The following is a 228,261-nucleotide window of genomic DNA, read 5'->3' as shown; positions in this document are numbered from 1 at the left end:
CCGTTCGACGCGGGTGAACATGGCGTCGTCGAAAGCGACGATGCGCGCCTCGGTCACCGCAGACGGCGTCTCGGTGAGCGTTGCGACGGCGGCGTCGACCGCGTCGTCGAGTGGCCAGCCGTAGATCCCGGCGCTGATGAGCGGGAACGCGACGGTCGTCGCGCCGAGGTCGTCAGCGACCTCGAGGGCACGACGGTAGCAGGAGGTGAGGAGGCCGCGGTCGCGTTCGCCGGCCGTATGGTTCGGTCCGACGACGTGGATGACCCAACGCGCGGCGAGGTTCCCCGCGGTCGTCCACCCGGCATCCCCGGTAACGAGGCCGTGCGGGAATCGGGCGATGCAGTCGGCGAGGATCTCGGGTCCGCCGGCGCGGTGGATGGCCCCGTCGACGCCCCCGCCGCCGCGCATGGCGCGGTTGGCGGCGTTGACGACCGCGTCGACCTTCTGACGGGTGATGTCGCCGCGGACGACGGTGACGCGGCTCATGACAGATCCTTCGCGACGATCGGGCGGGCCGCGCCGGGGCGCGCGGTCTCGGTGAAGCCGGCGGCGAGGAAGCTCGAGAGGGTGCCGTGGTAGAGGTCGTTCGTCGAGAACCGCTTCACGTCGGTGTCGAGCGGGTACCCCTCGACGACGCGTGCGCCGTTCGCGCGGGCGTGGTCGACGGCGGCATCCAAGAGGCGGCTTGCAATGCCCTGGGATCGGTGCTCTTTACGGACGACGAAGCAGGTGATCGCCCAGACGGTCCGATCGTCCATCGGCTCCGGTGACGTCTGGATGTTGCGGGTACGCGCGAGGCGGGGTTGATCGGGGCGGGGGGAGACCTTGACCCAGCCGGCGGCGTCGCCGTCGACGTACGCGATCAGCGCCGACGGGACCGGAGCCGAGAGGTCCTGACGCAGTCGCTCACGCCGTTCGTCGACGCTGGTCGCCTCGAAGTCCTTCGGCGCGAGCATCCACCACTGGCACCAGCAGTCGGCGCCATCGCCACCCCCGGTCAGCGCGCGTTCCGCGTCGGTGAAGCGATCGGCACGGGCCGGTTCGATCGAGATCTGGCTCATGCGGGCAGGTTAGTGGCGGCATCGGACACGCGGAACCCCGTGGCGGTTCGCGAGGGGCCTCCGGACCGGTTAGGATAGTGGAGTTGTCCGCGAGGGCAACGGACCGGGATGTGGCGCAGCTTGGTAGCGCACTTGACTGGGGGTCAAGGGGTCGCAGGTTCAAATCCTGTCATCCCGACGGTTGGAGAAAGGCCGGAATCCACGCGGATTCCGGCCTTCTGCTTTCTCGCCGCTGCCCGTCGGCACGCAGTACCCTGGGGGAGGCTTCTTCTCGGAGCCCCAGACATCCGCTTCTTCGAGTTGCATTGAGGTCGACATGGGCGGGAAGCCAGCTGAACCGGTCGCTGCCCCCGATGTCCTCGCACGCACGGTGGATGCGCTCTCGACGGCGACCGGGTTGCTGGAGGTGACCTCCATCGTCGCCCATGCCGTGCGTGAACTGACGGGTGCCGACGGCGCGACCTTCGTCCTGCGCGAGGACGATCAGTGCTTCTACGTCGATGAGGACGCCATCGGACGTTTGTGGAAGGGCAGCCGATTCCCGTTGACGGCCTGCGTGAGCGGGTGGTCGATGTTGCACCGCGAAACGGTCATCATCCCCGACATCTACGACGACGAGCGCGTGCCGATCGACGCTTACCGGCCGACGTTCGTGGCGAGCATGTGCATGGCACCGGTGCGCTCGTCCGATCCGATCGGCGCGATCGGGGCGTACTGGGCCGAGCGGCACGTGCCCGACCCCGAGCACGTGCGCCAGCTCGAAGTGCTCGCGAACACCGCGGCGGTCACCCTGGAAAATCTCGAGCTCCGCGGCGCGATCAGCCGGCGCAGTGCGGAGCGCGATCAGATGGCCGCACGGGCGGACGAACTCGACGCGACCATGCACTCGCTCGTACACGACCTGCGCGGACCCCTGGGGGCGATGATGGGCTTCGCCGAACTCATCGCGGACGATGCGACCGATCAGACCAGCGCCACCTACGCGCACGCGGTGGTCCGAGCGGGTGAGCGGATGTCGGCGCAGATCGAGCGGATGCTGTCGATCTACCGCATCACCGCCGCCCCGCCGGCGCCTGAGCGGCTCGACCTCAGCGAGATCGCGCGGGGGATCGCGGACGAACTCCTCGCGCAGAACCGCGGTCGCGACCTCGACATCCGGGTCGACGAAGCCATCGTCGTGAGCGCGGATCCCGCGCTCGTCCACCTCGCGCTGGAGAACCTCCTCGGCAACGCCGTGAAGTACACCGGAAAGAAGCCGTCGGCGCACATCGTCCTCCGGCAGGTGGACGCAGGTCCCGAACGGGTCGTGTTGGAGTTGACGGACGACGGCGACGGCTTCGACCCGTCCGACGCGTCCCGGATCTTCGAACCGCTCACCCGACTGCACTCCGCGGAGGAGTTCCCGGGCACGGGGCTCGGGCTCGCCTCCGTCGCCCGCATCGTCGAACTCCACGGCGGCGGCATCCACGCGGATGGGCGGAAGGGGGAGGGCGCGACCTTCACTTTCTCGTTGCCTGCCGCCGGCCCTGCCGTCGCCTGATCGCCCCAGCTTCTCACCGGCCGGCGCCGCGTCACGGGCGATACAGGCCAGCCCACCGGCGAGGACGAGCCGCCCCACCTCATCGCATTGACACGATTCATTCTTTCGGATGGATGCCTTGCGCAAGCTCTGTCAGCCGTGCCAGGATCGGTCGCATTGAGCCGGAATGCGCTTTCCAATGATGGTGGTGCGTGGGCTCACGACATGACGTAAGCCCCCATGTCTCGAGGTTGTCGGATCGTCCAGCGCCCCTCCGGTGCGGGTCATCCGGCGCGCCTTCTCGTCGACGCCGTCCAGGAGGACCCATGCCCATCCGCCATCCCCGCTCCGCGCTCGCCATCGCGTCCGCGGCCGCGCTCACTGCGTCGATCATCGCTGCGGCACCTGCCGTCGCTGCCGACGCCCCCGCACCGCTTCCCGACGGCGACGTCATCGCGTTCGACTTCGGGCCCGGCGCGGTCGCATCCGGCTCGCTCGCCGTGACGTCAGCAACGGCGTTCGATGCCGGGTGGGGGTACGGCTTTTCCACACCGCCCGCCTCGGCGGCCCCGGATGTCGACCGCGGGGGCGACGACGCCGTGCGGTCCGACTTCGTCGCAGCGCAGGGCGGTACCTTCGAGGTCGATCTCGCGCCGGGTGACTACTCGGTCTCGCTCGTCGCCGGCGACGCGGAGGGCGCGACCGACATCGCGATCACAGCCGAGTCGATGGCCAAGGTGCAGCCCACGGCGAAGCCGACGGGCGAGTACCTCGAGATGGCGTTCCCCATCGCTCTCGTCGACGGGCGCCTGACGCTGCAGATCGCGGGCGGCGCGGCATCCCTCAACGCACTCACCATCACGCGGCTGCCCGAGCGCACCGCGGGCGCCGTCCCCACGACGTACCTGACGGGCGACTCGACCGTCCAGACCTACGACGCGACCGCGTACGCGCCGCAGGCGGGGTGGGGCCAGATGTTGAGCCGCTTCCTCACGGACGACGTCGCGGTGAAGAACCACGCGATCGGCGGGCGCTCGTCCAAGAACTTCCTCACACAGGGCCGCCTCGACGAGGTGCTCCGCGCGATCCGCCCCGGCGACTACCTGTTCGCGCAGTTTGGTCACAACGATGCGACACAGGGAGTGGACGACCGGTACGCCTCGCCCGCCGACTACAAGGAGTACCTCCGCACGTACGTCGAGGGTGCGCGCCAGCGCGGCGCGACACCGGTGCTCGTGACTCCCGTCTCCCGACGGAACTTCGACCCCGAGACGGGGCTCTTCCGTGTCAGCTTCCCCGAGTACGTCGAGAAGATGACCGAGCTCGCCGACGAGGAGAACGTGCCGCTGGTCGACCTCTCGGCATCCAGCCGCGCCTACCTCGACGAGATCGGTCCCGAAGCGGCGAAGGCCGTCTTCCTGCACGTCGACCCGGGTGTGTTCCCCAACCGGCCCGCCGGGACGGTCGACGACACGCACTTCCAGGAGTACGGCGCCATTCAGATGGCACGTCTGGTCGCGCAGGGCGTCAGCGCCCTCGACATCCCGCTCGCCGACGAGGTCACCGACACGGAGCCCCCGGCCGAGGTCCCCGCAGCCCCGCAGAGGCTCGTGGCCGGCGCCGTCAGCAACGCCGGCGCCACCCTGAAGTGGGACGCCGTGCCCACCGCGGACATCTACAAGGTGTTCCGTCAAGCGGCCGATGAGGACGCCTGGACCCTGGTGGGTACCGTGACTCAGCCGACGACGATCGTGCAGGGCCTGAACGAGGGCGCGACGGTCCGCTATCGCGTCGTCGCGGTCAACGGTCGCGGCGAATCCGAGCCGTCGGCGCCGGTGGAGTTCACCACCAAGCAGGCCGCGTACCGGTTCGACTTCCAGCTCGCCGGCAACCCCCTCGCCGCCGGGTACACCGAGGTCACGCCCAACCTCGCGTACACGAAGGACCGCGGGTACGGCTTCACGAACACCCTCCCCGCCAACGCGGGCCGAGACCGTGGAGCCGCCGAGGGATCGAACGACCTGCTCCGCGACTTCGTCCTCCCGGGCGACAGCTCGACCTTCGCCCTCGACGTGCCGAACGGCACCTACTCGGTCAAAACGTTCTCGGGCGACTGGATCGGATCGACCCGCACGAGCTTCCGCATCGAAGGGAAGGAAGCGGGCACGGGCAACGCCGGCCGCGGCTCGGTCGCGGCGGTCCTCCGCGGGCCCTTCCTCGTGACCGACGGCCAGCTGAACATCGAGGCCTACGGCGCCGCTGCCGGGACGCGTCTGAACGGACTCGAGATCACGCCGATCCTCCTCGGCCCCACGGGCCTGACGGTGACGGGCGTCGAAGCCGATCCGGCCGATCCCGAGATCGACCTGGCGTGGGATGCCGAATCCGGTCTCACCTGGAATGTGTACCGCTCGTCCGCCTTCGACACCGTCCCGACGCTCGTGGGAAGCAGCACCGAGCCGGCGTACACCGACCGCACGGCGCGCGTGGGACTCGACTACAGCTATCACGTGACCGCCGTGGACCGGACGGGCCTCGAGTCCGTGCCGTCGGCGAAGGTCGAGACGAGTCTGACCGACCCGGACGTCGCTGCCCCCGGCTCGCCGACGGATGTCGACGCCGTCCGCATCGACCCGCGCGAGGTGGAGCTCGCCTGGACCGCGGCGGAGGACAGCGTCTTCTTCCTCGTCTTCCGCTCGGAGGTCGAGGGGGAGCGCGGCGCGCTCGTGGGAACGAGCGACGTCCCGCGTTTCGTCGACGACGACGTGCTGACCACCGTGCCGTACTTCTACACGGTCGTTCCGGTCGGTGTGGGCGGTGCCGGTGCGGCATCCGACCCGTACGAGACGGCGGCGCCCACGGTGCTGCAGCGTCAGGCGGAGTACCTGGACCGTGGCGTCGCCGCGGTCCGGACCGATGGCGGCGTGCTCGTGTCGTGGCGACTGCTGGGCACGGACCCTGCCGACGCGGGTTTCCACGTCTACCGTGACGGTCGGCGCATCACGACGACGCCGATCACCGCCTCGACCAACCTACTCGACACCGACGGGACGGATGCCTCGGAGTACTTCGTCACCCGGTTGAGTGGCTCGGGCGACGAGACCGTCGAGACGACCGAGTCCGAGCCGGTAGGAGTGCAGACCGCCGCATACCGCGCGCTTCCCCTGCAGAAGCCGGCGGACGCGTACACGAAGGACGGGCAGCCCTACTCGTACTCGGCCAACGACACCACCGTCGGCGACGTCGACGGGGACGGGCAGTACGAGCTCATCGTGAAGTGGTACCCGTCGAACGCGAAGGACAACTCGCAGGGCGGCTACACCGGCAACGTCTACGTCGACGCCTACCGGCTGGACGGCGAACGTCTCTGGCGCATCGACCTGGGCGTGAACGTCCGAGCGGGTGCCCACTACACCGACCTCATGGTCTACGACTTCGACGGCAACGGCCGTGCCGAGCTGATCACACGGACCGCGGACGGCACGGTCGACGGGGCAGGACGGGTGATCGGCGACGCGAGCGCAGACCATCGCAACAGCTCGGGGTACGTCCTGCAGGGCCCGGAGTTCCTGACGGTCTTCGACGGGCTGACGGGCGCGGCGGTCGACACGATCGACTACATCCCGCAGCGCGGCGACGTCGGATCGTGGGGCGACACGTACGGCAACCGGGTTGACCGGTTCCTCGCATCCGTCGCCTACCTCGACGGTGAGCACCCGAGCGCGATCTTCAGCCGCGGGTACTACACGCGTGCCGTCGTCGCGGCCGTCGACTTCGACGGCGAGGAGCTGACGACGCGCTGGGTCGCCGATTCGAACGAGGACGGTGCGGAGGCCCTCTACGGGCAGGGCAACCACTCCATGTCGGTCGCCGATGTGGACGGTGACGCGAAGGACGAGATCATCTTCGGCTCGGCCGCGATCGACGACGACGGGGAGCTGCTGTACTCGACCGGACTCGGCCACGGCGACGCCCTCCACGTCGGTGACTTCGACCCCTCGCGACCCGGACTCGAAGCCTTCGCGGCTCACGAGAATATGGCGGCGTCCGGCAACCGCGGGGCGACGTTCCGCGACGCGAAGACCGGCGAGGTGCTCTGGAGTATCCCCGCCACCGTCGACACCGGACGTGCCGCCGTCGGAGACATCGACCCGCGGCATCCCGGCGCAGAGGGCTGGGCCGTCGGCGGTGACGCCGCGTGGGACTCTCGGACCGGCACGCTCGTCGCCGCGGACGGTGAGGTCATCGGCGACACGATCCCGGCCGCGAACTTCCTCGCCTGGTTCGACGGCGATCCGCTGCGCGAGATCGTCGACCACGAGTGGGATGCGGCGACCTCTCAAGGCACGCCGGTCGTCGCGAAGTGGGATTGGGGGGCGGGGGAGCAGAAGACGATCCTGTCGGATGCCGGAGCCCGGTCGAACAACGGCACGAAAGGCACGCCCAACCTCCAGGCCGACCTGTTCGGCGACTGGCGCGAGGAGATCGTGTGGCGCTCGGCGGACTCGTCGGAGCTGCGCATCTACTCGACCGGCGACGAGACCGACATCCGCATCCCGACGCTCATGCACGACATGCAGTACCGGGTCGCGGTCGCCTGGCAGAACACCGGCTACAACCAGCCGCCCCACCCGAGCTTCTTCATCGGCGACGGGATGGAGCCGGCTCCGATGCCGCGCATCGCGGTGACGGGTGGTCCCTCGGGCGGCGACGACGAGTCCGCTCCGGTGATCTCGGGTCTGCCGAAGGACGGTGCGCTCCTGGCCGACAGCGACGAGCTCGCGCTTGCGGTGACGGCGGCGGACCCCGAGTCCGGCGTGCGGAACCTCGACGTCGCCCTGGACGGGGAGCCGGTCGCGGCCGACGCCGTCATCGACCTCACCGGCAAGGCGGGCGAGCACCTGCTGACCGTGCGGGCCGTCAACCACGACGGTCTCATCGCGACGGCGGAGTCCCGGTTCACGGTCTTCGCCGACGAGGGCGCGACGGCGGCGCCCGGTCGGGGGGCTCTCAGCAGCGACAGCGGCTGGGGCACTGGCCTCCGCGACGGATCGTTCACGGTCACCATGAACCTGTGGTGGGGCGTCAACGGCTCCGTGTTCCGGCTGTACGAGAACGGCGAGCTCCTCGACACCCGCCTTCTGACTCCCCAATCGCCGGGGGCGCAGCAGGTCGCCGTGCCCATCGCCGGCCGCTCGAACGGCACGTATGTCTACACGGGCGAGCTGGTCAATGCGGCGGGAGCAACGAAGACGACGTCGATCACCGTCACGGTGACGGATGCCGCTCCCGGTATGCCCGTGCTCTCGCACGACAACCACGACCGCGACAGTGCTTACACGGTCACCTCGAACCTCTGGTGGGGGACCAACGCGACCTCGTACGCGCTGTACGAGAACGGCAAGATCATCGACGAGCAGAGCCTCGAAGCGGCGTCGCCGAACGCGCAGCGCACCCGCACGGCGGTGACGGGTCGTGGCCCGGGTACATATGAGTACGTCGTGGAGTACCGCAACGGGGCGGGCGCGACCCGCTCGACTCCGCTGACGGTCGTCGTCCGCTGAGACGGATGCCGCGGGTCGCCCTCACGCGGGGTGCGACCTGCGGCATCCCTTCGCCACTGTCGGGCGATCGCGTCTGTGAGGACTCAGAGTTCCGCGACGCGGATGAGCACCTTGCCGACCGTGGCGGCTTCGACCGCGTCGTGAGCGGCGGCGGTCTGCTCGAGCGGGAACCAGGTCAGTGGGAGCCCGGCGTCTTCGCCCACCGGCAGCGCGCCGTCTTCGAGTGCGCGCGTGATGTCGGCGACGGCGGCATCGAGGGCAGGTTCTCCGACGGTGTAGAGCAGGACGCCCTGGACCCGGATGTTCTTCGCGAAGGTCGGACGGATCGGCATGCTGAAGGTGTCGCCGTTGTCGTCCGCGTAGAACGCGACGACCGCGTGCCCGGCGGCGACCTCCGCGTCTACCGCCGCGTTCGTGGCGAGCGACACCTCGACGATCTGATCGACGCCGTCGGGCGCGACCTCGCGGATGTTCTCGACGAGGTCACCCTGCGTGTAGTCGATGATGTGGTGCGCGCCGGCCGCCCGCGCGAGTGCCGCCTTCGCGTCGGAGCTGACGGTGGTGATGACCGTCGCGCCCGCCCAGCGGGCCAGCTGGATCGCGGCGTGACCGACGGCGCCGGCGCCTCCCGCGACGAGCACGGTGCGTCCGGTGAGCGCTCCGGGGGCCAGGCGAGCCGGCCCGTCCTCGTGGACCGTGAGGGCGCGGTGCGCCGTCACGGCGGGAACGCCGAGGCTCGCAGCGGTCGCGAAGTCGATGCCCTCGGGGAGTCGGATGGCGCGGGATGCCGGCACCACCGTGTACTCCTGCGCGGTGCCCGTGGGGCGCTGGTGCTGCGCGAGGTGCACCCACACGCGGTCGCCGACGGCGAGTCCCTCCACACCGTCGCCGAGCGCGTCGATGATCCCGCTGCCGTCCTGGTTCGGGACGGTCTCGGCGAAGGTCGCGCGCGCCGTGCCGCCGGCGCGGGACTTCCAGTCGGTCGGGTTCACGCCCGACACGGCGATGCGCACGCGCACCTCTCCGGCGCCGGGGTCGGCGATTCCTCGCTCGACGAGGGACAGGACGTCGGAGGCGCCCGGGGTGCGGTAGACGATGGCCTTCATGTGGAGCATGAACCGACCGTAGCGTGCGGGCATTCCGAGACCGGGGGATTGCCAGGCGCGCTGTGGGAGGCTCGATGCAGCGGCATGAGTTTCATGCCGCGTGCAGGAAGGGGGCCTCGTGCCCACCTGGCTCGAACATCTCTGTCACGCTCTCATCGGCCGGACGCGATCGCACGACGATCTCCCGGACCTCCGTGACCTCCCGACGTCGCGTGTGGACGTCGAACGGACCTACTACCTCGTCGACGATCCCGAACGCCGCACCCGGGACGATCGGCTGTACGTGCTGCGGATGGGGCGCGGGCGCGCCCGTCGCGCCGCGGACATCTCCGTCCACTCGAACGGACGCGTCGTCGGCTACCTGCCGGCGGCAGCCTCGGCCGCGCTCGCCGCCCCCCTGGCGGGTCTGGGCGGCGCGGCGATCGTCAACGGGGCCGGTCCCCGTCCCGGGACCACCCGTCTGCGCGTCGATCTCCCCAGCGCGGACGCGATGCGGTCGCTCCGCGGGACGACGGAGCTCGCCGCGGCCTGACGCGCGTCACTGGGCGACGACGTCGCCCGATCCGTCGGCGTTCACCCGGAACGAGACGCTCTTGTATTCGGTCCGGAGCGAGATGAACATCTCGGGGTTCTCGACGGACGCTCCGAAGGTCTCGCTGTCGATGTCGCTGTCGGTGCCCCGCGAGACGACGGCGCTCGCGTCGCCGACGGGGATGCCCGACTCCGCCGACGCCTTCTCCATCAGCGCCCACACGGTCGAGAGGGCGATGTCCTTCCAGGAGAACTGCTCGGCCGCGAGGTCGGGCTGTGACGGCGCCGGGCCCTCGTGATCGACGACACCGCCCCGGTACATCCACACATCGGTCTCGGTCCTGCCCGGGGTGAGGGGTGCCTCGACCCGGATGAAATCAGACGTGATGAGGACGGTGCTGACCCGGTCGTGCCCGATCTCGTCCTCGAGGGCCCGCACCGCGACGGCCAGTTCGTCGGGCCGCCGCAGGTCCACGCCGATGCGCCCCTCCTGCGCCGCCTGCGCGGTCATCACGACGGCGCGGCCGTATGGAGCGACGACGGCGGCCGCCACGGCGAGCGCGATGACGACGAAGAGGATGCCGCGGAGCACCCTCCCGCGTGGACCGATGCCGAGGAGCGGGCCGCGCCGCGCGCCGTTCACCACGCGCTGCGCCTTCGGCCAGGAGATCTTCGGGACCGACCCCGGCGGTGGGACGACGAGCCCGTCGATCTCCTGCGGCGAGACCTGGCCGTCGACGAAGCCGAACTCGGGGCCGCCCTCGATCAGGATCGCGACCGGCCGGGTCGCGTCGGGCCTGAGGGCTCCGAGCTCGATCAGCGGGACGACACTGCGGAGGGTGGTGGCGTACGCGGCGCCCCGGCGCGGCTGCACCGTGACGTCGATCTCGCACACGGGCTGGTCGTTGATCTGCGTTCCCGTCTGACGGACGGCGTCGATGCGTGCCACGCCCAGGCGATCCTCGGCCCGCGCGCGGGTCAGATCCTCCTGAGAGACCGATGTCGAGGCGAGCCCCGACGCACCCAGCCGTAGGAAGACGACGCTGAGGATGCCGATGGGCAGCGCGACCGCGAGGACCCAGATGCCGGCTCCGGGAGGACCGACCACCGCGGCGACGGCACCGCCGACGAGAGCGCCCACAGCTGCGGAGAAGATCAGGCGAAGCACGATCCGGGAGCCTATCGGCAGGTGACGAACTGCCCGAAATCGGCCGCATCGACGGGGATGCTCTGACAGGCTTTCGGTGTGATCGAGACACTCCTGGGCCTCGTGGTCGCGCTCCTCGTCGTCGCCCTCACCACGGTCGTCGGCCGGTGGGCGGGGATCGCGGCGCCGATCCTCATGGTGGCCGTCGGGGTCGGGGGGAGCTTCCTGCCGGTGTTCGACGACTTCGTCCTCGACCCGGAGTGGATCCTCCTCGGCATCCTGCCGCCCTTGCTCTACTCGGCGGCGGTGTCGATGCCGGCCATGCACTTCCGCCGCGAGTTCGGCGCGATCGCCGGGCTGTCGGTCTTCCTCGTCATCGGGACTGCGCTCGCCCTCGGACTGTTCTTCATGATCGTGCTCCCCGACCTCGGTTTCGCGTGGGGCGTCGCGCTCGGCGCGATCGTCAGCCCGACCGACGCGGTCGCGACGTCGATCATCAAACGCACCCCGGTTTCCAAACGCGTCGTCGCGATCCTCGAGGGCGAGAGCCTGCTCAACGACGCCACGGCGCTCGTGCTGCTGCGGACGGCCATCGCGGCGGCTGCGGCATCCTTCTCGTTCTGGGGTGCCGTCGGCACGTTCGCCTACGCCGTCGTCGTCGCCGTACTCATCGGCGCGTTCGTCGGCTGGCTGAACCTGACCGTCCGTCGCCGCGCGACGGATCCGACCGTCAACACCGTCCTGTCGTTCACCGTCCCGTTCCTCGCCGCCATCCCCGCCGAGCTCCTCGGGGCCTCGGGGCTCGTCGCCGCCGTCGTCGCGGGCATCATCACGGGTGTCGGGGGTCCGCGCGTGTTCTCGGCGCGCAATCGGCTCTCGGACGCGCAGAACTGGCGCACGATCGAGCTCGTCCTCGAAGGTCTCGTGTTCCTGTTCATGGGACTGCAGCTCACGACGATCATCTCGGACGTGCAGGCCGTGCACGCCGGCGTGGCACCCGCTCTCCTCATCGCGGCGGGGGCGTGGCTGCTTACCGTCGTCGTCCGCGCCGCGTACGTCGCACCGCTCCTGGCGCTCCTGTCCGCGAGCGCGCGCCGCGTGCGCCGGCTGCAGCCACGACTCGAGACCATCGCCCAGCGGCTCGAGAGCGAAGAGGGCGAGAAGAAGCTCGTCGATGCCTTCGCGCGCCGGGGCAGAACGGTCTCGCGTGACACGGTCCGCCGCTTCGGCCCGCGTGTGACCCGTGGGCTCGCGGACATCCGCTACTTCCAGGAGGCTCCCCTCGGATGGCGGGAGGGTGCGCTCGTGGTGTGGGCGGGCATGCGGGGCGCGATCACGCTCGCCGCCGCGCAGACGCTGCCGGAGGACACACCGCAGCGCTCGGTCCTCATCCTCGTGGCCTTCGGGGTGGCCGTCCTCTCCCTCGTCGGACAGGGTGCCACCGTCGCCCCCATGGTCACCGCCCTGACCGCCGCAGATTCCCAGGAGGAGACCCGTCAGCGTGAACGGGAGGAGCGCCGGCACATCCTCGACCTCCTCCGCGACAGCGCAGCGACCGTTCCGGCCGCCGAGCGCCCGGCGGACGCGGACCGCTCCCGGATCTTCGAGATCGAGAGCGCCCGACGACTCGAGGTGCTGGCGGTGCAACGGCGGGTGCTCCTCGATGCACGCGACAGCGGGACCTTCGACGCCGACGTCCTCGCGCACGAGCTCGCCGTCATCGACGCGTCGCAGATCGCGATCGAGCTCCGCTCCGATCGGGGGTGACCCGGGTCAGCGGCCGAGCACGCGGGCGATGTCGTCGACATCCCGCAGGTCGTTGAAGATGTGCAGGGCGACCCGGGCGTTGCCGGCGCGGCGGGATGCCACGATCCCCGCCGCCCGCAGGCGGTCGACGTCGTCCCCGTCCACATCCGGCCAGGTGACGATAGGCGTCGCGCGCTCGGGGGCCGGCAGGTCGAGACGCTCCCGGAGCGCGGCCGCCAGCCCCGTCACCTCATCGCGCAATGCGTCGGCGTCGGCGTCGGCGAACAGGGCCAGCGCGGGCTCCGCGCCGACGAACGCCTGCCACGCCGGCGACACGTCGAACCGTCGAGCGGATGCCGCCAGTGCCGCATCCGGGCCGTAGCACGAGGCCCACGGGTCCGATCCGGCGTACCAGCCCGCCTGGCGGGGTGCGATCGAGGCGGCGAAGTCCTCGTCGAGCGCGAGGAAGGCCACGCCGCGAGGGGCGCACAACCACTTGTAGGCGTGGCAGACGAGAGCATCGAACGAAGCGGCGGCCACCGGCATCCATCCGACGGCCTGCGTCGCGTCGCAGAGCGTCCGGACACCGTGGTCCCGAGCCGCTGCGACGATGGCGTCGGCGTCGGCCACGGCTCCCGTCGCGGACTGGACGATCGAGAAAGCGACCAGCGCGTCGCCGTCCCGGAGCGACTCGGCGAGCGCCGTCAGAGGGACGGTGCGCACGGTGATGCCGCGACCGGCGTGGACGAAGGGCAGGACGAGCGAGGAGAACTCGCCGTCGGGGCAGACGACGACCGCTCCGTCGGGCAGGGCTGCCGCGATGAGGCTGACCATCGCCGAGGTCTGCGCGCCGAGTGCGACGGCCCCGGGATCGACGCCCACCAGACGAGCGAACGCGGCACGGCACCGTTCGGCGACCGCGGCGTAGCGGATCGGGTCGGGCAGGATGTCGAGGTCGGCGCGGACGGCGTCCCGCGTCGCGAGGGAGGGGATGCCGGAGGTGCACGCCGCGACGTAGCCGCGGGCCTCGGGGAAGGATGCCCGGACGGCGGCGGGGGAGAGGACCATGCATCCATGGTCCCGACCACCGGAGGATTGCACCACGGCAGGTATTGCATCGTGAACATGACGTCGCGTTATATGTCTTCGTGCCCACCTCTCTTCCCGACCTCTCCGTCGCCGAACTCCGGATCGTGAAAGCCATCGGAGACGCAGGGTCGGTGACCGCGGCCGCCGTCGCTCTCGGCTACAGCCAACCCGCCGTCAGCCAGCAGATCCGCCGCCTCGAATCCCGTCTCGGCATGCCCGTGGTGGAGCGGGTCGGCAGACGGATGCGGCTGACCGAGGCCGGGCGCATCCTCGCCCGGCACGCCGTCTCGATCACCACCGCCCTGGGCGCGGTGGCGGGGGAGCTCGCCGACCTCAGCGGTGGACGGAGCGGGACGGTGCGCCTGGTCGGCTTCCCCTCCGCATCCCCGACCGTCCTTCCCCGCCTCATGCGGCGCCTCGCCGAGACCGATCCCGGTGTCTCCCTGACCTACGTCGAGGCCGAGCCCCCCGAAGCGGTCGCCGCCGTCCGCGCCGATCGTGCGGACATCGCCCTCACCTTCAGCCACCCCGGCGACGGTACGGATGCCCACGGCGACAGCATCCGCGGGCTCGACGCTCGTCGCATCGGCGCCGAGGACCTGCTGCTGATCCTCCCCGAAGGGCATCGGCAGGCCTCCGACGACGTCGTCGAGCTCGAAGCGCTCGCGGGCGACGACTGGATCGCCGGCTGTCCGCGCTGCCGCAGCCATCTGCTCGACTCGTGCGCGCGGGCGGGGTTCCTTCCCCGCATCCGGTTCGAGACGGACAACGTCGCGGCCGTCGAGCAGCTCGTCGCGCAGCAGGTCGGCGTCGCGACCCTTCCGCGGTTGGCGGTGGCCTCCTTCCCGCTCGTGGCCGGCGTCCGCACGCGCCCTCTCGCCTCGGGCGACCGGCGGGAGCTCCACGCGGTGTCGGCGCGCGGCGCCGCACGGGTCCCCGCGGTCGCCACGGTGCTCGGCCACCTCGAAGCCGCTGTCGCCGAGATGACATCGGCTCCCCGCGCCGCCTCGCGGGCGAAGTAAGGTGAGCCCCATGCATCAGCGTCCCCTCGCCGCCACCGGTCGTTCCGTCTCCGCCATCGGCCTCGGTACCTGGCAATTGGGTGCGGACTGGGGCGATGTGTCCGAGGCCGACGCCCTCGACGTGCTCGCGACGTCCGTCGAAGCCGGGGTCACCCTCTTCGACACCGCAGACGTCTACGGCGACGGGCGGAGTGAGACGCTGATCGGGCGCTTCCTGGCGGAGCATCCCGGCCACGGCGTGACGGTCGCGACCAAGATGGGTCGCCGTCTCCCGCAGGAGACCGGCAACTACACCGCCGAGAACTTCCGCGCCTGGACCGATCGGTCGCGCCGGAACCTCCGCGTCGACACCCTCGATCTCGTTCAGCTGCACTGTCCGCCCTCCGCGGTCATCGACGCCGATGAGACGTACGACGCCCTCGATGCGCTCGTCGCCGACGGGGTGATCGCCGCCTACGGCGTCTCGGTGGAGACCTGCGCGCAGGCGCTCTCGGCCATCTTGCGCCCCGGCGTGACGAACGTGCAGATCATCTTCAACCCGTTCCGCCTCAAGCCGCTCGACGAGGTCCTTCCCGCCGCCGCCGCCGCGGGCGTCGCCGTGTTCGCTCGCGTCCCTCTCGCGTCCGGCCTCCTCAGTGGCCGGTACACGACGTCCACGTCGTTCGCCGGCGACGACCACCGGTCGTACAACCGCAACGGCGAGGCGTTCGACCGGGGTGAGACGTTCTCGGGGGTCGATTACAAGACCGGTCTCGTCGCGGCCGAAGAACTCGGCGCGGCCCTGCCCGACGGTGTCTCGCTGCCCGCGGCATCCCTCGCCTGGATCTCATCGCAGACCGGTGTCACCTCCGTGATCCCCGGAGCACGGACGACCGCTCAGGCGACATCCAACGCCGCGGCGGGACTCATCGACGCCGCAGCCCTCGACACCTTCGCCGCGGCGGTCGTCGACGTCTACGACCGCCGTCTGCGGGCGGACATCCACCCGCAGTGGTGACAGCGGGGGTGGGGATGCCGCCCGCCGCCGCCCCGCTGCACTCGCTACCGTGAGCGCATGATCGTCGATGTCGCTGGGGTCCTGTTCCGCTGGGAATCGCGGAGGGACGACTGGTACTTCGTGCCGTTGCCCGAAGAGGTGAGCGCCGACATCCGTGAGGTCCCGCGTCCCGGTCGCGGTTTCGGTTCCGTGCCGGTGAGGGCCACGGTCGGCGCGACGAGCTGGCGGACGTCGATCTTCCCGGACGCCGGCCGCGGGGTCTACGTCCTTCCGCTCAAGCGGTCGGTGCGTGAGCGCGAGGGGATCTCCGACGGCGACACCGTCCGCGTCCGGCTCGACGTCCTCGACGGCTGAGAGCGCGTCAGCCGTGTTCGCAGGCACCACGGATCCACTCGCTGTCACCCTGATCGCCCTCGCGTACCTCTGGGTGGCCGTGGCATCCGTCGCGCTCACCGTGATCGACGTCAGGACGCACCGGCTCCCCAACGCGTGGGTCCTCCCGGGGTATCCCATCGTCGGCGGCCTGATGCTCCTCGCGTGCTTCGCCGGAGCGCCGTGGGCGTCACTTCTGCGCGCGGCGATCGGCGGCGCGGCACTGTTCGTGTTCTACCTCCTCCTGCGCGCGGCCGGCGGTGGCATGGGCGGTGGGGACGTCAAGCTCGCCGGGGTGCTCGGCATCGCGCTCGGATGGGTGGGCTGGTCCGCGCTCGCCGTCGGCGCCGTCGCGGGCTTCGTCTTCGGCGGGCTCTACGGCATGCTCCTGCTCGCGACGCGCCGCGCCGGCCGACGCACCGCCGTCGCCTTCGGCCCGTGGATGCTGCTGGGCGCGTGGGCGGGCATCGTGTGGGGCGCGTCGCTCGTCGACCGCCTCGGTCTGTGACGCGTCGCCGCTGGCAGATCCTTGCCCCGTACGCAAGGGGAGGTCGGCCAGCGCGGGTGCCTCGGTAGCGTGAGGGGATGGCCGATAGTACGAAGACCCCGCTGATCCCGCGCCTCATCGCGCGGGCACTGTCCCTGCGGATCGTCCGTGCCTACCTGCGGTACAGCGAGCGGCGGGGACCGATGCTCGCCGACAGCGTGACCTACCGCACCCTCTTCAGCGTGTTCGCGGGAGTCCTCCTGGGGTTCTCGGTCGCCGCGCTCTGGCTGTCGGGCAACCCGCAGGCGTGGCAGGGACTCCTCGACGCGGTCGACCGCGTGATCCCGGGACTCGTCGGCGAGGGCGGCCTCATCGACACCGAGAACCTCAGCCAGCCGGTCGCCTTCTCTCTCGCTGGCGTGCTGTCCCTCATCGGTCTGATCATGGCCGCGATCGGGGCCATCGGATCGCTCCGCACGGCCCTGCGGATCGTCGCGGACAAGGTGCACGACGACACGCTCTTCATCATCGTCCTCGCGCGGAACCTGCTTCTCGCCATCGTCATCGGCGTCGGACTGGCGGCCGCGGCGGTGGCGACGGTGCTCGGCACGGCGGGAGTCGGCCTCGTGGCCGGCTTCATCGGCGTCTCGCCCGAGAACCCGCTCACGGTCGGCGTGAGCGCCACGGTCGGCATCCTCGTCACGTTCCTGCTCGACACCGCCGTCGTCGCCCTGCTGTTCCGCACCCTCTCGGGTGTCCGCGCTCCGGCACGGGCACTGTGGACCGGGGCGCTCATCGGCGGCGTCGGACTCACCGTGCTGCAGCAGCTGTCGAGCCTCTTCGTCGGCGGTGCCGGGTCCAACCCGCTGCTCGCATCGTTCGCGTCGCTGATCGCCCTGCTTCTGTGGATCAACCTCTCGTGCCAGGTGATCCTCATCGCCTCGTCCTACATCGTGGCGGCCACACTTGAGAGCGAGGATCGCGTCCGCCGCGTCCACGGCGCGAGGACCCTGATCGAGCGACGGGTGCAGACCGCGGAAGACCAGGTGAAGGCGGCGGCCGACGAACTCCACGCCGCTCGCGCGGCGCTCGCCGAGGAACGCGCCGACTGAGCGGCATCCGTCACATCCGGATCACCGCCGTGTGAACTCTGACGCATCCGCTCGGCGCTGCCGGGCGAGGGTGTGTACCGTCGAACCGTGAAGAACCCGCGCCTTCAACCGACTCACCCGATCGCCCTCGCGCCCGTGCAGGCACCCGAGCCCACCGTCGACGGCTTCGTGACCCAGTTCCTCCGGAACCTTAACAACGGGCGCGGCGTCGCGCTGTCGACGTCGACGGCCAACGATCGGTACTTCGCGCTCGCCGCGACGGTGCGCGACTACCTCATGGCACGGTGGCTCGAGGATGTCCGGCGCCAGCGCACGATCCAGTCCAAGGGCGTCGCTTACCTCTCGGCCGAGTACCTGCTCGGTCGACAGCTCGACAACAACCTGCTCGCCACGGGCCTCACCGACATCGCCGACGAGGCGCTCGTGGCGTGCGGCCTCGACCTCGACGACGTCCGCGCGATGGAGGTCGAGCCGGGTCTCGGCAACGGCGGACTGGGACGGCTCGCGGCGTGCTTCATCGACTCGCTCGCGACCCTCGGGGTCCCGAGCGTCGGGTACGGCATCCGATACGAGTACGGCATCTTCCGGCAGACCTTCGTCGACGGCCAGCAGGTCGAGCAGGCCGACTCCTGGCTCGCGCTCGGCTCGCCCTGGGAGTTCCCGCACCCCGAGGCAGCGCGGACCGTCTCCTTCGGCGGCCACACCGAGACCTACGACGACGGGGGAGTGACGCGGACGCGCTGGGTCCCCGCATGGAACGTCCTCGCCGTGCCCTACAACTACATGGTCCCCGGCTACCACAACGGCCGCGTCAACACGCTCCGGCTCTGGAGTGCGCAGGCGACGCAGGGCTTCGACCTCCGCGTCTTCAACGCCGGCGACTACCAGGAGGCGGTGCGGGCGCAGACCTACGCCGAGAACATCTCCAAGGTGCTCTACCCCGAGGACTCCACGCCGCAGGGCAAGGAGCTGCGTCTGCAGCAGCAGTACTTCTTCGTCGCGGCATCCATCAGCGACTTCGTCAATCTCATCCTGCCGGCTGACTTCGACCTCGCGAACCTTCCCGACCGGGTCATCTTCCAGCTCAACGACACGCATCCCGTCATCGGTGTCCCGGAGCTCATGCGCGTGCTCGTCGACGAGAAGGGGCTCGAGTGGGATGCCGCGTGGCAGATCACCCAGCAGTGCTTCGCCTACACGTGCCACACCCTGCTGCCCGAGGCGCTCGAGGTGTGGCCGGCTGACCTGCTCGGTCGCCTGCTTCCGCGGCATCTGGAGATCATCTACCGGATCAACGACGAGTTCCTCGAGGCGGTCCGCGAGCGGTTCGGCGACGATTCGGAGCGGATCCGCCGCATGTCGATCGTCTCGCCCGACGGGGCGATCCGGATGGCCTACCTCGCCACCGTCGCCGGGTCGAAGGTCAACGGCGTCGCCGAGCTGCACTCCCAGCTGCTCCGCGAGAAGGTCCTGCCGGACTTCGACGAGTTCTACCCCGGCAAGTTCACGAACGTCACGAACGGCGTGACGCCGCGTCGGTTCGTCAAGCTCGCCAACCCGGGATTGTCGCGTCTGATCACCGACACGATCGGCGCGGGGTGGCTCACCGACCTGGATCGGTTGCGCGAGCTCGAGGAGTACGCCGACGATGCCGAGTTCCGCTCCGCCTTCCGTGCGGTCAAGTCGGCGAACAAGCGAGTGCTCGCCCGCACGCTCGCCGAGCGCGACGGGCTCACGGTCGCCGACGACCACCTGCTCGACGTGATGGTGAAGAGGCTCCACGAGTACAAGCGTCAGACGCTCAAGCTCCTCCACATCATCACGGAGTACGACGCCATCGTCTCGGGCCGCGTGACGCCCGACCAGGTGACCCCGCGGACCTTCGTGTTCGGCGCGAAGGCGGCGCCCGGCTACGCGATGGCCAAGCGCATCATCCACCTCATCAACGCTGTGGGATCCGTCGTCAACGACGACCCGCGCGTCGAGGGTCGACTGAAGGTGCTGTTCCCGCCGAACTACAACGTGACCCTCGCGGAGCGCATCGTCCCGGCCGCCGACCTGTCCGAGCAGATCTCGCTCGCAGGCAAAGAGGCCTCCGGCACCGGCAACATGAAGTTCGCCCTCAACGGTGCCCTCACGATCGGCACGGACGACGGTGCGAACGTCGAGATCCGCGAGCTCGTCGGCGACGACAACTTCTTCCTCTTCGGCATGGCCGAGCCCGAGGTCGCCGACCTGCAGGCGCGGGGCTACCACCCCATCGACTTCGTCCGCGCCGACGAGAACCTGTCGCGCGCTCTCGAGCTGATCTCCTCTGGTGCGTTCTCCGGCGGGGACGCCTCGGTGTTCGAGCCGGTCGTGTCCAACCTGACGCACCACGATCCCTTCATGGCGCTCGCGGACTACACCGACTACATCGCCGCGCAGAAGCGCGTCGACGCCCTGTACGCCGACCAGGATGCGTGGACCCGCGCCGCGATCCTCAACGTCGCACGGTGCGGCTTCTTCTCCTCGGATCGGTCGATGCGCGATTACATCGACCGCATCTGGCACACCCCGCCGATCCTCTGAGTCGCCGGGATATCACCGCCTCGGCCCGCTGACAAGGCGTCGGGTCGGGGTGCATCCGCCCGATTAGAGTCGGTACCGGAGGTTCATCATGGCTATTGCACGACTTCACGGCGGTCCGCTCGACGGACAGGTCATCCCGCTCGAAGAGGACACGGATCGGCTGATCCTTCCCTACAGCGAGACGCAGATCACGTACGAGCGCTCGGGCGCCGACGAGAACACGGGAGAAGACGACGGACCCACGTCCGCCGACTTCCATTTCGTCGCCGCTCAGGACGACATCGACCCGTCCGCGGACGAGCGCGACGACCGTTCGACCCTTGACGACTGAGCCGGAGCACTCGCTCGAGATCGAGCGGACCTACGACGTCGACGCCGGGACGCCGCTGCCCGATTGGGCACGGCTTCCCGGCGTCGCCGTCGTCGGCGCGCCCGAGCCCCGCGAACTCGACGCGCACTACCTCGACACGGCGGACGGAGCGCTCGGCCGCGCACGCGTCGCCCTCCGTCGCCGGAGCGGCGGCCCCGACGAAGGGTGGCACATCAAGCGCGTGACCCCCGAGGGTAAGGCCGAGTCGCGCTGGCCGCTCGACGACGGTGACCGGGAGCACATCGTCGTCCCGGCAGAGATCGAGAGCGTCCTCGCCGAGATCGCAGCGCCCCCGTTCGCGCCCCTCGCTCGCATCCGGAACTCGCGCACCGCTTACGCCCTCCTCGACGCCGGGGGAGGCCTCCTCGCCGAATTCGTCGACGACCGCGTCACCGCGACGGATGTCCGCCGGGGCGTCGAGACGGCCTGGCGCGAGTGGGAACTCGAGCTCGGGCCTGCGGCGCCCGCGGATGCCGCCGCCCGCGACGCGCTTTTCGATGCGGCCGACGAGCTGGTCCGTGCCGCCGGCGGAGACGTGTCGGCGTCGGGCTCCAAGCTCGAACGCGCCCTCGGTCTCTGAGCCGCCGTGCCCGCTAACGCACTGACGCCGCCCCCGGCTTCGTTCGGGGCGGCGTCAGTCGTGATCGTCAGGTTACTGAAGACCCCATCGATCCGATAGGTCTTCCCGCTGCGATCAGAGGTTGATCATGTGGCCCGCGAGGCCGTGGAACGCCTCCTGCAGCCCCTCCGAGAGGGTCGGGTGCGTGTGCACGTTGCGCGCGGCCTCGAGGGCGGTGAGGTCCCACTTCTGGGCGAGCGTGAGCTCGGGGAGGAGCTCGGACACGTCCGGACCGATGAGGTGGCCGCCGAGCAGCTCGAGGTGCTCGGCATCCGCGATCAGCTTCACGAAGCCGACCGGCTCTCCCAGGCCGTTGGCCTTGCCGTTGGCCGAGAAGGGGAACTTCGCGACCTTGATGTCGTAGCCGGCATCGCGGGCCTGCTGCTCGGTGAGGCCGAACGAGGCGACCTGCGGCGAGCAGAACGTGGCGCGGGGCATGTTGCGGTAGTCGCCCAGCGTCTGGGTCTCGGCCTTGCCGATCGTCTCGGCGGCGACGACGCCCTGCGCCTCGGCCACGTGCGCGAGCTGCAGCTTGGCGGTGACGTCGCCGATGGCGTAGACGCCGTCGACGTTCGTGCGCATGTAGTCGTCGATCTCGATCGCACCGCGCTCGGTGAGCTTCACGCCGGTCTTGTCGAGACCGAAGCCCTCGACGCGCGGAGCGAAGCCGATCGACATGAGCACCTTGTCGGCCTCGATCTGACCCTTCGCGCCGTCGGCGTTCGCCGAGTACGACACGGTGACCTTGTCACCGGAGTCGACGACGGACTCGACCTTGGTCGAGGTGAGGATGTCGATGCCGTACTTCTTGTACTGGCGCTGGATCTCCTTCGAGATCTCGACGTCTTCATTGGGCAGCGCGCGATCGAGGAACTCGATGATCGTCACCTTCACGCCGTAGTTGCTCATGAAGAATGCGAACTCCATGCCGATGGCACCGGCGCCCACGATGACGATCGAGTTCGGCAGTTCACGGGTGAGGATCTGCTCCTCATAGGTGACGACGTTCTCACTCAGGGTGACGCCGGGCAGGAGGCGCACGGTCGACCCGGTCGAGATGATGACGTTGTCGGCGGTGACGGTCTCGGTGGAGCCGTCGGACTTCGCGACCTCGATGGTCTTCGCGTCGAGGAACGTGCCGCGACCGTCGTACTCGGTCACCTTGTTCTTCTTCATCAGGAAGTGGATGCCCTTGACGTGGGTGTCGGCGACCTTGCGGCTGCGGTCCCACGCGACGCCGAAGTCGAAGCTCACGTCACCGCTGATGCCGAACAGGTCGGCCTTGTGGGTGAAGGTGTGCGCGAGGTCGGCGTTCTTCAGAAGAGCCTTCGAAGGGATGCAGCCCACGTTGAGGCAGACACCGCCCCAGTACTTCTCTTCGATGATGGCGGTGGACAGTCCGAGCTGTGCTGAGCGGACGGCCGCGACATAGCCGCCGGGGCCGGCACCGAGGATGACGACGTCGTAGTGAGGCATACGTCAAGCCTAGCCCGCTGCGGGTGCCGTCACTCCTTCGTGGCGCCCCGCCGTCCACGCACGATCGCGACGGCGAGGACCACGCCCACAGCCGCGAAGATGATGGCTCCGCCGACGGCGTAGGGCACGGCGTTGAAGCCTTCCGACGACCCTTCGGTCTGCTCGCCGACCGACTCGCCGCATTCCTCGGCGGCAGCCACCTTCCCGTCCTCTCCGACCGAGAACGTGTACTCGTCGGAGATGGGGTGACCGTCGCTCGAGACCACCCGCCACTGCACGAGGACAGCGCCCTCGACCGGTTCGCGGATCGCTTGCGAGACGGTGTTGCCGTCTACGACGGGGTCGCCCTCGCCGATCGAGTCGCACTCCTCGTCGTAGACGGCGAACTCCGTCGAGCCCGTTTCGGTCGACGGCGCGTCGCTGAGCGTCAGCGTGATCGCGGCGGGAGTCGTCCCGAGCACCGTGTCGGGTGCGGGATCGGAGGAGAGCAGTTCGTCGTGGGCGGCGGCGGAGGCGGCCGGGGCGAACAAGAGGAGTGCGGCGATCGCCGCGCCGGCCATCGCGGTGACCGGGCGCCGAGCGGAAGCTGTCGTGATCGTGGACATGCGCGCGACGATAGTGGAGGAGGGAGGGGTGCCCACGACCCTGTTCTCGCGCGGGTCCCGTCGCTACCATGCGACAGCCGACCACGGAGAGGCCGGCCGGTGCCATCTGCTCCTTGTGAGAAGGGGACGATGTGCGTCAGGCTACCCAGGCGGGGAGCGGCTCGTCGTGCCCGACGACATCCAGGACAACGCCCCTCCGCGTGCCCCGATCCGGGGTGCCCGGCAACCGGGAGCGTGACCGATCGGTTACTGTGGAAGAAGGAGGACATCGTGGACGACAATCAGCGACCGGGCGGCGACATCCATCGTGGTGCCGAGACCTCGGCGCACCCGCGTCTCGTGGACTCGACGCAGACGTTCGGGCACGACTCGGACCTTTCCTTCGTGCCCTTCGGCGCGGAGTTGACGGCGGCGGAGGTCGAGGCGATCAACGCCCTTCCGGCGCGTGCCGCGCTGCTGATCGTGCGTTCGGGTCCGACTGCGGGTGCCCGCTACCTGCTCGACACCGACGTCACGACCGTGGGTCGTCACCCCGAGGCCGACATCTTCTTCGACGACGTGACGGTGTCGCGTCGTCACGCCGAGATCACCCGCACGGGTGCGACGTTCGAGCTCATCGACCAGCGGTCGCTGAACGGCACCTACGTCAACGGTGAGCGCGTCGATCGCGCGACCCTGACGGACGGCGCGGAGGTCCGCGTGGGCAAGTTCCGTCTCAACTTCTTCGTGGCTCCTGCCGAGCGGGCGATCAGCGCGTGAGCCCGGCCGCCGCGACCCGGGGACGAGCAGCGTCCTCGGGCTCCTTGAGCATCGGTCAGGTCCTCGCCCGGTTGAGTCCCGAATTCCCCGCGCTCACGGCCAGCAAGCTCCGCTTCCTCGAAGTCCAGGGCATCGTCACGCCCGTACGCACCGACTCGGGGTACCGGAAGTTCTCCCCGGCTGACGTCGAGCGGCTGCGGACGGCTCTCACGATGCAGCGTGACTTCGGCATCCCGCTCGCCCGCATCCGCGAGTACCTCGAAGAACACGGCGACGACGTCGCTCCCGCTCCTCCCGCCTCGATCGTGCAGACGTCGCGACGCTACCGACGCGACGAGCTCCTGAGCACGGCCGGCGCCTCCACGACACTGCTCAACGAAGCAGTCTCCGCGGGGATCATCGCTCCCGCCGACACCTTCGACGAGCGGGCACTGGGAGTCCTGCGGTCGCTTGTCGCGCTGAACGCTCACGGCATCCAGCCTCGCCACATCCGCACCATCCGTCAGAGCGCCGAGCGCGAGGTCTCGTTGATCGAGAGCGCCATCGCCCCGCTGCTGCGCCGGACGGATGCCGGTTCCCGCGCGCAGGCCAGTGAGGTGGCGCCCGAGTTGGCACGGCGTCTCGAAGAGATACGGCAGGTGTTCGTCAGCGCCGCGCTCGAGCGTTTGACGCCGTGAGTCCCTTCCGCGACACGCCGAGGCCCGGGAGTCGGATGTCATTGCCCGAGGCCCCTCCCTCCTCTAGCGTTGAAGAACCGATCACCTGCAGGAGGCCTCGATGACTGCGCACGACGCGCTGGGCGAGCAGAAGTTCTCGACAGAGCTCCTGTTCACCGACGGCCTCCCCGAGATGGACGACGAAGTCGGTTACCGCGGTGCCCAAGCGGCTCGCGCAGCCGGTATCACCTACCGCCAGCTGGATTACTGGGCACGCACCGAACTGGTGGAGCCCACGGTCCGCGGAGCGAGCGGATCGGGATCGCAGCGACTGTACGGCTTCCGCGACATCCTCGTCCTGAAGCTCGTGAAGCGTCTCCTTGACACCGGTATCTCGCTGCAGCAGATCCGCATCGCCGTCGACCAGCTGCGCGCTGCCGGCATCCGCGACCTCGCCGGGACCACGCTCATGAGCGATGGCGCCTCGGTGTATCTGTGCACCTCGAACGACGAGGTCATCGATCTGGTCAGCCGGGGTCAGGGCGTCTTCGGCATCGCGGTCGGAAAGGTCCTCCGCGAGGTCGAGACCACGCTGGTCGACTTCGACGCGCAGCAGCCCGAGCAGATGGACGAGCTCGCGGCCCGTCGCGCAGCCCGCTCGGCCTGACACGTCGGCCACGTCGGCGCACGATGTGCGTCGATCGTTGTCGTGCGCCCGGAGGTCAGGCGGGGGAGACGGCTCCGGAGACGGGGATCCTGCCGGTACGGACGATCCGGTCGAGCAGTGAGTCGAAGTCGGCGGCCAGCTCCTGTGCGGAGTCGCCCGGCCAGATGTGCAGGGGCTTCGCCGCGCCCTGAGCCTGCTGCAGCGAGGTGCGCTCGGGCAGCTGGGGGGTGAGGACGAGCGGACCGAACATGTCGCGGAGTTCCTTGATGCGGAACTGGTGCTCGATCGACTGCGGGCGCACGCGGTTGACGACGATTCCGAGGGGCTGCAGACGCGGCGACAGGCCGCGACGGATCTCCTCGATGGCGCGGAGCGCGCGGTCGGCGGCGGCGACCGAGAAGAGACCCGGTTCGGTCACGACGACGACGCGATCGGATGCCGCCCACGCCGTGCGGGTGAGGGCGTTCAGCGACGGCGCGCAGTCGATGAGGACCAGGTCGTAGTCGGCCTCGATGGTCGCGAGCGCTTCTTCGAGCTTCCAGACGTCGCGGACGCTCGGGTGCGGTCCGTCGAAGTTGATGGCGGAGGGGCTGCCGATCATGACGTCGATCGTCCCGGGGTGGGCCTTCGCCCAGCCGCTCGAGGTGATCGCCTGTCGGACGACCTTCTCTTTGGGATTCGCGAGGACGTCGGCGACGTTGAGACGCCCGGCCACCTGGATGTCCATCCCCGTCGACACGTCGGACTGCGGGTCCAGGTCGACGACAAGGGTCCGCACCCCGCGCGCGAACGCCGCGGAGGCGAGGCCCAGGGTCACGGTCGTCTTGCCGACGCCACCTTTGAGGGAGCTGACGGAGAGTACGTGCACAAGCGACCACGTTACCGTCCCCTAGGCTGTGAGGGTACTCAGCCCGTACCTCGGCGGCCCCGACGCAGCGGCCCCGCACCCTGTAGAGGGGAAGAGCATGTTTCGGAAGATTCTGGTCGCAAACCGCGGAGAGATCGCCATCCGCGCATTCCGCGCGGCGTATGAGCTGGGGGCCCGCACGGTGGCGGTCTTTCCGTACGAGGATCGGTACTCGCTTCATCGGCTGAAAGCGGATGAGGCCTACCAGATCGGCGACGTGGGGCATCCGGTCCGCGCGTACCTGGACGTCGACGAGATCATCCGCGTCGCCCTCGAGAGCGGTGCGGACGCGATCTACCCCGGCTACGGGTTCCTGTCGGAGAATCCCGAGCTGTCCGCGAAGGCCGCGGCCAACGGCATCGCGTTCATCGGCCCGTCCTCGACCGTCCTCGAGATGGCCGGGAACAAGGTCACCGCGAAGCAGCACGCCATCGCGGCAGGTGTGCCCGTCCTCCGCTCGACCGAGGCATCCGACGACATCGATCACCTGGTCGCGCAGGCGGGCGACATCGGCTTCCCCATCTTCGTGAAGGCCGTCGCCGGTGGCGGCGGGCGAGGGATGCGTCGCGTCGAGCACCCGGATGCGCTCCCGCCTGCACTGTCCGAGGCGATGCGTGAGGCGGGCAGCGCGTTCGGCGACGCCCGCGTCTTCCTCGAGCAGGCCGTCCAGCGCCCCCGTCACGTCGAGGTACAGATCCTCGCCGACAAGGCCGGCACCACCGTCCACCTCTTCGAGCGGGACTGCTCGGTGCAGCGCCGCCACCAGAAGGTCGTCGAGATCGCGCCGGCGCCCAACCTCGACGACGAGATCCGCCGGAGCCTGCACGCGTACGCCGTCGCCTTCGCCGAATCGATCGCCTACGAGAACGCCGGCACCGTCGAGTTCCTCCTGGAGACGGCGGGCCCGCGCACCGGCGAGGTCGTCTTCATCGAGATGAACCCTCGCATCCAGGTGGAGCACACCGTGACCGAGGAGGTCACGGATGTCGATCTCGTCCAATCCCAGATGCGCATCGCGTCGGGGGAGACCCTGGCCGACCTGGGGCTCCGTCAGGAGCAGATCCAGCTGCGCGGAGCCGCGCTGCAGTGCCGCATCACGACCGAGGACCCCGCACACGGCTTCCGCCCCGACACCGGCAAGATCACGACCTATCGCTCGCCGGGTGGTGCCGGCATCCGTCTCGACGGCGGTACGACCGCGGCCGGGTCGCAGATCAGCCCGCACTTCGATTCGATGCTCTCGAAGCTGACCTGCCGTGGTCGCGACTTCGAGGCGGCCGTCATCCGGTCCCGGCGCGCCCTGGCGGAGTTCCGCATCCGCGGCGTCTCGACCAACATCCCCTTCCTGCAGCGCGTCCTCGACGACCCCGCCTTCGTCGCGGGTGACCTCAGCACGGCCTTCATCGACGAGCGCCCTGACCTCGTCCTCGGCCGCGAGTCGAAGGACCGGGGATCCAAGATCGTCTCGTGGCTCGCCGACGTCACGGTGAACCGACCGAACGGCGACAGCCCGGTCCACACCGACCCCGCCGCGAAGCTCCCCGCGGTCGATCTGGACGCGGAACCGGCACCGGGATCGCGGCAGCGGCTGCTCGAGCTGGGGCCGAAGCGGTTCGCCGAGGCGCTCCGTGCGCAGCCCGGCCTCGCCGTCACCGAGACGACGTTCCGCGACGCGCACCAGTCGCTCCTGGCGACCCGGGTGCGGACGAAGGACCTCGTCCGCGTGGCGCCGCACGTCGCCCGGCTGACGCCGCAGCTGCTGTCGGTGGAGGCATGGGGCGGCGCGACGTACGACGTGGCACTCCGCTTCCTCGGCGAGGACCCGTGGGAGCGGCTCGACGCGTTGCGTACCGCGCTCCCGAACGTCGCGATCCAGATGCTCCTACGCGGTCGCAACACGGTGGGGTACACGCCGTACCCGACGAGCGTGACCGACGCGTTCGTGGCCGAAGCCGCCGCATCCGGGGTCGACATCTTCCGCATCTTCGACGCGCTGAACGACGTCAGTCAGATGCGCCCCGCGATCGAGGCCGTGCTGGCGACGGGGACGGCGGTCGCGGAGACGGCCGTCTGCTACACGGGAAACCTGCTCGACCCGGCGGAGGACCTCTACACGCTCGACTACTACCTCCGTCTCGCGGAGCAGATGGTCGAGGCCGGGGCCCACGTCCTCGCGATCAAGGACATGGCGGGGCTCCTCCGTCCCGCTGCCGCGACGAAGCTCGTGACGGCGCTCCGCGAGCGATTCGACCTTCCGGTTCACGTCCACACGCACGACACCGCCGGCGGACAGCTGGCGACGCTCCTGGCCGCCAGTGCGGCGGGGGCGGATGCCGTCGACGCCGCCGCCGCGCCGATGTCGGGCACCACGAGTCAGCCCTCCCTCTCGGCGCTCGTCGCCGCGATGGCCGACACCGAGCGCGACACGGGCCTCGACCTGCAGGCGGTCGCGGACCTGGAGCCGTACTGGGAGGCGGTGCGCAATCTGTACGCACCGTTCGAGTCCGGGCTGCCCGGCCCCACCGGACGCGTCTACCATCACGAGATCCCCGGCGGGCAGCTGTCGAACCTTCGTCAGCAGGCCATCGCACTGGGGCTGGCGGAGGACTTCGAGCTGATCGAGGACATGTACGCCGCGGCGGATCGCATGCTCGGCCGCATCCCCAAGGTGACGCCGTCGTCGAAGGTCGTGGGCGACCTCGCGCTGCACCTGACGGCGGTGAAGGCCGACCCCGCGGACTTCGAGGCGAACCCCGAGAAGTACGACGTCCCCGATTCGGTGGTCGCGTTCATGGCGGGCGAACTCGGTGACCTGCCGGGCGGGTGGCCGGAACCGTTCCGTTCGAAGGTCCTCGCTGGTCGGTCGAGGAGGGTGGGCGGGACGGAGATCTCGGCAGAGAACGCGGCGGCGTTGAACGCCGACTCGGCGACCCGACGTCAGACGCTCAACCGGCTGTTGTTCCCTGCGCCGACGAAGGCCTATCACGAGGTGCGGGAGACCTTCGGCGACCTCAGCGTCCTCGACACGATCGACTACCTCTACGGCATGCGACCCGGCCAGGAGCACGTCGTCGAGATCGAGCGCGGCGTTCAGCTCTACGTGGGGCTAGAGGCGATCGGCGAGGTCGACGACAAGGGGATGCGGACGGTGATGGCGACCCTCAACGGTCAGCTCCGTCCCGTCACCGTGCGCGACCGCGCCGTCTCGGTCGAGGCCCGGCAGGCCGAGAAGGCCGACACGTCGAAGCCGGGCCAGGTGGCAGCACCCTTCTCGGGCGTCGTCACCGTCAAGGCCGAGGAGGGGACGAAGGTCCGGGCGGGTGAGCCCGTGGCATCCATCGAGGCCATGAAGATGGAGGCGGCGATCGCCGCTCCCGTCGACGGCGTCGTGGAGCGGATCGTCATCGCGTCGACGGCGCAGGTCGAGGCCGGCGACCTTTTGCTCGTGGTCCGTCCCGCGGACTAACCTGGTGCGTCGGGCTTTTCGAGCCCCGAGAACCACCAGGAGTGACCCCCGTGATGCGCGAGCACGACAACGAGACGTCGGACGACGTCGACAACGGTGTGCTCGAGCGCACCGACAACCTCGAGACCACCGGCATCGGCATCGTCGAGGGGGCGACGGCGCAGATCGATCTCGCGCTGCCGCCGCTCTCCGACGATGACGACGACTACGTCGACGACGAGGATGTCGCGACCACGACGATCTCTGCCGATCAGGACGACGTCACCACTCAGGAGCCGACACTGGAGGAGCCGATCTCGGTCGAAGAACCCGCCGCCGACGCGTCGCCTGCCGAGGTGACCGAGGACGTGGTCGACGCCGAGGTGGTGCCCCCCACGACGACCGCCGTGTCGACGCAGACGGGCACCACCCGCCGCGCGGCTCACCACGCAGTCGCGACGGACAAGCACGCCCTCGAACGCGTGCGCGGTGCCCGCATCGACGAGGAGCCGCTGCAGTCGCGCCGCCTCGACCAGCTCGGTGCCGATCGCGAGAGTCCGGACCTCCTCACCGCCGACCGGCTCATCGACCGCGCGCGCGTCGCTCCGTCCGAGCCCGAGGGCCTGTGGCAGCGATTGGTCTACACCGCCACGGGCCGCCGGGTCGTCCTGGCGGACAATCCTCGCGTCCGCGCGCGGAAGGAACTCGGCCGTCGTATCGCGGCTCCCCTCGTCGGCGGTGCGAAGTTCGTGCCCGTCCTGTCCCGGAAGGGCGGTGTGGGCAAGACCAGCGTCACCACCCTCCTCGGCATGGCCCTCGCAGACGCCCGCGAGGACCGGGTGATCGCGATCGACGCCAACCCTGATCGCGGCACGCTCGCCGAACGGATCGAGCGTTCCAGCGGCAAGACGGTGCGCGACCTGGTGCGCTCGCGTGCCGAGGTGCACGGCTTCAACGACCTGTCCGCCCTCGTGGCCCGCGACGAGACCCGCCTCGACATCCTCGCGTCCGACGCCGACCCGCACCTCTCCGAAGCGTTCAGCGATCGGGACTATCACGATGTGGCGGCCATCGCGGCTCACTACTACTCCATCGTCCTGACCGACAGCGGGACCGGCATCGTCCACTCCGTGATGGATGCCACGCTCGAGTTGGCGGACCAGCTTCTCATCGTCGCGGGGCGGAGCGTCGACGAGGCGAAGCTCGCCTCCGAGACGCTGTCGTGGCTCGAGTCCAACGGCTACGCCGACCTCGCCCGCGATGCCGTCGTCGTGCTGAACACCTCGCGTCCCGGCGCGAGCCTCATCCGACCCAGCGAGCTGGAAGCCCACTTCCGGTCGCGGGTGCGCGCGGTAGTGACGATCCCGTACGACTCGCACATCGCCACGGGGGGACCGATCACCTTCCGCGACCTCGACCCCGCCACGCGACTCGCTGCGCGGGAGCTTGCTGCGGTCGTCGTCGAAGGGCTCCGTGCGGCGGGGACGGTCCGCTGATGGCCGTCCGTCCCATCCGCATCTTCGGCGACCCCGTGCTCCGAGGAACATGTGCACCCATCGACGACATCGACGACGGTGTCCGGAGTCTGGTCACCGATCTCGTCGATTCGGTCGCCGAGCCGGGCCGCGCCGGCGTGGCGGCGCCGCAGATCGGAGTCGCGCTCCGGGCCTTCAGCTACAACGTCGACGGAGTGATCGGGTACGTCCTCAACCCCGTGCTCGAGGTGTCCGGTGATCCGGAGCCGACGGGGGAGGGATGCCTCTCCGTTCCGGGCCTCTGGCACGACGCCCTCCGGCACCCGTGGGCGCGTGTGAGGGGGCTCGGCCTCGACGGCGCAGAGATCGTCATCGAGGGCGAGGGCCTGCTCGCCCAGGCGCTGCAGCATGAATGCGATCACCTCGACGGCATCCTCTACTTGGATCGTCTGCCGAAGGATGTCCGCCGGCAGGCGATGCGCGAGGTGCGGGAGTCGGACTGGTTCTGACCCGCCGATGACGAAAGGCCCCGGATCTCCGGGGCCTTTCGTCGTGGTGCTCAGTTGCCGAGCGAGATGTTCGTCGTCGACACGTTGGCCTGATAGAGCTCGTCGATGTCGGCGGCGAAGTCCGAGAGGATGACGTTGCGCTTGATGCTCATCTTCGGCGTGAGGTGGCCGGATGCCTCGGTCCACTCGGTGTCGAGGATCACGAACTTGCGGATCGACTCCGCTCGGGAGACCGACGAGTTGGCGCGGTCGACGGCGGTCTGGACCTCGGCGAGGACCTTCGGGTGCGTGATCACCTGCGACATCGGCATGTCGGCCGCCAGCCCGTTGTTGCCCATCCACGTCGGAAGCATCTCGCGGTCCAGGGTGACCAGGGCGCCGATGAACGGCTTCTGGTCGCCGACGACGACGACCTGACCGACGATGGGGTTGGCGCGGATCGGGTCTTCCAGGACGGCGGGGGCGACGTTCTTGCCGCCGGCGGTGACGATGATCTCCTTCTTGCGACCGGTGATCGTCAGATAGCCCTCCGAGTCGAAGGAACCGATGTCGCCGGTGCGGAACCACCCGTCGTCGAACGCGGCCGCGGTGGCCTCGGGGTTCCGCCAGTACTCCTTGAAGACGTTGACCCCGCGCACCTCGATCTCGCCGTCGTCGGCGAGGCGGACGCCGACGCCCGGGAGGGCGGGTCCGACCGTGCCGATCTTGGACTTCGTCGCGAGGTTCACGGTCGCGGGCGCCGTGGTCTCGGTCAGGCCGTACCCCTCGAGGATCTGCACGCCGAGGCTGTGGAAGAAGTGCCCGAGGCGCGAGCCGAGCGGGGCGGACCCCGAGACGGCGTGGGCGACCCGGCCCCCCATCGCGGTGCGCAGCTTGCTGTACACGAGACGGTCGAAGAGGGCGAATTTCACCTTCATCGCGAGCGGGATCTTCTCCCCGTCCTGCAGTCGACGCGAGTGCTCGACGGCGACGGCGGCCGCCGCTCGGAAGATCTTGCCCTTCCCGCCTGCCTCCGCCTTCTGCTCGGCCGAGTTGTAGACCTTCTCGAACACCCGCGGCACGGCGAGCAGGTAGGTCGGCTTGAACGACCCCAGACCCGCGAGGAGCTTCGTCGTGTCGGGCTCGTGCCCCGTCTTCACGCCGCCGTGGATGTTGAGGATCGAGATGAAACGCGCGAAGACGTGCGCGAGGGGGAGGAAGAGGAGGGTCGCGGCGCCCGGCTGCTGCACGACCTCGCTGAGCGCGACGGCGGAGTTCCGCGACAGCTCGACGAAGTTCTTGTGGGTGAGGACGCACCCCTTGGGGCGGCCCGTCGAGCCGGACGTGTAGATGAGCGTGGCGATGTCGTCCGCATCTGCGAGCGAGCGACGGCGTTCGATCTCGTCGTCGGTGACGTCGATGCCGCGCGAGCGCAACACGTCGAGGTCACCCGCCTGCATCGTCCACACCTCCCGCAGGAGCGGGACGTCGGAACGGATCTCGGCGACGCGCTCCGCATGCACGGTGCTCTCGACGATCATGGCGACGGCGCCCGAGTCGCTGAGGATCCACTCGATCTGCGACGGCGAGCTGGTCTCGTACACGGGCACCATGACGGCGCCGGTGAAGAAGAGCGCGAAGTCGACGAGGGTCCAGTCGTAGGTCGTTCGCGCCAGGAAGGCGACCTTGTCGCCGGGCTGGATGCCGCTGGCCGCGAGGCCCTTGGCCAGCGCCAGGACTTCGCGGTGGAACTCCGCCGCGGTGATGTCGCGCCAGCCGCCTCCGTCGGGGACGGCGAACAGGGCGAGCGACGGAGTCGCCTTCACCCGCTCGACGAGGATGTCCGAGGTGTTCGCGGTCGGATCCGCGGCGACGACGGCGGGGACGTCGAATTGTACGGCGCTCATGGGCGGCAACTCCTTTGGTACCGGGTGGCGTCAGGTGCGACCGAGTCTAGGGCATGGTGATCCTCGGTCCCGTGGCGACTGTCCGGATTCGCCCGCCCCATTAGACTCACGGATGCCGTGCGACCGCGCACGCGCGGAGGGGAGTGGCGTGCTCAACGTCGGCATCGACATCGGTGGGACCAAGATCGCCGGCGGCGTCGTCGATCCGGACGGGACGATCGTCGATCGGCGCCGCGTGCCCACGCCGACGGACCCCGATGCCCTTGCGGACGCGGTCGCGGCCATGGTCGACGAGCTGGTCGCCGATCGCGTCGTCCACGCCGTCGGTGTGGCGGCCGCGGGCTTCATCGATGCCAGCCGCTCGGTCATCCTGCACGCTCCCAACATCGATTGGGCGGACGAACCGCTCCGCGACGAGCTCGAGCGGCGCATCGGCCGCCCCGTCACACTCGAGAACGACGCGAACGCCGCGGGGTGGGGCGAGTTCCGCTTCGGTGCGGGGCGAGACGTCAGCGACATGGTGATGATCACCCTCGGCACGGGTGTCGGCGGAGCCGCGATCATCGACGGCGAACTCCTGGTCGGCGGCAACGGCATCGGGGCCGAGCTCGGCCACATCCGCTTCGAACGGGGCGGGCGCGCGTGCGGATGCGGTCAGAACGGATGCCTCGAGCAGTACGCCTCGGGACGGGCGCTGCAGCGGGAGGCCGCGGACATCGCGGCATCCGGCGCACTCGGAGCCGGTCTCGCCGCCGCCCGGACGGCCGAGGGTATCGTCCCCGCCGCGGCGATGGAGGCCCTCATCGCCGCGGGTGACGAGGGCGCGCTCGAGGCGGTCCACCGGGTCGCGACCGCACTGGGTGAGGCGTGCGGTGGGTTCCAGGCGGTTCTGGACCCCGCGCTCTTCGTCATCGGCGGCGGCGTCGCCGACCTCGGCGAACGTCTCCTGCATCCCGTGCGCGAAGCGTATGCGACGGCGCTTCCCGGCTACGGCGAGCGGCCCATCGCCTCGTTCTCGATCGCCACCCTGGGCAACGACGCCGGTCTCATCGGTGTCGCCGACCTCGCGGGCGGCCGGGTCTGACATGATCTACTGGGTCCTGAAATACCTGATCATCGGGCCGATCGTGAAGGCGATCTTCCGTCCGTGGATCGTGGGACGCAGCAACATCCCGGCATCCGGCGCGGCGATCATCGCCAGCAACCACCTGTCCGTCAGCGACTCGATCTTCCTGCCGCTGATGATCGACCGGCCCATGTCCTTCCTCGCCAAGAGCGACTACTTCACGGGCAAGGGCCTCAAAGGGTGGGCGACCCGCGTCTTCATGCAGGGGACGGGCCAGATCCCGATCGACCGCACCGGCGGCAAGGCCTCGGAGGCATCCCTCAACACCGGACTCCAGGTGCTCGGACGAGGCGACATCCTGGGGATCTATCCCGAGGGGACCCGGAGCCCCGACGGCAAGCTGTACCGGGGCCGGACCGGTCTGGCGCGCATGGCGCTCACGGCGCGCGTCCCCGTCATCCCCGTGGTCATGATCGGCACCGACGACGTCATGCCGATCGGACGTTCCATCCCGCGTGTCGGGCGCGTCGGCATGGTGATCGGCGAACCGCTCGACTTCAGCCGGTTCTACGGCATGGAGTCCGACCGCTTCGTGCTGCGATCGGTGACCGACGAGATCATGGTCGCGCTCCAGCGGATGGGGGAGCAGGAGTACGAGGACGTCTACGCGTCCACGGTCAAGGACCGCCGCCCCGCCGCAGCCTGAGGCGCCGATCGAGCCGGCGTCACACGACCGACGGCCCCCTCCCTCGTCGGTAGAATGAGCGGATGCCCACTCCTCTCGACCACTGGCGCTCGCTCCCGATCAAGCAGCAGCCGCTGTGGCCCGACGCGGATGCGGTCGCTGCCGTCTCCGCCGAGATCGCGACCCTCCCGCCGCTCGTCTTCGCCGGTGAGGTCGACAACCTCCGCGCGCGTCTGGCCAAGGCGGCATCCGGTCAGGCGTTCCTGCTTCAGGGCGGCGACTGCGCCGAGACGTTCGCCGGTGCGACGGCCCAGCAGATCCGCGACCGTATCAAGACGGTCCTGCAGATGGCGGTCGTGCTGACCTATGGCGCATCGATGCCCGTCGTGAAGATGGGTCGCATGGCCGGCCAGTTCGCCAAGCCTCGGTCGAGCGACACCGAGACCCGCGGCGACGTCACGCTCCCGGCCTACCGCGGCGACATCGTCAACGGCTACGACTTCACCGAGGCGTCGCGGACGGCGGACCCCCAGCGACTGCTGAAGGGGTACCACACAGCGGCATCCACCCTGAACCTCATCCGGGCCTTCACGCAGGGCGGCTTCGCCGACCTTCGCGAGGTGCACAGTTGGAACCAGGGCTTCGCGAAGAACCCGGCCAACCAGCGCTACGAGCGCCTCGCGGGTGAGATCGACCGCGCCATCAAGTTCATGGAGGCCGCAGGAGCGAACTTCGATGAGCTGCGCGGCGTCGAGTTCTACACGGGCCACGAGGGCCTGCTCATGGACTACGAGCACCCGATGACCCGCATCGACTCGCGGACGGGCACTCCGTACAACACGTCCGCCCACTTCCTCTGGGTGGGGGAGCGCACGCGCGAGCTCGACGGCGCGCACGTCGACTACTTCTCGAAGATCCGCAACCCCATCGGGGTCAAGCTGGGTCCGACGACGACGCCCGAGACCGCGTTGGCGCTCATCGACAAGCTGGACCCTGAGCGCGAGCCCGGCCGTCTCACGTTCATCACGCGCATGGGAGCGGGCAAGATCCGCGACGCCCTGCCCCCGCTCCTGCAGGCCGTCAAGGATTCCGGTGCCACCCCGCTCTGGGTCACCGACCCGATGCACGGCAACGGGATCACGACGCCGACCGGCTACAAGACGCGTCGCTTCGACGACGTCGTCGACGAGGTGCGCGGCTTCTTCGAGGCGCACCGGTCCGTCGGCACCTTCCCGGGCGGCATCCACGTCGAGCTCACGGGCGACGACGTGACGGAGTGCCTGGGTGGCTCGGAGATGATCGACGAGGCGACGCTGGCGACGCGGTACGAGTCGCTCTGCGACCCGCGTCTGAACCACATGCAGTCTCTCGAGCTGGCGTTCCTGGTCGCCGAGGAGCTCGGCAACCGCTGATCCACCGCGAAGGCCCGACGGTTCTCACCGTCGGGCCTTCGTCGTCTCCGGATGCCGACGGCCGGGCGTCAGCCGAACGGCTGGAACTGCGGCGTCAGACTGATCGTCGTGCCCGGACGCTGCAGGCTTCCGCCGTCGGGCGTCATGGACCTCACGCGGTAGACGTCCCAGTATCGACCGCCCAGCGGGATCTCGGCATCCTCGATGTTCGGGTTGACCTTGAACCCGGCTGCCTGCAGGCGGTCGACGGCGGTCCGCACCGTCTCGCCGACCACATTGGGCACCTCGACCGGCTGCGGACCGTCTGAGACGACGATGGTCAGGGTCTCGCCCTGCTGCCACGAGCCCCCGCCGGGACGGTCCTCGACCCGGATGACGAGGTCGTCGGCGACGCTGCTGCTGTACTCCCGGTCCTCCTCGACCTTCATGCCGGCCTTCTCGAGGATGTCCGTGGCCTCGTCGCCGGTCTTGCCGGTGACGTCGGGGAGAGGGCCGAGCGACACGCGCAGCTCCGCGGTCGAGCCCTGCAGAACCGAGCAGCCGTCGGTGCACTCCACCGGCTCGGCCGATCTGGCTTGGGTCACGTACACGCGCACGATCCGGTCGGCGGCGAAGCTCGTGAAGTACTTCTTGGTGGTCGAGACCTGGATGCTGTTGTCCTTCAGCAGCGTCTCGACCTCGGCGCTCGTCCGATCCTGGAGCTTCGGGAGATCAGCCGTCGCCGGCCCGGCGGAGATCTCCACCGTGACCGTGGTGTCGCGGTCGAGGAAGGTCCCGGTGCCGGGCTTCGTTCCGATCGCCTCGCCCGCGGGAACCTCCAGGCTGTGCACGTCGCTCCGACGCGCGACGAGGGCGCTGTCGGCGAGCAGGCTCTGCGCGCTGTCGAAGCTCATGCCCTCGACGGCCGGGACCGCCACGAGCGAGCCCGGACCCGACCCGAACCACCAGCCCAGTCCGCCTGCCGCGGCGGCGAGCACCAGCACCACGGCGAGGAGCCAGCCCCCCTTGACGGAGTTGCGGTGCGATCGACGGCGGAGCCGGGTCGCGTTGTCGATCTCGGTGGTGACGCTAGGGGCCGTGAAGGTGCCCGGCATGACACGCGTGACCTCGTCCGAGTCGAGCGAATCATCGACGACGACGGTGGCGCCCGCGGGCGTGGAGCGGACGACCTGCGGGAACACGCCGAGGTCCTTCTCGATCTCACGGAGACGCTCGAGCATCTCCCGCGCGTCCGTGGGGCGATCCTCCGGTGAGCGCTCGGTCGCCCAGAGGACGAGTTCGTCGAGCTGCTCCGGCACACCGGCGTTCTTCACGCTCGGGCGTGGCACCGAATGCGTCGCGTGCTGGTAGGCGATCTGCATCGGCTGCTCGCCCTTGTAGGGCTGTTCGCCGGAGAGCATCTCGTAGAGCATGATCCCGAGGGCGTAGATGTCGCTTCGGGCGTCGGCCGTCCCCCGCGTGACGAGCTCGGGCGCGAGGTAGGCGATCGTGCCGAGGAGCATCTGGCCGGTCGCCGTGTTCGCGCTCGTCGCGCGCGCCAGGCCGAAGTCTCCGATCTTGATGCGACCGTCCTCGGCCAGCAGGACGTTCTCGGGCTTCACATCGCGGTGGACGATGCCCGCGCGGTGTGCGGCCGAGAGCCCCGAAAGGATCGCATCCATGATGGTGATCGTCTGGGGGAGCGTCAGCCGCTTCTGCTCGCGCAGCAGTTCTCGCAGAGTGATCCCGGGCAGGTACTCCATGACGAGATAGGCCATCTCGCCGTCCTGGCCCTGGTCGAAGACGTTGACGACGTGCGGGTCGGCGAGACGTGCGGCCGATCGGGCCTCTTGGATGAACCTGTTCTGGAAGACGGTGTCGTCCGACAGGTGGCCGTGCATGACCTTGAGCGCGACCCGCCGCTCGAGGCGCAGGTCGGTGGCGACGTAGACCGTCGCCATCCCGCCGCGCGCGATGCGCCCGCGGACCCGGTACCGGCCGTCGACCAGGCGGCCGATCAGCGGGTCGGTCTGCGGGTTGGCGTTCACGTCAGAAGTCTACGGAGCCGACCCTGCGAGCCCGGGTAACGGCGCACCCTCGCTCGGGTGCCGGTCCGGACTCACCCATACAGTTCGAGCCAGCGGTACGCCTCGGCCTTCCACGGACCGTACCGCTCGGGGTAGGCCGAGATCTGCACCGCCTGCGCGGCGTCCCCGAACGCCATGTCCTCCCAGCCGTCGATGTCCAGCAGGCCGCGCGTGCGGTCGCCGTTCGGGTCAGACGGACCGCCGAAGAACGCGGCGGCGGATCGGCGGGGGTCGCGGATCTGCGTCTGCGTTCCCCAGCCGGCGCTCGGACGCTGCTGGAACAGTCCCAGCGAGTCCCGGTCTCCGCCGTCGAGGTTGCGGATCCACGACTCGACCATCGCGGTGGCGAGGGCGATCGCGATGCCGTCCCGGGAGACGCCGCGTTCCCGCCCGACGGAGATGATCGTCTTGATGTTCGCGATCTGCTCGCCGTCGAGGGCGGCGCGTGCCTTCCCGGCGGCCGCGGGTGCCGGCTTCGCGGTCGGGATGCGGAGCTTCTGCCCCGGGTAGATGATGGACCCCTCGTCCAGGCCGTTGGCCGCGAGGAGCCGCGCGAGGCTGACACCGCTCCGCGTCGCGATCGCCCACATCGTCTCCCCGGCCGACACCTCGTGCACGGGTCCGGCGGCCGGCGCAGCGACCACAGCGGCGCGCGGCGCGGCGAGGGCGCGGACGATCAGCTTCTGCCCGGGGTGGATGGTCGTCGAGCCCCCCAGACCGTTCGCGCGGGACAGCGTCGACACACTGACGTCGTGACGAGCCGCGATGGACCAGAGCGTGTCGCCGCGACGCACGGTGTAGGTGGATGCCGCGGCAGGAGCCTTCGCTCGGGGCGCGGCATCCGTCCGGGCGGCCTTGGGGCCGAGCCGCAGCACGTCGCCGGGATGGATCACCGAACGCCAGCTGAGCCCGTTCCACGTGAGCACGTCGGCGGTCCGGACTCCGTGCGCTGCGGCGATGGCGCTGACGGTGTCGCCTCGCGCGACGACGTGCGTCTTGACGGATCGCGCAGCTGCCGCGGACCCGACGACGTCGACCTTCGCGGTCGCGGAGGTCGGGCCGGCGTAGGCCCGAGCCGTCAGCGGTTCCGGAGCGGAGACCCGCCGCTCGTCGGCAGACGCAGCATCGAGGGGGAGGAGAGACAGTGAGAGGGCGATGGACCCGATCACCGCCGGGGCGCTTCTCTGAATCAGAGCAGCGGGAAGTACGTCGTTCCGGCGCACAGACATTCCTTCGTTCGGTCCCAGATCGGTGGATCCCCCCGCTGAAACCGTGACACGCCCATGTGACTGGTGTCAATCCATGAGACGGATGTGACTGGTGTTATGAGCGAGTGCGGGGTGGGAATGCGATAGTGGAGGGGTGAGTTCTGAGTCGCCCGTGTCCACTGACTGGCTGAGCCTTCCCGAATTGGTCGAGCTGACGGGAGAGCCGCTCGGGCGCGTCCGTCGCATGCTCGACGAGCACCAGCTCGTCGCGTCCCGCCGCTTCGGGGCGCCGCGCGTCCCGTCCGTCTTCCTCGTCGACGGCGCGCCCCTCTCGTCGCTCCGCGGCACGATCATCGTGCTGCACGACGCCGGTTTCTCGGACGACGAGGCGATCGACTGGCTGCTCGCCCCCGAGGAGTCCATCGGCTTCCCGCCGATCGAGGCACTCCGTCAGGGCCGTAAGAGCGAGGTCCGGCGCGTCGCGCAGTCGCTCGCCTGACGAGCGGATGCCGCGGCTCAGGCCGCGCGCACCGTCGCCGCCCGTGCGAGGTCGCGCAGTTCGCTGACCGCGCCGTTGCCGAGGCGTGCGCCGCGGAGGGCGCGATCGGCCTCGGCCGCCCACGCGGAAATCCGTTCCTCGACGAGGGCGAGCGCTCCGGTGTCGATGATGGTCTGCTGCAGATGGCCGACCTGTTCGGGTGACAGTTCGCGATCGCCGATGAGCTCGTCGAACACCCGGAGAGCGCCCGGCGCGAGCGAGGCCCGCGCGTACGCGATGAGGAGCGTCCGCTTCCCCTCGCGGAGGTCGTCGCCGACCGGCTTGCCCGTCACCGCGCTGTCCCCGAACACGCCGAGGACGTCGTCGCGCAGTTGGAAGGCGAGCCCGATGGGATGCCCGAAGTCGCCGAGCGCGCGGTACTGCTCGGCATCCGCTCCAGCGAGCGTGGCGCCGAGCTGCAGCGGATGCTGGACGCTGTACCGCGCCGACTTCAACGAGGCGACCCGGAGCGCGCGATCGGCGTGGGTCTCGACGGGGGCGGTGACGTACGCCGATTCCTCGGCGACGTCGAGGAACTGTCCGATCGTCACTTCGCGGCGCATGCGGGCGAACTCGCCGCGGGCGCGGTGAGCCCGGTCGGGATCAGCTTCGACCAGACCCTCCTCGAGCAGGTCGTCGCTCCACGCCACGAGCAGATCGCCCAGGAGGATCGCGGCCGACCGCCCGAACTCCTCGCCGTCGCCGGCCCACGCCTCCGACCGGTGCGCCGCCTCCCACGCGCGGTGCGACGCGGGTCGCCCGCGGCGGGTGTCGGAGCGATCGATGACGTCGTCGTGGACGAGGGCGGCCGCGTGGAAGATCTCGAGGGCAGCGGATGCCGCGGTCACGACCTCGGGGATGTCGGGCGTGCCGCTCGTCCCGGCCGTCGCGACGGCCCGCCAGCCGGCGAGGCAGAACTTGGCGCGGAACCCTTTGCCGCCGGTGGCGGCGGACGCGCCGGACTCCACGAAGGCGCTGGCCTCTGCGCCGAAGTCGGCGGCGGCGTCGCGCTGTGCCTGCAGGAACCTCTCGACTCGCTGGGAAACGACGACGATCGGGTCGGGGAAGTGTGGCACGGGCCTAGCCTAGTGATCGCGCGCACGCGTACACTTGACTGACCGACCCGAGGGGGATGCATGCCACTGTCAGAGCAGGAGCAGCGTCTGCTGGACGAGATGGAACGCCATCTCATGCGCAACGATGCCGACGTAGTCAGCGCGGACCGGGGTACGGGTCCCCTCAGCTACCGGAACATCGTCTACGGCTCCGTTCTCGTGCTCCTCGGCATCGCCGGTCTGGTCGTCGGAGTCGCCACCTCGCTCATCGTGATCGGCGTCCTGGCTTTCGTCGTCATGGTCGTCGGCGTGGTCCTGGCCTTCACCCCCGCGAAGGGCGCCGCGGCGTCGCGCGCCGCCACGGGGACGCGGAAGCCGCGCGCCGCGCGTGCCCCCGCTTCCGCGTCGTTCATGGATCGCATGAACGATCGATGGGATCGCCGGAACGACGACCGATGAGCATCAGCCACCGATGAGCTGAGGCACTCCACCTCCCTCCACGTCAGAAGCACCGACCTCCGGGTCGGTGCTTTTTTTGTGTTCGCGTGACGGATGCCGGGGAGCCGCTCGGCCCCGCCGTGGCGGATTTCCTGGCGCTGCGGCGGAAAGCAGTCGCAGAGTGGAGGGAAGTGGAGTAAAGTGGTGTCATCCTGGAGCGGGCCGGACGAAGGGGGTGACCGAGCGATGTTGTTGGGCACCCACACCCCCAAGCTGGACGACAAAGGTCGGGTCATCCTTCCGGCGAAGTTCCGCGACGACCTCGGCCCCGGCGTCGTGATCACCCGTGGCCAGGAGCGGTGCCTCTACGTGTTCAGCTCGGTCGAGTTCGAGCGCGTCTACGAGCGCATCCGTGAAGCTCCGCTGACGAACAAGCAGGCGCGCGACTTCCAGCGCATGTTCCTCTCGGGCGCGAGCGCCGAGAAGCCCGACTCGCAGAACCGCATCACCATCCCGCCCCACCTCCGCACCTACGCGGGGCTCGAGCGGGAACTGATCGTGACGGGTGTCGGCGCGCACGCCGAGATCTGGAACTCGGACGCGTGGAACGCCTACGCCGACAGCAACGAAGACACGTACTCGGACATGGAGCAGGAGGTGATCCCGGGACTCTTCTGATCCTCGACTGCGACTCCCAGCCGCACGCCCTGACGCACTTCCCCGGCGCCAGGTCGGAGCGGATGGGGATCGGGGTCGAGGACCTCTCGGAAACCGAAGGCACCATGGCACACGACGACATCCACACCCCCGTCCTGCTCGACCGCTGCGTCGAGCTGCTCGCTCCCGCCCTCCAGCGCGACGGCGCCGTCGTCGTCGACGCGACCCTCGGCATGGGCGGACACTCCGAGGCGCTCCTCGAGCGCTTCCCCGCCGTTCACCTCATCGGTCTGGACCGCGACACGGACGCTCTCCGCATCGCGGGGGAGAGGCTCGCCCGCTTCGGCGACCGCATCACCCTCGTGCACACCGTCTACGACGGCATCGCCGACGCTGTTCGCGGTGCCGGTTTCTCGCACGCGGACGGGATCCTCTTCGACCTCGGCGTCTCCTCACTGCAGCTGGACGAGGCAGACCGCGGATTCGCGTACTCGAAGGACGCACCGCTCGACATGCGGATGGATCAGACTGCCGGCACGACGGCGGCGGACATCGTCGCGACCTACGGCGAGGGCGACCTGCGACGGATCTTCGAACGCTACGGCGACGAGAAGCTCGCCGGTCGCTACGCCAGGGCGATCATCGCCGCTCGGCAGGAGGCTCCGATCGAGCGCTCCGCGCACCTCGTCGACATCCTCATCGCGGCCACCCCGATGGCCGTCCAGCGCGAGCGCAGCGGTCACCCCGCCAAGCGCGTCTTCCAGGCGCTGCGCATCGAAGTCAACGGCGAGCTGGCGGTGCTCGAGCGCGCCCTGCCGGCGGCCCTCGGCATCCTGCCCCTCTCAGGTCGGATCGTCGTCATGTCGTACCAGTCCCTCGAAGACCGACTCGTCAAGCGCGTGTTCGCCGAGTCGACCCGCTCCACCGCTCCTGCCGGGCTGCCCATCGAGCCTCCCGAGCATGCCCCCCGTTTCCGGCTCCTCACCAAGGGTGCAGAGCTGGCGTCCGACGAAGAGAAGATCCGCAACCCGCGTGCCACCCCGGTGCGGCTGCGTGCGGCCGAGAGAGTGAGGGAGGCGTCATGAGCGCTTCTGCCCTGGCCACCACCGCCATCGACACCGCGCCCGACGAGATCCTCCTCGGGTCGGCGGCGCCGTCCCTCCGACCGGTCGGTCGGACCGGCGTCGGCATCGCTCCTCAGCCTCGCCGTCGTCCCCGTCGGGCGTTCGGCGTGATCGCCGTCGTCGGTGCTCTCGCGATCGCCGGCGTGCAGATGGGACTCTCGATCGTGACGACCCAGGGCGCGTTCGAGGTAAAGGACCTCACCTCGCAGCAGCGCGACGCCAACTACCAGAAGCAGATCCTCGAGGACGAGGTGGCCGGACTCAGTTCGCCGCAGTACCTCGCCGCCAACGCGTCCGCGCTCGGCCTCGTCGCTGGCGGGGAGCCGAGCTACATCCGCCTGAGCGACGGTAAGACCCTGGGCCCGACGAAGGGCGCGTCGGACACCTCGTCTGTCCAGGCGCTGTCCCGCGCCGCCGTCTCGAACGCCCTCGTCGCAGGGGTCCCGCTCGTCACCGATCCGGAGGCGAGCCTCGACTCCGGCGCATCCCTCGACAAGGAGTTGCTGGCCAATACGCCGACACCCCCGTCGATCACCGACGGACTGCCGACCCCCGACACACACTGAGAACATGACGACCCGAGCAACCCGAAGCCCGCGCCGTCGCACCGTCGTCGCCCTCGCCGTCGTCCTCGTCGTCCTCGTCGCGTTCGTCGTCCGCCTGGTGGACATCCAGATCGTCAACGCCAGCCAGCACGTCGCGGACGCGTTCAGCAAGGGGATGCAGAAGACCTCCGAGCTGGAAGGTGCGCGCGGCTCGATCGTCGACACGAACGGTAAGCCGCTCGCGACGAGCATGCTGCGTTACAACGTGGCGATCGACCCGATGCTCGCAGCCAAGGGCATGTCGCTCCGCGACGAGAACGGTGCCGTCGTCAAGAACGATGCCAACGAACCCGAGACCGTCACCTGGCCCGAGATCGCGGCCCGGATCGCCGACGTCACGGGTCAGGACGTCGACGACGTGCGGGCGATCGTCGACGACGCCTACGCGAAAGACCCCAAGAACCGGTATCAGGTGGTCAAGCGGCTCGTCTCGACGGCGGAGTTCCGCAAGCTCGCAGATCTGCAGATCCCCTTCCTCTCCTTCGAGCCCGTCGCCTCCCGGTCCTACCCGGACGGTGCGGTCGGCGGGAACATCATCGGCTTCGTCGGCTCGGACGGACAGCCCCTCGAGGGCGTGGAGAAGCTCCAGGACTCGTGCCTCGAACCCACGAGCGGCAGCATCAAGTACCAGCTGGGCGCCAACGGGGTCACCATCCCCGGCACAGCGGTCGAGAAGCCCGCGGTCGACGGCGGCACCCTGAAGCTGACGATCGACTCCGATCTGCAGTGGTACATGCAGCAGCTCATCGCCGAGGAGACCCAGCGGTACCAGGCCAACTGGGGCGGCATCCTCGTGATGGAGGTCGCCACGGGCAAGATCCGTGCGCTGGCCGAGACCGACACCGTGGACCCCAACGATCCCGGTGCCAGCGACTCCGCAGACCGCGGTTCGCGCCTCCTCCGGTTCTCGTTCGAGCCGGGCTCGACCTTCAAGCCCGTGACCGCGGCGACCGCGATCGAACAGGCCGGCGTGACCCCGGAGACGACGGTCACCGTCCCCGACCGGATGGTCTTCGACAACGGCGCCGTCGTCAACGACTCCGAGAACCACGCCACCCAGAACCTCACCCTCAACGGTGGCCTGGTCACCTCGTCCAACGTCGCCATGTCGCAGTTCGGCGCGATGGTCGACCCGCAGACCCGGTACGACTACCTGAAGAAGTTCGGTGCCGGTCAGCAGGACGGTCTGGGCTGGTCCGGTGAACCCGAACGCATCCTCAACCCCGCCGACACGTGGGACAACCAGACGAAGTACGCGACCACCTTCGGCCAGGCGTTCACCGTCACGGCCGTCCAGGTCGCCAACGCCTACCAGACCTTCGCCAACGGCGGTGTCCGGATGCCGGCATCCCTCGTCGAGTCGTGCACGAAGCCGGACGGCCACGTCGTGACGCCGAAGCTGGCGAAGCCCGGACGGGTCATCAAGGAGGAGACGGCGAAGGAGGTGTCTCTCATGCTCGAGAATGTGTTCGCGCAGGGAACGCTGGCCGACGACGTCGCCCTCCCCGGCTACCGGATGGGCGGCAAGACCGGCACCGCCCAGATCTCCGACGGCCACGGCGGCTACAAGAAGAACCTCTACTTCACGTCTCTCGTCGGCTTCGCCCCGGCGGAGGATCCGAAGTATGTTGTCCTGACGGTCTTCGACGAGCCCAAGAAGCAGCGCATGTCGTCGGCCAACCGCTCGGTGTTCAAGAAGGCGATGGCGCAGGTGCTCACGCACTACCGCGTCATGCCGTCGGGCTCGGAGACCCCCCTCCTGCCCGTCACAGGCTGAACCCGAGCGCACGAGGAGAACACCCCAGCATGATCCGCATGACGCTCGCCGAGGTGACGCACGCCGTCGGCGGCACACTGCACGTCCACGGCACCGACACTCCCGAGACGGTCGTCTCAGGCACCGTCGACACCGACTCGCGCGAGATGGGGCCGGGCTCCGTCTTCGTCGCCAAGCCGGGTGACGTCACTGACGGCCACCTGTTCGTCGACGCAGCCGTCGCCTCCGGTGCGACCCTCGCCATCGTCGAACGTCCCGTGACGGCCGCCGTCTCGCAGATCGTCGTCGGCGACGCCGTGGCCGCCCTCGGCTCCTTGGCGCGCGAGGTGGTGGCGCGCGTGCGCGCCGGGGGAGACCTGCGCGTCGTGGGCATCACAGGCTCCAACGGCAAGACGACGACGAAGAACCTCCTCGCCCGCATCCTCGAGGACGAAGGTCCCACCGTCGCGCCCCGCGCGTCGTTCAACAACGAGGTGGGCGCCCCCGTCACGATGCTCCGCGTCACCGACGACACCCGCTTCCTCGTGAGCGAGCTGGGCGCCTCCCGTCCGGGTCGCATCGCCGAACTCGCCGGACTCATCACCCCCGACATCGGCGCCGTCCTGATGGTGGGCCTCGCGCACGCAGGCGGGTTCGGCGGTGTCGAAGCCACGCAGAAGGCGAAGACCGAACTGGTCCAGGCCTTGCGACCCGGCGGCACCGCCGTCCTCAACGCCGATGACGCCCGCGTCGCCGCGATGGCGACGGCGGCCGACGAGCGCGGCGCCGCAGTTCGCTGGTTCGGCCGCGGGCCCGCCGCCGACGTCCGCGCCGAGGACGTCGAGGTCACGGCATCCGGGACCACTGCCACCGTCCACGTCGACGGCCGCAGCATCCCGCTCCACCTGCGCGTCCTCGGCGAGCACCATGTGATGAACGCGCTGGCCGCCATCACGGTCGCCCAGCTGCTCGGAGTCGACCCCGCCGACGCGATCGCCCGCATCGGGACGGTCGAGATCGCGGAGCGTTGGCGGATGCAGCCGCTCGGCACGGACAGCGTCCGCATCATCAACGACGCCTACAACGCGAGCCCCGACTCGATGGCCGCGGCGCTGCGGACGGTCGCACAGATCACCGCGCCCGGCCAGCGGAAGGTCGCGGTGCTGGGGGCCATGTCCGAGCTCGGCGAGCAGGCGGGCGAGGAGCACGATCGCATCGGGCTCCAGGCCGTGCGCCTGCGCTACGAGCGCATCGTCGTGATCGGCACCGCCGCGCGACGCCTTTTCCTGGCAGCGATCAGCGAAGGCTCGTGGGACGGCGAAGCCGTCTTCTTCGAGACCGCCGACGACGCCTACGACTACCTGACGGCCGAGCTGCGCGACGGTGATCGCGTGCTGGTGAAGTCTTCCAACTCCGCCGGGCTCAGGTTCCTCGGCGACCGTCTGGGAGAATTCTTCTCGTGAGATCCCTGCTGGCCGCCGCGACGATCTCGTTGGCCTTCACCCTGTTCCTGACCCCGCTGTTCATCCGGCTCTTCCGGAAGATCGGCTGGGGTCAGGTCATCCGCACCCCCGAGGACGCCCACAACCCGAGCCACCACACGAAGCGCGGGACGCCGACGATGGGCGGCATCGTCTTCATCCTGGGCACGATCGTCGGTTTCTTCGTCGGCAGCTACACCGGCGGCACCGAGCCCACGATCTCGGGCCTGCTCGTCCTCTGGATGATGGTCGGCCTCGGCATCATCGGCTTCATCGACGACTACATGAAGGTCCGTTCGCAGCGGAGCCTCGGTCTGTCGGGGTGGCGGAAGATCGTCGGTCAGATCGCCGTCGCCGTGCCGTTCGCCATCATGGCGCTCAACTTCAAGAACCAGTACGGCGAGACGCCCGGATCCGCGTACATCTCGTTCTTCCGCGATATCCCGACGCTCTCGTTCATGGCTCTCGGCGCGGTGGCGGGCTGGATCCTCTACCTCCTGTGGATCTCGTTCATGTCGGTCGCCTGGTCGAATGCGACGAACCTCACGGACGGGCTCGACGGCCTGGCGACGGGTGCCGGCATCTTCACGGTGTCCGCCTACAGCCTCGTGACGTTCTGGCAGCTGCAGCAGCGCTGCCATTCGGCCGCCCTCGTGACGGAATACACCGCAGCCTGTTACGACACGCGCGATCCCATGGGGCTCACGATCGTCGCCGCCTCGTTCGTCGGCGCCCTCGTCGGCTTCCTCTGGTGGAACGCTCCGAAGGCGAAGATGTTCATGGGTGATGTCGGGTCGATGGCGATCGGCGGCGTCATCGTCGCGATGGCCGTCCTCAGCCGCACCGAGATCCTCTCCATCATCCTCGCCGGCGTCTTCATCATCGCCCCCGCATCGGTCATCCTGCAGCGGTACTACTTCAAGGCGACCGGCGGCAAGCGTCTCTTCCTCATGAGCCCGTTCCACCACCATCTCGAGATGCGTGGCTGGCCCGAGATCACGATCGTCGTACGGATGTGGGTCATCGCCGGCATCCTGGCGATCTTCGGCGTCGCCCTGTTCTACGCGGGCTGGCTGGCTGCACTGTGACCGCGGATCTCGCCCGCCTCACCAGTTGGCACGCCGACTGGTCGGGCCTGCGCGTCGCCGTCCTCGGCCTGTCGATGACGGGCTTCTCGGTCGCCGACACCCTGGCGGAGCTGGGATCGGACGTCCTCGTGGTCACGGAGGACGCCGGCGAGGAGTACTCCCGTCTCCTCCCGGTGATCGGCGCACGGCTGTGGGAGGGTCCCCTCGACTCCGTCCCCGACGAACTCGTCGCTCACCGTCCCGATGTCGTCATCGCCTCGCCGGGATTCCCGCCGCACCACCCTGTGGTGGCGTGGGCGCAGAACGCGGGCGTCGCCGTCTGGGGCGACATCGAGCTCGCCTGGCGCGTCCGCGACAAGGTCCTGCGGCCCGACGGAACCCCCGCAGACTGGGTGCTCATCACGGGCACGAACGGCAAGACCACGACCACCCAGCTCACCGCCACGATGCTCGTGGCCGGCGGCCTCCGCGCTGCGCCCTGCGGCAACATCGGGGTCCCCGTCCTCGACGCGGTGCGTGACCCGGCCGGGTTCGACGTCCTCGTGGTCGAGGTGTCGAGCCATCAGCTCTGGTACCTCGGTCTGCAGGACGGCGACGGTCGGGTGTCCCCGCACGCGAGCGTCTGTCTGAACCTGGCAGCCGACCACCTCGAGTGGCACGGCTCCTTCGACGCCTATCGGGATGCGAAGGCCGTCGTCTACCAGCGCACCCGCGTGGCCTGCGTCTACAACAAGAGCGACGTCGCGACGCGCGAGATGGTCGAGGATGCGGAGGTCGTCGAGGGATGCCGCGCCATCGGCTTCGACCTCGGCGTCCCGGGGCCGAGCGACCTCGGCGTCGTCGACGGCATCCTCGTCGACCGGGCGTTCCTCGAGGAGCGTCGCACGAACGCCCTCGAGCTCACGACGGTCGACGAGCTGGCGGAGGCGGGGCTCGCCGCACCGCACGTCGTCGCGAACATCCTGGCCGCCGCAGCCATCGCCCGCTCGTTCGACGTCCCGCCGGCCGCCATCCGCGACGCCCTCCGCGGCTTCCGCCTCGATCCGCACCGGATCGAGGTCGTGGCGGTCGCGGGCGGTGTCACGTGGATCGACGACTCGAAGGCCACGAACCCGCACGCGGCGGCATCCTCGCTCCAGGCGTACCCCGGTGCCGTCTGGATCATCGGCGGTCTGCTGAAGGGCGTCGACATCGACGATCTGGTCGCCTCTCGCGGCCCCTCGGTGAAAGCCGCGATCGTCATCGGAGTCGAACGGTCCGAGATCGTCGCGGCTTTCGGGCGACACGCCCCGACGGTGCCGCTGTTCGAGGTCGACCACGCTCAGACTGAGGACGTCATGACCGAGGTCGTCGCCCGTGCGGCGGACGTCGCGCACGACGGAGACGTGGTCCTCCTCGCTCCGGCAGCGGCATCCTTCGACCAGTTCGCCTCGTACTCGGATCGCGGCCGGCGCTTCGCCGCCGCGGTGAACGCACGGATCGGAAAGGACGCCGGTGACAACCACGACCGACCGTCCGGCCCCGTCGGATCCGGCTGACCGCGGCTCGTCCGCCTTCACGGCGCGCGTCGCCCTCGGCAAGGTCTTCGCACCGGTCCCGAGCGAGTTCCTGCTCATCGCCTCGACGGCGCTGATCCTGACGATCTTCGGACTCGTGATGGTGCTGTCGGCGACCATGGCGACAGGGGCCGAGGGCGGGCCGTTCCAGACGGTGCTCCGACAGGCGATGTTCGCGGTCCTCGGCGTCCCGCTCATGTTCGTGTTCAGCCGGCTGCCGGTGCTGTTCTGGAAGCGGATCTCCTGGATCGCCCTGGGCGTCGCGCAGGCTTTCCAGCTGCTGGTGTTCACGGGCCTCGGCTACGACTTCGACGGCAACCGCAACTGGATCTCGATCGCCGGGGTCCAGGCGCAGCCGTCCGAGTTCCTGAAGCTCGCCTTCGCCCTCTGGCTCGGCTACGTCCTCTACCGGAAGCACACGCTTCTCGGCCTCTGGCGCCACGTCTTCATCCCGGTCGTTCCGGTCTCGATCATGGTGATCGGCTCGGTCCTGGCCGGCAAGGACCTCGGTACGGCCATGATCCTCGTGCTGATCCTGCTCGGCGCGCTCTTCTTCTCGGGCGTCAAGCTCCGGGTGTTCGTCATCCCCGTGGTCGCCGCCGTCGTGATCGTCGGATTCCTGGCGCTGACGAGCGCCAACCGCATGGCGCGCATCACGAGCTTCCTCAACCCGAACTGCCTCGACGACTATTACAACGGCTGTTATCAACCGCTCCACGGCATCTGGGGGCTCGCCAGCGGCGGCGTCTTCGGCCTCGGCCTCGGGAACTCGCGTGAGAAGTACGCGTGGTTGCCCGCGGCATCCCACGACTACATCTTCGCGATCGTCGGTGAGGAACTCGGTCTCATCGGCTGCATCGTCGTACTGGCGCTGTTCACCCTGTTCGCCGTCGGCGCGTTCCACGTCATCCGCAAGACGAACGACCCGTTCATCCGCATCGCCGCGGGCGGGATCACCGTGTGGGTCGTCGGACAGGCCCTCATCAACATCGGCGTCGTGCTCCGGGTGTTCCCGGTGCTCGGCGTCCCGCTGCCGTTCATGTCGCAGGGCGGCACGTCGCTCGTGTCCGTGCTCATGGCCTGCGGCGCCCTGCTGGCGTTCGCGCGCACGCTGCCGGCGGCCCCGCCGGTGGCGCCGGCACCCCGCCGGTAGGCTCGATCTGGTGACCACGTACCTTCTGGCCGGCGGCGGGACCGCGGGCCACGTCAATCCGCTGCTTGCCGTCGCCGACGCTCTCACCGCGCGCGAGCCCGGCGCGACCGTCCTCGTCCTCGGGACGCGCGAGGGACTCGAGGCGCGGCTGGTGCCGCAGCGCGGTTACGAGCTGCTCTTCGTCGACAAGGTGCCGTTCCCGCGTCGACCGGATGCCGCGGCCCTCCGCTTCCCGGCGCGTTTCGCGCGCGCGGTGCGCCAGGTCCGATCGCACATCCGCGAGCGCGGGGTGGACGTGGTCGTCGGCTTCGGCGGGTACGCCTCGGCCCCCGCCTACGTCGCCGCGGGGCGCGCCGGCGTTCCCTTCGTCGTGCACGAGGCCAACGCCAAGCCGGGGCTCGCCAACGTGCTGGGCGCGCGGCGAGCCGCGGCATCCGGGGTCGCCTTCGAGGGGACGCCCCTGCGGGGAGCGGAAGTCGTCGGGATGCCGCTGCGGCCCGAAATCGTGCATCTCGACCGAGCCGCCCTGCGGGATGAGGCGGCAACCGCGTTCGGACTCGACGCGGACCGGCCGGTCCTCCTCGTCTTCGGCGGGTCGCTGGGCGCCGTCCGCATCAACCGTGCCCTCGCCGATTCCTGGCAGGACGTCGTCGCCGCGGGATGGCAGATCCTCCACGCGGCGGGGGAGCGCAACGACATCGCCGACCCGGGCGATCCGGCCTACCGCGTCGTCCCGTACATCGACCGGATGGACCTCGCCTTCGCCCTGGCAGATGCGATCGTGTCGCGATCCGGAGCGGCGACCGTGAGCGAGATCAGCGCCCTCGGCATCCCGGCCGTCTACGTCCCGTACGCGGTCGGTAACGGCGAACAGGCCCTCAACGCCGCGTCCGCCGTCGCGGCCGGGGCGGCCGTCCTCGTCCCCGACGCGGAGCTGAGCGGGGATCGCATCCGTTCGTCGGTGGTGCCGCTCCTCACGGATGCCGCAGCGCTCGACCGGATGCGCGCGGCCGCGACCGCGGTCGGAACGCGCACCGGCAGCGAGAACGTCGTCGCGCTCATCGATCGCGCCCTCGCCCGCTGACGCGGCGCCGGCTCCAGCGCGCCGCAGCATCCTCCCGGCGGGCCCGACCTAGACTTGACGGGCCATGATTCGTCCCGATCTCTCGCTCCCCATCCCCTTGGACATCACCGCCGCGCACTTCATCGGGATCGGCGGTTCCGGGATGTCGGGACTCGCCGGGATGTTCCTCGACCGCGGCATCCGCGTGTCGGGGTCCGACCGTTCCGACAGTGACGCGATGCGCGCTCTCGCGTCCCGCGGCGCCGACGTCCACGTCGGTCACGACGTGGCGAACCTGCCAGAAGACGTCGACGCGGTGGTCTTCACGGGCGCGATCTGGCCCGAGAACCCCGAGTACCTCCGGGCCAAGGAGCGCGGCGTCGCCGTCATCCACCGTTCGCAGGCGCTCCACTGGCTCGTCGGCGGCCGCCGGCTGGTGAGCGTCGCCGGGGCGCACGGCAAGACGACGTCGACGGGCATGATCGTGACGGCGCTCCGGGCGATCGGAGCCGATCCGACCTTCGTGAACGGCGGCGTCATCTCCTCGATCGGCGTCTCGAGCGGCACCGGGTCCGACGACCTCTTCGTCATCGAGGCGGATGAATCCGACGGATCCTTCCTGCTCTACGACACGGCCGTCGCGCTCATCACGAACGTCGACCCCGACCACCTCGACCACTGGGGGTCGCGCGAGGCGTTCTACGAGGGTTTCGTCCGGTTCGCGGATGCCGCCTCCCAGGCCGTCGTCATCTCCTCCGACGACCCCGGTGCCCGCGAGGTCGCGGCCTCGCTCTCGCACCCGAACGTCGTGTCGTTCGGAACGTCTGCCGACGCCGACGTCCGTGTGACCGACATCGTCACCGAGGGGCCGGTGTCCTTCACCGTCCATCACGGGGGACAGGCGGCATCCGGTGCCCTCGCTGTTCCCGGTGCGCACAACGCCATCAACGCCGCCGGCGCCGTCGCCGTCCTGCTCACGCTGGGGTACGACCTCGGATCGGCGCTCCGTGCGGTCGAGGAGTTCGGCGGCACGGTCCGGCGGTTCGAGCTCCACGGCATCCGCGCGGGCGTGTCGGTCTACGACGACTACGCGCACCACCCGACCGAGGTCGACGCCGCATTGTCCGCGGCTCGCACGGTCGTCGGCGAGGGGCGCATCATCGCGCTCCACCAGCCCCACACCTACTCCCGCACGCAGGCGATGTACCGCGAGTTCGCCGAGGTACTCGAATCCCGCGCCGACCACACGGTCGTCCTCGACGTCTACGGCGCGCGCGAGGACCCCGTGCCGGGCGTCACCGGCGAACTGGTGAGCGGCGCGTTCGCCGATCAGGATCGGGTGCACTTCGTCACCGACTGGCAGCAGGCGGCCGAGTACACCGCATCCGTCGCCCAGCCGGGGGATTACGTCATCACCCTCGGATGCGGCGACGTGTACCGCATCATCCCGCAGGTGCTCGACGCCCTCGGGCAAGGGCAGGACTGACGATGCGGCGGCCGTCCCCGCTCCCGTCGACGCCGCCGGCAGGTCAGCGACGCGAGGCGCTCCCGGAGCGGCCGCGGCGGCGTGAGGCCATCCCTGAGCCGCCCGCGGTCGAGGCTCCCGCCGCCGAGCCGACGCCATCCGAGCCCGCTGTCGCCGAACCGCCCGTCGCGACGGGGCGTCTGGCTCCCGTCGTCCCGTTCGACGCCTCCCCGACCCCCGCCGACGACGCGCAGGCAGAAGCGGATGCCGAGACGGAGCGTCCGCTCGGCGTCCGCGACGTCTGGGCTGCGGCTCGGGCTCGCCGCCGCGCGCTGCGCCGCGAGGTCCGGCGCTTCACGGTGCGCCAGCGCCGCCGACGGTACGCCTGGCTCGGAGCGCTCGCTGCCGTCGTCCTGGTCGGGCTCGGCGCTGTCGCGACGGCCTACAGTCCGCTTTTCGCGGTGTCGAAGATCACGGTGCTGGGCACGGATCGCCTGGCCCCCGCCGCCGTCGAGCAGGCGCTCTCGGGGGAGATAGGGACTCCGCTCGCCCTCGTCGACTCGAGCGCCGTGAAGGCGGCGCTCGTCGCGTTCCCTCTCGTGGAGAGTTACTCCATCGAGGCGAGGCCGCCCCAGGAACTCGTCGTCCGCATCGTCGAGCGGACGCCTGTCGGTGTCGTGAAGACGAAAGCGGGTGCCTCTCTCGTCGACGCGGCCGGAGTCGTGCTGGGCACCACGAAGGACGCACCCGAGGGGTATCCCGTCATCGATGCCGCAGGCGGCGCCGGGTCGCGCACCTTCCGTGCCGTCGGAGCCGTCTACCGGTCCCTGCCGGCGGATCTGAAGGCCGCGGTCACGGCGATGTCGGCGACCACTCCGGATGACGTCACACTCACGATCGACGGCGCGGACGTCGTCTGGGGGAGCGTCGAGGATGCCGTCGAAAAGGCGCGCGTGCTGAAGGCGGCGATGGCGGCTCGGCCGCCGTCGAAGGTCGAGGAGTACGACATCTCCTCGCCCGATGCGGTCGTCATCCGCTGACTCGAGAATCCGATCCGACGACACGCCGCCACGGTGCGGGCGGCCGCCCCGTCGCCGCATACCTTCGGAATCAGGAATTGCATACTCGGCAATTCTTTAAACCTCTGGTTGAGGTTGAAGGTTTGCACTCGAGGTTCAGGACGATACGGAGGCCGGCGTGAGCCAGAACCAGAACTACCTTGCTGTCATCAAGGTCGTTGGCGTGGGTGGTGGCGGTGTCAACGCCGTCAACCGAATGATCGAGCTCGGCCTTCGCGGCGTCGAGTTCATCGCCGTCAACACGGACGCACAGGCGCTGCTCATGAGCGACGCCGACATCAAGCTCGACGTGGGACGTGAGCTCACCCGCGGTCTCGGCGCCGGCGCCGACCCCGAGGTGGGCCGTCGCGCCGCAGAGGATCACGCCGAGGAGATCGAAGAGGCCCTCGCCGGCGCCGACATGGTCTTCGTGACCGCGGGCGAGGGTGGTGGCACCGGTACCGGTGGCGCACCCGTCGTCGCACGGATCGCGAAGTCGATCGGCGCCCTCACGATCGGTGTCGTCACGAAGCCCTTCTCGTTCGAGGGTCGTCGCCGTCAGACCCAGGCCGAGTCCGGCGTCTCGAAGCTGAAGGAAGAAGTCGACACCCTCATCGTCGTCCCGAACGACCGCCTCCTCGAGATCAGCGACCGCGGCATCTCGATGATCGAGGCGTTCGCCACGGCCGACCAGGTGCTCCTCGCCGGTGTGCAGGGCATCACCGACCTGATCACCACCCCGGGTCTCATCAACCTCGACTTCGCCGACGTCAAGTCGGTCATGCAGGGCGCGGGCTCCGCGCTCATGGGCATCGGCTCGGCGCGCGGCGCCGACCGTGCGATCAAGGCCGCCGAGCTCGCGGTCGAATCCCCTCTCCTCGAGGCGTCGATCGAGGGCGCCCACGGTGTGCTCCTCTCGATCCAGGGCGGCTCGAACCTCGGCATCTTCGAGATCAACGACGCAGCCCAGTTGGTGAAGGAGGCCGCGCACCCCGAGGCCAACATCATCTTCGGTACGGTCATCGACGACACCCTCGGCGACGAGGTGCGGGTGACCGTCATCGCCGCCGGCTTCGACGGTGGCGAGCCCCAGGTGAAGGTCGAGCCGATCACGGCCAGCCGCCCGGCATCCGCCCCGGTCCTGCCGCCGCTGCCGGCCGACACGGTGGCTCGCGACCTCGCAGCCGCCGAGAACGCCGGTTCGCGTGAGTCGGTGTCGGTCTCCGCGCCGTCCTCGTCGAGTGACTACGACTCGGCGTTCGGCGACGACGACCTCGACATCCCCGACTTCCTGAAGTAACCGGATCGTGGATCTGCGTTCGCGGCTCGCCGACATCGACGCGCGCATCTCGGATGCCGCTCGGTCGGCGGGCCGCGATCCATCGGGGATCACCCGGATCGTCGTCACGAAGTTCCACCCCGTCGAGCTCGTCCAAGAGCTCGCCGGGCTCGGCGTGACCGACGTCGGGGAGAACCGCCAGCAGGAGCTCAGCGCGAAGCGCGAGACCTACGACGGCGTGCCGCTCCGCTGGCACTTCATCGGGCAGGCGCAGACCAACAAGGCGAAGGCCGTCCGGAGGGATGCCGACGCCGTGCACTCGCTTGATCGGGCCCGCCTCGCCGACGCGCTGCACGCGGCACGCCCCGACGACGACGGCGACAGGCTCGACGTGCTCATCCAGGTCAATCTGACCGAGGATCCCGGACGAGGGGGAGTCGCGCCCTCGGGCGTCACGGAACTCGCCGAGCACATCGCCGCGACGTGTCCGTCGCTGCGCCTCCGCGGCATCATGGCCGTCGCGCCGCTGGACGAAGAGCCGGCTCCGGCCTTCGCGCGGCTGGCCACCTATGCCGACCGCATCCGCACCGTGGTGCCGGATGCCGACTGGATTTCCGCCGGTATGACCGGCGATTTCGCCGAGGCGATCGCAGCGGGTGCGACACACCTGCGGATCGGTTCGGCAATCACGGGCCCGAGGCCCGTGCACGGATAGCCTCGTCACAGACGAGCAATACGGAGGATGCGATGTCGAACCCGCTCAAGAAGACCATGGTGTACCTGGGCCTCGCCGACGAGGAAGAGGTCTACGAGGAGCCGGCTCCCCGCCGCGAGAGTCGGGAGAAGCAGGTCGAGAACAAGACGGCGCCGGTGACGCCCATCCACCGCCCCGCGGTCGTCCGTCAGCCCGCTCCGGCGACGGTGAGCGAGATCGTCACGGTCCACCCCAAGCAGTACCGCGACGCGCAGGCGATCGCCGAGAACTTCCGCGACGGCATCCCGATCATCATCAACCTCTCGCAGATGAGCGACGCCGACGCGCGACGCCTCATCGACTTCGCGAGCGGTCTTTCGCTGGGTCTGTACGGACGTATCGAGCGCGTGACGAGCAAGGTCTTCCTGCTGTCGCCCGAGAACGTCGCAGTGTCCGGCGAAGGCGCGATCGCTCAGGGCGACGCGGACTCCGCCCCCTTCACGCACTGACGCCGTGTCGGTCATCGGCCTCATCGCCGGGATCCTCAACGCGCTCCTGCTCATCTACGTGCTGTTCCTCCTGGCACGTCTGGTTCTGGAGTACATCCCGATGTTCAATCGGGAGTGGCGTCCGCGCGGCGGTTGGCTCGTCGTTGCGGAAGTCGTGTTCACCGTGACGGACCCGCCCATCAAATTCTTCCGCCGCTTCATCCCCCCGCTGCGCATCGGTCCGATCGCACTGGATCTCGCGTTCCCCCTCACGATGCTCTGCTGCTTCGTGCTGCTGTCCATCACGCAGGTCCTGAGCCGCGTCTGACCGAGCTGTCGTCGCACCCGTGACAGCCGCGGACTATGCTGTCGGGGTACGGCTCGCGCCTCGCGGGTCTTCGTTGACCGGCCCGCTTCCTGAGCCCCGAAAGAGGAAAGACACATGCCTTTGACTCCCGAAGACGTCGTCACCAAGCAGTTCCAGCATGTTCGCTTCAAAGAGGGTTTCGACCCCGATGAGGTCGACGACTTCCTCGACGAGATCGTCGTCGAGTGGCGCAAGACGATCGCTGAGAACGAAGAACTGAAGGCGAAGCTCGCCGCGTTCGAGTCCGGTGAGACGTCCGCCCCGCAGACCGAGTCCGCACCGCAGGCCGAGGCCGCACCGCAGACCGAACTCCTCGAAGAGGTTCCCGCTGTCGAGCCCGCCGCGGAGGCTCCCGCCTCGTCCGGCTCCGCTCCCGTCGCCGCGTCGGCCGGCATCATCGAGCTGGCCCAGCGCCTGCACGACGAGCACGTCGCCGAGGGCAAGGCGCAGAAGGAGAAGCTCATCTCCGAGGCGCAGGCCGAAGCCGACGCCATCCTCAACGACGCACGCTCGAAGGCGCGCGACGAGATCACCCGCCTCGAGAGCGAGCGCGGCACCCTCGAGAGCCGTATCAGCGAGCTTCGTCAGTTCGAGCGCGACTACCGCGTCCAGCTGCGCGGGTTCATCGAAGAGAAGCTGCGCGACCTCGACGTCGCCGGCACCTCGGGTTCGACGCCCATCTCCGCGTCCTGACCACTCGCACGTTGTCGAGCCGAACGTCCGCGAAGCGGACGACACTGCGCGCCGCAGCGGCCGGCACCACCATCGCGATCCTCGCGGTGCTGGTGCTGGCCGCTGATCAGTTCACCAAGTACCTCGCCCTCCAGAACCTGCCCGAGCGGCAGGCCGTGCCGGTCCTCGGGGACTTCCTCCAGCTCTATCTGACGTTCAATCCCGGAGCGGCGTTCTCCCTGGGGGAGGGCGTGACCTGGGTGTTCACCCTCGTCCTGGCCGCCGCGGCCCTGACGATCGTCGCTCTCGCGGTGACCCGTGTGCGCTCCCGCGCCTGGGCCATCGTGCTCGGCCTTCTCCTCGGCGGCATCCTCGGCAACCTCACCGATCGGCTGCTGCGTGCACCGGGTTTCCTCGTCGGGCACGTCGTGGACTTCATCCACACCCCCTGGCTGTGGCTGTGGTTCCCGTCGGCCATATACAACATCGCCGACATGTTCATCGTCACGATGATGATCGCGGTCGCCGTCCTGGTGCTGCTCGGCCGTCGCTTCGACGGCACCCGTGAGAAGGATGCCGCGACCGCGGACGCCGCCAGCGACGCGGACGTCCCGGCACCCGCGGACCCTCATGCCCAGCCGTAGTCTCCCCGTCCCCGACGGGCTCGACGGCACGCGGGTGGATGCCGCCCTCGCCAAGCTCCTCGGATTCTCGCGGACCTTCGCGGCCGAGGTCGCCGAGGGCGGCGGTGTCCAGCAGGACATGCGTCCCGTCGGCAAGTCCGACAAGCTCGTCGCCGGCGCCTGGCTGCAGGTCGACTGGGAGGACAAGCGCGGACCCGAGATCGTCCCGATCGCGGTCCCCGACCTCGGCATCGTCCACGACGACGACGAGATCGTCGTCGTAGACAAGCCCGCCGGTGTCGCTGCCCACCCGTCGCTCGGCTGGGAGGGTCCGACGGTCGTCGGCGCCCTCGCCGCATCCGGTTTCCGCATCGCCACCTCCGGGGCTTCCGAGCGCCAGGGCGTGGTCCATCGGCTGGACGTGGGGACGAGCGGCTTGATGGTGGTGGCGAAGACCGAGCGCGCCTACACGGCGCTCAAGCGCGCCTTCAAAGAGCGGGAGGTCGACAAGATCTACCACACGGTGGTGCAGGGGCATCCCGACCCCCTCGTCGGCACGATCGACGCTCCGATCGGCCGGCATCCGAACCACTCGTGGAAGTTCGCGGTCGTCCCCGACGGCAAGGACTCGGTGACCCACTACGAGACGCTTGAGGCGTTCCCGCGGGCCTCGCTGCTCGAGGTGCATCTCGAGACCGGCCGCACGCACCAGATCCGCGTGCACATGGCCGCGCACCGGCATCCCTGCGTCGGCGATCCGCTCTACGGCGGCGACCCGACTCTGGCCCAGCGCCTGGGACTCACCCGTCAGTGGCTCCACGCCCACGAGCTCTCGTTCGCCCACCCGGCGACGGGGGACTGGGCGACCTTCCGCTCGGATTACCCGGCCGACCTGGCCGGGGCGCTGGAGATCCTCCGCGACCAGTGAGGGCTCTCCGAGCGAAGGCCCCGCGAGTGATGAGGGCTCAGCGGCCGCCGGTGAACGACGCCGGGTCGTCCTCCGCGATCGCGAGCGCGATCTTGCGCACGTGGGTCTGATCGACCTCGACGAGTTCGCCGAGCCCGTACCAGCCGACCTCGGTCAGCTCGCCGTCGGCGGGATGCGGATCGCCCGAGACCCAGTCGCACCGGAAGACGAGATCGAGGTAGTCGACCTCGTCGCCGTTCGCGTAGACGATGCGGGGGATCTGCTGCACAGCCGCCAGCCGCGTCGCCCGGACGACCACTCCCGCCTCTTCGAGGCATTCGCGGACGGCGGTGTCGGCGGGCTCCTCGCCGGGCTCGACGATCCCCGAGACCGCCTGCCATTCGCCGTTGTCGGCGCGTTTGCCGAGCAGGACCTTCTCGTCGCGGAAGACGATCGCGGTCACCCCGACGAGGGGGAGCGGAGCGGTGCCGATCTTCTCGCGCAGCGCGAGGACGAACTCGGGGGTGGTCATGTGGACCAGCCTAGGCGCCGTGTCAGAACCGGAACGTAGACTCGATGGGTGGCATCCGACTCCTTCGTTCACCTGCACGTCCACAGCGAATACTCGATGCTCGACGGGGCCGCGAAGATCGGCGCGATGACGCAGGCGGCGGCCGATTACGGGATGCCGGCCATCGCCGTCACCGACCACGGCAACACGTTCGCGGCCTTCGAGTTCTACCGAGCCGCCCAGGCCGCCGGCGTCAAGCCGATCGTCGGCCTCGAGGCCTACGTCACCCCCGGCACGCACCGCAGCGACAAGTCGCGCGTGGCGTGGGGATCGCCCGACCAGAAGAGCGACGACGTCTCCGGTTCGGGCGCCTACACCCACATGACGATGTGGAGCCAGAGCACGGAGGGCATGCACAACCTCTTCCGGCTCAGCTCGTTGTCGAGCATCGAGGGCTACTACTTCAAGCCCCGCATGGACCGCGAGCTCCTGCAGACCTACGGCAAGGGCCTCATCGCGACGACCGGGTGCCCCTCCGGCGAGGTGCAGACCCGCCTGCGGCTCGGCCAGTACGAGGCCGCCCGCGCGGCCGCGGCCGAGTTCCAGGACATCTTCGGCAAGGAGAACTACTTCGCCGAGATCATGGACCACGGCCTCTCGATCGAGCGCCGGGTGATGACCGACCTCATCCGCCTGTCCAAAGATCTCGACATCCCGCTCGTCGCGACGAACGACTCGCACTACACGCACCAGCACGAGGCCGACGCGCACGAGGCGCTGCTGTGCGTCCAGTCCGGCTCGACCCTCGACGACCCGAACCGCTTCAAATTCGACGGCGACGGCTACTACATCAAGACGGCGCAGGAGATGCGTCAGCTCTTCCGTGACCACCCCGAGGCGTGCGACAACACCCTGCTGATCGCCGAGCGATGCGAGGTGGAGTTCAACACCTCCGCCAACTACATGCCGCGCTTCCCCGTGCCCGAGGGGGAGACCGAGGACAGCTGGCTCATCAAGGAGGTCGAAGCGGGCCTCCACTACCGCTACCCGGGCGGCATCCCCGACCGCGTCCGCAAGCAGGCCGAGTACGAGACCGGGATCATCCTCCAAATGGGGTTCCCGGGGTACTTCCTCGTCGTCGCCGACTTCATCAACTGGGCCAAGGACAACGGCATCCGCGTCGGTCCCGGCCGCGGCTCCGGCGCCGGTTCGATGGTCGCGTACGCGATGCGCATCACCGACCTCGACCCGCTCGAGCACGGCCTCATCTTCGAGCGCTTCCTGAACCCCGACCGCGTCTCGATGCCCGACTTCGACGTCGACTTCGACGACCGGCGCCGCGGCGAGGTCATCGACTACGTGACCGAGAAGTACGGGTCCGAGCGCGTCGCGCAGATCGTCACCTACGGCACGATCAAATCGAAGCAGGCGTTGAAGGATGCCGGTCGTGTCCTCGGCTTCCCGTTCTCGATGGGCGAGCGCCTCACGAAGGCCATGCCGCCGCCCGTCATGGGCAAGGACATGGAGCTCGGCGGCATGTTCGACGCCAAGCACCCGCGCTACAAGGAAGCCAGCGAGTTCCGCTCCCTCGTCGACACCGACCCCGACGCCAAGACGGTCTTCGACCGCGCGCTCGGACTCGAGGGCCTGAAGCGTCAGTGGGGCGTGCACGCGGCCGGCGTCATCATGTCGAGCGAACCGCTGATCGACATCATCCCGATCATGCGCCGCGAGCAGGACGGCCAGATCGTCACGCAGTTCGACTACCCGTCGTGCGAGACGCTCGGGCTCATCAAGATGGACTTCCTGGGGCTGCGAAACCTCACGATCATCTCGGACGCGCTCGACAACATCCGGACGAACCGAGGCGAGGAGCTCGACCTCGAACACCTCGAACTCGAGGACCGTGCCGCGTACGACCTCCTGAGCCGTGGTGACACGCTGGGCGTGTTCCAGCTCGACGGCGGGCCGATGCGGTCGCTCCTGCGCCTCATGAAGCCCGACAACTTCGAGGACATCTCGGCCGTCATCGCGCTGTACCGACCCGGGCCCATGGGTGCGAACTCGCACACCAACTACGCGCTCCGCAAGAACGGCGTCCAGCCGATCACCCCGATCCACCCCGAGCTCGAAGAACCGCTGCGGGACATCCTCGACACGACCTACGGCCTGATCATCTATCAGGAGCAGGTCATGGCCATCGCGCAGAAGGTGGCCGGGTTCTCCCTCGGTCAGGCCGACATCCTCCGCCGGGCGATGGGCAAGAAGAAGAAGTCCGAGCTCGACAAGCAGTACGAGGGCTTCTCGGGCGGTATGAAGGAGCGCGGCTTCGGCGAAGCGGCGATCAAGTCCCTGTGGGACATCCTCCTGCCGTTCTCGGACTACGCGTTCAACAAAGCCCACTCCGCCGCGTACGGCCTCGTCTCCTACTGGACGGCCTACCTGAAGGCGCACTATCCCGCCGAGTACATGGCCGCCCTCCTCACGAGCGTCGGCGACTCGAAGGACAAGATGGCGGTCTACCTCAACGAGTGCCGCCGCATGGGCATCCGGGTGCTGCCGCCCGACGTGGGGGAGTCCATCCGGTTCTTCGCCGCCGTCGGCGAGGACATCCGTTTCGGCCTCGGCGCCGTCCGCAACGTCGGCACGAACGTCGTCGACGGGATCGTGTCGGCCCGCTCGGACGGTCCGTACGCGAGCTTTCACGACTTCCTCGGCAAGGTCCCGGTCCACGTCGCCAACAAGCGCACCGTCGAATCGCTCATCAAGGCCGGCGCCTTCGACTCGCTCGGATCGACCCGGCGTGCCCTCATGGAGATCCACGAGGATGCGGTCGAACAGGCCGTCCTCGACAAGCGCCGCGAAGCGAACGGCGAGGTCGGCTTCGACTTCGACAGCCTGTGGGGCGACGACGAGCCGCAGCAGGTCGCGCGCGTGCCGGAGCGGCCCGAATGGACGAAGAAGGACAAGCTCGCCTTCGAGCGCGAGATGCTCGGTCTCTACGTCTCGGATCACCCGCTCGCGGGTCTCGAGATCCCGCTCGCCAAGCACGCGTCGACTTCGATCCACGACCTGCTGGTGTCGGAGGACATCTCCGACGGCGACACGGTGACCATCGCCGGGCTCGTCACGAGCGTCCAGCACCGCGTCGCCAAGCAGAGCGGCAACCCGTACGGCATGATCACCGTCGAGGATTTCGACGGTGAGGTGACCGTCATGTTCATGGGCAAGACGTACACGGAGTTCCAGTCGATGCTCGTGGCGGACTCGATCCTTGTCGTCCGAGGTCGCGTCTCGCAGCGCGACGACGGCCGCAACCTCCACGGTCAATCGGCGTTCGTCCCCGATCTCGGATCGGTGGATGCCGCGGGCCCGCTCGTCCTGCTGCTGCCCGAACACCGCGCGACCGAGACGACGATCGGACAGCTCGCCGCCGTCCTCGACCGCCATCCCGGCGACACCGAGGTGACCCTCAAGTTGCACCGCGGCGGTGTCGCGAAGGTGTTCGAGGTCCCGGCCCAGGTCGGGGTGACGGTCGACCTGTACGGCGAGTTGAAGGGCTTGCTCGGGCCGCAGTGCCTCGGCTGATTCGCTGAGACGACGCGGGTAGGATCGCAGGCGGCGCTGATCAGCGCTGTTCGGAAGGAGCATCGTGACCGACCAGAAGACGAACCCCGAATCGCCGGACGACGCCGGGAGCCCCGTCGAAGACCTCGACGTCACGGTGGTCCGCGCGCCCGAGGCCGCGCCGCACGAGACGTCCACTCTCGACATGGAGACCCAGGCCTACGACTTCTCCACGGATGCCGCGGATGCCCCCGGTTCCCCCGCGGAGGCCGTGCCCGCATCGGTCGATCACGACGCCGCCGATACGGTCGCTGACGTCGAGCCGCAGGTCGCGCCCGTCGAGCCGCAGCCGTCTCCGGACGAGCCGGCGACGGTCGAAGCCTCTGAAGGCCACATCCCGCCGCAGTACGGCATCGGCCCGTTCTCGCTCCGCGAGATCTCGTTGCTCGGTGTGTGGGTGCTCGCCTTCCTGTTCTCGTTCTTCCCCCTCTACGCCGACAACCAGTACACGAGCCTCCTCGGCGGAACGAGCGTCTGGACCTCGGGAATCGACTGGGTCCTCGCCATCGGCGCGCCCACGGTCGCGGTGTTCCTGATCACGCTCCGCCGGTTCTCGCCCGACGGCATCCGTCGGGTCGGATCCCTGGGGATCGACCAGTTCGCCTCCGTCGCCTTCGCCGTTTCGGCGGTCGTGTGGTTGAGCTGGTTGTGGACGAACATCGCGCGCGGCGTCGCGGTCGGCGTGTGGCTCAGCAGCTGGGTCGTCTGGGTCGAGGTGCTTCTGATGGCTGCGGGCGTCGTGCTGACCGTCCTCGCTCCGTTCATCCCGCCGTTCCACGAGGACTTCCTGCACCGTGCCGAGACCTTGTCGCACCGCGTCGCCCGTCGCGCGCGCCCGGTCGTGGCGCGGCCGATCTCGGACGCGCGGTACACGATGGCGGCGCCGTCGGTCGATCCCGACCCGGCCCCGTACGGAGACCCCATCGACGACGACGAGCCGGCTCCGGCTGCGGCTTCCGCCCAGCAGGCGTTCTGGGCGTTGGCTCCTGTCGAGCGCGACGTCGTCGACGAGAGCGGCGCGCCGGTCTTCCGCATCGGCCCGACGGCCTGGGCGCTCGTGATCGAGGACCGTGGCGATTCCTTCGTGGTCCGCCACGAGGACGGCCGCATCGGTTACCTCACGGACGTCTCCGGCGTCACCCGAGGCTGACCCGCCGTTACCCTGGAGGGATGCTCCGCACGATCGACCTCCGGGGTCGCGCCGTCACACCGGCCGACCTGCTCGCCGCCGTTCCCCGAGCCACCGCAGCGCGGGATGAGGCATTGGCCACGGCTGCCGCCGTCGTCGCAGATGTGGCGGAGAGGGGCGAGGTCTCGCTCCGCGAGCAGGCGGCACGGTTCGACGACGTCAGCGATCACGCCATCCGCGTTCCCGCCGCGCACCTCGACGAGGCGCTCGCCTCCCTCGATCCATCCATCCGGGGCGCGCTCGAGAACGCGATCTCACGGGTCCGCCTCGCGTCGGCCGCTCAGGTGCCCTCGCCGGTGGTGACCGATATCGGTCCGGGCGCGCGGGTGGAGCAGCACTGGCGTCCCGTGCGCCGTGCGGGTGTCTATGTCCCCGGTGGCAAGGCGGTGTACCCGTCGAGCGTCGTCATGAACGTCGTCCCGGCGCAGGTGGCGGGCGTCGCCGAGGTGGCGCTGGCCTCGCCCCCGCAGCGCGACCACGGCGGGCGGGTGCACCCCGTCATCCTGGCTGCGGCCAAGCTCCTCGGCATCACCGAGGTCTATGCCATGGGTGGCGCGGGCGCCGTCGCGGCGTACGCGCACGGAGTGGCCGAGCTGGACCTCGCACCCGTCGATGTCATCTCGGGTCCCGGCAACAACTTCGTCGCGCTCGCCAAGCGGGTCGTCGCGGGCATGGTCGGCACGGACTCCGAGGCAGGCGCCACCGAGATCCTCATCGTCGCCGACGACTCCGCCGACGCGCGTCTCGTCGCCGCCGACCTCGTCAGCCAGGCCGAGCACGACGAGCAGGCCGCAGCGGTCCTCGTCACGGATGCGGCCGGCCTCGCCGAAGCCGTCGTCGAAGAGGTCGAGCGCCGCGCAGCGGCGACTCACCACGCCGAGAGGGTCGCCCAAGCCCTCGCCGGCGTGCAGTCCGCCGTGGTCCTCGTCGACGACCTCGCGACGGCGACCGCCTTCAGCAACGCGTACGCGCCCGAGCACCTCGAGCTGCACCTGCGCGATCCTCGTCCGGAGGACTTCGTCAACGCGGGTGCCGTCTTCGTCGGCTCGTGGACCCCCGTGAGCCTCGGGGACTACCTCGCGGGCAGCAATCACGTGCTCCCCACGGGCGGTCAGGCCAGGTACGCGTCCGGGCTGTCGGCATCCACCTTCCTGCGTCCTCAGCAGGTCATCACGTACGACCGCGACGCATTGCGGGCCGTCCACGACGACATCGTGACCCTCGCGACGGCCGAGGTGCTCCCCGCCCACGGCGAGGCCGTCACGGCGCGCTTCGACGCGTAGGCTGGATGCCGCCATGCACTGCCCGTTCTGTCGTCACTCCGACTCCCGCGTCATCGACTCCCGCACGAGCGACGACGGACTCAGCATCCGTCGTCGTCGCCAGTGCCCGGAGTGCGGGGGCCGGTTCTCGACGATCGAGACCGCGAGCCTGAACGTGATCAAGCGCTCCGGCGTGATCGAGTCGTTCAGCCGCGAGAAGGTCATGTCCGGCGTCCGCAAGGCGTGCCAGGGTCGACCGGTCACCGAAGCGGATCTCGCCATGCTCGCTCAGGCCGTCGAGGAGGCGGTGCGTCAGACGGGCGTCTCGCAGATCGATACGAACGAGATCGGGCTCGCGATCCTCGGCCCCCTGCGCGAACTCGACGAGATCGCGTACCTCCGGTTCGCGAGTGTGTACCAGGCGTTCGAGACGCTCGATGACTTCGACGCCGCGATCGCTCTGCTCCGCGCAGACCAGGCACAGCGCGTTCCGCGACAGGACGCCTGAGCGCTCACCTCTAGGCTGGGAGCCGATGTACCGACTCCTCTTCGACCTCGTCCTCCGTCGCCTCGATCCCGAGACCGCCCACCATCTCGGGATGGCCGTCATCCGCGTCGCCGCCGTGCCGCCCTTCTCGGCTGTGGCCCGGGCGCTGACCCGTCCGGCCCCGGAGCTTCGGACCGAGGCGCTCGGTCTCGTCTTCGACTCGCCGTTCGGGATCGCCGCCGGCTTCGACAAGAACGCCATCGGCGCCCTCGGCTTGCATGCCCTCGGGTTCGGTCACATCGAGGTCGGTACCGTGACGGCGATCCCGCAGGATGGCAATCCCCGCCCGCGCCTGTTCCGCCTGCCGGCGGACCGCGCCCTCATCAACCGGATGGGGTTCAACAACGAGGGCGCTGCCGTCGTCGCGCAGCGGCTCGCTCGTATGCGCCGTCGCCGACGGCGACCGGTCCTGGGGGCCAACATCGGCAAGTCCCGCGTCGTCGACGTCGCGGATGCGACAGCGGACTACGTCGCCAGCACCCGCCTGGTCGCCCCGGTCGCGGACTACCTCGTCGTCAACGTGTCGTCGCCGAACACGCCCGGGCTCCGCGGCCTGCAGGCGGTCGAGACGCTGCGGCCATTGCTGACGGCGGTGAAGGATGCCGCAGGAGACACGCCCCTGCTCGTCAAGATCGCTCCCGACCTCTCCGACGACGAGATCGACGGGATCTCGAGGATGGCGGTGGACGCCGGCCTCGCCGGGATCGTCGCGACCAACACGACGATCGCTCGTTCCGGGCTGACGACGGATGCTGCCCGCGTCGACGCGATGGGGGCGGGCGGCCTCTCCGGCGCACCGTTGCGCGAGCGTTCGCTCGAGGTTCTCCGTCGCGTCCGAGCCGCGGTCCCGGCCGAGTTCTGCGTCATCGCCGCCGGGGGAGTGGAGACGGCCGACGACGTCCGCGAGCGTCTCGCAGCCGGTGCCGACCTCGTTCAGGGCTACAGCGCGTTCGTATACCGCGGACCCCTGTGGGCAAGGCAGCTGAACCGGGGCCTCGCGCGCTGACAGGCGGCATCCCATCTGAAGGACGAAGGGCCCGCACGATCGTGTGCGGGCCCTTCGTCGTCGGAGATCAGTGCGGGTATTCGCCGCGCTTGACCTGCGGCTTGGGGAGGCGCATGAAGCGCATCTGGACGGAGCGCATCGCGGCGTACCAGCCGAGACCCTTCTCGCGGCGGTCACCCCATTTCGCGGCGGCGAGCTTCTTCACCTTGCGAGAGAGGATGGCCATGTCCGCGACGACGAAAAGCAGATAAGCCCAGAGCCCTACGTACGCGTAGAACACGATCGCGGTGTTCGGAACGAGCGCGAAGAGGATCACGATCACCAACAGCGGCATGATGAGCTCGCCGAAGTGCCAGCCGGCGTCCGTGTAATCCCGGGCGAACCGGCGCTGGGGACCGCGGTCGCGGGGCGTCAGGTATCGCTCGTCGCCGTTGGCCATGCCGACGCGGGCCTTCTCGCGCTGGGCAGCGAGCTCAGCCTTCGCGCGGGCGCGGGCCTCCTTGGTGTTGGCGACGAGGGGCCGCTTCCGTGCCGCTTCCTGCTCGGCGCGCGTCGGCGTCGGGCGGTTCTTCCCCGCGCCCGTGGGGGCGTCGGGGGCGGTGTCGGCAGGGGGAGGTGTCTGTGCCACGGGGCGCTTCCTCGGAATCGGCGGAAAAGGCGTGCCACATAAGATTACCCGCATGACTTCCGACACCTCTCGGTCCGCCGCGGTGCGGGAGGCGGCCCTCACCCAGGTCCCCGCCGCCCTCGCCGATCTCGGCTCCCTCGTCCGCATCCCGTCCGTCGCCTTCCCGGGGTTCGACCGCGCCGAGGTGCAGCGAAGCGCCGACGCGGTGAAGGCCCTCGTCGACGACCTCGGCATCTTCGAACGCGTCGAGGTCAAGACGGCCGTCATCCCCGAAACGGGGGAGGAGGGGATGCCCGCCGTCCTCGCCACCCGTGCACCCCGCAACGGCCGGCCGACGATCCTGCTGTACGCGCACCACGACGTTCAGCCCGTCGGCGACGAGTCCCTGTGGGAGTCCCCGCCCTTCGAGCCGACGCTCCGCGACGGCCGGATCTACGGGCGTGGCGCAGCCGATGACAAAGCGGGCATCATGGCCCACATCGGCGCTCTCCGGGCGATGAAGGAGGCGCTCGGCGACGACTTCGACCTCGGCGTGAACCTCTTCTTCGAGGGCGAGGAGGAGGCGGGTTCCGCATCGTTCGCGCCGTTCCTGAGCGACAACGCCGACGCCCTCCGCGCTGATGTCATCGTCGTCGCAGACTCGGGCAACTGGGACTCCGAGACCCCCGCTCTGACGGTCTCGCTCCGCGGCAACGCACGGTCCACCCTCGACATCGAGACGCTCGATCACGCATCCCACTCCGGGATGTTCGGCGGAGCGGTGCCCGACGCCATGATGGCAGCCGTCACGCTGCTGGCCACGCTGTGGGATGAGGACGGCGCAGTGGCCGTCGACGGTCTCGCGATCCGGGATGCCGCGACCCCGCCCTACACCGAGGAGACCCTCCGCAGCGAGGCGGGGCTTCCCGACGGTGTGTCGCCGATCGGACGCGACGCGATCCTGAGCCGCATCTGGAACAAGCCCTCGATCACGATCACCGGCATCGACGCTCCGAGTGTCCGCAACGCGTCGAACACGCTGTCGCCGAAGGTGACGGTCGTCATCAGCACGCGCGTCGCGCCCGGCCAGCCCGCCGCCGAGGCCTTCGCCGCCGTCGAGGCGCACCTGCACGCCCACGCGCCGTTCGGTGCACGCCTCACGTTCCGCGACGTCGACTTCGGCAACCCGTTCCTCGTCGACACGTCCGGCCCTGCCGTCGAGAAGGCGCGTTCCGCCCTCGAGAGCGGCTACGGACGCACGCCCGTCGACATCGGCGTGGGCGGATCGATTCCCTTCATCGCCGACCTCGTACGCGAGTTCCCGGGCGCGGAGATCCTCGTGACCGGGGTGGAGGATCCTCATGCGCGGGCTCACAGCCCGAACGAATCCCTGCACGTGGACACGTTCCGACACGCGCTGGTGTCCGAGGCGCTCCTGCTCGAGTCCCTCGACGCATCCGAGTGAACCCGCCTGCCGATACTCGCGCCGCCGGGCCAGAGCCCGAGAGGCGACGTAGAATCGTGTCAGCACGCCGCCCCCGTTCCTCAAGAGCACTGGCGGCCCGACCATGGGGAGAGTCATGACCGACATCGCCACGCAGTCCACCGAGACCGTTCCCGCCCACGGCGTCGCCCTCACCGAGGCCGCGGCCGACAAGGTGAAGAGCCTGCTGTCGCAGGAGAACCGTGATGACCTCCGGCTCCGCGTCGCCGTTCAGCCCGGCGGATGCTCGGGTCTGATCTACCAGCTCTACTTCGACGAGCGTTACCTCGACGGAGACAAGACCGTCGACTTCGACGGTGTCGAGGTGATCGTCGACGACATGTCGGTGCCTTACCTCGACGGCGCGAAGATCGATTTCAAGGACACGATCTCGGAGCAGGGCTTCACGATCGACAACCCGAATGCTGCGGGCAGCTGCGCCTGCGGCGACAGCTTCCACTGATCCATCCCCGGGCACCTCAACCGGTTCCGGCATCCTGAGCGGATGGCCGGAATCCCGTAAGAGGTTGCCCTAGACTGGCATGAGTCTGACCTTCATGTCCCCGAAAGGTGCACCGTGCGCGTCAACCGCCGACTCCGTTGGGTAGCCCTCCCGCTCACGATCGCCTCCGCGGTCGCGCTTGCGGGATGCAGCCCCACGACAGCGAACGGCTTCCTCCCCGGCTTCGATGAGGGGGGCGGGCAGGCGACGAACCACACGTCGATGATCGCCGGCCTCTGGACCACGTCGTGGATCGTCGTCCTCGCCGTCGGTGTGATCACCTGGGCCCTCATGGGCTGGGCTGCGATCGCGTACCGGCGTCGCAAGGGGCAGTCGGGCCTGCCGGTCCAGCTCCGCTACAACATGCCGATCGAGATGTTCTTCACGATCGCCCCCGTCATCCTCGTGCTCGGCTTCTTCGCCTTCACGGCGCGCGACCAGGCGATCCTCGAGACCCAGTACGAGAAGCCGGATGTCTGCATCACGGCCATCGGCAAGCAGTGGGCGTGGGACTTCCAGTACAACGGCGACAACTGCGACGACCCCCAGGACCCGGTGTGGACCATCGGTGTGCAGGCGCAGACCGACGCACAGGGCAACATCACCAACGAGGTCCCCGAGCTCGTTCTGCCCGTCAACAAGGAAGTGACGCTGCAGCTCGAGTCGCGCGACGTCATCCATTCGTTCTGGATCGTGGACTTCCTCTACAAGAAGGACATGTATCCCGGTCGTGAGAACTACTGGTCCTTCACGCCCACCAAGGAAGGCACGTTCGTCGGCAAGTGCGCCGAGCTCTGCGGCCAGTACCACTCGATGATGCTCTTCAACGTGAAGGTCGTCTCGGATTCGGAGTACCAGAGCTACATCGCGTCGCTCAAGGCCAAGGGGCAGACCGGCGACATCGACGACGCACTGGATCGGCAACAGAACGCGCCCGGGACCGGCGCGCCCGCCGCTGAGGGAGAGCACAACAACTGATGGCCACCATCGCACCCCCCGCACCCACGCTTCCCCCTCGCCAGGCCGCGCTGCTCACCAGCTCGCGTGTCGAGCACAAGGGCAACATCGTCGTGAAGTGGATCACGTCCACGGACCACAAGACCATCGGGTACATGTACCTGATCGCCTCCGTGCTGTTCTTCATGCTCGGTGGCGTCATGGCCTTGATCATCCGTGCCGAGCTGTTCGAGCCCGGCATGCAGGTCGTGCCGACCAAGGAGCAGTACAACCAGCTGTTCACGATGCACGGCACGATCATGCTGCTGATGTTCGCGACGCCGCTGTTCGCGGGCTTCGCCAACGCACTCCTCCCGCTGCAGATCGGTGCTCCGGACGTCGCTTTCCCGCGTCTGAACGCCTTCGCGTTCTGGCTGTTCACCTTCGGCTCCACCATCGCCGTCGCAGGCTTCCTCACCCCTCAGGGTGCGGCCGCGTTCGGATGGTTCGCCTACCAGCCTTTGGCGAGTGAAAGCTTCAGTCCCGGCGCCGGTGGCGACCTCTGGATGCTGGGTCTCGGCATGAGTGGTTTCGGCACGATCCTCGGTGGTGTGAACTTCATCACGACGATCATGACCATGCGCGCTCCGGGTATGACGATGTGGCGCATGCCGATCTTCAGCTGGAACACCCTGGTCACCAGCATCCTGATCCTGATGGCCTTCCCGGTCCTCGCAGCGGCGATCTTCGCCGCCGCGGCCGACCGCATCCTCGGTGCCCACATCTACGACCCGGCCAACGGTGGCGTCCTGCTCTGGCAGCACCTCTTCTGGTTCTTCGGTCACCCCGAGGTATACATCATCGCGCTGCCGTTCTTCGGCATCGTGTCCGAGATCTTCCCGGTGTTCAGCCGCAAGCCGATCTTCGGATACAAGACGCTGGTCTACGCCACGATCGCCATCGCGGCTCTGTCCGTCTCCGTGTGGGCGCACCACATGTACGTGACCGGCGCGGTGCTGCTGCCGTTCTTCGCTCTCATGACGATGCTCATCGCCGTTCCGACGGGTGTGAAGATCTTCAACTGGATCGGCACGATGTGGCGAGGGTCGATCACCTTCGAGACGCCGATGGTCTTCGCGCTCGGATTCCTCGTGTCGTTCGTGTTCGGTGGTCTGACGGGCATCATCCTGTCGTCGCCGCCGCTCGACTTCCACGTCTCCGACTCGTACTTCGTCGTGGCCCACTTCCACTACGTCGTCTTCGGCACCGTCGTCTTCGCGATGTTCGCCGGCTTCTACTTCTGGTGGCCCAAGTGGACCGGAAAGATGCTGAACGAGCGCCTCGGCCTCGTGCACTTCTGGCTGCTGTTCATCGGCTTCCACATGACGTTCCTCATCCAGCACTGGCTGGGTGCGGACGGCATGCCCCGCCGGTACGCGGACTACGCGAGCCAGGACGGCTGGACGTGGCAGAACCAGGTGTCGACCGTCGGCTCGATGATCCTCGCGGCATCGATGGTTCCGTTCCTGCTCAACGTCTGGATCACGGCCCGCAAGGCGCCGCGTGTGACCGTCAACGACCCGTGGGGCTACGGCGGGTCGCTCGAGTGGGCGACCAGCTGCCCGCCGCCGCGCCACAACTTCACGTCGATCCCGCGCATCCGCAGCGAGCGGCCCGCCTTCGACCTGAACCACCCCGAGGCCGGGATCCCGGTGGGCGTCGGTCCTGCGAAGGATGCACCCGACGCGCCCGTGGTCGATCTGACGAATGGTGAGGTCAAGTAAGTGAAGACCAACGTCAACCTGTGGTGGGTGCTCTCCGCCTTCTTCGCCCTCGTCGCTGTGGTCTACGTGGGCTGGAACATCCTGGCCCACCCGCAGCTGCCGGTTTTCAACCGCATCGAATGGGTTGGTTCTGTCGGCCTCGTCTTCGTGACGATGATGGCCGCCATGATCGCCTTCTACTCGAGCCGCGTCGAGAAGGCCCAGGGCGGAACCCTCCCCGAGGACTCCCTGACGGCCGACATCGATGACGGCGACCCCGAGATGGGCGAGTTCTCGCCCTGGTCGTGGTGGCCGCTGGTGCTCGCCGGCTCCGCGGCGATCGCCTTCATCGGCCTTGCCGTCGGCGAGTTCATGATCCCGATCGGTGTCGGCATCTTCGTCGTCGCCATCGTCGGCTGGGTCTACGAGTACTACCGGGGCTACTTCGCCCGCTGAGCCGCGCATACACAACGCCGTCCGCCACACCACCGTGGCGGACGGCGTTTTTCGTGGCATCTGGGGGCGCCGAACCCGGGCGCGCCGGCAGGCCGAGTCGCACAGCCATAGCGACGAGCTCGAGAGGCCAGCAACGCTGATCCCCCCCGCTGTGCTGGTCGCGTGTCGGTCATCGATGATGCTCTTGGATCCCACCGCTTCGGAAGATGCAGCGGGTGACCGCGAGCAGGATGCCCCGCTGCGCTCCGGGGCCGCGGACACAGCTCCCCCTGCATCCCCACGTGCCTATCCTCATCCGAACCAGGGCCAGGCTCAGGTGGGGCACATGACGCCGACGCGCACACCCTGGCGCCCCGGGCGAGGCCACCGTGGGCACTGATCGCCATAGCTTTCGGACGCGGGCCCACGCGCCGGTCTCAGGCGGGTGTCACGGGCATCACCAGGGGGTCGAAACGTCGGGGGAGCGGCCCTTCTAGGCCCTCGACGGGCAGCCCCTCTCGCGCCCAGTACTCGAACCCGCCGATCATCTCCCGCACCGCGTAGCCGAGTCGTGCGAACTCCACAGCACCGCGGGCTCCGCCGTTGCATCCCGGGCTCCAGCAGTAGACGACCACCGGGATGTGCTGCGCGATCTCGCTTGCGGCGCGCGACGCGATCTGACCGTGGGGGATGTGGATCGCTCCCGAGGCGTGACCCTGATCCCAGGCATCGGTGTCGCGCACATCGACGAGCACGAAAGCATCGCCCGCGCGCTGCGAAGCATAGACGTCGCTCGGATCGGTCTCGACGAGGAGCTTCGTCTCGAAGTAGGAGAGGACGGATGCGGGGGAGGGGATCATGTGATCGACGCTACGGGCACACGAAAGCGGCGGGGTCCGACCATTCGGTCAGACCCCGCCGCTTTTCTGCCAGACGAGCTCAATCGTTCGAGCGGTCGTCCTTCTTGGCGGGTGCATCGTCAACCACGATGATGTTCGACGGGCGGTTGGCCGTCTCAGGGTTGTGGCCGTCGTCGATCGGGCGCAGGGGTGCGTCCGGAGCTCCGGCGCGCTCGTGGGCGCCACGGATCTCCTCCTGCTCCTCGTGCTCGATGTGCTCGAGCGCGTGGTGCTGGTGGGCGATCGCGGCATCCACCTCAGCCTGCGTGACGGGGGAGAGGCGATCCTCGAAGAACCACCGCGACAGCGATGCGCGGACGTTCTGGTGCCACGCGATGCGACCGTTGTCGTTGGGGCGCACGACCAGGGGCTCGTGGATCTCGAAGTCGATGAGCTTGACGCGCTCGTAAGCGTCGACAGGCTGGTGGACCTCGATGTACTCGCCACCGGGGAGGCGCACGATGCGACCGGATTCGTAGCCGTGCAACGCGATCTCGCGGTCCTTCTTCTGTAGAGCGATCGCGATGCGCTTCGTCACGAAGTACCCGACGATCGGCCCGATGAACAGGAGCGCCTGGAGCGAGTGGATCACTCCCTCCATCGTGAGATGGAAGTGCGTCGCGATGATGTCCGAGGAAGCGGCGGCCCAGAGCACGGCGTAGAAGATCACGCCGGCCACACCGATCGCGGTGCGCGTCGGTGCGTGACGGGGACGCTGGGCGATGTGGTGCTCGCGCTTGTCGCCGGTGACCCACGCCTCGATGAACGGGTAGATCGCGACGAGGACGATGAACAGGCCGAGGACGGCGACCGGCAGCAGGATGCCGAAGGACCAGGTGCGGTCGAACAGGACGACGTCCAGGTTGGACGGGGCCAGGCGGAGCGCACCATCGGCGAACCCGATGTACCAGTCCGGCTGGGTTCCCGCAGACACGGGCGACGGGTCGTAAGGACCGTAGTTCCAGATCGGGTTGATGGTGAACATCGAGGCGATCAGCACGAGCACACCGAACGTGATGAACAGGAAGCCGCCCATCTTCGACATGTAGATCGGCACCATCGGGTAGCCCACGACGTTGTCGTTCGTGCGGCCGGGGCCGGCGAACTGCGTGTGCTTGTTGATGATCATCAGCATCAGGTGCGCCGCGATGAGCGCGATGAGGATGAGCGGAAGCAACAGGATGTGCAGCGTGTACAGACGGTTCACGATCGCCGTACCCGGGAACTCGCCTCCGAAGAGGAGATACGAGGTCCACGTGCCGATCAGGGGGAGGCCCTTGATCATTCCGTCGATGATGCGGAGACCGTTGCCCGAGAGCAGGTCGTCGGGGAGCGAGTACCCGGTGAATCCGAGCGCCATTGCCAGGATGAACAGCACGAAGCCGATCACCCAGTTCAGCTCGCGCGGCTTGCGGAACGCACCCGTGAAGAAGACACGCAGCATGTGCACGCCGATGGCGGCGATGAACAGCAGGGCTGCCCAGTGGTGCAGCTGTCGGACGAGCAGGCCACCGCGGAGGTCAAACGAGATGTTCAGCGTGGACTCGAGGGCCGCCGACATCTCGATGCCGCGCAAGGGTGCGTACGCGCCGTTGTAGTGCGTGGGAGCCATCGACGCTTCGAAGAAGAACGTCAGGAACGACCCCGACAGGAAGACGACGACGAAACTCCAGAGCGCGATCTCGCCGAGCATGAACGACCAGTGGTCGGGGAAGATCTTGCGCCCGATCTCCTTGACGAGGCCCGAGATGCTCGTTCGCTCGTCGAGGTAGTTCGCGGTGGCGCCGATGAAGCGGCCGCCGAGGGGCTTGTCAGCCGGTCGGGCCACCGTGGTGGCCGGTGCGGATTCAGTCGCGGTGCTCAATGACGCTCCCAGAAGCTTGGCCCGACGGGCTCTTCGAAGTCGCTCTTAGCGATCAGGTAACCGTCTGCGTCCACCGTGATGGGCAGCTGGGGGAGCGGTCGGGCGGCCGGGCCGAAGATGACCTCGGCGCCGCGGGACACGTCGAACTGCGACTGGTGGCACGGGCAGAGAAGGTGGTGGGTCTGCTGCTCGTAGAGTGCCACGGGGCATCCGACGTGGGTGCAGACCTTCGAGTACGCCACGATCCCGTCGTAGGACCAGTCGAGGCGGTTGTACTCGGCGGGCAGCTGCTCGGGGAGCAGCCGCATGAGCAGGACGATCGCCTTGGCCTTCTCTTCGAGGTAGCCGTCGAGGTGGTCGACATCCTTGAGCGATTCGGGCATCACGTGGACGGCGGAGCCGAGGGCGATGTCCGCAGCGCGGATGGGGAGGCCGGAGGGGTCGTGCGCGAGGCGCTCACCCTCCTTCCACATGGTGTGCTTCAGAAGCGCGACCGGATCGCCGGCGAGCGGCTTCTCCTCGGAGGAGTGCGGAGCGAGCCCACGGAAGAGCGTCACGCCGGGGACGATGGACGCGACTACAGCGGCGATGAGTCCGCCGCGGATCGCGGTTCGGCGTCCGAACCCGGACTCCTCGTTCGCCTCACGGAAGACGTCGACCGCTGCTTCGCGGGTCGACTCCTTGCCGCGGGTCGAGTGACGAGCTTCGATGTGCTCCTTGTCGGGCATGATCGCCTTCGACCAGTGGATCGCAGCGATGCCGATGGTCAACAGAGCGAACCCGATGCCGAGACCGATGAAGAGGTTGTTGCTCCGGATGTCACCGAAGTCGCCGCTCTCGATCGGGAACAGCATGTACGCGGCCACGGCCCACAGGCTGGCGGCGAGAGAGATGTAGAACAGCGTGTAGACGGTACGGACCGCACGGTTCATCGCCGCCGGGTCCTTATCGGTCATCCGCTCACGATGGGGCGGCAGACCGGGGTTCTGCACGGGGTCGGCGACCGCGACGACGAGCCCCGACGAAGGCTGAGGAGCCTTCTCGAGCGCCTGCGGCTCTTCCTCGTGTGACATTGTGCTCCTCGCCTTGAAATTCTTTACGTCAGTGGTGGGTCAGTTGGACTTCGCGGTGATCCACACCGAGATGCCGATGAGAGTGCCGATGCCGAAGATCCAGATGAAGAGACCCTCGGACACGGGACCCAGCGACCCGAGCGTGAACCCGCCTACGGGCTCGCTCTTCTGCAGGTACATGAGGGACGAGATGATGTCGCGCTTCTCGTCCGGCGTGATGGTCATGTTGTTGAAGACCGGCATGTTCTGCGGCCCGGTCACCATCGCGGCGTAGATGTGCAGTGGGCTGGTCTTGGTGAGCGCGGGGGCGTACTTGCCCTCGGTCAGCGCGCCACCAGCCGCGGCGACGTTGTGGCACATCGCGCAGTTGATGCGGAAGAGCTCGGCGCCCTCCGTCAGGTTGCCACCGCCGTCGAGGATCTTCTCGTCGGGGTAGGTCGGTCCGGGGGCGACGGACTGCACCCAGGCCGCCATCGCCTTGATCTGGTCCTCGGTGAACTGCGGCGCCTTCTGGGGAGCCTGCGGTCCCTGAGCCTGGAGCGGCATGCGGCCCGTCGAGACCTGGAACTCGACCGACAGCTCGCCGACTCCGTACAGGGAGGGGCCGTCAGCGGTGCCCTCGAGGTCGAGACCGTGGCACGTCGCGCAGTTCGCCTGGAACAGCTTCTTGCCGTCTTCGACGGTGAGCGCGGATGCCGTGTCGGTGGACGTGGTCGACGCCATGGCAGCGGATGCGCCGGCGTAGATGCCACCCGTGAGCAGCAGGCCGACGCCGATGAGAGCGGCTGCCGCCCACTTGCTGCGACGGCCCGTGTGCCGACGCGGGGTCTTGGATGCCATTGAGGAACTCAGCTCCGCTCTGTATTACCGGATGAAGTAGATGACGGCGAACAGGATGATCCACACGACGTCGACGAAGTGCCAGTAGTAGGACACGACGATCGCGGAGGTCATCTCCTTTCGACCGAAGTTCTTGACCGCGAATGCGCGCCCGATGATGAGCAGGAAGGCGATGAGGCCACCCGTCACGTGAAGAGCGTGGAAACCGGTCGTGATGTAGAAGGCCGACGCGTAGGAATCCTCGCTGATCGGCAGGCCCTCGGCGACCAGGGTGGCGTACTCCCACACCTGGCCCGAGACGAAGACGGCGCCCATGATGAACGTCAGGTAGAACCACTCGACCATTCCCCACTGGCGGAAGTTCCAGAAGGATCCGCGACGGTAGGGCTGGAAGCGCTCGGCGGCGAACACACCGGCCTGAGCGGTGAACGACGACAGCACGAGGATGAGCGTGTTCACCGCGGCGAACGGCACGTTCAGCAGCTCGGTGCGACTTGCCCACAGCTCCGGCGAGGTGTTGCGGATCGTGAAGTAGATGGCGAAGAGGCCGGCGAAGAACATGACCTCGCTGCCCAGCCACACGATCGTGCCGACAGCCACGGGGTCCGGTCGTTTCACCGAACGCAGTGCCTGGTTGTATGTCGCGGGAGTGGTCGTCACGCTCCCCATTATGGCCGATGTTGGGGGAGGGTTTCGCATTCCTGAAGGTACTTGTCTCTTTCCGCCGGGTCGGCGCCGTCGATGGGCCCGCCGGGAGTCGCCTGCCAGAGTGCTGAGTAGGATCGGGGGTCATGGCGGACATGTACTCCTGGCCCGAGATTCTCTCCACGGTGCTGGACGGCGAGAACCTCAGCGTGTCCGAATCGACCTGGGCGATGCGCCAGGTGATGAACGGTGACGCGACCTCTGCGCAGCTCGCCGGGTTCCTCGTCGCGCTGCGGGCCAAGGGCGAGACCGTCGATGAGATCGTGGGATTCCGCGATGCCATCCTCGAGGCTGCGGTGCCGCTCCCCGTGCCGGCAGACGTGCTCGACATCGTCGGCACGGGAGGCGATCGTTACGGGACCGTGAACGTCTCGACGACCGCCTCGGTCGTCGTGGCGGCCACCGGCATCCCGGTCGTGAAGCACGGCAACCGCGCGTCGAGTTCGAAGTCAGGGTCATCGGACGTGCTCGCTGCACTAGGTGTCGATCTGACGCAGACTCCGGAGCGTGTTGCGGAGGTCCTCGACGAGGTCGGGATCACCTTCGCTTTCGCCTCCGCCTTCCACCCTGGCTTCCGGCACGCCGGACCGACGCGGGCGGAACTCGGCATCCCGACCGTCTTCAACTTCCTCGGGCCGCTGTGCAATCCGGCGCGCGCCGAAGCCAACGCCGTCGGGGTCGCTCACCTCGACCGGGTGCCGCTCATCACCGGTGTGTTCCAGACGCGCGGTGCGACGGCGCTCGTGTTCCGTGGCGACGACGGGATGGACGAACTCACCACGACAGGCCACAGCCGCGTCTGGGAGGTCAGCCGGGGAGACGTGCGAGAGCACGACCTCGATCCTCGGGACCTCGGCATTCCCCGGTCCGAGATCGCTGACCTGCTAGGCGGCGACGCCGAGCACAACGCGGCGATCGTGCGTCGCGTGCTCGACGGCGAATCCGGTCCGGTCCGCGACATCGTCCTGTTGAACGCCGCCGCCGGCATCGTGTCATATCGGCTGTTCCAGGATGCCGCCGAGCTCCAGCGTCCGTTCGTCGAGCGACTCGCGAACGCCTATGCCGAAGCGGCAGCCGCCGTCGACGCGGGCGCCGCGCGGGCCAAGCTCGATGCGTGGGTCGCCGCGTCCGGACGCTGAGCGCGCACCGTGGACCCGATCGAAGCCCTCACGGAGATCGCGGAGCTCCTCGAGCGCGATCGCGCGTCCCGGTACAAGTCGAAGGCCTTCCGAGCAGCCGCAGAGTCCCTCGCGGGTCTGAGCCCTGCTGAGCGGGCTGACGTCTCCCGTCTGCGCGCCCGGAAAGGCATCGGCGCCTCCACCTTCGCCGTGATCTCGGAGGCGCTTTCCGGGCGCGTGCCGACCTACCTTGCGGACCTGCGGGAACGAGTCGCGCCCACCGAGGTGTCGGCATTGCGTCCGCTCCTGCGGGGCGATCTGCACGCCCACTCGGAGTGGTCCGACGGGTTGACATCGATCGAATCGATGGTCGACGCCGCGCGTTCGCTCGGCCATGACTACCTCGCTCTGACCGACCATTCGCCGAGGCTCAGGGTGGCGCGCGGACTGTCTGCGGAGCGGCTCCGCGAGCAGCTCGCACTCATCCCTGATTTCTGCGACGAGACGTTCACCCTGCTGAGCGGGATCGAGGTCGACATTCTCGACGACGGCTCCCTCGACCAGGAGGACGATCTCCTCGAATCCCTCGACATCGTCGTCGCGTCCGCGCATTCCGCCCTGCGGATGGAGCAGGCGCCGATGACGCGCCGCCTGGTGGCTGCGGCATCCGATCCCCGCGTCGACGTGCTGGGCCATGTCACCGGCCGCCTCGTGTCGGGGGCGCGGGGGACCCGTCCGCCGTCGGTGTTCGATGCGAGAGCCGTCTTCGAAGCGTGCGCCGAACACGGCACCGCGCTCGAGATCAACTCCCGCCCGGAGCGGGAGGATCCGCCGGACGATCTGCTCGCCCTCGCGATCGAGATCGGATGCCTCTTCTCGATCGACTCGGACGCGCACGCCCCGGGGCAGCTGTCGTTGCTGGACCATGGCGCGGCGCGCGCGGAGCGCGCCGGTGTGCCCGCTGACCGCGTCATCACCACGTGGCCGCTCGAGCGACTCCGTGAATGGGCGTCGACGAGCTGAGAGGTCAGGCCCGGGCGGTGAGCGCTGCCCGTGCGCGGGTCGCCGAGGATCCGAGTGACCAGGTGCCCGCCAACTGCGCCACCGCCTCCTCGTCCGGCGCGGTGATGCGGGCATCCACGGGCGGTAGATCGAGCGTCCGCACGACCTCGACCACGCGCGGCGCGACGTCGAGGTAGTCGGAGGCAGCGAGGATCTTCGCCCTGACGCCCGCGCTCATCCCTTCGCCGGCCTCGGCAGCGCTCCGGATACTGGTGAGATCGCCGTGCGCGGCCAGCAGCGTCGCCGCGGTCTTCTCGCCGATGCCGGCGACACCCGGGAGTCCGTCGGACGAGTCGCCACGCATCGCGGCGAAGTCGGCGTACTGCGACGGGAGGACGCCGTATTTCGTGACGACGACGGAGTCGGTGAGTACTTCGAGCTTGCTCATCCCGCGGCCCGTGTAGATGACGCGGACACCACGGTCGTCGTCGACGAGCTGGAACAGGTCGCGGTCGCCGGTCACCACGTCGACGGGGATGGTGTTCGTCGACGCGAGGGTCCCGATGACGTCATCAGCCTCGTGGTCCGGAGCGCCGATGATCGGGATGCCGAGTGTGCCGAGCGCTTCGCGGATCACCGGGACCTGGCTCTCGAGAGGGTCGGGGATCTCCTCGACGTCGGGGGCCGACACGACCGCCTCGGCGACGCGGTGCGTCTTGTAGGACGGGATGAGATCGACGCGCCACTGCGGTCGCCAATCGTCGTCCCAGCAGGCGACGAGGTGGGTCGGCTCATACGTGTCGACGAGCTTCGCGATCATGTCGAGGAAGCCGCGGACGGCGTTCACAGGACGACCGTCTGCCGCCTTCACCGTGTCGGGCACGCCGTAGAACGCGCGGAAGTAAAGGCTGGCGGAGTCGAGCAGCATGAGGCGGTCGGTCACGCGCTCATCCTCGCACTCAGCAGCCGGGACCGCTCGGGTCCTCGTCGCAGGTGCGTTCCACGAGTGCCGTGTCCACCTCGACGACGCGGATGACGGTGGTCGGCGTGTTGAGCTCCAGGAGTCCGGCGATCGGGAACCAGCCGCCGCCGGCATCCGCTTCCGCCGCGTAGCGGATCGTCACGCTCGCCTCGTACTCGCCGGCTGCGCCGTAGCTGTGGCTGGTGTCCGTCGCGGTGAACTGCGGGACGTCGAGGTCGTCCCACGACGTTCCCGGTGAGGTCGTCTCGCGCGTGGTCCCGTCGCCGTAGTCGAAGGCGTACGAGACGGGCGTGAAGCGGACGGTCACGGGGACGTCGAAGATCCGGCCGGTGACGGTGTGCTCGGCGGCGTCGACGACGAAGTTCGTGGGCATCCCGACCACGCCCACGCCGTCGGGTTCGCCGATGACCCGCGGCGGCTGGGGCGCGAACTGCGCGACATCCTCGATCGTCGCGGTGGTCGGGTCCGGCGCCGCCGGGGCGGGAGCCGGGTCGGCGGGCTGTTGGTCGGCCTGTTCGGTTCCCGGTAGCGGTGCCCCTCCCGGGGCCACGACCGCGTCCGCGCACGCCTGGTCGAATGCGCACTGCGCGAGCCACTCGTCGCGGGTTCGTGCGCCGGGGTAGTAGGCGTCGGGGTCCGGGGGCGGGGGAGGGACGTTCACCGAGCCGCCGCCGCCTCCGCCTCCGCCGCTGTTCGAGCCGCGATCTGGGACGGCGGGTACTGAAGCGGATTCACGCGTCGCGCCGATCGAGACGGAGGAGCCGTTGTCTTGCACTTGGCAATCTGTCCACGTGTTGGAGCCGAAGCAACCGCCATTAGCCGCACTGGCCGGGGCCGCTAGCGACAGAGTGAAAAGGACCGTAAGTCCGACAGCGGCCCATCGCAGTCGGTCTAACAACGGCTGTCCTTCACGGCTTGACTCTTCGAAACCTTGGCCGCTGTGAGGGATGTGGGGTCGAATTCAACCTTCACGTCTAGCGCGAACACATTTGGTCGGGTCGGAGCCACTTGTGAGCTGCCGGAAGCGTCAGTCACGTCGACGGCCGACACGTCCTGGCAAACGATTAGTTCGCCGAGCGCGTTGCCCGCATAGATCTGGGGGAGGGTCGTCTTGCCCGACACAGTCCATCCATCGGCGTGCATTTGGGTGAGCGTCTTTTTCTCGCTCGCTAGGGCGTCGCCGCGAAGGTACGCGTACACCGGCTCGAACGTCGCCGGGTCCGAGAGGTCCACCTCGTTGAGCGCGTCGATGTACGCCCGGTACGTCTTCTCGGCGGCGGCGAACGCCTCTTCCTTCGATGCGAACCCTGTCGGCGTGGGGGAGGGTTTCGGAGCGGCAGCCGATGCGCAGGCCGCGAGGGCGGTGACGAGCGCGACCGTGGCGAGCAGCGCTGCGGAACGTCGAGCGATCATGCGGTCCACGGTAATGAAAGCGGGACGCCGGGCGAACGATTCTCCACAGCGCGTAGGCTCGCTGACGTCATTCGCGGTTATGGGGAGGGACCATGTCGTTCGGGGCTGCGGCATCCGCTCGTCGGCGACGTCGGGTCGCGCTCGACGCACCATGTCCTTGCGGTCGGCGCCCGTTCGGGTCGTGCTGCGGACCCGTTCTCGACGGTCATGCCGCCGTGACGCCCGAAGACCTGATGCGTTCGAGGTACACCGCCTTCGCGCTCGGCGATGCGCGCCACCTGCTTGACACGTGGTTCCCCGGGACCAGGCCCGACGGCCTCTCGCTCGATGACGCGGTCACCTGGATGCGGCTCGACATCCTCAGCGCGAACACGTCGGAGGACGGTCGCTCCGGGAGGGTGCGCTTCCGCGCCCATTGGGTCGACGGTGGCGCAAGCGATCCGCATGTCATGGAGGAGGACAGCCGCTTCGTGCGGCGCTCGGGCGTCTGGTATTACGTCAGCGCTGTCTGATACCCTGGAGCGTCGCACGCGTGGCACCTGTGCCGCGCCCGCGCAGCATCGCAACACCAACCACCTTGCCCCGATCGGCTTCCGCGCGTCCTCGTGCGGATGAGCTCCGGGGCCCGAATACAACACCATCCAAGGACAACCCCCTACATGACTAACGCAACGACCGCCCCGGCCACCAAGCAGGTCGCCATCAACGACATCGGATCTGCTGAGGACTTCCTGGCCGCGGTCGAGAAGACCCTGAAGTTCTTCAACGACGGAGACCTCATCGAAGGCACCGTCGTCAAGATCGACCGCGACGAGGTCCTCCTCGACGTCGGCTACAAGACCGAGGGCGTCATCCCCTCGCGCGAGCTGTCGATCAAGCACGACGTCGACCCCAACGAGGTCGTCAACGTCGGCGACCAGGTCGAGGCCCTCGTCCTCCAGAAGGAGGACAAGGAAGGCCGCCTGATCCTCTCCAAGAAGCGCGCACAGTACGAGCGTGCCTGGGGAGACGTCGAGAAGATCAAGGAGAACGACGGCGTCGTCACCGGTTCGGTCATCGAGGTCGTCAAGGGTGGTCTCATCGTCGACATCGGCCTCCGCGGCTTCCTCCCCGCGTCGCTCATCGAGCTCCGCCGTGTCCGCGACCTCACGCCGTACCTCGGCCAGGAGATCGAGGCCAAGATTCTCGAGCTCGACAAGAACCGCAACAACGTCGTCCTGTCGCGCCGCGCCCTGCTCGAGCAGACGCAGTCCGAGTCGCGCTCGAACTTCCTCAACAACCTCCACAAGGGTCAGGTCCGCAAGGGCACCGTCTCGTCGATCGTCAACTTCGGTGCGTTCGTCGACCTCGGTGGCGTCGACGGTCTCGTCCACGTCTCGGAGCTCTCGTGGAAGCACATCGAGCACGCATCCGAGGTCGTCGAGGTCGGTCAGGAAGTCACCGTCGAGATCCTCGAGGTCGACCTGGACCGCGAGCGCGTCTCGCTGTCGCTGAAGGCGACGCAGGAGGACCCGTGGCAGGTCTTCGCCCGTACCCACGCGATCGGTCAGGTCGCTCCGGGCAAGGTCACCAAGCTCGTCCCGTTCGGTGCGTTCGTCCGCGTCGCCGACGGCATCGAGGGCCTCGTGCACATCTCCGAGCTCTCGGGCAAGCACGTCGAGCTCGCCGAGCAGGTCGTCTCCGTCGGTGAAGAGGTCTTCGTCAAGATCATCGACATCGACCTCGAGCGTCGCCGCATCTCGCTCTCGCTCAAGCAGGCGAACGAGTCGGTCGACCCCAACGGCACCGAGTTCGACCCGGCGCTGTACGGCATGGTCACCGAGTACGACGAGAACGGCGAGTACAAGTACCCCGAGGGCTTCGACCCCGAGACCAACCAGTGGAAGGAAGGCTTCGACGAGGCCCGCCTCGCCTGGGAGGCCGAGTACGCCGCTGCTCAGGGTCGCTGGGAAGCCCACAAGGCTGCCGTCGCCAAGGCCCTCGAGGCCGAGGCCGCTGCTCCCGCCGACTCGGGTTCGTCGTCCTTCTCGTCCGAGGTCTCGAACGGTGCAGGTACCCTCGCCGACGACGAGGCGCTGGCTGCTCTCCGCGAGAAGCTGTCCGGTCGCTGATCGACACCATCTGAATCGAGGGGTCGGAGCCATGTGCTCCGGCCCCTCGGTCGTTTCCGGACGGATGCCGCGCCGCCGATGGGCCGGTAACGTGCAGGTGTGGCGCAAGAGAACGAAGGATCGACCGCAGATCGATCTCCGTCCGACAGGGCGGGCACGCGGATGCGCCGATTCTTCGATGCGCCGTCCCGTCAGCTCCCGCTGACCGAGCTCCGCGATCGAGTCGCGGCGAACAACCAGTTGCTCCTCACGGTGATCGTCGCCGCGATCTTCCTGTCCGGCATCCCCGGCGGATGGCTGCCCGACGCACCCCAGTTCGCTCCCGGTGCGGTGCTCGTCATCGTCGCGGCCATCGCCAGTCTCGCCGTCCCCTGGTCGCGACTGCACCCTTCGTGGGTCGCGGTCATCCCACTGTGCGACATCGTCGCGATCGGGCTCATGCGGACCTCGGATGTCCCGGGTATCGGTCTCCTCTGGGCCTTCCCCACGATGTGGCTGTCGTCGATGGGGCGGTTGTGGTTCGTCGTCGCATGCGTCGGATCCATCGGGTCGTACTGGGTCGCACTCCTCTTCGTTCCGGACTTCGAGCTCACCTGGGCCGTCATCGTCCTCCCGGCGGTCGTCATCGCGATCGGTGCGTCGACCTACAACGCCACTCGACGCTTCCTTGCACAGCGCGCGCTGCTCGACCGGCAGGCGGAACGCCTGACAGCCGCGCTCCGGCATGCCAGCCGCCAAGAACAACTGCTGACCGAGGTGCTCGACACCGTCGACTTCGGCGTGCTCCGGATCGGGGCGGACGGCGAGATCACCTTCGTGAACGATGCCCTCGGACGGTTCCAGCGACGCATCCCGGGGTTCGGCAGACCCGATGGCACCGAGACGATCTTCGCGGCGGACGGCGAGACACCGCTCTCCTCCGAGGATCGGCCGCTGGCCCGCATCGTCCGGGGCGAGACGTTCGATGACGTCGTCGTCTGGTATTCCGTGTCCGACTCGCGTCGCGCGGCCCTCAGTCTCACCGCGCGACGGATGCGGGATGCCGACGGCAACCCTGCGGGCGTCGTCCTCGTCGCGCGCGACGTGACCGACGAGCGGACTGCTCTGAAGGCGCGCGACAGTCTCGTCGCGTCGGTGTCGCACGAGCTGCGCACACCGCTGACCTCGATCATCGGCTACCTCGAACTGGTGCTCGACACCGAGGACCTGCCCGAGAACGTGCACCGGCAGGTCGATGTCGCCTATCGCAACAGCGAGAGGCTTCTCGGCATCGTGTCGGGGATCCTCGCCGCGTCGACCGCCTCGAGGATGTCGGCCGAGGTGACGATATCCCCCGTCCTCCACGACCTCGGCGCGGTCGTGCGGGCCGCGGCATCCGACCTCACCCCGATCGCCCGCGAGCGAGCCATTCGCATCGATGTGGACGAGGTCGGTGACACCCCGGCGTTCATCGACCCCGCGCGCGTGCGTCAGGTCGTCGACAACCTCATCAGCAACGCGATCAAGTTCAACCGCGACGGCGGCTCGATCACGCTGAACAGCGCGACGGACGGCGATGTCTCCTGGTTCCTCGTGCGCGACACCGGGATCGGGCTCTCGCCGGAGGATCAGGACAGGCTGTTCGAGCGGTTCTTCCGAGCCGAGTCCGGGGTCGCCGGGACGGGTCTGGGGCTCGCGATCAGCCGCGAGATCGCGCGCGCGCACGGCGGCGACATCACGGTCACCTCGACGAAGGGAGTCGGGACGACCTTCATGGTCAGGCTCCCCGCGCATGCGACCAGTACGCCCGTTGCCGCTCAGGAGGGGGCCGCATGAAGCTCGACCTCTTCTCGGTGACCGTCATGACGGCCCTGGTCGCGTTCGTGGCGACGGGCATCTTCGTCATCGAGACCCTGCGGCGGCGCGACGCGGGCGCGGGCCGACTGTGGGCGGTCGCGTACCTCTGCGGCACGGCGACCGCCTTCGCGTACATCTCCTGGGCGGCCGGCATCGGGGGTGAGATCGCCATCGCGATCGGGAACTCCGCGTTCGTCCTCACTCCGGCGTTCATGTGGCTCGGCAATCGACGCTTCAACGATCGCCCCGTCACCTGGCCGTCGGTGGTCGTCGGCGTCCTCGCGGTGACGACGTTCCTGGCGGCCGTCATCCGCGTTCCGGTCGATGGAGCATGGGGCGGGTGGACCGTCATGGCCGCCCACATCGTGCTGTTCTTCCTCGCGGGTGGCTGGGAGGCGCTGCGAAGGCCCATGGGACGCATCGGCAATGCGAAGCTGCTCACAAGTGTCCTCTTCGCCGCAGCCGTGTACTACGCCGCGCGGCTCCTCTGCTTCGTCATCGATGGGCCGGAGGGCGCGTTCTTCCAGACCTGGTTCGGTTCCATCTCGGCGAACATCGCGACGGTCGTCCTGACCATGGTCGCGGTCGTCGTCACCTCGATCCTGCGCGCGACCAAGAGCGCGACGCAGCGTTACGAATGGCTCAGCGAGAACGGCGTGGCCTCCGACGGCATCCTGCTCGGGCGGACCTACCGCGACGCGCTTCGCGACATGGCGGAGCGCGCCGGGTGGCGTCAGGAACTCGTCAGCGTGATCGTCGTCCACGTCGACGGACTCGATGAAATGGCGGCCGCCTTCGGATCGGATGCCGCCGACGAGCTCGCCGCCCAATGGCGCCGGTCCGTGCGTCGACACGCGCCGGCCTCGGCGTTCGTGGGCGAGGACGGCGATTCCACACTCGCGGTCTGCGGTGTCGCCAGCACCGCGGCCGATGCGCGTCGTCAGGGCGCGGTGATCTACCGCGGCTGCATCGACGACCTCGCCGGCAACCCGACCGGACTCCTGCCCGTCGTCGGTGTCGGCATCGGACTGACCGAGACCGTCGGCTACGACACGGACGTGCTGATGGAGTCGGCGCGCGGCGCCGCGGTGCGCGCGTCGCGGAGCCTCGAGGCATCCGTCCTCTTCGGCGGACTGGATGAGGCGCGTTCTCACCTGACGTAGGCGGTCCGTGGCATCCTCGAGGGGTGCCACTCATCGCGTTGACCGGCGGAATCGCATCGGGGAAGTCCACCATCGCTCGCCGGCTGGCCGAGCGCGGGGCGGTCGTCGTCGACGCGGATGCGATCGTCCGGGACGTTCAACGGCCCGGCTCTCCGGTCCTCGACGCGATCGCGGCGGAGTTCGGACGGGACGTGCTGACAGCGGCGGGCGAGCTCGACCGTGCAGGCCTCGCCTCTCGGGTCTTCGGTGATCCGGATGCCGTGACTCGACTCAACGCGATCGTGCACCCCGCCGTGCGCGAGGAGTCGGCACGGCGCTTCCGCGCTGCGGTCGACGCCGACCCGCGAGCCGTCGTGGTCTACGACGTGCCGCTCCTGCTCGAGGCTCGCGCGGAGGACCCCTGGGAGCTGATCGTCGTCGCCCACGCACCAGCCGCGCTCCGCCGGGAACGGCTGATCTCCCTTCGTGGGATGACAGAGGCGGAGGCGGACGCGAGGCTGGCGGCGCAAGTCGACGACGCGCGGCGTCTGGCGATCGCGGACGTCGTCATCGACACGGCGGGCTCGATCGACGAGACGCTCGCGCAGACCGATGACCTCTGGGCTCGCCTCACGGCCTGACCCGCCCACGCCGACGGCGAACGCCGGAGCCGGTGTCGGGACCCCGGCCTACGCTGGATCCATGCAGACCACGCGATCCGTCCGGCCGTTCGAGGTCATCAGCGAGTACGTCCCGAGCGGCGACCAGCCGCAGGCGATCGCCGACCTCGCCGCGCGCATCAACGCGGGCGAGACCGACGTCGTCCTGCTCGGAGCCACCGGTACCGGAAAGTCCGCCACCACAGCGTGGCTCATCGAGCAGGTGCAGCGGCCGACCCTCGTGATGGCGCACAACAAGACGCTGGCGGCGCAGCTCGCGAACGAGTTCCGCGACCTCCTGCCGAACAACGCCGTCGAGTACTTCGTCAGCTACTACGACTACTACCAGCCCGAGGCCTACGTCCCGCAGACGGACACATTCATCGAGAAGGACTCCTCGATCAACGCCGAGGTCGAGCGTCTGCGCCACTCGACGACGAACTCGCTGCTGAGTCGTCGCGACGTGGTCGTGGTGTCGACCGTCTCGTGCATCTACGGCCTCGGCGCGCCGGAGGAGTACCTCCGCGCGATGGTGGCGCTGCAGGTGGGGGAGCGGTACGACCGCGACGCCCTCATCCGCAAATTCATCGCGATGCAGTACAACCGCAACGACGTCGACTTCTCGCGAGGCAACTTCCGCGTGCGCGGCGACACCATCGAGATCATCCCCGTGTACGAGGAGTTCGCGGTGCGGATCGAGCTGTTCGGTGACGAGATCGAAGCCCTGTACATGCTGCATCCGCTCACCGGCGACGTCGTGCAGAAGCTCGACAGCGTGCCGATCTTCCCCGCGTCCCACTACGTTGCGGGTACCGACACCGTGCAGCGGGCGATCGGGACGATCGAGCACGAACTCGAGGAGCGACTCAAGGAGTTCGAATCGCAGGGCAAGCTCCTCGAGGCGCAGCGTCTGCGCATGCGCACGACGTTCGACCTCGAGATGCTGCAGCAGCTCGGCTTCTGCTCCGGCATCGAGAACTACTCGCGGCACATCGACGGCCGGATGCCGGGGGAGGCTCCGCACACGCTCCTCGACTTCTTCCCCGACGACTTCCTGCTGGTGATCGACGAGTCCCACGTCACCGTGCCGCAGATCGGCGCCATGTACGAGGGGGATGCCTCCCGCAAGCGCACCCTCGTCGACCACGGCTTCCGGCTGCCGAGCGCGATGGACAACCGTCCGTTGCGCTTCGACGAGTTCAAGCAGCGCATCGGGCAGACCGTCTACCTCTCCGCGACTCCGGGGAAGTACGAGATGGGGATCGCCGACGGCGTGGTCGAGCAGATCATCCGGCCGACGGGTCTCATCGACCCGGAGATCATCGTCAAGCCGTCGAAGGGACAGATCGACGACCTGCTCGAGGAGATCCGCATCCGCGTCGGAAAGGACGAGCGCATCCTCGTGACGACGCTCACGAAGAAGATGGCCGAGGAGCTCACCGACTTCCTCGGCGAGCACGGGGTGCGCGTGCGCTATCTCCACTCCGACGTCGACACGCTCCGTCGCGTCGAGCTGTTGACCGAGCTGCGCCAGGGCGTCTACGACGTGCTCGTCGGCATCAACCTCCTGCGTGAAGGTCTCGACCTCCCCGAGGTGTCCCTCGTGGCGATCCTGGATGCCGACAAGGAGGGCTTCCTCCGATCCGGCACCTCCCTCATCCAGACGATCGGTCGCGCGGCGCGAAACGTGTCGGGTGAAGTGCACATGTACGCCGACAGGATCACCGATTCGATGGCCGCGGCCATCGATGAGACGGAACGACGCCGCGAGAAGCAGATCGCCTACAACCTCGAGCACGGCATCGATCCGCAGCCGCTGCGCAAGAAGATCGCCGACATCACCGACGCGCTCGCGCGAGAGGCGAGTGACACGCGCGACATGATGGACAGCCGCGGCAAGAGCAAGACGAAGTCGGGCAAGGGCAAGAGCCCGACCCCGCAGCTGCGGCGCGAAGGCATCGCCGCCGAGGGGGCGAACCAGCTCGAGGCGACCATCGAGGACCTCACCCGCCAGATGCTCGCGGCGGCGGACGAGCTCAAGTTCGAACTCGCCGGCCGGCTTCGCGACGAGGTCCAAGACCTCAAGAAGGAGCTGCGGGCGATGGAGCGGGCCGGTCACGCCTGACCGGCTCCCACGCCGATCAGGGGCAGTGCATGAGGGGGCGCTCGCCGGAGCGGTCGAACGTGTGCTGCGACATCGGCTGCCCGCACAGGGGGCAGGCGCGCTCCGTGCGGACCGGCTCCGGCTCGCTCTCGTACGGACCCACCGACGCGGGACCGGCGTAACGGATGAGGCGGCTGTTCCACCACGAGTAGAACCCGCCGGCGGCCCGGATCCGCTGACGCAGCGGCGGCCGTGATTCCCGTTCCTCGTTCATAATGATTAGTGTACTAACTATTAGGGGAGTGAGGACCATGATGGACGAGGACGTGCTGAAGCTGGAGAGCCAGCTCTGCTTCGCGATCGTGACGGCGGCGCGGAACGTCGTGTCGATCTACCGGCCGGTTCTCGAACCGCTCGGCCTCACCCATCCGCAGTACCTCGTGATGCTCGCACTGTGGGAGAAGGCGCCCCAGTCGCTGGGGGAGTTGGCCTCGACCCTCGCCGTCGAGCCGGCGAGTCTCTCCCCGACGATCAAGCGCCTCGAATCGCAGGGGCGTGTCGCCCGTCGACGCCGCACGAGCGATGAGCGCGTCCTCGACATCGGGCTGACCGAGGACGGACGTGCGCTGCGCGAACGCGCCCTCGACGTGCCCCGACAGATCATGGAGCGGGTCGGGCTCAGCATCGACGACGTGGCGCGTCTCCGTGACGGCCTGCAGCCCTTCGCCGGAGGGCGGGCGACGGTAGCGGACTGATCGCCCGGAGCGAAGACCGGAGCCCGTGTCGGTGGCCCAACCTAGGATTGACCGGTGCCCATCGTCCCCGTTCCCCACGCCTCCAAACTCAGTGTCCGCGGCGCTCGCGTCCACAATCTGAAGAACGTCGACCTCGAGATCCCGCGCGACTCGCTCGTCGTGTTCACCGGCCTGTCTGGGTCGGGCAAGTCGAGCCTCGCCTTCGACACGATCTTCGCCGAGGGTCAACGCCGGTACATCGAGTCGCTCAGCTCCTACGCGCGGCAGTTCCTGGGTCAGGTGGACCGTCCGGACGTCGACTTCATCGAAGGACTCAGCCCTGCCGTCTCGATCGACCAGAAGTCGACCAACCGGAACCCTCGGTCGACGGTGGGCACGATCACCGAGATCAACGACTACATGCGACTGCTGTGGGCGCGGGTCGGCGTGCCCCACTGCCCCGAGTGCGGTGAGCGCATCCAGCGCCAGACGGTCCAGCAGATCGCCGACCAGCTCATGGAGCTGCCCGAGCGGACGAGGTACCAGATCGTCGCTCCCGTCGTCTCGCAGAAGAAGGGCGAATTCGTCGACCTCTTCAAGGAGCTGTCGGCGAAGGGCTACGCCCGCGCGATCGTCGACGGCGAGGCCGTGCAGCTGGCCGAGCCCCCGACGCTGAAGAAGAGCTACAAGCACGACATCGCCGTCGTCGTCGACCGCCTCGTGGCGAGCCCCGACATCCTGACCCGTGTCACCGACTCGGTGGAGACGGCGCTCGGCCTGGCCGGCGGCATCCTGCAGGTCAACTTCGTCGACGAAGAGGGTGACGACGCCTGGCAGAGCTACAGCGAGAAGCTGGCCTGTCCGAACGGCCACCCGCTCCAGCTGACCGAGATCGAGCCTCGGACGTTCTCGTTCAACGCACCGTTCGGTGCCTGCCCGGCGTGCTCCGGGCTGGGCACGCGTATGTCCGTCGACACCGAGCTGCTCCTCGGCGACGAGGAGCTCTCCATCGCCGAGGGAGTCATCGTCCCGTGGACGACGCAGGGCAAGGGCCTGTTCCAGTACTACGAGCGTCTGCTCGTCGGGCTCGCCGACGACCTCGGCTTCTCCCTCGACACCCCGTGGAAGGACCTGCCCGCCGACATCCAGGACGCGGTCCTCTCGGGCGAGAACTACAAGGTCACGGTCAAGTGGAAGAACCGCTACGGACGTGAGATGCGGTACGCGTCCGGGTTCGAGGGAGTGATCCCCTACATCGAGCGTCAGTTCACTCAGGCCGAGACCGACACGCAGCGACAGCGGTGGTCTGAGTTCCTGCGCGAAGTGCCGTGCCCCGTCTGCAACGGCGACCGTCTCAAGCCCGAGGTCCTCTCGGTCCTCGTCCACGGGCACTCGATCGCGGATGCCTCGCGCCTGAGCCTCGGCGAGGCGCAGGCCTTCTTCGCCGACATGGCCCTCACCGATCGCGAGGCGACGATCGCGGCCGCGGTGCTCCGCGAGATCCGCGCCCGTCTCGACTTCCTCATCCAGGTGGGACTGAACTACCTGAGCCTCAGTCGCGCCGCCGGTTCGCTCTCGGGTGGTGAGGCGCAGCGCATCCGTCTGGCGACGCAGATCGGCTCCGGCCTGACAGGGGTGCTCTACGTCCTCGACGAGCCCTCGATCGGACTCCACCAGCGCGACAACCGTCGACTCATCGAGACGCTCGTGCGACTCAAGAGTCTCGGGAACACGCTCGTCGTCGTCGAGCACGACGAAGAGACCATCCACGCGGCCGACTGGATCGTCGACATCGGCCCGCGCGCCGGTGTCGAGGGCGGCAACGTGGTCCACTCCGGTCCCGTCGACCAGCTTCTGACCGACGAGGAGTCCATCACGGGCGCCTACCTCAGCGGACGCCGCGCGATCGCCATGCCGAAGAAGCGTCGGAAGATCGACAAGGGCCGGCAGCTGCGTGTCGTCGGTGCGCGCGCGAACAACCTCCAGAACGTCACGGTGGACTTCCCGCTGGGCGTCCTGACCGCCGTCACGGGGGTGAGCGGGTCGGGCAAGTCGTCTCTCGTGAACGGCATCCTCTACGAAGTCCTCGCGACCAAGCTCAACGGGGCACGTCGCGTCGCCGGCAAGCACACCCGCGTGACCGGCCTCGAGCACCTCGACAAGGTCGTCCACGTCGATCAGGCACCCATCGGACGGACGCCCCGCTCGAACCCCGCCACGTACACCGGCGTCTTCGACCGGATCAGGTCGCTGTTCGCCGAGACGACCGAGGCGAAGACGCGCGGCTACCAGCCCGGGCGCTTCAGCTTCAACGTCAAGGGTGGACGCTGCGAGGCGTGCTCGGGCGACGGCACGATCAAGATCGAGATGAACTTCCTGCCCGACGTCTACGTCGACTGCGAGGTGTGCCACGGCCAGCGCTACAACCGCGACACCCTGACGGTCCACTACAAGGGCAAGAACATCGCCGAGGTCCTCAACATGCCGATCTCCGAGGCGGCCGAGTTCTTCGAACCGATCCAGGCGATCCACCGGTACCTCAAGACGCTCGTCGACGTCGGCCTGGGCTACGTCCGGCTCGGGCAGTCCGCGACGACGCTTTCGGGCGGCGAGGCTCAGCGTGTCAAGCTCGCCACCGAACTCCAGCGTCGATCGAACGGCAGGACGATCTACGTGCTCGATGAGCCGACCACGGGTCTCCACTTCGAGGACGTCCAGCGCCTGCTCGAGGTCCTGAACAGCCTCGTCGACAAGGGTAACTCGGTCCTCGTCATCGAGCACAACCTCGACGTCATCAAGTCGTCGGACTGGGTCATCGACCTCGGCCCCGAGGGCGGGTCCGGCGGCGGCACGATCGTCGCGACGGGCACGCCGGAGCAGGTCGCGGCGGTTCCCGAGAGCCACACGGGTCAGTTCCTCGCCGAGCTCTTGGACGTGGCGCCCGCGCGCAAGGCGGGCTGAGGTGGCGTCCGTCCTGCCGTACAAGCCGAAGCCGGGGGAGATCCCCACCGACCCCGGCGTCTATCGGTTCCTCGACGCGGATGGCCGGATCCTGTACGTCGGCAAGGCGAAGAACCTGCGGGCGCGGCTGTCGAACTACTTCGCCCCGCTGCACACGCTGCACGAGCGCACGCGGCGCATGGTCACGACGGCCGCGAAGGTCGAGTGGACGGTCGTGGCGACCGACATCGATTCGCTGCAACTCGAGTACACGTGGATCCAGGAGTACTCGCCGCCGTTCAACGTCCGGTACAAGGACGACAAGTCCTACCCGTACATGGCGGTGACTCTCGGCGACGAGGCGCCGCGGGTGATCGTGACACGGAACCGCCGCATCCGTGGTGCGAAGTACTTCGGCCCGTACCCCAAGGTGTGGGCGGTCCACGACACGATCGATCAGCTGATCAAGGTGTTCCCGATCCGCACGTGCAGTGACTCGTCGTACAAGAAGGCCATGGCGACGGGGCGGCCGTGCTTCCCCGGCCAGATCGGCCGATGCGGCGGCCCGTGCTCGATGAAGGTCACCATCGAGGAGCATCGCGCGATCGTCGACGACTTCATCGCCTTCATGTCAGGCAGCGATAAGCGCTACACGAAGCGGATGGAAGCGCGCATGCGCGAAGCGGCGGCCGCGATGGACTACGAGACCGCGGCCTCGTACCGCGACAAGCTGCAGGCTCTCGACGCCGTCCTCAACCGCAGCGCGCTCGTCCTCAGTGAGGACACGGATGCCGATCTGTTCGGCGTCGCCGAGGACGAGCTGTCCGCGGCGGTGCAGCACTTCATCGTCCGCGGCGGGCGGGTGCGCGGCGTGCGCGCGACGACGATCGACAAGGAGCTCGATATCGCGGGGCCGGAGCTGGTCGACCAGATCCTCCAGCGCGCGTACGGAGCCGCCGGGGCCGAGGACATCCCGCGTCAGGTGCTCGTCCCGACTCTGCCCGACGACACCGCGGAGCTCGAGGAGTGGCTGCAGTCCCGGCGCGGCAAGAAGGTCGCCGTCCAGATCGCGCAGCGCGGTCAGAAGGCGGACCTCATGCGCACAGCGACCCTCAACGCGCAGCAGGCGCTCATGCTCCACAAGACCCGCAGGACGAGCGATTACACGTCCCGCACCAAGGCGCTCACCGATCTGCAGGAGGCCCTGGGGATGTCCGAGGCGCCGCTGCGGATCGAGTGCTTCGACGTCTCCCACCTCGGGGGGACGGGTGTGGTCGCCTCGATGGTGGTGTTCGAGGACGGCCTGCCCCGCAAGGATCAGTACCGTTCCTTTTCGGTGAACGAGACCACCGACGACACCGACTCGATGTACCAGGTGCTCATGCGGCGTCTGGCCCACATCGACCGCGATGAGGCCGAGCAGGAGGCCATCGACCCGATGGCTGACGGTGAGGTGGACACCACGCGCAAGCGGCCCCGCTTCGCCTACCGTCCTCAGCTGCTCCTCGTCGACGGCGGCCAGCCGCAGGTGGCGGCCGCCGCTCGGGCCCTGCGCGACGCAGGTCACGAAGAGATCGCGCTCTGCGGGATCGCGAAGCGCCTCGAGGAGGTCTGGTTGCCGGACGACGACTTCCCCGTCATCCTCCCGCGGTCCTCCGAGGCCCTCTACCTGCTGCAACGCCTGCGCGACGAGGCTCACCGCTTCGCGATCACGCATCAGCGCAAGAAGCGCGGGCGTGACATCACGACGGTCCTGGCCGAGGTCCCGGGCCTGGGGGAGGCGCGTATCAAGGCGCTGCTCCGGCACTTCGGATCGGTCAGCAAGTTGAAGCAGGCGACCCCGGAGGAGATCCAGGAGCTTCCCGGTATCGGTCCGCGCCTGGCCTCCAGCATCCACTCGCATCTGGCCGTCGGGTCGGTCACTGCCGGATCCGGTGGTTAGGCTGGGACCACACGCGTGGAAGGCGGGACGGGCATGAACGGCCAGACGGCGGGCGAGGTCCTGATCGTCACCGGCATGTCCGGAGCAGGACGCACCACAGCGGCGAACGCCCTCGAGGACCTCGACTGGTACGTCGTGGACAACCTCCCGCCGCAGATGCTGTCCCACCTGCTCGATCTGACCGCTCTCGCCGCGGATGCCCTGCCCAAGGTCGCAGCGGTCGTGGACGTTCGCGGCCGCCAGCTGTTCGGCGAGCTGCCGTCGGTGACCCGATCGCTCCGCGACGGACGCCAGCTGCGCGTCCTGTTCCTGGATGCCTCCGACGACGTCCTCGTCCGCCGGTTCGAGGCGGTGCGACGGCCGCACCCGCTCCAGGGCGAGGGAACGATCCTCGACGGCATCCGGCGGGAGCGCGAACGCGTCGCCGCCATCCGCGAAGCCGCGGATGTCATCGTCGACACGAGCGGGCTGAACATCCACCAGCTGGCGAATCGGATCGTCGATCTCTTCAGCGCCGACGGGGATGCCCGTCACACCGTCACGGTCATGAGTTTCGGCTTCAAGTACGGGCTCCCGCCCGACGTCGACCTCGTGGCGGACATGCGCTTCCTGCCCAACCCGTACTGGGAACCCTCGCTGCGGGCCCTGACGGGGGAGGACGAGGACGTGCGGGACTTCGTCCTCGGCCAGCACGGTGCGAGAGAGTTCATCGACGCCTATGCCGCCGCCCTCCACCCGGTCCTGCAGGGCTATCAGCGGGAGAACAAGCGCCACTCCGTCATCGCCATCGGATGCACCGGAGGCAAGCACCGCTCGGTCGTCACGTCGATCGAGCTCGCCGAACGATTGGCCGTGGAGCAGGGTGTCGCGGTGAGGGTCACGCACCGTGACCTGGGTCGCGAGTGAGCAGTGCGCGAGTAAGCTGATCCTTTGTCCCCGATCGCCCCCACCGAAGGATCCCCGTGCCGCTGACTGCTGACGTGAAGACGGAACTCACCTCGGTGCGAGACCCGCGGCCCACCGCACGCGTCGCAGAACTCACCACGATCCTGCGCTTCTCCGGCGGCCTCCACTCGATCGCCGGCCGCGTCGCCGTCGAGGCCGAGGTCGAGACGGACGTGCTCGCCCGCCGGGTCGCCCGCGACCTCGTCGAGATCTACGGCGTCCGCCCTGAACTCGCCCACGTGCAGTCGTCGGGTGGGCGCTCCGCCAACCTCGTCGCCGTCCGCGTCATCGAGGGCGGCGAGACCCTCGCGCGGCAGACCGGACTACTCGACAACCGACGACGCCCGGTCCGCGGTCTCCCCAACAAGCTCACCACCGGCGCCCGTCCCGACCTGGCCGCCGTGTGGCGCGGGGCGTTCCTCGCCGCGGGCAGTCTCTCGGACCCCGGGCGTTCCGCCGCCCTAGAAGTCGCCTGCCCCTCGGGGGAGGCCGCCATGGCGCTCGTGGGCGCCGCTCACCGCCTCGGCATCGCCGCGAAGGCCCGCGAGGTGCGCGGCGTGCCCCGTGTCGTCGTCCGCGACGGCGAGGCGATCCGCGCCACCCTGCTCATGATGGGTGCGCAGAAGACCGCCGCCGCGTGGGAGGAGATGCGCCAGCGCAGGGAGGTGCGTGCCGGCGTGAACCGCCTCGTCAATTTCGACGACGCGAACCTCCGTCGCTCCGCGCAGGCAGCCGTCGCCGCCTGCGCCCGCGTCGAGCGCGCGCTCGAGATCCTCGGCGACACCGTGCCGGACCACCTGAAGCAGGCCGGAGATCTGCGCCTCGCCCATCGGGACGCGAGTCTCGACGAGCTCGGCCATCACGCCGATCCGCCGATGACGAAGGATGCCGTGGCGGGCCGCATCCGGCGCCTCCTCGCCATGGCCGACAAGAAGGCCGCGCAGGACGGCATCCCGGACACCGAGTCCGCCGTTCCCGCCGGCCTCGAAGACTGACGGGATACATCCCCTCTTCCCGGGAAGCAACCGGGTGCCCGGTGGGTTGGCCCTCAATAGGATGAATCCGACCGGCTGCGCCGTGTGCGCAGCACCGACAGAAGGAAGAGGACATGGCGAAGTACACCCTGCCTGAGCTCCCGTACGACTACTCCGCTCTCGAGCCGAGCATCAGTGGCAAGATCATGGAGCTTCACCACTCGAAGCACCACCAGGCCTACGTGACGGGCGCGAACACCGCCCTCGAACAGCTCGCCGAGGCGCGCGAGACCGGAAACCTCGCGAACGTCAACAAGCTCGAGAAGGACCTCGCGTTCAACCTCGGCGGACACGTCAACCACTCGATCTTCTGGACCAACCTCGCCCCTGCGTCGCAGGGCGGCGGCGGCGAGCCCGAGGGCGAGCTCCGTTCCGCGATCGACGAGTTCTTCGGCGGTTTCGACAAGTTCCAGGCGCACTTCACGGCGGCAGCCACCGGCATCCAGGGATCGGGCTGGGCCGTGCTCAGCTGGGATCCGATCGGTGAGCAGCTCATCATCCAGCAGCTCTTCGACCAGCAGTCGAACACGGCGCAGGGCACCGTCCCGATCTTCCAGCTCGACATGTGGGAGCACGCCTTCTACCTCGACTACCTCAACGTCAAGGCGGACTACGTCAAGGCGGCGTGGAACATCGCGAACTGGCAGAACGTCGCACAGCGTCTCGACGCCGCGCGTGAGAAGACGGCGGGCCTGCTCTAGTAGTAGGGTCGTTCACAGGTGAGGATGCCGGGCTCCTCCCGGCAACGGGGGCTGAGCCCCGGCATCCTCTCTCATTTCCAGCACATCGCGGGTCGACCCCGTTCATGGGGCGTGCGCGAAGAAAAACGGGAGACAACGTGTCTGTCAAGATCGGCATCAACGGCTTCGGCCGTATCGGACGCAACTTCCTTCGCGCGGCGCTCGCGCAGGGAGCTGACCTGGAGATCGTGGCGGTGAACGACCTCACCGACAACAAGAGCCTCGCTCACCTCCTCAAGTACGACTCCGTCGGCGGTCGCCTCGACGCCGAGGTCTCGTACACCGAGGACTCGATCACGGTCAACGGCAAGACCATCAAGGTCTTCGAAGAGCGCGACCCCGCCAACCTCCCCTGGGGCGACCTGGGCGTCGACATCGTCATCGAGTCGACCGGTCGTTTCACCAAGGCCGCAGACGCCAAGAAGCACATCGCCGGCGGCGCCAAGAAGGTCATCATCTCGGCTCCCGGCACCGACGTCGACGGCACGTTCGTCATGGGCGTCAACGACGGCACGTACGACTCCGAGACGATGCACGTCATCTCGAACGCGTCCTGCACCACGAACTGCCTCGCGCCCATCGCCAAGGTCTTCAACGACAACTTCGGCATCGAGCGCGGCTTCATGATGACGGCCCACGCCTACACCGCCGACCAGAACCTCCAGGACGGCCCCCACGGCGACCTGCACCGCGCCCGCGCAGCGGCGATCAACATCGTCCCCGCCGCGACCGGTGCCGCGAAGGCCATCGGCCTGGTCCTGCCCGAGCTGAACGGCAAGCTCAGCGGCTCGTCGTACCGCGTGCCCGTGCCCACCGGCTCGATCGTCGACCTCACGGTCGTCACCCCGACCGAGGGCCTGACTGCCGAGGTCATCAACGCCGCGTTCGAGAAGGCCGCTGCCGAGGGCGACCTCGTCGGGTACATGAAGTACAACACCGACGCGATCGTCTCCAGCGACATCCAGCTCGACCCGCACTCGTCGGTGTTCGACGCCGGCCAGACCAACGTGTCGGGCAACCTGGTCAAGATCTCGTCCTGGTACGACAACGAGTGGGGCTACTCGAACCGCCTCGTCGACCTCACCGAGCTCGTCGCCAGCAAGCTCTGACGATGGCTCTGCGCACCCTCGATTCGCTGGGTTCGCTCGCAGGCAAGCGCGTCATCGTCCGTGTCGACTTCAACGTCCCCCTGAAGGACGGCGTCATCACGGACGATGGCCGCGTGCGTGCGGCCATCCCCACGCTCCGCGCGTTGGTCGAGCAGGGGGCGCGCGTCATCGCGGTCTCCCACCTCGGCCGCCCCGACGGCGCACCGGACGCGACGTACAGCCTCGCTCCGGTCGCGTCGCGTCTGTCCGAGCTGCTCGGCCAGGAGGTCGCGTTCGCGACCGACACCGTCGGCGACTCGGCTCGTGACGTCGTCGCCGCCCTCGCGGACGGTCAGGTCGCCGTCCTCGAGAACCTCCGCTTCAACGCGGGGGAGACGGCTAAGGATGACTCGGCCCGCCGCGCCTTCGCCGAGCAGCTCGCCGCCCACGGCGACGCGCTCGTCTCGGACGGGTTCGGTGTCGTGCACCGCAAGCAGGCGTCGGTCTACGACCTCGCCGAGCTCCTGCCGTCCGCTGCCGGCCTTCTGATCGAGAAGGAGGTCGACGTCCTCGACCGCCTCACCGAACGCCCTGAGCGTCCCTACGCGGTCGTTCTGGGCGGTTCCAAGGTCAGCGACAAGCTCGGCGTCATCGAGCACCTCCTGCCGCGCGTGGACAAGATCCTCGTCGGCGGCGGCATGCTCTTCACCTTCCTCGCGGCCCAGGGCCACAAGGTCGGCAAGAGCCTCCTCGAGGTCGACCAGCTCGACACCGTCCGCGGCTACATGGAGACGGCGCGCGAGCGCGGCGTCGAGCTGATCCTGCCGGTCGACGCCGTGATGGCGTCGGGCTTCGCGGCGGACGCGGACCACGTCGTGGCATCCGCCGACGCCCTCGAGGACACCGACTTCGGTGCCGACGGCATGGGACTGGACATCGGCCCGAAGACGGCGGAGCAGTTCGCCGAGGCGATCCGCGGCGCGAAGACGGTCTTCTGGAACGGCCCGATGGGCGTGTTCGAGATGGAGGCCTTCGCCGCCGGGACGAAGACGGTCGCACAGGCGCTCACCGAGGTCGACGGTCTGTCGGTCGTCGGCGGCGGCGATTCGGCCGCTGCCGTCCGGCAGCTCGGCTTCGCCGACGACGATTTCGGCCACATCTCCACCGGTGGTGGAGCCAGCCTCGAGTTCCTCGAGGGTAAGAAGCTGCCCGGATTGGAGATCCTCGGATGGGAAGCGTGACCCGTAAGCCGCTCATCGCCGGCAACTGGAAGATGAACCTCGACCACCTGCAGGCGGTCGCGTTCGTCCAGAAGCTGCATTGGACGCTGAAGGATGCGGCGCACGAGACCGACTCGGTCGAGGTGGCGGTCTTCCCGCCGTTCACCGACATCCGCACCGTGCAGACGCTCATGGACGCCGACAAGATCCCGTTCGCCCTCGGCGCGCAGGACGTGTCGGCGAAGGATTCTGGAGCGTACACGGGCGAGGTCTCGGGCGCGTTCCTGAAGAAGCTCGACGTGCACTACGTGATCATCGGTCACTCGGAGCGTCGCGAGTACCACGCGGAGTCCGACGAGATCGTCGCCGGAAAGGTGCAGGCCGCGCTCCGGCACGGTCTCGTGCCCGTGATCTGCGTCGGTGAGACGCTCGAGCAGCGCGAGGAGTCCGGCCCCACGGCCGTGTCCGTCGCGCAGCTGCGCGCCGCCCTCGAGGGTGTCGCGTCGGACGCGGACATCGTCGTGGCGTACGAGCCCGTCTGGGCGATCGGCACCGGCCAGGTCGCATCGCCCGAGCAGGCTCAGGAAGTCTGCGCGGCGCTGCGATCGGTGGTCGCGGATTCCCAGGGGGATGCCGCAGCCGAGCGCACCCGCATCCTCTACGGCGGATCGGTCAAGTCGGGCAACATCGCCAGCTTCATGCGCGAGCCCGACGTCGATGGAGCCCTCGTCGGCGGTGCCAGCCTGCTGGCGGACGAGTTCGCCGCGATCATCCGATACCAGAAGCACGTCGGCGTATGACCTCGAGGGGTGCGGCGTCTCACGGCGTCGCACCGCTCAGCCGGTATACTCGTGCGAACGCCGAGTCATTCGGCGACCCGAAAGGCTTTCAACGACTGTGGACATCCTCCAGCTTGTGCTGCAGGTGCTGCTGGGACTCACCAGCCTCCTGCTCACGCTCCTGATCCTTCTGCACAAGGGCCGCGGCGGCGGCCTCTCCGACATGTTCGGCGGCGGTATGAGCTCGGCGATGGGCTCTTCGGGCCTCGCTGAGCGCAACCTCAACCGCTTCACGGTCGTCCTGGCGCTCGTGTGGTTCGTCTCGATCGTGGCCCTCGGCTTGATCACGAAGTTCCAGAGCATCTGATGGCGACCGGGGGGAACGCGATTCGGGGCACCCGCGTGGGTGCGGGCCCGATGGGGGAGCAGGACCACGGTCACCACGCCGACCGTGTGGCGGTCTCGTACTGGGACGCCCTCGGAAACGAGACGGTGCGCTATTTCGCAGCCGGCATCGCCGAGGACGAGATCCCCGAGACGATCGACTCCCCGCACTCCGGTCTTCCGGCAGGTCGCGACAAGGCCAATCCGCCGGCGCTGGCCAAGACCGAGCCGTACAAGACGCACCTCGCGTACGTGAAGGAGCGGCGCTCCGACGAAGAAGCGGAGTCGATCCTCGGCGACGCTCTACAGCAGCTGCGCGAGCGGCGCGGTCAGGACTGAGCGGCGCTCGACGCACCACGACAGACCCCGGGTTCGTTCAGAACTCGGGGTCTATCAGTTCCTCCGGGACGTTCTTCGCGGCAGCCTCATCCACGAAGAACACGGTCTGCTTCCGCCCCTTCGCGCCGGCCGCCGGGACCGAGTGGTAGCTCGCGCCGGCGAGGGCCAGCCCCAGCGCCGACGCCTTGTCCGTACCGGGCAGGACGAGCCACACCCGTCGGGACGAGTTGATGACCGGTCGCGTCAGGGTGATCCGGTCGGACGGTGGCACGGGAGAGTCCCGCACGGCGAGGACCGAGTGGTCGGTGTCGCCGATCTCGCTCCGGTCCGGGAACAGCGAGGCGATGTGCCCGTCCGGTCCCACCCCCAGGAAGGCGATGGTGAATCGGGGCCAAGCCTGCCCGGCCGCACCGTACTCCGCGAGCTCGGCAGCGTAATCGGTCGCGGCCTCGTCATGGCTCCGACCCGCATCCGCTGACGAGATCGGGTGGATGTTCTGCTCGGGGACGTCGATCTGCGACAGGAACGCGAGACGGGCCGCCACCTCGTTGCGGGCAGGATCGTCGGCCGCGACGAAGCGCTCGTCACCCCACCAGAAGTGAACCTTCGACCAGTCCACATCGTGACGGGCTGAGCTTTCGCCGGCTGCCTGGAGGACGGACGTACCCGCCGTGCCGCCGGTCAGCAGGACGTGCGTGGTCTTCCCCTCGCTTGCGCGCGACGAGATCCGTTGGAAGAAGCGCTTCGCGACACCTTCGGCCAGGGTCCGGGCATCCGGACTGACGACGACGCGCTTCTCCGCGCGGAACTCCGACATGCGACTCCTACCTCGTGGGAGGGTCGAGGAGCTCCCACCCTTCGGTGATGACTCGACCATACAAGAGGTCGGGATCGAGACGGCGCAGCTCCTCCGCGAGGCACTCCCGCAGCGACCGGCGCGGCAGGACGATGTCGTGCGTGGGCTGACCGGGCTGGGTGAGCGTCGCATCCGTCGCGCTGGTGCGCTCCAGGACGATGTCGCCCGACTCGCGGGAGAGCGTGACCGATCGGATGCCGTGCGTCCACTCCTCCTCGTCGGTGTAGTGCCACTCGACGGCGACGTCCAGCTTGAGGCGCAGCCATGCGGCGAGGAGCCCCGTGGACGGCGAACTCCCCGCGCCCACAACCGTGACAGCGGAGACCTGCTCGAACGGCGGCTGGTCCAGGACAGCGGCGAGCTGTTCCCGCCAGTGCGTCAGGCGGGTCCACGCGAGATCCGTGTCGCCGGGGGCGTACGCGGAGCCGAGCTGCGCGAGACGGTCCGGTGCGAACGGCTCGGTCGAGGCATCCGTGATGCGTCGCTGAGCCATGTGGCCGATCGGCGACTGAGCCGGGTCGGTGGGCGGGTCGTCCGGCCACCAGGCCACGACCGGCGCGTCGGGGAGGAGGAGGCCGTTGACGAGGCTCTCCTGGTTGTCGGCGGCCTCGCCGCGTGCCCGGAGGACGACGACCTCGCTCGCACCGGCGTCGCCGCCGACGCGGATCTGCGCGTCGAGGCCGGTCGGAGCGTCCGGCTCGACGACGAGGACGATGACGCGCATCGGGTGCTCACGCGATGCCGCGTTGGCGGCGTCGATGGCTTCCTCGTCGAACCCTCCGGTCGAGACGATCACGAGGGTCAGGACGCGTCCGAGGGCGACGGCGCCGCCCTCTTCGCGGACGCTGACGAGCTTCTTCGCGATCGTTGACACCGTGGTGTCGGGCAGATCGACGATCATGGACGCCTCCAGACGCGGCCGTCACGGGCCAAGAGTTCATCGGCGGACGGGGGACCCCAGGAACCGGGGGAGTACTGCTCGAGCGGCTCGTCCTGCTCGGCCCAGAAGCGTTCGACCGGGTCCAGGATGCGCCACGAGAGCTCCACCTCTTCGTGCCGGGGGAACAGGGGAGGATCGCCCAGGAGGACGTCGAGGATGAGTCGTTCGTAGGCCTCGGGGCTCGACTCGGTGAACGCGTGGCCGTAGCCGAAGTCCATCGTGACGTCGCGCACCTCGTTGCCGGCGCCGGGGACCTTCGACCCGAAGCGGAGCGTCACGCCCTCGTCGGGCTGGATGCGGATGACGAGCGCGTTCTGGCCGAGCTGCAGTGCCTGCGAGCGCAGGAACAGAAGCGGGGGCGTGTGCTTGAACACGACGGCGATCTCCGTGACGCGGCGTCCGAGCCGCTTTCCGGTGCGCAGGTAGAACGGGACGCCGTTCCACCGGCGCGTCGCGATCTCGAGCTTGATGGCGGCGTACGTCTCCGTCTTCGACTGCGGATCCATGCCGTCCTCGTCGAGGAACCCGGTGACGTGCTCGCCGCCCTGCCATCCGCCGGCGTACTGACCGCGCGCGGTGGCGGTCGCGAGATCCTCGGGCAGCGTGACCGCCGCGAGGACCTTCTCCTTCTCGGCGCGCAGGTGCTCTGCGTCGAGGGAGATGGGCTCCTCCATCGCGGTGAGAGCGAGGAGCTGGAGGAGGTGGTTCTGGATGACGTCGCGTGCCGCGCCGATGCCGTCGTAGTACCCGGCTCGACCGCCCACGCCGATGTCCTCGGCCATGGTGATCTGGACGTGGTCCACGTAGTTCGCGTTCCACAGCGGCTCGTACAGCTCGTTGGCGAACCGGAGCGCCAGGATGTTCTGGACCGTCTCCTTGCCGAGGTAGTGGTCGATGCGGAAGATCGCGTCGGCGGGGAAGGCGACTTCGAGAGCCTCGTTCAGCTCGCGGGCCGTCTGCAGATCGCTGCCGAACGGCTTCTCGATCACGACGCGGCGCCAGGTGTCTCCGCCGGCGGACTCATCGACCAGTCCGGAGTCGCGCAGCTGCCGTGCCACGACCGGGAAGTCCTTGGGCGGGATCGACAGGTAGTAGGCGTGATTGCCCATGGTGCCGCGCTCGGTGTCGAGCTTCTCGACCGTCTCGCGGAGACGAGCGAAGGATGCCGGGTCGTCGAACTCGCCCTGGACGAAACGGATCCCCTGGAGGAGCTGGTTCCAGGTCTCCTCACGGAAGGGGGTGCGGGCATGCTGTCGCACCGCCTCGTACACGACCTTCGCGAAGTCCTGGTCCTCCCAGTCGCGACGCGCGAACCCTACGAGGGCGAACCCGGGGGGCAGAAGTCCGCGGTTGGCGAGGTCGTACACGGCAGGCATGAGCTTCTTGCGCGACAGATCGCCCGTCACGCCGAAGATCACGAGCGCGCTCGGCCCCGCGATGCGGTTGAGGCGACGATCGTCGGGATCGCGGAGGGGGTTGATCCCCCGCGAGATCTCAGCAACCATGGGTCAGTTCGCGCCGTCGAGGGCCTGGCGCACCGTGCCCTGCAGATCGTGCCACGAGACGATGAACTTCTCGACGCCCTCATCCTCGAGCACCTGGGTGACGTCGACGAGGTCGACCCCGGCCTCCGCCAGCTGGTCGAAGACGCGGTGAGCGTCCTCGTAGGCGCCGGTGACGGTGTCCCCGGTGACCTTCGCGTGGTCGAACGTGGCCTCGAGCGTCTTCTCGGGCATCGTGTTCACGGTGCCCGGCGCGACGAGCTCGGTCACGTAGAGGGTGTCGGGAAGGGCAGGGTCCTTGACGCCGGTCGAGGCCCAGAGGGGACGCTGCACCGTCGCGCCCGCGGCGATCAGCTCGGCGGCATCCGACTGAGCGAATCGCTTCTCGAACAGCTCGTACGCCAGCCGCGCGTTGGCGACGCCCGCCTTGCCCTTCAGCGCTGCGGCTTCGCTCGTGCCGATCGCGTCGAGGCGCTTGTCGACCTCGGTGTCCACGCGCGAAACGAAGAACGAGGCAACCGAGTGGATCGTCGCGATGTCGTGACCGTTCTCCTTCGCCCGACGCACACCCTCGAGGTACGCGTCGATGACTGCCGCGTAGCGCTCGAGGCTGAAGATGAGGGTCACGTTCACCGAGATGCCTTCGGCGAGGACGGCGCTGATGGCCGGAAGGCCCGCGAGGGTCGCGGGGATCTTGATCAGCGTGTTCGGGCGGTCGACCTTCGCCCACAGTTCCTTCGCCTGGGCGACGGTCGCGTCGGTGTCGTGTGCGAGGTCGGGGGAGACCTCGATCGACACGCGTCCGTCGACGCCGTCCGTGCGGTCGAACACGGGACGGAAGATGTCGGCCGCGTCACGCACGTCGGTGGTCGTGATCTCGAAGATCGCCGTGTCGACATCCGCGCCCTGGGCCGCAAGAGCCTGCAACGGAGCGTCGTACGAGTCGTCGTCCTTGTTGCCGATTGCGGCCTGGAAGATCGACGGGTTGGTGGTGACGCCGACGACGTCGCGCGTCTCGATCAGCTGGGCGAGGTTGCCGGTGTCGATCCGCGATCGCGAGAGGTCGTCGAGCCAGATGCTGACGCCGGCGGCGGACAGGTCCTCGGTGGGGGTGCTCATGCGTTCTCCTTGACGGTTGCGCGGGCCGCTTCGACGACCGCATCGGCGGTGACGCCGAACTTCTCGAACAGGGTCTTGTAATCGGCGGAGGCGCCGAAGTGGTCGATGCCGACGGTGCGTCCGCTGTCGCCGACGACCGCGCGCCACAGGCCCGTGGCTCCCGCCTCGACCGAGACGCGCGCCGTGACCGCGGCGGGCAGGACCGACTCGCGGTAGTCCGCATCCTGTTCGGCGAACCATTCGAGGCTGGGTGCGGACACGACGCGTGCGCCGATGCCCTCGGCGGCGAGCGTCTCGCGTGCCGCCACGGCCAGCTGGACCTCGGAGCCGGTGGCGATGAGGATCACGTCGGGCTCTCCCTCGGGAGCGTCGAGGAGCGTGTACGCACCCTTAGCGACACCATCCGTCGTGGCGTAGCCGTTCTCTCCGCGCGGGAACACGGCGATGTTCTGGCGGGTGAGAGCGATACCCGTCGGGCCGTCCTGGCGGCGCAGGATCTCGAGCCAGGCCGCGGCCGTCTCGTTCGCATCGGCGGGACGGACGACCGTGAAGTTCGGGATGAGCCGCAGCGTCGCGAGCTGCTCGATCGGCTGGTGCGTCGGGCCGTCCTCGCCGAGGGCAACGGAGTCGTGGGTCCACACGAACACCGAGGGGATGTTCATGAGGGCGGCCAGTCGCACCGCCGGGCGCATGTAGTCGCTGAAGATCAGGAACGTCCCGCCGAACGGACGCGTCGGACCGTGCAGCTTGATGCCGTTGACGATCGCGCCCATGGCGTGTTCGCGGATGCCGAAGTGCAGCACGCGTCCATAGGGGTCGCCCGACCACTCGTGCGTGGACCACTCGGCCGGGATGAAGCTCTTCGCGTCCTTGATCGTCGTCAGGTTCGACTCGGCGAGGTCGGCCGAACCGCCCCAGAGCTCGGGGAGCTCGGCGGCGAGGGCGTTGAGGACGAGGCCCGAAGCGGCACGGGTCGAGACGTCCTTGCCGGCCTCGAAGGAGGGGAGGGCGTCGGCGATTCCGTCGGGCAGGGCTGCCGCCTCGAGGCGGTCGAGCAGCGCCTTCCGCTCGGGGTTCGCGGCGGCCCAGGCGTCGAAGGACTCCTGCCAGGCGGCGCGGTCGGTCGCTGCGCGCTGGGCGAGCGAACGGGTGTGGGCGAGGACCTCGTCCGCGACGGCGAAGTTCTCTTCGGGGTCGAAGCCGAGGACCTTCTTCGTGGCAGCGAGTTCGTCGGCGCCGAGGGCGGAACCGTGGATCTTGCCCGAGTTCTGCTTGCCGGGCGAGGGCCAGCCGATGATCGTCTTGAGGACGATGAGGGAGGGCTTGGACGTCTCGGCCTTGGCGGCCTCGATCGCGGCGTGGAGGGCAGCGACATCCTCGACGTACTCGCCGGTCTTCTTCCAGTCGACCGTCTGCACCTGCCAGCCGTAGGCCTCGTACCGGGCCTGCACGTCCTCGGTGAAGGCGACGTTGGTGTCGTCCTCGATCGAGATCTGGTTCGAGTCGTAGATCGCGATCAGGTTGCCGAGCTGCTGGTGGCCCGCGAGCGAACCGGCCTCGGAGGTGACACCCTCCTGGAGGTCGCCGTCACCGGCGATGACGAAGATGTGGTGGTCGAACGGCGAGGTGCCGGCTTCGGCCTCGGGGTCGAAGAGACCGCGCTCGTATCGTGCGGCGTAGGCGAAGCCGACGGCCGAGGCGAGCCCCTGGCCGAGCGGACCCGTCGTGATCTCCACACCCTTCGTGTGGCCGTACTCGGGGTGGCCGGGGGTCAGCGAGCCCCAGGTGCGGAGCGCCTTCAGGTCATCGAGCTCGAGACCGAAGCCGCCCAGGTAGAGCTGCACGTACTGCGTCAGCGACGAGTGACCGGCGGACAGGATGAACCTGTCGCGACCGAGCCAGTGGGTGTCGGCGGGATCGTGGCGCAGCACGCGCTGGTAGAGCAGGTACGCCGCGGGCGCGAGGCTCATCGCGGTCCCCGGGTGGCCGTTGCCGACCTTCTCGACGGCATCCGCCGCCAGCACCCGCGCGGTGTCCACCGCGCGTCGATCGATCTCGTCCCAAACCAGCTCTGACACCTGGAAGCCTTTCGTCGGTGAGTCGGCGCGGACGACTGCTGATCATGAAAGAAGAGGGACGTCCCGCGTCGGGATTTTCAGCATATCGACCCGGGGCACCCGCCGAGGCCGGGGCGGCGCTCTGTGACGTGCGCTGTCAGCGAAGCGTCCGATCCGGTCGAGAAGTACCGCCCGCGGAGGATGCCGTAGACTCGGGGGACGATCTACACGGCAGGGGCGATGGCACTCACGGACACCGGCGCGCGCGTATCCGCGCCCGCTCGACAGTCGTTCGGCCGAACCCTCCGCGCGTACGTTCAGCTGACGAAGCCGCGGGTTCTCGAACTGCTGCTCGTCACGACGATCCCGGTCATGTTCCTGGCCGCGAACGGTCTCCCTGATCTCTGGCTGATCCTCGCGACGGTTCTGGGCGGCGCCATGAGCGCGGGCTCGGCGGCATCCTTCAACATGTACCTCGATCGCGACATCGATGCGCACATGAAGCGCACCGAGAACCGACCGCTCGTCACGGGTGAGGTCTCACCCCGCGGCGCGCTCGTCTTCTCGTGGACGCTCGCCATCGTGTCCACGGTGTGGCTCTGGGTGTTCACGAACTGGGTCGCCGCAGCCCTCAGCGCCGCAGCCATCTTCTTCTACGTCGTGATCTACACGATCCTTCTCAAGCGCCGCACCGAGCAGAACATCGTGTGGGGCGGGATCGCCGGGTGCTTCCCGGTCATCATCGGGTGGTCGGCCGTCACGGGTTCTCTCACCTGGACGCCCTTCATCCTGTTCCTGCTCGTGTTCCTCTGGACGCCGCCGCACTACTGGCCGCTGTCCATGAAGTACAAGGGGGACTACGCGGAGGTCGATGTGCCGATGCTCGGCGCGACCCGCGACGGTGCACAGGTCGGCCTGCAGGTCATCCTCTACGCGTGGGCGACCATCGCGAGTTCACTCCTGCTGATCCCGGTCGCCGGCATGGGCATCGTCTACACCGTGTCCGCGCTCGTGTTCGGCGGCTGGTTCATCTACGAGTCCCACGTCCTGTATGCACGTGCTGTGCGCGGCGACAAGATCCAGCCGATGCGCGTGTTCCACGCCTCCATCACGTACTTGACGCTGCTGTTCGTCGCCATCGCGATCGACCCGCTGCTGCCGTTCTGACCGCAGCGGGCCGATCACTCGGTCAGCGTGCCGCGCCGTCGAGGACGGGCTCGGTCGTGTCGTGGTCTTCCGGCTGGTCGACGGGCTCGATGGCGTCGTCCGCCTCGGGTGCAGTCTGCGCCTGAGGGGTGACGGCGAAGGCGCGTAGGGCGCCCAGCGTGAAGGCCAACAGGAGGCCGATCGCGCCGACGCCGATCAGGATCGCGCCCAGGACGGCCCAGATCTGCCCGACATAGACCTCCACGCCGGTCGCGGTACCGGCGGTCAGCGCGGTCTCCATCGTCCCGAGCTTGTCGATCAGGACGACGGCGCCGGCGGCGCTGGATGCGAGGGAGCCTGCCACGAGCAGCCAGAACGGGATGCTGCGGGTCAGGCGGGGGCGGGTGTTCATCGAATCTCCTCCGGGTCGAAGCCGTCCGGATTCGAACGGCCCGGGCCACTGTGGTCGATGGACCCTGCGGGAGGTGATGCGGAACCTATGAACTTTCAGTGAGAGGTGGCGACGTCTTCGGCCGGTACGGGCGCCTTGAGGCGCAGGATGACCACGGTCATGGTGGCCGCCGTCAGTGCAGCGAGCACCATGTGGACGCCGACCGCGATCTCGGGGAGACCGTTGCGCGCCTGGTAAAGACCCACCGCGATCTGGACCGCTTCGGCGAGCAGGAGGACGGAGATCCACGTGCGGGGCCGCAGGCGCTTCGCCCAGGCGACGCCGACCAGCACGAGTGTCAAAGCGAGAAGCGTGTATCCCGGCCAGGCGTGGACGTGCTCGAGGATCTCGGCGTTGAAGCCGTTCCGGCCGGCCGCCGCATCGCCCGAGTGGGGGCCGGCGCCGGTGGTGAGGACTCCGAAAGCAATTGTCACCGCGAGGACGGCGGTCGTGGCGTGCGCGAGCCCGGCGTACCACGTCGGTACGACGCGGATGCGGGGAGCGGCCGGCTCCTTCATCCGCGCGAGGAACGCGGCGCAGACGCAGACGAGGACCAGCGACACGACGTAGTGGAAGCCGACGATGAACGGATTGAGGCCCGTCAGGACCGTGATGCCGCCGACGATCGCCTGCGCGACGACGCCGCCGAGGACGATGAGCGCCATGACGAACAGGTCGCGGCGGGCACGCCGCATCCGCCACACGAGGATGACGACGATCAGCGCGAGGATGCCGACGAGCCCCGTCAGCGTCCGGTTGCCGAACTCGATGACGCCGTGGATGCCCATCTCGGGAGTCGCCACGAGCGATTCCGGCGTGCAGGTGGGCCACGTGGGGCAGCCGAGGCCGGAGCCGGTGAGCCGGACGGCGCCGCCGGTGCCGATGATGAGCGTCTCGGCGATGAACGAGAGCCAGGCCACGAGGGGCAGCAGACGCGGCATCCGCGTGACGGGCGGGGCGGTCGGTGTCGACGCGGTGATGAGCATGGGGTCGCCTCCGGGCGAGGGCCGGCACGCCGCGGGGGACGGCCGTGCCTGTAGAATGAAGCAGTCGGCGAGCGCGATCCCCATCGCAGCCCGCACAACGATTCTAGGCGCGGTATCGCGTCGTCAGAGCGGCCAGCAGCGGCATCCCCCTCGTGCACTCCTCTCACGGGAGGGAATGCCGGAACGGATGACACCGTTGCCGCCCGTGAGGAGGAAATTCATGTCGGATGTGCTCATCGACCGTCCCGAACTCGAAGGCCTGGGGGTGTACGAGTTCGGCTGGCACGACGCGGATGCCGCCGGTGCCATCGCCCAGCGAGGTATCAACGAGGACGTGGTCCGCGGGATCTCGGCTCTCAAGAGCGAACCCGAATGGATGCTGAAGACCCGCCTCAAGGGGTACCAGCTCTTCGGGCGCAAGCCCATGCCGACGTGGGGCGCCGACCTCTCGGGCATCGACTTCGACAACATCAAGTACTTCGTGCGCTCGACCGAGAAGCAGGCGCAGACGTGGGAGGACCTCCCCGAGGAGATCCGCAACACGTACGAGAAGCTCGGCATCCCCGAGGCGGAGCGTCAGCGCCTCGTCGCCGGCGTCGCCGCTCAGTACGAGTCCGAGGTCGTCTACCACCAGATCCGCGAGGACCTGGAGCAGCAGGGTGTCATCTTCATGGACACCGACACGGCACTGCGCGAGCACCCCGAGTTCTTCGAGGAGTACTTCGGCACGGTCATCCCCGCGGGCGACAACAAGTTCGCCGCGCTGAACACCGCTGTGTGGTCGGGTGGCTCGTTCGTCTACGTCCCCAAGGGCGTGCACGTCGAGATCCCGCTCCAGGCCTACTTCCGCATCAACACCGAGAACATGGGCCAGTTCGAGCGGACGCTGATCATCGCCGACGAGGACAGCTACGTCCACTACATCGAGGGTTGCACCGCTCCGATCTACAAGAGCGACTCGCTGCACTCGGCCGTCGTCGAGATCATCGTGAAGAAGAACGCCCGCGTTCGGTACACGACGATCCAGAACTGGTCGAACAACGTCTACAACCTCGTCACCAAGCGCGCCGTCGCCCATGAGGGCGCGACCATGGAATGGGTCGACGGCAACATCGGCTCCAAGGTGACGATGAAGTACCCGTCGATCTATCTCATGGGCGAGCACGCCAAGGGCGAGACCCTGTCCGTCGCTTTCGCCGGTCCCGGCCAGCACCAGGACGCCGGCGCGAAGATGATCCACATGGCGCCGTACACCCAGTCGTCGATCGTCTCGAAGTCGATCGCGCGCGGCGGCGGCCGCGCCGGCTACCGCGGTGAGGTGCGGGTGGACGCCAACGCGCACCACTCCGCCAACACGGTCCGCTGCGACGCGCTGCTGGTCGACACGATCTCGCGCTCCGACACGTACCCGGCGATCGACATCCGTGTCGACGACGTCCAGCTCGGCCACGAGGCGACCGTCTCGAAGGTCAGCGAGGAGCAGCTGTTCTATCTCATGAGCCGCGGCATGCCCGAGGACGAGGCGATGGCGATGATCGTGCGCGGCTTCATCGAGCCGATCGCCCGCGAACTGCCCATGGAGTACGCCCTCGAGCTGAACAAGCTCATCGAGATGGGCATGGAAGGATCCGTCGGCTGATGACGACAGCGACTCAGGCCCCCGCATCCGATGCGAAGGGCCACATCGACCCTGCGGCGAAAGTGACCGACCGGAACGTTCCCGTGCAGACCCGCTCGGAGCGTCCGTGGTCGTTCGACCCGGCCGACTTCGGCCCGCCGACCGGCCGCGAGGTCAACTGGAAGCACACGCCGCTCGACCGCGTCGCCGCGCTGCTGGCCGACGAGCCCGCTCCGCACGACGTCATCGGCGTCGAGGTGACCGGACCGGATGCCGTCGAGCACCGCCGTCTGCAGAAGGACGAGGCGCCTCGTGGCGAGGTCTTCCGCCCCGAGGATGTCGTCAGCGCGATCGCCTGGGCTCAGGAGCCCGAGGCGCCGCTCATTCGGATCCCCGCGAACACCGAGATCGACGAGCCCGTCGTCGTGACCCTCACCGGTCGCGGGGGCGTCGCTCATGCGCACGTCGTCATCGAGGCGCAGGCGAATTCGCGCGGTACCGTCGTGCTGCGCCACGAGGGAACCGCCGCTCAGGCGCAGAACGTCGAGATCATCGTCCGCGACGGCGCCGCCCTCACGGTCGTGTCGGTCCAGCGATGGGATGACGACGCCGTGCACCTCGCCGCGCACCAGGCCCGCGTGGACCGCGACGCGACCCTCACCCACATCGTCGTCAGCCTGGGCGGCGGCCTCGTGCGCGTGAACCCGTCGGTCGAGCTCGCCGGTTCCGGCGCGCAGGGACGCCTGTACGGTCTCTCGTTCGCCGACGCGGGGCAGCATCTCGAGAGCCAGGTCTACCTCCACCACAAGGGCGACCACACGAACGGCGACGTCCTGTACAAGAGTGCGCTGCAGGGTGCCTCGGCGCGGACCGTCTGGATCGGCGACGTCCTCATCGGACCGGATGCCGTCGGCACCGACTCCTACGAAGCGAATCGTAACCTCGTCCTCACCGACGGAGCGCGCGCAGACTCCATCCCGAACCTCGAGATCGAGACCGGTGACATCGTCGGTGCCGGGCACGCGAGCGCGACGGGCCGGTTCGACGACGAGCAACTCTTCTACCTGCAGGCCCGCGGGATCGACGAGGAGCAGGCACGACGTCTGGTCGTCCTCGGCTTCCTCGCCGAGATCGTCCAGAAGATCGGCATCCCGTCCCTCGAGGACGAGTTCATCGCCGCCATCGAGGCGGAGCTCGTCGGGGAGGTCACGCGATGACCGCCGAGAAGGTGCTCCAGCTGAGCGAGCTCGAGCAGGACACCGCCGTGCGCGTCGAGGTCGGCGGTGTCGCCATCTCCGTGGTGCTCGACGGTCAGGGCGAGGTCCACGCGATCGGCGACACCTGCACGCACGGTGACATCTCGCTGGCGGACGGCTTCGTCGAGGGCGAAACGCTCGAATGCTGGGCGCACGGGTCCGCGTTCTCGCTCCGCACCGGCCGCCCCCTGAATCTCCCGGCCTACGAGCCGGTGCCCGTCTACGAGGTCACGATCGACGGGGACGACATCCTCATCGATCCCGCCGTGACCAAAGCCGTGAACTGAAGAAAGAAGCTGACATGTCTGTCCTCGAGATCCGCGACCTCCATGTGACCGTCGAGACGGAAGCCGGCGAGACCCCGATCCTCAACGGCGTCACCCTCACCGTCCGCACGGGCGAGACCCACGCCATCATGGGCCCGAACGGCTCCGGCAAGTCGACGCTCGCGTACACGATCGCCGGCCACCCCAAGTACACCGTCACGGGTGGCACCATCACCCTCGACGGCGAGGACGTCCTCGCGATGTCGGTCGACGAGCGTGCGCGCGCCGGTCTCTTCCTGGCGATGCAGTACCCGGTCGAGATCCCCGGTGTGACGGTCACGAACTTCCTGCGTACCGCCAAGACCGCCATCGACGGCGAAGCGCCGTCGATCCGCTCGTGGACGAAGGACGTGAAGGGCGCCATGCAGAACCTGCGCATGGACCCGAAGTTCGCCGCCCGCAACGTCAATGAGGGCTTCTCCGGCGGCGAGAAGAAGCGCCACGAGATCCTGCAGCTCGAGCTCCTGAAGCCCAAGCTCGCCATCCTCGACGAGACGGACTCCGGCCTCGACGTCGACGCGCTCAAGATCGTCTCCGAGGGCGTCAACCGCGCCAAGGAGGAGAGCGACATGGGCGTCCTGCTCATCACCCACTACACCCGCATCCTCCGCTACATCCAGCCCGACTTCGTCCACGTCCTCGTGAACGGTCGCGTCGCTGAGGAAGGCGGCCCGGAGCTCGCAGCGCGGCTGGAGGACGAGGGTTACGACCGTTTCCTCGCCCCGGTCGGCGGCGAGCAGGCCTAGGATCGTCGCATGACCGAGACGCTCGCACCCGAGAAGTACGACGAGGTCACCGAGGCGCTCAAGGACGTCATGGACCCCGAGTTGGGGGTCAACATCGTCGACCTCGGCTTGATCTACGACCTGGGATGGGACGACGAGAACGACGCCCTCGTCATCCACATGACCCTGACGTCGGCCGGCTGCCCCCTGACGGACGTCCTCGAGGAACAGACCGGCCAGGCACTCGACGGCGTCGTGGACCGATTCCGTATCAACTGGGTCTGGATGCCGCCGTGGGGACCGGAGAAGATCACCGATGACGGTCGCGACATGATGCGCGCGCTCGGATTCTCGATCTGACCCGAAGACCGCGGCCACCCGGCCGATGGAAGAAGCGGTGCGACTGTGTCGCACCGCTTCTTCAGTTCTCCGACCGGCCGAGTCGCCAGTAGCCCATGAAGGCGACGGCACGGCGGTCGACGCCGACCTCGCTCACCAGGTGACGACGCAGTGCCTTGATGGCTGAGGCCTCGCCGGCCAGCCACGCGTACAGCGGCGCGCTCTTCAGGGCGGCTCCACCCTTCGCCGTGCGGGGGACCTCCCACAGGATGTCGTGGTCGACGTCGATCTCCTCGACCTCGGCTCCGATACCGCGGGGTGCGAGACGGTGGGCGACCTCGCTGACGGCGGCGATGAGGTGATCGTGTCGGCGGTTCTCGCCCGCCCGGGCCGCGGTGATGAGCTCGAATCCCGGATGAGTGGGCAGATACGCGATGTCATCGGCATGCGGCACCTCAAGGACGACGACGCCGCGAGCGTCGGCGGGGAGCTGCTCCAGAATGCGGGCGATCGCGGGCGCCGCGGTCTCGTCTCCCGCGAGGAGGATGTTCTCCGTCTTGGCGGGCGGGACGAAGTCGATGCCGTAATTGACGCCCGTGTGGGAGGTCGTCGGCGCGAGGATCAGCACCTCGTCGCCTGCCTTCGCCTCGGCGATCCACGCCGAAGCGGGGCCCATGACGTCGTGCGCCACCATGTCGATGTCGACCTCGTTGGCCTCGTTCCGCACGGCGCGAGTCGTGTACGTCCGCATCACGGGACGGGCGTCGTCGGGCAGTGCGCGCCACTGGTCGTACCAGTCCTCACCGGTGGGCATCGAGTCGATCGGCGCGGTCGGAGTGGGGAAGAGGATCTTCACCCGCTGGTCGAACCCCGGGTCACCGTAGGCGGAGAGCGCGGTGTCCTTGAAGGTGAAGCGGCGGAAACTGGGGGTCACGTCTGCGACGGACGCCACCGGTGCACGGAAGAAGGCCATGGTGTTGAGGGACATCGGTCACTCCGGGTATCAGCTGACGGCGCCGTCGAGGCGCGCGGGGACGTGGTGTCGACCGATGGGGAGAACCAGCGGTCGACCGGTGAGCGGGTCGGGGATGACGCGGCTGTCGAGACCGAAGACCTCGTGGACCGTCTCCGCAGTCAGGACCTGCTCAGGAGCGCCGGAAGCGAAGATCCGTCCGGCGGACATCGCGACCAGGTGGTCGGCGTAGCGTGCGGCCAGGTTGAGATCGTGGAGCACCATGACGATGGTGGTTCCGCGCGACCGGTTGAGGTCGGTCAGCAGGTCGAGCACGTCGATCTGATGGCTCACGTCGAGGAACGTCGTCGGCTCGTCGAGCAGGAGGACATCCGTCTGCTGGGCGAGGGCCATCGCGATCCAGACGCGCTGGCGCTGGCCGCCGGAGAGCTCATCGACGGGACGGTCCGCGATCGCGACGATGTCGGTCGCTTCGAGGGCTTCTGCCACGGCGTTGTCGTCTGCCGGCGTCCAGCGTGCGAGCGGCCCGTGGTGGGGAGTACGTCCGCGACTGACGAGGTCGGAGACGGCGATCCCCTCGGGAGCGATCGGCGACTGCGGCAGCAATCCGAGATCGCGGGCGACCTGCTTGGTCGGCATCCGGTGGATGTCCTTGCCGTCGAGGAGGACCTGACCTGCTCTGGGGGGGAGGAGGCGCGCCATCGCCTTGAGCAGGGTCGACTTGCCGCAGGCGTTCGCGCCGACGATCGCTGTGACTTTGCCTGCGGGAACGGTGAGATCCAGCGTGTCGACGATCGTCCGGTCACCGTAGGCGAGCGAGATCCCCGCCGCGGTGAGGGTGCGGTGGGCGGTCATAGGGTGCCTCCCGAGCGGCTGCTGCGGATGAGAAGGAAGATGAGGTACGGCGCGCCGAGCACGCCCGTGACCACGCCGACGGGCAGTCGGAGACCGAGGAGATACTGTCCGACGAAGTCCGCGACGAGCACCAGGAGGGCGCCGAACAAGCCGGCGACGAGGACGGGGGATCCGACGGGTCCCAGCATCCGTGCCGCGATGGGGCCCGCCAGGAAGGCGACGAACGAGATGGGTCCTGCCGCCGCGGTCGCGAACGCCAGCAGGGTCACGGCGGCGATGATGAGCATGACGCGCCGACGCTCGACGGGGACTCCGAGCGCTGCGGCGGTGTCGTCGCCGAGTCGCATCAGCTCGAGGTCGCGCGAGAGCCAGAGGATGACGGGGACTCCGATCACCACGGCGACGGCGAGAGGGACGGCCTCGTTCCAGGATGCGCCGTTGAGGTTGCCCGTGATCCAGCGCATCGCGGCCTGGAGGTCCCACTCCGCGGCCCGCGATAGGACGTACGCCACGACGCTGTTGAAGATCGCGGCGACGCCGATCCCGATGAGGATGAACCTGGCGCCCGCCCCGCCGTCCTTGTACGCCAGGAGGTAGATGGACAGGGCGGTGACCAGAGCACCCACCGTGGCGAGGATCGCGACCGGGGTCTGGTCGAGGGAGAGGAACACGATTCCGACGACGGCCGCGGCGCTGGCCCCCGCGTTGATTCCGATGATGTCGGGGCTGGCGAGCGGGTTGCGGAGCATGGTCTGGAACACCGCACCGCCGATGCCGAAGCACGCCCCCGCGAGCAGACCGACCGTCGAACGGGGCAGTCGGAGCTCGCCGACCGTGAACGAGGCGCCGGGAACGAGCTGCCCGGTGATGACGCCCCAGACCTCGGCGGGGGAGTAGAAGCTCTGACCCACCATCAGCGACACCAGGTAGGTGGCCGCGACGGCGATCACGAGAATGCTCGTGACGAGCACACGTCGACGCGCTCTGCGTGCTCGGCCTCGCGTGACGAGGTCGAGCGTCGACTGCTGAACGGATGCCGCGGTCACAGTGCACGCATCTTCTGTCGACGCACGATGGCGATGAAGAACGGGGCGCCGATGAGCGCGGTGACCACACCGACCTCGACTTCCTGCGGCGGGGCGATCACACGACCGACGACATCCGCGATGGTGAGGAGGCCGCCACCGACGAGCGCCGAGATGGGCAGGAGCCACCGGTGGTCGGGACCGACGATAAGCCGGCAGACGTGCGGGACGATGAGGCCGACGAACCCGATGGGGCCGGCGACGGCGGTCGCCGCACCGCAGAGGATGACGGCTCCGAGCGCGGCCAGGAGTCGCGCTGTCTGCACCCGCTCGCCGAGGCCCGCGGCGAGGTCGTCGCCGAGTGCCAGGGAGTTGAGGCCCCCGGCGGAAGCGAAGCAGATCGCTGCGCCGACGATGAGGAACGGGAGGACGAGGAGGATCTTGTCGGGGGATGCTCCGCCGACGCCGCCGATCTGCCAGAAACGGAAGACGCTCATGACGTCGATGCGGGGGAGCAGGATCGCGCTGATCAGCGAGGTGAAGGCGACCGCGGTCGCGGCGCCCGCCAGCGCGAGCTTCAGCGGGCTGGCGCCGCCCCGGCCGAGAGATCCCACCGTGTAGACGAACACGGCGGCGACGGCAGCGCCGAGCATGGCGAGCCAGATGTAACCGAAGGCATCCGTGATACCGAAGAAGGCGAGCCCGACGACCACGGCGAGAGAGGCGCCGCCGTTGATTCCGAGGATCTGCGGGTCCGCGAGGGGGTTTCGCGTCACACCCTGCATGACGGTCCCTGCCACGGCGAGCGCCGCCCCGATCAGTAGGGCGAGGATCGTCCGCGGCACGCGCTTCGCGACGGCGGCGGCGGATGCCGTGTCGACTTCCCCGGACAACCCTGCCCAGATGTCGTTGATGCCCACGGATCTCGCCCCCAGCGTCACGGACAGGACTGCAGCCACAGCCACGAAGGCGATGAGTGCGACCAGCCAGATCACACGCCGACGCCGCGGTCGCCGTCGCAGGGACGGGACCGCGGTGGCGGCGGGAGCGAGAGTAGTGGACACGTCGATGGATCCGAAGGGCTCAGGAAGCCTTCTTCGCCGCCTCACCGAGCATCTTGACGAACTCCGCGGTGTGGGGGTCGGTGATCGAGAGCGGGGTCGGGTTGGCTGCTGCCGCGAGCGGGTCGTTCACCGACGGCAGGACGACGACGGCCCCGTTCTTCACGGCGGGGATGCGGGACAGCAGCGGGTCCGCCTGCATGGCGGCCAGCGTCGAGTCGTCCCCGTACGTCACGAGCACCTGCAGGTCACTGAACCGCTCGATGTCCTCCGTGCTGTTGACGATCCAGAACTCCTTCGAGGTCTTCGACTGCTCCTCGACGGTCTTCGGGGGCACGGTGCCGAGATCCTTCAGGAACTTCGCGCGGGGGTCTTCGAGCGTGTAGAAGCCGATCTGGCTGAGGTTGCTCGGGTCGAAGGAGCTGAACATCGCCTTCTTGCCGGCGATCTCCGGGTACTTCGCCACCTCGTCGTCGAGGGTCTTCGTCAGCGTCGACACGAGGTCTTCCGCCTGCGTCTTCAGCCCCAGCGCGGTGCCGTTGGTGATCGTCATGTCCTGCCACGTGGTGCCCCACGCGACCTCCGGGTAGGCGACGACGGGCGCGATCTTGCTGAGCTTGTCGTAGTCCGCCTGGGTCAGCCCCGAGTACGCGGCGAGGATGACGTCGGGTCGCGAGTCCGCGACTCCCTCGAAATCGATGCCCTGCGCCTCGTCGAACAGAATGGGCGTCTTGGCACCGAGCTCCGTGAGCTTGTCCTCCACCCAGGGCAGCACACCGTCGCCGTCGTCATCGCCCCACGTCACCTTGGGCATTCCCACCGGAACGACGCCCAGAGCGAGGGCTGCTTCCTGGTTGCCCCACGCCACCGTGGCGACGCGCTCGGGCTTCTTCGCGATGGTGGTCTTGCCGAACGCGTTCTCGATGGTGACGGGGAATGCGTCGCCGGCAGCTGCAGACGATGAGCCACCACCCGCGGCCGGCGCGGCGTTGGTCGCGCAGCCGGTCAGAACGAGGACGGATGCTGCGGCGAGGGCGAGGGCAGTGCGGAAGCGAGGCACGGAGGTCTCCTGAGGGGAATGATTAGGGTCGCCTAACCTTACCCCGAGCCGGACGGCTCCGGAAACCAGAGGTCACCTGTCAGAGGCGACCCTCGGCGTCGTCCGCCGACCGAACGCTCGCACCGCTTGCCGGGCCGTGAGGGTGGGCAGGTACGCGCGGGCCAGTGCCAGTCCGATGGCGGGGAGTGCGAGCGAGTCCGCGTACACCAGGTGCAGTCGGCGGAACTCCGGCCGGAACTTCGTCTTGAACCGGAGGAGCGATCGGAAACCGTAGACAGGTTCCAGCGATCGGCTGAGAACCGCCAGGATGGCGCGCAAGGAGGTCGACTGGCCGTCCGGATCCACATCCACCGCGAGGGGAGCTCCCGACAGGCTGACGAAGTCGAGTCCGTCGTCGCCGGCCAGGAGGATCGTCCGCGCGATGAGGAACTCCATGACGCCGTTCATGCTGTCCGGTGCGCGGCGCATGAAATCGAGCGTCCACCCGCGCACCCGCCCGTCGCTGAAGCTGGGCAGCCAGCTCGTCACGGCGTGGACGCGTCCCTCAGCGTCGACGGCGACCATGAGCATGACGGCGTCGTCCAGCAGTTCGTCGATGCCGCCGAGCGTGAACCCCATCTCGGGGAGGTCCCGTTCAGCGACCCACATCTCTGAGATATCCCGGACCTGCGCGGCCTGCCGCGGTGCCAGATCGCCGAAGCGCACCCACGACGCAGACAGTCCCTCTTTCTCCGCACGATTGATGGCAGTACGGATGTCCTTCATCTTTCCGCCCTGCAACGACCAGCCCGCGGGATGGATGACCGTCTCCTCCGCGACGGCGATCGAGTTGTACCCCCGCTCGCTCAGCCCTGCGCGGAGCTCGTCCGTGACCGAATAGAAGGCGACCGTCCACCCGTGGTGGGCGCAGTGCCGTGCGAAGGCTTCCGCGACGGCGGCGCCCTCGCCCGTCGGAGCGATCGGGTCGCCGGTGGTGATGGCCACGTCGTTGATCACGCGGTACGCGACTGCGCCGCCGCCGGGTGCGAACCAGTACTCGTTCCCCTCCCACGTCGTCATCCACGACAGTGTGCTCGGCGACCCCGCTCGCAGCAGCGTCGAGATGCGGGCGAGAGCAGGACCTCGAGCCGTGTCGAGCGGGGACCCGCTCTGCATCCCGCGGTGCGCGATGACGATGAGGACGATCCAGAAGAGCGGACCGACCCACTGCGACGCGGCGATCGCCACAGGACCGGTCGCGATCATGTCCACCGGCTCGAAGGCCAGGAAACCGACCGGGATGAAGTGCTCCGGAAGATCGAGGATGAGGGCGCTCACCGACGCAGTCGGGGAGAACTGATCGCGGACGATCCACGCGACGACGAGGTAGGCGGTAGCGGTTCCGACGAACGCGAGCAATGCCAGCCCGACGAACTTCACGGCCACGCGTCCGGCGTCCCTCGTGGGGAAGAGCGGCCGAGCGACCATCAGCATGATCGCGATGCCCGCCGGAACCAGGGTGGCGACCAGATCGAAGGCGCCGAACTGCTCGGCGGCCGTCGACTGGAACCGCGTGTACTGGCCGGACGCGACGAGAGGGAGGAATCCGTAGTAGACCGCCGCGATGACGGCCATCAGGATGTTGAGGCCGATCGCGAGGTACAGCCCGACGCGGCGGCCGCGATGGATGCCGCGCGCGGCGAGCAGCAGGGCGACCAACGGAAGCAGGGTGACGAGCACAGCACCCGGTCCGTCCAGGCGGGTCAGTGCGACGGCATCCAGGCACTGACGGGTGACATCGCCCGTCTCGCAGCGCGCCGCCACGAACGTGGGATCGCGGAGCGGGTCGCGGAACAGCGAGCCCAGCGGGTTCAGGACGCCGATGCTGTGCGGCGCGAGGATCGATACCAGCGGACCGAGCGCCGTCACGGCGACGACCGCCGAGAGGAGCGTGCGCGCCTCGCGGCGGGTCGCGCGAGGCCGTTTGATCTCGGGGCGACGGTGAGTCAGCAGGAGAACGGCGAGGACGCCGGCGACGCCGGCGCCCAGCCGGTACTGGTCGGCCGGCGCGCCCGCGTACAGGACGAGCACCGACAGGACGGCGAACCCGATGATCCGCACCCGTCGGCGCAGGAGAGGACGGGCGAAGGCGCTCGCCGCCATCATGGTGCCGGCCACCGCGATCGTCGGGTCGAACACGTGATGCCCGCGGGTCGCCTGCGCGCCGTACAGGTTGGATGCGAGCCCGAGCGCCTGCGCGGACAGGCCAAGGGCTATCCCGAGCACCGTGACCGCGGCGAACACCGCGAGAGTGCGGACATGGCCCATCCGGCGTTCGCTCCACCCGATCCCGACGATCACCGCGAGAAGGGTGAGGAACAGGCCGCCGGGCTTCGGGACGAAGAAGACGGCGGTGAACACCGAGAGCCAGTCGTGGTTGAGAAGGACGGTGTCGAACCCGGTCGACGCGATCGCATCGAGCGTGCGGCGGAAGTCGCCGGCCGGCCGTGTGAAGCGGTAGACGCTGGCGAGGGTGACGACCGCGGCGATCGCCCAGGTGACGGGGACGGATCGGGCCAGGCGTGCTGCGCTGCGACCCGCGGTGCGGCACCGGTCGGTGAACTCGGATGCCGCGGGCTCTGCCGCCGTCATCGGTCGAGTCCCCAGTGGTCGGCGATCAGGACCAGACCGCGCGAGAGGATCGCGCTCCAGGCATGGGAGTCGTGCGCCGTGTCCGGCACCTCGATGTAGTGGGTCTCCATGCCCGCGGCCCGCGCGTCCGAGACCAGGGTCCGGATGCCCGGGCGGAAGCGGTTGTCCTGTGCGCCGACGCCGAAGACGGCGATCGTGTCGGCGTAGGGAGCGTGCGCAGCCATGATGGCCGATGGGGCGGCGGCCGCGAACGCGCCGGCGTCTCCGCCGAAGCCCTCCGCGATGGTCTTCTCGTCGGGTCCGAGGGACGGATGCAGCTGGCCGGAGGCGTCGAGGATCGCGTCGAAGAGCTCGGGGTGCTCCGCGCCGAGCTGGCTCGCGCACGTCCCGCCCTGCGAGAGACCGCCCACGCCCCACGAGCCGGCGGCGAGCGTGACCGGCAGGTGCGCGCGGATCCACCGGGGCACGTCCACCGTCAGATAGGTCGCCGAGTTGCCGGCGCGCGCGGAGTCGATGCACAGGGGATTGGTGCCCGGCGAGCCGAGCTGGTCCGGCGACACGACGATCGGCGCCAGCCCGCGATGGGCAGCCGCGTAGGCATCGAGATGGTCGCGGAGATGATCGGTGAGGAGAGGGTCGGAGGGGGAGCCGGGCTGACCCGACATCACGATGAGGACAGGCAGGCGCGGGGGATGCCGCACCAGTGCCGCGGGGGGCAGGTAGACCACCGCCGGGCGGGCGACGAACCCGGACACCGTGGCGGGGATCTCGACGGAGGCGAGCCGGCCGCGCTCCGGCATCCCTTCCGGCTCCTGCCAGGACGCGATCGACGGTGCGTCCTCGCCGGCGGTGGCCAGGGGAGGCAACCCCTCGTCGATCGAGGTGATACCGAGGGCGCTGCCGATCGTCGGATACTGGCCGAAGTCGATGTTCACACCCATCGCGGCCGTCCCCACGAACAGCGCCGCGGCGGCGGCGCTCGCGATCGCCCGCGGCCAGGTCGGGTGCCAGAGCGAGGCGATGGCGACGCCGAGGGCGCCGGAGCACGCGATGACCCACCCGCGGACGACCGGCGTCAGGTCTGCGTCGAAGAGATCGAGGCGATCGGACAGCAGCCACGTGAGACCCCACCCGATCATTCCGCCGAGAAGCGTCGAGATGGTTGCCGTCGCGAGCCAGGGCTGCCGCCGCCAGCGGGCCGAGGGCCTTCGTGCCACCAACGTGACGAAGGAGGCAGCCGCCAGGAGGTAGACGAGGACCACGACGGGACCGTCGGTGATGTCGACGTCCAGCAGAACGTTCATGGAGCTCCTTACCCGCCCAGTCTGGTTCCGACGTCCGCCCAACCCGTCACGGACCGGGCACATCGCGGGGAGTTCATAGCAGCGCCATAGGAACGGAGTCCCGAGAGGACGAGCGTCGGGGGAGGGTGGCGGTCGTATACTGGGGGTTTGGCCACTCGGCCGCTTTCCCCCGAAGAACGGATGTCCGCTGTGCTCGCCGTGCACGATCTCGAGATCCGCGTCGGTGCACGCACGCTCATGTCGGACGTGTCGTTCCGCGTGTCGCCCGGCGACAAGATCGGTCTCGTCGGTCGCAACGGTGCAGGGAAGACGACGCTGACCAAGGTGCTCGCGGGTGACCTCATGCCGGCCGACGGCAGAGTGGACCGCACCGGTGAACTCGGCTACCTGCCGCAGGATCCGCGCACCGGGGACCCCGAGATGCTCGCCCGCACCCGCATCCTCGACGCCCGAGGGCTGGGTTCCCTCGTGATCGGTATGCGCGAGGCCGCCGAAGGCATGGCGTCGACGGATGCCGCTGTCGCCGACCGCGCCATGCGGAAGTACGGTTCGCTCACCGAGCGGTTCGAAGCCCTCGGCGGATACGCGGCGGAGGCCGAGGCGGCGTCGATCGCGCACAACCTCTCGCTCCCGGACCGCATCCTCGACCAGCCCCTCAAGACGCTGTCCGGCGGTCAGCGGCGCCGCATCGAACTCGCCCGCATCCTGTTCTCCGACGCGCAGACGATGATCCTCGACGAGCCGACGAACCACCTCGATGCCGACAGTGTCGTGTGGCTCCGCGAGTTCCTCAAGGGGTACAAGGGCGGGCTGATCGTGATCAGCCACGACATCGAACTCGTGGGCGAGACGGTCAACCGCGTGTTCTACCTCGACGCGATGCGCCAGGTCATCGACGTCTACAACATGAACTGGAAGAACTACCTCCGTCAGCGCGCCGCTGATGAGGAACGGCGTCGCAAAGAGCGCGCCAACGCCGAGAAGAAGGCCACTGCTCTCCAGCAGCAGGCCGCCCGGTTCGGCGCCAAGGCGAGCAAGGCCGCGGCCGCCCACCAGATGGTCGCCCGCGCCGAGAAGCTTCTGGCCGGCCTCGACGACGTCCGTCAGGACGACCGCGTCGCCAAGCTGCGGTTCCCCAAGCCCGCACCGTGCGGCAAGACGCCGCTCATGGCCAAGAACCTGTCGAAGTCTTACGGCTCGCTGGAGATCTTCGCCGGGGTCGACCTCGCGATCGACCGCGGGTCCCGCGTCGTCGTGCTGGGGCTGAACGGTGCCGGCAAGACGACCCTCCTGAGAATCCTCGCGGGCGTCGACAAGGCGGACACCGGCATCATCGAACCCGGCCACGGCCTGAAGATCGGGTACTACGCGCAGGAGCACGAGAACCTCGACGTCGGGCGGTCGGTCCTCGAGAACATGATGTCGGCCGCGCCGGACATCACCGCGACCGAGGCTCGCAAGGTACTCGGATCGTTCCTGTTCACCGGCGACGACGTCCTCAAGCCCGCGGGCGTCCTCTCCGGCGGCGAGAAGACGCGACTGTCGCTGGCGACGCTCGTCGTCTCGTCGGCCAACATGCTGCTGCTCGACGAGCCCACGAACAACCTCGATCCGGCATCCCGTGAGGAGATCCTCGGGGCGCTCGCGCACTACGAGGGTGCGGTCGTGCTCGTCTCGCACGACGAGGGCGCCGTCGAGGCGCTGAACCCCGAGCGCGTGCTCATCCTGCCCGACGGGGTCGAGGACATCTGGGGCCGCGACTACATCGACCTCATCACCCTGGCCTGACGCCTACCGACGGGCCCGACGCGGGTCAGCGGGCGTCGAGGAGTTCGTCCTCGGCTTCCATGTCGCGGTCGCGACGTCGCTGTGTCGGTCGGCGCGGCGGGGCATCCGGTCCGGCCTCCTCGTCCTCGCGTCGGTGACGGATCTCGGTGCGGATGATGTACCCGATGAAGGCGAACCCCATCACGGCGAACAGGATCCACTGGATCGCATAGGACAGGTACGGTCCCGGATCGGCCGACGGGTCCTCGAGCGGGTTCGGGCGGTCCGCGGGGGCGGGCGACTCGGTCGTCATGAGCACGTAGGCCGAGTCGAGGAGGGCGGAGGACTGTCCGGTCTCGGTACCGATCAGCTGCAGATCGATCGTGGGGACTTGTCCCTCGGGAGCGGAACGTCCCTCGCGAGCGGGACGTTCGCCCGGTTGCAGGCGGCCGACGACCGTCACCTCACCCGTCGGCGGCGCCGGGATGCTGTCGGGCTCAGGCTGGTCGTCGCCGGGCGGCACCCAGCCGCGGTCGACCACGACGACGCGTCCCGAATCGGTGCGGAACGGCACCAGGACCTCGAAGGCGCTCGTCCCGCCGTGCGGGCGGTTGCGGGCGAGGAGGGTCTGATCGGTGAGGTATTGGCCGGTCATCTCGACGGGTCGCCACTCGTCTTCCGCGGCGAGCGAACCCCCGTCGGGGATCAGTTCTCCCACGGGGACCGGTTCGCGCGAATAGTTCTGCGCCACGAGCCTGAGCTCGGCGTCGCGCTCGGCGTTCCGGGAGAACTGCCAGTTGGACAGGAAGGCGCAGGCGACGGCGAACACGATCGCCATCGCCAGGTATCCGCTCCAGCGGAGCGCGGTCTCGCGGTTCACGACGTCGAGGAGGGGGTCAGTGAGGCCACTTCGACGGGGAAGCTCCGTGACGCGAGGTAGTCGCGCAGGAACTCCACGTGGTCGGGACAGGCGACCCAGATCTTGCGGCGATCAGGGGAGTGGATGCGGGGATTGCGCCAGATGACCTGCCACTCGGCGTCCGCCCGGCATCCCGCGCGCGAGCACTGCGCGGACGTCATCGGTCCTCCCGAGGCGGGCTCTCCTGGATGCGGATCACGCCGTCCGTCGGTTCTTCCGGGGGAGCGGGCCGGGTGGGCGTCGCTTCGATCTCGCGAGAGGGGCGTTCGGCGACGATGACCTCCTCGCCCGTCCCGACGTTCGCCACGACGACAGCCAGGTACGGAAGGACAGCGGCGCCGGCGGCGAAGATCCAGGTCTGCCAGCCGTAGGGCGTGACGGTGACCATCAGGATGAAGCACGCCACGCGGACCGTCATCATGATGACGTAGCGACGGGTGCGAGAGCGGGCATCGACCTCGGGCGCCGTGGCGAGCGATGTCGCAGAGGGCGTGTGGTCGTGCTTGGTGCGGCGGGACGTGGGAGGGCTCCTCAGGAATACTGGCCGACGCTGGATGCCGTCGCAGCGAGCCCGATCACGACGACCAGCCAGATCACGAGCAGCAGCAGCCAGAAGCCGGCGCCGATCCAGCCCAGGATGGTGCCCCACAGCGCCATGCCGCGCCCGTTCTCGCCGGACGTCTTGAGCTGCTTGAGTGCCATGTGGCCGGTGATGATGCCGGGGATCGAGGCGAGGAACGGGATGATCGTCAGGCCGACGATCGATGCCACGAGCGAGATGATCGCCAGCACGTTCGTCGGACGGGCCGGCGCGACCGCGTAGCCGTGACCCGGCTGCCCGTACGCGGGCTGGCCATAAGGCTGTCCCTGGTACTGCTGACCCTGGTACTGCGGCTGACCGTAGGCCGGGGCGGCCGTGGGCTGCGGGTGGCCGTAGGGGGGCGCCTGCGGATATGCGGGCGGTGCGTACGGCGGCGCCGCGGGCGAGGAGGCGTCCGGTGCGGGCGGGGTCGGCGGCACGTCCGGGTGCTGCGGCGAGGTGTTCGTGGCGTCGGTCACGGCCGTCTCCTTCAGGCGAGTTGCCCCCAGCCTACCGCTCGCCCGCGCCGCTAGGCTGGTGCGGTTCACCCGGTCTGGAGCAAGGAGAAGCATGACCCGCGAGCGCGTCGTCCTGGTCACTGGAGGCAACCGCGGCATCGGCCGCGCGATCGCCGAGCGGTTCGTCGCGGAGGGGTTCGCCGTCGCGGTCACCGCGCGCTCCGGAGAGGGGCCCGAAGGCACACTGACGGTCCGTGCGGACGTCACCGACGCCGCCTCGCTGGATGCCGCCTACACCGAGGTCGAGCAGAAGCTGGGGCCCGTCGAGGTGGTCGTCGCGAATGCCGGCATCACGAAGGATACCCTGCTGCTCCGCATGACCGAGGACGACTTCGACTCGGTCGTCTCGACCAACCTGGGCGGCGCCTTCCGCGTCGTCAAGCGTGCCGCGAAGGGCATGCTGCGGGCCAAGTGGGGTCGCGTCATCCTCATCTCCTCGGTCGTCGGCCTCTACGGCTCCGCCGGGCAGATCAACTACTCGTCTTCGAAGAGCGCCCTCGTCGGCTTCGCCCGTTCGCTCACCCGCGAGCTGGGTTCGCGGGGCATCACCGCGAACGTCGTCGCCCCCGGGTTCATCGAGACGGACATGACGGCGGCGCTCCCCGACGAGACGCAGGCCGACTACAAGAAGAGCATCCCGGCGGGCCGATTCGGTGCCGCCGACGAGGTCGCTGCGGCCGTCGTGTGGCTGGCGTCGGACGACGCGGCGTACATCTCCGGCGCCGTCATCCCCGTCGACGGTGGTCTCGGCATGGGGCACTGACCCGCGTCAGCGCACCGCGTCGACGATCCGCCGCGACAGTTCGGCCGGCGCCGAGAACTGCGGCCAGTGTCCGGTGCCGAGCCGGACGATCTCGGCGTCCTCGATCGCGGCGAACTCCGCGGCGAAGTCGCCCCACGCCGTGACGACCCGACGGAACGTCTCATCGTCCATGGATCCCATGAGCATCGTCACCGGGACCCGGTGACGCTCGGTGCCCTCCATCACGACGGGGTCGGTCGGCACGCGTCGGGGGACGGATGCCGCCATCGGCGCCGTGCGGGCGCGTGTCTGCTCGTCGAGGTCCGCGGTGTCCTCGGCGTCGAAGAAGTCCCACCCCGGAAAGGGGATCACCCCGTCCACGACGGGGAACTCCGAGATCTCGGCTCCGGGTGGGGGAGGCGTCGTGTCGACCAGGACGACCCGCCGGATGCGGTCGGCGCGCTGCTCGGCGGCGGCCCACGCGACGTTGCCGCCTCCGCTGTGGCCCACGAGGACCAAGGGTCCGTCGATGCTGTCGACCTCGGCGACGACCGCGTCGACCCAGTCGGCGAGGCCGATGTCGGACTCGGGGGCGCCCACGCCCGGGAGGGTCAGCGGATGCGGCGTGTGCCCCGCGTCGCGGAGGGCGGGGACGACGTCGTCCCAGGAGGAGGCTGTCAGCCAGAGGCCGGGGATCAGGATGATGTCCATGTCGGCAGGGTAAGCCGCGCCCCCGACATCCCGCACGGGGTCAGGGGAGCAGGGGGATGAGTTCCGCCAGATCGACCCGCCCGGCGACGAGGTCGGCGCGCAGGCGTACGGCGGGTTTCGCGTTGAAGGCGATGCCGAGGCCGGCGGCATCCATCATCATGAGGTCGTTCGCCCCGTCACCCACCGCGATCGTCGCGGACGGGTGCACACCGTAGGCGCCCGCCCATTCGCGCAGCGCCGAGGCCTTCGCCGCGGCGTCGACGATGTCGCCGTCGACGGAGCCGGTGAGGATGCCGTCGCCCACCGCGAGGCGGTTCGCCCGCCACACGTCGACGCCGAGGTCAGGAGCGACCGTGTCGAGGATCTCGTGGAAACCGCCCGAGACGACCGCGGCGACGCCGCCGCGCTCATGGATCGCCGCGATCAGCTCGCGGACGCCCGGGGTGGGCTCGATACGGGAGAGCACTCGCTGGAACGACGCGATCGGGACGCCCGCGAGTTCGCCCACGCGCGAGCGCAGGCTCGTCGCGAAGTCGACCTCGCCCCGCATCGCCGCTTCGGTCGCCGCGGCGACCTCGGCGCCGCGGCCGGCTTCATCGGCGATGAGCTCGATGACCTCGTTGCGGATGATCGTGGAGTCGGCGTCGAACACGACGAGGAACCGGGCGTCAGGCACCCGACCACGCTATCGGCTCCGACGCCGTCGCGACGTCCGTCAGGACGGGATGCGGATGTTCTTGCCGACGACGGTGAGTCCGCTGTCGGTGACGGTGAACCCGCGGGAGAGGTCGAGCTCCCGGTCCACGCCCACCGTCGCACCCGGCTCGAGGACGACGTTCTTGTCGAGGATCGCGCGGTGCACGCGGGCGCCGGCGCCGACACTCACGTGGTCGAAGAGGACCGAGTCGGTGATGGTCGATCCGCCGCCCGACAGGGTCCAGGGACCGAGGACGCTCCGCTCGAGGTGTGTTCCCGACAGGACGCATCCGAGCGACACGATCGAGTCGATCGCGTTCCCGATGCGGCCCACCCCGTCGCGGACGAACTTCGCGGGCGGGGAGTTGACCGACTGCGAGCGGATGGGCCAATCCATGTTGTAGAGGTTGAAGATCGGCAGCGCGGAAATCAGATCCATGTGCGCGTCGAAGAAGGAATCGATCGTGCCCACGTCGCGCCAGTAGTCGCGGTCGCGGTCGGTGGACCCCGGCACGTCGTTGCGCTTGAAGTCGTAGACCGCCGCCTCGCCGCGCGAGACGAAGTAGGGGATGATGTCGCCGCCCATGTCGTGGTTGGACGTGGGCAGTTCGCCGTCCGCTTCGACGGCCTCGATGAGGGCGTCGGTGTCGAAGATGTAGTTGCCCATCGACGCGAGCACCTCGCCCGGGTTGTCGGGGAGGCCCGCGGGATTCTGGGGCTTCTCGAGGAAGTCTCGGATCGTGATGCCGTCTGCGGGATCGACGTCGATGACGCCGAACTGGTTCGCGAGGCCGATCGGCTGGCGGATGCCGGCGACCGAAGCGCGGGCTCCCGACGCGATGTGCGCGTCGATCATCTGCTGGAAATCCATGCGGTAGACGTGGTCGGCGCCGATGACCGCGACGATGTCGGGCTTCTCGTCGTGGATGAGGTTCAGCGACTGCAGGATGGCGTCGGCGGAGCCGGAGAACCACCGCTTCCCCAAACGCTGTTGAGCGGGCACGGACGTGACATACGACCCCAGCAGCGCCGACATGCGCCACGTCTGCGAGACGTGGCGGTCCAGGCTGTGCGACTTGTACTGCGTCAGGACGACGATCTGACGGAGCTCCGAGTTGATGAGGTTGGAGATCGCGAAGTCGATGAGACGGTACTGCCCGCCGAAGGGGACGGCGGGTTTGGCGCGATCCTGGGTGAGCGGCATGAGGCGCTTGCCCTCGCCACCGGCGAGGACGATACCGAGGACCTTGGGTGATGCTGGCATGTGCTCACACTAAGGCGATTTGCAACGGGCAAGCGAGGACTTTGGCGCGTGTTCCGCGTGGCCTAGAGTTCGGTCCATGCGCGTCGACATCGTCACGAAGGAGTACCCGCCGGAGATCTACGGCGGTGCGGGGGTCCACGTCACCGAACTCGTCTCGGCGCTGCGATCGCGCATGGAGGTCCAGGTCCGCGCGTTCGGCGCTCCGCGCGACGAGCCGGACACCACCTCGTACGCGGTCCCCGAGGGACTCATCGAGGCCAACGCCGCGGTGCAGACGCTCGGCACCGATCTCGAGATCGTCGGCGACGTCGCCGGCGCCGACGTCGTGCACAGTCACACCTGGTACGCCAACTTCGCCGGATTCCTGGCCTCGAAGCTGCACGGCATCCCTCACATCGTCACCGCCCACTCGCTCGAGCCCCTGCGTCCGTGGAAGGCCGAGCAGCTCGGCGGCGGGTACGCCGTCTCGAGCTTCGTGGAGCGCACCGCCTACGAGAACGCCGCCGCCGTGGTCGCCGTGAGCGACGGGATGCGGCGCGACATCCTGCGGAGCTACCCCGCCCTCGACCCGGCCAAGGTGCGGGTCATCTACAACGGGATCGACGTCGAGGCTTGGCAGCCGCGCGAGGATCCGGAGCTCCTGTCGCGCTGGGGCATCGACCCGTCGCGGCCGTCGGTCGTCTTCGTCGGCCGCATCACACGTCAGAAGGGCCTGCCGTACTTCCTGCGGGCGGCGGAGCTTCTGCCCCCCGAGGTGCAGCTCGTCCTCTGCGCCGGCGCTCCCGACACCCCGGAGATCATGGCGGAGGTCCAGGGTCTCGTTCGGAAGCTCCAGGAGACGCGCGACGGTGTCGTGTGGATCGAGGAGTTCCTGCCCCGGCCGGACCTCTGCGCCATCCTGACGTCGGCGACCACGTTCGTCTGCCCGTCGATCTACGAGCCCCTCGGCATCGTCAACCTCGAGGCGATGGCGTGCGGCGCCGCAGTCGTCGGGACGGCGACCGGCGGCATCCCGGAGGTCGTGATCGACGGCGTCACGGGGCGTCTCGTCTCGATCGACCAGGTCGAGGACGGCACGGGAACACCGGTCGATCCCGATCGTTTCGTCGCCGACCTGGCCGCGACGCTGACCGAGGTCGTGTCCGATCCCGAGAAGGCCCGCGCCTACGGCCGGGCCGGTCGCGAGCGGGCGGCATCCGACTTCAGCTGGGAAGCGATCGCGGATGCCACGGTGGAACTGTACCGAGAGGTCGCCACGACCGGCCGTTAGCCTGACGGCCGGGGCTCAGCCGGTCGATAGGCTGGGAGCATGCCTCAGGTGCTCGAACTCGCCGACGTCGTCGTCCGCCGCAATGCCCGCAACATCGTCGACGGGATCGACTGGACCGTCGACGCGGATCAGCGGTGGGTCGTCCTCGGCCCCAACGGTGCCGGCAAGACCACGGTGCTCCAGCTCGCCGCGACCCTCGCCCACCCGAGTTCGGGCACGGTCACCGTCCTCGACGAGGTCCTCGGGCGCACTGACGTGTTCGACCTCCGCCCCCGGATCGGGTTCGCCTCGTCGGCCATGGCCAAGCGGGTGCCGCAGGACGAGACGGTCCTCGACGTCGTCCTGACCGCTGCCTACGCCGTGGTCGGACGCTGGCGCGAGGACTACGAGGCGATCGACGAGCGTCGTGCGCGACGGGTCCTCGGGGAGTGGGGGCTCGCCGACCTGGCCGGCCGCACCTTCGGCACCCTCTCGGACGGGGAGCAGAAGCGCGTCCAGATCGCGCGCGCCGTCATGACCGACCCGGAGCTCCTCCTGCTCGACGAGCCCACGGCGAGCCTCGACCTCGGCGCCCGCGAAGAGCTCCTGAGCCTGCTGAGCGGGTATGCGAAGGAGGAGTCGACGCCCGCGATGATCATGGTCACGCACCACGTCGAGGAGATCCCCGTCGGCTTCACACACGTCCTCCTGCTGCGCGACGGCGCCGCGGTCGCCCAGGGACCGATCGCGGAGACCCTGACGGCGGAGAACCTGACGGCGACCTTCGGGATGCCGATCACGCTGACGTCGGAGGACGGCCGGTTCGCCGCGCGCGCGGCATCCTGATAGAATCTTGCGTTGGCGCGTTCGCGCTGCAGACTTTCACCCGCTCCTGGCAAAATCCAGGGCACTTCGTGAGGAACCCAATGAAGACTGACATCCACCCCGAGTACCGCGCCGTCGTTTTCCGCGACCTCGGCTCCGGCGAGACCTTCCTGACCCGTTCGACGGTCTCGAGCGACAAGACGATCGAGCTGGACGGCGAGACCTACCCGGTCATCGACGTCGAGATCTCGTCCGCTTCGCACCCGTTCTACACGGGCAAGCAGCGCATCATGGACTCGGCCGGTCGCGTCGAGAAGTTCAACCAGCGCTTCAAGAACTTCGGCAGCAAGTAAGCAGCCGTCCTCGAAGGCCCCGCTCCGGCGGGGCCTTCGTCGTTTCCGGATGCGGCCCGGTCAGCGGATCGGCCAGCTGCCGTCCACGTCGGCGTCGAGTCGGCCGATGCGGACGAAGTACTCGGTGAGGCTCTCGGCCTGCGCACGCGCCCAGGCCACCTGCTGCGTGTGGAGGTCGTGAGCCGAGACATCGAGGTCGAAGCGCGCGGCGATCGCCTGCGCGACGCGGCCCGCGGCGATCGCATCGGCCGCGGCGTCGTGCGCCCCTTCGAGGGCGACGGAGTAGTGCGCGGCGACGACCTCGAGCGTGCGCTTGCCGCGGCGGTACCGGTCGTAGGTCTTGTCGACGACGAGCGGGTCGATGACCGGCGACGGTGACTCGATCGGCGCGACACCGTGACGGATGCCCTCGTATTTGAGCAGCGAGAAGTCGAAGGGCGCGTTGTAGGCGACGACCGGGATGCCGGCGGCGAACAGGTCGCGCAGCGTGGCGGTCACCTCGGCGACGACCTCCGCGGCAGGGCGGCCCTCGGTGCGGGCCCGCTCGGTCGTGATGCCGTGGACCGCCGTCGCCCCTGCGGGGATCTCGACCCCGGGGTCTGCGAGCCAGGTGCGCGCGTCGATCACGGCGCCGGAAGCGTCGAGCACGCCGACGTGGGCGCTGACGATCCGGTCGGAGCGGACGTCGATACCGGTCGTCTCGAGGTCGAAGACGCCCAGCGGGCCCGCACACGGACCCGGCGAGACGGATTCGGTGGGGACCTCGGCGACCACGACGGACTCGACCGTGGCGGGCTCGGGGCGGGCGATCGCGGAGGCGACCTCAGCAGGAGCGGCCTCGTCCCACGTGTCGTCATCCCACAGCGGAAGTTCGTGCCAAGCGCCCATGCTCCGACGCTACGGTCGACCGCGGACATCGGGTCTGACGACGCGCCGCCGGGCAGGAGGCGGATCGCCCCCTCGTAGACTCAACGGGTGACTGCCGTGAATCCGTACGCCGAGCGCCTCGCGGCCGTCCCCGTCGAGCGACACGAGGTGACCGTCGCGGGTACTCCGACGGCGTACTGGGTCTACGGACCGGCGGATGCCGAGACCACGATCCTCGCGGTCCACGGCTTCCGCGGCGACCACCACGGTCTCGAACCGATCGTGGCGCAGCTCGACGGCATCCGCGTGATCTCGCCGGACCTCCCCGGCTTCGGTGAGACCCCGGCGTTCGCGGGCCGGCATGATCTCGACGCCTACGCGTCGTGGCTGACCGCCTTCGCCGACGAGGTCGCACCCGGGGCGGTCGTCCTCGGGCACTCCTTCGGCTCGATCGTCTCGTCGGCGGCCGTTGCACGCGGGCTCGCGACGCCGCGACTGATCCTCGTGAACCCCATCGGGGCGCCCGCGCTCGAGGGGCCCCGCGGCATCCTCACGCGCCTCGCGATCTTCTACTACTGGGCCGGCGCGCGGCTGCCCCGGCCGCTCGGCGACGCGCTGCTGCGCAACCGTGTCATCGTGCGGGTGACGAGCGTCGCGATGGCCAAGACGCGGGACCGTGGCCTCCGCGCCTTCATCCACGACCAGCACGACACCTACTTCTCGCGGTTCGCCGACCGCGACACCCTGCACGAGGCGTTCGTCACCTCGGTGTCGCACGACGTGCGCGAAGCCGCCGGGCGCATCGACGTCCCGACGCTCCTCATCGCGGCCGAGAACGACGACATCACGCCGCTGTCGGCCCAGTTTGAGCTGCAGCAGATGTTCCGGGATGCCGACCTCGTCGTCATCCCCCAGGTGGGGCACCTGATCCACTACGAGACGCCGCGGGCCGCGGCATCCGCCATCACGCGCTTTCTTCGGCCTTACGCCGACGGTACGCGTTGACGTTCATGCGGTTGCCGCAGTTGCCGGTGTCGCAGTAGCGCTTCGAGCCGTTCTTCGAGTAATCGATGTAGACGGCCTCGCAGTCGTCGGCTGAGCAGACGCGCACGCGGTCGAACTCGTCGGAACGGATGACGTCGACGAAGGCCATGGCCACCTCGACGGTGATGCGGGTGGCGAGCGGTGCGGCGTCGTCGGTGGCGTGGATGTGCCAGTCGTAGCCGTCGTGGATGACGAGCTGGGGGAGCGCCCGGCCGTCACGGAGCATGGCATTGACGATCGGCACCGCGGCGACGCGGTCGCCGGTCCAGAGCTGACGCAGTTGCGACCGAGCGGAGCGGAGTTGGTCCAGCTCGACATCGTCGCGGCGGATCGCTCCCGTGTACGGATACTCCTGCAGGAACTCGGTCATGTCGTCGAGGTTCGCGAGTCTGTCCACCCCCTCGCCGTCGATCTCGGGGAGGGAGTTCACGAGCGCGGTCGCCGCGCGCAACGCATTTTCCGTGTCATGGATGAACATGGTGTTGACTCCTGACGCGTGCCATCGCTAGTGTCACCAGTGTAATGACACTTAGGTCATGACGAATCGATCTCGCCCCTGAGGACAGCAGATGACTCGCACGATGTCCGTCCGGTCTTCCGCGCTTCCGGCGCGCGGCACGGTGCCGCCGAGCGGGCTGGTCCTGGCCGTCGTCAGCGCGCTGACGTTCTCGGTCAGCGGTCCCATCGCCAAGCCGCTGCTCGAGGGCGGGTGGTCGCTCGCGGCCGTGCTCGCCATCCGGATGGGGGTGGCCGGCCTCGTGCTCTCGCCCGCGCTCATCCGGACGCTCGTCCGACGGCGCGACTTCCTCCGCGTGCACTGGCTCTCGCTCGTCGCCTTCGGGCTGATCCCCGTGGTCGGCTGCCAGATCTTCTACTTCTCCGCCCTGCAGCGGATGCCGGTGGGCATCGCCCTGCTGATCCAGTACCTCGCGCCCGTCATGCTCGTCCTCTTCGTGTGGGCGCGGACCCGCCGTGCTCCCTCGCGCGTCGTGATCGTGGGTTCCGTCGTCGCGATGACCGGCCTCGTCCTCGTGGTGGACATCGCCGGCGCGCGTTTCGACCTGCTGGGCACCGTGTTCGCGCTCCTCGCAGCGGTGTGCGCCTGCGTCTACTTCGTGATGAGCGAGCGGACCGGCGACGATCTGCCGCCGCTGTCGCTCGCCGCGGGCGGGCTGCTCATCGGCACGGTGACGATCCTGCTGCTCGCGGCCGTCGGCATCCTGCCCCTCTCGGCGTCGGCCGCTGCCGTGGACGTGCTGGGGGCGACCGTCTCGCCGCTCGTCCCGCTCGTGCTCGTGGGACTGTGCACCGCGACCGGGTACGCGCTCGGCATCATGGCCGTTCCCCGTATCGGGTCGCGGTTGGCGTCGTTCGTCGGGCTCTCGGAAGTGCTGTTCGCGCTGAGCTTCGCATGGCTGCTGCTCGGGGAGGCGCCGGCAGGCGTGCAGTTCGCGGGCGGTGCGCTCATCCTCGCGGGCGTGATCCTCGTCCGCCTCGAGGAGCGCGCGCCCGCGGATGTCAGTTCCCCCGCCGAGCCGCTGCCAGGAGAGGTCGCACCCGGTATCCGATGACCTCGCCCATCGCGAGCGACGTCTCGGTGCGTTCGACGCCGTCGATCGCGAGGATGCGAGCGTCGATGTCGAAGAGGTGCTGCGTGTCACGCGCTGCGACGCGGACCAGGAGGTCGACCGGTCCGCTCATGCCGTGGCACTGCACGACCTCGGGAATCTCCTGCAACTCCGCCGTGATGCGCGGCAGATCCGCCTGACGCACCTGCACGTGAAGGATCGCGTCGATCGCGTATCCGAGCGCGGCGGGGGACATGGCCCGTTCGTAGGAGAGGAAGACACCGGAGCGTTCGAGCTTCGCCATGCGCGCCTGAACGGTGTTCCGCGAGAGCCCCAAGCGCTCCGCGAGCGCGACCACAGTGGCCCGGTGATCTTCGGCGAGGGCGTTCAACAGCTCGAGATCCACGTGGTCGAGGGCGCTCATAGTGCCACACCATAGCAGGGGCCACGTCAGCTGCTTACGCATCCTGCTCAATGTTCCGCTCGATGCTTGAGCGAGGTGCGATGTCGGCTTAGTGTCGCATCATCCGGCGACGAAGCCGGTGTTCTGCGCCGGTCGCCCGTCCACAAGATGCGCGTCCGCGATCAGAGAGGGACGATGATGACCGACACTCTGACCCCCGCCGCCGCACTGGCGAGCGATACCGAGGATGTGGCCCGCCTGCTCGACCACGAGGGGCGCCGCGTGCGAGACGAGCGGCTGGACCCGTGGGCCGCCGACGTCGATGCCCCCATGCTCCGCCAGGTGTACCGCGACATGTTCCTCTCACGCCGCCTCGATGCCGAGGGCGTCGCCCTTCAGAGGCAAGGGCATCTGGGCCTGTGGGCGCCGGCGCAGGGTCAGGAGGCCGTCCAGGTCGGTACCGCGTGGGCGTGCCACGACGACGACTTTCTCTTCCCGAGCTACCGCGAGATCGGCATCGAGGTCGTCCGCGGCGTGCAGCCGAAGGACTTCGTGATGGTCTGGCACGGTGCGCAGCACGCGAGCTGGAACCCGTTCGACGTGCACGTCGCGAACCCGCAGATCATCATCGGGGCGCAGAGCCTGCACGCCGTCGGCTACGCCATGGGCATACAGCGCGACGGCGGCGACCAGGTCGCGGTGGCCTACTTCGGAGACGGGGCGACGAGTCAGGGCGATGTCAACGAGGCGATGATCTTCGCGGCCTCGTACGGCGTCCCCGTCGTCTTCGTCTGCTCCAATAACCAGTGGGCGATCTCCGAGCCCGTGCAGTTGCAGTCGCGGACGCCAATCTCCCACCGTGCGCCGGGCTTCGGCATCCCGAGCCTGCGTGTCGACGGCAACGACGTCCTCGCCTGCATCGCCGCGATGCGCTGGGCCGCCGACCACGCCCGCAGCGGCCGCGGTCCCGCCTACCTCGAGGCCGTCACCTACCGCGTCGGGCCGCACACGACCTCGGACGATCCGACCCGCTACCGCGACGCCGACGAGGTGGTGCACTGGAAGGCCCGCGATCCGCTGGCCCGCGTCGAGTCGTACCTGCGCTCGCTCGGTGCGTTCGACGACGCGTTCGCCCAGACGCTGACGGCGGATGCCGACCGTTTCACCGCGGCGATGCGCAGCGCCGTCGTGGGTGCCGAGGCTCCCGAGCCCCTGCGGGTGTTCGACCAGGTGTACGCCGAACCGCACAGCGGGCTCGACGAGCAGCGCGCCCGCTTCGCCGTATACCTCGACGGCTTCTCGGGCGGAGCCGCACGATGACCGAGATGACGATGGGCAAGGCCCTCACCGCCGCCATGCGCCGTGCGCTCGCCGAGGACGACAAGACCCTCGTCATGGGGGAGGACATCGGCCGCCTCGGGGGTGTGTTCCGCATCACGGACGGTCTGCAGTCCGAATTCGGTCCGCGCCGGGTCGTCGACACCCCGCTCGCCGAGTCGGGGATCGTCGGGACCGCCGTCGGGCTCGCATTCCGCGGGTTCCGCCCGATCGTGGAGATCCAGTTCGACGGCTTCGTCTACCCCGCCTTCGACCAGATCGTCAGTCAGGTCGCGAAGCTCCACTACCGGACGCAGGGCCGCGTGAAGATGCCGATCACGATCCGCATCCCGTGGGCGGGCGGTGTCGGCGCGGCCGAGCACCACTCCGAGTCGCCCGAGGCGTACTTCGTGCACACGGCCGGCCTCCGCGTCGTCGCGGTGTCGAACCCGCAGGACGCGTACACGATGCTCCGTCAGGCGATCGCGAGCGACGACCCCGTCGTCTTCTTCGAACCCAAGCGGCTTTACCACGCCAAGGGCGAGGTCGACCTCGACGCCGACATCGCCGATGCCGCCCCGATGGGCCTCGCGCGGGTGGTCCGCGAAGGCACGGACGTCACCGTCGTGACCTACGGCGCCCAGGTGACGACGGCGCTGGATGCCGCGCTCGCCGCCGAGGACGAGGGGATCTCCCTCGAGGTCATCGACCTCCGGTCGCTGTCGCCCGTGGACTACGGCACGGTCGCGGCATCCGTCCGGCGGACCGGGCGGGTCGTGGTCACGCACGAGGCGGCCCGTGAGGCGGGCGTCGGCGCGGAGGTGATCGCGAGCATCACCGAGAAGTGCTTCCACTACCTCGAAGCGCCGCCGCTGCGGGTGACGGGCCACGACATCCCCTATCCGCCGGCGAAGCTCGAGCAGCATCACCTGCCCGACCTCGACCGCATCCTGGATGCCGTCGACCGGGTGCTGGGCCGCCCCTCGGGCGTTCCGGAGGTGACCGCGTGATCACCGAGTTCCGTCTTCCCGACCTCGGCGAGGGACTGCGCGAAGCAGAGATCGTGCAGTGGCACGTCGCCCCCGGCGACGAGGTCGCTCTCAATCAGACGATCGCCGAGGTAGAGACCGCCAAGGCGGTCGTCGAGTTGCCGTCGCCGTTCGCCGGCACGGTCTCCGCCATCCACCACGCCGAGGGGGATGTCGTCCCGGTCGGCGAGGTGCTGATCGCGTTCGACATCGCCGGGGCAGTCGATGCACCTGAGCCGAAGCGCGAGCCGAACCTCGTCGGCTACGGGGCCGCGCCGCGTAGCGACGCGCGTCCGCAGCGGCGGGCGCGGGCAGGGGCCGGCGGAGAGGCCGTCGACCTGGCCGTCCGCGAAGCGGCCCCGCACGACGCGATCGAGACCGCCCCTGCCGAGCGCGAGCCGCGCGAGCGTCCCCGGTCCACCCCGCCGGTGCGCAAACTCGCCCGCGACCTCGGGGTCGATCTCGATCTCGTGGCGGCGCAGGGAGTCGACGGCATCATCACGCGCGAGGACGTGGAGTCCTATGCGGCACGGAATCCCGCGGAGTCTGCGGCGGTGGCCCCGGCATCCGCCGCCCCTGTCGCGCCGATGGCGGCCTCGCCCGTGGATGAGCGGATCCCCATCCGCGGCGTCCGCAAGCACACCGCCGACGCGATGGTGCGCTCCGCGTTCACGGCCCCGCACGCGGCGACGTTCCTGACGGTCGACGTGACGGCATCCGTCGCCTTCGTGGCGGGACTGCGCGCCGACCGGCGCTACGCCGACGCCCGCATCGGGATCATGGCGGTCGCCGCGAAGGCCGTGTGCCTCGCCCTCCGCCGGACCCCCGAGCTCAACGCGACCTGGGACGAGGCGGCCGGCGAGATCGTCCGATACGGGCGGGTGAACCTCGGCATCGCCGCGGCGACCGACCGCGGGCTCGTCGTGCCGTCGGTGAAGGATGCCGGTGCGCTGTCGCTCGTCGACCTCGCCCAGTCGATCCGCACCCTCGCTGACACGGCGCGGGCGGGCAAGGCGACGCCCGCCGATCTGTCGGGCGGGACCTTCTCGATCACGAACTACGGGGTGTTCGGCGTCGATGCCGGGACACCCATCCTCGTCCCAGGGGAGGCCGGCATCCTCGGCCTCGGCGCCGTGCAGCGCCGTCCGTGGGAGTACGAGGGAGGCGTCGCCCTGCGCGACGTCATGACACTGAGTCTGTCGTTCGACCACCGGCTGGTGGACGGGGCCGAAGCGGCCCGGTTCCTCACCGACGTGGCCGACGTGTTGCGTGAGCCGGGAAGGGCGATGGTGTTCGCATGAGTCTGCCGATGACGGGATACGACCTCACGGAGGAGCAGGTCGAGCTGGCCGGGCTCGTCCGCTCGTTCGCCGACGAGGTGGTCGCGCCGGTCTCGTACGAGGCCGACCGCACCAAGACGCTGCCGATGGACGTCGTCACGCAGATGGGCGACATGGGTTTGTTCGGGTTGCCGTTCCCCGACGAGGTCGGCGGCCAGGGCGGCGACTACGTCACCCTGGGGCTCGCGATCGAGGCGCTCGCCCGCGTGGACCAGTCGATCGCGATCACGCTCGAAGCGGGGGTGAGTCTCGGCGCCATGCCGATCTTCCGCTTCGGAACCGACGCGCAGCGCGATGAGTACCTGCCCGACCTGCTGGCCGGGCGCGCGCTCGCCGGCTTCGGGCTGACCGAGCCGGAGGCGGGATCGGATGCCGGGGCCACCCGCACGACGGCGCGCCTCGACGCCGGCGACTGGGTGATCGACGGGGCAAAGCAGTTCATCACCAACTCCGGCACCCCCATCACCCGCTTCGTGACGGTCACCGCCGTGACGAGCGAGCCGGGCGCCGCGGCGCGCGAGATCTCGACGATCATCGTCCCGCACGGCACGCCGGGGTTCACCGTCGGTCCCGCGTACGACAAGGTCGGCTGGCACGCCAGCGACACGCATCCACTCGTCTTCACAGGCGCGCGGGTGCCCGAGGAGAACCTTCTCGGGCAGCGCGGGCGCGGTTTCGCGAACTTCCTCCACATCCTCGACGAGGGCCGCATCGCGATCGCGGCGCTCGCCACGGGGGCGGCGGAGGGATGCCTCGAGGCGGCCGTCGACTACGCGAAGAGCCGTGTCGTGTTCGGCGAGACGCTGGGAACGCGCCAGAGCATCCAGTTCATGCTCGCGCGCATGCAGCAGCGCGTCCACGTGTCACGTCTCGCCTGGCTGCACGCGGCACGCCTGCGCGACGCGGGGCGCCCGTTCAAGACCGAGGCGGCCATCGCGAAGCTCACCTCGAGCGATGCGGCGATGGACAACGCCCGCGACGCGACGCAGATCTTCGGCGGCAACGGGTTCATCAACGAGTACCCCGTCGCGCGGCACTTCCGTGACTCGAAGATCCTGGAGGTGGGGGAGGGGACGACCGAGGTGCAGCTGCTCCTCATCGCCCGATCGCTCGGCCTCGCCTGAGCCCGGCGAACGTGTCAGACGGGTAGTGCTGACGAGGTCAGGAGCGACAGCCAGTCGTCCTCCACGCGGAAGGTGTGCGCGGAGCCGTTGGCGAGCTTGTGGCCCGGCTCGGGGTACTCGCCCGAGGTCGCGTGGGAGATCACGGTGCGGATGAGCGCGCCGTGGGCCACCGCGATGACGTGCGGCTCGTCGGGTGCGACCAGCGCGCGGGCATCGGCGACCGCTTCCTCGATCCCGCGCAGTGCTCGGGTCGTGACCTCCGGCCAGGGCTCGGCGCCCGGGACCTCCGCGGTCGCCCAGGGCCCCCAGCGGTCGAAGAACTCGGTGTCGGTGAGTCCTTCGGCATCCCCGTAGCCGCGCTCCTGAAGTGCGGGGTATGTACGCGGTTCGGACAGGTCGAGGATGCCGGCGATGATGCGCGCGGTCTCGTTCGCCCGGGACAGGTCGCTCGAGACGATGACGGTGGGCGTCGACCGGTCGAGTACATCCGCGAGGGCGATCCCCGCGGCGCGGGCCTGCTCCCGGCCGGTGTCGTTCAGGGGGATGTCGGTCGACCCCTGGATCCGGCGGGCGCGGTTCCAGTCGGTCTCGCCGTGGCGCACGAGGGTGAGAAAGGTCACCGGACGAGCCTACGACGAGGCGGCAGCCTCACCGGCCGGCGAGCTCGCGCCCGAGGACCGTGAGCACCTCGGAGGTCCCGGCGTCGATCTTGACGGTCGCGCGCGTGTCGCCGCGCGTCTCGCCGCGGTTGACGATCACGATGGGCAGCCGCCGGCGGCGGGCGCGGTCGAGGAGCCGGATGCCGGAGTTCACGACCAGGGAGGATCCGGCGATCAGCAACGCGGTACTCGAGCGGACGAGCTGCTCGGCTTCGCGGAACTTCTCGAGCGGGATGTACTCGCCGAAGAAGACGACCTCGGGCTTCAGCATCCCGCCGCAGACGGAGCAGTCGGGGACGACGAAGCCGTCGCTCGCAGCGGGCAGGACGTCGCCGTCGGGACCGAGCTCGACGTTCTCGGGCACCGTGATCCAGGGGTTGTCGCGCTCGATCCGCACGGCCAGGTCGCGGCGGTCGAAGACCTGGCCGCAGTGCAGGCACGAGACGCGCCGCATCGTGCCATGGAGTTCGACCACGCGCCGGCTGCCGGCCCGCACGTGCAGGCCGTCGACGTTCTGCGTGATGACGCCCGACGCGACGCCGGCGTGCTCGAGCGCCGCTAGAGCACGGTGTCCCTCATTGGGGGCGGCGGCGGCGAACGTCCGCCACCCGAGGTGGCTGCCGACCCAGTAGCGCCGGCGCGACGAGTCGTCGGCGAGGAACTGCTGAGCAGTCATGGGGGTCCGGACAGGAGCGCCCTTGCCGCGGTAGTCCGGGATGCCCGAATCCGTCGAGACACCGGCGCCCGTGAGAACGGCGACACGGTGCCCGGCGAGCGCGTCGGCCGCGCGTTCCACGGCAGCCGTCGCCTCGGCATCCAGGTCCAGCACGCTCATGGCCCTCCTCAGGGGATCGAGCCTACGCCGTCGTCGTTTCGCGGAGGTCACCACGGCCCGTGACAGCCCGCCCATGACAGCATGGGGCCATGACGACGATCCGCATCGACAATCCGTCGGATCCGCGTCTGTCGGACTACCGGGGACTCACCGACACGGCGCTGCGCCGGATCGCCGAGCCCGAGGGCGGCCTCTACATCGCCGAATCGGCGAAGGTGATCTCCCGCGCGGTGGGTGCCGGGCATCGACCCAGGTCCGTGCTCGTGCAGGAGAAATGGATCGACGACGTCGCGGTTCTCGCCGGTGACGCGCCCGTCTACGTCGTCCCCGACACCGTTGCGGAGCAGGTGACCGGGTTCGCGGTCCACAGAGGAGCGCTCGCCGCCATGCATCGGCCGGTGCAGCCCGATCCCGCGCAGCTCCTCGAGCACTCCCGGACGGTCGTCGTCCTCGAGGACATCGTCGACCACACCAACGTCGGGGCCGCCTTCCGAGCCGCCGCGGCGCTGGGCGCCGATGCCGTCCTCGTCTCGCCCCGGTGCGGAGACCCGCTCTACCGTCGCAGCGTCCGGGTCAGCATGGGAACGGTCTTCCAAGTGCCGTGGGCGCGCCTTCCCGAGTGGGATGCCGCCGCGCCCCTGTTCGCGGCCGCGGGAGTGCACCTGGCGGCGATGGCGCTGGCCGACGACGCCGTGTCGCTCGACTCGTTCGCCGCAGCCCGGCCCGACAAGCTCGCGATCCTCATGGGGTCCGAGGGGGAGGGTTTGTCCGCCTCAGCGCTCGCGGTGGCCGATTCGATCGTCACCATCCCGATGGCGGGCGGTGTCGACTCGCTCAACGTCGCATCCGCGGCGGCGGTCGCCCTCTGGGCCCTGCGCTGAACTCAGTCGCCGGAGTGCGTCGACGAGAACGGCAGCGCGTCGGGGCGCTTGGCCGTGACGTTGTCTCCCGACGACTGGTGGCGCAGGCGTCGCAGCACCCACGGGACGAAGTGCGCCCGCGCCCACACGAGATCGTTCGCCCGGGCCGCCCGCCACGTGGTCGGTGGCAGGGCCTCGGGCGACATCGGCTGCAGGTCGTTCGGCACGTTGAGCGCGCGGAGCACCATGCGTGCGACCTCGTGATGTCCGAGGGAGTTGTAGTGCAGGCGGTCGTCGTCGAAGAAGCGCATGTCCTGCACCTCTTTCAACGCCCACTGGTCGGCCACGATGCAGTCGTAGCGGTCGGCGATCGCCCGGATGTTCTCGTTGTAGATCGCGACGCGACCGCGGATGCCGCGGAAGACCGGCGTGAACTCGGTGTCAATCGCGGTGAAGACCAGCAGCGTCGCGCCCTGCGATGAGAGGCGGGCGACGGCATCCTCGAACAGCTCCGCGACAGCATCCGGATCGCCCTGCGGACGGATCACGTCGTTGCCGCCGGCCGAGAGGGTGATGAGGTCGGGCTTCAGCGCGAGGGCGGGCTCGATCTGAGCGTCGACGATCTGGCGGATGAGCTTGCCGCGGATCGCGAGGTTCGCGTAGGCGAAATCGTCGACCTGCGAGGCCAGCACGGCCGCGACGCGGTCGGCCCAACCGCGGTGCTCACCGGGGCGATCCGGGTAGGGATCGCCGATGCCTTCGGTGAAGGAGTCTCCGATCGAGACCATGCGCCGCCAGGGGTGGGCGGTCGCGTTCGGTATGTACGGCGACCGGTTCTCGTCCGGGGCCTGGTCGTTCTCGCGCATGGCACCTCCGCATCGAGGCTACCCGCCGGATGCCGCCGGTCCCGATCGACGACCGGTGTCCCTGGGCGCGATTAGGGTGGATCGACGTGACGAGCGAGATGACGAGCGAAGAGGGGGCGGCCCCGGACGAGCCCCACTTCGGGAGTTTCGCCGCCGAGCACCTCTCTCCCGCCTTCCCGCAGCGTGCGCCGTGGGGCACGGCGCAGAACCTCCGTGCCTGGCAGGTCGAGGCCCTCGAGCGTTACTTCGAGATGGACGGACCCGACGGGATCGGCGGGGGCCCGCGTGACTTCCTCGCCGCCGCGACCCCCGGCGCCGGCAAGACGACCTTCGCCCTCCGTCTCGCGAGCGAGCTGTTGCGGCGGCGGATCATCGACCGCATCATCGTTGTCGCCCCGACCGAACACCTGAAGACCCAGTGGGCGGATGCCGCAGCCCGTGTCTCCATCCGCCTCGACCCGCGGTTCAGCAACAAGCACTTCTCGCCGGCGCGGCACTACCACGGGGTCGCCGTCACCTACGCGCAGGTCGCGGTGAAGGCATCCGTCCACGAGCGACTCGTCCTCGACTCCCGCGCCCTGGTGATCCTCGACGAAGTCCACCACGGCGGCGACGCGCTCAGCTGGGGCGACGCGCTCCGCGAGGCGTACGGCCGCGCGACGCGCCGCCTCCTGCTGTCGGGCACCCCGTTCCGCAGCGACACCGCGCCCATCCCGTTCGTCGAGTACCACCCGAACGACAAGGGCATCCGCCTGTCGCGGACGGACTACAACTACGGCTACGGCCGGGCGCTCGCCGACGGCGTCGTGCGTCCCGTGCTCTTCCACGTCTACGCCGGGCAGATGAAGTGGCGGACGAAGGCGGGCGACGAATACGAAGCCCACCTCGGCCAGGACAACACGAAGGACATCAACTCCCAGGCGTGGCGGACAGCGCTCAACCCCGAGGGGGAGTGGATCTCGGCCGTCCTGCGTTCGGCCGACCGCCGTCTCACCGAGGTTCGCCAGGACGTGCCGGATGCCGGGGGCCTGGTCATCGCGACGGATCAGACGGCCGCGCGCGCCTACGCCGCGATCCTCCGCGACATCACGGGGGAGCCGACCACGGTCGTCCTCTCGGACGACAAGGCCGCGTCGGGGCGCATCGAGACCTTCGGGCAGTCGACGACGCGGTGGATGGTCGCGGTCCGCATGGTGTCAGAGGGCGTCGACGTGCCGCGGCTCGCGGTCGGCGTCTACGCGACCAGTGCGTCGACACCGCTCTTCTTCGCGCAGGCCATCGGGCGCTTCGTCCGCGCGCGACGTCGCGGCGAAGCGGCATCCGTGTTCCTCCCCAACGTCCCCCAGCTGCTCGCCCTCGCGAACGAGATGGAGCGTGAGCGCGACCATGCGCTCGATCGCGAGGAGAGCGACGACGACGGCCTCGAGGACTCGCTGCTCGAAGACGCGGAGCGCGAGGACAAGGCATCCGACTCGCTCATCGAGGAGGGCAGCTACCAGGCGCTCGGATCGACGGCGCATTTCGATCGGGTGCTCTACGACGGCAAGGAGTTCGGTCAGCTGGCTGTGCCGGGGACGCTGGAGGAGGAGGAGTTCCTCGGGATCCCCGGGCTCCTCGAGCCCGAGCACGTGCACGAGCTGCTGATGCAGCGGCAGTCGCGGCAGACCCGTCACCGCCACGCGCGGGAGGCGCAGGAGAAGACGACGGCCGACGCGACCGGCGAGCCGGAGAACACGCTGCCCCCGGCCCTCCATCGCACGCTCCGCGAACAGCGGCAGCTGCTCAACAGTCTCGTCGGGCTGTACGCCCGGCAGAGCGGCGAACCGCACGGCGCCGTGCATGCCGAGCTCCGACGGATCTGCGGCGGCCCCGAGGTTGCCCGCGCGACGGTCGCACAGCTGCAGGCGCGCATCGAGGTCCTGCGCAAGCGCGTCCACTCCTGACCCCTTCGGATCCCCGAAATGCTGGCAGTTCCGGCTTTCGGGCGGTTCCCGCGCTTCGTCGTGGCTACCGTGAAAGGGACATGAGCACGATGAACGCGACGCCCCTGCCCGACGCCACCCCCCGAGATCGCCGGCGGTGGGCCGCCTACCTCTCGGACGAACGTGCCGAAGCGCGCGTGTACCGCGAGCTCGCCGCCCGGAAGTCGGGGGAGGAGCGCGAGATCCTCGACGCGCTCGCCGACGCGGAGGGGCGCCACGAAGCGCACTGGTTGGGCCTCCTCGGCGGGGAGCCCGCGCGGCTCCCGCGGGCGTCCATCCGAACGCGACTGCTGGCGACGATGGCCCGCCGGTTCGGGTCGATCTTCGTCCTGGCGCTCGCCCAGAACGCCGAGAACCGCTCGCCGTACGACGACGACCCTCACGCCACCCCGGCCATGCGCGCGGATGAGAAGATCCACGGCGAAGTCGTCCGTGGCCTTGCCGCGCGGGGTCGCATGCGGCTGTCGGGCACCTTCCGCGCCGCTGTCTTCGGCGCCAATGACGGTCTCGTCTCCAACCTCGCCCTCGTGATGGGCATCGGGGCGACCGGCGTCGCGCCGCAGTTCGTCCTCTTCAGCGGCATCGCGGGTCTGCTGGCCGGCGCGCTGTCGATGGCCGCGGGGGAGTTCGTCTCGGTCCGGTCGCAGCGCGAGCTCATCGAGGCCACGCATCCGAACAACGACACCGACCACGTCCTCCCCGATCTCGACCTCGACGCGAACGAACTCGCTCTCGTCTACCGGACGCGAGGACTCGACGAGGAAGAGGCGCTGGAGCGGGCGCGACAGGTCGTCGCCACGGCACAGGCGAGCGACCGTGCCGTCCCCTACCGTCGCGCCGCCGAGCCGCCCGCCGACCTCGAGTCCGTCGGCTCCGCCTTCGGGGCCGCGGCCTCCAGCTTCGCGTTCTTCGCCTCGGGCGCGGTCATCCCGGTCCTGCCGTGGATCTTCGGGCTCTCCGGCCTCGCGGCCGTGACCCTGGCACTCGCCCTGGTGGGCCTGGCGCTGCTCCTGACCGGGGCGACGGTCGGTCTGCTCTCGGGTGCACCGCCCCTCCGCCGGGGACTGCGCCAGCTGGCGATCGGTTTCGGTGCGGCGGCGATCACGTACCTGCTGGGTCTCCTGTTCGGCGTGTCCGCGGCGTAGGCGGACCGGACAGTCGGCCCGATTATCCGCACCGCCGAGAACGTGCTACTGTCGATCCTCGGTTGCGAAACCGAAATCCCGGAGGAAACAAAGGGAGAAAACTCTGCGCGGGTGGCGGAATAGGTAGACGCGCTAGCTTGAGGTGCTAGTGCCCGAATAGGGCGTGGGGGTTCAAGTCCCCCCTCGCGCACAGAGGAAGAAATGGGTCCCGAAAGGGGCCCATTTCTCGTTTCGGATCGGTGCGGTGTCGCTGACGAGGCACCTCTCCCCTGTGAGGGGGAGAGGCGTCATCCCCGTGGGGGAGGCGTTCTCGAGCGCCGTGCCCTGGACTGTGGACATGGACCGCGATCCCGCCCTGCCCGCTCTCACGACCATCGACCGCGAACGTGCGTCGGTGGTGTCGGTGAGGCGGCTGACGAAGCGGTACGGACGGCGCACGGCGCTCGACGACGTCGACCTCGAGATCTCCCGAGGAACGGTCGTTGGCATACTCGGGCCCAATGGTGCCGGCAAGTCGACTCTGCTGGAGACCGTCGCCGGCTTGCGGGCATCGACATCGGGGGAGGTCTCCGTCCTCGGCGTGGATCCTCGACGAGAGCGACGTCAGACCACCCGGCGGGTGTCGGTGCAACCGCAGTCAGCCAGCGTGTTCGGATACCTGTCCGTCCGAGAGACGGTCAGGTTGTACGCCTCGTTCCACTCGTCCCATCGGGACGTTGCGCAGGTGATCGCCGACCTGGGCCTCTCGGAGCAGGTCGATGTCCGCGCACGCGACCTCTCGGGTGGTCAGCTGCGACGCCTGCTGCTCGCGGTCGCCATCATCGGCATTCCCGAGATCGTCATCCTCGATGAGCCGTCCGCCGGGCTCGATCCCGAGGCGAGGAAGCACCTGCTGGAGCTCATCCGATCGCTCGCCCGGGACGGCACCACCATCATCTTCTCCACGCACGACATGGCCGAAGCCGCCCAGATCTGCGATCGAGTCGTCATCGTCGTCGCCGGACGGATCCGGGCAGATGGGCCGCCCGCAGAACTCATCGACGGCGGGAGATCGACGCTGACCTTCGACGTCGTGAGCGAGGAAGCTCTGAGTCGCACACGATCGGTGCTCCCTGCCGACACCGTGACGTGGTCCCAGGATGCTCGAGGATTCCACGTCAGCCACGCGACAGCCGACCCGGATGGGGCGTTGGAGTTGTTGACGCGGGATCGTCAGATTCGCGGCCGGTCCTATCGAGTCGTGAGTCCCACGCTCGAAGATCTCTACCTGTCGATCGTCCGGGATGCCCGTGAGATCGACGAAGGGCGCGACGGCGATGCCTGACACCGCGAGATACGAGCCGCGCTCTGCGTTCGTAGAGCTGGCGACGGCGAGCGCCAAGGACCTCTACCGGGACCGAAAAGGCGCGTTCTCGATCCTGTTCACCTTCTTCTTCTTCTTCCTGCTGATCATCGGGCTCAACTTCGTGGTCAACGTCGGCGGCCGAGAGGATCCGGTGGTCGTCATCGACAGCGCCGTGCCGCAGAGTGCTCAGATCGCCGGCGAACTGGAGTCGGCCGGCATCGTGGTGGCCGAAGCGGAGGAAGCCTCGGCCACCGTCACGATTACCGCGGCGCGCAACGGTGTCGCCATCGTCCTGGACGCCGAGGCGGACCCGAAATGGCTGGCGGTGGCGGCGGCCGTGGAGCGCACCGGGACTGCCTACTCGGTCACGGACACCGACGGTGAGGTGTGGATCGACCTGCTCCGGGCGAACCTCGCTGCGTTGTCGTGCATCGGGCTGCTGGCCATCACCTTCATCGGAACGTCCGTTCCGCTCACGAGGATGCGCGAGAACGGCACCCTCCGTCTCCTCGGAACCACGCCCGCCAGCAAGTTCACCTTCATCGCCGCCCTCACCCCCTCGCGCCTGATCTTCGCGCTGTTCGTCATCGTGACGATCCACGCGACCTCGATGATCCTGGGGTACTCGCAGCTCTGGCAGCTCTTCCGCCTCGTGTTCACGATGCTGCTCGGCGTCGCGATGTTCTTCGCGCTCGCCTATCTGCTCGCGTCTCGGACGCGGCGCGCGGAGACGGTGAACAATCTCGCCGCCGTGCTGCCGGTGATGGCGATCTTCGCTTCGGGGTCCGTTCTGCCCTCCCACCTCATACCCGAGCCGGTGACGTGGGTGCTCAACTGTCTGCCCACCACCTGGTACATGCGCGCCGCCGCAGCCGACCTCGCGGGTGACACGACCAGCGCAGGGCTCCTGTTCCTCTACTGGGGGCTGATGCTCGTGACGACGCTCGCCGCCGGCATCCTGGCGGCTCGGATGTTCATCTGGGACGACCGCGAGCGGTGAGCATGACGCGGCGCGCGGTGCGCCGCGGGTAGCGTGGGGCGCATGTCCGCTCCCGACGATCTGCCCGAGGTCGCGCGCGTCGCCCGCGATCTGATCCGCTTCGACACGACGAATTACGGCGAAGGACGCGCGAACGGTGAGCGCGAGGCCGCCGAGTACGTCGGCGCGTACCTCGAGTCGTTGGGGCTGGTCCCCGAGTACTACGAGCCGATCCCGCGGCGAACGAATGTCGTCGCACGGGTGCCGGGGCGCGATCCCGACAAGCCTGCGCTCGTCCTGCACGGACACCTCGACGTCGTTCCCGCCGTCGCGGCCGACTGGAGCGTCGATCCCTTCGAGGGTGTCGTGAAGGACGGGATGCTGTGGGGCCGCGGCGCCGTCGACATGAAGGACATGGACGCCATGATCCTCACCTCGGTCGCCGAGCTGCTCAGGGCGGGGGAGAGGCCCGAGCGGGACCTCGTCCTCGCTTTCTTCGCAGATGAGGAGAACGGCGGCGTCGAAGGCTCCCAGCTGGTCGTCCGCGACCGCGCCGAATGGTTCGCCGGCGCGACCGAGGCGATCAGCGAGGTCGGCGGCTACTCGATCGCCGTGGGGGACGAGCGCGCCTACCTGCTGCAGGTGGGCGAGAAGGCGCTCATCTGGATCCGGCTCCACGCCACGGGGCAGGCCGGACACGGCAGCCGCCACCACCCCGACAACGCCGTGACGCGTCTCGCCGAGGCGGTCGCGGCCCTCGGCCGCACGGGCTGGCCCATCGAACTCACCTCGACGACGCGACAGCTCGTCGGATCGCTCGCCGATCTCTCGGGGACCCTGGCCGACGACCCCGACGCCGTCGCCGACACGGCGGGCGCGGCATCCGCCTTCCTGCGCTCGACCTTCCGGACGACCACCAACCCGACCGGTCTGACCGCCGGGTACAAGCACAATGTGATCCCGGATGCCGCGACCGCCGCGATCGACATCCGCACCCTGCCGGGGCACGAGGACGAGGTCCTCGCGCAGGTGCAGCGGATCGTCGGCGACGACATCCGCATCGAGGTCGTCCACCGCGACATCGGACTCGAGGTGCCGTTCGCCGGAGACCTGGTCGACGCGATGGTCGGCGCGCTGGGGCGCCATGATCCCGGAATCCCGGTCATCCCGTACCTTATGGGGGGAGGGACCGACAACAAGGCCCTCGCCGAGCTCGGCATCGCCGGGTTCGGGTTCGCGCCGCTGCGACTGCCCGCCGACCTCGACTTCACCGGGATGTTCCACGGTGTCGACGAACGCGTCCCGATCGACGCCCTCGTCTTCGGGCAGCGTGTGCTCACCGATCTGATCCGCACGTACTGAAAGGCCCCCATGTCGATACTCGACGCCATCATCCTGGGTATCGTCCAGGGCCTGACAGAGTTCCTCCCGATCTCCTCGAGCGCGCATCTGCGCATCGTGGGGGAGTTCCTCCCCAACGCGCAGGACCCTGGTGCGACGTTCACCGCCATCACGCAGATCGGCACCGAGCTCGCGGTCCTGGTCTACTTCTGGAACCGCATCGTGCGGATCGTCGCCGCATGGGCGAAGTCGCTCACCGGGCGTGTTCCGCGCAACGATCCCGACGCCCGTATGGGATGGATCGTCATCATCGGCACGATCCCGATCGGCGTGCTCGGCTTCCTGTTCCAAGACGTCATCCGCGACACCTTCCGGAACCTCTGGCTCGTGGCGACCGTCCTCATCGTCTTCGGCATCATCCTCGGCATCGCCGACGCGCTCGGAAAGCGCGTCCGCACCGAGAAGGACCTCACGATCGGGCACGGGCTCACCCTCGGCGTCGCGCAGTCGTTGGCCCTCGTCCCCGGCGTCTCGCGCTCCGGGGCCACCACGACGGCCGCGCTCGCCATGGGGTACACGCGTCCCGCCGCCGCCGAGGTCGCGTTCCTGCTCGCCGTCCCCGCCGTCTTCGGCAGCGGGCTGTACGAGCTCCTGCAGGCGATCCGCGAGCCCGGTCAGTCGCCGTTCACCCTCGGCGAGACCGCGATCGCAACGGTGGTCTCGTTCGGCGTCGGCCTCGTGGTCATCGCCTACCTGATGCGCTACCTCAAGCGCGGCAGCTTCCTGCCGTTCGTGCTCTACCGGGTCGTCCTCGGCGTCGTGCTGCTCATCCTGCTCGCCTTCGGCGTCCTCCAGGCCTACTGAGCGGGGCCGGTCACCGGCGCGGGTCGTCCTTCGGCCCGCGCGGGCCGTCGCCCCGCCGGCGGAGGTAGCGCTCGAATTCCTGCGCGATCGCGTCGCCGGATGCCTCGGGGGAGTCCCAGGCGTCGCGCGCGGTCTCGAGCTGGCGGATGTACTCTGTCATCTCCTCGTCGTCCGCGGCGGCGGCATCGACCGACGCCTCCCACGCGAGGGCCTCCGCGGGCAGCGCGCCGCGGGTGATCGAGGCACCCGTGATCTCCTCGAGTTTGTCGAGGAGCGCCAGCGTCGCCTTGGGGGACGGGGTGTGCCCGGCGACGTAGTGGGGGATGCTCGCCCAGAGCCCGGCCGTCGGGATGCCGGCCGCCTCGCCGGCGGCGGCGAGAGCCGAAAGGATGCCGACGGGGCCTTCGTAGGTCGATCGCTCCAGCCCGAGCGACGAGCGGAGCTCCTCGTTCTCGGAACCGGCGAACACGGAGATCGGCCGGGTATGGGGGACGTCGCTCATCATGGAACCGAGGGCGACGATGCCGGTGATGTCCTCGCGGAGGGCCGCGTCGATGAACTCGGCGGAGAACGCCTGCCACGCGCGGGCGGGCTCCGTGCCGGTGAGGAGCCACAGGTCGGGACCGTCCTCGCGGGGTGTCGCCGGACGCCAGAGCGTCGCGTCGGGCCAGACCAGGCGACGGGCGCCGTCGGCATCCACCTGCATCTGCGGCCGCGTGTACTGGTAGTCGAAGTACAGCTCCGGGTCGACGCCGAACACCTTCTCGAACGTGCCGGAGGTCCGCAGCTGCGAGGCCGCAGCGGTGGCCGCCTCTCCGGCGTCGTTCCAGCCGTCGACGGCGATCACGAGCACCCGCTGTCCCAGTCCCTGCACGGACGTCCTCTCTGTCGGTACCCCCACGATACGCCGCTGCCCCCGAGGCGGGCGGATGCGCTCGCGTAGCATTGACCGGTGATCTCCCCCCTTCCCGCCGCCGTCCTCTGGGACATGGACGGCACCCTCGTCGACACCGAGCCGTACTGGATGGCTGCCGAGACCCCGCTCGTCGAACGCTTCGGCGGCACCTGGACCCATGACGACGGACTGGGGATGGTGGGACTCGGGCTCGAGGACGCGGCCCGCATCCTCCAGGGCGCCGGCGTGCGCATGGAGGTCGACGAGATCGTCGCCCACCTCACCGAGGAGGTCATGCGCCAGCTCCGCGAGGAGGGTGTCCCCTTCCGGCCGGGCGCCCGCGAACTGCTGCGCGACCTGCGGGACGCCGGCATCCCGACCGCTCTCGTCACGATGTCGATGAGCCGGATGGCGCGGGTCATCACCGACCTCATCGACTTCGACGCGTTCGACGTCGTCATCGGCGGCGACGACGTCGCCCGCCCCAAGCCCCACCCGGACCCGTATCTGCAGGCGTGCGAGGCGCTCGGCGTGGACCCCGCCGACACCGTCGCGTTCGAGGACTCGATCACCGGAACGCGCTCGGCGATAGCCGCGGGCACGGCGACCGTCGGCATCCCGCACATGGTCCCGCTCGACGAGGTCGGTGCCCACGTCCTGTGGCCGACCCTCGAGGGGCGAACGGTGGCGGATGTCGCCGACCTCCTCGCACAGGTGCGTCAGGGGGTCCGCGCATGAGCGCCGACCTGCGGCCGAGTGGCCCGTTCCGCCTCGGTGACCGTGTGCAGCTGACGGGGCCGAAGGGACGTCTCCACACCGTCACCCTCCGCGAGGGCGGCGAGCTGCACACCCACCACGGCGTGCTCCGCCACGAGGCGATCATCGGACAGCCCGACGGCTCTGTCGTCGCCAACAGCGGGGGCCACGAATACCTCGCGCTCCGCCCGCTGCTGCGCGACTTCGTGATGTCGATGCCCCGCGGCGCCGCCATCGTGTACCCGAAGGATGCCGCGCAGATCCTCGCCTCCGCCGACATCTTCCCGGGTGCCACCGTCGTCGAGGCCGGCGTCGGGTCGGGCGCCCTCTCGATGTGGCTCCTCCGGGCGATCGGTCCGTCCGGGCGGCTCCTGTCGTTCGAGCGGCGAGAGGAGTTCTCGGAGGTCGCCGAGGCGAACGTCGAGACGTTCTTCGGCCACTACCCCGAGTCGTGGCGGGTCGTCGTGGGCGATCTCGCCGAGCAGCTCCCGCAGGTGACCGAGCCCGGCAGCGTCGACCGCGTCGTCCTCGACATGCTCGCGCCGTGGGAGTGCATCGACGTCGTCGCCGACGCACTCACACCCGGCGGCGTGGTCCTCTGCTACATCGCGACCGCGACGCAGCTGAGCCGCGTCGCGGAGTATATCCGCCACTCGGGATTGTTCACCGAGCCCGAGGCGACCGAGACGATGGTCCGCGGATGGCACGTCGAGGGGCTCGCGGTCCGGCCCGATCACCGGATGGTCGCCCACACCGGGTTCCTGCTCACGGCACGGCGCCTCGCCCCCGGAGCGATGCCGCCCGACGTCCGCAAGCGCGCCCTCAAGAAGCCGTCGTACGCGGATGAGGATGTCGAGGCGTGGACGCCGGGCGCCGTGGGGGATCGTGAGATCACCGACAAGAACCTCCGCAAGCGCGTGCGCGATGCGCAGCGCGCGGCGGGCGGTGCCCGTCAGGCCGCCGTGGATCGCTCCGGCGAGACCGTAGACTGAACGAATGCGTCAGATCCCCGCTGCCGTGGCCGTACTCGGCCTGACTGCCCTGGCCCTCGTCGGGTGCGCCCCGTCCGGACCCTCCGACAGCGGTTGTGAGCGTGTCACCGCGCCCGCATCGTCGCTCGATCTCGTCGATGTGACGGGTGCCGAAGGCTTGCCGACGGCGTCCACGACCGATCCGGTCTACGTGTCGAAGACCGCGTACACCGACCTCGCCACGGGCAAGGGCACTCCGATCACGTCGGGGATGCAGGATCTGCAGATCGGGATCACTGTGCTGAACGGTCAGACCGGTCAGACGCTCGTGTCGGCGCCGACCAAGCTGGTCGCGCTGAACGTCCTCGAGCAGTCGTTCCCCACGATCGGCAAGGCGCTCGACTGCGCGCGGCCCGGTGCCCGCATCGTCGCGGCGATGCCCGCGAAGGACATCAACCCGACGTTCGTGCAGCAGGCCGGGCTGTCCGAGAGCGCGTCGGCCGTCCTGGTCATCGACGTGAACACCGTCCTCCTCCCGGCGGCCAACGGGGTCCCGCAGTACGTCGACGGTGCCAACGTGCCGACCGTGGTCCTCGCGCCCGACGGCACGCCGGGGATCATCGTCCCCGACGCCGCGCCGCCGAAGGGTCTGGTCATCAAGACCCTCAAGAAGGGCGACGGTGAGAAGATCACCGCCGACTCCCGCGCCCGGCTGCAGTACACGGGCGTCGCCTGGAACACCGGAGAGGTGTTCGATTCGACGTGGCAGAACGGCGAAGCCGTGACGTTCGCGAAGGACCAGTTCTCCGAGGGCTTCGCGCGGGCAATCGAGGGGCAGACGGTCGGCTCGCAGGTGCTCGTGGTCGTTCCGTCCGACATGGCGAAGGTCCAGGGTCAGTCGGCGCAGAACGAGCCGCCGACGGGGACTCTCGTCTACGTGATCGACATCCTCGGGATCGACCCGACGACCGATTCCCCGACCGCGACACAGTGAGCTCCCGCGGGGCCGAGCACCGGTCCCGCGCCTAGGATTGCGATGTGTCCACCGAAGCGATCCGCAGCGCGCCCGAGGAACGACTCGTCAACCTCGTGGTCGCATTGCTCGCGACCGAGCAGGGGCTGACGAAGGACACGATCCTCTCGTCCGTGTCCGGATATCGCGAGCAGGGTGCGGCCGGGGCGTCCAAAGACGCACTCGAGAAGATGTTCGAACGAGACAAGGACAGTCTGCGTTCCCTGGGAGTGCCGATCGAGACGATCGGCGACTACGCCGATCCCGACGATCTGCGTGAGGCGCGCTACCGAGTCCCCACCTCGGAGTACTCGCTCCCCGTCGACATCGACTTCACCCCGGCCGAGATCGCGGTCCTGAACCTGGCGAGCGGTGTGTGGGGCGAGAGCTCGATGTCGGCATCCGCCCGCAGCGGACTCCGGAAGATCCAGGCGCTGGGGATCGAGGTCGACGCGCCCATCATCGGCTACGCGCCGCGCATCAGCTTGCGCGAGCCGTCCTTCGCGCCGCTGCAGCGGGCGATCGAGCAGGGTCGCGTCGTCGAGTTCGACTACATCAAGGGCGGGTCGGATGCCGCGCACCGCCGCCGCGTGCAGCCGTGGGCCCTCGTCGAGTACGACGGTCGCTGGCACGTGTACGGCTTCGACCTCCTGCAGGACGCCGAGCGCACGTTCCTCCTGTCCCGCATCCCTTCGGACGTCGTCGTGACGCGGGCGTCCTTCGATCTGTCCCTGCGAGAGGGAGCGGGCGAGAAGGCGATCGCCGGCCTGGATGCGGTCGCCGCCCGCCAGCAGGCGCGGCTGCAGGTCGAGCCCGGCACCGAGGCGCTCCTCCGCCTCCACCGTCGTGCGCTGTCCGAAGATGAGACGGGATGCCTCGTGCCCTACGTCGACGCCCAGGTCTTCGCGGACGAGCTCGCCTCGTACGGCCCCGAGGTCCGTGTGATCGATCCGCCGTACCTCGCCGAGCTCGTCGCGTCGCGGCTGCGTCGCGCACGGGATCTCCATGCCGAGGTCGGGGCATGAGCGCCCAGCCGCTGGTGGCGACCGACAGGGCGTCCCTCATCCTGCAGCTCGTCCCGTACCTCATCTCCAAGGGCGAGGTCACCGTGGCGGACGCGGCCCGGGACTTCGACGTCGAGGCGGATGAGATGCGGTCGATGGTCGAGAAGCTGACGGTCATCGGCCTCCCCGGCGACGGCGGTTTCTGGCAGATGGCGAACGACCTCTTCGACATCGACTGGGACCTCCTCGACGAGCAGGACACCATCTCGATCACCAATGCCGTCGCGCTGGAGCGGACGCCGAGGCTGACCGCGCGCGAAGCGGCCGCACTGCTCGCCGGCCTCCAACTCGCCGCCAGCCTTCCGGGTGTGGGTGACAGCGGGGTCGTCCAGGGTCTGCTCGCCAAACTCGCCGCCGGCGCATCGAGCGCTCCCGCCGAGGTGATCGTCGCGACGCCCGTCGTCGACGACGTGCGGACGACGGTGGCGGACGCCGTGCAGCGAGGCGTCGCGGTGTCCTTCTCCTACCGGGCCCCGGATGCGCCCGCGACGACGCGCACCGTCGACCCCGTCAAAGTCCACATCGCCGACGGCCAGTGGTACCTCCAGGGGTGGTGCCATCTGCGGCAAGCGATCCGTACCTTCCATCTCGACCGGGTATCGGACGTCGTCCTCACCGACATCCCGAGCACGCACGGTGCCGACCCTCTGCCGGGGCTGTTCGAGCCGGGTGAGACCGATGTCGTGGTCGAGCTCCGCTGCCGCAAGGACGTCGTCCCTCTGCTCGGCGAGTTCGCGGCGCGCGCCGTGGTCCGAGGCAAGGGCGAGTTCCGCTCGGTGAGCCTCCGCGTCGGCGACGAACGCAGCCTCAAGCGGCTGGCGGCGCGGCTCGGCGGCGATGTCGAGATCGTCTCGCCCCCCGAGGCGCGAGAAGCTGCTCGCACCTGGGCGGATGCCGGGCTCGCGCAGTACGCCTGAGGGTCTCTGTTCACCTGGGGCGGTTAGACTGAGGTCACATCTACCCCGAGGAGCTTTCATGGGCTTGCAAGGATGGCACCTTCTCGTCGTCTTGGCGGTGATCCTGCTTCTGTTCGGAGCGGCGAAGCTGCCTGCCCTCGCGAAGAGCGTCGGCCAGTCCGCCCGCGTGTTCAAGGGTGAGATGAAGGCGATGAAGGAAGAGGACGGTCCGGCCGAGACTCCGGCGCACCAGCAGCCGCAGGCTCCGACGTCGGTGACGGGCCTGACGCCTCCGCCCGCGCAGGGCCCATCGCAGGGCCCCACCTCCTCCTGACGCGGTGACGACCACCGACCGGGACGCCGCCGCCACCGACGACGCCCCTCTCCGGGACAAGCGGATGTCGCTCGGCGACCATCTCCGCGAGTTCCGCAAGCGGCTCATCATCGCCGCCGTGGCACTGGTCGTCGGGATGATCGTGTCCTTCGCGCTCGGCGACGCGATCATCTGGGCAATCACGGAACCGATCCGCGTCGTGGCGGAGAGGCGCGGCGACGAGAACGCCGTCACCCTCATGTTCGCGACGGTGACCTCCGCGTTCGATCTCCGCGTCCGGATCGCGTTCGCCGTCGGCCTCTTGATCTCGGCACCGGTCTGGCTGTGGCAGATCTGGGCGTTCCTCATGCCGGGTCTGACCCGTAAAGAGGTCCGCTACACGATCGGGTTCGTCGCGGCGGCCGTGCCGCTGTTCTTCGCCGGCGCGTTCACGGGGTGGCTCATCCTCCCTCACCTCGTCGAGCTCATGGCGGGCTTCACTCCCGACGGGGCGTCGAACTTCTACGACGCCAAGTACTACTACGACTTCGTCTTCAAGCTTTTGATCGTCGTCGGCGTCTCCTACGTGACGCCCGTGTTCCTCGTGGCGCTCAACCTGGCAGGGGTCATGACGGGGCGCGAGATCATGAAGGGCTGGCGGGTGGCGATCGTGATCGCGACCGTGTTCGCCGGCGCCGCCACCCCCTCCGCCGACGTCGTCAGCATGCTCATCCTGGCCGCGATCCTCACGGTCCTCTTCTTCGCCGCGGCCGGCCTGTCGATGCTGTTCGACCGCCGCAAGCGCAAGCGCGAGGCGGAACTCCTCGGTCCGATCGCATGACGGACTTCGCGGCGCGATACGCACGTGCGCAGTCCGGCCGTCGGCATCCGATCTCGGCGTCGTTCGCCGAGATGCAGCGGTTCGACCTCGACCCGTTCCAGGTCGAGGGATGCCAGGCCCTCGAAGACGGTCGCAGCGTCCTCGTCGCGGCGCCGACCGGTGCCGGCAAGACGATCGTCGGCGAATTCGCGATCCACCTGGCGATGCGGGAGCCGGGGGACAAGGCGTTCTACACGACGCCCATGAAGGCCCTGTCGAACCAGAAGTTCCGCGAGCTGCAGGAGGTCTACGGCGAGGACCAGGTCGGTCTGCTCACCGGCGACACGAACATCAACGGGAACGCCCGGGTCGTCGTCATGACCACCGAGGTGCTCCGGAACATGCTGTACGCGGATTCGCCCGCGCTCCGGGGTCTCCGCTACGTCGTCATGGACGAGGTCCACTACCTCGCCGACCGCTTCCGCGGACCGGTGTGGGAAGAGGTCATCCTCCACCTGCCGCCTGCCGTCCGGCTCGTCTCGCTGTCTGCGACGGTGTCGAACGCGGAGGAGTTCGGCGACTGGCTCGACACGGTGCGCGGAGACACCGCCGTCATTGTCTCCGAGACCCGTCCCGTCCCGCTCGAGCAGCACGTGCTGGTCCGCGGCGACCTGTTGCCGCTGTTCGAAGACCGCTCCGGTGTGGCCACCGCGCAGGTGAACCAGGAACTCACCCGCATCCGTTCACCGAAGGCCGCGACGTACGAGAACAATCGCCGGGCGATCGAGTACCGGTCCCGCGGCGACCAGGAACGCCGCCGCCCCCACCGCGGTGGCAAGCGTCCCGTGCGCCCGTCGACGGCGGCCCGTATCGAGCGCATGGACCGCCCGCAGGTCGTGGAGCTCCTCGGGCGGTCGAACCTCCTGCCCGCCATCTTCTTCATCTTCAGTCGCGTCGGCTGCGATGCCGCCGTCCAGCAGGTCCGGCGGTCGGGAGTGCGGCTGACCGACACGGCCGAGCGCGATGAGATCCGGGCGATCATCGACGACCGCCTTCGCCCGCTGCAAGACGAGGACCTCGCCGTCCTCGGCTACTGGGAGTGGCGGGAGAACCTGGAACGGGGCGTCGCTGCGCACCACGCGGGCATGCTGCCGGCGTTCAAGGAGGTTGTCGAAGAGCTCTTCCGTCGCAAGCTCGTCAAGGTGGTCTTCGCGACCGAGACCCTCGCGCTCGGCATCAACATGCCGGCGCGGACGGTCGTCCTTGAGAAGCTCGAGAAGTTCAACGGCGAGGCGCGGGTCGCCATCACGTCCGGCGAGTACACGCAGCTGACCGGCCGTGCCGGCCGGCGCGGCATCGACGTCGAGGGGCACGCCGTCGTGCAGTGGACCGAGTCCCTCGATCCGCAGGCCGTCGCCGCTCTCGCGTCTCGACGCACCTATCCGTTGAACTCGAGCTTCCGCCCGACCTACAACATGGCCGTCAACCTGATCGACCAGTTCGGTCGCGAGCGTGCCCGCGAGATCCTCGAGTCCTCATTCGCCCAGTTCCAGGCGGACCGCGCCGTCGTCGGCCTCGCCCGTCAGGTGAAGGATGCCGAGGCATCCCTCGCCGGCTACGAGAAGTCCATGACGTGCGACCGGGGCGACTTCGCCGAGTACTCCGGCATCCGTCGCGACCTCAGCGACGCCGAGAAGCTCAACCGTGCCGACCGCACCGCGCCCGCCCGCATCCGGCAGCAGCGGCAGAACGAGATCCAGTCCCTGCGACATCGGATGCAGCGGCATCCCTGCCATTCCTGCCCGGACCGCGAGAACCACGCGCGCTGGGCGGAGCGGTACTGGAAGCTGCGGCGCCGGACGGACCGGACGCGACGCGACATCGAGACCCGCACCGGCACCGTCGCGCGGATCTTCGACCGCATCATCGATGTCCTCGCCGAGCTGAACTACGTCGCCTTCGAGGACGGCGCGGCCGCGCTGACCGCCGCCGGACGCACGATGCGACGCATCTACGGCGAACGCGACCTCCTGGTCGCCGAGTCGCTGCGTCGCGGACTTTGGAAGAACCTGGATGCCGCAGGCTTGGCTGCCCTCGCGTCGTGCCTCGTGTACGAGCCGCGTCGGGATGAGGCGGGGGAGTACCGCCTGCCGCGAGGTCCTTTCCGCGATGCGCTGACGAAGACGCAGGAGCTCTGGAGCCGCCTCGACGACCTCGAGCAGGAGCATCACCTGCCGGGAACCGAACCGCTCGCCACGGGCCTGGCGCAGGCCATGAACTCGTGGGCGCGCGGTGGCTCGTTGGATCTGGTCCTCTCAGAGGCCGACCTCGCCGCAGGCGACTTCGTGCGCTGGACGAAGCAGACGATCGATCTGCTCGACCAGCTCTCGATCGTCGCGGACGCGGACGTCGCCGTGACCGCGCGGAAGGCGCTCGACGCCGTCCGGCGGGGGATCGTCGCCTACAGCTCGGTGTGAGCCGCCAGGCGATGCGTGGAGGGGATGACGGGAATCGAACCCGCGTAATCAGTTTGGAAGACTGAGGCTCTACCATTGAGCTACATCCCCGTCGACGCTGAGGACAGCGCCTCGACGAGTGTAGCGGACATGGTCGGCTAGACTTACCAACGGCCGTTTTTCGGCGCTCGCCAGCGTGCGCGCCCGGGGCGTAGCTCAGCTTGGTAGAGCGCCCGCTTTGGGAGCGGGAGGCCGCAGGTTCAAATCCTGTCGCCCCGACAACGGCCCCACGAACCCAGATCACCGAACGGACGCGCGTGTGCGCGGCCGGACAAGGAGAACGACAGGCATGGTCACCAGCACCGTCGAGCAGCTCAGCCCCACCCGGGTGAAGCTCCACATCACGGTCACCCCCGAGGAGCTCAAGCCGAGCATCTCGCACGCGTACGAGCACATCGCGCAGGACGTGCAGATCCCCGGTTTCCGCAAGGGCAAGGTCCCGGCACCGATCATCGACCAGCGCGTCGGTCGCGAGGCCGTCCTCGAGCACGCGGTCAGCGAAGGCCTCGACGTCTTCTACCGCGAGGCCGTGACGGCGAACGACGTCCGCATCGTCGGTCGTCCCGCCGCCGAGATCGTGGAGTGGCCGAGCACGAAGGACTTCTCCGGCGACCTCAAGGTCGAGGTCGAGGTGGACGTCCGCCCCGAGTTCGAGCTTCCCGCCTACGACGACATCACCATCGAGGTCGACGCCGTCGAGACCGATGAGGCTGCGGTGGATGCCGAGCTCGACAAGCTCCGCAGCCGCTTCGGAACGCTCGTGACCGTCGACCGTCCCGCCAAGGCCGGCGACTTCGTCGAGCTCGACCTCGTCGCCACGATCGAGGGCAACGAGATCGACCGCGCCGAGGGCGTCTCCTACGAGGTGGGCTCGGGCGAGCTCCTCGAGGGCCTCGACGACGCCATCGAGTCGCTCACCGCCGGCGAGGACACCACGTTCCGTTCGAAGCTCGTCGGCGGCGACCACGCCGGTGAAGAGGCCGAGGTCGCCGTGTCCGTCAAGGCCGTCAAGGAGCGCGAGCTCCCCGAGGCCGACGACGACTTCGCTCAGGTCGCCTCCGAGTTCGACACGATCGGCGAACTCCGCGAGAGCCTCGTCGAGCGCGTCTCGGAGCAGGCCGTCTTCACGCAGGGCTCCGCCGCGCGCGACAAGCTCATCGAGGTCCTCATCGAGAAGGCGGACATCCCCGTTCCCGCCAAGCTCGTCGAGGACGAGGTGCACACCCACCTCGAGGGTGAGGGTCGCCTCGAGGACGACGTCCACCGCGCAGAGGTCACCGAAGCGAGCGAGAAGCAGTTCCGCACGCAGATGATCCTCGACAAGATCGCTGAGAAGCACGAGGTGCAGGTCTCCCAGGAGGAGCTCACCCAGTACCTCATCCAGTCGTCGGCGCAGTACGGCATGTCGCCGCAGGACTTCGTCAACGCCCTGCAGGAGGGCAACCAGATCCCGATGATGGTCGGTGAAGTCGCCCGCAACAAGGCCCTCGCCGTCGCGCTCGGCAAGGTGACCGTCGTCGACACCAACGGCAAGAAGGTCGACCTGACCGGCTTCGCCGCCGAGGACGACGAGGCTGCAGACGAGGCCACCGAGGCCGCGGACGAGAAGCCCGCCGCCAAGAAGGCCCCCGCGAAGAAGGCTCCGGCCAAGAAGCCCGCCGCGAAGAAGGCGGATGACGCCGACGCCGCCGCGGACGAGCCCGCCGCCAAGAAGGCGCCGGCTCGCAAGCCCGCCGCCAAGAAGGCCGACGCGGATGCCGCAGAGGAGCCCGCGAAGAAGGCTCCCGCCAAGCGCGCCACGAAGAAGGCCTCCGACAGCGAGTGACCCTCATCGACGGGCGGTGGGTGCCTTCGGGCCCCGCCGCCCGTCGTCGTTTCCGGGCATCGTCCACGTCGCCGGAGTCGGTGGATGCCGCCGGTGGTATGCCCACGGCGAACACGGGCGAGACGCTCGGAACGCGCCACTAGATTCGAAGCACGAACACGAATCCAGGAGAGCATCCATGGCTGAACCCCTTATGGCGACCAGTGTCTTCGACCGGCTGCTGAAGGACCGAATCATCTGGCTCGGTTCCGAGGTGCGCGACGAGAACGCGAACGAGATCTGCGCCAAGATCCTGCTGCTCGCGGCCGAGGATTCCGAGAAGGACATCTACCTCTACATCAACTCGCCCGGTGGCTCGATCACCGCGGGTATGGCGATCTACGACACGATGCAGTTCGTGCCCAACGACATCGTCACCGTCGGCATCGGCATGGCCGCCTCGATGGGCCAGCTCCTGCTGACCAGCGGCACGAAGGGCAAGCGTTACATCACGCCCAACGCCCGTGTCCTGCTGCACCAGCCGCACGGCGGCTTCGGCGGCACGTCCAGCGATATCCAGACGCAGGCGCAGCTCATCGTGTCGATGAAGAACCGTCTCGCGGAGATCACCTCCGCCCAGACCGGCAAGTCGGTCGAGCAGATCAACGCCGACGGTGACCGCGACCGCTGGTTCACCGCCGACGAAGCGCTCGAGTACGGCTTCGTCGACCACATCCGCGAACACGCTGCCGACGTTACCGGCGGCGGCGGGACCGAGAACTGAGCGTCGGAGGACAACGCATGAACACCCCCATCTTCGGTCGCGCGCAGAGCGACATGATGCCCTCGAGCCGGTACATCCTGCCGCAGTTCGAGGAGCGCACCGCCTACGGCTACAAGCGCCAGGACCCGTACAACAAGCTGTTCGAAGACCGCGTGATCTTCCTCGGCGTGCAGGTCGACGACGCATCCGCCGACGACGTGATGGCGCAGCTGCTGGTCCTCGAGTCGATGGACCCCGACCGCGACATCATCATGTACATCAACTCGCCCGGTGGTTCGTTCACCGCGATGACGGCGATCTACGACACCATGCAGTACATCTCGCCCCAGGTGTCGACGGTCGTCCTCGGCCAGGCGGCGTCGGCGGCATCCGTCCTGCTCGCGGCCGGTGCGCCCGGCAAGCGGCTCGCCCTGCCGAACGCCCGCATCCTGATGCACCAGCCCGCCGTCGGCGAGTCCGGTCACGGTCAGGCGTCCGACATCGAGATCCAGGCGGCGGAGATCCTCCGCATGCGGACCTGGCTCGAAGAGACGATGGCTCACCACACGAACCGCTCCGTCGAGCAGGTCAACAAGGACATCGACCGCGACAAGATCCTCTCCGCGCAGGAAGCGCTGGAGTACGGGATCGTCGACCAGGTGCTCACGTCCCGCAAGCGCACGCCCGCGGCCATCACGGCCTGAGGTGTGTCAGACGATGCCCCGCCGACCCGTCGGCGGGGCATCGTCGTCCACACCCGTGTCGCAATCCGCCCGGTGTCCGGATCTGCGGTTAGGCTCGACTGCACCGGCCTGAATCCTGAGGGGGAACACCATGGCACGCATCGGTGAGAGCGCCGACCTGTTCAAGTGTTCCTTCTGCGGCAAGAGCCAGAAGCAGGTCCAGCAGCTGATCGCCGGTCCCGGCGTGTACATCTGCGACGAGTGCGTCGAACTCTGCAACGAGATCATCGAAGAGCGGATGGCGGAGTCCGGTGACGGCGAGGTCAAGGACTTCGACCTCCCGAAGCCGCGCGAGATCTTCAGCTTCCTCGAGGAGTACGTCGTCGGGCAGGACCCCGCCAAGCGGGCACTCGCGGTCGCCGTCTACAACCACTACAAGCGTGTCCGCGCTCGCAGCACGATCCAGTCCGCAGAGCAGCGGGCAGACGAGATCGAGATCGCCAAGAGCAACATCCTGCTGCTGGGTCCGACCGGTTGCGGCAAGACGTATCTCGCGCAGACCCTCGCCAAGCGTCTGAACGTCCCCTTCGCGGTCGCGGATGCCACGGCTCTCACCGAGGCCGGCTACGTCGGCGAGGACGTCGAGAACATCCTGCTCAAGCTCCTGCAGGCCGCTGACTTCGACGTGAAGCGCGCTGAGACCGGCATCATCTACATCGACGAGGTCGACAAGATCGCCCGCAAGGCCGAGAATCCCTCGATCACCCGCGACGTGTCGGGCGAGGGCGTGCAGCAGGCGCTCCTGAAGATCCTCGAGGGCACCGTCGCCTCCGTGCCGCCGCAGGGCGGCCGCAAGCACCCGCATCAGGAGTTCATCCAGATCGATACGACGAACGTCCTGTTCATCGTCGCCGGCGCCTTCGCAGGCCTCGAGGACATCATCTCCTCGCGTGTGGGCAAGCACGGTGTCGGCTTCGGCGCTCCGCTGCAGGACAAGGAGCAGGAGCTCGACGTCTTCCGCGACGTGCTCCCCGAGGACCTCCACAAGTTCGGTCTGATCCCCGAGTTCATCGGCCGTCTGCCGGTCGTGACGACGGTGTCGCCGCTGGACCAGAGCGCGCTCATCGAGATCCTGACCGGACCCAAGAACGCCTTCGTGAAGCAGTACCAGCGCATGTTCGAGCTCGACGGCGTCGAGCTCGAGTTCGAGGAGGAGGCGCTCCGCGCGATCGCCGACCTCGCCGTCGCGCGCAAGACCGGCGCTCGCGGACTCCGGGCCATCCTCGAAGACGTGCTCGGTCCGATCATGTTCGAGATCCCCTCGGCGGAGGACGTCGACAAGGTGATCGTCACGCGGGCGGCCGTCGAAGAGGGGGCACCGCCCACGCTCGTCCTGCGGCAGAAGCGCAAGAGCGCCTGACCACCGGCATCCGATATCGAAAAGGGCGCCGCCTCCGGAGGGAGGCGGCGCCCTTTTCGTCCGGGCTCAGCCGGTGAGACCGCGCCGCTGGAGCAGGGGCTCGATCCGCGCATCGCGTCCGCGGAAGTCGCGGTAGGCCTCGAGCGGGTCCTTCGACCCGCCGACGCCCAGCAGCCGGGTGCGGAATCGATCACCGTTCTCGCGCGTCAGGCCGCCGTTCTCGCGGAACCACTCCACCGTGTCGGCGTCGAGGACCTCGCTCCAGATGTAGGAGTAGTAGCCCGCGCTGTAGCCGCCCGAGAAGATGTGCGCGAAGTAGGTCGACGAGTACCGGGTCGGAACGGCAGGGTTGTCGAGACCGATGTCGGCCAGCGCCGTGGCCTCGAACGCGTCGACGTCGATGGCGACGGCGGTGTCCTCGCCATCCAGACTGTGCCAGGCCTGATCGATCCAGGAAGCGGCCAGGTACTCGCTCGTCGCGAAGCCCTGATTGAACGCCTCGGACTCGCGGAGCTTCTGGACGACGTCGGCGGGGAGCGGCTCGTCGGTGTCGACGTGGCGTGCGTAGGACGCGAGCACCTCGGGCCAGAAGATCCACATCTCGTTGACCTGGCTGGGGAACTCCACGAAGTCGCGGAACACCGAGGTGCCGGCGAAGTGCGGATACGTGACGGTGGCGAAGAGTCCGTGCAGCGCATGGCCGAACTCGTGGAACAGCGTCGTCACCTCGTCGAGGGTCAGGAGCGTGGGGCTGCCGGGAGCGGGCTGGGGCACATTGAGATTGTTGATGACGATCGGCGCCGTGCCGCGCAGTGCGGACTGCGACACGATCGAGTTCATCCACGCCCCGCCGCGCTTGGAGTCGCGCGTGTACAGATCGAGGACGTACAGGCCGAGGTGGGAGCCGTCCTCGTTGCGGACCTCGAAGACACGTGCCTCGGGGTGATACGCGGGAAGGTCGGCACGCTCGGTGAACGTGATGCCGTAGAGATCCGTCGCAGCGCGGAACACGCCGTCGACGAGGACGCGTTCGGCTTCGAACCAGGGTCGCAGGGCCGTCCGATCGAGGTCGTACCGTGCGGCTCGCACGCGCTCCGTGTAGAAGGCCCAGTCGTGCGCGGCGAGGGGGAACCCGTCGCCCTCGCTGTCGATGATCTCCTGCAGGGCTGCCTGCTCCCGGCGCGCGTTCTCTGCGGCGGGGACCGCGAGTCGGCGCAGGAGCTCGTGCACCGCTTCGGGGGAGCCGGCGGTCTCGTCGGCGGTGACGTAGGCCGCGTGCGAGTCGTATCCGAGGACCCGAGCACGCTCGGAGCGCAGCCGCACGATCTCGGTGAGCACCTCGCGGTTGTCGTTGGCGTTGCCTCGGCGCCCCCGGGATCGGGATGCCGCCATGAGGCGTTCGCGGCTCGCCCGGGAGGTGAGCGACGAGAGGTACGGGTGCCCCGTGAAGAGGGTGAGCGTGACGACGTACTTGCCCTCGAGGCCCCGCTCGGCGGCATTGCGTGCCGCCGCCGACAGTTCGCCCTCGGTGAGTCCGTCGAGCTCTGCGGCCTCGTCGAAGAGCACGGCGAGGTCGTTGGTGTCGGCGAGGAGGTTCTTCTCGAACGTCGTGGTGAGCATCGACAGCTGCTGGTTCAGCTCCGTCAGGACCGTCTTGTCCGTCTCGTCGAGGCCCGCGCCGGCGCCCGTCATCTCGCGGTAGGTGCGCTCGACGAGGTACCGGTCCTCGCCCTCCAGGCCGAGGTCGTCGAGGCGGGCATGCACGTCGGCGACCCGCCCGTACAGGCGCGCGTCGAGCGTCACGGCGTCGTGGTGAGCGGCCATGAGCGGGGCGAGTTGCTCGTCGATCTCCTGGATCTCGGCCGTCGCGTGGGCGGAGCTCACGGTGTAGAAGATGCGCGCGACCCGTCCGAGGGCCTCGCCGGACCGCTCGAGTGCGACCAGCGTGTTCTCGAACGTCGGCGCGTCGGAGGACGTCGCGATCGCGTCGATCTCCGCGCGGTGCGAGGCGAAGGCCTGCTCGAACGCCGGGAGGTAGTGCTCCGGGCGGATGTTCGGGTAATCCGGCAGGCCGAAGGGGAGGGGAGAGGGGGCGAGGAGCGGGTTGGTCGCGGCATCCGTCATCGTCCCAGCGTACGTCGCCCGCGCGCGCCGCCCGCGCGATCGAGAATGCAAAGGAATGCTTGCAAAGATTCGTTTGCAAAGGTAGCTTTGGAACATGAGCGAGACACCGATGCGGCGGGCGGACCGCACCCTTGATGCCGGGGCCTTGCGCGCTCTGGCGCATCCGCTCCGCGTGCAGCTCTTCGACATCCTGTCGCAGTACGGGCCGCAGACGGCGAGTTCGCTGGCCGAGCGAACGGGGGAGTCCTCGGGCGCCACCAGCTATCACCTGCGGGCCCTCGCAAAGCAGGACCTGATCCGCGAGATCCCGGAGCGGGGATCCGCCCGGGAGCGGTGGTGGGAGCGGTCCGACAAGTCCGTGTCGTTCGACAGCCCTGAGGCGATGGCCTCACCGGCTGGTCGCTCGGCGACCCAGCTCATCATGAACGAGTTCCTCGGCCGTCGTCAGCAGCAGCTCATGCGGCATGTGACAGAGAGCATCGCCGATCCCGACAAGGGAGACGACGGCACGGCGATCATCTCGACCGCCAACATCCGTCTGACGCCCGATCAGGCGAAGGACATGATCCGGCGACTGTCCGAGATCGTCGACGAGGTCGCCGCTTCCGCGCGCGGCCACGAGGAAGACCCCGACCGCGTGCCGTTCACCGTCCGGGTGGACGCATTCGCACTACCCGAGGACGGAGACGGACGATGACCACGATCACGATCTCCACGCTGGACGTCACCGTCCGGCCCACACGGCTCGAGGCCGCGCTGTGGGCGGCGACGACCTCGGTCCAAGCGGCGGTCGCCGCACGGATGCTGCGTCGCGCCGATCGGGCGTTCGTTCGATCGGCGGCTGAGGAGCGCATCGACGACACGCGTGCCGACGTCGTCGCGCACCTGGCGCATCACCCCCGCGGCTGAGCCGGGCTCAGGACATGCCGTCGTCGTCGAGATGACCGACGACGACCTCACCCTCGCGGTCCACGCGCACGACCACGCCGGTGTCGAGTTCCGTGACCGGGCGGCCCTCCAGCCAGGTGAGGGTCCACCGCGGTCGCGGCTGACCGAGCGGATCCTGATCCACGGATGCGTCGACCGCCGCGATCTGCTCGCGCAGGACCTGCGGCACGGCTGCGGGCGGCTGGTCGCCGCTGGTCCACCGGGTTCCGAGTTGCACGTCAGGCCTCCTGCGGGGTGAGGACGATGTCGCCGACCGACACGGTGTCCCCGGCGGCGTAGGACACCTGCGCGATGCGTCCGACGGCGGCGAGGTCGCCCTCCGCGGAGCGGATCGCGTCGAGGGCCGCATCCGGGCCGGTGATCGTCAACGAGTCGACGGGGGTCTTCTGCGAGGCTTTCGCCTCGGTCTTCGCGCGGCGCACCGAGATGAGCGCCTCGCCGACCGTGCGGAGCACGGCAGGGTCGCCCTCGATGCCCACGGGCACAGGCCACTCAGCGGTGTGCACGGACCCCTCCTCGAACCACGACCACGCCTCTTCGGCGGCGAACGACAGGACGGGCGCCAGCAGGCGCAGCAGCGTCGACAGTGCCATACGGAGGGCGAGCGCGGCCGATGCCTGACCGGAGTCGGCCTGGTTGTAGGCGCGCTCCTTCACGAGCTCGAGGTAGTCGTCGCAGAACGTCCAGAAGAACGACTCGGTGATCTCGAGGGCGCGGGCGTGGTCGAACGCGTCGAACGCCTTCGTGGCATCCCGGACGACCTGATCGAGGGTCGCGAGCATCGACGCGTCGAGCGCGTGCGTGATGCGGGCGTCCTCGGGCACGGGGAACGAGAGCACGAACTTCGCCGCGTTCAGAACCTTGATCGCCAGGCGACGACCGATCTTCACCTGCGTCGGGTTCTGCGGGTCGAACGCCGCGTCGGCGCCGAGCCGGCTCGAGGCCGCCCAGTATCGGACGGCGTCGGTGCCGTGCGCGTCGAGGATGTCGGCAGGCGTCACGACGTTGCCCTTCGACTTCGACATCTTCTTGCGGTCGGGGTCGACGATGAAGCCCGAGATGGCGGCATCCGTCCACGGCGCGCGGCCGTCCTCGAGGACCGAGCGCACCATGGTCGAGAACAGCCACGTGCGGATGATGTCCTGACCCTGCGGGCGGACGTCGAACGGAGCCACGAGGTCCCAGAGCTCGGGGTCGCGCTCCCACCCGCCCGCGAGCTGCGGGGTGAGGGAGGACGTCGCCCAGGTGTCGAAGATGTCGCGCTCGGCGTCGAAGCCGCCGGGCGCGCCGCGCTGGTCCTCGGTGTAGCCGTCGGGCACGTCCGTGGTCGGGTCGACCGGGAGGCGGGAGACATCCGGGGTCAGCACGCGGTCGTAGTCCCGCTCGCCGTTCTCGTCGAGGCCGTACCAGACCGGGATCGGCACACCGAAGAAGCGCTGGCGCGAGACGAGCCAGTCGCCGGTGAGGCCGTTCGTCCAGTTCTCGTAACGGACGCGCATGAAGTCCGGGTGCCAGCCCATGCCGCGGCCCATCTCGATGAGCTTGTCGCGGAGCTCCGCGTCGCGGGCACCGTTGCGGAGGTACCACTGGCGGGTGGAGACGATCTCGAGCGGGCGGTCGCCCTTCTCGTAGAACTTCACGGGGTGGGTGAACGGCTTCGAGACCTCGAGCAGCTCACCGGACTCCTGCAGCAGCTCGACGATGCGCTTCTTGGCGCTGAACACCGTCTTGCCGGCGAGTTCCGCGTATGCCGCCTTGGCGGCATCCGTCACGAGCACGTCGGGGGCCTCCTCGATGATGCGGCCGTCGCGGCCGAGGATCGTGCGGTTCGGCAGGTCGAGCTCGCGCCACCAGATGATGTCGGTCACGTCGCCGAACGTGCAGATCATCGCGATGCCGGTGCCCTTGTCCTTCACCGCGAGCGGGTGGGGGAGGACCGGCACCTCGACGTCGAACAGCGGCGTGCGCACGGTCGAGCCGAAGTAGGGCTGGTAGCGCTCGTCGTCGGGGTTCGCCACGAGGGCGACGCAGGCGGCCAGCAACTCGGGACGCGTCGTCTCGATGTGGATGTCGCCCGAGCCGTCGCTCTTGTGGAAGGCGACCCGGTGGTACGAGGCCTGCTGGTCGCGGTCCTCGAGCTCGGCCTGCGCGATGGCCGAGCGGAAGTCGATGTCCCAGAGGGTGGGCGCCATGGCCTGGTACGCCTCACCGCGGTCGAGGTTCCGCAGGAACGCGAGCTGGCTCGTGCGGATCGTGTCGTCCGAGATGGTCCGGTACGTCTGCGTCCAGTCGACCGAGAGGCCGAGCTTGCGGAAGAGGTCCTCGAACTGCTTCTCGTCCTCGAGCGTGAGCTCCTCGCAGAGCTCGATGAAGTTGCGGCGGCTGATCGGGACCTGGTCAGCCGGCTTCAGGCTCTTCGCGTCGCCGCGGAAGGGTGGCGTGAAGTCCGGGTCGTAGGGCAGCGAGGTGTCGCAGCGCACGCCGTAGTAGTTCTGCACGCGGCGTTCGGTCGGCAGACCGTTGTCGTCCCAGCCCATCGGGTAGAACACCGTCTTGCCGCGCATGCGCTCGTAGCGCACCTTGACGTCCGTGTGCGTGTAGCTGAACACGTGACCGATGTGGAGCGATCCGGATGCCGTCGGGGGAGGCGTGTCGATCGAGAAGACGCCCGCGCGCCCCTTGGCCTTGGCCGCGTCGCGGTCGAACAGGTACGTGCCGGCGCCGGACCAGGCGGCATCCCACTTCTGCTCGAGGCCTTCCAGGGCGGGCTTGTCGGGAATGTGCGCGTTCGTCATGGTGATGCTCCTCGAGCGATATGTGCGGCACTGTGTGAGCGTGCCTGAGTGTGGGTGCCGCGCCAGTCTACCGCCGGGGTGCGTGCCGGCTCAGAACGCGGTCTCGATGGTCTTGTTGCCGTCGATGATGTCGCGCACGGGGTCGCTCGTGAAGGCGTCGATGAGGGCCTTCGTGGACGCGGCATCCTTGTCCTCACCGGGGACGACCAGCTGGAGGGCGAAACGGTCGTCGAGCTCGGTCAGCAGGCCGTCGTCCTGAGGGGTGAGGCCGAGCGCGGCGATGTGCGAGGGCCACTGGAAGACGAGGTCCGCCTCGTCGTAGGCGGTGTTGAGCTGGTTGATCTGCAGCTCGAGGAACTGCAGGTCCTTCGGGTTCCCGGCGATGTCGTCGAGCGTCGCGGCGTAGGGGTCGACGCCCTCGGCGAGCGTGATGATCTTCGCGTCGGCGAGCATCTTCAGTGCACGCCCCGTGTTGGACGCATCGTTGGGGATCGCGACGGTGGCGCCCTGGGGGAGGTCGGCGATGTCGTCAAAGGTCTTCGAGTAGAACGCGATCGTGAAGTTGTAGATCGGCTGCACGGCGGTGAGGTCCGCCCCGTTGGCGGCGTTGAACTCCTCCATGTAGGGCTTGTGCTGCGAGAAGTTCGCGTCGATGTCGCCCGCGGCGAGCATCTTGTTAATCGTGACGTAGTCGGCGACCTCGACGAGCTGGATCTTGTAGCCGTCCTCGATCTCGTCGGCCGCGGCTTCGACGATGTCGGTCATCGGCGAGGTCACGGCGCCGACCCGGATGGTCTGGACGTCGCCGCCGCCCTGCGCGGCGGGGGAGGCGCAGCCGGCGAGGAGGGCGACGGCGGCGGCGGTGAGGGCTGCGGCGAGGGTGAGGCGGCGCGGGGACATGGTGCTCCTTGTGGGATGGGGGACGGATGCCGGTGGTGAGCCGGACTCAGCGGTGGTCGAGGCGGACCGAGATCCGCTGGCCGACCGCCTGGATGACGAGGACGATGACGAGGATGACGAGGATCGTGAAGTACATGAGCACGTCGTCGTACTCCTGGTAGCCGTACCGCAGCGCGAAGTCGCCGATGCCGCCGCCACCGACGACTCCGAGCACCGTCGAGTACGAGAGCAGACTGATGCTCGCCGAGGTCAGCGCGTAGACGAGACCCGGCAGGGCTTCGGGCAGCAGGAAGCGCCAGACCGTCTGCGGGACGGTCGCGCCGAGGGTCTGCGCGACACGGGGGATGCCGGGGCTCACCTCGCGGAGGATCTGCTCCACCAGCCGGCCGTAGACGGCCACGGCGACGACGCAGAGCGAGAACGTCGCCGCGGGCGTCCCGAAGGTCGTGCCGTAGACCGCCCGGGTCACGGGGACGAGGAAGACCACGAGCAGCAGGAACGGAAAGGAGCGGATGACGTTGATCAGGAAGTTCGCGACCGACCAGACGAGGCGCTGAGGGCGGATCCCGCCGGGACGGGTCAGGTAGACGGCGGCGCCGAGGGGCAGGCCGAACACCACCGCGGCAGCGAGCGAGACGCCGAGCATGTAGCCGGTCTCGCCGAGGGCCTCGACGAGGTCGTCACCGCGCTCGGCGAGCGACGCTCCCAGGGAGGCGAAGACATCCTCTGCGCCGCTCATCCGCCGAGCTCCCGCCGTGCGCGATCGAGATAGGTCTCGCGCCCGCCGCGTGCCGACGGCGCGACCGCGAGGATGTCGACGAGCCGACCGTCCTCGAACAGAGCGACCCGATCGCAGACGCCGCGGACGACGTCGAGGTCGTGGGTGACGATGACGATCGTCGTCCCGAAGCGGTCCCGCGCGTCGCGGAGCAGGTCGAGGACCTCGCCCGCGGTCGCCGCGTCAAGCGCGGAGGTGGGCTCGTCGCACAGCAGCAACCGGGGCCGGCTCACCAGCGCCCGCGCGATCCCGACCCGCTGGCGCTGCCCGCCGCTGAGCTGCGCGGGGTAGGCATCGGCCCGGTGATCAAGCCCCACGAAGCGCAGCACGTCGTCGACGGCGCTCGCCGTCCGCTCCTGTCGGGGTCGCAGCGAGAGGGCGACCTCGACGTTCTGCCGGACCGTCCGGTTCGACAGCAGGTGGACCCCCTGGAACACGACGCCGATCTCGCGTCGTAGGCGGCGGAGACCGGCGCGGTCGAGGCGGCCGATGTCGGAGCCCAGCACTGTTACGGAGCCCGAGGTGGCAGCGACTTCGCCGGTGAGGAGGTTCAGGAGGGTGCTCTTGCCCGCACCGCTCTCGCCGATGATCCCGAGGATCTCGCTCTCGGCGACGGTCAGGTCCACGTCGGCGAGACCCTGCACGCCGCCGGGGTACGCTACGCCCGCACGAGCGAGCTCGACGGGGGACGGGGACAGCACGAAAGGACCTCAAGACGTTGTTGGATGCCGTCCAACTATAGTTCTGCCATGAGCACCAGGTACCGGACCGAGGCGATCAACGACGACGGCGGGACCGGTGTCAGCCGGGTCACGGGCGGCCTGGAGGTCGCGGTGTCGAACCCGCTGAGCCCCGACGCGGACCTGTCGCGGAGCAATCCCGAGCAGTTGCTCGCCCTCGCCTGGGCCACCTGCCTAGACGCCACACTGCAGGCGATCGTGAAGGGCGCCCAGCGCACGCGGGTGCGCGTCGAGGTCGAGCTCCACGACTCCCCGGAGCGCGGCGGGTACGAGTTCCACGTCACGGCGTTCGTCGCCGCGGAGGGGCGCACGCTCGGCGAGACGGACGAACTCGTCGCGGCCGCGCACGACCGCTGCCCGATCTCGCGCCTGCTGCAGGGGGCGGCGACCGTCGGCATCCGTGCGGAGGACTGGGCCTCCTAGCGGTCCACGGCGAATCCGAGGTGCGGCATGTCGACGCCTCGGTAGCGGGTGACGAAGCGGCGGCGGACCGTCATCCCGAGGCGGATGGCGACGTTCATCGACGCGATGTTCGTGTCGCGGACCTTCGCCCACACGGCCGGGGCGTCGAGCGCGCGGAACGTCCAGTCGCGGGACGCCGCCGCGGCCTCGGTCGCGTACCCCCGTTGCCAGTGCGCCGGGCGGAAGAGGTACCCGACCTCCAGGACCTCGTCGTCGTCGATGCGCTGCCGGGTGATGCCGCACTGCCCGATCATCTCGCCCGGGGCGTCGGCGAGCTCGACGGCCCAGAGCCCGAACCCGTCCTCCGCGTAGCGCTGGAGGTTGCGCTCGAGCCACGCCCGGCACTCGCTCTCGGCGAAAGGCCCCTCGTACGCGGTCATCGCGACCGGGTCGGTGAGGATCGTCCGGAGTGCCGGCAGGTCGTCCTCGCCCATGTCGCGGAGGACGAGCCGCGCCGTCCGCAGGGTCACGCGTCCGTCCTCACGTCGATGCCGAGGGACGCCGCGAGCGCGAGCGCGTGCGAGGTCGCCTGATCGGCGGTCAGGGTGACGCCCCGCAGCATCCGGACGTCCGTGAAGGAGAGCACGTCCGCGCCGCGCAGGTCGACGTCGCCCGCCTGCCACTCCCTGACGTCCATCTCGTCCACCGACGTCTCCGCGAACCGCATCCGCTCCACGTGGGCGCCGGGGAGGTCGAGGGTGCCGATGCGGCATCCGGTCACCTCGACGTCTCGAAGCGTCGCGCCGCCCGCCGTCAGGTAGTCGATTCGCACGCCGTCCAGGACGAGACCGTCGCAGCGCGCGCGGGACAGGTCGAGGGTCCCGATCCGCCCGCCGCGGACGACGACCGTCCGCCACGTCCCCTCCCGGGCGATCAGCTCGGCCGTGGACACGGCGTCGAGGACGACGTCGGTGAGGATCGCTCCGGTCAGATCGAGGGTCTGAACGGATGCCGCGGCGACAACACTCTCGCTGATGCGGGTGTGCGCGGCATCCGTCGTCCCGGGGTCGAGGTCGATGCGCGCCTCGGATGTCTCGCCCGACCGGTGGAGCGCCGCGGACGAGAACTCCCGGGGGAGATCCGGATCCGGGATGCGGGGAGGCTCGGGACGGATGCGGGAGCGGGCCATGACGCCAGGCTATGCCGACGGTATGATCTTCTGCATCAGCACCGATCCGGCCATCACCGGGGAGCTCTCGGAAGAACAGCGGTCCGCCGCCCAGTAGAACCGAGCGGGGCAGGCCCGTCATCGCCGCAGGTGAGTGGGTGCACCCGGATCCGGGTCGCACCAAGCGGGGTGGTACCGCGGTCCTCGGATCGTCCTCGCAGGACCAGACCTGCAGGAGCGACATGACCTACCCCCGACCTTCCGCCTTCGGCCCCGCAGCCGACGCCCCCTCGGCCGTCGTCCCGAGCCCGCGCTTCCCCGACCTCGAGCGCGACGTCCTCGCGTTCTGGGAGCAGGACGACACGTTCCGAGCGTCGATCGCGCAGCGCGACGGCGCCGACGAGTGGGTGTTCTACGACGGCCCGCCGTTCGCCAACGGCCTGCCGCACTACGGCCACCTCCTCACCGGTTACGCGAAGGACCTCTTCCCGCGCTTCCAGACGATGCGAGGCAAGAAGGTCGACCGCGTCTTCGGCTGGGACACGCACGGGCTGCCCGCCGAACTCGAGGCGATGAAGCAGCTCGGGATCACCGAGAAGAGCGAGATCGAGGAGATGGGGATCGCCGCCTTCAACGCGAAGGCGCGCTCATCCGTCCTCGAGTACACGCAGGAGTGGGAGAACTACGTCACCCGCCAGGCGCGGTGGGTCGACTTCGAGCGCGGCTACAAGACGCTCGACACCGGGTACATGGAATCCGTCCTCTGGGCCTTCAAGGAGCTGTACGACAAGGACCTCGCCTACGAGGGCCACCGCGTGCTGCCGTACTGCTGGCGCGACGAGACCCCGCTCTCGAACCACGAGCTGCGCATGGACGACGACGTCTACAAGATGCGTCAGGACCCGTCCGTGACGGTGACCTTCCCGCTCGTCGGCGCCAAGGCCGAGGCTCTGGGACTCACGGCGGTCCGCGCCCTCGCCTGGACGACGACCCCGTGGACCCTCCCGACCAACCTCGCGCTCGCCGTCGGCCCCGACATCGAGTACGTCGTCCTGCCGGGCGGTCCTGCCGGAGCCGCCGACGTCCACGAGGACGCCCTCGAGGGTCAGTCGCACCGCTACCTGCTGGCCTCCGACCTGCTCGCGAACTACGCGAAGGACCTCGGCTACGCCTCGGCCGACGAGGCCCGCGAGGCGGTCGACCAGACCGTCCGCGGTGCGGACCTCGCCGACGTCGCGTACGACCGGCTCTTCGACTACTACGCCGACGAGGAGACCTGGGGCACCCAGCACGCCTGGTGCATCCTCGTCGACGACTACGTCACCACGACCGACGGCACGGGCATCGTCCACCAGGCCCCGGCCTACGGTGAGGACGACCAGCGCGTGACGGGGGCCGCCGGCATCCCGCTCATCATGAGCCTCGACGACGGCGGACGCTTCCTGCCGCAGGTGACCGACGTCGCCGGCGAGCTGTGGATGGACGCCAACCGTCCGCTCATCCGCTTGCTGAAAGCCGAAGGGCGCCTCCTGCGCGAGGCGTCGTACGAGCACTCGTACCCGCACTGCTGGCGCTGCCGGAACCCCCTCATCTACAAGGCTGTCTCGAGCTGGTTCGTCCGGGTCACCTCGATCAAGGACCGCCTCGTCGAGCTCAACGAGCAGATCACGTGGGCGCCCGAGAACGTCAAGCACGGCCAGTTCGGCAAGTGGCTCGAGGGCGCCCGCGACTGGTCGATCAGCCGCAACCGGTTCTGGGGTTCGCCGATCCCGGTGTGGAAGAGCGACGACCCCGAGTACCCCCGCGTCGACGTCTACGGCTCGCTCGCGGACCTCGAGCGCGACTTCGGCCGGCTGCCCGTGAACGAGGCGGGCGAGGTCGACCTGCACCGGCCGTTCATCGATGACCTGACCCGTCCGAACCCCGACGACCCGACCGGGCAGTCGACGATGCGCCGCATCGAGGACGTCTTCGACGTGTGGTTCGACTCCGGCTCGATGCCGTACGCGCAGGTGCACTACCCGTTCGAGAACCGCGAGTGGTTCGACGAGCACGCCCCCGCCGACTTCATCGTCGAGTACATCGGGCAGACCCGCGGCTGGTTCTACGTCATGCACGTCCTGTCGGGCGCGCTCTTCGACCGCCCGGCGTTCTCGGGCGTCGCCTGCCACGGCATCGTGCTCGGCAGCGACGGTCAGAAGATGTCGAAGTCGCTGCGCAACTACCCGGACGTCAGTGAGGTCTTCGACCGCGACGGCTCCGACGCGATGCGCTGGTTCCTCATGAGCTCGTCGGTCCTGCGCGGCGGCAACCTCGTCGTCACCGAGGAGGGCATCCGTTCGGGCGTCCGCGAGTTCCTGCTGCCGCTGTGGAACGCGTGGTACTTCTTCTCGACGTACGCGAACGCGGCCGGCGGCCAAGACGGTGCCGGCTACGAGGCGACGCGACGGACGGACTCCACGAACGTCCTCGACCGCCACATCCTGGCGCTCACGGGCGACCTGGTCCGCGACGTCGCCGCGGACCTCGAGGCCCTCGACTCGACGATGGCGGCCGCGAAGCTCCGCGAGTTCGCCGAGGCGCTGACCAACTGGTACATCCGTCGCTCGCGCGACCGGTTCTGGGTGGGGGTGGATGCCGCCGAACCGACCACGACCGAGGCGTTCGACACCCTCTACACGGTGCTCGAGACGCTCACGCGCGTTGCGGCTCCGCTCATCCCGCTCGTCTCCGAACGCATCTGGCAGGGTCTCACCGGGGGGCGGAGCGTCCACCTCGAGGACTGGCCGGACGCCGACGAGTTCGCCCCGGCATCCGACATCCGCGAAGCGATGGACACCGTCCGCGAGGTCTCGTCCGTCGCGAACGCCTTGCGCAAGAAGGAGGGCAAGCGCGTGCGTCTGCCGCTCGCGAACCTCACGGTCGCGGTGGGCGGCGCCGACGCGCTCGCGCAGTTCGAGGACATCGTGCGCGAGGAGCTCAACGTCAAGTCCGTCCAGGTCGTCGAGCTCACCGACGGCCTCGCCGAGCAGTACGGCATCAGCCAGCGACTCGCCGTCAACGCGCGTGCGGCGGGTCCGCGCCTCGGCAAGCAGGTCCAGCACGTCATCAAGGGCGCCAAGGCGGGCCTGTGGACCGAGGAGGACGGCGTGGTCGTCGTCGACGGGATCGCGCTCGAACCGGGGGAGTACGACCTCACGCTCGAGGCGGGCGGCGTCGCCGAGGGCACCGCGATCGCGCTCCTGCCGCGCGGCGGGTTCGTCCTGCTCGACACCACGACGACGCCCGAGCTCGAGGCCGAGGGTCTCGCGCGCGACGTCATCCGCGCCGTGCAGGACGCCCGCAAGGCCGCCGGGTTCGAGGTGAGCGACCGCATCGCGCTGCAGCTCACCTTCGACGACGACGGCGACGCCGAGGCGGTCGCGGCGGCGTTCGACGTCGCCGACGTCGCGGGGGAGACCCTCTCGGTCGCCGACCTCGTCGCCGCCGCCGACGGCACCGCCCTCCGCGGCGAGGCCCTGCGCTCGAGCCCCGAGCACACGGCATCCGTCCCCGCCGGCACCTACGCGAACGCCGGCTCCTTCACGATCGGCGTGCGCCGGATCGGAGCGACCTCATGAGCGACCGGACACGAGCGGATGCCGTCTACGCGGCACTCCTGGAACGGCAGGGGGAGCGCTGGGTCGAACCCCGGGTCGAGCGCACCCGTCGCGCGCTGGAACTCCTCGGCGACCCGCAGCGGAGCTACCGCGTCATCCACGTGACGGGCACGAACGGCAAGACCTCGACGAGCCGCATCGCCGAGTCGATCGTCCGGGCCCACGGGCTCCGGACCGGGCTCTTCACCAGCCCGCACCTGCAGCGCTTCACCGAACGGATCATGGTCGACGGCGAGCCCATCGCCGATGCCGCGATCGCGGACGCATGGGATGAGATCGCGCCCATCGTCGCGCTCGTCGACGAAGAGCTCGACGGCACGGACGAGCCTCCGCTGACCTTCTTCGAGCTGCTCACCGTGCTCGCCTTCGTCGCGTTCGCCGACGCCCCCGTCGACGTCGCGGTGATCGAAGTGGGCATGGGCGGTGCGTGGGACTCGACGAACACCGCCGACGGCGACGTCGCGGTGTTCGCGCCGATCGACATCGACCACGCCGACAAGCTCGGCGACACGATCGGCGAGATCGCCACCGTGAAGTCCGGCATCATCAAGCCGAACGCCGCCGTGGTGTCCGCGGCCCAGCAGACCGCAGCGCTCAGCGTGCTGACGACGGCGGCTCGGGCTCGGGGCGCGTCCTTGGCCGTCGAGGGGGAGCAGTTCGGCCTGCTCGACCAGAAGCTCGCCGTCGGCGGTCAGCTGCTGACGGTCCGCGGGCTCGCGGCCACGTACGACGAGCTCTACCTGCCGCTGTACGGCGCGCACCAGGGCCACAACGCCGCGCTGGCGATCACGGCCGTCGAGTCGCTCATCGGGGGAGGTTCGCAGCCCATCGCCGCCGACGTGCTCGCCGACGGCCTCGGCAACGTGACCTCGCCCGGACGTCTTCAGCTCGTCGGCATCGCGCCCACCGTCCTCGTCGACAGTGCGCACAACCCGCACGGTGCCCGCTCGCTGGTCGCAGCCCTGGGGGACTCGTTCGACTTCGACGACTGGGGTCTCGTGCTCGGCGCCTTCGCCGACAAGGACGTCGCCGGGATCGTCCAGACGCTCGCCCCCGCGGTCGCGCACGTGTTCGCGACCGCCCCCGAGTCCGACCGCGCGGAGGAGCCGGATGCCGTCGCCGACCTCGTCGAGCAGACCGAGACGCCCGTCACGGTCCACCGCGACCTCGCCGAGGCAGCCGAGGCCGCCCGCGCGTGGGCGGCGGAATCCGACCGGCGCGCGGTGGTCATCGCCGGCAGCGTCGTGCTCGCCGGCGAGGCGGTCGTCCTCGCCGAGGCGGAGGACTGGAAGTCGGGGTACCGATCGTGAGCAGGTCACCGCGTCAGCCCCGTCCGCGCCGCCAGCGCGGCGCGCGCGAGTCGCTCCTGTCGGTGATCCTCGGCTTCGAGTCCATCGTCGCCTTCCTCGCCGGTCTGTCGGTCTACGGGCTCCGTGCGCTCCCGCAGGGGATCGAGCCGTGGTGGGGGATCGTCGGTGGTGTCACCCTCGGCATCCTGATGATCGTCGTCAGTGCGTTCACCCGTTATCGCGCGGGAGTCATCGCCGGCGGACTGCTGCAGGTCGTCGTCGCCCTGGGTGCGTTCCTCGTGCCGGCCGTCCTGATCGCGGCCGCCGTTTTCGGCGCGTTGTACGTGTATGGCACCATCAAGGGCGGCGCGCTCGACGAGCGCAACGCCACACTCGCCGCCGAGGCGGAGAAGAACGGAGACTGACATGGCCACCGAACAGACACTCGTCCTCGTGAAGCCCGACGGCGTCGCGCGCGGACTGACCGGCGCGATCCTCGCCCGCATCGAGGCGAAGGGGTACTCGCTCGTCGACATCCGCCTCGTCGACCCCGATCGCGAGCGCCTCGAGCAGCACTACGCCGAGCACGAGGGCAAGCCGTTCTACGAGCCGCTCCTCGAGTTCATGATGTCGGGCCCGTCCGTGGCGATCCGCCTCGCAGGCAACCGCGTCATCGAGGGTTTCCGCTCGCTCGCGGGGACCACCGACCCGACGACGGCCGCACCCGGCACGATCCGCGGGGACTTCGGACGCGACTGGGGCCTCGCCGTCCAGCAGAACCTCGTCCACGGCAGCGACAGCGTCGAGTCCGCGAACCGGGAGCTCGCGATCTGGTTCGACTGACGACACGTCGTCACGCGCCCGTCCCGATCACCGGGGCGGGCGCGTCGTCGTCTCAGCGGGTGAACTCGGAGATCCAGTCCAGTCGCACCTGAGCGATCACGCCCACCACCGCGAACGCCACGATGGCCATGAGCGGTGTCCAGGGCATGAGCGCGTCCGCGCGTCGTCGGACGGCGGCGGATGCCGGGATCGCCCCTTCGCGGACCAGGTGGACGGCGACGGCGAAGAACGTCGGGATCGTCACAGACCACGTCACCATGCACCAGGGGCAGAGGGTGGCCAGCACGAAGATGCTCTGCGTGATGAGCCAGAGGACGAACGCGAACGCAGCGGTCACGCCGAGCCCGAACAGCAGCCAGAACCACTTCGCGAAGCGCGCCCCGGCCAGCAGCGCCGCACCCACAACGATCGGAGCGACCCACCCGGTGAGGCCGAGGATCGGGTTCGGGAACCCGAACACGGACCCCTGGGCCGAGTCGAGGTTCTTCCCGCACTGGACGAGAAGGCTGATGTCGCAGGATGCCGACGAGCCGGGGTTCTCGAGGAGCGAGAACTTCTCGGTGGTCAGTGCGAACGCCGCGATCCACCCCACGACGCCGGCGAAGATCAGCCAGAGTGCGAAGACGGTCGGGCGGGGAGAGCGGGTCCGCGTGGTCATGTCGGCGATTATCCCATCGGGATTGATCACCTTTCTGATGCGCCGGCCGTGCATATCGGAGAGCTCCGGTCACGGTTCGGGTCCGGGTAGTGGGATAATGGGGCTCGACGTCCCCGCGGCCGCGCCGCCAAGATGTCACCAGAAGACTTCGGGCGATCACGCCCGCGCAGCATCACCCCGCCGAGTGTGCGGGGATCGGCTGCAGACCGAATGAGTTCGCGGCACCTCCGAGACCGGAGCGTCGCCGCCCGATTTTCGCCGGACGGCACGCGGGGCCGTCGGCTGGGAGTAGGCCAGAGATGGCAGATGACACGAACGACACGACAGCGACCGACGCGATCGATGGGGATCTGACGGCCACGGCCGACCAGACCGCCGAGGAGGCGTCGTCCGATCAGGATGCAGCTCAGCTCGAGCAGCAGGTCGAGCCCGAGCAGGACGTCCAGTCCTCCGGTTCCGAGGAGCCGGTGGAAGACGCTCCGTCCACGGAGGCCGCTCAGCCGGTCGAAGCCGAGCAGCCTGCCGAGCCCGAGCAGCCTGCCGAGCCCGAGCAGTCCGCCGAGCCGGAGCAGCCTGCTGAGCCGGAGCAGCCTGCCGAGCCGACGATCCCGACGGCGGTCAGCCTCGGGCTCCTGCCCGAACAGTTCGTCTCGGCCGTGTCGACGGCCCTCCACTTCTACGCCCCCGAAGTCCCGCCGTTGCCGGCTGCGGCGCGCGACGAGCGCGACCGGGACGACCGCGGCCGGGACGACCGTGGGCGTGACGACCGTGATGAGCCGTCCGCCGAGTCCGGCGGCAGCTCGCGTCGTCGCAACCGTCGTCGCGGTGGCAACGCCGTCGAGCAGAACGACGAGCCGGTCGCGCCCCGCCGCCGCGCCGTCGAGGTCATCACCGAGCCGCAGCGGATCAAGGGATCCACGCGACTCGAAGCCAAGAAGCAGCGCCGTCGCGACGGGCGCGAAGCCGGTCGTCGCCGCGCCGTCGTCACCGAGGCCGAGTTCCTCGCCCGCCGCGAGTCCGTCGATCGCGACATGATCGTCCGCTCGCGCGGCGGTCGCATCCAGATCGGCGTGCTCGAGGACAACGTCCTCGTCGAGCACTACGTCGCCCGCAACCAGGATGCGTCGCTCATCGGCAACGTGTACCTCGGTCGCGTGCAGAACGTCCTCCCCAGCATGGAGGCGGCCTTCGTCGACATCGGTCGCGGCCGCAACGCCGTGCTGTACTCCGGTGAGGTCGACTGGGATGCCGTCGAGACCGGCAACCAGCCCCGCCGGATCGAGCTGGCACTCAAGTCCGGCGACCGTGTCCTCGTGCAGGTCACGAAGGACCCCGTCGGCCACAAGGGCGCCCGCCTGACGAGCCAGATCTCCCTTCCGGGTCGCTACCTGGTGTACGTTCCCGGCGGCGCCATGAACGGCATCTCGCGGAAGCTCCCCGACACCGAGCGTGCTCGCCTGAAGAAGATCCTCAAGGAGGTCCTCCCGGAGTCGTCCGGCGTCATCGTGCGCACGGCCGCCGAGGGCGCGACCGAGGAGCAGCTGACGAGGGACGTCCAGCGGCTCACCTCGCAGTGGGAGCACATCAGCACGCAGGCGCAGACCGGGCAGGCTCCGGCGCTCCTGCACTCGGAGCCCGACCTCCTGGTCAAGATCGTCCGCGATGTCTTCAACGAGGACTTCCGCAAGATGCTCATCCAGGGCGACGAGGCATACGAGACCATCACGTCGTACCTGACGGGCGTCGCTCCCGACCTGCTCGAGCGCATCGAGAAGTACGAGGGCGAGCAGGACCCGTTCGACGTCTTCCGCGTCACCGAGCAGATCGAGAAGGCGCTGGATCGCAAGGTCTGGCTGCCCTCCGGTGGTTCCCTCGTCATCGACCGCACCGAGGCGATGACGGTCGTCGACGTCAACACCGGCAAGTTCGTCGGCACCGGCGGAAACCTCGAAGAGACGGTCACGAAGAACAACCTCGAGGCCGCGGAGGAGATCGTCCGCCAGCTGCGCCTTCGCGACATCGGCGGCATCATCGTCGTCGACTTCATCGACATGGTGCTCGAGTCCAACCGCGACCTCGTCCTCCGCCGCCTCGTCGAGTGCCTGAGCCGCGACCGGACGAAGCACCAGGTCGCCGAGGTCACCTCGCTCGGCCTCGTGCAGATGACTCGCAAGAAGATCGGCCTCGGCCTGCTCGAGACGTTCAGCGAGGCGTGCGAGGTGTGCGCTGGTCGAGGCGTCATCGTCCACCACGACCCCGTCGTCAAGCACCGTTCCTCGGGCGGCGACCGCGGCAACGGCAACGGTGGCAACAACGGGAACAACCGCCGTCCGCGCCAGAACAGCGGTTCGTCCCAGAATCAGGGCGCAAACGCCCCCGCCGCGGCACCCGGCCACACCCACGTCATCACGGAGGGTGTGAAGTCCGCGCTCGCGCAGATCGCGGCATCCACCATCCAGCCTCACGAGGAGGCGGCCGCGGCCGCTGCGGAGGAGCAGGTCGCCGAGCGGCCCGAGCGCGCCAAGCGTCCCCGTCGCAAGAAGGCGGATGCCGCGCCGAAGACCGATGCCGATCGTCTGCTCGACTCGGTCCTCGAGGCGCTCCCCGAGCCGAAGGCTCCGGGTCAGGGCCGTGCGCGTCGCCGTGTGACGACGGCCGCCCTCACGGGCACACCCGTCCAGACGGCTCCGGAGGACTGATCCGGCGCGTCACCGCCCCCGACGTTGGCGGGCGGTGACGCGCAGTCCCGAGGCGATCAGTCGGCGCACGAGCTCGTGCGCGCCGACCTGCTCGGCGCCGCCGGCGACCAGGCGCGCGATCGCGTCCTCCGGGACGTCGTAGTGGTCGCGATCGAATGCACGCGGCGGGATGCCGTGGGTCGCCGCGAAGGCGTGCAGCTCATCCAGGTCGCTGTCCGAGACCAGGTGGGCCCACAGCCTGCCGTGGGCGGGCCACATCGCGGAGTCGACGAGAACGGTCATCCGCCGATCTTAGGCGGGCGCGTCCCGGGCGGGACCGCGCGCGACGCGCCGGGGGTCGCTTTTGCCCTCACTGCGGGGATCGGGTATTCTGGTCCCTTGGTGCGTCACGTGTCGCAGGCAGTTGCGATGCAGAGCCTGGCTTCCGCACCATGACTTCCAGTCTCATCAGACAATCGGAGCCGTGCGCTCCACAGAAGAAACAAGGTGTGAAGTGGTTTACGCAGTTGTGCGCGCCGGTGGCCGTCAGGAGAAGGTTCAGGTCGGAACGATCGTCGTCCTCGACCGTCAGTCGGCCAAGATCGGCGACAAGATCGAGCTCCCCGCCGTCCTGTTCGTCGACGGCGACGCCGTGACGACCGACGCCGACAAGCTCGCCGAGGTCAAGGTCACCGCCGAGGTCGTCGGCGAAGAGCGTGGTCCGAAGATCATCATCCAGAAGTTCAAGAACAAGACCGGCTACAAGAAGCGCCAGGGCCACCGCCAGGACCTCACGCGCGTCAAGATCACCGGCATCAAGTAAGTAGCCGAGAGGACACGAGAGATGGCACACAAAAAGGGCGCAAGCTCCACCCGTAACGGTCGTGACTCCAACGCACAGCGCCTCGGCGTGAAGCGGTTCGGTGGTCAGAAGGTCCTCGCCGGAGAGATCATCGTCCGTCAGCGCGGCACCCACTTCCACCCCGGCGCCGATGTCGGCCGCGGTGGCGACGACACGCTGTTCGCTCTGGCCGCCGGTGCGGTCGAGTTCGGCACGAAGGGCGGCCGCAAGGTCGTCAACATCGTGCCGGTCGCTGAGTGACCACACACAATCCTTGACGAGGGGCGGGCTGCGGCCCGCCCCTCTCTTTTTCCCCGCCGACCGTGGTCGGCTTCCCCGTCAGGAGACACCGCATGGTGACGTTCGTCGATCGCGTGACGCTGCATTTGAGCGCAGGCAAGGGCGGCAACGGCTGCGTGTCCGTGAAGCGCGAGAAGTTCAAGCCTCTCGCCGGTCCTGACGGCGGCAACGGCGGGCACGGCGGCGACATCATCCTCGTGTCCGACCCCCAGGTCACCACCCTGCTCTCGTACCACCACTCGCCGCACCGTTCCGCCGGTAACGGCGGCTTCGGCATGGGAGACCACCGCTCCGGAGCCCAGGGCGAGCCGCTCGAGCTCCAGGTGCCCGTCGGAACCGTCGTCAAGGACGAGACCGGTGAGGTCCTCGTCGACATGGCGACGCCCGGCATCCGCTTCGTCGTCGCCCCCGGCGGCCAGGGTGGTCTCGGCAACGCGGCGCTCGCGAACCCGAAGCGCAAGGCGCCCGGATTCGCACTCCTGGGTACCCCGGGGTGGGAGGGCGACGTTCAGCTCGAGCTGAAGACCGTCGCTGACGTGGCTCTGGTCGGGTTCCCGTCGGCCGGCAAGTCGAGCCTCATCGCGGCCATCTCGGCGGCGCGGCCCAAGATCGCCGACTACCCGTTCACGACGCTGCACCCGAACCTCGGTGTCGTCCAGGCCGGCGATGCCCGCTACACCGTGGCCGACGTCCCCGGGCTGATCGAAGGCGCGAGCGAGGGCAAGGGCCTCGGGCTCGAGTTCCTCCGCCACGTCGAGCGTTGCACGGCCCTCGTCCACGTGCTCGATTGCGCGACGCTGGAGCCCGGTCGCGACCCCATCAGCGACCTCGACGTGATCCTGGCCGAGCTCGCCGCCTACCCCGTTCCCGAGGGGCAGATTCCACTGCTCGAACGGCCGCAGCTCGTCGCGCTGAACAAGCTCGACGTGCCCGAGGCGAAGGAGCTCGCAGATCTCGTTCGCCCTGAGCTCGAGCAGCGCGGATTCCGTGTCTTCGACATCTCGACGGTCAGCCGCGACGGCCTCCGTCAGCTGACGTTCGCCCTCGGTGAGATCGTCGAGGAGCACCGTGCGGCGCTGGCCGCGGCGCCCGCTCCCGAGCGCGTCGTCATCCGCCCGCAGGGAACAAAGAAGGACTTCGAGATCCGCGTCGAGGGTGGCACCTACGGCAACATCTACCGCATCCTCGGCGACAAGCCGGTGCGGTGGGTGCAGCAGACGGACTTCCAGAACGAAGAGGCCGTCGGCTTCCTGGCCGACCGCCTCGAGAAGCTCGGCGTGGAGGACGGCCTCTTCAAGGCCGGTGCGCAGGCCGGGTCGACGGTCGTCATCGGCGCCGGCGACGGGATCGTCTTCGACTGGCACCCCTCGCTCGGCTCCGCAGCCGAGCTCATGACCGCGCCGCGTGGCACGGATCCCCGACTCGACCTGAACCCCCGTCGCACGACCTCGCAGCGCCGTGATCGCTATCACGAGCGGATGGATGCCAAGGCCGAGGCGCGCGCCGAGCTCGAGTCCGAGCGGATCGCTGCGACGCGCGGGGAGGACGAGGACGAGTCGTGACGCTGCAGGACCGTGCCGGGCTCGCCGGCGCACGCCGCGTCGTCGTCAAGGTGGGCTCGTCGTCCATCAGCGGTGAGAACGCGGAGAAGATCGGGCCGATCGTCGATGCCCTGGCCGAGGCGCACGCCCGCGGGACCGAGGTCGTCCTGGTGTCCTCCGGTGCGATCGCGACCGGGATGCCGTTCCTGCTGCTCGACGCCCGTCCGAGCGACCTCGCGACGCAGCAGGCCGCGGCCGCCGTCGGGCAGAACGTCCTGATCTACCGCTACCAGGAGGCCCTTCGGCCCTTCGACATCGTCGCCGGGCAGGTGCTCCTGACCGCGGGGGACCTCGAGAACCCGACGCACCGTTCCAACGCCCGACGGGCCATGGAACGCCTCCTGGGCCTGCGCATCCTCCCGATCGTCAACGAGAACGACACCGTCGCGACCCACGAGATCCGCTTCGGTGACAACGACCGACTGGCGGCCCTCGTGGCTCAGCTCGTGGGCGCCGACGCCCTCGTGCTCCTGAGCGACATCGAGACTCTCTACACGCGCCCGCCGGACGAGCCGGGCGCCACCCCGATCATCGACGTCGCGTACGGCGACGATCTGTCGGGCTATCAGTTCGGGTCCGTCGTGGTGAACAGTGTCGGCACGGGCGGAGCGGCGACGAAGGCCTCGGCCGCTCGGCTGGCAGCATCCGCCGGGATCGCGGTGCTCGTCACGAGCGCCGACCTCGTGCACGACGCCCTGCGGGGCGAACAGGTGGGCACCTGGTTCGCACCGAATCCCCAGCCCGCCGCCCCGGTGACGACCGCTCCGGTGCGGGTCGACGGCGCTTGAGACGCTGAGACCCGGCATCCGCCGCCCTAGACTTGGCGGATGACGATCACCGCTGCCACGCCCCAGGAGCGCATGCATTCGGCGCGGACCGCATCGCGGTCGCTGGGACTGCTGACGGATGCCGCCAAGACCGCCCTCCTGCGTTCGATCGCCGAGGCCATCGATGCGAACGTCGACGAGATCGTCGAAGCGAACGCCGACGACGTCTCGCGCGGGCGAGCTGACGGCCTCACGACGGGGCTCATCGACCGGCTCACCCTCGACGGCAGTCGGGTCGCGGCCCTCGCGACGGCGGTGCGCGACGTCGCCCAGCTGCCCGACCCCGTCGGGCGCGTCCTCGACGACCGCGTCCTCGACAACGGGCTGCACCTGCAGAAGGTCTCCGTGCCGTTCGGTGTGATCGGGTCGATCTACGAGGCTCGTCCCAACGTGACCGTCGACATCGCCGCCCTCGCGCTCCGTTCGGGGAACGCGGTGGTGCTGCGAGGGGGGAGTGCTGCGCAGTCGACCAATGCGGCGCTGATCTCGGTGATGAGGGGCGCTCTCGCCGACGCCGGCGTCGACCCCGAGGCGATCCAGACCGTCGACGACTTCGGTCGCGATGGTGCGCGGGCCCTCATGCGGGCGCGCGGCCTCGTCGACGTCCTCGTGCCGCGGGGGAGCGCGCAGCTCATCGAGACCGTCGTCACCGAGTCCTCCGTCCCCGTCATCGAAACCGGTGCCGGCGTCGTGCACATCGTCCTCGACGCGACCGCACCGCTGGACTGGGCGACCGACATCGTCGTCAACGCGAAGGTGCAGCGTCCGAGTGTCTGCAATGCGGTGGAGACCGTCCTCGTGCACCGCGATGCGGCATCCCGTCTCCTGCCCTCCGTCATCGAGGCTCTGCAGGAACGCGGCGTGACCGTCCACGGCGATGCCGCCGCGGCATCCTTCGGGCGGGATGTCGTACCCGCGACCGACGAGGACTGGGCCACCGAGCACATGAGCCTCGACATCTCGATCCGCGTCGTCGACGACCTCGACGACGCGCTGGCTCACATCCGGCGATACTCGACGCAGCACACCGAATCGATCATCACGACCGACGACGACGTCGCCGAACGGTTCCTGGCCGAAGTGGATGCCGCCGTCGTGATGGTCAACGCGTCGACCCGGTTCACCGACGGGGGAGAGTTCGGCTTCGGCGCCGAGGTGGGGATCTCGACCCAGAAGCTCCACGCCCGAGGGCCCATGGGGCTGCCCGAACTGACGACCACGAAGTGGTTGGCGCGGGGCGCCGGGCAGATCCGGTCCTGACCGCCTAAACTGTTCCTGCACCCGACCCCTCGAACGGAGCCCGAATGAACTTCGCGACGACCATCGTCCTCGCCGCAGCCGAGACTGAGCACCACGGTGGAAACGTCATAGCCACGACCTACGGGTACGGCATCGTGGCTTTCGCGCTGTTTATGCTGCTGGGCCTCGTGAGCGTGTCGTACCGCAACGTGGCCAACCGTCACGCCCACAAGGCCGAGGCGTACGCCGCGAAGAACCCCGTGCAGCAGGCGGGCCACGGCCACCACTGAGGCCGCGTTCATGGCAACCACGCGGGCACCGCGTATCGGTGTGATGGGCGGCACGTTCGACCCCATCCACCACGGTCACCTCGTGGCGGCGAGCGAGGTTGCGCAGTCGTTCGACCTCGACGAGGTCGTGTTCGTCCCGACCGGTCAGCCCTGGCAGAAGTCCGGCGTGTCGTCGTCGGAGCACCGCTATCTGATGACCGTCATCGCCACGGCATCCAACCCCATGTTCACCGTCAGTCGTGTCGACGTCGACCGCACCGGGGCAACCTACACGATCGACACGTTGCGTGACCTCAAAGCGCAGCGGCCCGATGCGCAGCTCTTCTTCATCACCGGTGCGGACGCGATCGCGCAGATCGTCGGCTGGCGGGACGTCGACGAACTGTGGGACCTCGCGCACTTCGTGGCGGTCTCCCGTCCGGGCCACACGCTGAGCGTCGACGGGCTGCCCTCGGACGACGTCAGCGTCCTCGAGATCCCGGCGCTGTCCATCTCGTCCACCGACTGCCGCGCTCGCGTGAGCCGTGGGCACCCCGTCTGGTACCTCGTGCCCGACGGCGTCGTCCAATACATTGCGAAGCATCACCTGTATCGGAGCAAGGCATGAGCACACCAGACCAGCCGAGCACCCCGCCCCTGACACGGCGGCAGCTGCGGGAGCTGCGCAACACGGCATCCACGCCGATCATCACGCCCGAAGAGGCGCAAGCGGATGCCGACGCGTCGGACGCCGCTGCCGTGGAGGCTGCTCTCGCCGAGGTCGAGCACGAGTCCGAGGTCGCCCCGGAGCGCACTCCGGCCGTTCTCGCGGACGACGTGGACCTCGACCCTGACGCCCACCCCGTGACGCGACGCCAGGCGCGGCATCTCGCGAAGCTGCGCACCGGGACGGTCGACGTCGTCGAGTCCGCTCCCGTAACGGACGAGGTCTCGACAGGCGACGCCGCGGCGACCGAGCACGAGACGACCGAGCACGAGACGGCTGAGCACGAGACCGCCGATGGTGAGCCGGTCGATGGGATCCCCGCCGATGGGGACCACGATGACGACCATGCGTCCGCCGACGCCGCCGAGACGCCGCAGGAGGACGCTGAGGGGTCGACCTCGGTGGACGAATCTGCGGAACCCGTCTCGGACGCGCCGGAGCACACTGTCGAGCCGGATGCCGACTCCGCAGAAGTTCCCCTCGACGCGGCCCCCGCGGACGTGGAAGCCGAGGCCGACGAGTCCACCGACGCGCCGGAGCCCGCGCGGGTCGTCGCTCCCGAGCTCGGCGCGCAACTCCTCGCGGACGGTGCGGCGCCCGTCGACGTTCCGCCGTCGTTCGACCACCTGCTGACGCGCGGCGGCAGCGGCTCGTCGTCGGCGCCTAACGCGCTGATCCTGTCGCAGACGCCCGAGACCGGATCGCTCTCGGTCCCGATCCTCGGCACGGGAGAACTGATCATCACCGGCAGCTACGCGTTGCCGGAGAGCTTCGGGTCCACGGGGACGTCCCCTGGATCCGACGGTAAGGATGCCGACGCCGCCCTCATGGACGGCGAACTGCCGCCGGCATCCTCACCGACCCCGATCGCCGCATCGGCGGCGATCAGTACGATCAAGAGTGCGGATGAGATCATCCGCCCCCCGGCTCCCGAAAAGGGAAGCCGGCTCATCATGACCCTCGCGATCTGCGCCGGTGCCCTCGGGCTGGCTCTCGCGACGGTGCTCATCTTCACCGTTGTGAACGGAGTCTTCTGATGGTTGCTGCAGAGCACACGCACGAACTGGTCCAGGTGGCCGCGGCCGCCGCCGACAGCAAGGGGGGAACCGATCTCGTCGCCTTCGACGTGTCGGGACCGCTTCCGCTGATCGACGCCTTCCTCCTCGTCACCGGTAACAGCGAGCGCAACGTCGCCGCCATCGCCGACGAGGTCGAGGACAAGATGCTCGAGGCGGGCCAGAAGCGCCTGCGCCGCGAGGGACGCGACGAATCGCGCTGGGTGCTGATCGACTTCGGCGACCTGGTCGTCCACGTCTTCCACGAAGAGGAGCGCGTGTTCTACGGCCTCGAGCGCCTGTGGAAGGACTGCCCGATCATCCCCGTGACGATCGCGGAGCCCACGCGCAGCGAGTGACGTCGTCGCCGCGTGTTCAGAGCACTCCTCCGCGTGTAGTAAGCTGGATGAGTTGCCGCGAGCGGCGACCAAGGGCCTGTGGCGCAGCTGGTAGCGCACCTGCATGGCATGCAGGGGGTCAGGGGTTCGAGTCCCCTCAGGTCCACCAAATACCCCGGTTCGCCGGGGTTTTTGTGTTTCTACCCGCGGGTGCGTCGATGCCGTACGCTCGGCGCATGCACATCGGATCGGCACGAAGGCGGGGGCCTCGTGGGGCGGTGCGAGACATGAGTCGAGCCGACCTCCGCCTCGTCCCCATGACCCCGCGGGATCCGCACGAACCGGCCAGGGCAGCCTCGTCGCTGGAGCTCTTCTTCGATCTCGTCTTCGTCGTCGCCGTCAGCATCTCCGCGGTCGAGCTGCATCACGCTCTGACCGGCGGTCACATCGTCGATGGCGTCCTGAGTTATGCCGCCGTGTTCTTCAGCATCTGGTGGGCATGGATGAACTTCACCTGGTTCGCCACCGCATTCGATACGGACGACTGGCCCTACCGTCTCCTCACCATCGTCCAGATGGGAGGCGTGCTGGTGCTCGCGGCAGGAGTCCATTCGGCATTCGCCGACGGCGACTTCCGCATCGTGACCGCGGGGTACGTGGTCATGCGGCTCGCCATGGTCGCTCAGTGGATCCGTGCCTTCCGGGGAGCGGGGCCGGCGCGAGCGGCGACGGTGACCTACGCCGTCGGGATCACGGCGGTGCAGGTCCTCTGGGTGGCGGCACTGCTGCTCCCGGTCGGTGCCTTCCGGCTCCTCATCGTGGGGCTGATCCTCGCGGAGCTGGCGGTTCCGGTCATCGCGGAGAGCAGAGCGCCCACACCGCGCAACGCGCACCACATCACCGAGCGCTACGGTTTGTTCACTCTCATCCTGCTCGGTGAGAGTCTGCTCGCCTCCGCGAACGCGGTGATCCACGCCGTGCAGGATGCCGAGTCACTGACTCCACTCATCGGGATCGCCGTCCTCACCCTCGCCGTGACCGCCGCGCTGTGGTGGATCTACTTCTGGCCGCCGCACCACCTGGCGATCGACCGGCTGGGAAGTCCACTGCTGTACGGCTACGGCCACTACTTCGTGTTCGCGGCGGCCGGCGCCTTCTCCGCCGGCATCGAGGTCGAGATCGACGTGCTGACAAGTGACAGCGCGTTGATGTCGCCTGCGGCATCCTTCACCTATACGGTGCCCATCGCGATCTTCATTGGGGTCGTCTGGCTGCTGGCGATCCGTCCGCACGCGGGGCGTGCCGTGAACCTCATCGTCCCGTCGGGAGCGGTCCTCGTCCTCATCGACCCGCTCGTCCCGGTGCCCGTGGCGTTGACGGCCGTCATCCTCGCCGGGGTGGTCGCGGCTCTCATCGTCTCCGAACCGCGCGCGGTCAATTCCGACGGCGGGGCGCTCGTCGACGTCTGATGCCGTGCGAACCGGTGGTCCTCAGCTCGACGAGGTCTGCAGCTCACGACGCCGACGCGCATGACGCCACTCCGATACGAAGACGGAGCTCCGTCCGGCGGCGGTGCAGACGCCGCACACGGCTGCCGCAGCGAGGACGGCGCCGGCCTGATCGGAACCCTGTGCCGCGCCGGTCACCGAGGAGAGGAGGAGCAGCACGATCCCGGACGTCACGGCCCCGAGCAGCCAGAACACCATCACGTGCGCGACGACGCCGCGCACATTCCGCATCCACCGGGCCACGAGCCACGCGATCGGCGCGCCGAGCCACACCAACGCGAACGAGAGTGCGGCCGCGCCCAGCACGACGAAGACGAGAAGACCCTTCACGCTCTCGTCCGTCTGCATCGCTACGACGAACAAGTACACGGCGACGACCGCGACGAAACAGACCCACGTGGTGAATGTGTGACGAGCGACGTCGCGGGAATCAAGGGCTCTCGATCCCGGCTCACTCGGCGGAATCGGAAGCCTCCGCGTCCACCTCGGCGGCGTCGACGTCGAGATCCCCGGCGTCGGGAGCGACGAACCGCTCCTCGGGAGACGGGTCGTCAGGGTGATCAGGGGCACCGTGGGGCGCAGGGGGCAGGCCGTCCTGCTCTCCGCCGACGAGTCGCTCCAGGTCGGGCGTGGGATCGTTGCTCATGGGGGTCCTCTCGACTCTTCGAGCATGTCGGACCTCGAGCGTTGCGTCGAGGGCCTTGACCTGATTCAGCTGTTCTCGGTCGGGTCAACCAGCTGCAGCAGCAGGCTCCGGATGGGCTGCGCCCGCTCGGTGAAGGCGCGTTGCGCCGTGACGTACTCGGCCTTGCCCGCCGGCGTCTCGATGGGCACGGGGGAGTAGCCCCAGTCGCTGAGGTCGTACGGCGAGGCTCGCATGTCGAGTTCCCGGATGTCGCGGGCGAGCACGAACGCATCCAGGAGCAGCTCGCCGGGAACGAGCGGGCCGAGCTTCACCGCCCACTTGTAGAGGTCCATCCCCGCGTGGAGACACCCCGGCTGCTCCGTCAGCGCCTGCGTGTCGCGCGTGGGAGCGAAGCGATTGCGTGGCGCCGCGTCGGGCGTGAAGAAGCGGAACGCGTCGATGTGCGTGCATCGCAGATCGTGCGCCTCGACGACGGCATCCGTCCCCTCGGCACCGAGTCGCAACGGCACGGGATGCCGCGTCTCACCGTCCCCGTAGACCATCGCCCACTCGTGAAGGCCGAAGCATCCGTACGAGCCGATCCGTCCGAGCGTGCTCGACAGGATGCCGCAGATCGCGCGGACCAGCGGCGCCTTCTCGGTGAGGAACGCGTCGGCGTCGGCCGCGACCGTGCCCGCCTCGCTGCGGTACCAGCGCCACCCCGCGTGCGGCGAGTCCGCAGCATCCGCCAACCGGACGTCACGCCCCGGATGCCAGCGGCGCAGGACGGCCGGCTTGTAGGAGTAGTACGTGTAGAGGAAGTCGTCGACCGGGTGCGTCTCGCCCCGGGCCGCGCGAAGACGGCGTCCGGCGGTCAGCGCATCGGCCCGCTCGGCGTGCGCTCGCATCCGCTCGGTCCAGTCGGTCCGCGCGAGGACGTCGCTCGTCAGGGTGGGCATCGCGGGCCGGTCAGAGGGGCTGGATGAGTTCGGGGGAGTCGTTGCGGACGTTGCCGACGGCACTGGAGACGACGTGGTCGGTGAGGCCGGCGACGACCTGGGGGGCTGCGTCGACGGCGGCGTCGAGGAGGTCGCCGACGTTGTCCACCTCGGTGTCGAGCCACGCGTCGGCGAAGTCGGCGTCGAGGAACAACGGCATCCGGTCATGGATCGACCCGAGCGGCGCGACGGCGTCGCGCGTGATGATCGTGAAGGACAGCACCCAGCGCGTGGGGTCGTCCTCGGCCTTCGCCGGGTCCTTCCACCACTCGTAGAGTCCCGCGAACAGCAGCGGGGACCCGTCGGCGGGATGGATGAAGTACGGCGTCTTGCCCTCGTCGGTCGTCTGCCACTCGTAGTACCCGGTGGCAGGCACGATCGCGCGGCGCTTGATGAGGGCCTGCCGGAACATCGGCTTGTCCTCGAGCTCCTCCGAACGCGCGTTGAACGCCCGCGCGCCGACCTTCACGTCCTTCGCCCACGAGGGGACGAGGCCCCAGCGCGCCGGCTCCAGCCGCCGTGTGGGCGGGTCGGTCTTGGCCGAGTCGAGGACGATACCCACCCGCGAGGTCGGGGCGATGTTGTACGACGGAGCGGGGAGGTCGTCGCTCTCGACGTCGACGCGGAGAACGCCGACCAGTTCCGAGGCGACGTTGGCAACGACGAAGCGACCGCACATGGCTGTCAGCCTAGGAGGAGGTGGGGACATCGCGGACGATGTCGACGTCGGTCAGTCGCTCGAGCAGTTCCGCGCCGTCGTCGCCGGTGACCCAGGGCACGCCCGCGGCGCTGTGGTCGTCCACGGCCGTCCGACCGCCCGCGAGGACCGCCTCGGCGGGAGTCAGTCGCCGGATCGCGACACCGGCGACCTGCTCGGGATGCTCGATCGTGAATTGCGTGTAGATCTCGTCATCGTGCTGACCGTCGTCGCCGATGAGCAACCAGTCGATGTCGGGGAACTCATCCGCCAGGCGGCGCAGGTTCTCGTGCTTGTGCTCCTTGCCGCTGCGGAACCACCGGTCGTGCGTCGGACCCCAGTCCGTCAGGAGCATCGCGCCGAGGGGGAACAGGTGCCGCCGCTGGAATCGCACCAGGGTCGGCGCGACGTTCCACGCACCTGTCGAGAGATACAGGATGGGCGACCCGGGGTTCTCACGAACGAGCCGCTCGAGCAGGACGGCCATGCCGGGGACCGGCTGGCGGGCGTGCTCGTTGAGGACGAAGGAGTTCCACGCCGCTACGAAGGGCCGGGGGAGGGCGGTGACCATGACGGTGTCGTCCACGTCCGAGATCACCCCGAACCGGATGTCGTCTCCGACGATGAACACGCGGGCGTCGACCGGGTCGGCATCCTCCACGCTCATCGTGATCGTCTGCCAGCCCGCTGCGAGCGTGGCCGGGAGCACGGCGTCGACGACCCCACCGCGATCGGCGGCGACCTCGTGGCTCACCCCGTCGATCATCACGGTGACCCGCGCGTGGGCGATCGGCACGGCGGCGAAACTCCGCCATCCGCGCACACCGGCGTAGTCGCCCCGCTCTCGGCGCTTAGCCTTCGGGGGGATCAGCACCCGGCCGAGGACGCGCACCCACTGCGTGCTGCCGTACCCGGGGAACGCGGCGACCGTGGGCCGGCGGCCGTTCGTGCGGGCGCGCTTCTCGCGCCAGGCGTGGAACCGGTATTCGAGGCGTGCCAGCCAGAGCACCTTGGCGTCGCGGGGGGAGGAGGACATCGATTCAGTCTTTCACGTCGTCGGCCCGAGCCTCCGGCGCATCGTCGAGCTCGAGGTGGCGTGCCTCCCGGGCGCTGATGACGCGCTTCGCGATGTAGACGAGCAGGACGAACGCCGCGATGACGGCGACGAAGAGGTAGCCCGCGTAGTGGAGGCTGTCGGAGAGTTCGCGGTACCCCTCGGCGGCGGCTGCGGCGACGGAGACGTACGCGACCGACCAGACCGTGCACGCGGGCACGGTCCACGCGAGGAACCTGCGGTACGCGAATCCGCTCATCCCCACGGTGAGCGGGACGAGGGAGTGGAGGACCGGGAGGAAGCGCGACAGGAAGATGGCGGGCCCGCCGCGTCGACGCAGATAGAGCTCCGCGCGCATCCAGTTGCGTTCGCCGATCAGCTTCCCGACGCGCGAGAACCGGATGCGCGGTCCCAGCCAGCGTCCGAGCGCGAATCCGATGCTCTCGCCGATCAGCGATCCGATGAGGATGGCCAGGACGAGCCAGGTGCCCTCGGCGAGGTTGTCGACGGCCGTGCCGGCGACGATGACGATCGTGTCGCCGGGGACGATGAGCCCGACGAGGACGCTCGTCTCGAGCATCATCGCGAGTCCGGCGACGATGACGCGCACGACCGGGTCGACCGCCTGGACGGTACCGAGCAGCCAGTCGAGGATCTCGTTCACGACCTCAGATTATCCGCCGTCTACCCTGAGGGGGTGTCCAGCGACCTCGCCTCCCGCGCACTCGACGGCTGGCTCGATCCCGCGATCGCCTTCGCGACGGTCGTCGGCGATGCCGGGGACGCCTTCTGGTTGGATGCCGGGCCCGACGCCGCCGACGGGTGGAGCTGGGTGGGCACCGGCATCCCCTCGTCGCCTCCTCGTGAGGTCCGCCTCTCCGGTGGGACGGATGCCGCTGCGGGACCCTTCCGTGGCGGCTGGGTCGGCTGGTCGGGGTACGACGCGGCGGCCCGCCGCGCCGGCGCGCCTGCCGTGGACGACGTCGGGCCCGCAGAGGTCTGGCTCCGCGTCGATCGGATGCTGGGGTTCGATCACGCTGCACGGCGGATGGTCGCCTTCGGTGCGGAGGACGTCCTCGACGGGCTGGCCGCGTCGGTCGCTCGGGCTATCGCGACGGGAGAGGCCCCGAGCCCCGCGGAACCGCCCGTGGTCGAGGTCGTCGCCCGGCACGATCCTGCGGGGTACATCGCCCTCATCGAACGGTGTCGCGAAGAGATCAGGGAGGGGCGTGCGTACCAGCTGTGCCTCACCACGCGGTTCGAGACGGAGGCATCCGTCGACCCGGTCGACACGTACCTGCGGCTGAGAGCCGCGACGCCGGCGCACCACGGCGGATTCATCCGCAGCGGCGGGTGGGCGCTCGTCAGTGCGTCACCCGAGCAGTTCCTCTCGGTCTCGGAGGGGATCGTCCGCACGCGCCCCATCAAGGGCACGCGACCGCGTTCCGTCGACGTCGTCGAGGATGCGGCTCTCGCCGCCCAGCTGCGGGGGAGTGAGAAGGAGCAGGCCGAGAACGTCATGATCGTCGACCTCATGCGCAACGACCTGCAGCGCGTGTGCCAGACGGGGACGGTCGCGGCGGAGCGACTGCTCGAGGTCGAGTCCTACCCCGCGGTGCACCAGCTCGTGAGCACGGTGGCGGGGCGGGTGCGTCCGGGGACGACGGTCGGCGACCTGTGGAATGCCGCCTTCCCGGCCGGCAGCATGACGGGAGCGCCGAAGCTGTCGGCGATGCAGATCCTCCACCGGCTGGAGGGCGCGCCGCGCGGCGTCTTCGCGGGGTGCTTCGGGTGGATCGGTTCCGATGGGGGGCTCGACCTCGCCATGGTGATCCGCTCGATCGTGATCCATCCGGGCGGGGCCTACGTCGGTGCCGGCGGCGGTATCACGTGGGGCTCGATCGCGGCCGACGAGGTCGCGGAGGTGGGGATCAAAGCCCGAGCGCCGCTTCGCGCGCTGGGGGCGGAACTGCCACCGGGATGGTGAAAGTCCTGGTCCGCTAGGCTGAAAAGGCGCTTTCGCGCGCCCTCCCGACTTTGCACGATTGGTTCACCGTGTCCTCCAGCACCTCCTCCGACGCATCGACTCCCGAGCAGACCGGTTTCGACTCGCGCGCCATCCAGGCCAAGTGGCAGGCCCGGTGGGCGGAGTCCGACCCGTTCAAGGCCGGCGGCGACGAGGACACGCGCCCGCGCAAGTACGTGCTCGGAATGTTCCCCTACCCCTCGGGCGACCTTCACATGGGCCACGCCGAGAACTACGCCTACGTCGACGCCGTCGCGCGCTTCTGGCGCCACCGCGGCTACAACGTGCTGAACCCGATCGGCTGGGACTCCTTCGGCCTGCCCGCCGAGAACGCCGCGATCAAGGGCGGCGCGGGCTCGGACCCGCGCGAGTGGACCTACAACAACATCGACCAGCACAAGGTCAGCTTCCGTGCGTTCGGGTCGTCGTACGACTGGAGCCGTGTGCTCCACACGAGCGACCCCGAGTACTACCGCTGGAACCAGTGGCTGTTCCAGCGTCTGTTCGAGCGCGGGCTCGCCTACCGCAAGCAGAGCGCCGTCAACTGGTGCCCGAATGACCAGACCGTGCTCGCGAACGAGCAGGTCGTCGACGGTCACTGCGAGCGGTGCGGGTACGAGGTCGTCAAGAAGAAGCTGACGCAGTGGTACTTCAAGATCACCGAGTACGCCGACCGTCTGCTCGACGACCTGAACCAGCTCGAGGGCTTCTGGCCCCACAAGGTGCTGCAGATGCAGCGCAACTGGATCGGCCGCTCCATCGGCGCCGACATCGACTTCGAGATCGAGGGTCGTGCTGAGAAGATCACCGTCTTCTCCACCCGTCCCGACACCCTCCACGGCGCGACCTTCATGGTCGTCGCGCCTGACTCGGACCTCGCCGCGGAGCTCGTCGAGGGCGCCTCGCCCGAGGTTCAGCAGCGCTTCCGGAACTACCTCGACACAGTGCAGAAGACGAGCGAGATCGAGCGTCAGACCGCCGATCGCCCCAAGACCGGTGTCTTCCTCGACCGTTTCGCGATCAACCCGATCAACGGTGAGCGTCTGCCGATCTGGGCGGCGGACTACGTCCTGGCCGATTACGGCCACGGCGCCGTCATGGCCGTCCCCGCGCACGACCAGCGCGACCTCGACTTCGCCCGCGCGTTCGACCTGCCCGTCAAGGTCGTCGTCGACACGACCGCTCCGGTCACCGGCGCGATCCCGGTCATCGAGCTCGACGAGGACGGTGTGCCGATCGGCGATGACCTCGAGTCGATCGACCCCGCCCGCACGGGCACCGCCCTGACGGGCGACGGACGCCTCATCAACTCCGGGTCGCTCAACGGCCTGTCCAAGCGCAACGCGATCGCCCGCGCGATCGAGGAGCTCACGTCGGCGGGGACTGGCCGCGCCGCGAAGACCTATCGCCTGCGCGACTGGCTGATTTCGCGCCAGCGCTTCTGGGGCACACCGATCCCGATGATCCACACCGAGGACGGGCGGATCGTCCCCGTTCCCGACGAGCAGCTGCCCGTCATTCTCCCCGACGCCAAGGGTCTCGACCTGAAGCCCAAGGGCACGTCGCCGCTGGGCGGCGCCACGGAGTGGATGTCGACGGTCGACCCCGAGACCGGCGAGCCGGCTCTCCGCGACGCCGACACGATGGACACGTTCGTCGACAGCTCGTGGTACTTCCTGCGCTTCCTGGCCCCGAACGGGGCGACGGAGCCGTTCCCGACGGCCGAGGCATCCAAGTGGGCACCGGTCGACTCGTACATCGGCGGCGTCGAGCACGCGATCCTCCACCTGCTCTACGCCCGGTTCATCACGAAGGTCCTGTTCGACATGGGCCTCGTCGACTTCACCGAGCCGTTCACAAGCCTGATCAACCAGGGCATGGTGCTGCTCGACGGCTCGAAGATGTCGAAGTCGAAGGGCAACCTCGTCGAGTTCGCGTCGAGCATGGACGACCCGGGTGCGGATGCCGTCCGCGTGGCGATCGCGTTCGCCGGACCCGTCGAGGACGACATCAACTGGGAGGACGTGTCGACCACCGGCGCTCAGAAGTTCATCGCCCGTGCGATGCGCGTCGCCACCGACGTCGCGAGCCCGTCGGACGTGGTCTGGGCCGAGGGGGACACCGCGCTCCGCCGCGTGACCCACCGCCTGTGGGCCGATGTCGTCGGGCTCGTCGAGCAGTCGAAGTTCAACGTCGTCGTCGCACGCCTCATGGAGCTCGTCAACGCGACGCGCAAGGCGATCGACTCGGGAGCCGGCGCCGCCGACCCCGCCGTCCGCGAGGCCGCGGAGGCCGTCGCGATGATCCTCGACCTCTTCGCTCCGCACACCGCGGAGGAGATGTGGGAGATCCTCGGCTACGAGCCGTTCGTCGGCGTCGTGCCGTGGCGTCAGGCCGACCCCACGCTCCTCGTCGAGGAGTCGGTGACGGCCGTCGTGCAGGTCAACGGCAAGGTGCGCGGCACGCTCACCGTTCCGGCGAAGATCTCGGGCGACGAGCTCGAGAAGCTCGCCCGGGCCGACGAGAAGGTGCGTCGCGCCATCGGCGGCAAGGAGATCACCCGCGCCGTCGTACGCGCGCCGAAGGTCGTCAGCTTCACCGTCGCCTGAGCGTCTTCTCCACCGTGGCCCCCTGACCGCGGTTCGTCCACCGCCCTCTCGCCGCGCGGCGAGGGGCGGCCCGGCGCCGGAATGATCGTGCCATGGGTGCGCAGGCGGTGCCAACGTCTCGACGTCGGCTGGGGATCGGTGCCGCCGTCGTCCTCGTGGTCGTCGTCGCCGCCGTGACGATTGCGATCGGGATCGTCCGGACGGGCGCGGAATCAGCCGTCGAGACGGTGCCCGAGGTCGTCTCCGAGACGGTGGCGCCGGCGTCGGTGTACGTCCACGTCTCGGGTCAGGTGCGAGAGCCCGGTCTGTATCGCCTCGACCAGGGTGCGCGCGTCGTGGACGCCGTCGCCGCCGCCGGGGGGTTCTCTGAGAAGGCGTCTCGCGACGGCGTGAACCTTGCGCGTCCGGTGAGCGACGGTGAGCAGCTCCTCATCCCCGGAGAGGGTGAAGAGGGGACGGATGCCGGTGCTTCCGCCGCACCCGAAGGCGATGGTCGCGTGAATTTGAACACCGCCGACGTCGCTGCCCTCGACACGTTGCCGCGCATCGGACCGTCGATCGCGCAGCGGATCCTCGACTGGCGCGAGGAGAACGGCCGGTTCACGAGCGTCGACGACCTCATGGCGGTGCCGGGGATCGGGGAGAAGATGCTCGAATCCCTCCGCGACCTGGTGACGGTGTGAGTGGTCGGACCGCGCGGCGACGAGACCTTCGGTTGCTGCCGGTCGCTCTCGTGGCGTGGGCCGGTGCAGGCGCCGCGATCGTCTTCCCCGAGCATGCAACCGCTCTCGCTGTCGCACTGTGGGTGGTTGCCGTCCTTGCTCTGGCGATCGCGGCGCGAGGGTCCCGGCCGACGACGGCGGCACTGATCGCGGTGGCCTTCGCTGTCGCCGGGGGCGCGGCATCCCACGTTGCGCTCGCTCAGCCTGCGCGGGAGGCCGTCGCAGACCTGCCGATCACCGGGGGTCGCAGTGCGACGTTCGAGGTCGATGTCGTCGGAAAGGTCGAACGGTCCGCCACCGGGTTCCGCTTCGACGCCATCACCCGGTCCGTCACGATCGGCCCCGACACGACTCCCGTCTCGGCGCCTGTCCTCGTCCGCGTGCAGGAGCGACCCGCCGGGCTCGACCTGGGGGCGCGTGCGGTCGTGACGGGGACCGCGTTCCGAGCGGATGCCGGGGACCGGAAAGTCCTCGTCGTCGAGGCGTCGACGATCGAGCTCACGCACCCGCCGACGGGACTCCTCGCCGTCGCGGCCGCGCTGCGGACAGGCCTGGTGGCGGCGGTCGACGGCCTGCCTGACCCCGGTGCGGGGCTCGTGCCGGGGCTCGCCGTCGGCGACACGTCAGCGGTCAGCGAGGATCTCGACCAGCAGATGAAGGCGTCGTCGCTGTCGCATCTGACAGCCGTCTCGGGGGCGAACTGCGCGCTCGTCGTCGGGATCGCCTTCGGTATCGCAGCTCTCTGCGGGGCGCGCCGTGGCATCCGGGTTACGGCGGGCCTCGCGACGCTCGTCGCGTTCATCGTGCTCGTCTCGCCCGAACCCAGCGTCGTGCGCGCGGGAGCGATGGCGGCGATCGCGATGCTCGGAGTGCTGCTGGGGCGCATCGGTGCGGGGATGTCGATCCTGTCCGCGTCGGCGTGCGTGCTGCTCCTGCTCGACCCGTGGCTGGCGGCATCGCTCGGCTTCGCTTTGTCGGCCGTCGCGACCGGGTCGCTGCTCCTGTTCGCCGGGCCGCTCGCCGACGGGATGTCGCGATGGATGCCGGCGCCCCTCGCGCTCGCCCTCTCCGTGCCGCTCGCGGCCCAGCTCGCCTGCGGCCCGCTGCTCGTGCTGATCGAGCCGACCGTGCCTCTCGTCGGCGTGCTCGCGAACCTGCTCGCAGGACCCGCGGCGCCCGCCGCGACCGTCCTCGGGCTGCTGGCATGCCTCGCGCTGCCATTTCCCGTCCTCGCGCAGGGGCTCGCGGCGATCGCGTGGCTGCCCGCCGCCTGGATCGCGGGAACGGCGGACGTGTCCGCGCGGCTGCCCGGGGCATCCATCGGATGGCTGGAAGGGATGCCGGGTCTCATCGCCCTCGCCGCGACAGGAGCCGCGATCGGCATCGTGGTCGTGGCGCGTCGGCATCGGTTGCGGCGGTGGGCGGGGTGGGCGCTCGTCGCGATCGTCGTCGTCGTGCTGGGGGCGGGGCCGTTCCGGACCCTCATCGACCGCACCCGTGCCCCGGACGCGTGGGCGATCGTCGCGTGCGACGTCGGCCAGGGCGACGCCGTCCTCGTCCGTTCCGGCGACGCGATCATGCTCATCGACACGGGCCCGGACCCCGCGCCGCTCAGCGCGTGCCTCGACCGATTCGCCATCGACCGGGTCGACATCCTGGTCTTCACCCACTTCGACATCGACCACCGCGGTGGGGCGGAGGCTCTGGTCGGTCGTGCGGACGTCGTGCTCCACGGGCCGGTCCCTGACGCCGAGGCGGCCGCGACGCTGGCGCGCTTCACGGGGGCCGGTGCGCGTGCGCTAGGGGTGTCCGCCGGTCAGAGCGGCGTCCTGGGGGAGTGCCGCTGGCGTGCCCTGTGGCCTAAGCCGCGCGACCCGGTCTACTCCGCCGGGAACGACGCGAGCGTCGTCATCGATGTGACCGGATGCCGCGTCCCCGACGCGATCTTCCTGGGCGATCTGTCCGCGCAGTCGCAGCGCTCGCTGATGGCGTCGCGTGCGATCGACCGCACCTATTCGGTGGTCAAAGTCGCGCACCACGGCAGCGCCGATCAGGATCACAGCCTCTACGAAGAGCTCGACGCGGCCGTCGCCCTCGTGACCGTCGGAGAGAACACCTACGGCCACCCGCGAGAGGAGATCCTCGAGCTCCTCCGGGAGGAAAAGGCGATCATCGCCCGCACCGACACGTCGGGTGACGTCATGCTGTGGCGCGACAGTGCGGGAATCCGGCTCTGGCGGTCGCGTGAGCAGGGCGGTTGAGACAGCACCCGTCGTCGGTCAGCTCTCTCGACCACGCAGGAGTCACTGCGGGTGCGTGCGGCGCAGGAGGTAGTCGCGCCGAAGCGCATCCGCGGCGAAAGCGAGGATCGGGATCACAGATACGGGACCCCACCACGTCTGATCCGCCTGCCTCGTCATAAGGAGCGCGTTCACCGCCGCGCACCAGAGCACGGCGCCGACGAACCAGGCGATGCGCCACCAGGTGTCCGCGAAGAAATGGCGAAAGCGGCTCATCTCGCCGGCGTCCTTCATGTGCGGTCCCCCTCGTGCGTGTCGCGCCATGATACTGGTCGCGCGGCGACGGTGGATAGATCCTCCGTGGGAGATATCCCGTCAGGACGGGTCTTTCGTAGGCTGACCGGATGCCTCCCGCCCACCCGCCTCGCCTCGTCGCAGCCATCGGCGGCATGCGACTCGGCGTGGCCGTCTGCGTTGTCAGCGTCCTGGGGTGGACCTACGCCCGTTCCGCGCAGCGGGGGAGTGCCAATCCGTTCGACTTCTTCGGGTACTTCACGAACCAGACCGCGATGTGGAGCGCGCTCGTGTTCGGCGCCACCGGCATCCTTCTCATCGGCAACCGGGCGGTCCCAGGATGGCTGACCCTCGCGCGCGGGGTCGCGGTGGCCTGTCTCATCGTCGTGGGCGTCGTCTACAACGGATTCGTGCCCGGCACGGGCTCGGCGCCGCCGTGGGTGAGCGCCGTCCTGCACATCGCACTGCCGCTCTACGCCGTGCTCGACTGGGCGGTCGTCCGCGACCGGACACCGCTGCCGTGGCGGGACCTGTGGCTCGTCCTGCCCTACCCGATCGCGTGGCTGCTCGTCGTCCTCGTCCGCGGGCAGACCGACGGCTGGGTGCCCTACGGGTTCCTCCTTCCCAGCCGCGGGCTCGCAGCGCTCGTCCTCACGAGCCTCGGGCTCTTCGTGATGCTGCTGACGGCGGGCGCGGCAGTGTGGGGTGCGACGCGGTTGCTGCCCGCTGAACGGCGGGCCGACGTCGACGGCCCTCGGTAGGCTGGACCCATGCCGAGCCCCCGTCGTCCTGCCGCGAAGACGGCGAAGTCGGCGATCCCGCAGATCTCCTGGCGCGCACCGCAGCCCGCGCCCGTCGTCCTGATCTCTGGGCAGGAGGAGATCTGCGCCGAGCGGGCGACCGCCGGCATCCGTGAATACCTGCGCGCCGAGGATCCGAGCCTCGAAGTCACCGACATCCGCGCCGACGACTACGCGCCGGGCACGCTCTTCGCGGTGTCGTCGCCCTCGCTCTTCGGCGAGCCGCGCCTTGTACGTGTGTCGGGTGTCGAGAAGTGCTCCGACGCGTTCCTCGCCGAGGCGATCCGCTACCTCGAGTCGCCCCAGGAGGGCGCGACCATCGTGCTCCGCCACACCGGCGCGAGCGTCCGCGGCAAGAAGCTCCTCGATGCGATCCGCTCCGGCACCGGCGGCGGCATCGAGATCGCCTGCCCCGCGGTTAAGCGCGACTCCGACCGGTTCGATTTCGCGGCGGGGGAGTTCCAGGCCGCCAAGCGCCGGATCGCGCCTCCCGCGCTCCGCGCCCTCGTCTCGGCCTTCGCCGACGACCTCACCGAGCTCGCGGCCGCGTGCCAGCAGCTCATCTCCGACGTCGAGGGCGACATCACCGAGCAGGTCGTCACCCGTTACTACGGCGGCCGCGTCGAGACGACCGCGTTCGCCGTCGCCGACACCGCCATCGCCGGACGCTACGGCGACGCCCTCGTCACCCTCCGCCACGCCCTGGCCTCGGGCGCGGACCCCGTGCCGATGGTCGCCGCGATCGCGTCGAAGCTCCGTACCATGGCGCGCGTCGCGGGCACGCGCGAACCCTCCGGCGCCCTCGCCGCCCGCATCGGCATGAAGGACTGGCAGGTCGACCGTGCCCGTCGCGACCTCGCGGGCTGGACCGAGTCCTCGCTCGGGATCGCGATCCAGGCCGCCGCCCGAGCGGATGCCGAGGTCAAAGGCGCGTCCCGCGACGCCGTGTTCGCGGTCGAGCGTCTCGTCACGGTCGTCGCCACGCGAGCCCCGTACGGCGCCTGAGGCGCCCGCAAACGACGAAGGCCCGTCCCTCGCGGGACGGGCCTTCGTCGGAGCGAAGTGTTCGCGGCTCAGAGAGCGGCGACCTGCTTCGCGATCGAGGACTTGCGGTTCGCCGCCTGGTTCTCGTGGATGACGCCCTTGCTGACGGCCTTGTCGAGCTTCTTGGTCGCCTTCACCAGAGCCTTCTCGGCAGCGGCCTTGTCGCCGGCGGTGATGGCCGCGCGGGTCTGACGGACGACGGTCCGCAGCTCGCTCTTGACGGCCTTGTTCCGCTCGCGGGCCTTCTCGTTGGTCTTGTTGCGCTTGATCTGCGACTTGATGTTCGCCACGTTCGACGTATCTTTCGTTCGAGGTACAGGTGGATGTGCCGGCGACAGAAGAGGGCTGTCGCTCAGCGGTCGTGTGAGGGAGGAACCCACACGCAAGCCAAAAACAGATCTTATCAGGTGGGAGGCTCATCCCGAAGTCGGCCGCTCCTGCGCCATCGTCGCGAGGGCGAGGTCGATGACCGCATTGAACACCCGAGGCCGCATGGCGGTGACCAGATGGGATGTCCGGGGCACGACGATGAGCTCGGCCTCGGGCTTCAGAGCGGTGAAGAGCCGCTCGTTCAGACGAAGTTGGTCCCACTGCCCGTTGACGAACCACATCGGCACCGAGATGCGTTTCAGCGCGGACACGAGATCGAGGACCGACAGGCTCCGGAGCGCGGTGTCCTGCGCGTCGTACGCGTACCCGCCCGCCGCGAAGTCGGCGCGTGTCTCGGGCGGGAGCGTGCGATCCAACACCATGTCGGTGAGCGGCTGACCACGCCGGGGGAGACGATCGAATCCCCGCGCCAGCGTCCGGTACATCGTGAGGCCCGCGCCGCGCGGGATCGACGTGCACCCGGCCGCGATGAACGCCTCGACCGGGGGACGATCCTCGCGGCCCATGTACTCGATGGAGACGAGCCCACCCATCGAGTGGGCGACCAGGAGCACGGGGCCGCGAGCCGCGGCATCCGTCACCGCGGCGTCGATCGTCTCGAACGCCCCGTCCAGCGTGAAGGTCTCGCTCATGCGGGTGCCGTGCCCGGGCAGGTCGAGGGCGTGCGCGCCGATGCCCGCCGCGGTCAGGTGCTCGACCTGCGCGCGCCACATCGTCGCGGAGGTCCGGATGCCGTGGACGAACACCACCTGAGGCGTCATGCCTCCAGCCTACGAAGCAGCGACCGCGCAAACGCGGAACGGGGGCGGATCCGAAGACCCGCCCCCGTTCCGCCGATGGCGGCGTCAGAACAGAACGCGCACCGTCGCCCGGTTGCTCACCGATTCCGCAGCGACCTTCGGGTCGTCGGGCACGAACGTCGCGGTGTACGTGTGCGTGCCCTTCGAGAGCCGTCCGAGGGTGGTCGTCGCGACGCCTCGGCGGACCTCCGAGGTCGCGATGACGCGGTCGCCTTCCCGGAACTCGACGACGCCCTCCGCGCGCCCACCGTCCTGCAGGACGATGGCGACGAGGGTCGACGGCAGGATCCGGTTGATGTGCACCGGCGGGAGCGCGAGGAGCGACGTACGCGTCGTCGCCGCGGGCTCAGCCGCCTCCTCGACCGTGACGGGCACCTGGACGACCGTGCCGCTGGGCGCCGCCGTGACGGTGAGCTGCGCCGTGCCCGCGGGGGTTCCCGCCGGCAGCGTGACACTGACGGATGCCGCGCCACCGGTCACCGGCGCAGTGCCGAGCACCTCCTCGCCAAGGCGTACCGTCACCTCGGTGTTGGCCGGCGCGCCCTTGCTGGTCAGGTCCATGCCCGCCACCTGGAAGGTCACCGTGTCACCCGCGGCGACGGTCTCGGGAACGCCCGACACCTGCACGCCGTGCTTGGCGAAAGACGGGGCCACGGGGGAGCCGTCGGCGAGGTAGTCCACCCACGCCTCGTAGTCGAGGAGGCCCGTGTCGACGTAGTCGTCACCCTCCGTGAAGGCGCGGAAGTTGTCGCCGCCGGCCGCCAGGAACGAGAACGTGCCGATGCGGTAGGTCCCGGCCGGGTCGATCGCCTTGCCGTCGACCGTCACCGAGGTGATGCGCTGCCCCTCGGGGAGCGCCGGGTCGTAGGTGTACGACACGTTGTCCGAGAGTCCCAGCTGCAGGTACGGCCGCTGCGGGACGTTGCCCGCCGCATCCCGCTGCCACTGCTGCTCGAGCATCTGGGTGAACTCCTCACCCGTCAGGGTCACGAGGGCCAGCGTGTTGTTGAACGGCAGCACCGCGTTGGCCTGGCTGAACGAGATCGACCCGTCCGCGAGGCCCGGCACCGCGCCGGCACCGAACTCGGCCTGCGTATCGAACAGATCCGCCCGGAGGCCGCCCGGGTTCGTCACGCCGATCACAGCGCCGTTCGGCAGGTCGGCGAGGCTGTCGCGCAGCATGTTCGCGACGGTGTTGCCGAGCGTCGACTCGGCGGCGCGGTTGTCGCGCGAACCCCCGGTGTAGACGCCGTCGACGTACGATCCGCCGCTGAAGGCCGTCGTGATGTCGCCGGCGACCTGGCCGACCTCGGTGTTGCCGACGGCCGCCGCGTTGGCGAGGGCCGCCTTCGTGATGCGGTCGACCTCCGCGACGCGCGGGTACGCGGCGACGAGGTCCGCAGCGGGCGTCGTCGTGCGGGCGACGTTGCGCTCGGTGTGCGCCGAGACCTCACCCGTGGCGGCATCCACTGTCAGCGTGATCTCGCCGATCTTGGCGCCGTACGAGCCGGTCTGGACGACCGGACGGGTGCGGTCCGTGCCGGGGATCGGCGCCGACCACGCGTACTCCTTGTGCGTGTGGCCGGTGAAGATCGCATCGACGTCGGCGGACGTGTCGGTGATGATCGCACCGAAGGCGCCGCCGGCGGCGACCTCCTCGTCGAGGGTCGCGCCGTCGGGCGTGCCCGCGCCGGCCCCCTCGTGGTACATCGCGACGATGACGTCGGCCTCACCGTTGGACTCGTCGCCGTCGCTCAGCCGACCGGCGACGCGGTTGACCGCCTCGACCGGATCGCCGAAGTCGACGGACTCGATGCCGGTCGGCGTCACGAGCGTCGGGGTCTCCTCGGTGACTGCGCCGATGACACCGACCGTGAGGCCGTCGGCCTCGAGCAGCGTGTATTCGTCCAGCGCGGGGGTCGTCGTGCCCTTCTGGTAGACGTTGGCCCCGAGCTGCGGTGCGTCGAACGCGTCGGACACGCGGCCCGACAGGTCGTCGAATCCGCGGTCGAACTCGTGGTTGCCGACGGCGCTCGCCTGCAGGCCCATGGCGTTCAAGACGTCGATGGTCGGCTGGTCCTTCGCCACCGATGAGGCGAACAGCGACGCACCGATGTTGTCACCTGCGGACAGGAACAGGGTCGGACCGGATGCCGCCTTGCGCAGCTCCTCGACGGTTCCCGCGAACGCGACGGTGTTGCCGTCGATGCGCCCGTGGAAGTCGTTGATGCCGAGAAGGGTCAGCTGGACGGGAGCGGCCTTCGACTTCATCCCGACGATCACGGGGTCGTGGTCGCTTGAGCGGTACGGGTCCGCGGAGTAGAACTCCGTGCCGTGCGTGCGGAACCGGCTGTACTCCAGCGCGATGGACTCGCCCGAGTTGATGTTCCAGATGTCGGCATCCGTGGAGCGGGCGAGAGCCGGCTTGTTCAGGAGGATGTGGTCGAGCGAACCGGACAGCCCCGAGAAGCTGTAGGACGACGAGTCGACGTCGAACGCCTGCTCGGCATCCGCGTAGCCGGCGTCGTACAGAACCTCGAGCGGGTCCTCCTGGCTGTAGGAGTTGAAGTCGCCTGCGAGGGCGACGGCGTCGACATCGCCCTGGATCTTCGCGACCCAGTCGCGGAGGGCGGTCGCCTGACGGACCCGCGACTCGTTCGACGAACCCTGCCCGTCGCCGGTGTCGGCGTCGCCCGGCCACGGGCCGGCGGAGCCCTTCGACTTGAAGTGGTTCACGACGAACAGGAACGGGTCGCCGCCAGCGGCGGGCTCGAACACCTGGGCGATGGGCTCGCGCGCGTTGCCGAAGGCCTCGCCGTCCGCGCTCTGGTCGCCGAGGGCGCGGGACGCGCCGACGGGGGAGACCCGCGCGGGCTGGTAGATGATCGCGTTCGTGATGACGTCCTGCTCGGATGCCGGGGGCAGGTCTGTCGACGAGGGCACGAACGCCCACGTGTCGGCGCCTGCCCTGGCGTTGAGCGCGGCGACGAGGGTCGCCGTGGCCTCATCGGTCTTCTCGCCGAGCGCGGCCGAGTTCTCGATCTCCATGAGTCCGACGACGCCGGCGTCCACGGAGGTGATGGCCTCGACGAGCTTCGCCTGCTGGCGTGCGAGGTCGGCGGCATCCCACGCTCCGCGCTGGGCGCAGCCGTCTCGGACGGTCACACCGTCGCCGAAACGGTCGGTGTAGGCCTCGCAGCTCGCGGTGTCGGTCCCGAGCGTCGTGAAGTAGTTGAGGACGTTGAACGAGGCGATCGAGAGGTCTCCGCCCACCTCGGCGGGTGCGTCGGTGCGGACGTTCTCGAAAACGACCTCATCAGTGCCCGTGCCGTCGCCGACGAGCGGCTGAGTCGGGTTCAGCTTCCACGAGTCATTGCGGTAGTCGACGATGAGCGGTTCCGTGAAGGTGACCCCCGCGCCGACCGTGATCGGCTCGGTGAGGGAGACGTACGCGGGCGTCAGCGCCTGGTTCGCGGCCGACGTGTAGTCGAGTCCGGCACCGTCATCGAGACGCACACCGCGAGCCGCATTGTCCGCGGCGACCGCGGCGGCGGCGTCCGAGCCGGGACGCGCCGCGTCGGTCGGCTGCCGCAGCGGCTCCGAGCCGGCCGCGAGGCCCACCTCGCCGAAACGGTTGGTGCTGTAGGTGTCGCTGACGGTGAACTCGCCCTGGGGAGCGACCAGCATCGACTCGAGCGACTCGCGCTGTGCGACCGTCTTCGGCCATTCGACGGGGGCGGGGGTCGGCGCCTCGGCATCGGCGACGACCTTCGCGGCTCCCGCCTTGACGGTGAGCTCGGTGAGGCCGTTGAACTCCGAGACGACGCCGGTGACCGTCACGGTGTCGCCGAGGGCGACCTCGCCGGTCGCTCCGGGCGCGTAGACGAAGACGGCGTCGGAGGCCGTGTGTGCGGCGAGGTCCAGCGCGCCGCCGGTGCCGGCCGTCTGGATGACGTAGCCGTTGTATCCGCCGGAGGGGTAGTGGGCCGTGACGACCCCGGTCGTGGTGACGGTGCGGCCGGCCACGGGCGAGGCATCCGTCGTGCCCTGGATCTCTGCGATCGTCGCCGCCTGCGGCTCGGGCTCGGGGTCGGGGTCGACATCGGCGCCGAGGCCGGTGGGGGTGGGAGCGCCGGCCGTGAAGTCCGCTGCGTTGTCGGCGGTGTTCGAGTTCTCGTCGTCGCGCGAGACGCTCGTCGCGTTCGCGGTCCCGGGTGCGGGCGCCGAACCGGCGAAGGCCGTGGCCGTCGTTCCCCACCCGACGAGGTCGACGACCTGGTCGAGAGTGGCGATGCCGGTGCTGCCCGTGAGCGCCGTGTCGTTCGCGACGAGGGCGACCTTGGCTCCGCTGCCGCTCATCGAGATGGTCCCCTCGACATCGGCGTCGAAGCCGGGGAGGGAGGTGTTGCTGCCCGGTGCCTCGCCGATCAGCAGGTTCTCGCCGGCGGGCAGGTCGACGTCGCCGAGCTTCGTCACCTGCCACGAGCCGCCGGTGGCGGAGGCGTACTGGACGCTGTACCCGCTCAGATCGACGGTCTCGTCACCGGTGTTGGCGAGTTCGATGAAGTCGCGGTTGAACGCGGCTCCGCTGTTGCCGCCGCCGCCGTAGACCTCGGAGATCACGATGGGCGAATCGGCCGATACGGCGGCGGTGGCGACCGACGGGGCGAGGGCGAGCCCTCCGACCGTCACGGTCGCGGCCGTCAGCAGGGCGCAGGTCCGGCGGAGAACCGGATGCGCGGCGGGCACGGGGGCAGGTGGGTGCGACACGGTGGGTTCTCCCGAGGCGGCGCGGGCGCGGGGCTTATCGCGCAGGAACCGACCGCCACACTGAGCATTCGTGCGGTGGTGCGACCCTCGCAAGGGTCAGATCGGTTAACTCTTTCTCATGCGTCGGTGCGCTGGCGTGTCGACGAGACGAGCGGTTATTGTGCCCGGTCGGCCGGGACGCTGCGCAGCCGGTCGCCGGTAGACTCGCCTGGTCATGTCACCCCGCGCACTCACGCCCCTGCAGCCCGCGGCCACGCCGCCCGCGCAGCTTCGCAACTTCTGCATCATCGCCCACATCGACCACGGCAAGTCCACGCTGGCCGATCGCATGCTGCAGATCACCGGCGTGGTCTCGGACCGCGACATGCGCGCCCAGTACCTCGATCGCATGGACATCGAGCGCGAGCGCGGCATCACGATCAAGAGCCAGGCGGTCCGGATGCCGTGGGCCACCGATGCGGGCACGTTCGCGCTCAACATGATCGACACCCCCGGTCACGTCGACTTCACGTACGAGGTCAGCCGGTCGCTCGCGGCGTGCGAGGGAGCGATCCTCCTCGTCGACGCGGCGCAGGGCATCGAAGCGCAGACGCTCGCGAACCTGTACCTGGCGCTCGAGAACGACCTCGAGATCATCCCGGTCCTCAACAAGATCGACCTGCCCGCGGCCGACCCGGAGAAGTACGCGGCTGAGCTCGCGAACCTCATCGGCGGCGACCCCGCGGACGTGCTCAAGGTCAGCGGCAAGACGGGCATCGGCGTCGAGGAGCTGCTCGACCGCATCGTCGAGCGCATCCCGGCACCGAAGGGCGACGCCGACGCGCCGGCCCGCGCCATGATCTTCGACTCGGTCTACGACGCCTACCGCGGCGTCGTCACCTACGTCCGCATGATCGACGGCAAGCTCGAGCCGCGGGAGCGGATCCAGATGATGTCGACGCGCGCTGCCCACGACCTCCTCGAGATCGGTGTGTCGAGCCCGGAGCCGGTCCCCACCAAGGGACTGGGCGTCGGCGAGGTCGGCTACCTGATCACGGGCGTGAAGGATGTCCGCCAGTCCAAGGTCGGCGACACGATCACGAACCACCGCAAGCCCGCGACCGACGCGCTTGCCGGCTACACCGACCCGAAGCCGATGGTGTTCTCGGGGATCTACCCGATCGACGGCAGCGATTACGCCGTGCTCCGCGAGGCACTCGACAAGCTGAAGCTCTCTGACGCCTCGCTGCAGTACGAGCCCGAGACCTCCGTGGCCCTCGGCTTCGGCTTCCGCTGCGGGTTCCTCGGACTGCTGCACCTCGAGATCATCACCGAGCGCCTCTCGCGGGAGTTCGACCTCGATCTCATCACCACGGCGCCCTCAGTGACCTACACGGTCACGACCGACACCAACGAGACGGTCACGGTGACGAACCCGTCCGAGTACCCGGACGGCCGCGTCGCCGAGGTGTCCGAGCCGGTGGTCAAGGTCGGCATCCTGTTGCCGAAGGACTACGTCGGCACGGTCATGGAGCTCTGCCAGTCGCGTCGCGGCACGCTCCTCGGCATGGACTACCTCAGCGAGGACCGCGTCGAGCTCCGCTACAACATGCCGCTCGGCGAGATCGTGTTCGACTTCTTCGACCACCTGAAGTCGAAGACGCAGGGATATGCGAGCCTCGACTACGAGCCGGCGGGCTCGCAGACCGCCGACCTCGTGAAGGTCGACATCCTCCTGCAGGGTGAGAAGGTCGACGCGTTCAGCTCGATCGTGCACCGCGAGAAGGCTTACGCCTACGGCACGCTGATGACCGAGCGTCTGCGCAAGCTCATCCCGCGCCAGCAGTTCGAGGTGCCGATCCAGGCCGCCATCGGTGCCCGGATCATCGCCCGCGAGAACATCAGCGCGATCCGCAAGGACGTCCTCGCCAAGTGCTACGGCGGTGACATCAGTCGTAAGCGCAAGCTGCTCGAGAAGCAGAAAGAGGGCAAGAAGCGCATGAAGATGGTCGGCCGCGTCGAGGTCCCCCAGGAGGCGTTCATCGCCGCCCTCTCGGGCGATGTCGAGGGCAAGGACAAGAAGTAGGCTGACACGATGCGCCGCGGGAGTTTCCAGGCAGGAACCGTCGACTACGCCGCCGTCGGGGCCACGCAGGCACCCGACCTCATGGGCTATCCGCCGAAGGGTACGACCCCGGCGGAGGCGTCGTGGCGTCTCGGCAGCGGCGAGAGCCGCTTCGTCACCTCGACCGAGCAGCTCCTGGGGTGGGGTGCCCAGCGAGGTGCGGGATTGCGCGTCGAAGATGTGCGCCCGGCATCCGGACCCATGTACTCGGGTGTCGGGTTCGACGCCGACGGCAACGCCGTCCAGCCGAGCAGGCTGGACGATGAGCAGCGCTTCGATGCGGACGGCACGCCGTTCGTCGGCGCCGGCGCGACCGCGCACGTCCACGGCCGGGTCGGTGGGATGAGGGCGGATGCCGAGCTCCGCGTCATCTCGCTGATCGACGAGCCGCGGCGGGTCGGGTTCTCGCTCGGCACCGTCGGCGGCTCGGTCGTCAGCGGCGAGGAGTCGTTCCTGCTCGAGTGGCGGGACGACGACGAGGTGTGGTTCACGGTCCGCGCCTTCGACAAGCCGACCGGCGTGCTCTACCGCCTGTGGCGTCCCCTCGTGAAGCGTCGTCGTCGTGCGCTGTTCCAGGGGTACCTGCAGGCGATGTCGCCCATGTACGCCACCGGTTCCTGATGGGCTCTGCTCTTCCCCTCGGCGATCCCGCACCCGCCGACGGCGCGCTGCCGCACGACGTGCCGGTGGATCCCGCCGTCGACTTCGGCGTGTACCTGCACGTGCCGTTCTGCCGGGTCCGCTGCGGGTACTGCGACTTCAATACCTACACCGCGACCGAGCTGCGCGGTGCACGCCAGGACGCGTACGCCGACGAGGTGCTCCACGAGATCGCGCTGTCCCGTGAGGTCCTCGCCGCACAGGGACCCCTGCGTCCGGCCCGCACCGTGTTCTTCGGCGGTGGCACCCCCACGCTCCTTCCGCCGGGCGACCTCGCGCGCATGCTCGACGGCATCCGGGGAACCTTCCGCCTCGCGGACGGCGCCGAGGTCACGGTCGAGGCGAACCCCGACACGCTGACCGATGAGGTCGCGCAGACCCTTGCCGCTGCCGGCGTCACACGGTTCTCGATCGGGATGCAGTCGTCCGTGCCGCACGTCCTCGCGGCACTCGACCGCACGCACGACCCCGCGAACATCGCGACGGCCGTCGCGGCGGCGCGGAAGGCCGGGCTCGCGGTCAGCCTCGATCTCATCTACGGCGCGCCGGGGGAGTCGCTCGAGGACTGGCGCACCTCGCTCGAGACGGCGATCGCGCTCGCACCTGATCACATCTCGGCGTACGCGCTCATCGTGGAGGACGGAACGAAGCTTGAGCGTCAGATCCGCCGCGGCGAGGTACCCGCCCCCGACGACGATCTGCAGGCCGACATGTACGAGCTCGCCGACGAGCTGCTCGCGGCAGCCGGCTACGGCTGGTACGAGGTCTCGAACTGGTCGACGACTCCCGCCCAGCGCTCCCGCCACAACCTGTCGTACTGGCGGGGTCAGGACTGGTGGGGCTACGGCCCCGGTGCCCACAGCCACGTCGGCGGGCTGCGCTGGTGGAACGTCAAGCACCCCGCCGCGTACGCGCAGCGCCTGGCGCTGGGGGAGTCCCCGGCGGCGGGACGGGAGCGACCGGATGCCGAGGCCCGCCGCCTCGAGGTCATCCTGCTGCGCTCGCGCATCGTGGACGGCGTCGCGGTCGACGAGGCGACCGTCGCGGGGCGGCGGAACGTGGCATCCCTCATCGCCGACGGACTCGTCGACGGCGCCTCGGCCGTGCGGGGACGCATCGTGCTGACGCGTCGCGGACGGCTGCTGGCCGACGCCGTCGTCCGCGCACTCACCGAGTGATCCGAGCGGATCGCTTCTCGCGCGGTAGAATTGGCACTCCCAGAACGAGAGTGCCAGCGGAGGAGGGGTGATGGTCTCGGAACGCGGTCTTCAGGTGTTGCGTGCGATCGTCCAGGACTACGTCGACACGCGCGAGCCGGTCGGCAGTAAAGCGATCGTCGACCGTCACCAGTTCGGCGTCTCCGCGGCGACCATCCGCAACGACATGGCGCTCCTCGAAGACGAAGAGCTGATCACCGCGCCCCACACGTCGTCGGGCCGTGTACCCACCGACAAGGGGTACCGCGTCTTCGTCGACCACCTCGCCGACGTCCGCCCCCTCACCTCTGCGCAGCGCTCCGCGATCGGCGCCTTCCTCGAGGACACCGGTGACCTCGACGACCTGCTCGTCCGGACGGTCCGCTCCCTGACGCGTCTGACCGGTCAGGTCGCGATCGTGCAGTATCCGTCCTTCGCGCGGGCGAACGTCTCGCACGTCGAGGTCGTGCACCTCGGCGGGCCGCGGATCGTCATCATCGTCGTGACCGACACCGGCCGAGTGTCGCAGCGCGTCGTGCTCTTGTCGTCCGAGCCGTCAGCCGACGAGGCCGCGCAGCTCAAGCTCGCGATGGCGTCGCTGCTCACGGGCAAGAGTGTCCGAGACGGCGCGGCGGCGATCGCGCGCATCCTCGAGGACGAGACGCCGGTCCCGCGAGAGGAGAACCGCCGCGTCGTGCTGCGCGCGATCGGCGAGGAGCTCGACGAGTTCCGCCAGGACCGCATGGTCATGGCGGGGTCCGCGACCCTCGCCCGCCGGGAATCCGACTTCCGCGGCAGCATCTACCCGCTCCTCGAGGCGATCGAGGAGCAGGTGACGCTGCTGCGGCTCATGGGGGAGATGGTCGCCGACGACCGCGGGCTGGCGACCAGCATCGGGCGCGAGAACGAGCCGTTCGGGCTGTCCGAGGCATCCATCGTCGCGGGCGACTACGACGCCGGCGGGTCCCACGCCCGCGTCGGCGTGCTGGGTCCCACACGCATGGACTACCCCACGAATCTCGCGGCGGTCCGCGCCGTCGCGCACTATCTGACGCGGTTGCTCGAAGAAGACGAGACGTCGCGCTGAACGAATCGGCCCGCGGGCCGGAGAGGTGATTGTGGCTGACCACTACGAGGTCCTGGGTGTCGCGCGCGACGCGAGCCCTGAGGAGATCAAAAAGGCTTACCGGCGTCTGGCGCGCCAGCTGCACCCGGACGTGAACCCGGGGGAGGATGCCTCCGAGCAGTTCAAGCTCGTGACGCACGCCTACGACGTGTTGAGCGACCCCGACCAGCGCCAGCGTTACGACATGGGCGGCGACGGAGGCGGCTTCGGCGGAGCCGGTGCAGGTGCCGGCTTCGGCGGTTTCAGCGACATCTTCGAAAGCTTCTTCGGCGGTGGCGGCGGAACCCGCGCAGGCCGTCCGCGGTCACGCCGCGAGCGGGGCCAGGATGCGCTCGTACGCGTCGACCTCGACCTCGGCGACGTCGTCTTCGGCGTCCACCGCGACATCGAGGTCGACACCGCGGTCCTCTGCGAGACCTGCCAGGGCTCGTGCTGCCAGCCGGGCACCCAGCCGGTCACCTGCGACATCTGCCACGGATCGGGCCAGATCCAGCGGACGGTCCGGAGCCTCCTCGGCAACGTCGTCACCTCGCAGCCCTGCACCACGTGCCAGGGCTACGGCACGACCATCCCGTACCCCTGCTCCACCTGTCAGGGCCAGGGCCGTGTGCGTGCACGTCGCACCGTGTCGATCGACATCCCGGCCGGCGTCGAGACCGGTCTTCGACTCCAGCTCCCCGGGTCCGGCGAGGTCGGTCCCGCCGGCGGCCCGAACGGCGACCTGTACCTCGAGGTCACCGTCGCCCCGCACGACGTCTTCAGCCGCGACGGCGACGACCTGCTCGCCACCCTCGAGGTCTCGATGGTCGATGCCATCCTGGGAACGAGTGTGACCATCGAATCCCTCGACGGATCCGTCGACCTCGACATCCGCTCCGGGGTCCAGGCGGGCGACGAGCTCACCATCCGCGGTCGGGGGATCACGCCTCTCCGAGGCGACCAGCGCGGCGACCTCCGGATCGGCGTGCAGGTCGTCACGCCTTCGCACCTCGACCCGAAGTCGCGGGCGCTCGTGCAGGAGCTCGCGAAGCGGATGCGTCCGGCCCCGCCTCACCTGGCGGAGTTCCACCCGGGTCTGTTCTCCAAGCTCCGCGGCAAGTTCAAGCGCTGATCGTGGCCCTCCACTTCCTGATCGAGGATGCCGGGGCCGCCGGCCCGGGCGATGTCGTCCGGCTGACGGGGGCCGAGGCGCACCACGCCGCGGCCGTCCGTCGCATCCGGGTGGGGGAGGACGTCACGGTGGGTGACGGCCGCGGCGTGTGGCTGACCGGCACGGTCTCGGCCGCCGCGCCCAAAGAGGTCTCGGTCGAGGTCTCCACCCGCGCCGAGGTTCCCGCGGCGTCGCCGCGCACCGTCCTCGTCCAGGCCCTCGCGAAGGGCGATCGCGACGAGCTCGCCGTCCAGGCGGCGACGGAGCTCGGGGTCGACGCGATCATGCCGTGGCAGGCGGCCCGCTCTGTCTCGCGGTGGGAGGGTCCGAAGGTCGCCAAGGGCGTCGCACGCTGGGAGACGATCGCCCGTGAGGCGGCGAAGCAGGCGCATCGGCCGTGGCTGGCGGAACTCCACCAGCCGGTCTCCACGCGGCAACTGGCGGCACTCGCCCAGAACGCACGGATGCTGGTGCTCGAGCCGACGGCATCCGTCGCGCTGTCGCGCATCGAGATCGACGCGGCCGACGCGAGCGACGTGATCCTCGTCGTGGGACCCGAAGGGGGCATCTCGCCCGAGGAACTCGACCTGCTGCAGTCGGCGGGTGCGACGCTCGTGCGGCTCGGCGACACCGTGCTGCGCACCTCGACGGCGGGGCCGGCGGCCCTCGCCGTCGTCAATGCGGCCCTCGGCCGCTGGTGAACCGGACCCGACCGACGCGCGAAGGCGCTGAGTAGACTGGGAGGATGAGCGAGCCATCGGTGTTCACCCGCATCCTCCGGGGTGAGATCCCCTCCGAGATCGTCGCTGAGACCGACAACGCGTTCGCGATCCGCGACATCGCCCCGCAGGCGCCCGTCCATCTCCTCGTGATCCCCAAGACCGAGGACTACCGCGACGTGGTCGAGCTCGCGGCGGGCGACCCCGCCCTCCTGGCCGAGCTGGTCGGCCTCGCGAACAGTGTCGCCGCCGAACACGCCGGCGGCGACTTCAGACTCGTGTTCAACACCGGCCCCGACGCCGGACAGACCGTGTTCCACGTCCATGCACACGTGCTGGGCGGCGGGCTCACGGAAGGGAGCCTCGGTGGCTGACAGCGCCGAACCCACCGTCGCGCACATATACGCGGACGGCGTCGCCATGGTGCAGCTGCTCGGTCCGCAGGACCGTCTGCTGCGAACCGTGGAACGCGAACACCCGGACGTGCAGGTACACGTCCGCGGCAACGAGATCACCCTGACCGGTGACGAGGGCGCCGTCGCGCGCGCCCACGAGCTCGTGGACGAGCTGATCGGCATGGCGAGATCGGGCCAGGGCCTCGACCCGAGCGACGTGACGCAGTCGAACCGCATCCTCCGCGAGAACAGCGGGATGCGTCCGTCCGAGGTGCTCGGCGAAGCGATCCTCTCGTCTCGCGGCAAGGTCATCCGACCCAAGACGCGCGGCCAGAAGGAGTACGTCGACGCGATCGAGGAGAACACGATCGTCTTCGGCATCGGCCCCGCCGGCACCGGAAAGACCTACCTCGCGATGGCGAAGGCCGTCCAGGCGCTGCAGCGCAAGGAGGTCAGCCGCATCATCCTGACCCGTCCCGCCGTCGAGGCGGGGGAGCGGCTCGGGTTCCTCCCCGGCACGCTGACCGACAAGATCGACCCCTACCTCCGCCCGTTGTACGACGCCCTGAACGAGATGATGGACCCCGAGCTCGTTCCCAAGCTCATGGCGTCGGGCACGATCGAGGTCGCCCCTCTCGCGTACATGCGCGGGCGCACGCTCAACGACTCGTTCGTCGTCCTCGACGAGGCCCAGAACACGACGCCCGAGCAGATGAAGATGTTCCTCACGCGCCTCGGGTTCGGCACGCGCATGGTCGTCACCGGCGACATCACCCAGGTCGACCTGCCGCAGGGCGCCTCGGGGCTGCGACTCGTCACCCGCGTCCTCAAGGACATCGATGACATCCACTTCTCGCGTCTGACGAGCGACGACGTCGTGCGCCACACGCTCGTCGGTCGGATCGTCGACGCCTACACCGCGTACGACGAGGAGAAGCTCGTGGCGCGACGCGAGCGCGACGAGGCGAGCGAACTCGCGAACCGCGCCGAGCGCCGGACGGGGCTCCGCCCTGCCGGCCCCCGAGACCGACAGCCCAAGCGAGGACGTTCATGACCATCGAGATCACCAACGAGTCCGGCGTCGAGGTCGATGAGACCGTGCTGCTGCGCCTCACCGAGAACAACTTCGCCGAGCTGCACGTCAGCCCCGACGCCGACCTGGCGATCCTCCTCGTCGACGAGGGGGCGATGGAGGCGCTGCACGTCCAGTGGATGGACGAGCCCGGCCCCACCGATGTCCTGAGCTTCCCGATGGACGAGCTGCGCCCGGGAACCGAGGAGTCCCCGACGCCTCCCGGACTCCTCGGCGACATCGTGCTGTGCCCCCAGGTCGCCGAGACCCAGGCCCAGGCGGCCAAGCACACCACGATGGACGAGCTCATCCTCCTCACGACGCACGGCCTGCTCCACCTGCTGGGGTTCGACCACGCCGAGCCCGAGGAGGAGCGCGAGATGTTCGGACTTCAGAAGGAGCTCATCGGCGCGTTCCACTCGAGCGAGCGCCACCGGCGCGCATGACCGAGATCCTCCTGCTCCTCGGAGCTGTGCTGCTCGTCGCGCTCGGCGGGCTGATGGCCTCCCTCGAAGCGGCGCTCGATGTGACGTCCCGCGCGGACCTCGCCGACCTCGCCGATGAGGCACGATCCGGCGCAGGTCTTCGCCGGATCGCCGCAGACCCGGACGCGCACCGGACGGCCGTCGTCTTCATCCGCATCCTCATCGAGACCGCTGCCGCCGTCATCGTCACAGTGGCGTTCACCCTCGTCTTCGACAACATCTGGTGGGCGATGCTCGCCGCAGTCGTCGTGATGACCATCGCCTCGTTCGTCCTCGTGGGCGCATCGCCGCGGGCCGTGGGGCGTCAGCATTCGAAGGGGTTCTTGAAGGCGTGCGCCGGGCTCATCCGCGGGGCGCGCATCGTCCTCGGCCCGTTGGCGCACCTGCTGGTCCTCCTCGGCGACCGCCTGACCCCCGGCATCCACCGTGGGGCGTCCTTCGCGTCGGAGGAGCAGCTGCTGAGCATGGTCGATGAGGCCGCGTCGCAGGACCTCATCGAGGCCGACGACCGCGACCTCATCCACTCCGTCTTCGACTTCACCGACCGTTTCGTGCGCGCCGTCATGGTGCCCCGCACCGACATGGTGACCATGGATGCCGCGGCCACGACACAGGAGGCGATGACGCTCTTCCTCGACAAGGGCGTCTCCCGCATCCCGATAGCCGACGGCGAGGCCGACGACATCACGGGCGTCGTGTACCTCAAGGACCTCGTCCAGTTCGCCTACCGCGACGAGACGGCGTGGCGGGGCGTCCCGGTCGCGCAGATCGCCCGGCCCGCCGTCTTCGTGCCGGAGTCGATGCGTGCCGAGAGTCTGCTGCAGCAGATGAAGCGCGAAGCCGTGCACGTCTGCCTCGTCGTCGACGAGTACGGCGGAGTGTCGGGACTCGTGACGCTCGAGGACCTCATCGAGGAGCTGGTGGGCGAGATCGCCGACGAGTACGACCTGCGCACGAGCGAGGTCTCGGACCTCGGCGGCGGTCGATTCCGCGTGAGCACCCGCCTGGCCCTCGACGAGGTCGGCGACCTGTTCGGGATCGAACTCGAGGACGACGACGTCGACTCGATCGGCGGACTCTTCGGCAAGGCGCTCGGCAGCGTCCCCGTCCCCGGCGTCCGCGTCGAGCACAGCGGGCTCTTCCTCACCGGCGGCACCTCCCTCGGCCGGGGCCGCGGCCTCGCGACCGTCTTCGTCGAGCGCGCCGACCCACCGGCCGCCGAACCCGTATCCCCTTCCACCGCAGAGATCCGCGTCGCGCGGGGATCGGAGTGACCGTGAGCAGCCGTTCCGGTTTCGTGACGTTCGTCGGACGTCCCAATGTCGGCAAGTCGACCCTGACCAACGCCCTCGTCGGCGAGAAGGTCGCGATCACCAGCGACAAGCCGCAGACCACGCGCAAGGCGATCCGCGGCATCCTGAACCGCCCCGGCGGTCAGCTCGTGATCGTCGACACCCCCGGCATCCACAAGCCGCGGACTCTTCTCGGGCAGCGACTCAACGACCTCGTCGAGCAGGTGCTCGGCGACGTCGACGCGATCGGGTTCCTCGTGCCGGCCACCGAGAAGGTCGGCCCGGGCGACCGGCGTATCGCGGCATCCCTCGACGGCTACGGCCGGGCGAAGAAGGTCGCGATCGTCACGAAGGTCGACATCGCGTCGCGCGAGGAGATCACCGAGCGGCTCATGGAGGTCGACGCGCTCCGCGAGGATTGGGACGCCGTCATCCCGCTGTCCGCGGTGACGGACGACCAGCTCGACGTCCTCGCCGACGAACTCCTGAAGCTCATGCCGAAGGGACCGCCGCTCTATCCGGAGGGGATGGTCACCGACGAGAGTCTCGAGGACCGGATCGCCGAGATCATCCGCGAGGCGGCGCTCGACGGTGTGCGCGACGAACTGCCGCACTCGATCGCCGTGACCGTCGAGGACATCGCTGCCCGCGAGGACAGCGACCTCACCGACGTCTACGCGAACATCGTGGTCGAGCGCGACAGCCAGAAGGCGATCATCATCGGTCGCGGCGGCTCGCGGCTGAAGGACGTCGGTGCGCGCTCACGCGCCGGCATCGAGCCGCTGGTCGGCGGACGCGTGTTCCTGTCGCTCCGGGTACGCGTGGCGAAGGAATGGCAGCGCGACCCGAAGCAGCTCGGGCGCCTCGGATTCTGACCCGCGACGCCGGGTCATCACGGAAGGGCACACGCATGGCACAGGCATGGTTCGCGACCGGTCCGGAAGGACTCTCGGACTGGGAGCTGCGAGAGGTCGACGTCCGGGCGCCCGGTCCTGGAGAGGTGACGATCCGGGTGCGTGCGGTCGGGATGAACCCGGCTGATGTGAAGTACCCCACGCGTCCCGATGCGACGTTCCCTTTCCCGATCGGGTACGAGGTGTCCGGTGAGATCACCGCGCTCGGTGCCGGAACGCAGATCGGCTCGGGCGCGGCGACGGTCGGCGACGAGGCGCTCGCGTTCCGCCTGAGCGGCGGGTATGCCACCGAGCTGACCGTTCCCGCCGAGAAGGTCTTCGCCAAGCCGTCGACCCTCGCCCATCCCGAAGCAGCGAACCTGTTCCTGGCCGGTGCGACCGCCGCCGAGCTGCTCGAGTTGAGCGGTGCGCGGAGCGGCGACACGGTTCTGTTCCACGCCGCCTCCGGCGCGGTCGGAGTGAGCTTCCTGCAGCAGGCAGCCGTCCGGGGCGTCCGCGTCGTCGGGACCGCCGGCGAGCGGAACGCCGACGTCGTCCGGCGCTACGGCGGCATCCCGATCACCTACGGACCGGGCCTCGTCCAGCGGGCGAAGGATGCCGCGGCGGGCGCGTCCTTCGTCGCATCGCTCGACGGCGTGGGCACCGACGAGGCGATCGAGGCCTCGCTCGCGCTCGTCGAGGACAGGACGCGCATCATCACGATCGTCCGTCGCGACCTCGAGTCGGAGGGCATCGTGGCGATCGGCGGGATGCTGCCCGCCAGCGCTGCGTTCCGCGACGCCGTCCGCGGCGAGCTCGTCGACCTCGCGCGGCGCGGACTGCTCGAGGTGCCCGTCGCCCGCACCTTCCCGTTCGCCGACGCGGTCCAGGCGGCGCGCTTCCTCATGGAGGGGCACCCCGGCGGCAAGCTCGCGCTGCTGCCGTAGCGGCAGCGTGGCTCAGTCGACGGATCTGAGCGCGGAGCGGATGATCACCTTGACGGTCCCGAAGTCCTGGTCGGCCGCCTTCTGCCACGTGCCGTCGTCCCAGATCACATCGACGTACACCCAGCCGTCCTGGTCGTGCATCCCCAGCATGGCGCTGCCGATCGCATCG

General features: G+C 69.2%; 214 protein-coding genes and 5 tRNA genes (2 of these 219 only partly in view). 146 read left to right on the top strand and 73 right to left on the bottom strand.

The genetic code is table 11. From position 1 onward, the window contains the following. Together Q9S78_RS13435 and Q9S78_RS13430 are read right to left on the bottom strand one after the other, a co-directional pair. Positions 1-486 carry the 5' portion of an O-acetyl-ADP-ribose deacetylase gene (locus tag Q9S78_RS13435; RefSeq protein ID WP_311870655.1) on the bottom strand. It extends 18 nt beyond the left edge of the window, so the window shows 486 of its 504 coding nt (coding positions 1-486); the start codon lies at positions 484-486; its stop codon lies beyond the left edge, outside the window. Continuing rightward, positions 483-1,061, bottom strand: coding sequence for a GNAT family N-acetyltransferase (locus Q9S78_RS13430; protein ID WP_311870653.1), 579 nt, complete (start codon positions 1,059-1,061; stop codon positions 483-485). The genes Q9S78_RS13435 and Q9S78_RS13430 overlap by 4 nt, the downstream gene beginning before the upstream one ends. A 104-nt stretch (positions 1,062-1,165) precedes the next feature. On the opposite strand from Q9S78_RS13430, the gene Q9S78_RS13425 reads away from it, so the two are divergent. The 3 genes from Q9S78_RS13425 (at position 1,166) to Q9S78_RS13415 (ending at position 8,144) form a co-directional block, all read left to right on the top strand. Next, positions 1,166-1,239: transfer RNA gene (locus Q9S78_RS13425), tRNA-Pro, on the top strand. Between the two features lie 138 nt (positions 1,240-1,377). After that, positions 1,378-2,601 carry a sensor histidine kinase gene (locus Q9S78_RS13420; protein ID WP_311870651.1) on the top strand — a complete coding sequence of 408 codons (1,224 nt, stop codon included), beginning with the start codon at positions 1,378-1,380 and terminating at the stop codon, positions 2,599-2,601. Positions 2,602-2,906: 305 nt separating this feature from the next. Next, positions 2,907-8,144: a rhamnogalacturonan lyase family protein gene (locus Q9S78_RS13415; RefSeq protein WP_311870649.1), complete on the top strand. Its 5,238-nt coding sequence runs from the start codon at positions 2,907-2,909 to the stop codon at positions 8,142-8,144. A gap of 83 nt (positions 8,145-8,227) precedes the next feature. Here Q9S78_RS13415 and Q9S78_RS13410 read toward each other — a convergent pair whose 3' ends face one another. Then, a complete protein-coding gene (locus Q9S78_RS13410) occupies positions 8,228-9,250 on the bottom strand; it encodes an NADPH:quinone reductase (RefSeq protein WP_311870724.1) in 1,023 nt (340 codons plus the stop codon). A gap of 118 nt (positions 9,251-9,368) precedes the next feature. Here Q9S78_RS13410 and Q9S78_RS13405 point away from each other — a divergent pair, with 118 nt between their 5' ends. Next, positions 9,369-9,782, top strand: coding sequence for a hypothetical protein (locus Q9S78_RS13405; protein WP_311870647.1), 414 nt, complete (start codon positions 9,369-9,371; stop codon positions 9,780-9,782). A 6-nt stretch (positions 9,783-9,788) separates the two neighbouring features. Here Q9S78_RS13405 and Q9S78_RS13400 read toward each other — a convergent pair whose 3' ends face one another. Continuing rightward, the gene (locus Q9S78_RS13400; protein WP_311870646.1) at positions 9,789-10,949 is read right to left on the bottom strand and encodes a hypothetical protein; all 1,161 of its coding nucleotides are present in this window, start codon (positions 10,947-10,949) and stop codon (positions 9,789-9,791) included. Between the two features lie 78 nt (positions 10,950-11,027). Between Q9S78_RS13400 and Q9S78_RS13395 the strand changes: the two genes are divergently transcribed. Next, positions 11,028-12,695, top strand: a complete 1,668-nt coding sequence (locus tag Q9S78_RS13395; RefSeq protein WP_311870644.1) for a cation:proton antiporter — start codon at positions 11,028-11,030, stop codon at positions 12,693-12,695. Between the two features lie 6 nt (positions 12,696-12,701). Here the strand turns inward: Q9S78_RS13395 and Q9S78_RS13390 are convergent, their stop codons facing one another. Beyond that, on the bottom strand, positions 12,702-13,742 hold the full coding sequence (locus Q9S78_RS13390; RefSeq protein ID WP_311870643.1) for an aminotransferase class V-fold PLP-dependent enzyme: 1,041 nt from the start codon (positions 13,740-13,742) through the stop codon (positions 12,702-12,704). Between the two features lie 80 nt (positions 13,743-13,822). Here Q9S78_RS13390 and Q9S78_RS13385 point away from each other — a divergent pair, with 80 nt between their 5' ends. From Q9S78_RS13385 to Q9S78_RS13350, 8 genes are all read left to right on the top strand, one after another. Beyond that, positions 13,823-14,785 (top strand): LysR family transcriptional regulator, encoded by a 963-nt coding sequence (locus Q9S78_RS13385; RefSeq protein WP_311870641.1) that lies wholly within the window; start codon positions 13,823-13,825, stop codon positions 14,783-14,785. 10 nt (positions 14,786-14,795) lie between these two features. Then, positions 14,796-15,782, top strand: coding sequence for an aldo/keto reductase (locus Q9S78_RS13380; protein ID WP_311870639.1), 987 nt, complete (start codon positions 14,796-14,798; stop codon positions 15,780-15,782). 57 nt (positions 15,783-15,839) lie between these two features. Then, complete coding sequence (locus Q9S78_RS13375; protein WP_018186426.1) at positions 15,840-16,136, top strand: DUF1905 domain-containing protein; 297 nt, start codon at positions 15,840-15,842, stop codon at positions 16,134-16,136. A gap of 13 nt (positions 16,137-16,149) precedes the next feature. After that, positions 16,150-16,662 carry a prepilin peptidase gene (locus Q9S78_RS13370; protein WP_311870637.1) on the top strand — a complete coding sequence of 171 codons (513 nt, stop codon included), beginning with the start codon at positions 16,150-16,152 and terminating at the stop codon, positions 16,660-16,662. Positions 16,663-16,739: 77 nt separating this feature from the next. Further along, positions 16,740-17,753: a YihY/virulence factor BrkB family protein gene (locus Q9S78_RS13365; RefSeq protein WP_311870635.1), complete on the top strand. Its 1,014-nt coding sequence runs from the start codon at positions 16,740-16,742 to the stop codon at positions 17,751-17,753. A gap of 87 nt (positions 17,754-17,840) precedes the next feature. After that, positions 17,841-20,324: a glycogen/starch/alpha-glucan phosphorylase gene (locus tag Q9S78_RS13360; protein WP_311870634.1), complete on the top strand. Its 2,484-nt coding sequence runs from the start codon at positions 17,841-17,843 to the stop codon at positions 20,322-20,324. Positions 20,325-20,412: 88 nt separating this feature from the next. Next, positions 20,413-20,655 carry a response regulator gene (locus tag Q9S78_RS13355; protein WP_311870632.1) on the top strand — a complete coding sequence of 81 codons (243 nt, stop codon included), beginning with the start codon at positions 20,413-20,415 and terminating at the stop codon, positions 20,653-20,655. After that, positions 20,645-21,274, top strand: a complete 630-nt coding sequence (locus Q9S78_RS13350) for a CYTH domain-containing protein (RefSeq protein ID WP_311870630.1) — start codon at positions 20,645-20,647, stop codon at positions 21,272-21,274. The genes Q9S78_RS13355 and Q9S78_RS13350 overlap by 11 nt, the downstream gene beginning before the upstream one ends. A 114-nt stretch (positions 21,275-21,388) precedes the next feature. On the opposite strand, the gene lpdA is transcribed toward Q9S78_RS13350, so the two are convergent. Beyond that, the gene (gene lpdA / locus Q9S78_RS13345) at positions 21,389-22,789 is read right to left on the bottom strand and encodes a dihydrolipoyl dehydrogenase (protein ID WP_020097551.1); all 1,401 of its coding nucleotides are present in this window, start codon (positions 22,787-22,789) and stop codon (positions 21,389-21,391) included. A 29-nt stretch (positions 22,790-22,818) separates the two neighbouring features. After that, on the bottom strand, positions 22,819-23,394 hold the full coding sequence (locus Q9S78_RS13340; RefSeq protein WP_311870628.1) for a copper resistance CopC family protein: 576 nt from the start codon (positions 23,392-23,394) through the stop codon (positions 22,819-22,821). Positions 23,395-23,664: 270 nt separating this feature from the next. Here Q9S78_RS13340 and Q9S78_RS13335 point away from each other — a divergent pair, with 270 nt between their 5' ends. The 3 genes from Q9S78_RS13335 (at position 23,665) to Q9S78_RS13325 (ending at position 25,476) form a co-directional block, all read left to right on the top strand. After that, positions 23,665-24,153 carry an FHA domain-containing protein gene (locus Q9S78_RS13335; protein WP_018186434.1) on the top strand — a complete coding sequence of 163 codons (489 nt, stop codon included), beginning with the start codon at positions 23,665-23,667 and terminating at the stop codon, positions 24,151-24,153. Next, complete coding sequence (gene ftsR / locus Q9S78_RS13330) at positions 24,150-24,830, top strand: transcriptional regulator FtsR (RefSeq protein ID WP_028497418.1); 681 nt, start codon at positions 24,150-24,152, stop codon at positions 24,828-24,830. The genes Q9S78_RS13335 and ftsR overlap by 4 nt, the downstream gene beginning before the upstream one ends. Positions 24,831-24,930: 100 nt before the next feature. Next, positions 24,931-25,476: a MerR family transcriptional regulator gene (locus Q9S78_RS13325; protein WP_065570830.1), complete on the top strand. Its 546-nt coding sequence runs from the start codon at positions 24,931-24,933 to the stop codon at positions 25,474-25,476. A 55-nt stretch (positions 25,477-25,531) separates the two neighbouring features. On the opposite strand, the gene Q9S78_RS13320 is transcribed toward Q9S78_RS13325, so the two are convergent. Beyond that, a complete protein-coding gene (locus Q9S78_RS13320) occupies positions 25,532-26,344 on the bottom strand; it encodes a ParA family protein (RefSeq protein ID WP_116229282.1) in 813 nt (270 codons plus the stop codon). Positions 26,345-26,441: 97 nt separating this feature from the next. Here Q9S78_RS13320 and Q9S78_RS13315 point away from each other — a divergent pair, with 97 nt between their 5' ends. Genes Q9S78_RS13315 through Q9S78_RS13305 form a run of 3 tightly spaced genes read left to right on the top strand, consistent with a single transcriptional unit; the run spans position 26,442 to position 31,812 of the window. Beyond that, positions 26,442-29,849: a pyruvate carboxylase gene (locus Q9S78_RS13315; protein ID WP_311870626.1), complete on the top strand. Its 3,408-nt coding sequence runs from the start codon at positions 26,442-26,444 to the stop codon at positions 29,847-29,849. 53 nt (positions 29,850-29,902) lie between these two features. Then, complete coding sequence (locus Q9S78_RS13310; RefSeq protein ID WP_311870624.1) at positions 29,903-31,324, top strand: MinD/ParA family ATP-binding protein; 1,422 nt, start codon at positions 29,903-29,905, stop codon at positions 31,322-31,324. Continuing rightward, on the top strand, positions 31,324-31,812 hold the full coding sequence (locus tag Q9S78_RS13305; RefSeq protein WP_311870623.1) for a peptide deformylase: 489 nt from the start codon (positions 31,324-31,326) through the stop codon (positions 31,810-31,812). The genes Q9S78_RS13310 and Q9S78_RS13305 overlap by 1 nt, the downstream gene beginning before the upstream one ends. A 50-nt stretch (positions 31,813-31,862) precedes the next feature. On the opposite strand, the gene Q9S78_RS13300 is transcribed toward Q9S78_RS13305, so the two are convergent. Next, positions 31,863-33,698, bottom strand: a complete 1,836-nt coding sequence (locus Q9S78_RS13300; protein ID WP_116229279.1) for an AMP-dependent synthetase/ligase — start codon at positions 33,696-33,698, stop codon at positions 31,863-31,865. Between the two features lie 148 nt (positions 33,699-33,846). On the opposite strand from Q9S78_RS13300, the gene Q9S78_RS13295 reads away from it, so the two are divergent. The 3 genes from Q9S78_RS13295 (at position 33,847) to Q9S78_RS13285 (ending at position 36,861) form a co-directional block, all read left to right on the top strand. Beyond that, the gene (locus Q9S78_RS13295) at positions 33,847-34,782 is read left to right on the top strand and encodes an ROK family glucokinase (RefSeq protein WP_018186442.1); all 936 of its coding nucleotides are present in this window, start codon (positions 33,847-33,849) and stop codon (positions 34,780-34,782) included. A gap of 1 nt (position 34,783) precedes the next feature. Beyond that, a complete protein-coding gene (locus Q9S78_RS13290) occupies positions 34,784-35,470 on the top strand; it encodes a lysophospholipid acyltransferase family protein (protein ID WP_036324138.1) in 687 nt (228 codons plus the stop codon). Positions 35,471-35,532: 62 nt separating this feature from the next. Further along, entirely contained in the window at positions 35,533-36,861 is a 1,329-nt protein-coding gene (locus tag Q9S78_RS13285; RefSeq protein WP_018186444.1) for a class II 3-deoxy-7-phosphoheptulonate synthase, read from the top strand. A 68-nt stretch (positions 36,862-36,929) separates the two neighbouring features. Here Q9S78_RS13285 and pknB read toward each other — a convergent pair whose 3' ends face one another. After that, a complete protein-coding gene (gene pknB, locus Q9S78_RS13280) occupies positions 36,930-38,888 on the bottom strand; it encodes a Stk1 family PASTA domain-containing Ser/Thr kinase (RefSeq protein ID WP_311870622.1) in 1,959 nt (652 codons plus the stop codon). 71 nt (positions 38,889-38,959) lie between these two features. Then, the gene (locus Q9S78_RS13275) at positions 38,960-40,096 is read right to left on the bottom strand and encodes a LysM peptidoglycan-binding domain-containing protein (RefSeq protein ID WP_311870620.1); all 1,137 of its coding nucleotides are present in this window, start codon (positions 40,094-40,096) and stop codon (positions 38,960-38,962) included. Positions 40,097-40,307: 211 nt separating this feature from the next. Here Q9S78_RS13275 and Q9S78_RS13270 point away from each other — a divergent pair, with 211 nt between their 5' ends. Beyond that, positions 40,308-40,634, top strand: coding sequence for an Rv2175c family DNA-binding protein (locus tag Q9S78_RS13270; protein WP_018186447.1), 327 nt, complete (start codon positions 40,308-40,310; stop codon positions 40,632-40,634). 17 nt (positions 40,635-40,651) lie between these two features. Here Q9S78_RS13270 and Q9S78_RS13265 read toward each other — a convergent pair whose 3' ends face one another. Continuing rightward, a complete protein-coding gene (locus Q9S78_RS13265) occupies positions 40,652-41,749 on the bottom strand; it encodes a polyprenyl synthetase family protein (protein WP_018186448.1) in 1,098 nt (365 codons plus the stop codon). A gap of 60 nt (positions 41,750-41,809) precedes the next feature. Here Q9S78_RS13265 and Q9S78_RS13260 point away from each other — a divergent pair, with 60 nt between their 5' ends. The 19 genes from Q9S78_RS13260 to Q9S78_RS13170 all read left to right on the top strand — a co-directional run bounded on the left by Q9S78_RS13260 (position 41,810) and on the right by Q9S78_RS13170 (position 60,223). Continuing rightward, the gene (locus Q9S78_RS13260) at positions 41,810-42,187 is read left to right on the top strand and encodes an SCO2097 family morphological protein (RefSeq protein ID WP_018186449.1); all 378 of its coding nucleotides are present in this window, start codon (positions 41,810-41,812) and stop codon (positions 42,185-42,187) included. A 225-nt stretch (positions 42,188-42,412) separates the two neighbouring features. Beyond that, positions 42,413-42,844 carry a division/cell wall cluster transcriptional repressor MraZ gene (mraZ, locus tag Q9S78_RS13255; RefSeq protein ID WP_018186450.1) on the top strand — a complete coding sequence of 144 codons (432 nt, stop codon included), beginning with the start codon at positions 42,413-42,415 and terminating at the stop codon, positions 42,842-42,844. A 62-nt stretch (positions 42,845-42,906) separates the two neighbouring features. Next, positions 42,907-43,908 (top strand): 16S rRNA (cytosine(1402)-N(4))-methyltransferase RsmH, encoded by a 1,002-nt coding sequence (gene rsmH / locus Q9S78_RS13250; protein ID WP_376716546.1) that lies wholly within the window; start codon positions 42,907-42,909, stop codon positions 43,906-43,908. Further along, positions 43,905-44,513 (top strand): cell division protein FtsL, encoded by a 609-nt coding sequence (ftsL, locus tag Q9S78_RS13245; RefSeq protein ID WP_311870618.1) that lies wholly within the window; start codon positions 43,905-43,907, stop codon positions 44,511-44,513. The genes rsmH and ftsL overlap by 4 nt, the downstream gene beginning before the upstream one ends. Before the next feature lie 4 nt (positions 44,514-44,517). Then, positions 44,518-46,329, top strand: coding sequence for a peptidoglycan D,D-transpeptidase FtsI family protein (locus Q9S78_RS13240; RefSeq protein ID WP_311870617.1), 1,812 nt, complete (start codon positions 44,518-44,520; stop codon positions 46,327-46,329). 29 nt (positions 46,330-46,358) lie between these two features. After that, a complete protein-coding gene (locus Q9S78_RS13235) occupies positions 46,359-47,771 on the top strand; it encodes a UDP-N-acetylmuramoyl-tripeptide--D-alanyl-D-alanine ligase (protein WP_311856295.1) in 1,413 nt (470 codons plus the stop codon). Continuing rightward, on the top strand, positions 47,768-48,877 hold the full coding sequence (gene mraY / locus Q9S78_RS13230; protein WP_018186455.1) for a phospho-N-acetylmuramoyl-pentapeptide-transferase: 1,110 nt from the start codon (positions 47,768-47,770) through the stop codon (positions 48,875-48,877). The genes Q9S78_RS13235 and mraY overlap by 4 nt, the downstream gene beginning before the upstream one ends. Next, positions 48,874-50,415, top strand: coding sequence for a UDP-N-acetylmuramoyl-L-alanine--D-glutamate ligase (murD, locus tag Q9S78_RS13225; protein WP_020097540.1), 1,542 nt, complete (start codon positions 48,874-48,876; stop codon positions 50,413-50,415). Before mraY ends, murD begins: the two co-directional genes overlap by 4 nt. Next, positions 50,372-51,586, top strand: a complete 1,215-nt coding sequence (ftsW, locus tag Q9S78_RS13220; RefSeq protein WP_018186457.1) for a putative lipid II flippase FtsW — start codon at positions 50,372-50,374, stop codon at positions 51,584-51,586. The genes murD and ftsW overlap by 44 nt, the downstream gene beginning before the upstream one ends. A 10-nt stretch (positions 51,587-51,596) precedes the next feature. Next, positions 51,597-52,670, top strand: coding sequence for a UDP-N-acetylglucosamine--N-acetylmuramyl-(pentapeptide) pyrophosphoryl-undecaprenol N-acetylglucosamine transferase (locus Q9S78_RS13215; protein ID WP_311870614.1), 1,074 nt, complete (start codon positions 51,597-51,599; stop codon positions 52,668-52,670). A 64-nt stretch (positions 52,671-52,734) separates the two neighbouring features. Further along, a complete protein-coding gene (gene murC / locus Q9S78_RS13210) occupies positions 52,735-54,135 on the top strand; it encodes a UDP-N-acetylmuramate--L-alanine ligase (RefSeq protein WP_311870612.1) in 1,401 nt (466 codons plus the stop codon). A gap of 2 nt (positions 54,136-54,137) precedes the next feature. Next, positions 54,138-55,154 carry a cell division protein FtsQ/DivIB gene (locus tag Q9S78_RS13205; RefSeq protein WP_311870610.1) on the top strand — a complete coding sequence of 339 codons (1,017 nt, stop codon included), beginning with the start codon at positions 54,138-54,140 and terminating at the stop codon, positions 55,152-55,154. 157 nt (positions 55,155-55,311) lie between these two features. Next, positions 55,312-56,472, top strand: a complete 1,161-nt coding sequence (gene ftsZ / locus Q9S78_RS13200) for a cell division protein FtsZ (RefSeq protein WP_020097536.1) — start codon at positions 55,312-55,314, stop codon at positions 56,470-56,472. A gap of 7 nt (positions 56,473-56,479) precedes the next feature. Beyond that, the gene (locus Q9S78_RS13195; RefSeq protein WP_020097535.1) at positions 56,480-57,166 is read left to right on the top strand and encodes a YggS family pyridoxal phosphate-dependent enzyme; all 687 of its coding nucleotides are present in this window, start codon (positions 56,480-56,482) and stop codon (positions 57,164-57,166) included. A 32-nt stretch (positions 57,167-57,198) separates the two neighbouring features. After that, positions 57,199-57,654, top strand: a complete 456-nt coding sequence (locus tag Q9S78_RS13190; protein ID WP_018186463.1) for a cell division protein SepF — start codon at positions 57,199-57,201, stop codon at positions 57,652-57,654. 4 nt (positions 57,655-57,658) lie between these two features. Beyond that, positions 57,659-57,961 carry a YggT family protein gene (locus tag Q9S78_RS13185; protein ID WP_018186464.1) on the top strand — a complete coding sequence of 101 codons (303 nt, stop codon included), beginning with the start codon at positions 57,659-57,661 and terminating at the stop codon, positions 57,959-57,961. 114 nt (positions 57,962-58,075) lie between these two features. Next, on the top strand, positions 58,076-58,693 hold the full coding sequence (locus Q9S78_RS13180) for a DivIVA domain-containing protein (RefSeq protein WP_311870609.1): 618 nt from the start codon (positions 58,076-58,078) through the stop codon (positions 58,691-58,693). Between the two features lie 11 nt (positions 58,694-58,704). Then, positions 58,705-59,316 carry a signal peptidase II gene (gene lspA, locus Q9S78_RS13175; protein ID WP_116229267.1) on the top strand — a complete coding sequence of 204 codons (612 nt, stop codon included), beginning with the start codon at positions 58,705-58,707 and terminating at the stop codon, positions 59,314-59,316. After that, complete coding sequence (locus tag Q9S78_RS13170) at positions 59,303-60,223, top strand: RluA family pseudouridine synthase (RefSeq protein ID WP_020097533.1); 921 nt, start codon at positions 59,303-59,305, stop codon at positions 60,221-60,223. Before lspA ends, Q9S78_RS13170 begins: the two co-directional genes overlap by 14 nt. Positions 60,224-60,260: 37 nt before the next feature. Here Q9S78_RS13170 and Q9S78_RS13165 read toward each other — a convergent pair whose 3' ends face one another. After that, entirely contained in the window at positions 60,261-60,734 is a 474-nt protein-coding gene (locus Q9S78_RS13165) for an NUDIX hydrolase (RefSeq protein ID WP_018186468.1), read from the bottom strand. 48 nt (positions 60,735-60,782) lie between these two features. Here Q9S78_RS13165 and dnaE point away from each other — a divergent pair, with 48 nt between their 5' ends. From dnaE to Q9S78_RS13140, 5 genes are all read left to right on the top strand, one after another. Further along, positions 60,783-64,301: a DNA polymerase III subunit alpha gene (dnaE, locus tag Q9S78_RS13160; RefSeq protein ID WP_018186469.1), complete on the top strand. Its 3,519-nt coding sequence runs from the start codon at positions 60,783-60,785 to the stop codon at positions 64,299-64,301. Positions 64,302-64,365: 64 nt separating this feature from the next. Then, a complete protein-coding gene (locus tag Q9S78_RS13155) occupies positions 64,366-65,490 on the top strand; it encodes a hypothetical protein (protein ID WP_020097531.1) in 1,125 nt (374 codons plus the stop codon). Positions 65,491-65,510: 20 nt separating this feature from the next. After that, a complete protein-coding gene (gene hisD / locus Q9S78_RS13150) occupies positions 65,511-66,812 on the top strand; it encodes a histidinol dehydrogenase (protein WP_311870607.1) in 1,302 nt (433 codons plus the stop codon). Positions 66,813-66,825: 13 nt separating this feature from the next. Beyond that, a complete protein-coding gene (gene nrdR / locus Q9S78_RS13145) occupies positions 66,826-67,299 on the top strand; it encodes a transcriptional regulator NrdR (protein ID WP_018186472.1) in 474 nt (157 codons plus the stop codon). Positions 67,300-67,324: 25 nt separating this feature from the next. Beyond that, the gene (locus Q9S78_RS13140) at positions 67,325-68,344 is read left to right on the top strand and encodes a quinone-dependent dihydroorotate dehydrogenase (RefSeq protein WP_020097530.1); all 1,020 of its coding nucleotides are present in this window, start codon (positions 67,325-67,327) and stop codon (positions 68,342-68,344) included. 67 nt (positions 68,345-68,411) lie between these two features. Here Q9S78_RS13140 and Q9S78_RS13135 read toward each other — a convergent pair whose 3' ends face one another. Further along, the gene (locus tag Q9S78_RS13135) at positions 68,412-68,972 is read right to left on the bottom strand and encodes a DUF3043 domain-containing protein (protein ID WP_018186474.1); all 561 of its coding nucleotides are present in this window, start codon (positions 68,970-68,972) and stop codon (positions 68,412-68,414) included. Positions 68,973-69,024: 52 nt separating this feature from the next. Here Q9S78_RS13135 and Q9S78_RS13130 point away from each other — a divergent pair, with 52 nt between their 5' ends. The 5 genes from Q9S78_RS13130 (at position 69,025) to Q9S78_RS13110 (ending at position 74,091) form a co-directional block, all read left to right on the top strand. Further along, complete coding sequence (locus Q9S78_RS13130) at positions 69,025-70,416, top strand: dipeptidase (protein WP_311870605.1); 1,392 nt, start codon at positions 69,025-69,027, stop codon at positions 70,414-70,416. Positions 70,417-70,531: 115 nt separating this feature from the next. Then, positions 70,532-70,897: an iron-sulfur cluster insertion protein ErpA gene (erpA, locus tag Q9S78_RS13125; protein ID WP_018186476.1), complete on the top strand. Its 366-nt coding sequence runs from the start codon at positions 70,532-70,534 to the stop codon at positions 70,895-70,897. A gap of 114 nt (positions 70,898-71,011) precedes the next feature. After that, positions 71,012-71,914 carry an aa3-type cytochrome oxidase subunit II gene (gene ctaC / locus Q9S78_RS13120; protein WP_018186477.1) on the top strand — a complete coding sequence of 301 codons (903 nt, stop codon included), beginning with the start codon at positions 71,012-71,014 and terminating at the stop codon, positions 71,912-71,914. Next, complete coding sequence (gene ctaD / locus Q9S78_RS13115) at positions 71,914-73,656, top strand: aa3-type cytochrome oxidase subunit I (RefSeq protein ID WP_018186478.1); 1,743 nt, start codon at positions 71,914-71,916, stop codon at positions 73,654-73,656. Before ctaC ends, ctaD begins: the two co-directional genes overlap by 1 nt. Continuing rightward, on the top strand, positions 73,657-74,091 hold the full coding sequence (locus Q9S78_RS13110) for a cytochrome c oxidase subunit 4 (protein WP_018186479.1): 435 nt from the start codon (positions 73,657-73,659) through the stop codon (positions 74,089-74,091). It abuts the gene before it with no gap. Positions 74,092-74,507: 416 nt separating this feature from the next. Here the strand turns inward: Q9S78_RS13110 and Q9S78_RS13105 are convergent, their stop codons facing one another. From Q9S78_RS13105 to ctaE, 5 genes are all read right to left on the bottom strand, one after another. After that, complete coding sequence (locus Q9S78_RS13105; protein ID WP_116229262.1) at positions 74,508-74,930, bottom strand: rhodanese-like domain-containing protein; 423 nt, start codon at positions 74,928-74,930, stop codon at positions 74,508-74,510. A gap of 79 nt (positions 74,931-75,009) precedes the next feature. Next, positions 75,010-76,833 (bottom strand): cytochrome bc1 complex cytochrome b subunit, encoded by a 1,824-nt coding sequence (gene qcrB, locus Q9S78_RS13100; RefSeq protein ID WP_040570549.1) that lies wholly within the window; start codon positions 76,831-76,833, stop codon positions 75,010-75,012. Then, the gene (gene qcrA, locus Q9S78_RS13095) at positions 76,830-77,906 is read right to left on the bottom strand and encodes a cytochrome bc1 complex Rieske iron-sulfur subunit (RefSeq protein ID WP_018186482.1); all 1,077 of its coding nucleotides are present in this window, start codon (positions 77,904-77,906) and stop codon (positions 76,830-76,832) included. The genes qcrB and qcrA overlap by 4 nt, the downstream gene beginning before the upstream one ends. Positions 77,907-77,945: 39 nt before the next feature. Next, the gene (qcrC, locus tag Q9S78_RS13090; protein WP_018186483.1) at positions 77,946-78,746 is read right to left on the bottom strand and encodes a cytochrome bc1 complex diheme cytochrome c subunit; all 801 of its coding nucleotides are present in this window, start codon (positions 78,744-78,746) and stop codon (positions 77,946-77,948) included. Between the two features lie 24 nt (positions 78,747-78,770). Then, positions 78,771-79,415, bottom strand: a complete 645-nt coding sequence (ctaE, locus tag Q9S78_RS13085; protein WP_018186484.1) for an aa3-type cytochrome oxidase subunit III — start codon at positions 79,413-79,415, stop codon at positions 78,771-78,773. Positions 79,416-79,537: 122 nt separating this feature from the next. On the opposite strand from ctaE, the gene trpD reads away from it, so the two are divergent. Together trpD and Q9S78_RS13075 are read left to right on the top strand one after the other, a co-directional pair. Continuing rightward, positions 79,538-80,590 (top strand): anthranilate phosphoribosyltransferase, encoded by a 1,053-nt coding sequence (trpD, locus tag Q9S78_RS13080; RefSeq protein ID WP_311870601.1) that lies wholly within the window; start codon positions 79,538-79,540, stop codon positions 80,588-80,590. 9 nt (positions 80,591-80,599) lie between these two features. Continuing rightward, positions 80,600-81,592 carry a PHP domain-containing protein gene (locus tag Q9S78_RS13075; RefSeq protein WP_311870598.1) on the top strand — a complete coding sequence of 331 codons (993 nt, stop codon included), beginning with the start codon at positions 80,600-80,602 and terminating at the stop codon, positions 81,590-81,592. Between the two features lie 4 nt (positions 81,593-81,596). Here Q9S78_RS13075 and Q9S78_RS13070 read toward each other — a convergent pair whose 3' ends face one another. The 3 genes from Q9S78_RS13070 to Q9S78_RS13060 all read right to left on the bottom strand — a co-directional run bounded on the left by Q9S78_RS13070 (position 81,597) and on the right by Q9S78_RS13060 (position 83,966). Further along, positions 81,597-82,514, bottom strand: a complete 918-nt coding sequence (locus tag Q9S78_RS13070; RefSeq protein WP_311870596.1) for a 5'-3' exonuclease — start codon at positions 82,512-82,514, stop codon at positions 81,597-81,599. A gap of 16 nt (positions 82,515-82,530) precedes the next feature. Further along, the gene (locus Q9S78_RS13065; RefSeq protein ID WP_311870594.1) at positions 82,531-83,214 is read right to left on the bottom strand and encodes a hypothetical protein; all 684 of its coding nucleotides are present in this window, start codon (positions 83,212-83,214) and stop codon (positions 82,531-82,533) included. Between the two features lie 230 nt (positions 83,215-83,444). Then, positions 83,445-83,966, bottom strand: a complete 522-nt coding sequence (locus Q9S78_RS13060; RefSeq protein WP_311870592.1) for a hypothetical protein — start codon at positions 83,964-83,966, stop codon at positions 83,445-83,447. 215 nt (positions 83,967-84,181) lie between these two features. Between Q9S78_RS13060 and Q9S78_RS13055 the strand changes: the two genes are divergently transcribed. The 6 genes from Q9S78_RS13055 to uvrB all read left to right on the top strand — a co-directional run bounded on the left by Q9S78_RS13055 (position 84,182) and on the right by uvrB (position 91,839). Further along, a complete protein-coding gene (locus Q9S78_RS13055) occupies positions 84,182-84,478 on the top strand; it encodes a YchJ family protein (protein WP_311870590.1) in 297 nt (98 codons plus the stop codon). 147 nt (positions 84,479-84,625) lie between these two features. Beyond that, positions 84,626-86,077: a 30S ribosomal protein S1 gene (gene rpsA / locus Q9S78_RS13050; RefSeq protein WP_018186491.1), complete on the top strand. Its 1,452-nt coding sequence runs from the start codon at positions 84,626-84,628 to the stop codon at positions 86,075-86,077. A gap of 162 nt (positions 86,078-86,239) precedes the next feature. Then, positions 86,240-87,892, top strand: a complete 1,653-nt coding sequence (locus Q9S78_RS13045) for a sensor histidine kinase (RefSeq protein WP_311870589.1) — start codon at positions 86,240-86,242, stop codon at positions 87,890-87,892. Then, positions 87,889-89,076 (top strand): diguanylate cyclase, encoded by a 1,188-nt coding sequence (locus Q9S78_RS13040; protein WP_311870588.1) that lies wholly within the window; start codon positions 87,889-87,891, stop codon positions 89,074-89,076. Before Q9S78_RS13045 ends, Q9S78_RS13040 begins: the two co-directional genes overlap by 4 nt. Before the next feature lie 23 nt (positions 89,077-89,099). Next, complete coding sequence (gene coaE, locus Q9S78_RS13035; protein ID WP_311856331.1) at positions 89,100-89,696, top strand: dephospho-CoA kinase; 597 nt, start codon at positions 89,100-89,102, stop codon at positions 89,694-89,696. Positions 89,697-89,757: 61 nt separating this feature from the next. Continuing rightward, positions 89,758-91,839 carry an excinuclease ABC subunit UvrB gene (uvrB, locus tag Q9S78_RS13030; RefSeq protein ID WP_018186495.1) on the top strand — a complete coding sequence of 694 codons (2,082 nt, stop codon included), beginning with the start codon at positions 89,758-89,760 and terminating at the stop codon, positions 91,837-91,839. A 16-nt stretch (positions 91,840-91,855) separates the two neighbouring features. On the opposite strand, the gene Q9S78_RS13025 is transcribed toward uvrB, so the two are convergent. Then, a complete protein-coding gene (locus tag Q9S78_RS13025) occupies positions 91,856-92,092 on the bottom strand; it encodes a hypothetical protein (protein WP_018186496.1) in 237 nt (78 codons plus the stop codon). Positions 92,093-92,132: 40 nt separating this feature from the next. Here Q9S78_RS13025 and Q9S78_RS13020 point away from each other — a divergent pair, with 40 nt between their 5' ends. The 11 genes from Q9S78_RS13020 to Q9S78_RS12970 all read left to right on the top strand — a co-directional run bounded on the left by Q9S78_RS13020 (position 92,133) and on the right by Q9S78_RS12970 (position 103,963). Beyond that, a complete protein-coding gene (locus tag Q9S78_RS13020; protein ID WP_311870721.1) occupies positions 92,133-92,573 on the top strand; it encodes a MarR family winged helix-turn-helix transcriptional regulator in 441 nt (146 codons plus the stop codon). A gap of 54 nt (positions 92,574-92,627) precedes the next feature. Beyond that, positions 92,628-95,513: an excinuclease ABC subunit UvrA gene (uvrA, locus tag Q9S78_RS13015; RefSeq protein WP_018186498.1), complete on the top strand. Its 2,886-nt coding sequence runs from the start codon at positions 92,628-92,630 to the stop codon at positions 95,511-95,513. Between the two features lies 1 nt (position 95,514). After that, entirely contained in the window at positions 95,515-97,434 is a 1,920-nt protein-coding gene (uvrC, locus tag Q9S78_RS13010) for an excinuclease ABC subunit UvrC (RefSeq protein WP_311870587.1), read from the top strand. Positions 97,435-97,467: 33 nt separating this feature from the next. Further along, positions 97,468-98,340, top strand: a complete 873-nt coding sequence (gene rapZ / locus Q9S78_RS13005) for an RNase adapter RapZ (RefSeq protein ID WP_116229251.1) — start codon at positions 97,468-97,470, stop codon at positions 98,338-98,340. Between the two features lie 56 nt (positions 98,341-98,396). Beyond that, the gene (gene whiA, locus Q9S78_RS13000) at positions 98,397-99,374 is read left to right on the top strand and encodes a DNA-binding protein WhiA (protein ID WP_018186501.1); all 978 of its coding nucleotides are present in this window, start codon (positions 98,397-98,399) and stop codon (positions 99,372-99,374) included. 113 nt (positions 99,375-99,487) lie between these two features. Further along, on the top strand, positions 99,488-100,114 hold the full coding sequence (locus tag Q9S78_RS12995; RefSeq protein ID WP_020097512.1) for a superoxide dismutase: 627 nt from the start codon (positions 99,488-99,490) through the stop codon (positions 100,112-100,114). A gap of 137 nt (positions 100,115-100,251) precedes the next feature. Continuing rightward, positions 100,252-101,262 carry a type I glyceraldehyde-3-phosphate dehydrogenase gene (gap, locus tag Q9S78_RS12990; RefSeq protein ID WP_018186503.1) on the top strand — a complete coding sequence of 337 codons (1,011 nt, stop codon included), beginning with the start codon at positions 100,252-100,254 and terminating at the stop codon, positions 101,260-101,262. Positions 101,263-101,264: 2 nt separating this feature from the next. Then, the gene (locus tag Q9S78_RS12985) at positions 101,265-102,482 is read left to right on the top strand and encodes a phosphoglycerate kinase (protein ID WP_020097511.1); all 1,218 of its coding nucleotides are present in this window, start codon (positions 101,265-101,267) and stop codon (positions 102,480-102,482) included. Then, positions 102,470-103,261: a triose-phosphate isomerase gene (gene tpiA, locus Q9S78_RS12980; RefSeq protein ID WP_311870583.1), complete on the top strand. Its 792-nt coding sequence runs from the start codon at positions 102,470-102,472 to the stop codon at positions 103,259-103,261. Before Q9S78_RS12985 ends, tpiA begins: the two co-directional genes overlap by 13 nt. Positions 103,262-103,358: 97 nt before the next feature. Beyond that, positions 103,359-103,607 carry a preprotein translocase subunit SecG gene (gene secG, locus Q9S78_RS12975; protein WP_018186506.1) on the top strand — a complete coding sequence of 83 codons (249 nt, stop codon included), beginning with the start codon at positions 103,359-103,361 and terminating at the stop codon, positions 103,605-103,607. Next, the gene (locus tag Q9S78_RS12970) at positions 103,607-103,963 is read left to right on the top strand and encodes an RNA polymerase-binding protein RbpA (RefSeq protein WP_018186507.1); all 357 of its coding nucleotides are present in this window, start codon (positions 103,607-103,609) and stop codon (positions 103,961-103,963) included. Before secG ends, Q9S78_RS12970 begins: the two co-directional genes overlap by 1 nt. A 37-nt stretch (positions 103,964-104,000) precedes the next feature. Here the strand turns inward: Q9S78_RS12970 and pgl are convergent, their stop codons facing one another. Genes pgl through tkt form a run of 5 tightly spaced genes read right to left on the bottom strand, consistent with a single transcriptional unit; the run spans position 104,001 to position 110,458 of the window. Further along, complete coding sequence (pgl, locus tag Q9S78_RS12965) at positions 104,001-104,780, bottom strand: 6-phosphogluconolactonase (protein ID WP_311870582.1); 780 nt, start codon at positions 104,778-104,780, stop codon at positions 104,001-104,003. 7 nt (positions 104,781-104,787) lie between these two features. Continuing rightward, on the bottom strand, positions 104,788-105,720 hold the full coding sequence (locus Q9S78_RS12960) for a glucose-6-phosphate dehydrogenase assembly protein OpcA (RefSeq protein WP_018186509.1): 933 nt from the start codon (positions 105,718-105,720) through the stop codon (positions 104,788-104,790). Continuing rightward, a complete protein-coding gene (gene zwf / locus Q9S78_RS12955) occupies positions 105,717-107,264 on the bottom strand; it encodes a glucose-6-phosphate dehydrogenase (RefSeq protein WP_116229246.1) in 1,548 nt (515 codons plus the stop codon). Before zwf ends, Q9S78_RS12960 begins: the two co-directional genes overlap by 4 nt. 3 nt (positions 107,265-107,267) lie before the next feature. Next, a complete protein-coding gene (gene tal, locus Q9S78_RS12950) occupies positions 107,268-108,380 on the bottom strand; it encodes a transaldolase (RefSeq protein WP_311870579.1) in 1,113 nt (370 codons plus the stop codon). Next, positions 108,377-110,458 (bottom strand): transketolase, encoded by a 2,082-nt coding sequence (tkt, locus tag Q9S78_RS12945; RefSeq protein WP_311870578.1) that lies wholly within the window; start codon positions 110,456-110,458, stop codon positions 108,377-108,379. The genes tal and tkt overlap by 4 nt, the downstream gene beginning before the upstream one ends. A gap of 219 nt (positions 110,459-110,677) precedes the next feature. Between tkt and Q9S78_RS12940 the strand changes: the two genes are divergently transcribed. Beyond that, positions 110,678-111,604, top strand: a complete 927-nt coding sequence (locus Q9S78_RS12940) for a heme o synthase (RefSeq protein WP_018186513.1) — start codon at positions 110,678-110,680, stop codon at positions 111,602-111,604. Between the two features lie 22 nt (positions 111,605-111,626). Here the strand turns inward: Q9S78_RS12940 and Q9S78_RS12935 are convergent, their stop codons facing one another. Both Q9S78_RS12935 and Q9S78_RS12930 read right to left on the bottom strand, forming a co-directional pair. Continuing rightward, positions 111,627-111,995, bottom strand: a complete 369-nt coding sequence (locus tag Q9S78_RS12935) for a hypothetical protein (protein WP_018186514.1) — start codon at positions 111,993-111,995, stop codon at positions 111,627-111,629. Positions 111,996-112,090: 95 nt separating this feature from the next. Next, entirely contained in the window at positions 112,091-113,020 is a 930-nt protein-coding gene (locus Q9S78_RS12930) for a COX15/CtaA family protein (RefSeq protein WP_311870576.1), read from the bottom strand. Between the two features lie 220 nt (positions 113,021-113,240). Between Q9S78_RS12930 and sufB the strand changes: the two genes are divergently transcribed. From sufB to Q9S78_RS12905, 5 genes are read left to right on the top strand one after another with little or no spacing between them, the layout of a single operon-like run. Then, a complete protein-coding gene (sufB, locus tag Q9S78_RS12925; RefSeq protein ID WP_036308589.1) occupies positions 113,241-114,659 on the top strand; it encodes a Fe-S cluster assembly protein SufB in 1,419 nt (472 codons plus the stop codon). After that, positions 114,659-115,855 carry a Fe-S cluster assembly protein SufD gene (gene sufD, locus Q9S78_RS12920; protein WP_311856359.1) on the top strand — a complete coding sequence of 399 codons (1,197 nt, stop codon included), beginning with the start codon at positions 114,659-114,661 and terminating at the stop codon, positions 115,853-115,855. The genes sufB and sufD overlap by 1 nt, the downstream gene beginning before the upstream one ends. Further along, positions 115,852-116,181, top strand: coding sequence for a non-heme iron oxygenase ferredoxin subunit (locus Q9S78_RS12915; protein ID WP_020097502.1), 330 nt, complete (start codon positions 115,852-115,854; stop codon positions 116,179-116,181). The genes sufD and Q9S78_RS12915 overlap by 4 nt, the downstream gene beginning before the upstream one ends. A 14-nt stretch (positions 116,182-116,195) precedes the next feature. Further along, on the top strand, positions 116,196-116,966 hold the full coding sequence (sufC, locus tag Q9S78_RS12910; RefSeq protein ID WP_116229242.1) for a Fe-S cluster assembly ATPase SufC: 771 nt from the start codon (positions 116,196-116,198) through the stop codon (positions 116,964-116,966). Positions 116,967-116,975: 9 nt separating this feature from the next. Next, positions 116,976-117,305, top strand: a complete 330-nt coding sequence (locus tag Q9S78_RS12905; protein ID WP_018186520.1) for a metal-sulfur cluster assembly factor — start codon at positions 116,976-116,978, stop codon at positions 117,303-117,305. Positions 117,306-117,366: 61 nt separating this feature from the next. Here the strand turns inward: Q9S78_RS12905 and Q9S78_RS12900 are convergent, their stop codons facing one another. From Q9S78_RS12900 to Q9S78_RS12870, 7 genes are all read right to left on the bottom strand, one after another. Then, positions 117,367-118,272 (bottom strand): siderophore-interacting protein, encoded by a 906-nt coding sequence (locus Q9S78_RS12900; protein WP_116229241.1) that lies wholly within the window; start codon positions 118,270-118,272, stop codon positions 117,367-117,369. 15 nt (positions 118,273-118,287) lie between these two features. Further along, entirely contained in the window at positions 118,288-119,112 is an 825-nt protein-coding gene (locus Q9S78_RS12895; protein WP_311870574.1) for an ABC transporter ATP-binding protein, read from the bottom strand. Next, positions 119,109-120,158: a FecCD family ABC transporter permease gene (locus Q9S78_RS12890; protein WP_311870572.1), complete on the bottom strand. Its 1,050-nt coding sequence runs from the start codon at positions 120,156-120,158 to the stop codon at positions 119,109-119,111. Before Q9S78_RS12890 ends, Q9S78_RS12895 begins: the two co-directional genes overlap by 4 nt. After that, positions 120,155-121,201, bottom strand: a complete 1,047-nt coding sequence (locus tag Q9S78_RS12885) for a FecCD family ABC transporter permease (RefSeq protein ID WP_311870570.1) — start codon at positions 121,199-121,201, stop codon at positions 120,155-120,157. The genes Q9S78_RS12890 and Q9S78_RS12885 overlap by 4 nt, the downstream gene beginning before the upstream one ends. A 19-nt stretch (positions 121,202-121,220) precedes the next feature. After that, positions 121,221-122,258 carry an iron-siderophore ABC transporter substrate-binding protein gene (locus Q9S78_RS12880; protein WP_311870568.1) on the bottom strand — a complete coding sequence of 346 codons (1,038 nt, stop codon included), beginning with the start codon at positions 122,256-122,258 and terminating at the stop codon, positions 121,221-121,223. Between the two features lie 72 nt (positions 122,259-122,330). Next, positions 122,331-124,889 (bottom strand): MprF family protein, encoded by a 2,559-nt coding sequence (locus Q9S78_RS12875; protein WP_311870566.1) that lies wholly within the window; start codon positions 124,887-124,889, stop codon positions 122,331-122,333. Continuing rightward, the gene (locus tag Q9S78_RS12870) at positions 124,886-126,193 is read right to left on the bottom strand and encodes an alpha/beta hydrolase (protein WP_311870564.1); all 1,308 of its coding nucleotides are present in this window, start codon (positions 126,191-126,193) and stop codon (positions 124,886-124,888) included. The genes Q9S78_RS12875 and Q9S78_RS12870 overlap by 4 nt, the downstream gene beginning before the upstream one ends. Before the next feature lie 189 nt (positions 126,194-126,382). Here Q9S78_RS12870 and Q9S78_RS12865 point away from each other — a divergent pair, with 189 nt between their 5' ends. After that, positions 126,383-127,981 (top strand): ABC-F family ATP-binding cassette domain-containing protein, encoded by a 1,599-nt coding sequence (locus Q9S78_RS12865; RefSeq protein WP_026302832.1) that lies wholly within the window; start codon positions 126,383-126,385, stop codon positions 127,979-127,981. A 25-nt stretch (positions 127,982-128,006) separates the two neighbouring features. On the opposite strand, the gene Q9S78_RS12860 is transcribed toward Q9S78_RS12865, so the two are convergent. Genes Q9S78_RS12860 through Q9S78_RS12845 form a run of 4 tightly spaced genes read right to left on the bottom strand, consistent with a single transcriptional unit; the run spans position 128,007 to position 129,938 of the window. After that, a complete protein-coding gene (locus Q9S78_RS12860) occupies positions 128,007-128,840 on the bottom strand; it encodes an SURF1 family cytochrome oxidase biogenesis protein (protein ID WP_311870562.1) in 834 nt (277 codons plus the stop codon). Beyond that, positions 128,837-129,040 (bottom strand): hypothetical protein, encoded by a 204-nt coding sequence (locus Q9S78_RS12855; RefSeq protein ID WP_116229236.1) that lies wholly within the window; start codon positions 129,038-129,040, stop codon positions 128,837-128,839. The genes Q9S78_RS12860 and Q9S78_RS12855 overlap by 4 nt, the downstream gene beginning before the upstream one ends. Next, positions 129,037-129,528 (bottom strand): DUF3099 domain-containing protein, encoded by a 492-nt coding sequence (locus Q9S78_RS12850; protein WP_311870561.1) that lies wholly within the window; start codon positions 129,526-129,528, stop codon positions 129,037-129,039. The genes Q9S78_RS12855 and Q9S78_RS12850 overlap by 4 nt, the downstream gene beginning before the upstream one ends. Continuing rightward, positions 129,411-129,938 (bottom strand): DUF4190 domain-containing protein, encoded by a 528-nt coding sequence (locus Q9S78_RS12845; protein WP_311870560.1) that lies wholly within the window; start codon positions 129,936-129,938, stop codon positions 129,411-129,413. Before Q9S78_RS12845 ends, Q9S78_RS12850 begins: the two co-directional genes overlap by 118 nt. A gap of 91 nt (positions 129,939-130,029) precedes the next feature. Here Q9S78_RS12845 and fabG point away from each other — a divergent pair, with 91 nt between their 5' ends. Then, a complete protein-coding gene (gene fabG / locus Q9S78_RS12840) occupies positions 130,030-130,740 on the top strand; it encodes a 3-oxoacyl-ACP reductase FabG (protein ID WP_018186533.1) in 711 nt (236 codons plus the stop codon). Positions 130,741-130,746: 6 nt separating this feature from the next. Here fabG and Q9S78_RS12835 read toward each other — a convergent pair whose 3' ends face one another. From Q9S78_RS12835 to glgC, 3 genes are read right to left on the bottom strand one after another with little or no spacing between them, the layout of a single operon-like run. Further along, the gene (locus Q9S78_RS12835; RefSeq protein ID WP_018186534.1) at positions 130,747-131,430 is read right to left on the bottom strand and encodes an alpha/beta fold hydrolase; all 684 of its coding nucleotides are present in this window, start codon (positions 131,428-131,430) and stop codon (positions 130,747-130,749) included. Positions 131,431-131,470: 40 nt separating this feature from the next. Then, the gene (gene serB / locus Q9S78_RS12830; protein ID WP_020097490.1) at positions 131,471-132,106 is read right to left on the bottom strand and encodes a phosphoserine phosphatase SerB; all 636 of its coding nucleotides are present in this window, start codon (positions 132,104-132,106) and stop codon (positions 131,471-131,473) included. Between the two features lie 39 nt (positions 132,107-132,145). Beyond that, positions 132,146-133,390, bottom strand: a complete 1,245-nt coding sequence (gene glgC, locus Q9S78_RS12825) for a glucose-1-phosphate adenylyltransferase (RefSeq protein WP_018186536.1) — start codon at positions 133,388-133,390, stop codon at positions 132,146-132,148. A gap of 76 nt (positions 133,391-133,466) precedes the next feature. On the opposite strand from glgC, the gene glgA reads away from it, so the two are divergent. From glgA to Q9S78_RS12810, 3 genes are all read left to right on the top strand, one after another. Further along, positions 133,467-134,660, top strand: a complete 1,194-nt coding sequence (glgA, locus tag Q9S78_RS12820; RefSeq protein WP_311870558.1) for a glycogen synthase — start codon at positions 133,467-133,469, stop codon at positions 134,658-134,660. A 39-nt stretch (positions 134,661-134,699) separates the two neighbouring features. Further along, positions 134,700-135,485 (top strand): ABC transporter ATP-binding protein, encoded by a 786-nt coding sequence (locus Q9S78_RS12815; protein WP_311870557.1) that lies wholly within the window; start codon positions 134,700-134,702, stop codon positions 135,483-135,485. An 80-nt stretch (positions 135,486-135,565) separates the two neighbouring features. Further along, positions 135,566-135,817 carry a type B 50S ribosomal protein L31 gene (locus tag Q9S78_RS12810; RefSeq protein ID WP_018186539.1) on the top strand — a complete coding sequence of 84 codons (252 nt, stop codon included), beginning with the start codon at positions 135,566-135,568 and terminating at the stop codon, positions 135,815-135,817. 60 nt (positions 135,818-135,877) lie between these two features. Here Q9S78_RS12810 and Q9S78_RS12805 read toward each other — a convergent pair whose 3' ends face one another. Next, positions 135,878-136,705: an exonuclease domain-containing protein gene (locus tag Q9S78_RS12805; RefSeq protein ID WP_020097487.1), complete on the bottom strand. Its 828-nt coding sequence runs from the start codon at positions 136,703-136,705 to the stop codon at positions 135,878-135,880. Between the two features lie 87 nt (positions 136,706-136,792). Here Q9S78_RS12805 and Q9S78_RS12800 point away from each other — a divergent pair, with 87 nt between their 5' ends. Beyond that, positions 136,793-137,689, top strand: coding sequence for an alpha/beta fold hydrolase (locus Q9S78_RS12800; protein WP_018186541.1), 897 nt, complete (start codon positions 136,793-136,795; stop codon positions 137,687-137,689). On the opposite strand, the gene Q9S78_RS12795 is transcribed toward Q9S78_RS12800, so the two are convergent. After that, positions 137,649-138,206: a CGNR zinc finger domain-containing protein gene (locus Q9S78_RS12795; RefSeq protein ID WP_018186542.1), complete on the bottom strand. Its 558-nt coding sequence runs from the start codon at positions 138,204-138,206 to the stop codon at positions 137,649-137,651. The genes Q9S78_RS12800 and Q9S78_RS12795 overlap by 41 nt on opposite strands. A gap of 103 nt (positions 138,207-138,309) precedes the next feature. Between Q9S78_RS12795 and Q9S78_RS12790 the strand changes: the two genes are divergently transcribed. Continuing rightward, on the top strand, positions 138,310-139,299 hold the full coding sequence (locus tag Q9S78_RS12790; protein ID WP_231370898.1) for an EamA family transporter: 990 nt from the start codon (positions 138,310-138,312) through the stop codon (positions 139,297-139,299). On the opposite strand, the gene Q9S78_RS12785 is transcribed toward Q9S78_RS12790, so the two are convergent. Next, positions 139,247-139,720 carry an Lrp/AsnC family transcriptional regulator gene (locus Q9S78_RS12785; protein WP_018186544.1) on the bottom strand — a complete coding sequence of 158 codons (474 nt, stop codon included), beginning with the start codon at positions 139,718-139,720 and terminating at the stop codon, positions 139,247-139,249. The two genes, Q9S78_RS12790 and Q9S78_RS12785, sit on opposite strands and share 53 nt — an antisense overlap. A 177-nt stretch (positions 139,721-139,897) precedes the next feature. On the opposite strand from Q9S78_RS12785, the gene pdhA reads away from it, so the two are divergent. The 4 genes from pdhA to Q9S78_RS12765 are packed head-to-tail and all read left to right on the top strand — an operon-like array spanning position 139,898 to position 144,508. Next, positions 139,898-141,019, top strand: a complete 1,122-nt coding sequence (gene pdhA / locus Q9S78_RS12780) for a pyruvate dehydrogenase (acetyl-transferring) E1 component subunit alpha (RefSeq protein ID WP_311870555.1) — start codon at positions 139,898-139,900, stop codon at positions 141,017-141,019. After that, positions 141,016-142,026, top strand: coding sequence for an alpha-ketoacid dehydrogenase subunit beta (locus Q9S78_RS12775; protein WP_018186546.1), 1,011 nt, complete (start codon positions 141,016-141,018; stop codon positions 142,024-142,026). Before pdhA ends, Q9S78_RS12775 begins: the two co-directional genes overlap by 4 nt. After that, positions 142,023-143,345 carry a dihydrolipoamide acetyltransferase family protein gene (locus Q9S78_RS12770; RefSeq protein ID WP_311870552.1) on the top strand — a complete coding sequence of 441 codons (1,323 nt, stop codon included), beginning with the start codon at positions 142,023-142,025 and terminating at the stop codon, positions 143,343-143,345. Before Q9S78_RS12775 ends, Q9S78_RS12770 begins: the two co-directional genes overlap by 4 nt. 8 nt (positions 143,346-143,353) lie before the next feature. Then, positions 143,354-144,508 carry an acyl-CoA dehydrogenase family protein gene (locus Q9S78_RS12765; protein ID WP_311870719.1) on the top strand — a complete coding sequence of 385 codons (1,155 nt, stop codon included), beginning with the start codon at positions 143,354-143,356 and terminating at the stop codon, positions 144,506-144,508. Positions 144,509-144,522: 14 nt separating this feature from the next. On the opposite strand, the gene Q9S78_RS12760 is transcribed toward Q9S78_RS12765, so the two are convergent. Together Q9S78_RS12760 and Q9S78_RS12755 are read right to left on the bottom strand one after the other, a co-directional pair. Then, on the bottom strand, positions 144,523-145,128 hold the full coding sequence (locus Q9S78_RS12760) for a histidine phosphatase family protein (RefSeq protein WP_311870550.1): 606 nt from the start codon (positions 145,126-145,128) through the stop codon (positions 144,523-144,525). Between the two features lie 28 nt (positions 145,129-145,156). After that, entirely contained in the window at positions 145,157-146,002 is an 846-nt protein-coding gene (locus tag Q9S78_RS12755; RefSeq protein ID WP_311870548.1) for a Sir2 family NAD-dependent protein deacetylase, read from the bottom strand. 89 nt (positions 146,003-146,091) lie between these two features. On the opposite strand from Q9S78_RS12755, the gene Q9S78_RS12750 reads away from it, so the two are divergent. Beyond that, positions 146,092-146,883: a TrmH family RNA methyltransferase gene (locus Q9S78_RS12750; RefSeq protein WP_311870546.1), complete on the top strand. Its 792-nt coding sequence runs from the start codon at positions 146,092-146,094 to the stop codon at positions 146,881-146,883. Between the two features lie 2 nt (positions 146,884-146,885). Here the strand turns inward: Q9S78_RS12750 and Q9S78_RS12745 are convergent, their stop codons facing one another. Beyond that, complete coding sequence (locus Q9S78_RS12745) at positions 146,886-147,728, bottom strand: SGNH/GDSL hydrolase family protein (RefSeq protein ID WP_018186552.1); 843 nt, start codon at positions 147,726-147,728, stop codon at positions 146,886-146,888. Between the two features lie 98 nt (positions 147,729-147,826). On the opposite strand from Q9S78_RS12745, the gene Q9S78_RS12740 reads away from it, so the two are divergent. The 7 genes from Q9S78_RS12740 to Q9S78_RS12710 all read left to right on the top strand — a co-directional run bounded on the left by Q9S78_RS12740 (position 147,827) and on the right by Q9S78_RS12710 (position 155,384). Further along, entirely contained in the window at positions 147,827-149,671 is a 1,845-nt protein-coding gene (locus tag Q9S78_RS12740; protein ID WP_311870717.1) for a DEAD/DEAH box helicase, read from the top strand. 80 nt (positions 149,672-149,751) lie between these two features. Continuing rightward, entirely contained in the window at positions 149,752-150,855 is a 1,104-nt protein-coding gene (locus tag Q9S78_RS12735; protein ID WP_311870543.1) for a VIT1/CCC1 transporter family protein, read from the top strand. 105 nt (positions 150,856-150,960) lie between these two features. Beyond that, positions 150,961-151,045 (top strand) — tRNA-Leu (locus Q9S78_RS12730). Positions 151,046-151,192: 147 nt separating this feature from the next. Further along, complete coding sequence (locus Q9S78_RS12725; protein WP_020097476.1) at positions 151,193-152,179, top strand: ABC transporter ATP-binding protein; 987 nt, start codon at positions 151,193-151,195, stop codon at positions 152,177-152,179. Continuing rightward, positions 152,172-153,200 carry an ABC transporter permease gene (locus Q9S78_RS12720; RefSeq protein WP_311870540.1) on the top strand — a complete coding sequence of 343 codons (1,029 nt, stop codon included), beginning with the start codon at positions 152,172-152,174 and terminating at the stop codon, positions 153,198-153,200. Before Q9S78_RS12725 ends, Q9S78_RS12720 begins: the two co-directional genes overlap by 8 nt. Positions 153,201-153,242: 42 nt before the next feature. Beyond that, a complete protein-coding gene (locus tag Q9S78_RS12715) occupies positions 153,243-154,541 on the top strand; it encodes a M20/M25/M40 family metallo-hydrolase (protein WP_311856418.1) in 1,299 nt (432 codons plus the stop codon). A 9-nt stretch (positions 154,542-154,550) separates the two neighbouring features. Then, entirely contained in the window at positions 154,551-155,384 is an 834-nt protein-coding gene (locus tag Q9S78_RS12710; protein ID WP_018186558.1) for an undecaprenyl-diphosphate phosphatase, read from the top strand. Positions 155,385-155,394: 10 nt separating this feature from the next. On the opposite strand, the gene Q9S78_RS12705 is transcribed toward Q9S78_RS12710, so the two are convergent. Further along, positions 155,395-156,258 (bottom strand): PAC2 family protein, encoded by an 864-nt coding sequence (locus Q9S78_RS12705; protein ID WP_018186559.1) that lies wholly within the window; start codon positions 156,256-156,258, stop codon positions 155,395-155,397. 78 nt (positions 156,259-156,336) lie between these two features. Here Q9S78_RS12705 and Q9S78_RS12700 point away from each other — a divergent pair, with 78 nt between their 5' ends. The 8 genes from Q9S78_RS12700 (at position 156,337) to Q9S78_RS12665 (ending at position 164,588) form a co-directional block, all read left to right on the top strand. After that, the gene (locus Q9S78_RS12700) at positions 156,337-157,017 is read left to right on the top strand and encodes an HAD family hydrolase (protein ID WP_018186560.1); all 681 of its coding nucleotides are present in this window, start codon (positions 156,337-156,339) and stop codon (positions 157,015-157,017) included. Continuing rightward, complete coding sequence (locus Q9S78_RS12695; RefSeq protein ID WP_311870537.1) at positions 157,014-158,027, top strand: tRNA (adenine-N1)-methyltransferase; 1,014 nt, start codon at positions 157,014-157,016, stop codon at positions 158,025-158,027. Before Q9S78_RS12700 ends, Q9S78_RS12695 begins: the two co-directional genes overlap by 4 nt. A gap of 4 nt (positions 158,028-158,031) precedes the next feature. Beyond that, on the top strand, positions 158,032-159,000 hold the full coding sequence (locus tag Q9S78_RS12690; RefSeq protein WP_018186562.1) for an FKBP-type peptidyl-prolyl cis-trans isomerase: 969 nt from the start codon (positions 158,032-158,034) through the stop codon (positions 158,998-159,000). A 44-nt stretch (positions 159,001-159,044) separates the two neighbouring features. Continuing rightward, a complete protein-coding gene (locus tag Q9S78_RS12685) occupies positions 159,045-160,043 on the top strand; it encodes a helix-turn-helix transcriptional regulator (protein ID WP_020097470.1) in 999 nt (332 codons plus the stop codon). Next, entirely contained in the window at positions 160,040-160,999 is a 960-nt protein-coding gene (locus Q9S78_RS12680; RefSeq protein ID WP_311870535.1) for a helix-turn-helix transcriptional regulator, read from the top strand. Before Q9S78_RS12685 ends, Q9S78_RS12680 begins: the two co-directional genes overlap by 4 nt. Before the next feature lie 58 nt (positions 161,000-161,057). Beyond that, the gene (tatA, locus tag Q9S78_RS12675) at positions 161,058-161,312 is read left to right on the top strand and encodes a twin-arginine translocase TatA/TatE family subunit (RefSeq protein ID WP_018186565.1); all 255 of its coding nucleotides are present in this window, start codon (positions 161,058-161,060) and stop codon (positions 161,310-161,312) included. Between the two features lie 64 nt (positions 161,313-161,376). Next, positions 161,377-162,132 carry a twin-arginine translocase subunit TatC gene (gene tatC / locus Q9S78_RS12670; protein WP_311870715.1) on the top strand — a complete coding sequence of 252 codons (756 nt, stop codon included), beginning with the start codon at positions 161,377-161,379 and terminating at the stop codon, positions 162,130-162,132. Then, the gene (locus tag Q9S78_RS12665) at positions 162,129-164,588 is read left to right on the top strand and encodes a DEAD/DEAH box helicase (protein WP_311870533.1); all 2,460 of its coding nucleotides are present in this window, start codon (positions 162,129-162,131) and stop codon (positions 164,586-164,588) included. Before tatC ends, Q9S78_RS12665 begins: the two co-directional genes overlap by 4 nt. A gap of 16 nt (positions 164,589-164,604) precedes the next feature. Here Q9S78_RS12665 and Q9S78_RS12660 read toward each other — a convergent pair. After that, a tRNA-Gly gene (locus tag Q9S78_RS12660) sits at positions 164,605-164,678 on the bottom strand. Between the two features lie 94 nt (positions 164,679-164,772). Here Q9S78_RS12660 and Q9S78_RS12655 point away from each other — a divergent pair. The 5 genes from Q9S78_RS12655 to clpX all read left to right on the top strand — a co-directional run bounded on the left by Q9S78_RS12655 (position 164,773) and on the right by clpX (position 169,297). Beyond that, positions 164,773-164,846: transfer RNA gene (locus tag Q9S78_RS12655), tRNA-Pro, on the top strand. A gap of 70 nt (positions 164,847-164,916) precedes the next feature. Next, the gene (gene tig, locus Q9S78_RS12650; protein WP_311870532.1) at positions 164,917-166,452 is read left to right on the top strand and encodes a trigger factor; all 1,536 of its coding nucleotides are present in this window, start codon (positions 164,917-164,919) and stop codon (positions 166,450-166,452) included. After that, positions 166,382-167,215, top strand: a complete 834-nt coding sequence (locus Q9S78_RS12645; protein WP_311870530.1) for an ATP-dependent Clp protease proteolytic subunit — start codon at positions 166,382-166,384, stop codon at positions 167,213-167,215. Before tig ends, Q9S78_RS12645 begins: the two co-directional genes overlap by 71 nt. A gap of 17 nt (positions 167,216-167,232) precedes the next feature. Next, on the top strand, positions 167,233-167,898 hold the full coding sequence (locus Q9S78_RS12640; RefSeq protein ID WP_018186570.1) for an ATP-dependent Clp protease proteolytic subunit: 666 nt from the start codon (positions 167,233-167,235) through the stop codon (positions 167,896-167,898). Between the two features lie 130 nt (positions 167,899-168,028). Next, on the top strand, positions 168,029-169,297 hold the full coding sequence (gene clpX / locus Q9S78_RS12635) for an ATP-dependent Clp protease ATP-binding subunit ClpX (RefSeq protein WP_311870529.1): 1,269 nt from the start codon (positions 168,029-168,031) through the stop codon (positions 169,295-169,297). Positions 169,298-169,363: 66 nt separating this feature from the next. Here clpX and Q9S78_RS12630 read toward each other — a convergent pair whose 3' ends face one another. Next, positions 169,364-171,421, bottom strand: a complete 2,058-nt coding sequence (locus Q9S78_RS12630) for a M3 family metallopeptidase (RefSeq protein WP_311870527.1) — start codon at positions 171,419-171,421, stop codon at positions 169,364-169,366. A 94-nt stretch (positions 171,422-171,515) separates the two neighbouring features. On the opposite strand from Q9S78_RS12630, the gene Q9S78_RS12625 reads away from it, so the two are divergent. Further along, a complete protein-coding gene (locus Q9S78_RS12625) occupies positions 171,516-172,118 on the top strand; it encodes a winged helix-turn-helix domain-containing protein (RefSeq protein WP_026302839.1) in 603 nt (200 codons plus the stop codon). After that, positions 172,115-172,330, top strand: coding sequence for a hypothetical protein (locus Q9S78_RS12620; RefSeq protein ID WP_311870526.1), 216 nt, complete (start codon positions 172,115-172,117; stop codon positions 172,328-172,330). Before Q9S78_RS12625 ends, Q9S78_RS12620 begins: the two co-directional genes overlap by 4 nt. Positions 172,331-172,337: 7 nt before the next feature. Here the strand turns inward: Q9S78_RS12620 and Q9S78_RS12615 are convergent, their stop codons facing one another. The 5 genes from Q9S78_RS12615 to Q9S78_RS12595 form a co-directional block, all read right to left on the bottom strand. Further along, the gene (locus Q9S78_RS12615) at positions 172,338-172,586 is read right to left on the bottom strand and encodes a hypothetical protein (protein WP_311870525.1); all 249 of its coding nucleotides are present in this window, start codon (positions 172,584-172,586) and stop codon (positions 172,338-172,340) included. Between the two features lies 1 nt (position 172,587). Further along, on the bottom strand, positions 172,588-175,164 hold the full coding sequence (valS, locus tag Q9S78_RS12610; RefSeq protein WP_311870524.1) for a valine--tRNA ligase: 2,577 nt from the start codon (positions 175,162-175,164) through the stop codon (positions 172,588-172,590). Positions 175,165-175,254: 90 nt separating this feature from the next. Beyond that, positions 175,255-176,064, bottom strand: coding sequence for a MetQ/NlpA family ABC transporter substrate-binding protein (locus Q9S78_RS12605; RefSeq protein WP_311870522.1), 810 nt, complete (start codon positions 176,062-176,064; stop codon positions 175,255-175,257). A gap of 46 nt (positions 176,065-176,110) precedes the next feature. Continuing rightward, a complete protein-coding gene (locus Q9S78_RS12600) occupies positions 176,111-176,803 on the bottom strand; it encodes a methionine ABC transporter permease (protein WP_311870520.1) in 693 nt (230 codons plus the stop codon). Further along, positions 176,800-177,543, bottom strand: coding sequence for an ATP-binding cassette domain-containing protein (locus Q9S78_RS12595; RefSeq protein WP_311870518.1), 744 nt, complete (start codon positions 177,541-177,543; stop codon positions 176,800-176,802). Before Q9S78_RS12595 ends, Q9S78_RS12600 begins: the two co-directional genes overlap by 4 nt. A 48-nt stretch (positions 177,544-177,591) precedes the next feature. Here Q9S78_RS12595 and Q9S78_RS12590 point away from each other — a divergent pair, with 48 nt between their 5' ends. Beyond that, positions 177,592-178,005, top strand: coding sequence for an OsmC family protein (locus Q9S78_RS12590; RefSeq protein WP_311870516.1), 414 nt, complete (start codon positions 177,592-177,594; stop codon positions 178,003-178,005). On the opposite strand, the gene Q9S78_RS12585 is transcribed toward Q9S78_RS12590, so the two are convergent. Beyond that, positions 178,002-178,514 (bottom strand): GNAT family N-acetyltransferase, encoded by a 513-nt coding sequence (locus Q9S78_RS12585; RefSeq protein WP_311870514.1) that lies wholly within the window; start codon positions 178,512-178,514, stop codon positions 178,002-178,004. The genes Q9S78_RS12590 and Q9S78_RS12585 overlap by 4 nt on opposite strands. Next, positions 178,511-179,173: a hypothetical protein gene (locus tag Q9S78_RS12580; protein ID WP_311870512.1), complete on the bottom strand. Its 663-nt coding sequence runs from the start codon at positions 179,171-179,173 to the stop codon at positions 178,511-178,513. Before Q9S78_RS12580 ends, Q9S78_RS12585 begins: the two co-directional genes overlap by 4 nt. Before the next feature lie 221 nt (positions 179,174-179,394). On the opposite strand from Q9S78_RS12580, the gene ileS reads away from it, so the two are divergent. From ileS to ndk, 4 genes are read left to right on the top strand one after another with little or no spacing between them, the layout of a single operon-like run. Beyond that, positions 179,395-182,772 carry an isoleucine--tRNA ligase gene (gene ileS, locus Q9S78_RS12575; protein ID WP_311870510.1) on the top strand — a complete coding sequence of 1,126 codons (3,378 nt, stop codon included), beginning with the start codon at positions 179,395-179,397 and terminating at the stop codon, positions 182,770-182,772. Next, positions 182,769-184,121: a bifunctional folylpolyglutamate synthase/dihydrofolate synthase gene (locus tag Q9S78_RS12570; protein ID WP_311856465.1), complete on the top strand. Its 1,353-nt coding sequence runs from the start codon at positions 182,769-182,771 to the stop codon at positions 184,119-184,121. Before ileS ends, Q9S78_RS12570 begins: the two co-directional genes overlap by 4 nt. Beyond that, positions 184,118-184,525 (top strand): DUF4233 domain-containing protein, encoded by a 408-nt coding sequence (locus tag Q9S78_RS12565; protein WP_311856468.1) that lies wholly within the window; start codon positions 184,118-184,120, stop codon positions 184,523-184,525. Before Q9S78_RS12570 ends, Q9S78_RS12565 begins: the two co-directional genes overlap by 4 nt. 1 nt (position 184,526) lies before the next feature. Beyond that, a complete protein-coding gene (gene ndk, locus Q9S78_RS12560) occupies positions 184,527-184,943 on the top strand; it encodes a nucleoside-diphosphate kinase (RefSeq protein ID WP_116229198.1) in 417 nt (138 codons plus the stop codon). Positions 184,944-184,995: 52 nt separating this feature from the next. Here ndk and Q9S78_RS12555 read toward each other — a convergent pair whose 3' ends face one another. Beyond that, complete coding sequence (locus tag Q9S78_RS12555) at positions 184,996-185,601, bottom strand: vitamin K epoxide reductase family protein (protein ID WP_018186589.1); 606 nt, start codon at positions 185,599-185,601, stop codon at positions 184,996-184,998. A 299-nt stretch (positions 185,602-185,900) separates the two neighbouring features. Between Q9S78_RS12555 and Q9S78_RS12550 the strand changes: the two genes are divergently transcribed. Then, a complete protein-coding gene (locus tag Q9S78_RS12550) occupies positions 185,901-188,300 on the top strand; it encodes an Rne/Rng family ribonuclease (RefSeq protein WP_311870509.1) in 2,400 nt (799 codons plus the stop codon). A gap of 9 nt (positions 188,301-188,309) precedes the next feature. Here Q9S78_RS12550 and Q9S78_RS12545 read toward each other — a convergent pair whose 3' ends face one another. Beyond that, positions 188,310-188,582, bottom strand: coding sequence for a DUF4031 domain-containing protein (locus Q9S78_RS12545; RefSeq protein ID WP_018186591.1), 273 nt, complete (start codon positions 188,580-188,582; stop codon positions 188,310-188,312). Positions 188,583-188,793: 211 nt separating this feature from the next. On the opposite strand from Q9S78_RS12545, the gene rplU reads away from it, so the two are divergent. The 11 genes from rplU (at position 188,794) to Q9S78_RS12490 (ending at position 196,945) form a co-directional block, all read left to right on the top strand. Continuing rightward, positions 188,794-189,102, top strand: coding sequence for a 50S ribosomal protein L21 (gene rplU / locus Q9S78_RS12540; protein WP_311856475.1), 309 nt, complete (start codon positions 188,794-188,796; stop codon positions 189,100-189,102). Between the two features lie 21 nt (positions 189,103-189,123). Continuing rightward, positions 189,124-189,381 (top strand): 50S ribosomal protein L27, encoded by a 258-nt coding sequence (gene rpmA, locus Q9S78_RS12535; protein ID WP_018186593.1) that lies wholly within the window; start codon positions 189,124-189,126, stop codon positions 189,379-189,381. Between the two features lie 92 nt (positions 189,382-189,473). Continuing rightward, on the top strand, positions 189,474-190,982 hold the full coding sequence (obgE, locus tag Q9S78_RS12530) for a GTPase ObgE (RefSeq protein WP_018186594.1): 1,509 nt from the start codon (positions 189,474-189,476) through the stop codon (positions 190,980-190,982). Further along, complete coding sequence (proB, locus tag Q9S78_RS12525) at positions 190,979-191,809, top strand: glutamate 5-kinase (protein WP_020097450.1); 831 nt, start codon at positions 190,979-190,981, stop codon at positions 191,807-191,809. The genes obgE and proB overlap by 4 nt, the downstream gene beginning before the upstream one ends. A gap of 39 nt (positions 191,810-191,848) precedes the next feature. After that, entirely contained in the window at positions 191,849-193,108 is a 1,260-nt protein-coding gene (locus Q9S78_RS12520; RefSeq protein WP_020097449.1) for a glutamate-5-semialdehyde dehydrogenase, read from the top strand. 44 nt (positions 193,109-193,152) lie between these two features. Next, entirely contained in the window at positions 193,153-193,377 is a 225-nt protein-coding gene (locus Q9S78_RS12515) for a hypothetical protein (RefSeq protein ID WP_311870507.1), read from the top strand. Positions 193,378-193,387: 10 nt separating this feature from the next. Further along, complete coding sequence (gene nadD, locus Q9S78_RS12510; protein WP_026302841.1) at positions 193,388-193,984, top strand: nicotinate-nucleotide adenylyltransferase; 597 nt, start codon at positions 193,388-193,390, stop codon at positions 193,982-193,984. Continuing rightward, on the top strand, positions 193,981-195,120 hold the full coding sequence (locus Q9S78_RS12505; protein ID WP_311870505.1) for a hypothetical protein: 1,140 nt from the start codon (positions 193,981-193,983) through the stop codon (positions 195,118-195,120). The genes nadD and Q9S78_RS12505 overlap by 4 nt, the downstream gene beginning before the upstream one ends. Next, complete coding sequence (rsfS, locus tag Q9S78_RS12500) at positions 195,120-195,497, top strand: ribosome silencing factor (protein ID WP_020097446.1); 378 nt, start codon at positions 195,120-195,122, stop codon at positions 195,495-195,497. Before Q9S78_RS12505 ends, rsfS begins: the two co-directional genes overlap by 1 nt. 72 nt (positions 195,498-195,569) lie before the next feature. After that, positions 195,570-195,645, top strand: a tRNA-Ala gene (locus tag Q9S78_RS12495). A 118-nt stretch (positions 195,646-195,763) separates the two neighbouring features. After that, on the top strand, positions 195,764-196,945 hold the full coding sequence (locus Q9S78_RS12490) for a low temperature requirement protein A (RefSeq protein ID WP_311870503.1): 1,182 nt from the start codon (positions 195,764-195,766) through the stop codon (positions 196,943-196,945). Positions 196,946-196,966: 21 nt separating this feature from the next. On the opposite strand, the gene Q9S78_RS12485 is transcribed toward Q9S78_RS12490, so the two are convergent. The 6 genes from Q9S78_RS12485 to Q9S78_RS12460 all read right to left on the bottom strand — a co-directional run bounded on the left by Q9S78_RS12485 (position 196,967) and on the right by Q9S78_RS12460 (position 201,022). After that, the gene (locus tag Q9S78_RS12485) at positions 196,967-197,332 is read right to left on the bottom strand and encodes a hypothetical protein (RefSeq protein WP_311870502.1); all 366 of its coding nucleotides are present in this window, start codon (positions 197,330-197,332) and stop codon (positions 196,967-196,969) included. Between the two features lie 103 nt (positions 197,333-197,435). Further along, positions 197,436-197,630 (bottom strand): hypothetical protein, encoded by a 195-nt coding sequence (locus tag Q9S78_RS12480; protein ID WP_018186603.1) that lies wholly within the window; start codon positions 197,628-197,630, stop codon positions 197,436-197,438. A 65-nt stretch (positions 197,631-197,695) separates the two neighbouring features. Then, complete coding sequence (locus Q9S78_RS12475) at positions 197,696-198,568, bottom strand: 3-methyladenine DNA glycosylase (protein ID WP_311870500.1); 873 nt, start codon at positions 198,566-198,568, stop codon at positions 197,696-197,698. A gap of 10 nt (positions 198,569-198,578) precedes the next feature. Continuing rightward, on the bottom strand, positions 198,579-199,286 hold the full coding sequence (locus tag Q9S78_RS12470; RefSeq protein ID WP_018186605.1) for an SOS response-associated peptidase: 708 nt from the start codon (positions 199,284-199,286) through the stop codon (positions 198,579-198,581). A gap of 10 nt (positions 199,287-199,296) precedes the next feature. Next, complete coding sequence (locus tag Q9S78_RS12465) at positions 199,297-200,340, bottom strand: App1 family protein phosphatidate phosphatase (RefSeq protein WP_311870495.1); 1,044 nt, start codon at positions 200,338-200,340, stop codon at positions 199,297-199,299. 4 nt (positions 200,341-200,344) lie between these two features. Then, positions 200,345-201,022 (bottom strand): DedA family protein, encoded by a 678-nt coding sequence (locus tag Q9S78_RS12460; protein WP_020097442.1) that lies wholly within the window; start codon positions 201,020-201,022, stop codon positions 200,345-200,347. Positions 201,023-201,055: 33 nt separating this feature from the next. On the opposite strand from Q9S78_RS12460, the gene Q9S78_RS12455 reads away from it, so the two are divergent. From Q9S78_RS12455 to Q9S78_RS12440, 4 genes are all read left to right on the top strand, one after another. Next, positions 201,056-202,345, top strand: coding sequence for an anthranilate synthase component I family protein (locus Q9S78_RS12455; protein WP_311870491.1), 1,290 nt, complete (start codon positions 201,056-201,058; stop codon positions 202,343-202,345). A 68-nt stretch (positions 202,346-202,413) separates the two neighbouring features. After that, on the top strand, positions 202,414-204,993 hold the full coding sequence (gene leuS / locus Q9S78_RS12450) for a leucine--tRNA ligase (RefSeq protein WP_311870489.1): 2,580 nt from the start codon (positions 202,414-202,416) through the stop codon (positions 204,991-204,993). Positions 204,994-205,085: 92 nt separating this feature from the next. After that, positions 205,086-205,676, top strand: coding sequence for a ComEA family DNA-binding protein (locus Q9S78_RS12445; protein WP_311856501.1), 591 nt, complete (start codon positions 205,086-205,088; stop codon positions 205,674-205,676). A 32-nt stretch (positions 205,677-205,708) separates the two neighbouring features. After that, positions 205,709-207,976: a ComEC/Rec2 family competence protein gene (locus Q9S78_RS12440; protein WP_311870487.1), complete on the top strand. Its 2,268-nt coding sequence runs from the start codon at positions 205,709-205,711 to the stop codon at positions 207,974-207,976. A 42-nt stretch (positions 207,977-208,018) separates the two neighbouring features. On the opposite strand, the gene Q9S78_RS12435 is transcribed toward Q9S78_RS12440, so the two are convergent. Then, complete coding sequence (locus Q9S78_RS12435; RefSeq protein ID WP_311870485.1) at positions 208,019-208,249, bottom strand: hypothetical protein; 231 nt, start codon at positions 208,247-208,249, stop codon at positions 208,019-208,021. 110 nt (positions 208,250-208,359) lie between these two features. Between Q9S78_RS12435 and Q9S78_RS12430 the strand changes: the two genes are divergently transcribed. After that, a complete protein-coding gene (locus Q9S78_RS12430) occupies positions 208,360-209,010 on the top strand; it encodes a Pr6Pr family membrane protein (RefSeq protein WP_311870483.1) in 651 nt (216 codons plus the stop codon). Between the two features lie 9 nt (positions 209,011-209,019). Beyond that, positions 209,020-210,054, top strand: a complete 1,035-nt coding sequence (gene holA, locus Q9S78_RS12425) for a DNA polymerase III subunit delta (protein ID WP_311870481.1) — start codon at positions 209,020-209,022, stop codon at positions 210,052-210,054. Positions 210,055-210,122: 68 nt separating this feature from the next. Here the strand turns inward: holA and rpsT are convergent, their stop codons facing one another. The 3 genes from rpsT to Q9S78_RS12410 form a co-directional block, all read right to left on the bottom strand. Further along, positions 210,123-210,383, bottom strand: coding sequence for a 30S ribosomal protein S20 (gene rpsT, locus Q9S78_RS12420; protein ID WP_018186614.1), 261 nt, complete (start codon positions 210,381-210,383; stop codon positions 210,123-210,125). A gap of 126 nt (positions 210,384-210,509) precedes the next feature. Then, positions 210,510-211,244 (bottom strand): alpha/beta fold hydrolase, encoded by a 735-nt coding sequence (locus tag Q9S78_RS12415; RefSeq protein ID WP_311870479.1) that lies wholly within the window; start codon positions 211,242-211,244, stop codon positions 210,510-210,512. An 84-nt stretch (positions 211,245-211,328) separates the two neighbouring features. Next, positions 211,329-216,032: an ExeM/NucH family extracellular endonuclease gene (locus tag Q9S78_RS12410; RefSeq protein WP_311870713.1), complete on the bottom strand. Its 4,704-nt coding sequence runs from the start codon at positions 216,030-216,032 to the stop codon at positions 211,329-211,331. A 235-nt stretch (positions 216,033-216,267) separates the two neighbouring features. Between Q9S78_RS12410 and lepA the strand changes: the two genes are divergently transcribed. The 12 genes from lepA (at position 216,268) to Q9S78_RS12350 (ending at position 228,092) form a co-directional block, all read left to right on the top strand. Further along, positions 216,268-218,118: a translation elongation factor 4 gene (gene lepA, locus Q9S78_RS12405; protein WP_018186617.1), complete on the top strand. Its 1,851-nt coding sequence runs from the start codon at positions 216,268-216,270 to the stop codon at positions 218,116-218,118. Positions 218,119-218,127: 9 nt separating this feature from the next. Further along, entirely contained in the window at positions 218,128-218,778 is a 651-nt protein-coding gene (locus tag Q9S78_RS12400) for a DUF1990 domain-containing protein (RefSeq protein ID WP_311870477.1), read from the top strand. Then, positions 218,778-219,995 (top strand): radical SAM family heme chaperone HemW, encoded by a 1,218-nt coding sequence (hemW, locus tag Q9S78_RS12395; protein ID WP_311870475.1) that lies wholly within the window; start codon positions 218,778-218,780, stop codon positions 219,993-219,995. Before Q9S78_RS12400 ends, hemW begins: the two co-directional genes overlap by 1 nt. 70 nt (positions 219,996-220,065) lie before the next feature. Then, a complete protein-coding gene (gene hrcA / locus Q9S78_RS12390) occupies positions 220,066-221,100 on the top strand; it encodes a heat-inducible transcriptional repressor HrcA (RefSeq protein ID WP_018186620.1) in 1,035 nt (344 codons plus the stop codon). A gap of 31 nt (positions 221,101-221,131) precedes the next feature. After that, entirely contained in the window at positions 221,132-222,250 is a 1,119-nt protein-coding gene (dnaJ, locus tag Q9S78_RS12385; protein WP_311870473.1) for a molecular chaperone DnaJ, read from the top strand. Positions 222,251-222,252: 2 nt separating this feature from the next. Then, a complete protein-coding gene (locus tag Q9S78_RS12380; RefSeq protein ID WP_018186622.1) occupies positions 222,253-222,990 on the top strand; it encodes a 16S rRNA (uracil(1498)-N(3))-methyltransferase in 738 nt (245 codons plus the stop codon). 44 nt (positions 222,991-223,034) lie between these two features. Continuing rightward, a complete protein-coding gene (locus Q9S78_RS12375; RefSeq protein WP_026302843.1) occupies positions 223,035-223,382 on the top strand; it encodes a histidine triad nucleotide-binding protein in 348 nt (115 codons plus the stop codon). Next, entirely contained in the window at positions 223,333-224,457 is a 1,125-nt protein-coding gene (locus Q9S78_RS12370) for a PhoH family protein (RefSeq protein WP_371130041.1), read from the top strand. The genes Q9S78_RS12375 and Q9S78_RS12370 overlap by 50 nt, the downstream gene beginning before the upstream one ends. Beyond that, a complete protein-coding gene (gene ybeY / locus Q9S78_RS12365; protein WP_018186625.1) occupies positions 224,454-224,921 on the top strand; it encodes an rRNA maturation RNase YbeY in 468 nt (155 codons plus the stop codon). Before Q9S78_RS12370 ends, ybeY begins: the two co-directional genes overlap by 4 nt. Continuing rightward, complete coding sequence (locus Q9S78_RS12360) at positions 224,918-226,234, top strand: hemolysin family protein (RefSeq protein WP_311870472.1); 1,317 nt, start codon at positions 224,918-224,920, stop codon at positions 226,232-226,234. The genes ybeY and Q9S78_RS12360 overlap by 4 nt, the downstream gene beginning before the upstream one ends. Further along, positions 226,231-227,127 carry a GTPase Era gene (era, locus tag Q9S78_RS12355; protein WP_018186627.1) on the top strand — a complete coding sequence of 299 codons (897 nt, stop codon included), beginning with the start codon at positions 226,231-226,233 and terminating at the stop codon, positions 227,125-227,127. The genes Q9S78_RS12360 and era overlap by 4 nt, the downstream gene beginning before the upstream one ends. 35 nt (positions 227,128-227,162) lie before the next feature. After that, positions 227,163-228,092, top strand: coding sequence for a quinone oxidoreductase family protein (locus Q9S78_RS12350; protein ID WP_311870470.1), 930 nt, complete (start codon positions 227,163-227,165; stop codon positions 228,090-228,092). Between the two features lie 12 nt (positions 228,093-228,104). On the opposite strand, the gene Q9S78_RS12345 is transcribed toward Q9S78_RS12350, so the two are convergent. Further along, positions 228,105-228,261, bottom strand: partial view of a hypothetical protein gene (locus tag Q9S78_RS12345; protein ID WP_311870468.1) — the 3' portion only. The gene runs 470 nt beyond the window's last position; only the last 157 of its 627 coding nucleotides appear in the window; its start codon lies beyond the right edge, outside the window — the gene reads right to left on this strand; its stop codon occupies positions 228,105-228,107.

The sequence above is a fragment of the Microbacterium aquilitoris genome, assembly GCF_031932285.1.
GTDB classification, from domain to species: Bacteria; Actinomycetota; Actinomycetes; order Actinomycetales; family Microbacteriaceae; genus Microbacterium; species Microbacterium aquilitoris.
The sequence above is the reverse complement of the archived record's forward strand: the minus strand, read 5'-3'. Positions and strand labels throughout refer to the sequence as shown.

Excerpts from the sequence above, each read along its gene's own strand:
- Q9S78_RS13240 (WP_311870617.1), top strand. The coding sequence starts at position 44,518 with ATGACGACCCGAGCAACCCGAAGCCCGCGCCGTCGCACCGTCGTCGCC.
- Q9S78_RS12940 (WP_018186513.1), top strand. The coding sequence starts at position 110,678 with ATGGCACTCACGGACACCGGCGCGCGCGTATCCGCGCCCGCTCGACAG.
- Q9S78_RS13365 (WP_311870635.1), top strand. The coding sequence starts at position 16,740 with ATGGCCGATAGTACGAAGACCCCGCTGATCCCGCGCCTCATCGCGCGG.
- Q9S78_RS13285 (WP_018186444.1), top strand. The coding sequence starts at position 35,533 with ATGCCCACTCCTCTCGACCACTGGCGCTCGCTCCCGATCAAGCAGCAG.
- Q9S78_RS12515 (WP_311870507.1), top strand. The coding sequence starts at position 193,153 with ATGAACTTCGCGACGACCATCGTCCTCGCCGCAGCCGAGACTGAGCAC.
- Q9S78_RS12665 (WP_311870533.1), top strand. The coding sequence starts at position 162,129 with ATGACGGACTTCGCGGCGCGATACGCACGTGCGCAGTCCGGCCGTCGG.
- Q9S78_RS12640 (WP_018186570.1), top strand. The coding sequence starts at position 167,233 with ATGAACACCCCCATCTTCGGTCGCGCGCAGAGCGACATGATGCCCTCG.
- tpiA (WP_311870583.1), top strand. The coding sequence starts at position 102,470 with ATGGGAAGCGTGACCCGTAAGCCGCTCATCGCCGGCAACTGGAAGATG.
- erpA (WP_018186476.1), top strand. The coding sequence starts at position 70,532 with ATGACCGACATCGCCACGCAGTCCACCGAGACCGTTCCCGCCCACGGC.
- Q9S78_RS12815 (WP_311870557.1), top strand. The coding sequence starts at position 134,700 with ATGCCTCAGGTGCTCGAACTCGCCGACGTCGTCGTCCGCCGCAATGCC.
- holA (WP_311870481.1), top strand. The coding sequence starts at position 209,020 with ATGCCGAGCCCCCGTCGTCCTGCCGCGAAGACGGCGAAGTCGGCGATC.
- Q9S78_RS13025 (WP_018186496.1), bottom strand. The coding sequence starts at position 92,092 with ATGAACGAGGAACGGGAATCACGGCCGCCGCTGCGTCAGCGGATCCGG.
- Q9S78_RS12555 (WP_018186589.1), bottom strand. The coding sequence starts at position 185,601 with ATGACCACGCGGACCCGCTCTCCCCGCCCGACCGTCTTCGCACTCTGG.
- uvrB (WP_018186495.1), top strand. The coding sequence starts at position 89,758 with ATGCAGACCACGCGATCCGTCCGGCCGTTCGAGGTCATCAGCGAGTAC.
- obgE (WP_018186594.1), top strand. The coding sequence starts at position 189,474 with ATGGTGACGTTCGTCGATCGCGTGACGCTGCATTTGAGCGCAGGCAAG.
- ybeY (WP_018186625.1), top strand. The coding sequence starts at position 224,454 with ATGACCATCGAGATCACCAACGAGTCCGGCGTCGAGGTCGATGAGACC.
- Q9S78_RS12875 (WP_311870566.1), bottom strand. The coding sequence starts at position 124,889 with ATGACGGCGGCAGAGCCCGCGGCATCCGAGTTCACCGACCGGTGCCGC.
- Q9S78_RS12430 (WP_311870483.1), top strand. The coding sequence starts at position 208,360 with ATGCCTCCCGCCCACCCGCCTCGCCTCGTCGCAGCCATCGGCGGCATG.
- Q9S78_RS12750 (WP_311870546.1), top strand. The coding sequence starts at position 146,092 with ATGACGACGATCCGCATCGACAATCCGTCGGATCCGCGTCTGTCGGAC.
- nadD (WP_026302841.1), top strand. The coding sequence starts at position 193,388 with ATGGCAACCACGCGGGCACCGCGTATCGGTGTGATGGGCGGCACGTTC.
- Q9S78_RS12740 (WP_311870717.1), top strand. The coding sequence starts at position 147,827 with ATGACGAGCGAAGAGGGGGCGGCCCCGGACGAGCCCCACTTCGGGAGT.
- ctaE (WP_018186484.1), bottom strand. The coding sequence starts at position 79,415 with ATGGGGAGCGTGACGACCACTCCCGCGACATACAACCAGGCACTGCGT.
- Q9S78_RS12775 (WP_018186546.1), top strand. The coding sequence starts at position 141,016 with ATGACCGAGATGACGATGGGCAAGGCCCTCACCGCCGCCATGCGCCGT.
- Q9S78_RS12485 (WP_311870502.1), bottom strand. The coding sequence starts at position 197,332 with ATGCAGACGGACGAGAGCGTGAAGGGTCTTCTCGTCTTCGTCGTGCTG.
- Q9S78_RS12505 (WP_311870505.1), top strand. The coding sequence starts at position 193,981 with ATGAGCACACCAGACCAGCCGAGCACCCCGCCCCTGACACGGCGGCAG.
- rpmA (WP_018186593.1), top strand. The coding sequence starts at position 189,124 with ATGGCACACAAAAAGGGCGCAAGCTCCACCCGTAACGGTCGTGACTCC.
- lepA (WP_018186617.1), top strand. The coding sequence starts at position 216,268 with ATGTCACCCCGCGCACTCACGCCCCTGCAGCCCGCGGCCACGCCGCCC.
- rapZ (WP_116229251.1), top strand. The coding sequence starts at position 97,468 with ATGAACGGCCAGACGGCGGGCGAGGTCCTGATCGTCACCGGCATGTCC.
- sufB (WP_036308589.1), top strand. The coding sequence starts at position 113,241 with ATGTCGGATGTGCTCATCGACCGTCCCGAACTCGAAGGCCTGGGGGTG.
- pdhA (WP_311870555.1), top strand. The coding sequence starts at position 139,898 with ATGACCGACACTCTGACCCCCGCCGCCGCACTGGCGAGCGATACCGAG.
- Q9S78_RS13305 (WP_311870623.1), top strand. The coding sequence starts at position 31,324 with ATGGCCGTCCGTCCCATCCGCATCTTCGGCGACCCCGTGCTCCGAGGA.
- pgl (WP_311870582.1), bottom strand. The coding sequence starts at position 104,780 with ATGTCGGAGTTCCGCGCGGAGAAGCGCGTCGTCGTCAGTCCGGATGCC.
- Q9S78_RS13170 (WP_020097533.1), top strand. The coding sequence starts at position 59,303 with ATGCCCAGCCGTAGTCTCCCCGTCCCCGACGGGCTCGACGGCACGCGG.
- Q9S78_RS13260 (WP_018186449.1), top strand. The coding sequence starts at position 41,810 with ATGCCACTGTCAGAGCAGGAGCAGCGTCTGCTGGACGAGATGGAACGC.
- Q9S78_RS13180 (WP_311870609.1), top strand. The coding sequence starts at position 58,076 with ATGCCTTTGACTCCCGAAGACGTCGTCACCAAGCAGTTCCAGCATGTT.
- nrdR (WP_018186472.1), top strand. The coding sequence starts at position 66,826 with ATGCACTGCCCGTTCTGTCGTCACTCCGACTCCCGCGTCATCGACTCC.
- Q9S78_RS12715 (WP_311856418.1), top strand. The coding sequence starts at position 153,243 with ATGTCCGCTCCCGACGATCTGCCCGAGGTCGCGCGCGTCGCCCGCGAT.
- murC (WP_311870612.1), top strand. The coding sequence starts at position 52,735 with ATGATTCGTCCCGATCTCTCGCTCCCCATCCCCTTGGACATCACCGCC.
- Q9S78_RS12790 (WP_231370898.1), top strand. The coding sequence starts at position 138,310 with ATGTCCGTCCGGTCTTCCGCGCTTCCGGCGCGCGGCACGGTGCCGCCG.
- Q9S78_RS12720 (WP_311870540.1), top strand. The coding sequence starts at position 152,172 with ATGCCTGACACCGCGAGATACGAGCCGCGCTCTGCGTTCGTAGAGCTG.
- glgA (WP_311870558.1), top strand. The coding sequence starts at position 133,467 with ATGCGCGTCGACATCGTCACGAAGGAGTACCCGCCGGAGATCTACGGC.
- lpdA (WP_020097551.1), bottom strand. The coding sequence starts at position 22,789 with ATGCCTCACTACGACGTCGTCATCCTCGGTGCCGGCCCCGGCGGCTAT.
- Q9S78_RS12870 (WP_311870564.1), bottom strand. The coding sequence starts at position 126,193 with ATGAACGTTCTGCTGGACGTCGACATCACCGACGGTCCCGTCGTGGTC.
- Q9S78_RS12960 (WP_018186509.1), bottom strand. The coding sequence starts at position 105,720 with ATGATCGTCGATCTGCCCGACACCACGGTGTCAACGATCGCGAAGAAG.
- Q9S78_RS12580 (WP_311870512.1), bottom strand. The coding sequence starts at position 179,173 with ATGGCCCGCTCCCGCATCCGTCCCGAGCCTCCCCGCATCCCGGATCCG.
- Q9S78_RS13310 (WP_311870624.1), top strand. The coding sequence starts at position 29,903 with ATGCGCGAGCACGACAACGAGACGTCGGACGACGTCGACAACGGTGTG.
- Q9S78_RS12745 (WP_018186552.1), bottom strand. The coding sequence starts at position 147,728 with ATGCGCGAGAACGACCAGGCCCCGGACGAGAACCGGTCGCCGTACATA.
- Q9S78_RS13430 (WP_311870653.1), bottom strand. The coding sequence starts at position 1,061 with ATGAGCCAGATCTCGATCGAACCGGCCCGTGCCGATCGCTTCACCGAC.
- Q9S78_RS13235 (WP_311856295.1), top strand. The coding sequence starts at position 46,359 with ATGATCCGCATGACGCTCGCCGAGGTGACGCACGCCGTCGGCGGCACA.
- Q9S78_RS12985 (WP_020097511.1), top strand. The coding sequence starts at position 101,265 with ATGGCTCTGCGCACCCTCGATTCGCTGGGTTCGCTCGCAGGCAAGCGC.
- Q9S78_RS12900 (WP_116229241.1), bottom strand. The coding sequence starts at position 118,272 with ATGTCCCTCAACACCATGGCCTTCTTCCGTGCACCGGTGGCGTCCGTC.
- Q9S78_RS13060 (WP_311870592.1), bottom strand. The coding sequence starts at position 83,966 with ATGATCGCTCGACGTTCCGCAGCGCTGCTCGCCACGGTCGCGCTCGTC.
- Q9S78_RS13205 (WP_311870610.1), top strand. The coding sequence starts at position 54,138 with ATGCGGCGGCCGTCCCCGCTCCCGTCGACGCCGCCGGCAGGTCAGCGA.
- Q9S78_RS12935 (WP_018186514.1), bottom strand. The coding sequence starts at position 111,995 with ATGAACACCCGCCCCCGCCTGACCCGCAGCATCCCGTTCTGGCTGCTC.
- Q9S78_RS12710 (WP_018186558.1), top strand. The coding sequence starts at position 154,551 with ATGTCGATACTCGACGCCATCATCCTGGGTATCGTCCAGGGCCTGACA.
- Q9S78_RS13410 (WP_311870724.1), bottom strand. The coding sequence starts at position 9,250 with ATGAAGGCCATCGTCTACCGCACCCCGGGCGCCTCCGACGTCCTGTCC.
- Q9S78_RS13045 (WP_311870589.1), top strand. The coding sequence starts at position 86,240 with ATGCGCCGATTCTTCGATGCGCCGTCCCGTCAGCTCCCGCTGACCGAG.
- Q9S78_RS13315 (WP_311870626.1), top strand. The coding sequence starts at position 26,442 with ATGTTTCGGAAGATTCTGGTCGCAAACCGCGGAGAGATCGCCATCCGC.
- Q9S78_RS12415 (WP_311870479.1), bottom strand. The coding sequence starts at position 211,244 with ATGACGCCTCAGGTGGTGTTCGTCCACGGCATCCGGACCTCCGCGACG.
- Q9S78_RS12360 (WP_311870472.1), top strand. The coding sequence starts at position 224,918 with ATGACCGAGATCCTCCTGCTCCTCGGAGCTGTGCTGCTCGTCGCGCTC.
- hemW (WP_311870475.1), top strand. The coding sequence starts at position 218,778 with ATGGGCTCTGCTCTTCCCCTCGGCGATCCCGCACCCGCCGACGGCGCG.
- rsfS (WP_020097446.1), top strand. The coding sequence starts at position 195,120 with ATGGTTGCTGCAGAGCACACGCACGAACTGGTCCAGGTGGCCGCGGCC.
- hisD (WP_311870607.1), top strand. The coding sequence starts at position 65,511 with ATGCTCCGCACGATCGACCTCCGGGGTCGCGCCGTCACACCGGCCGAC.
- Q9S78_RS12930 (WP_311870576.1), bottom strand. The coding sequence starts at position 113,020 with ATGCTCATCACCGCGTCGACACCGACCGCCCCGCCCGTCACGCGGATG.
- tig (WP_311870532.1), top strand. The coding sequence starts at position 164,917 with ATGGTCACCAGCACCGTCGAGCAGCTCAGCCCCACCCGGGTGAAGCTC.
- Q9S78_RS12765 (WP_311870719.1), top strand. The coding sequence starts at position 143,354 with ATGACGGGATACGACCTCACGGAGGAGCAGGTCGAGCTGGCCGGGCTC.
- Q9S78_RS12470 (WP_018186605.1), bottom strand. The coding sequence starts at position 199,286 with ATGTGCGGTCGCTTCGTCGTTGCCAACGTCGCCTCGGAACTGGTCGGC.
- Q9S78_RS12835 (WP_018186534.1), bottom strand. The coding sequence starts at position 131,430 with ATGGACATCATCCTGATCCCCGGCCTCTGGCTGACAGCCTCCTCCTGG.
- Q9S78_RS13105 (WP_116229262.1), bottom strand. The coding sequence starts at position 74,930 with ATGATCCCCTCCCCCGCATCCGTCCTCTCCTACTTCGAGACGAAGCTC.
- Q9S78_RS12895 (WP_311870574.1), bottom strand. The coding sequence starts at position 119,112 with ATGACCGCCCACCGCACCCTCACCGCGGCGGGGATCTCGCTCGCCTAC.
- Q9S78_RS12400 (WP_311870477.1), top strand. The coding sequence starts at position 218,128 with ATGCGCCGCGGGAGTTTCCAGGCAGGAACCGTCGACTACGCCGCCGTC.
- rpsA (WP_018186491.1), top strand. The coding sequence starts at position 84,626 with ATGACTAACGCAACGACCGCCCCGGCCACCAAGCAGGTCGCCATCAAC.
- Q9S78_RS12785 (WP_018186544.1), bottom strand. The coding sequence starts at position 139,720 with ATGAGCGCCCTCGACCACGTGGATCTCGAGCTGTTGAACGCCCTCGCC.
- rsmH (WP_376716546.1), top strand. The coding sequence starts at position 42,907 with ATGGGGATCGGGGTCGAGGACCTCTCGGAAACCGAAGGCACCATGGCA.
- Q9S78_RS13190 (WP_018186463.1), top strand. The coding sequence starts at position 57,199 with ATGTCGAACCCGCTCAAGAAGACCATGGTGTACCTGGGCCTCGCCGAC.
- Q9S78_RS12735 (WP_311870543.1), top strand. The coding sequence starts at position 149,752 with ATGAGCACGATGAACGCGACGCCCCTGCCCGACGCCACCCCCCGAGAT.
- Q9S78_RS12600 (WP_311870520.1), bottom strand. The coding sequence starts at position 176,803 with ATGAGCGGCGCAGAGGATGTCTTCGCCTCCCTGGGAGCGTCGCTCGCC.
- tatA (WP_018186565.1), top strand. The coding sequence starts at position 161,058 with ATGGGCTTGCAAGGATGGCACCTTCTCGTCGTCTTGGCGGTGATCCTG.
- ileS (WP_311870510.1), top strand. The coding sequence starts at position 179,395 with ATGACCTACCCCCGACCTTCCGCCTTCGGCCCCGCAGCCGACGCCCCC.
- Q9S78_RS12995 (WP_020097512.1), top strand. The coding sequence starts at position 99,488 with ATGGCGAAGTACACCCTGCCTGAGCTCCCGTACGACTACTCCGCTCTC.
- Q9S78_RS13390 (WP_311870643.1), bottom strand. The coding sequence starts at position 13,742 with ATGGTCCTCTCCCCCGCCGCCGTCCGGGCATCCTTCCCCGAGGCCCGC.
- zwf (WP_116229246.1), bottom strand. The coding sequence starts at position 107,264 with ATGGTTGCTGAGATCTCGCGGGGGATCAACCCCCTCCGCGATCCCGAC.
- Q9S78_RS12680 (WP_311870535.1), top strand. The coding sequence starts at position 160,040 with ATGAGCGCCCAGCCGCTGGTGGCGACCGACAGGGCGTCCCTCATCCTG.
- Q9S78_RS12550 (WP_311870509.1), top strand. The coding sequence starts at position 185,901 with ATGGCAGATGACACGAACGACACGACAGCGACCGACGCGATCGATGGG.
- Q9S78_RS12915 (WP_020097502.1), top strand. The coding sequence starts at position 115,852 with ATGACCGCCGAGAAGGTGCTCCAGCTGAGCGAGCTCGAGCAGGACACC.
- Q9S78_RS13325 (WP_065570830.1), top strand. The coding sequence starts at position 24,931 with ATGACTGCGCACGACGCGCTGGGCGAGCAGAAGTTCTCGACAGAGCTC.
- Q9S78_RS12475 (WP_311870500.1), bottom strand. The coding sequence starts at position 198,568 with ATGCCCACCCTGACGAGCGACGTCCTCGCGCGGACCGACTGGACCGAG.
- Q9S78_RS12445 (WP_311856501.1), top strand. The coding sequence starts at position 205,086 with ATGGGTGCGCAGGCGGTGCCAACGTCTCGACGTCGGCTGGGGATCGGT.
- Q9S78_RS12855 (WP_116229236.1), bottom strand. The coding sequence starts at position 129,040 with ATGACGTCCGCGCAGTGCTCGCGCGCGGGATGCCGGGCGGACGCCGAG.
- Q9S78_RS13140 (WP_020097530.1), top strand. The coding sequence starts at position 67,325 with ATGTACCGACTCCTCTTCGACCTCGTCCTCCGTCGCCTCGATCCCGAG.
- clpX (WP_311870529.1), top strand. The coding sequence starts at position 168,029 with ATGGCACGCATCGGTGAGAGCGCCGACCTGTTCAAGTGTTCCTTCTGC.
- mraZ (WP_018186450.1), top strand. The coding sequence starts at position 42,413 with ATGTTGTTGGGCACCCACACCCCCAAGCTGGACGACAAAGGTCGGGTC.
- Q9S78_RS12755 (WP_311870548.1), bottom strand. The coding sequence starts at position 146,002 with ATGAGCGTGCTGGACCTGGATGCCGAGGCGACGGCTGCCGTGGAACGC.
- Q9S78_RS12545 (WP_018186591.1), bottom strand. The coding sequence starts at position 188,582 with ATGACCGTTCTCGTCGACTCCGCGATGTGGCCCGCCCACGGCAGGCTG.
- Q9S78_RS12695 (WP_311870537.1), top strand. The coding sequence starts at position 157,014 with ATGAGCGCCGACCTGCGGCCGAGTGGCCCGTTCCGCCTCGGTGACCGT.
- Q9S78_RS12465 (WP_311870495.1), bottom strand. The coding sequence starts at position 200,340 with ATGTCCTCCTCCCCCCGCGACGCCAAGGTGCTCTGGCTGGCACGCCTC.
- Q9S78_RS12970 (WP_018186507.1), top strand. The coding sequence starts at position 103,607 with ATGGCGACCGGGGGGAACGCGATTCGGGGCACCCGCGTGGGTGCGGGC.
- trpD (WP_311870601.1), top strand. The coding sequence starts at position 79,538 with ATGGCGGACATGTACTCCTGGCCCGAGATTCTCTCCACGGTGCTGGAC.
- tatC (WP_311870715.1), top strand. The coding sequence starts at position 161,377 with ATGTCGCTCGGCGACCATCTCCGCGAGTTCCGCAAGCGGCTCATCATC.
- Q9S78_RS12520 (WP_020097449.1), top strand. The coding sequence starts at position 191,849 with ATGACGATCACCGCTGCCACGCCCCAGGAGCGCATGCATTCGGCGCGG.
- Q9S78_RS13340 (WP_311870628.1), bottom strand. The coding sequence starts at position 23,394 with ATGTCCACGATCACGACAGCTTCCGCTCGGCGCCCGGTCACCGCGATG.
- Q9S78_RS12370 (WP_371130041.1), top strand. The coding sequence starts at position 223,333 with ATGCACACGTGCTGGGCGGCGGGCTCACGGAAGGGAGCCTCGGTGGCT.
- Q9S78_RS13380 (WP_311870639.1), top strand. The coding sequence starts at position 14,796 with ATGCATCAGCGTCCCCTCGCCGCCACCGGTCGTTCCGTCTCCGCCATC.
- Q9S78_RS12690 (WP_018186562.1), top strand. The coding sequence starts at position 158,032 with ATGCGTCAGATCCCCGCTGCCGTGGCCGTACTCGGCCTGACTGCCCTG.
- Q9S78_RS12620 (WP_311870526.1), top strand. The coding sequence starts at position 172,115 with ATGACCACGATCACGATCTCCACGCTGGACGTCACCGTCCGGCCCACA.
- Q9S78_RS12645 (WP_311870530.1), top strand. The coding sequence starts at position 166,382 with ATGCCGCAGAGGAGCCCGCGAAGAAGGCTCCCGCCAAGCGCGCCACGA.
- Q9S78_RS12905 (WP_018186520.1), top strand. The coding sequence starts at position 116,976 with ATGACCGAGACGCTCGCACCCGAGAAGTACGACGAGGTCACCGAGGCG.
- Q9S78_RS12625 (WP_026302839.1), top strand. The coding sequence starts at position 171,516 with ATGAGCGAGACACCGATGCGGCGGGCGGACCGCACCCTTGATGCCGGG.
- hrcA (WP_018186620.1), top strand. The coding sequence starts at position 220,066 with ATGGTCTCGGAACGCGGTCTTCAGGTGTTGCGTGCGATCGTCCAGGAC.
- Q9S78_RS13375 (WP_018186426.1), top strand. The coding sequence starts at position 15,840 with ATGATCGTCGATGTCGCTGGGGTCCTGTTCCGCTGGGAATCGCGGAGG.
- Q9S78_RS13300 (WP_116229279.1), bottom strand. The coding sequence starts at position 33,698 with ATGAGCGCCGTACAATTCGACGTCCCCGCCGTCGTCGCCGCGGATCCG.
- Q9S78_RS12795 (WP_018186542.1), bottom strand. The coding sequence starts at position 138,206 with ATGTTCATCCATGACACGGAAAATGCGTTGCGCGCGGCGACCGCGCTC.
- qcrA (WP_018186482.1), bottom strand. The coding sequence starts at position 77,906 with ATGTCACACGAGGAAGAGCCGCAGGCGCTCGAGAAGGCTCCTCAGCCT.
- fabG (WP_018186533.1), top strand. The coding sequence starts at position 130,030 with ATGACCCGCGAGCGCGTCGTCCTGGTCACTGGAGGCAACCGCGGCATC.
- ftsL (WP_311870618.1), top strand. The coding sequence starts at position 43,905 with ATGAGCGCTTCTGCCCTGGCCACCACCGCCATCGACACCGCGCCCGAC.
- Q9S78_RS12725 (WP_020097476.1), top strand. The coding sequence starts at position 151,193 with ATGGACCGCGATCCCGCCCTGCCCGCTCTCACGACCATCGACCGCGAA.
- Q9S78_RS12805 (WP_020097487.1), bottom strand. The coding sequence starts at position 136,705 with ATGGGCGCTTGGCACGAACTTCCGCTGTGGGATGACGACACGTGGGAC.
- Q9S78_RS12350 (WP_311870470.1), top strand. The coding sequence starts at position 227,163 with ATGGCACAGGCATGGTTCGCGACCGGTCCGGAAGGACTCTCGGACTGG.
- ndk (WP_116229198.1), top strand. The coding sequence starts at position 184,527 with ATGGCCACCGAACAGACACTCGTCCTCGTGAAGCCCGACGGCGTCGCG.
- Q9S78_RS12435 (WP_311870485.1), bottom strand. The coding sequence starts at position 208,249 with ATGAAGGACGCCGGCGAGATGAGCCGCTTTCGCCATTTCTTCGCGGAC.
- qcrC (WP_018186483.1), bottom strand. The coding sequence starts at position 78,746 with ATGGCATCCAAGACCCCGCGTCGGCACACGGGCCGTCGCAGCAAGTGG.
- Q9S78_RS13040 (WP_311870588.1), top strand. The coding sequence starts at position 87,889 with ATGAAGCTCGACCTCTTCTCGGTGACCGTCATGACGGCCCTGGTCGCG.
- ctaD (WP_018186478.1), top strand. The coding sequence starts at position 71,914 with ATGGCCACCATCGCACCCCCCGCACCCACGCTTCCCCCTCGCCAGGCC.
- Q9S78_RS13290 (WP_036324138.1), top strand. The coding sequence starts at position 34,784 with ATGATCTACTGGGTCCTGAAATACCTGATCATCGGGCCGATCGTGAAG.
- Q9S78_RS13130 (WP_311870605.1), top strand. The coding sequence starts at position 69,025 with ATGACTTCCGACACCTCTCGGTCCGCCGCGGTGCGGGAGGCGGCCCTC.
- Q9S78_RS13420 (WP_311870651.1), top strand. The coding sequence starts at position 1,378 with ATGGGCGGGAAGCCAGCTGAACCGGTCGCTGCCCCCGATGTCCTCGCA.
- Q9S78_RS12605 (WP_311870522.1), bottom strand. The coding sequence starts at position 176,064 with ATGTCCCCGCGCCGCCTCACCCTCGCCGCAGCCCTCACCGCCGCCGCC.
- Q9S78_RS12590 (WP_311870516.1), top strand. The coding sequence starts at position 177,592 with ATGAGCACCAGGTACCGGACCGAGGCGATCAACGACGACGGCGGGACC.
- Q9S78_RS12490 (WP_311870503.1), top strand. The coding sequence starts at position 195,764 with ATGAGTCGAGCCGACCTCCGCCTCGTCCCCATGACCCCGCGGGATCCG.
- Q9S78_RS12630 (WP_311870527.1), bottom strand. The coding sequence starts at position 171,421 with ATGACGGATGCCGCGACCAACCCGCTCCTCGCCCCCTCTCCCCTCCCC.
- Q9S78_RS12570 (WP_311856465.1), top strand. The coding sequence starts at position 182,769 with ATGAGCGACCGGACACGAGCGGATGCCGTCTACGCGGCACTCCTGGAA.
- Q9S78_RS12810 (WP_018186539.1), top strand. The coding sequence starts at position 135,566 with ATGAAGACTGACATCCACCCCGAGTACCGCGCCGTCGTTTTCCGCGAC.
- Q9S78_RS12480 (WP_018186603.1), bottom strand. The coding sequence starts at position 197,630 with ATGAGCAACGATCCCACGCCCGACCTGGAGCGACTCGTCGGCGGAGAG.
- valS (WP_311870524.1), bottom strand. The coding sequence starts at position 175,164 with ATGACGAACGCGCACATTCCCGACAAGCCCGCCCTGGAAGGCCTCGAG.
- Q9S78_RS13020 (WP_311870721.1), top strand. The coding sequence starts at position 92,133 with ATGGACGAGGACGTGCTGAAGCTGGAGAGCCAGCTCTGCTTCGCGATC.
- tal (WP_311870579.1), bottom strand. The coding sequence starts at position 108,380 with ATGAGCACCCCCACCGAGGACCTGTCCGCCGCCGGCGTCAGCATCTGG.
- glgC (WP_018186536.1), bottom strand. The coding sequence starts at position 133,390 with ATGCCAGCATCACCCAAGGTCCTCGGTATCGTCCTCGCCGGTGGCGAG.
- Q9S78_RS12375 (WP_026302843.1), top strand. The coding sequence starts at position 223,035 with ATGAGCGAGCCATCGGTGTTCACCCGCATCCTCCGGGGTGAGATCCCC.
- Q9S78_RS13415 (WP_311870649.1), top strand. The coding sequence starts at position 2,907 with ATGCCCATCCGCCATCCCCGCTCCGCGCTCGCCATCGCGTCCGCGGCC.
- Q9S78_RS13165 (WP_018186468.1), bottom strand. The coding sequence starts at position 60,734 with ATGACCACCCCCGAGTTCGTCCTCGCGCTGCGCGAGAAGATCGGCACC.
- Q9S78_RS13355 (WP_311870632.1), top strand. The coding sequence starts at position 20,413 with ATGGCTATTGCACGACTTCACGGCGGTCCGCTCGACGGACAGGTCATC.
- sufD (WP_311856359.1), top strand. The coding sequence starts at position 114,659 with ATGACGACAGCGACTCAGGCCCCCGCATCCGATGCGAAGGGCCACATC.
- sufC (WP_116229242.1), top strand. The coding sequence starts at position 116,196 with ATGTCTGTCCTCGAGATCCGCGACCTCCATGTGACCGTCGAGACGGAA.